We start from the raw sequence: 227,887 nt of genomic DNA on the forward strand, positions 1-227,887 counted from the left end.
TACCGTCAAGATCGGCCGTAATCAGGGCGTAAAGTATCCGAACGGTTTCGACTTGCCAGACGACGACGCTGTGCGCAACCTGCTCGCGCTCGCACATGATCTGGGCATCAACCTGCTGGACACCGCGCCGGCCTACGGCACCAGCGAGCAACGCCTTGGCCCCCTGCTCAAGGGCCAGCGGGACAACTGGATCATCTGCAGCAAGGTTGGCGAGGAGTTTGTCGAAGGCCAGTCGCATTTTGATTTCTCGGCCAAACATACCCGCCATTCGGTAGAACGGTCACTGCAGCGCCTGAGCACCGATCGACTGGACCTGGTACTGGTGCACTCCGACGGCAACGATCTTGAAGTGCTGGATCAGGAAGTCTACCCGACGCTGGCCCAGCTCAAGCAACAAGGCCTGATTCTCGCCTACGGGTTCTCCGGCAAGACGGTAGCCGGTGGTCTGCGTGCCCTGCAGCAGGGCGATTGCGCCATGGTGACCTACAACCTGCGCGAACAGGCAGAGCGCGAGGTGCTCGACTTCGCCCTGCAACACAACAAGGGCATTCTGATCAAAAAAGCGCTGGCCAGCGGGCACGTCTGCCTGAATGGCGAGGATCCGGTACGCAAGAGCCTGGAATTGGTTCTCGGGCACCCCGGCGTGACCAGCGCGATTATCGGCACCATAACCCCCAGCCACCTTGCGCAGAATGTCAGCGCGGCCCTGTCGGTACTATCCAGCATGGAGTAAGGCATGACTCAAATCGTTGCCCGGAAAAACCCCGTCGCATTCAAGACCCAGGCCATCGCGGTTACCGCCAGTGCAGAGGTATTACGCTACGAACCAACCGGCAGCCCTTTGAGTTTTGCCCAGATACAGGAGCGTCGCGTCCCGCTCCAGCTCAGCGACCCCAACCACTTCAATGTCGTTCTGGCCAACCTGGGGGTCTCGGTCGATCTGTATCTGCACTGGCAGCAGCGGGATTTCCGCCTGCTGGTACGTCAGGACCGGCCGGACCATGGCGACCAGGTTCTGAAACTGTTGTCCGGCTACGTTCCTTCCCACGAACTGCGCGTGCCACTGTTGACCGTCATGACCGAGATCGCCGAGGAATTGCTGATCGAGACCCGAAGCGGCTGGCTGCAGGGGCGCTATCAGGATACCTGGCTGCCGACGCCCTATGCAGAGAGCCTGCCATTGGACAGTGAACGCCATTTCACCCTTGGCGCACGTGCCGGAAATACCAGGCCGGTGCTCTGCCGTGAGCTGAACCTGCTTGAGCGCCCACGGGCATACGTCCACTTGCCGACCAGTTCGCTGCAACTGGTCTACCAGATGCAGCTTGCTCTGCCGGACGACATAGACGCCCCTTCGCTCTTGCATGCCGACGAATATCTTGATCCGGACAGCAGGGAACTGATCGCCCGGGTTGACCACCAGCAACCGGACCTGTTTCTGGCCGAGTACCGCAACGGCGAACCCACCGGCGAGCTATATCATCTGCAACGCGGCGAACTGGTCGCCCAGCCAACGGGGGGCCTGCTGCTTAGCGAGGCGTTTGCCGAACAACAGGGCTGGGTGGTCACCGCAGCCAACTGCGCACTGCAGCAGGGCCTTGGCCTGACTGACGGCACAGCGTAACCACTGATTTGGCGCAAGCGTGTCAACATCAGCGCTCGCGCTGACGCAGCCACTCCAGATCTTCGGGGCGGGTAATTTTCAGATTGTCGGCACGGCCTTCCACCAGCAGCGGTGCCTGACCGACCCACTCCATCGCCGAGGCCTCATCGGTAATCCGGGCGCCAGCGGCCAGCGCCTCGGCCAGCGCCTGCTGCAATGGCCCGAGACGAAACATCTGTGGCGTGTAAGCCTGCCAGAACAGGCTGCGATCGGGTGTTGATGACACCCGGCCATCCGGACCGATCTGCTTGAGAGTATCGCGCACCGGTACAGCCAGTAGTCCACCGACCGGATCATCGGCTAACGTGCTGAGCAGCTTGTGCAGGTCGCTATCGGCGAGATTGGGGCGAGCCGCGTCGTGCACCAGCACCCAGTCGTCATCGGTCGCGCCCAGCTCCCGCAACGCAATCAGGCCATTGAGTACCGAGTCGGCACGCTCGCGGCCGCCGACTGCACGGGTGATACGCGCATCCTGCGCGCAGGGCAGCGTCGGCCACCAGCCATCATCTGCAGAGAGGGACACCACCAACCCGCGCAGCCCCGGTTGATCCAGGAAGCAGGCCAGGGTGTGTTCGATCAGGGTGCGCTCACCCCAGAGAAGGTATTGCTTCGGACGGTCTGCCTGCATGCGCGCGCCGACACCGGCGGCGGGCAGAACGACCCAGAAATCGGGTGTAGCGACGCTCATTGGTCGCTCAGTTGGAACAGGGTCTCGCCCTGCTTGACCATGCCCAGCTCACGACGGGCACGCTCTTCGACGGTTTCCAGCCCCTGCTTGAGTTCAATGACCTCTGCCGTCAGCACACGATTACGCTCCAGCAGCTGCTCGTTCTCGCGCTGCTGCTCGGCAATCTGCTGCTTGAGCTGGGAAACGTGGGCAAGACTGCCCTCGCCGACCCAGAGTCGGTACTGCATCGCCGCCAGCAGCGACAGCGCAATGAGCCAGAGCCATTTCAAGCCGGATGCTCCTGTCAAGGAACGGCGGGTACGCTCACGCGTACCCGCCAGACCGATCAGCCGCGGAACTCGGCGCGACCCTTGTAGGGCGCCTTGTCACCCAGTTGCTCTTCGATACGCAGCAGCTGGTTGTACTTGGATACGCGGTCGGAACGGCACAGCGAACCGGTCTTGATCTGACCGGCAGCGGTACCCACAGCCAGATCGGCGATGGTGCTGTCTTCGGTCTCACCGGAGCGGTGCGAGATGACGGCGGTAAAGCCGGCAGCCTTGGCCATCTGGATCGCTTCCAGGGTCTCGGTCAGCGAACCGATCTGGTTGAACTTGATCAGGATGGAGTTGCCGATCTTCTCGTCGATACCGCGCTTGAGAATCTTGGTGTTGGTCACGAACAGGTCGTCACCAACCAGCTGCACCTTCTCGCCGATCTTGTCGGTCAGGACTTTCCAGCCAGCCCAGTCGGACTCGTCCATGCCGTCTTCGATGGAGATGATCGGGTAGCGCTGGGTCAGGCCAGCCAGGTAGTCGGCAAAACCGGCCGCATCGAACACCTTGCCTTCGCCGGCCAGGTCGTAATTGCCGTCCTTGTAGAACTCGCTGGAAGCGCAGTCCAGTGCCAGAGTGACGTCGTCACCCAGGGTGTAACCGGCGTTGGCAACGGCCTCGGCGATGGCTGCCAGCGCGTCTTCGTTGGACGCCAGGTTCGGCGCGAAGCCGCCTTCGTCACCGACTGCGGTGTTCAGACCACGGGCCTTCAGAACCGCTTTGAGGTGATGGAAAATCTCGGCACCCATGCGCAGCGCATCGGCGAAGTTCTTGGCGCCAACCGGCTGAACCATGAACTCCTGGATGTCGACGTTGTTGTCGGCGTGCTCACCGCCGTTGATGATGTTCATCATCGGTACCGGCATGGAGTAGACACCGGGGGTACCGTTCAGGTCGGCAATGTGCGCGTACAGCGGCACGCCCTTGGCCTGGGCAGCCGCCTTGGCTGCCGCCAGGGAAACGGCGAGGATCGCGTTGGCGCCCAGCTTGGCCTTGTTTTCGGTGCCGTCCAGTTCGATCATGGCGCGATCCAGGTCAGCCTGAGCGGTGGCATCACGACCAACCAGCAGCTCACGGATGGGGCCATTGATATTGGCGACGGCCTTGAGCACGCCCTTGCCGAGGTAACGGCTCTTGTCGCCATCACGCAGTTCCAGTGCTTCGCGCGAACCGGTAGAGGCGCCGGAGGGTGCACAGGCGCTGCCCATGATGCCGCCTTCCAGAATTACGTCCGCTTCAACGGTCGGGTTACCGCGCGAGTCCAGAACCTCACGGCCCTTGATATCAATGATTTTTGCCATCTTTACTTGCTAGCTCCGTATATCGGGTCAATCGGGTGAAAGCGGTAGCGGCTCAAGCCGTTTCCAGCACCGGGAAGCTCTTGACCAGATCGTCAAGGGCCTTCAACTGGGCAAGGAACGGCTCCAGCTTGTCCAGGCGCAGGGCGCAGGGGCCGTCGCACTTGGCGTTGTCAGGATCGGGGTGCGCTTCGAGGAACAGACCCGCCAGGCCCTGGCTCATGCCCGCCTTGGCCAGATCGGTGACCTGGGCCCGGCGACCGCCGGCCGAGTCACTGCGACCACCCGGCATCTGCAGGGCATGGGTCACGTCGAAGAACACCGGGTACTCGAACTGCTTCATGATGCCGAAGCCAAGCATGTCGACTACCAGATTGTTGTAACCGAAGGACGAACCGCGCTCGCACAGCACAAGGCGGTCATTGCCGGCTTCTTCACACTTGGTGAGGATGTGCTTCATTTCCTGCGGCGCGAGGAACTGGGCCTTCTTGATGTTGATCACGGCGTTGGTTTTGGCCATCGCCACAACCAGATCCGTCTGCCGGGAAAGGAAGGCCGGCAGCTGGATGATGTCGCACACTTCGGCAACCGGCGCAGCCTGATAGGGCTCGTGCACGTCAGTGATGACCGGCACGTTGAAGGTGCGCTTGATCTCTTCAAAGATCTTAAGACCCTCTTCCATGCCGGGGCCGCGGAACGAGTTGATCGACGAGCGGTTGGCCTTGTCGAAGCTGGCCTTGAACACGTAGGGAATCCCCAGCTTGCCGGTGACTTCAACGTAGTGTTCGCAGATCTGCATTGCCAGATCTCGCGACTCCAGTACGTTCATGCCACCAAACAGAACTAAGGGTTTGTCGTTGGCCATCTCGATGTCACCAACGCGCACGATTTTCTGTGCCATAAGCCAGCTTCTTCCTTAATCTCAGCCGTTCTTGTGCTGACGCAGCGCGGCGCCGATGAAACCACTGAACAGCGGGTGGCCGTAACGCGGCGTCGACGTAAATTCCGGGTGGAACTGGCAGGCCACGAACCACGGGTGATCCTTGACCTCGACTACCTCGACCAGCGCGCCGTCGCCGGAACGACCGGAAATACTCAGACCGCCAGCCTGCAGATCGGGCAACAGATTATTGTTGACCTCGTAGCGGTGACGGTGACGCTCGACGATCACGTCCTTGCCATAGCAGTCGTGCGCCTTGGAGCCCGGCTCCAGCGTGCATTCCTGCGCACCCAGACGCATGGTGCCGCCCAAGTCGGACGCCTCGGTACGCAGCTCGGTCTGACCGGTCGCATCCTGCCACTCGGTGATCAGACCCACAACCGGGTGACCGGAGGTCTTGTCGAACTCGGTGGAGTTGGCATCACTCCAGCCCAGCACATTGCGGGCGTACTCGATGACCGCGACCTGCATGCCCAGACAGATGCCCAGGTACGGAATCTTGTTCTCGCGGGCATAGCGCACGGCCGCGATCTTGCCCTCGACACCACGGGAGCCAAAGCCGCCCGGCACCAGAATGGCGTCGACCCCTTCCAGCAGACCGGTGCCTTGCTGTTCGATATTCTCGGAGTCGATATAGCGCACATTCACCTTGGTGCGTGCCTGAATGCCGGCGTGGCTGAGTGCCTCGATCAGCGACTTGTAGGCATCGAGCAGCTCCATGTACTTGCCGACCATGGCGATGGTGACTTCATGCTCGGGGTTGAGCTTGGCGTCTACCACGCGGTCCCACTCGGACAGGTCAGCCTGACCGCACTCCAGACCAAAGCGTTCGACGACGAAGTCATCCAGGCCCTGTGCGTGCAGTACAGACGGAATCTTGTAGATGGTGTCGACGTCTTCCAGACCGATCACCGCACGCTCTTCCACGTTGGTAAACAGCGCAATCTTGCGGCGCGAAGACAGATCGATCGGATGATCGGAGCGGCAGATCAGCACGTCGGGCTGCAGGCCGATGGAGCGCAGCTCCTTGACCGAATGCTGGGTCGGCTTGGTCTTGGTCTCGCCAGCGGTGGCGATGTAGGGCACCAGCGTCAGGTGCATCAGCATCGCGCGCTTGGCACCGACCTCCACCCGCAGCTGACGGATGGCTTCCAGGAACGGCTGGGACTCGATGTCGCCCACGGTACCGCCGATTTCAACCAGCGCCACGTCGGCATCGCCGGCACCCTTGATGATGCGGCTCTTGATCTCGTCGGTAATGTGCGGAATGACCTGAATGGTCGCGCCCAGATAGTCACCACGGCGCTCCTTGCGCAGCACGTCGGCATAGACACGGCCGGTAGTGAAGTTGTTGTTCTGAGTCATGGTAGCGTTGACGAAACGCTCGTAGTGCCCCAGATCAAGGTCGGTTTCCGCGCCATCATGGGTCACGAAGACTTCACCATGCTGGAAGGGACTCATGGTGCCCGGATCCACGTTGATATAGGGATCCAGCTTGAGCATGGTGACCTTCAGACCACGCGCCTCGAGGATAGCCGCGAGGGAAGCCGAGGCGATGCCCTTACCCAAAGAAGAAACAACACCACCCGTGACGAAGATGTAGCGCGTCATGAAAAACCCATAGATTGAACAGTTAAGCGGTTTGCACCGCGAGGAATTCGAAGGGAGTCAGAGGTGACCTGAAGGGTCAGCCAAAGTCTCGTCAAGATGGGAAGTCAGGATACCAGACGGGCCCCGCTTGCTCAATCCGAAACAGGCTTCCAACTGACCGTAAAACCACTCTGATTTCCGTCCACCAGAGCCTGCTCGGCGTTCCAGCGCCCCGCCACCGAAACCAGCTCGCCGCCTGAGTATAGCAACGGCACCGAAGGACGCAGCCAGGCAGGTACGCGGGCCTCCTGAAGCAGCTGTTTGACCGACCGGGTAGGCCTGCCCGGCAGCTTTATTCGCTCGCCCCCCTGCCGGTACGCAAGCTGCCACCCAGCCGCACCGGGAGCTCGTAAACCGCCGGACGACGGCGCGATAAAGAGGGTCCCGTTACCGGCCAACAGCGACTGACAGGCAAGTGGCTGACAAATCTGGGCACTCCCCTGCCGGGGCCAGCCGGCCTCCACCAGCCAGAGACGATCTGACGAACGGTATAGCCTGTGACTACCCAGCAGCAGTTGCGGTTGCGCGTCGCTGCAGGCTGCGAGTTGCTGCACCCACTGATCAAGATGCCGCTGATCCGGCATCAGCACGCCCTGCTGCCTCAACCAGAAACGCAGCAGATTGCGCTGCCTGGCGGGCGACAACACCAGTACCGGTGCAAGCAGCAGACTCGGCCAGTGACCAAGCCAGGCATCATCAAGCGGTAACACGGCAGACTGCAGATCAGATGCTGCCAGGTCATCCAGCAACCCGCAGGCCTCATCAGCATGTTCTGCCAGGCGGCGCAGACTCTGGTCTACCTGCGGCCAGCTGTCACGCAGCGCCGGCAACAACGCGTGCCGCAGCGCCGTACGGGCAAAACGCGCATCCCTGTTGGCAGGATCCTCAATCCAGTTCAAACCCTGTCGAACAGCGAAATCCGCAAGCTCGGCGCGCGACGCGTCCAGCAACGGTCGTGACAGCCAGCCACGCCCGAGCGGGCGACGAGCAGGCATCCCTGCCAGCCCTTGAATACCCGTGCCACGCAGCATGCGAAACAACATCGTTTCCAGCTGATCATCGGCATGATGCGCCAGCAGCAACTCGGCGCCCTCCGGCAGTGCCTCAGCAAAGGCTGCGTAGCGCGCGTCGCGGGCAGCCTGTTCGATACTGGGACTCTGCCCCACCCGCACCCGCACCACCGTCAGCGGCACACCCCGGGCGTCGCAGGCACGCTGACAATGCATCGCCCAGGCGTCAGCCTCGGGGTGCAGTCCGTGATGAATATGAATGGCGTAAAGTGGCGGAATATCAGAGGATTGGCGCGCCTGGACCAGCAGCTCAAGTAGAACCATGGAATCCAGACCACCGGACAACCCCAGCCACCAGGCCGGGGCGCCCAAACAGGAGCTGAGCTGCTCGCGCAGCCCCTGCGGTGTGAGCATTTACTGAATACCGAAGGACATCAGCCGCTGGTAGCGGGTTTCCAGCAGTTGCTCGGGAGTGCGTTCGTCAAGTTTGGCCAGTTGCGCAACCAGTTGCTCCTTGAGGCGCTCGGCAGTTTCCTGCGGTGAGCGCTGTGCGCCACCCAGCGGCTCGGGGATCAGGGTGTCGACCAGTCCCAGCTCTTTCAGACGCTCGGCGGTAATACCCATGGCCGCCGCTGCATCAGCCGCCTTTTCGGCGCTTTTCCAGAGAATGGAAGCACAGCCCTCGGGCGAGATCACCGAATAGGTCGAGTACTGCAGCATCATCAGATGATCGCAGACACCAATGGCCAGCGCACCGCCGGAGCCGCCTTCACCAATAACAGTGGCGATAATCGGCGTTTTCAGACGCGACATGACCTGCAGGTTCCAGGCAATGGCCTCACTCTGGCCGCGCTCTTCGGCATCAATACCCGGATACGCGCCGGGGGTGTCGATAAAGGTCAGGATCGGCATCTTGAAGCGCTCGGCCATTTCCATCAGGCGGCAGGCCTTGCGGTAGCCTTCCGGCTTGGGCATGCCGAAGTTGCGGCGCACCTTTTCCTTTACGTCACGGCCTTTCTGGTGACCGATGACCATCACCGGCCGGCCGTCCAGACGCGCAATGCCGCCAACGATGGCGGCATCATCGGCAAAATGGCGATCGCCGTGCAGCTCTTCAAAGTCGGTAAAAATGTGACGGATATAATCCAGCGTATAGGGCCGCTGCGGGTGGCGCGACATCTGGGCAACCTGCCAGCTGCTCAGGTTGCCGAAAATGCTCTCGGTCAGGGACTTGCTCTTCTCCTGCAGCCGAGTGATTTCTTCGGTGATGTTCAGCGCGTTGTCACTGCCGACCAGACGCAGCTCTTCGATCTTGGCCTGCAGGTCCGCAATTGGCTGTTCAAACTCCAAGTATTTCTGGCTGTTGCTCATAGGCATCCATCATCCGCTTGCGCCCGATCCGGGCATCCAAAAGTTTCGCAAATAACCTTACGGGATTGCCGGGCGCCCGTCGAGCATCCGGCTTTGCGCTATCTATAGTGCAGAGAGACGCTGTCTTTGCCCAACTGGTCACGCAGGCTTTGCAGCAGATCGTCTGCCGGCTCCACACGCCACTCGTCACCCAGGCGCAGCAGCGCTGCCGCATCGGCCCGCTGGTACTCGACCGTAACCGGGCAGCCGCCGCGATACTGCTGCAGCAGCCCTGCCATTCGGCTCAGCGCGGCGGCGTCGTGACGGGCGCCATCGAGGTTCACCCGTACACTGTCGAGCAGCCCGGTACGCGCCTCCTCCAGACTCATCACGCGCTTGGCACGCACCCGCATGCCGCCGGAGAAGTCATCGACCGCAACCTCCCCTTCGACCACCAGCATGGCGTCCTTCTGCAGCAAAGCCTGCGCCGCATTGTAGGCCTCGGAGAACAGTGACACCTCGATCCGCGCCGATCGGTCATCGAGGGTGACAAAGCCTACCTTGTCGCCGCGCTTGTTCTTCATCACCCGCATGTCGAATACCAGCCCAGCGATGGTCTGGCTCTCGCGCGAAGGCTTCAGATCCAGAATGCGCTGACGGGCAAAACGCCGAATCTCGCGTTCGTACTCGTCGATCGGGTGACCCGTCAGATACAGACCCAGGGTTTCCTTCTCGCCACGCAGGCGTTCCTTGAAGGTCCACTCGCGCACCTTGCGGTAGGGCTCGTACACGTCGCGTTCGGTAGATGGCCCTAGCAAATCACCAAACAGGTCGTCGTGGCCGCTATCGGCGCTGCGCGCGGTCTGTTCGGCCGAGGCAATCGCCTCTTCCATCGCGCTCATCAATGCTGCGCGGTTACGGTCGATCTGCTTCTGATAGGCCTGAACTTCCTCGGCGAAGAACGGCCCGAGGCGATCCAGCGCACCGCTGCGAATCAGCGCTTCCATCACCCGCTTGTTGATACGCTTGAGGTCCACCCGGGCGCAGAAGTCGAACAAGTCGTTAAACGGGCCGCCGGCCTTGCGGGTCTCAACGATGGTTTCGACCGGGCCTTCACCCACGCCCTTGATCGCGCCGAGGCCGTAAACCACATCACCGGCGTCATCGACGGTGAACTTGAATTCCGAAACATTGACATCCGGCGCCTTGATCCGCAGGCGCATGCTGCGGCATTCCTCAATCAGCGTCACCACCTTGTCGGTGTTGTGCATATCCGCCGAGAGAACCGCTGCCATGAAGGGTGCCGGGTAATGGGCCTTCAGCCAGGCAGTCTGGTAGGAAACCAGACCATAGGCGGCCGAATGCGACTTGTTGAAGCCGTAACCGGCGAACTTTTCTACCAGATCGAAAATGTTACCGGCCAGGTCCGCGTCAATGCCGTTATTGGCGCAGCCTTCGATAAAGCCGCCACGCTGCTTGGCCATCTCTTCGGGCTTTTTCTTACCCATCGCCCGGCGCAGCATGTCCGCGCCACCCAGGGTGTAGCCAGCCATCACCTGGGCGATCTGCATGACCTGTTCCTGATACAGGATGATGCCGTAGGTAGGCTTTAGTACCGGCTCAAGACCGGCGTACTGATAGTTGGGGTGCGGGTAGGAAATCTCTTCCCGTCCGTGCTTGCGGTTGATGAAGTCGTCCACCATGCCTGACTGCAACGGGCCCGGACGGAACAGGGCCACCAGTGCGATCATGTCTTCCAGACAGTCGGGCTTGAGCTTCTTGATCAGCTCCTTCATGCCGCGCGATTCAAGCTGGAAAACGGCGGTGGTTTCCGCTTTTTGCAGCATGCTGTAGGTCGGTGCGTCATCCAGCGGGATCAGGTCGATATTGACCAGTTCCTCGTCACTGGCGCCCTGCGCACGCTGCTGGCGGTGGATGGTTTCCATCGCCCACTTGATGATGGTCAGGGTCCGCAGACCGAGGAAGTCGAACTTCACCAGACCGGCGGCTTCCACGTCGTCCTTGTCGAACTGGGTAACCAGGCCGCCACCCGATTCGTCGCAATACAGTGGCGCGAAATCGGTCAGCTTGGTCGGCGCGATTACCACGCCCCCGGCGTGTTTTCCGACGTTACGGGTAATACCCTCCAGCTTGAGCGCCATGTCCCAGATTTCCTGGGCTTCCTCATCGTTGGCGAGGAAATCGCGCAGCATCTCTTCCTGCTCATAGGCCTTGGTCAGCGTCATGCCGACCTCGAAGGGAATCATCTTCGACAGCTTGTCGGCCAGGCCGTAAGACTTGCCCTGCACCCGCGCCACGTCGCGCACTACCGCCTTGGCCGCCATGGTACCGAAGGTGATGATCTGCGAGACCGCGTTTCGGCCGTAGGCGTCGGCTACATAGTCGATGACCCGATCGCGGCCTTCCATGCAGAAGTCGACGTCGAAGTCGGGCATGGAAATACGCTCCGGGTTGAGGAAGCGCTCAAACAGCAGATCGTAGGCCAGCGGATCAAGGTCGGTAATCAGCAGCGAATAGGCGACAAGCGACCCCGCCCCCGAGCCCCGGCCCGGGCCTACCGGCACGCCGTTGCCCTTGGCCCACTTGATAAAGTCCATCACGATCAGGAAGTAGCCGGGAAAGCCCATCTGATTGATGATGTCGAGTTCGAAGTTGAGACGGTCGATATAGACCTGGCGCTTGGCCTCGTAGTCCGGCGTATCAGGCGGCAGAATCACCTTCAGACGCTCTTCCAGGCCCTCGAAGGAGACCTTCTTGAAGTACTCCTCGATGGTAAGACCATCCGGAATGGGAAACTCCGGCAGAAAGTAGGTACCCAGCTGGACATCGATATTGCAGCGCTTGGCAATTTCGACACTGTTTTCCAGCGCCTCGGGGATATCGGCAAACAGCTCGGCCATTTCCTCCGAGGTTTTCAGGTACTGCTCCTCGCTGTACTGACGCACCCGGCGCGGATCGTCCAGCGCCCTGCCCTCACCAATGCAGACACGGGTCTCATGGGCCTCGAAGTCACCGCGCTTGAGAAAGCGTACATCGTTGGTCGCGACCACCGGACAGCCGCTGCGCGCCGCCAGCGCGACGGCGGCATGCACGTGTTCCTCATCATTGACGCGACTGGTGCGCTGCAGTTCGAGATAAAAGCGATCAGGGAAGACACCCATCCAATAGGCCAGCAGCTCATCCGCCCGTTCGGGGCTCGAAGACAGCAGCGCGATACCAATCTCCCCTTCCTTGGCCGCCGACAGGGCGATCACGCCCTCGCTGGCCTCGGCAATCCACTCCCGACGCACCGTAACAACGCCGTTGCGCTGACCCTCGGTATAGCCACGCGAGACCAGCTCGGTGAGATTGCGGTAGCCCTTGGGGTTCATCGCCAGCAGACTGATGCGGGTCAGCACGCTGTCGTCTTCGGCATCGGTCAGCCACAGATCAACGCCGGAAATCGGCTTGATGCCACCGCCCATCGCAGCCTTGTAGAACTTGACCAGGCTGCACATGTTGCTCTGGTCGGTAATCGCCACCGCCGGCATGCCCGCCTCGGTAACAGCCTTGATCAGGGGTTTGACCTTGACCAGTCCGTCGACCAGGGAGTACTCACTGTGGACACGCAGGTGAACAAAGGAAAATGACATGGAAATCCTGTTTCAGATGGCGAAGCGTCAGGCAGAGAATTGTAGCGACGGGGAACTGCTGCGGCCAGTCGCAGCATACAGAACGATGTGACCGCTGCAGCCGGTTACCGTTCCAGCGCCTTGCGCACCGGCGCAAAGGAACGACGATGAATGGGTGTCGCACCCAGCTCACGCAGTGCGGCGAGGTGCACCGGCGTTGGATAGCCTTTGTGACCGGCTATGCCATACCCGGGATATTGCCTGTCCAACTCCAGCATTTCGCGATCACGTGCGACCTTGGCCAGAATCGATGCTGCCGCAATTGCCGGCACCCGGCTATCGCCCTTGATCACCGGCTCGCTGCGCATCGGCAACGCCGGACAGCGATTGCCGTCCACCAGCACCAGATCGGGGCGAACCTGCAACCCCGCTACCGCGCGCTGCATCGCCAGCATGGTAGCGTGCAGAATATTCAGCCGATCGATTTCTTCCACCTCGGCCCGGGCAATGCACCAGGCGAGCGCGCGCTCCTGAATCAGCGGAAAGAGTGCCTCTCGCCGCGCCTCGGTCAATTTCTTGGAATCATTCAGCCCTTCGATCGGACGGGCCGGATCCAGGATAACGGCCGCGGTAACCACCGCACCACAGAGCGGACCGCGCCCTACCTCATCAACCCCGGCGATCAGCTCCTCGCCCGCCGGCAATGACCAGTCCATGCTGAGCTGACTCACAGGTGTCCACGCTCGGCCATCAGGTCGGCAACCGCGTCCGCCGCGCACTGATCGGCATCACGACGCAGCATCTGATGCAGCTGCATAAAGGTCTGTTCTGTTTCGGCTCGCTCTGCGGTCGGCAGCAGGCGGGCCAGCAGCGCCTCGCCCATTGCCTCGGGCGTCGCCGCATCCTGCAGGAACTCGGGGGCCACTTCGCGCCCGGCCAGCAAATTCGGCAGCGACACATGCCCCACCTTGACCAGCCGCTTGAGGATACGGAAGGTCAGCCCCGCCATACGATAGGCCACCACCATCGGGCGCTTGAACAGCATGGCTTCGAGCGTGGCGGTACCCGAGGCGATCAATACCGCATCACAGGCAGCCAATACCTCATGAGCCTGGCCGTCGAACAGGGTCAGCGGCAACTCAAGTCCGCTCTCGGCGAGAATGGCGTCCATCTGCTGATGGCGTTCAGGACTGGCGCAGGGCATGATGAACTGCAGATCCGGCTGACGCTCAAGGCACCAGGCGGCAGTATCCAGGAACAGGCGCCCCAGCTTGCGCAGCTCACCGTTGCGGCTACCCGGCAGCAGAGCGACAACACGTCCCGCTTCCGCCAGACCCAGCGACTGCCGCGCGGCGGCACGATCCGGCTCCAGCGGGACACGGTCGGCCAGGGTGTGGCCGACGCAGCGCACCGCCACACCGTGCCGGCGGTAGACGTCTTCCTCAAAGGGAAACAGGGTGAGCATCAGATCGGTCGACTGAGCGATACCCAGAACCCGCTTCTCACGCCACGCCCAGACCGACGGGCTGACGTAGTGCACCGTGGGAATGCCCGCGTCACGCAGACGCTGTTCAACCCCAAGGGTGAAGTCCGGCGCATCAATACCAATGAATACGTCCGGCCGCTCCTGCTTGAGGTAATCGACCAGCTCGCGACGGATTCTGAGCAGCTCGCGCAGACGCCCGAGCACCTCGACCAGCCCCATTACCGACAGACGCTCCATCGGCACCCGGGTCTGCATGCCCTCGGCGAGCATGCGAGGCCCTCCGATACCAATAAAACGTGCATTGGGGAAACGTTGCTTGAGCGCCGCGATCAGCCCTGCCCCCAGGGTATCGCCGGACGCCTCACCGGCAACCAGGGCAATACACAGGGGCTTGTTCGAACGCAACGGGGCGATACCTGCCATGTCAGCGGGTAATGCCGCGGGTCGACTCGTTGATGGAGGCACAGTACAGGGCAACTTCCGGGAACTGCTCGGCAGCCTCCGCCAGTTGCGCCATCGCCTCGCTGGTGGTCAGACCCTGACGGTAGACGACCTTGTAGGCACGGCGCAGCGCACTGATCAGCTCGGCGGAATAACCGCGACGACGCATGCCCTCGAAGTTCATGCCATGGGCACTGGCCGGGTTACCACCGACCATGACAAACGCCGGAATATCCTTGAACACCGCAGTATTGGCGGCGCTCATGGCAAAGGAGCCGATGTGGCAGAACTGGTGGACTGTGGTGTAGCCACCCAGAATCGCACCATCGCCCACATGTACATGACCGGCGATGGTCGCATTGTTGGCCATGATGATGTTGTCACCAACCACGCAGTCGTGGGCGACATGGACATACGCCATCAGCAGATTGTTGCTGCCAATACGGGTGATGCCCTGGTCCTGCACGGTTCCGCGATGCAGGGTGCAGCCTTCGCGGATGATGTTGTTGTCACCAATCACCAGCCGGGTAGGCTCACCCTTGTACTTCTTGTCCTGACACTCCTCGCCCACCGACGCGAACTGGAATATCCGGTTCCCGCGCCCGATGGTCGTCGGCCCCTTGATAACAACATGGGAGGCTACCTGCGTGCCGGCGCCAATCTCGACGTCGGCACCGATATAACTCCAGGGACCTACCTCGACGTCATCAGCCAGCCGTGCGGCCGGATCAACAATCGCCAGAGGGTGAATACGACTCATATCTTGCGTTCCGCACAAATGATTTCAGCTGAACAGGCTTCCTTGCCGTCAACGGTAGCACGGCAGGCAAACTTCCAGATACCACGCTTGTCACTCAGATAGCTGGCTTCCAGCTGAAGCTGATCGCCCGGCACAACCGGCTGGCGGAAGCGCAGCTTGTCGGAGCCGACAAAATAATACAGAGTGCCATCCGCCGGTTTTACGCCCATCATCTTGAAGCCGAGCAGGCCGGCGGCCTGAGCCATGGCCTCGATGATCAGCACACCGGGCATAATCGGGTGCTGGGGAAAATGACCATTGAAGAACGGCTCATTGACCGAGACGTTCTTGTAAGCACGAATGCGCTTGTTCTCAAGATCCAGCTCCTGAACCCGATCCACCAGCAGGAAGGGGTAACGGTGGGGCAGGTATTCTTTGATTTCGTTGATATCCATGTATCGCTGGCCTTGCTGAAAAGGATAAAAGCGCCCCGAACGGGGCGCCACTCAGGCGTTTGATGAGTCGGGGGACTGCCGAGTCACCTGCTCAAGCTGTTTCTCGAGCTGCTGAAGTCGCTTGGCCATACCATCAAGCTGACGGATACGCGCAGCGCTCTTCTTCCATTCGCCAGCCGGCTGCATCGCCGTACCTGAGGAATAGGCACCCGGCTCGGTGATGGAGCGGGTGACCATGGTCATGCCGCTGACGAACACATTGTCGCAGACCTCGATATGCCCGACCATGCCGACACCGCCAGCAATCATGCAGTGGCGACCGATTTTGGTGCTGCCGGAGATACCGACGCAGGCCGCCATTGCCGTGTGATCACCGACCTGCACGTTATGTGCGATCTGAATCTGGTTATCGAGCTTGACCCCGTTGCCGATCAGGGTGTCGGCCAAGGCGCCGCGGTCGATGGTGGTATTGGCACCGATTTCGACATCATCACCAATACGCACTCCGCCAATCTGGGCAATTTTCTGCCAGTGGCCAGCCTGATTGGCGAAGCCAAACCCCTCGGAGCCGATTACCGCACCCGACTGAATCACCACTCGCTCGCCAATATGAACGTCGTGGTAAAGGGTCACCCGGGGAGCGAGCCAGCCACCCGCACCGATAGTCGAACGCGCACCGACATAGCACTGCGGACTCAGGGTAACGCCGGCACCGATAACGGCCTCGGCCTCGACAACCACACCGGCGCCAATGCTGGCACTGGGATCAACCTGCGCGTTCGCTGCCACCACCGCAGTCGGGTGAATACCGGCAGCTGCTATGGGCTTGCGGTCAAAGCGGTGAGACAGGCGAGCGTAGGTCAGATAAGGGTCGGCCACCACCAGCGCATTGCCGGCAAACCCCTCGGCATCGCGCTCGGTCAGCAGGACCGCACTGGCACGGGTATCAGCCAGGTACTTGCGATACTGGGCGTTGGCCAGAAAAGCGAGTTGGCCGGGGCCGGCATCCTGCAGGGTCGCCAGGCCGAGGATTTCCGTTTGCGGGTCCCCAATAAGCTGCGCGCCGAGCTCTTCAGCCAGGCGCGCAAGGGACAAGGACAGGATTTCGGACATCAGCGGGTGCTATTCAGGCGCTCAATCACCTGACGGGTGATATCGAACTGCGGCTTCACTTCGATCACGCCACCGCGATCGAGTACCAGGTCGTAACCACCTGCGGACAGTACGCCTTCAACGGCAGCATCCAGGCGCGGACGCAGGGTTTCCAGCATCTGACGATCGGACTGGGCCTTGGCCTCATTCAGCTCACGCGACTGCAGCTGGAACTCACGTACCTTCTGACGCAGTTCAAGCTCCAGCTTTTCGAGCTCGGACTGCTCCATCTGACCGCCATCACGCTGCAGGCGCTCCTGCAAACGCTTGGCTTCAGCTTCCAGATTCTTTACGCGTTGCAGCTGCGCACCGAACTGCTTTTCGGCGTCAACCGAGTATTTCTTCGCTGCATCCGACTCCAGCAGCGCCATCTGATAATCCAGCACGGCAATCTTCATCTCGGCAGAGGCCTGGAAACTGGCCAGAGCCAGCAGGGACATCACCGCTACACGCGTAAACTTACCCACTCTAAAACTCCTGATTTCGATACCACGTTGTTATTGGTCTGACGTCAGAACGTCTGGCCGAGAGTGAACTGGAACACCTGGGCGTCGTCGGCCGAATCAGCATTCAGCGGCATGGCCAGACTGAAGCCCAAGGGGCCCAGTGCGGTCAGCCAGGACAGGCCGACACCGACACTGTAACGCAGCTCACCGAGGTCAACATCGCCACAACCGGGATTCTTGTCGCCCTCAACCGTCTTGGTCTGCGTGCACTGGGTATCGTATATGTTACCTACGTCGAAAAACAGGGCCGTGCGCAACGAACGCTGGTCTTTGACGAAGGGGGCCGGGAAGATAACTTCCGCACCGCCGGTGATCTTGATGTTACCGCCAAAGGGCAGCGAGTCCTGATCAGGGTCGTTGACATTCGGGGTACTCTTCGGACCCAGGGTGCTGTCCTCGAAGCCGCGCACAGAGCCGATACCGCCGGCGTAGTAATGCTCGTAGAACGGCATGCGGTCGGTACCGCCAAAGCCGCGACCAAAGCCCAGATCGGTGTGCAGACGCAGGGTCAGGTCTTCGGTCATCGGGAAGAAGCGCTGACCGCGATAATCCATGGTGTAGAACTGCAGATCACTGCCCGGCACGGTCACATGCCAGCTCAGGCTCTGCGAGTGGCCACGATCCGGGAATACGCCGCGATTGAGCGTGCTCTGCGACCAGGAGGCGTCGAAGAACAGGTTGGTAAAGCTGTCCCCTTCGGTATCCAGGAAATTCAGAATCTCCTGCACGGTATAGATACCGCTCTTGATGGTGTCCTGCTGGGCACTCATCCCGAAGGAGATGCGCGAGGTGTCACTGACCGGATAACCGAAGTTGAAGCCGCCACCGAAGGAGTCGACGGCGTAGCTGGTGACATCGACGTCCAGCTCATCGTAGTCGGTAGTCCGGTAGAATGCGTTGTAGCCCAGGCTCATGCCGTCAACGGTGAAGTACGGATCCAGAAAGCCGAAGGACAACGAGGTCTGATAATCGGAGCGGTTTGCCCCGACACTTACCCGGTTACCGGTACCGAAGAAGTTGTTCTGGCTGATCGAGCCACCGAGGATGATACCGGAGCTCTGGGAAAAACCGAGGCTGGCGGTTACCGAGCCGGACGGCTGCTCTTCGACGCTGTAATTGACGTCAATCAGATCGTCGGTGCCGGGTACCGGAACCGTCTCGACATTCACTTCCTTGAAGAAACCCAGGCGCTCAAGGCGGGTCTTGGACTGATCAATCAGATAGGTTGACGCCCAGCCACCCTCCATTTGCCGCATTTCGCGACGCAGCACCTGATCTTCGGTCTTGGTATTGCCACGGAAGTTGATGCGATTGACGTAGGCACGCTTGCCCGGGTCGACATAGAAGGTCACGGCAACCGTCTTGTCTTCTTCGTTGATCTCGGGAATACCGTTGACGCTGGCGAAGGTGTAACCCTCATTACCCAGTCGACGACTGATCAGGTCGGAGGTAGACGTCATCACCTGGCGGGAGAAAATCTGACCCGGTTCAATCAGCATCAGACGCTTGATCTCGTCCTCACCTACGACCAGATCACCGGACAGACGCACATCGCTGATGCTGTAGCGCTCGCCCTCGGTAATGTTGACGGTGATATAGACGTGTTTCTTGTCCGGGGTGATGGATACCTGGGTCGAAGCCACGTTCATGTTGATGTAGCCACGGTCCAGATAATAGGAGCGCAGCCGTTCCAGATCACCCGACAGCTTCTCGCGGGAATACTTGTCGTCACTGCTCAGGAACGAGAACCAGCCCGACGTCTTCAGCTCGAACAGATCAACGAGATCTTCGGTCTCGAAGACGGTGTTGCCGACAACGTTGATGTGCGAAATCGCCGCAACCGACCCCTCGTCGATGACAATCTTCAAGGCAACCCGGTTACGCGGTTCGGGAATGACCTGCGCCTCGATATCGGCAGAGTAGCGACCCTGGGATACGTACTGACGAAGCAGCTCGTTGCGCACCCCTTCCAGGGTTGCGCGCTGGAAAATCTCGCCTTCAGCCAGGCCGGCGGCGCTCAGGCCCTTGAGCAGGTCCTCGCTCTTGATCGCCTTGTTGCCTTCCAGCTCGATAGAAGAAATGGAGGGACGCTCGACCAGGTTGATCACCAGCACGTCGCCTTCGCGACCCAGCTGAATATCCTGAAAGAAGCCGGTACGGAACAGGGAGCGCGTAGCTTCGACCAGTTCCGGATCATCGACTTCGTCACCAATGTTCAGCGGCAAGGCGCTGAATACGCTGCCGGCGGAAACCCGCTGCAAACCATTGACGCGGATATCGGAGATCTGGAAGGCAGCGGCGTGAGCCCCCGGCGCCAATAGCATCGAAAAAAGCGCAGGCAATAGGTAACGTTTCATGAAATCCGTTTTGATCCAGCTGATTGAATTCTTATCTGCCATCAATGGCAGGTCGTGTTCAGGCAGTGCACTTGGTCAGCCGCCCAGGCGGCTAATATCGTTATAAATGGCAAACAGCATGACTCCGACGATCAGGCTCAAGCCGATCTGCAGTCCCCATGTCTGAATTCGCTCGGAGAGAGGCTTACCCCTGACCCACTCGGCCACGTAATACACCAGGTGACCACCATCCAGAACCGGTATCGGGAGAAGGTTCAAAACCCCCAGACTGATACTCAAGTACGCAATAAAACTGAGAAAACTTTCCAGCCCTGACTTGGCAGAGGCGCCCGCCACTTTAGCAATCGTAATCGGACCACTCAAGTTTTTTGCCGAGACCAGCCCTGTCAGCATCTTCCACAGTGAGTCCAGCGTCAGCGCTGTCATTTCCCAGGTTTTCTGCATCGCGACCGGCACAGCGACCAGAGGGTTGTAACTTATCTGGCGCTGCATGTGAGCCGGCATGTCGATCGGCTCGACGCCTGCACCAACGTATCCGACAACCACATCGTCACTTGCCTTGGGACGCGGCGTCAGCGCGATATCAACCAGGCTGCCGTTGCGCTCGACCTGTAATTGCAGGACCTGCTGCGCATTGGCCTGAATGGTCGGCACCACGTCGGTCAGCCAGTCGGATACCGGCTGACCGTCAATAGAAAGAATCAGATCGCCAGGCTGCAAACCGGCCTCGGCCGCGGCACCGTCAGGCGCAATCTGGCCGATACGCGGGGGAATTTGAGGCTGCCATCCGGTCAACCCGAGCGCCACCATTGGATCGGGCGCCTCTTCTCCCCTGAGCCAGTTATCGAGGGGTAGCTGGTAGCGCTGTTCACTGCCACCGGAAAAGGGTTTGGCAGTCACATCAATGCTGCCACTCTCACCAAGACGCCGGATCAGTTGCAGATTGATTTCGTGCCAGCTTCGTGTCGAGGTGCCATCAACGGCGGTAATTTCCAGCCCTTCGTGCATACCGGCCAATGCCGCAGGGGAACCGGCAGGGACGGGGCCAAGCACTGGCGCCACCGTGCTGAAACCGATCACCGCGACAATCCAGAAGGCGAGGATCGCGAGCAGGAAATTCGCCAGCGGACCTGCAGCCACAACCGCAATGCGCTGCTTTACCGTTTTGCGATTGAAGGCCTGATCCAGCTCGTGTTCGGCAACCGGCGCCTCGCGCTCGTCGAGCATCTTGACGTAGCCGCCCAGCGGAATGGCGGCGATGGCATATTCGGTTCCGCGCCGATCGTGCCAGCGCAGCAGCGCAGGGCCGAAACCGATCGAAAAGCGCAACACCTTGATGCCGCAGCGCCGGGCTACCCAGAAATGACCGTACTCGTGAATGGTGACCAGCAGCCCGAGAGCGACCACCGTAGCCAACAACGTAGACAGCAGCTCCATTCAGTACCTCACAGGGCGGACAAGCCACCCGATAACTTAGCTTCCGTTTGCCTCTACCCAGCTCGAGGCGTGCTCACGCGCGCTGCGATCTGCCTGCAGAATATGCTCCAGATCGCGCACCGCCTCACTGGGCAAACGGTTCAATGTGTCCTCGATGATAACAGGGATGTCCACAAAGCGAACGCGCCCTGCCAGAAAGGCTTCGACCGCCACCTCGTTGGCCGCATTCAGCACGGCGCAACTGGTGCCGCCGGCGAGAGCAGCTTCCCGGGCAAGACGCAGACAGGGAAATCGCACCGGGTCCGGGGCTTCAAAATCAAGTCGTGCGGTTGTCAGCAGATCCAGCGCACTGACACCGGAATCAATGCGCTCAGGCCACGCCAGGGCATGAGCAATGGGCGTTCGCATATCCGGGTTTCCCAGCTGAGCAAGCACGGACCCGTCGACATAATCGACCAGCGAATGCACTACGCTCTGAGGGTGCACAACCACCTCAACCTGATCCGGATGGGCCGCAAACAGCCAGCAGGCCTCAATCAACTCGAGCCCCTTGTTCATCATGCTGGCCGAGTCCACCGATATTTTCTGCCCCATCGACCAGTTCGGATGAGCACAGGCCTGCGCCGGCGTTACCTGAAGCAACTGTTCGTAGGTAAAGCTACGAAACGGCCCACCCGAAGCCGTCAACAGAATACGACGCACCCCTGCCCTGCCGAGCCCCGCCGAATAATGCTCGGGCATACACTGAAAAATCGCATTGTGCTCACTGTCGATCGGCAGCAAGCGCGCGCCGGAGGCCTTCACAGCCTCCATGAACAATGCGCCGGACATGACCAGCGCTTCCTTGTTCGCCAGCAACACCCGCTTGCCCGCCTGGACTGCGGCCAGGGTTGGTCGAAGGCCGGCCGCGCCAACAATGGCCGCCATCACCACATCCACTGCATCATCGGCAGCAACCCGCGCCAACGCGTCGGCACCATGGAGCACTTCGGTCTGCAGCCCTTCTGCCATCAGCTCAGCCTGCAGGACATCGGCCTGAACCTCGTCAGCGACGACCGCATACTGCGGGCGATGAGCACGACACTGCGCCGCCAGCACACTCATGCGGCTATAACCGGTCAGCGCAAACACCTGATAGCGCGACGGGTGACGGGCAATCACGTCCAGCGTGCTGACACCAATCGACCCGGTAGCACCCAGAACGGTAACCTGCTGCCGGCTCACGCCAAACGGCTCCCGAGCAGCAGCCAGACCCCAACGTACAGCGGAATCGCCGCAGTCAGACTATCGATGCGATCCAGCACGCCACCATGCCCCGGCAACAGATTACTGCTGTCCTTGAGGCCGGCCTCGCGCTTGAACAGGCTTTCAGTCAGGTCGCCGACTACCGATATCAGCACCACCAGCGCCGAACCGACAAGGCCCAGCACAATCGCCTGCAGCCCCCACCCCAGATAGAGCATGGCTGCCAGTGCCAGCGACAGACTCAGCAGCAGGCCGCCGAGCAGGCCTTCACGAGTCTTGCCGGGACTGACATTGGGCAGCAACTTGGTGCGGCCAAAGGCCTTGCCGGAAAAGTAGGCGCCGATATCAGCACCAAACACCAGTACCGCAAGCCCCAGAAGCATCCACAGCCCGTGCTCCTGGGCCCGCAGCCAGACCACTCCCGCCCAGGCCGGCAACAGGATCAGCAACCCGAACAGTTGGCGCAGAAAACTGCCGCGCCACAGGCCGGCGCCGTTGGGATAGCGCAGGATCATCAGCGTCGCCATGCCCCACCAAACCAGCGCTGGCGCGACGAAGTAGATGATGGCCGGAGCGTCGCGATACAGACCGACCATGAACAGGCCGAGGGTAGCCGCATAAACAATGCGACCGCTCTGACGGCTTTCACCGCACAGCCGCATCCACTCCCAGGCAGCCAGCATGACCACCGCACCAATAAACGCCGCAAACCATGCGCCCTGCAGGCCGACAAACCCGGACACTGCAATCAGCGCCAGAATGACGCCCGTTATTACCCGTTGCTTGAGCATCAGGACTCCGCTGCGATCTGATCGCTGGTTTTGCCAAATCGGCGTTGACGACCCGCAAAATCGCACATCGCCTCGCGCAGGGCGGCATGCTTGAAATCGGGCCAGTAAAGATCGGAAAAGTACAGCTCGGCGTAGGCCAGCTGCCATAGCAGGAAGTTGCTGATGCGCTTTTCACCGCCAGTGCGAATGCACAGGTCCGGCAACGGCAGGCCCGCAGTACTGAGACGCGCCTCAATCGCCTGCTCGTCAATCGATGCCGGCGTGCGCTCACCGCGCACTGCTTCTTCCGCCAGACTTCGTGCAGCCTGGGCCATGTCCCACTGGCCACCGTAATTGGCGGCAATGACCAGCGTCAGGCGACTGCAATGGGCAGTCTGCTGCTCGGCCTCCAGCATTGCCTGCTGAAGCTCGCGGGAAAACCGGCTGCGATCACCGATGATGCGCAGGCGCACACCATTCTCGCCCAGCTTGCGAACCTCGCGGCGCAGGGCACTGAGGAACAGCTCCATGAGCGCACCGACCTCGTCGGCCGGGCGCTGCCAGTTTTCGCTGGAGAAGGCAAACAGGGTCAGCACCTCGACCCCTTCCTCGACGCAGACCTCAATCATTGCCTTTACCGCATCAACACCTGCCTTGTGCCCGGCAACGCCGGGCATCAGGCGCTTGCGCGCCCAACGGTTGTTGCCATCCATGATGATGGCAATGTGGCGAGGCACGACGGCCAGGCTACCAGCCTGCTTTTTGTTGTTCATTTGAAAGCCGGTCACTGACAGCCTCAGATGGCCATCAGATCCTTTTCTTTCACTTCCAGCGCCTTGTCGATTTCGGCGATGAACTTGTCGGTCAGCTTCTGCACCTCATCAGCGGCGCGACGCTCCTCGTCTTCGCTGATTGCCTTCTCTTTCTGCAGATCCTTGAGCTGACTCAGCGCATCGCGGCGAATGTTGCGCACGGCAACGCGACCGCCTTCAGCCTCTGCACGGGCCTGTTTGGTGTAGCCCTTGCGGGTCTCCTCGGTCAGCGCCGGCATGGGTACACGAATGGTCGTGCCGGAGGTGGCCGGGTTGAGGCCCAGATCAGAGGTCATGATCGCCTTTTCGACCGCCTGAATCATGCCCTTGTCGAACACGCTCAGAGCCAGGGTCCGCGAATCCTCAACGATGACGTTGGCAACCTGACGCAGCGGCGTATCGGAGCCGTAATAGGAGACCATGATGCTATCCAGCAGAGCCGGGTGAGCGCGACCGGTACGAATCTTGGCGAACGCGTGTTCCAGCGCCTCAACGGATTTCTTCATGCGCTCCTGCGCGTCTTGCTTGATTTCGTTGATCATTACTCAACCCTCGATCAGTGTTCCTTCGGCGCTGCCAACAACCGCATTCAGCAACGCACCAGGTTTGTTCATGTTAAACACCCGCAGGGGCATATTGTGGTCACGGATCAGGCAGATTGCCGTCAGGTCCATGACTTCCAGCTTAAGATCCAGAACCTGGTCATAGCTGAGTGTTTCGAAGCGTTCGGCGTTCGGGTCCTTCATCGGGTCGGCGTTGTAGACACCGTCCACCTTGGTTGCCTTGAGCACCAGATCGGCGTCGACCTCGATACCGCGCAAACAGGCCGCCGTATCGGTGGTGAAGAAAGGGTTACCCGTGCCGGCGGAGAATATTACCACGTCACCACCAGCGAGGTAGCGCATTGCCTTGCGGCGGTCGTAATGCTCGGTCACGCCTTCCATGGTAATGGCCGACATCACCCGAGTCTGAATGTTGGACCGCTCCAGCGAGTCGCGCATGGCCAGCGCATTCATGACGGTCGCCAGCATACCCATATGGTCGCCAGTGACCCGATCCATGCCGGCTGCGCTCAACGCAGCACCGCGGAACAGGTTGCCACCGCCAATCACCAGACCGACCTGGACGCCAATACCAATCAACTGCCCGATCTCCAGCGCCATACGGTCCAGCACCTTGGGATCAATACCGAAATCCTCGGTTCCCATCAGCGCCTCGCCGCTGAGCTTGAGAAGAATGCGCTTGTATTTGGGTTGGCGGCTACTGGGTACCTGGGCCATGTCTTAGTCTCCTGGGCTGGAAGGGAGAAATACTCAACGAGTTCCACCCAGACCATCGGGGCGCGAACTTGTTCAGTATTTCTTGAAAAAGAGGCTTCACGCCTGCGCGGGAAGCCTCTCGGATCAACCTTGTCGCCCCCACCTATGGGCAGGGGCGGTGCACCGGTCAGCGTGCACTATAGCGTATTACTGCTTGGCAGCAGCCAGCTGAGCGGCAACTTCGGCAGCAAAATCGGTCTCGGCACGCTCGATGCCCTCACCCACTTCGAAACGCACGAAGGAAACCACTTCAGCACCGGCTTTCTTGGCCAGCTCACCGACCTTGACGTCCGGATCCTTGACGAAGGGCTGCTCGATCAGGCTGCCTTCGGAAACAAACTTGTTGATACGGCCCTTGACCATGTTCTCAACAATGTTTTCCGGCTTGCCGGCGATCTTGTCAGCGTTCAGAGCCAGGAAGATTTCCTTCTCTTTGGCGATCGCTTCTTCGGATACCTGGGAGGCATCCAGGAACTGCGGGTTGCTGGCAGCAACGTGCATGGCAATATCACGGGCCAGTTCTTCGTTACCGCCATTCAGGGTAACGACAACACCGATGCGGTGACCGTGCAGGTAAGCACCAACCACATCACCTTCAACGCGGGTCAGGCGACGGATGTTGACGTTCTCACCGGTCTTGGCAACCAGAGCTTCGCGGGCCGCTTCCTGATCAGCGATCAGCGGAGAAGCGTCGGTGTAACCAGCTTCAAACGCCTTGTCCAGGCTGGCAGCAACGAATGCCTTGAAGTCATCCTGCAGAGCCAGGAAGTCGGTCTGGGAGTTGACTTCGATGATGACTGCGGACTTGTTGTCGGCAGCAACCTTGACGGCGATGGAGCCTTCAGCGGCGATATTGCCTGCTTTTTTGGCTGCCTTGATGGCGCCGGAAGCGCGCATGTCGTCAATCGCCTTCTCGATATCACCTTCAGCGGCAACCAGAGCCTTTTTGCACTCCATCATGCCCTGACCGGTACGCTCGCGCAGTTCTTTGACCAGTGCTGCAGTAACTTCTGCCATGGATTCTTCCTCACATAACTGGATTAGTTCCTGCTTCCGATAATCAGCAGGAAGCAACGAATCATCTTGCGATAAACACATTGCAAAAAGGGGGCATCGCCCCCTTTTTGCTACGGCAACAATTCAGCCGTAAGCACCTCAGCCCTCAGAGGCTTCCGGAGCAGCTTCTTCGACGAACTCGTCAGCAGCGCCGGCGTTGCCCTTGCCACGCAATACTGCGTCAGCCATGGCAGCAGCGTACAGCTTGATGGCGCGGATTGCGTCGTCGTTACCCGGGATAACGAAGTCAACGCCATCCGGGCTGCTGTTGGTATCAACGATGCCGATAACCGGAATACCCAGCTTGTTGGCTTCGGTGATGGCAATGCGCTCGTGCTCGACGTCGATGACGAACAGGGCATCGGGCAGGCCGCCCATATCCTTGATACCACCCAGGCTGCGATCCAGTTTTTCCAGATCGCGCGAGCGCATCAGCGCTTCTTTCTTGGTCAGCTTGGCGAAGGTGCCGTCCTGAGACTGAGTCTCCAGGTCGCGCAGACGCTTGATGGACTGACGGATGGTCTTGTAGTTGGTCAGCATGCCGCCGAGCCAACGGTGATCAACATAGGGCTGACCAGCACGTGATGCTTCTTCAGCAATGATCTTGCTGGCAGCGCGCTTGGTGCCGACGAACAGAATCTTGTTCTTGCCGGCAGCCTGCTTTTCCACAAAGCTCAGGGCTTCATGGAACATCGGCATGGTCTTTTCCAGGTTGATGATGTGAATCTTGTTGCGAGCGCCGAAAATGTACTTGCCCATTTTCGGGTTCCAGTAACGGGTCTGGTGGCCGAAGTGCGCACCGGCCTTCAGCATGTCGCGCATAGAGACTTGGGTCATGATAACTCCAGTAAGTCGGGTTGGGCCTCCACGCATCCCAGCATCCAACCCCGAAGGGCACCCAGGATACCGTGTCGATACGTGTGCGGTTTTAAGGTAAATGCCGAGCGAGCTCGATGACTCTTTTCTCAGCGGGGCGCTTTATACCATATCGACCACACTGAATAAAGCATTGCCGTCATGCAGACGACGCACGGCCGGCTCAACAGGCGCGCGCAGGTCTGATAGAATCCCTTGCTTTTCCAACGTCGCCAGCCGGCGCCCAATCAAGAGAGTCCTGCCATGACCGTTACCATCAAAACCGCTGAAGACATTGCCGGCATGCGGGTTGCCGGCCGCCTCGCGGCAGAGGTTCTGGAAATGATCGGCGAGTACGTCAAACCGGGCGTCACCACCGACGAACTCAACACCATCTGCCACGACTACATCGTCAACGTCCAGAAGGCCATTCCAGCGCCGCTCAATTACGGCGGTGCTCCGGGCCGCATGCCCTTCCCCAAATCCATCTGCACCTCCATCAACCACGTCGTCTGCCATGGCATTCCGAATGACAAGCCACTGAAGAACGGCGATGCGCTGAATATCGACGTTACCGTCATCAAGGATGGGTACCACGGCGACACCAGCAAGATGTTCATGGTCGGCGAAGTGCCGGAGTGGGTCGAGCGCCTGAGCCGTGTTACCCAGGAATGCATGTATAAGGGTATCTCGGTAGTGCGCCCCGGCGCCCGTCTGGGTGACATCGGCGCGGTGATTCAGGAACACGCCCATGCCAACCGCTACAGCGTGGTGCGCGAGTACTGTGGCCATGGTATCGGCAAGGTATTCCACGAAGAGCCGCAGATTCTGCACTACGGCCGCGCCGGCACCGGCATGGAGCTGGTCGAAGGGATGACCTTTACCATTGAGCCGATGATCAACCAGGGCCGCCCGGAAACCCGCCTGCTGGGCGATAACTGGACCGCCATCACCAAGGACCGCAAGCTGTCGGCACAATGGGAGCACACCATTCTGGTAACGGCGGATGGTTACGAGGTGCTGACCCTGCGCAGCGAAGAGACCTTCAGCTGACCGGCGACTGATTCGCTGTCCGGCCAACCCGACCTGCCGAGGAACTGAGATGATGGATGACGCACTTTTCGATCCCGGCCAGTTTCAGGCCGAGCTGGCCCTCAAGAGCAGCCCGATAGCGGCCTTCAAGAAGGCCATTCGCCAGGCCGACGCGCTGATTGCCCAGCGCTTCGAGGAAGGGCGCGACATTCACCAGCTGATCCATGAGCGCGCCTGGTTCACCGACCAGATCCTGCAACAGGCGTGGGCCAGACTACCCTGCGCCAACGATCCCGGTATCGCGTTACTGGCAGTCGGCGGCTACGGCCGCGGGGAACTGCATCCGCACTCGGATATCGACCTTCTTATCCTGCTGCGTGGCGACGCAGAGCCCTTTCGCGAGTCGATCGAAGCCTTCCTGATGCTGCTCTGGGATATCGGTCTGGAAGTGGGCCAGAGCGTGCGCAGCATCGAAGAGTGTCAGCATGAAGCCCGCGCCGACATCACCGTCATTACCAACCTGATGGAGTCGCGCACCCTGGCGGGCGACGAGGCGCTGCGCCAGGACATGATGCAGGCGATCGACACCAGCCACATGTGGACCGACGCCGAGTTCTTCCGCGCCAAGCGCGCCGAGCAGCACGCCCGCCACGCCAAGTTCAATGACACCGAGTACAACCTCGAACCCAACGTCAAAAGCTCGCCGGGTGGTCTGCGCGACATCCAGACCATCGCCTGGGTCGCCCTGCGCCACTTCGGCACCAATGACCTGAGCGAGCTGGTCCAGCAAGGCTTTCTGAACGAACCCGAGTACCGCATCCTCGACTCCGGGCGCGCCTTCCTCTGGAAGGTGCGCTTTGCCCTGCATACCCTGTCGGGCCGCGCCGAAGACCGCCTGCTGTTCGACCACCAGCGCGCCCTGGCCAAGCTGCTCGGCTACGAAGGCACCGACAGCAAGCTGGCGGTCGAGCGTTTCATGCAGAAGTACTATCGGGTGGTGATGTCCCTGTCGGAGCTGAACGACCTGCTGATGCAGCACTTCGAGGAAATCTTGCTGCGTGATGCCGAAGCGGCCGACATTCGCCCACTCAACAGCCGCTTCCAGGTACGCAACCATTACATCGAGGTCACCAACCCGAATGTGTTCAAGCGTACCCCGTTCGCGATTCTGGAAATCTTCCTGCTGATGGCCCAGCACCCGGAAATCCGCGGGGTGCGCGCCGACACCATCCGCCTGCTGCGCGACCATCGCCACCTGATTGATGACGACTTCCGCAGCGACATCCGCAACACCAGCCTGTTTATCGAACTGTTCCGCTGCAAGGAAGGCATCCACCGCAACCTGCGCCGAATGAACCGCTATGGCATCCTCGGCCGCTACCTGCCGGAGTTCGGCAAGATCGTCGGCCAGATGCAGCACGACCTGTTTCACATATATACGGTCGATGCGCACACCCTGAATCTGATCAAGCACCTGCGCAAACTGAACCGCCCCGAATACCAGGACAAGTACCCCCTGGCCTGGCGTATCTTCTGCCGTCTGCCCAAGCCGGATCTGCTTTACATGGCGGGGCTTTATCACGATATCGCCAAGGGCCGCGGCGGTGACCATTCGGAACTCGGCGCAGTCGATGCCCAGCAGTTCTGCACCCGCCACCACCTGCCGGCCTGGGACACCCACCTGGTCAGCTGGCTGGTCGAGAACCACCTGCTGATGTCCACTACTGCCCAGCGCAAGGACATTTCCGACCCACTGGAGATCCACGACTTCGCTACCAAGGTCGGCAATCAGGTACGGCTCGACTACCTCTATGTGCTGACCATCGCCGACATCAACGCGACCAACCCGACACTGTGGAACTCCTGGCGCGCGTCCCTGCTGCGCCAGCTGTATACCGAGACCAAGCGCGCCCTGCGCCGCGGCTTGGACAATCCGCCGGATCGCGAAGAGCACATCCGCCAGACCCAGCAGGCCGCGCTCGATATCCTGGTACGCAACGGCATCGAGGAGGAGGATGCCGAAGACCTCTGGTCCGAGCTGGGCGACGACTATTTCCTGCGTCACACCGCCAGCGATGTGGCCTGGCACACCGAGGCGATCGTCCAGCACAACGACCGCCACGGCCCACTGGTACTGATCAAGGAAACCGCCCAACGCGAATTCGAGGGCGCGACCCAGATCTTCATCTATACCCCGGAACAGAACGACCTGTTTGCGGCGACAGTGTCAGCGATGGATCAGCTCAACCTGAGCATTCAGGATGCGCGCATCATCACTTCGACCAGCCAGTTCAGCCTGGACACCTACATCGTGCTTGACTCTGACGGCGGCTCCATCGGCGAGAACCCCGAACGCATCCGCCAGATCAAGCAGGGGCTGGTTGACGCCCTGTCCGACCCGGATGCCTACCCAAGCATCATTCAGCGCCGCGTGCCGCGTCAGCTCAAGCACTTTGCCTTTGCACCCGAGGTCACCATTTTCAACGACCCGAGCGGCCTGCATACCATTCTGGAATTGAGCGCACCGGACCGGCCCGGCCTGCTGGCGCGCATGGGCCGCATCTTCCTCGACTTCGACATCAGCGTGCAGAACGCCAAGATCGTTACCCTGGGCGAGCGCGTGGACGACGTATTCGTCATCACCGACGCCAACAACCAGGCGCTGTCCGACCCGCAACTGTGCGAACGTCTGCAGCAGACCATTATCGACACACTCAGCAGTACCCAGCCGACCGGCCAGGAGTACAGCAGCCCCATTGCCATCGGCCCCTGAGGACACCGCATGAATCACGACCTGCAGCGCCTGCAGCCCTACCCTTTTGAAAAGCTGCGCGCCCTGATCGCCGACGTCACCCCGAACCCGGCACTGCGCCCGATCTCGCTGTCAATCGGCGAGCCCAAGCACCCGTCTCCGCCCTTCGTGCTGCAGGCACTGGCCGACAACCTCAACCAGGCAGCGGTCTACCCGACGACCCAGGGTAAGCCCGAGCTGCGCCAGAGCATCGCCGAGTGGCTGACAAAACGCTTTGCACTGAAACACGGCAGCCTGGATGTCAACGGCAACGTCATCCCGGTCAACGGCACCCGTGAAGCGCTGTTCTCCTTTACCCAGGCACTGATCGCCCGCGATCCGCAGGGGCTGGTGGTCAGCCCCAACCCCTTCTATCAGATCTATGAAGGCGCGGCGTTTCTGGCTGGTGTGGAGCCGCACTACCTGGCCTGCGACGGCAGCAATGGCTTTATCCCGGATTTCGGCGCCGTCCCGGCCGACATCTGGCAGCGCTGTCAGCTGCTGTTTATCTGCACACCCGGCAACCCGACCGGTGCGGTGATTCCGCTGGACACCCTGCAGCAATTGATCAAGCTGGCCGACCAGTACGACTTCGTGATCGCCTCGGACGAGTGCTACAGCGAAATCTACGCCCCGGACGGCCCCGCGCCGGTCGGTCTGCTGCAGGCCTGCGCCGCCATGGGCCGTGACGACTACGCCCGCTGCGTGGTATTCCACAGCCTGTCCAAGCGCTCCAACCTGCCGGGCCTGCGCTCGGGCTTCGTCGCCGGCGACGCCAGCCTGCTCAAGCCGTACCTGACCTATCGCACCTACCACGGCTGCGCGATGCCGATTCACAGCCAGATCGCCAGCATCGCCGCGTGGCAGGATGAAGCGCACGTTGCCGACAACCGCGCCCAGTATCAGGCCAAGTTCGACGCTGTTCTTGCCATTCTCGCCGACGTGATGGAGGTCGAGCGCCCCGACGCCGGTTTCTACCTGTGGCCCAAGACACCCATCGACGACGAGACCTTCACTACCCGACTGCTGGCCGAGCAGAATGTTGCCGTGGTGCCCGGACGTTACCTGTCACGGGAAATTGATGGTTATAATCCCGGCGCCGGACGGGTCCGCATGGCGCTGGTCGCCCCGCTGGACGAGTGTATTGAAGCTGCCGAACGCATCCGCGACTTCATCAGGAGCCTGTAAGCCATGATTACCCTGTACGGCATAAAGGCCTGCGACACCATGAAAAAGGCCCGCACCTGGCTCGACGAGCACGGTGTCGACTACCAGTTTCACGATTACAAGACGCAAGGCATCGACGCCGAACGGCTGCATGCCTGGTGTGCCGAACACGGCTGGGAAGTCATCCTCAACCGCAAGGGCACTAGCTTCCGCAAGCTTGACGACGCGGACAAGGAAAGCATCGATACAGACAAGGCGGTTGCGCTGATGCAAGCCAACCCCTCAATGATAAAAAGACCGGTACTGGATATCGGCTCGCAGCGCCTGGTCGGCTTCAAGCCGGAGTGGTACGCCAGCGCGTTTGAATCCAATGCATAGCACTAGCATCAAAGGAACCGCCCCATGAGTGAATGTTTCAGTCTGGCCTTTGGCATCGGCACCCAGAACAGCGCAGGTGAGTGGCTGGAGGTGTTCTATCCGCAGCCCCTGCTCAACCCCGGCAACGCCCTGGTCGACGTGGTCAAGGCCGAGCTTGGTTATGCCGAAGGCAATCAGGCAATCGGTTTCGCCGCCAGCCAATGCGGCGCACTGAGCCAGGCACTGAATGCGGCCGGTTTCAGCGAGCAGGCCGCCCTGGTCGCGCAAATGGCCGACAGCAGCCGTCCGCTGGTCGCGACCGTACTGGCCAGCGATGAGGCTCCCAGCTCGACCCCGGAAGCCTACCTCAAGCTGCACCTGCTCTCGCATCGCCTGGTCAAGCCGCACGGCGTGGTGCTGGCCGGCATCTTCCCGCTGCTGCCGAACGTTGCCTGGACCACCCAGGGCGCGATCGACATCAGCGAACTGCCGCAGCGCCAGATGGCCGCGCGCATGAAGGGTGAGTCGCTGGTCGTGCATAGCATCGACAAGTTCCCGTCGATGACCGACTACGTGGTTCCGGCCGGCATCCGCATCGCCGACACCGCGCGCGTGCGCTTGGGCGCCTACGTGGGCGAAGGCACCACCGTGATGCACGAAGGCTTTATCAACTTCAACGCCGGTACCGCAGGCACCAGCATGGTTGAAGGCCGCATCTCCGCCGGCGTATTCGTTGGCAAGGGTTCCGACCTTGGCGGCGGCTGCTCCACCATGGGCACCCTGTCCGGTGGTGGCAACATCGTCATCTCCGTTGGCGAAGGCTGCCTGATCGGCGCCAACGCCGGTATCGGTATCCCGCTGGGCGACCGCTGCACCGTTGAAGCCGGTCTGTACATCACTGCCGGTATCAAGGTGGCACTGCTGGACGACGCGGACAATCTGGTCGAAATCGTCAAGGCGCGCGATCTGGCCAACCAGTCCGACCTGCTGTTCCGTCGTAACTCGCAGACGGGCGCCATCGAGTGCAAGACCAACAAGAGCGCGATCCAGCTGAACGATATGCTGCACGCCCACAACTAATCGCCTCCGGCGATCAGTTGTGGGAGCTGTAAGCGGCAAGCCATAAGCTTGAAGCAGCTCGGTGAGAGGCCCGTGCCGGTGACCGGTTCGGGCCTTTTTTATAGCTACAAGCCTCAAGCGGCAAGCGGCAAGCGACAAGCCAAAAGCGCTTTGTGGTTTCAGGCTTACCCCGCCGCGCTTGCAGGTTATAGCGCTGATAACTCCCGTCACTCGAACTGCTTGTAGCTTGCCGCTTGAGGCTTGCAGCTCGCTTGCTGCGCTAGCGGAGCAAGCGCCCAACAGCCTGCGCCGCTGCGACCATCCCAAAGGTGGCTGTGACCATGGTGACGGCGCCGAAGCCGCCGGAGCAGTCCAGGCGCACGCCCTCACCGACGAAGGATTTCTGGGTGCAGACGCTGCCGTCGGGTTTGGGGTAGCGCAATTGCTCTTTCGAGTAGACGCAGGGCACGCCGAAGCTGCGCTTGCTGTCGGCACGGGGGAAGTTGTGGTCCCGGCGCAGCAGTGAGCGGGCCTTGGCGGCCAGCGGGTCGTTGACGGTCTTGGACAAGTCCGCGACGGTAATCTGTGTCGGGTCGATCTGCCCGCCCGCACCGCCGGTGGTGATCACCGGAATCTTGCGGCGGCGGCACCAGGCAATCAGCGCCACCTTGGCGTTGACGCTGTCGATGCAGTCGACAACGCAATCGATGTCATCGGTTATCAGCTCGGCCAGATTGCTGGGCGTGACAAAATCCATCACCGGGCGCACGTCGCACTCCGGGCTGATCGCCCGAAGACGCTCAGCCATCACCTCAACCTTGGGCCTGCCCACCTGGCCGTCCAGCGCGTGCAGCTGGCGGTTGACGTTGCTGACGCAGACCTCGTCCAAGTCGATCAGGCTGATGCGGCCGATCCCGGTACGTGCCAGCGCCTCGGCGACCCAACTGCCGACCCCGCCAATTCCGACGACCACCACATGGCTGGCCGCCAGACGCGCAAGCGCCTGAGTACCATACAAACGGCCAATTCCAGCAAAACGGGGGTCTTCGGTAATCATGGGCATCCTCCTGCGGCGGCACAGTATACCAGCGCCATCCGCCGCTGCATTGGGCAGAAAACAACCAGCCTTGCGCAGGCACCGGCCCGTATAGGGTTGCCCCGGATATCCTGAACTTATCCACAGCATCATCCCCAGCTTCTGTGCACAACAGATGACAAGCCCCACATCGGCGTGGGAAGCTCCCCCTCCAGCTCAGGAGTCAACATGTCGCGCCGCTCATCCAAGCCAACAGCACTGCATCCACGCAACCGTTATCAGGGCCGTTACGACTTCCCCCTTCTGGCCCGCAAGTGCCCGCCACTAAAGGCTTTTATCCGCCAGGGCAAGGATGGACAGACAACCATCGACTTTGCTGATCCGGCCGCCCTGCGCTGCCTCAACGGTGCCCTGCTGACGCACTGGTACGACATCAGTGGCTGGCAGATTCCGGACGACGCCCTGTGCCCGCCCATCCCCGGCCGCGCCGATCTTATCCACCACCTGGCGGATTTGCTTGCCAGCAGCCACGATGGCGTTATCCCCAAGGGCGCGAGCCTGCGCGGGCTGGATGTGGGCACCGGTGCCAACCTGATTTATCCCCTGATCGGTAACGCCGAATATGGCTGGCAATTCGTCGGCAGCGACATTGATGCCGACGCCTTGCGCAACGGCGAGCAGATCCTCGCGGCCAATCCGACCCTGCAGTCCCGGATCGAGCTGCGCCGGCAGGCGGACCCCGCGTGCATTTTCACTGGCATCATCGGCGCCGACGAGCAGTTCGACTTCACCCTGTGCAACCCGCCGTTCTATGCCAGCGCCGACGATGCCCGGCAGGCTAACGAGCGCAAGTGGCAGGGCCTGGGCAAGCAACCCGGCGGACGTAATTTCGGCGGCCGCAACAACGAGCTGTACTGCAGCGACGGCGAGGCGGGCTTCCTGCACCGAATGGCCGAGCAGAGCAGGACCTGCGCGTCGCAGGTGTTCTGGTTCACGACGCTGGTCGCCAGCGCAGCCAGCCTGAAAGCACTGCCCGAGCAGTTGCGCGACCTCGGCGCCACCGACGTACGCATCATCGACATGGGTCAGGGCAGCAAGCGCAGTCGCCTGCTGGCCTGGACCTTCCTCGACAAGAAGCAGCGTCGGGCGTGGCGACGGGCACGCTGGCCCGACACGCGAATCTGAGCAACCCGGTACCGAGCGAGGTCACCGGCTGGAACCGAACGGCCTTACTTGGACAGGCAGCCCTGATCAGGCGGGAAGAGCGCCGCAGGACTCTGGTATCATGGCCCTTCCTCTGCCCAGACGAACCGGAACCATGACCGAGCTATCCCCTACCCTGCAGCTGGCCTGCGACCTTATCTCCCGCAACTCCACCACCCCCGAGGACGCTGGCTGTCAGCAACTGATGGGCGAACGACTGGCGGCGGTCGGTTTCGAGCTGGAGCCTATGCGCTTCGGCGAGGTCGACAACCTGTGGGCAAGACGCGGCAGCGAAGGTCCGGTGTTGTGTTTTGCCGGTCACACCGATGTGGTGCCAACCGGCCCGGTCGAGCAGTGGCAGACCAACCCCTTCATCCCGCAGATTCGCGACGGCATGCTGCACGGCCGCGGCGCAGCCGATATGAAGGGCAGCCTGGCGGCGATGGTGGTGGCGGTCGAACGCTTCGTCGCCGCCCATCCCGACCACAAGGGCTCGATCGCCTTTCTGATCACCAGTGACGAGGAGGGCCCCGCTACCGACGGCACAGTGAAGGTAGTCGAAACGCTGGTCGAGCGTGGCGAAAAGGTCGACTGGTGCATCGTTGGCGAGCCCTCCAGCACTGAGTTGGTAGGCGATATCGTCAAGAACGGCCGCCGCGGCTCGCTCAACGCCCGCTTGGTCATTCGCGGCAAGCAAGGCCATGTGGCCTATCCGCATCTGGCCCGCAACCCGATTCACCTGGCCGCGCCGGCACTGGCCGCGCTGGCCGCCGAGGTATGGGACGAAGGCAACGCGTTCTTCCCGCCGACCAGCTTCCAGATTTCCAATATTCACTCCGGTACCGGCGCGACCAACGTGGTGCCGGGCGAACTGGAAGCCCTGATCAACTTCCGCTTCTCCACCGAATCCACCGTCGAAGGGCTGCAACAGCGCGTCTGCGACCTGCTGGACGCCCACGGCCTGGAGTACGAGCTGCACTGGACCGTATCCGGCCTGCCCTTCCTGACCGAGCCCGGCGCCCTGCTTGACGGGGTCTCGGCGGCGATCAAGCAGGTCACCGGCCGCGCTACCCAGCCATCGACCTCCGGCGGCACCTCGGATGGCCGCTTTATCGCCACCATGGGCACCCAGGTGGTTGAACTCGGCCCGGTCAACGCGACCATTCATCAGGTCAACGAGTGCATCAAGGCCGATGACCTGAACCTGCTGACCGACATCTATCAGGTCACCCTGGAACGGTTGCTGACCTGATGCTGCAGCTGATCTGCCCCCACTGCCACGCGCCGCTGAGCAATCTCGAGCGCCAATGGCGCTGCCCGGCCGGCCACAGCTACGATCAGGCCCGTCAGGGCTACCTGAATCTGCTGCTGGTGCAATTCAAGAACAGCAAGCAGCCGGGTGATACCCCGCAGATGCTGGCCTGTCGTCAGGCGTTCCTGGACGCCGGCCACTACCAACCGGTCAGCGATGCAATCAACCAGCTGCTCGCCGAGGCCAGCCCGCAGACCCTGCTCGACATGGGCTGCGGTGAGGGCTACTACACCGAGCGCCTCGCCCGCGCCCTGCCAGGCACCGCCATCGGCGGCTTCGACATCAGCAAGGACGCCATCATCAAGGCCTGCCGACGCAGCCGCAGCATCCGCTGGATGGTCGCTTCCAGTGCCCGTCTGCCGGTCGCCGACCAGAGCCTGGACGCCGCCCTCAGCGTGTTCAGCCCCTGGTCTGCCGACGAATGCCTGCGCACCGTCAAGCCGGGCGGACGCGTTCTCATCGTTGGCCCGCACAGCGACCACCTGCTGGCCCTGCGCGAACGTCTGTATGATCAGATCCACCCGACACCGGCGCTGATCAAGGCCCTGCCGGACGGACTGCGCATCGCCTCGGAGCAGACCCTGCGCTATCCTCTTCAGCTGACAAGCGAAGATCTGGGTAATCTGATCGGCATGACGCCGCACGGCGTACGCAGCCGCCCCGAACGCCAGCAGACCATTGCCGAGCAAGGTATTGAGGGCCTCGAAGTGGCCATGCAGATGATCATGCTGGAACGTTGCTGATACCACGAACCCCGAAGGAGGAGCCGTGCGCCAACCTGATATCGAAATCTACCTGCGCGACGATCACGTCGCTGACCTGCTGGACTGGCTGCACAAGGTCATGGGACCGCTGACCCTGGATGAACCCAAGGGCCTCACCCAGCATGGTGCCCTGCACGCGGACCAGACCATTCCGCTGATGGTGGTACGCAAGGCTGCGGGAAAATGGGCGAGTATCTGGTTCGACAGCGACGTGACCCCGTGGGAAAGCGACCGCGACTGCGCACGGGCCGTTCACGCCGCACTTGGTCACGAAGTACGCTGTTCGGTGGGCGGCTGGGAGGAAGCGGACGGCGAAGCCGATGCCGACCGCTGGCTGAAGATCAACGCCGACGGCGAACACGAATTTCTCTGGGCGCAGTAAGTGAGCTATCTGCCGGAGATCGACCGCTTCCACATCATCATGGTGGCGTGCAGCTGCGTCATTGTGGCGCTAGCGGTCGTATTGCACTACGAGGTACTGTCACGGCTGCACCGCTTTCTCGACGATACCACCATGGGTGAGCGGCCCCGTATCCTGACCCTGATTTTCGTATTGCTGTTCACCCATATCGCCGAAATCTGGCTATTCGGGCTGAGCGCCTTTTTCCTGCTGCAGATGCCGGAACAAGGCGGCATCAACGGTCTGGATACCATCACCCTGTTCGATACCATCTACCTCTCCGCTACCACTTACTCCACGCTTGGCTACGGTGACCTGACGCCGACCGGACACATCCGCTTTCTCTACGGAACCGAGTCGCTGACCGGGCTGGTGCTGATTACCTGGTCCGCCTCACTGACCTTTATCGAGCTACAAAGACAATGGCAGGGGCGACGCCGGCATCCTTGAAACGGCACCATCGGCCCCCATCAATACGCTATTGTCGGAGGACTTCCCAATGCTGATCTGCTGCCCCCACTGCCAACGCAAGAACCGACTGGACGCCAGTCGCCTGACTGCTGCGCCCATTTGCGGTACCTGCAAGCAACCACTGTTCAACGGCCAGCCCACCGCCGTGGATGCCGCCGGGTTTGCCCGTCATGCCAGCGCGGACCTGCCACTGGTGGTGGATTTCTGGGCAGCCTGGTGCGGCCCCTGTCGTCAGTTCGCGCCGACCTTCAGCCAAAGCTGCAGCCAACACGAGCCCCGTGCGCGCTTTCTCAAGGTTGACACCGAAGCGGCACCCGACCTGGCCGCCCGTTTCGGTATCCGCAGCATTCCGACACTGCTGATCGTGCATCAGGGTAAGGAAGTCGCGCGGATAAACGGCGCACTGCCGGCGGGCGAATTTGATCGCTGGCTGCGCAGCCAGCTGCCTGCGCCAGCCTGAAAAAAGACACAAGAAGCCTTCGGCGCGGGCAAACCCGCGCTGCAGGTGCTGTGCTGCGCAGCTGCCACCGCAGCCGCGCCATCAGGACAAAAACCGGCTACAGCTTGGTGACGTCGTCCGCCTGCAGGCCCTTCTGGCCCTGCGAAACGCTGAACTCGACCTTCTGCCCCTCTACCAACGTGCGGTGACCGTCACCGCGAATGGCGCGGAAGTGCACAAACACGTCCGGACCGGACTCACGCTGAATAAAACCAAACCCCTTGGCATCGTTGAACCACTTGACGGTCCCCTGCTCCCGCTCTGCCATTACCGCAATCCTCGTCATACCTGATCAATTCCGTTATCCGCCTGCGGACAACGCGTGCGCGCCCACCGGGGGCATTCACCCGGTGGTCGTTTTTCGAGTCTAGTTCAGAGATTGGGAGCCGCAAGTAGCGCGGCAAGGCAGCAGCCGCCCAATCAGGCGGCTGCAAGGGGGAGGTCAGTTCTGTTCCGGTTGCCCGGCGGCATCGTCAGCTGTTTTCAGGTCTGCATGGCGCAGCACCATGCGATCATGCTGAGCCACACCCAACTGAAACGCCCAGCGTGCATCCGCGTTGACCGTCAGCGGATTTTCCTCACTCTGGTCGAGCTGGTCGATAGTCAGCCAGTAGGCCCCGCCGACCTCGTAGAGCGATGCATCCAGCGTGGCACCGGACCAGCTGCCGAGCTGCATGACCAACACCGGCTCACCCAGCTCAAGGGCAGTGCGCGGGGACACGTTCTGCGCCCGCAGATCGGCCAGCGCCAGCACCATCGAGTTCAGCTTGCGCTCCTGACCGGCACCCTCGCCGTCCGCCAGCTTGAAGTTGTAATCACCCTCGCTGGCCTTGTCGAGCCGCAGCTCCTCGCCATCGGCATAACGCCAGTGCGCGGTGGCGACCTGCTCCAGCGGAATCTGGCTGACCTGCAGATCGAGCCAGTCCTGCGGGTTGGCCGACATGCTCAGCGCCCGATTAACCAGCCAGACCTGATCCTCATTGGCGAAACGCACCAGTTGATCACTGCCAACCTTGTTGCCGAAGAGCAGGCCAAAACCGCCTTCAGCGGCCTTGACGCTGACCCCCAGGGCACTGTCGTTACCCTCGCCCTCGGTCAGACCAAGGCGCGCGTGGTAATCGGGGTTGGACGTTTTGGCCTCGATCACCCGCGCCTCGCGCAGCGCCAGCAGCAGCGCTGCCAGACGCTCGCGCTGGAGCGGGAACTGGTCACGATTGGCGACCGTCCAGGCCTCACCATCACGCTGCAGCACTACTTGCTGTCCGGCGCGTGCCAGCTCGATCTGTTCAACCGCCGCCAGCTGCGACAGTTTCGCCTCGTCCAGCAACGGCTGGCTCTGCAGATCGGTCACCCGATCACTATTGCGTACCTGCAGGGCGACCGCCACAAGCGCCGCCGCGATCAGGGCCAATGCGATAAGAATGATCTTGCGCATATCGTCTCCTCAGCGTTTGCGGCGGGCGCGACCCAGCAGCCACCAGAACAGCACACCCAGGGTCAGCAGGGCTGGCACAGCTGCGGTATTGAGCCACTTCAGCCGGCTACCCAGCTCGTCAATATCGGCATTGAGCTGATAGCGCACATCACGCAGTTGCTTGCGAATGGCCAGCTTCTCGTCGAGGAAGGCCTGGATCGCATCGCGCTGCTCGGTGGTCAGCTCGGTCAACTGGCCGGGATCCTGGCTCTGCTGCAACTGCGCGAGTTTCTGGTCGGTCTCGGCCAGCCGTTGCTGCAAGCGCTCCTCGCTGGCACGGAAGCGGCTTTCGGCCTTGCGCTGCAGCTCTTCAACCACGGTGAACGGACGGCTGAAGTCGCCACGCGAACGCACACTGATCAGCGCTTCCGACCCGGACAGGTTATCCAGTGCGTTGACCAGCAGACCGGCGTTCTCCGCCCATGGCTGGGCAATGCGCTGACCGAACAGATCACGCACCTGGGTCCACATGCGGTCGGTCAGCATATCGGTGTCGGCGATAACCACCACATTGATGTTATCTGCCTGCGTCAAGCCGGGTTCATACCCTTCAAGCCCCTGCGGGTAGGCCGATTTGGCCGGCCCGTGCAGACGTGCAGCCAGGGTATAGACGTTGTCGTCCGGCGTGAACGCCTTGAGCAGGTCCTCGGGGTCCTGCAGGTTGGCGAAGGCATCGCTCGGTAGCAACGCACTGTCTTTAGTGCTCTGCAACAGCGGAGTAAAGCGGGTCTCACTGCCCTCGACCGGCACCAGCGCGCCACCGGTCGCGTAGGTCAACAACTGCAGCGGGGCGGTAATGGTATCGTCGGCATCGATCTGCGCGGTTTCCACCTCAAGCCAGCCGATGTGACGGGCCGGGCGCTGACCAGGGCCACGACCAACCGCCATGCCCTGCTGGGCGTCGACCACAACCCTGGTCGGATCATAGGCCACACCCCAGGCCTGCAGCAGCGGCCCAAGATCAGATGCCTTGCCGTCCGCCATGCCCTGAATCATCGCCTCCATGCCCTGATCGGCCTCAGCGAAGGGATCCACATAAGCCAGCAGCTTGCCGCCACGCAGCACAAACTGGTCAATGGCGTACAGCGCCGATTCGGTCAGTGCCTTGGGATGGATCAGCAACAGCACGCCGATATCCTCGGGAATACTGTCGATATCCTCGGCCAGCGGCTTGACCTCGAACACCTGCCGCACCTGCTCAATCGACATCCAGGGAGCAGCGGGCTGCTGGGTGTAGGGGTTCATGCCGCCATCCACCGGCAGGCCGGAGATAAGACCGATTGCCGGCTTGTCGGGCTTGGCCAGGGTGCTGACCAGACGGCTGAGCTCATACTCGAGCATGCCTTCCTGCTCGAGTGCGAAGAACGGAATCACCTCACGCTGGGCCAACTCGTTGGTACCGGCCAGACCGAAGTACAGCGATTCACCGCTGTCGCTCAGCGGAATCGCCTGAAGGCCGAACTCGGCAGCGCGATCCTCGGCCTCGGAGAACGGCTCGGGGTCGATAATGTGCAGACGAATCTGGCCATTGGCGCGGCGCTCATACTCCTTGAGCATTTCCTCAACCCGACGCTGGTAGTTGCGCAGCACGGTCAGGTCCTTGCTCGCCGAGTCGGAGAAAAAGAAGTACAGATCAATCGGCGCATCCAGCTCGTCAAGAATCTGCTTGGTGCCATCGGACAGGGTGAACAGCTTCTGTTCGGTCAGATCCAGTCGCGCGCCGGGCAGCAGCACGTTGGTTGCCATATTGAATGCAAAGAAGGCCAGCAGCAGCACCAGCAGGCCGGCACCGGAATACATTAGACGTTTCATAGAGTCAGCTCCTCAGTCGGCCTTTTTCAGGTCGATGACAACCGCCGTCGCGAGCAGCCAGGCGCCCATCAGCGAGAAGAAATACAGCAAATCGCGCAAATCCAGCACCCCCTTGCTGATCGCTTCAAAGCGGGTCAGAAAGCTGAACGAGGCGAGCGTATCGAGCACCCACTGCGGTGCCCAGCCACTGAAGGCGTTCTGCACCATGGATACCCCGCTGACAACAAACAGGAAGCACACCACCACACTGAGAATAAAGGCGATGACCTGGTTCTTGGTCAGTGCCGACATGCAGGAGCCGATGGCCAGATAGCCGCCAGCCATCAGCCAGCTGCCGATATAGCCGGTCAGGATCGCGCCGTTATCCGGCGAGCCAAGGTAATTGACGGTCAACACCATCGGGAAGGTCAGCAACAGCGCGATACCGACGAACACCCAGGCGGCGAGAAACTTGCCCAGCACCATAGCGGCTCGGGACACCGGCAGGGTCATCAGCAATTCGATGGTCCCCGACTTGCGCTCCTCCGCCCACAGCCGCATGGCGACCGCCGGAATCAGGAACAGGTACAGGCCCGCATGGAAGTTGAAGAAGGCGATGAGATCAGCCTGACCCGCCTCATAGAAGCCACCGACGTCAAAGGTAAACAGCGACGCCATGACCAGAAAGATGACGATGAAGATATAGGCCAGCGGCGTGGCAAAGTAACTGCCCAGCTCGCGGCGGAAGATTACACCCAGATTGTTCATACCGACTCCCCCGAGGTCAGACTGCGGAACACGTCGTCCAGACGACCGCGCTCCACCGACAGCTCATTGACCTGCCACTGCTGCTCACGCGCCAGTTGACCGACCGCCGGGAAGATCACCTCACCCGGTTTGGCCAGTACGGTCAACGCAAGACCGTCTGCCGAGCGCTCAACCGCGACCACACCGGGCAGCGATTCGAGCGCAGCGCTGTCAGCGGGCGCAGCGAGCGACAGGGTCACCGCCTGGTGATAGCGCGAGCGCGCTTCCAGCTCGTCAGGCGTACCGTCAGCCAGCAGGCGGCCCTTGCCGATAATCACGGCACGCGAGCAGACTGCACTGACTTCTTCGAGGATATGGGTGGAAATCACAACAATCTTGTTGCTGCCTTCGGCCAGTTGCTGAATCAGCCGGCGAACCTGATGCTTCTGGTTTGGGTCCAGACCATCGGTGGGCTCGTCCAGAATCAGCACCTGCGGGTCGTGCAGAATGGCCTGGGCCAGACCGACCCGGCGCTTGAACCCTTTGGACAGCGTCTCGATCCGCTGGCCGAGCACGTCCTGCAGTTCGACCTGCTCAACGGCGCGCTGCACCTGACGCTGGCGCTCGGCACCAGTCAGGCCACGAACACTGGCGATAAATTCAAGGAAGCCCTTGACGCGCATGTCGCCGTAACACGGAGCACCTTCAGGCAGATAGCCCATCTTCTGCTGCGCCAGCAGCGTCTGGGTCTGAATATCGAAGCCGCAGACCGACGCCGAACCGCCATCAGGCGTCAGAAATCCGGTCAGCATCTTCATGGTGGTGGACTTGCCGGCCCCGTTGGGCCCGAGAAAACCGAGCACTTCACCCGGCTTGACGTCAAACGACAGATTGTCGACGGCGACGTGATCGCCGAAGCGTTTGGTCAGGCTGTTTATGCTTATCATGCCTTTTATTATTCCCCCAGAATGGTCTTTCGCGCGGTCTGCGGCTGGCTTCTGCGGCCAGCGATCGCCCCTGATACCCATGTCGGTTTACGACAATGCAACTGTGCAGTGGTTCACAATCGCGAGAGGCAAAATGCCCCGTCTCCGGCCGGATAAGGATGCGCACGAGGCAGTGACTATATGAATCCCCCCGGTGCATTTCAAGCAACCATTTGCCGGGCGGTGCCGCCGCCGCCATGACAGGCTGCGAGCGGCCGCCAAACCCGCTAAAATCCACCTCAAGCCGCCTTGCGAAATCCGGCTACCGCCCACGCTGCCACAGAGATGTCCATGTCCGCTTCCTATTCCTCATTGTTCGGTCGCCTGCGTTTCGGTCTGGCTCGCCGCCTGCTGTATCTGTGGGCACGCTCGCGCCGGATCGGCGAAGGCGATGACATCGGCATAGACCCGCAGCGACCGGTAATCTATGTTCTGCCCTACCGCTCTCTGAGTGACCTTATCGTCGCCGACCGCGAATGCGTGCGCGCCGGCCTGCCGCGTCCGGTGCGTGTCCCGCTGCCACCGCTCGACGAACGCGAATCCTACGTTTTCCTGAGTCACGAGCGCTCCTGGGTGGGCCGCCCGGACCCACGCGCGCAGTCGCCACGTCTGGGCAAGGTACTGGACTGCGCCCTGAGTGACAGCGCCGATGTTCAGTTGGTACCCGTGACCGTATTCTGGGGGCAGTCACCAGACAGTGAATCATCGCCGCTGAAGTTACTGTTCGCCTGGAACTGGGTGGGCGGCCGCCTGCGCAAGTTTCTCGCAATCCTGCTGCAGGGGCGCAAGGTGCGCGTACACTTCGGCCCGCAGGTGCCATTGCACACACTGCTTGAACCGGGAATGGACCGCCAGCGCGCGATACGCCGGGTCAACCGGGTGCTGCGCGTGCACTTCCGCCAGCAACGCGCCGCTGTGGTCGGCCCTGAGCTGGTTCACCGCCGCACTCTGCTCAAGGGACTGCTGCATGCCCCGCTGGTGCGCGAGGCGATCACCCGCGAGGCCAGCGAAAAGGGGATTGACGAGAGCAAGGCGCAGGCCATGGCCTCCCGCTATGCCAACGAGATCGCCTCGGACTTCACCTACACCATCATCCGCTTCCTTGAGGTAGTACTGAGCTGGTTCTGGAACAAGCTGTACGACGGCATTCGGGTCAATAACATCAAGCCGATCCAGGACATCGCCCGCGGCAATGAAATCATCTATGTGCCCTGCCACCGCAGCCACATCGACTACCTGCTGCTGTCCTACCTGCTGTTTCGCAACAGCATGACCCCGCCGCACATCGCCGCCGGCATCAACCTCAACATGCCGGTAATAGGAGGCATTCTGCGCCGCGGCGGCGCCTTTTTCATGCGTCGCAGCTTCAAGGGCAATCAACTCTATACCGCCGTGTTCAACGAGTATCTGCACGCGCTGTTCAGCCGCGGCTTCCCGGTGGAATACTTCATCGAAGGCGGCCGCTCGCGCACCGGGCGCATGCTCAGCCCCAAGACCGGCATGCTGGCGATCACCCTGCGCAGCTTCCTGCGTTCCTCGCGCCGCCCCATCGTCTTCGTACCGGTCTATATTGGCTACGAGCGGGTACTGGAGGGCCGCACCTACCTTGGCGAGCTGCGCGGCCAGGCAAAGAAAAAAGAATCGGTCTTCGATATCTTCCGCGTGCTGTCAGCCCTCAAGTTGCCGTTCGGCCAGGTGGCGGTGAACTTTGGTGAACCACTGGCGCTGGCCGACTTCCTCGACCGCGAGCAACCCGGCTGGCGCAACCAGTCGATGGGGCCGGACTACCGCCCGGCCTGGCTGAACGACACCACCAACACCCTGGCCCGCGAGCTGACCAGCGGCATCAGCGCGGCCGCCGACGTCAACCCGGTCAACATGGTCGCGCTGGTCATGCTGTCCACTGCGCGTCTGGCGCTGGACGAGACCTCGCTGGCCCGCTCGCTGGATCACTACAAGGCGCTGCTGCAGGCGGTGCCCTACAGTGGCGGCGTGACCCTGCCGAATATCTCGGGCCAGGAAATGATCGAGCACGTTGAGGCCATGCAGATGATTGATCGCCAGTCCGATGCCCTCGGCGAAATCATGCGGCTGGACGAACCACAGGCGGTCCTGATGACCTACTACCGCAACAACGTGCTGCATCTGGTCGCGTTGCCGGCGCTGATTGCCTGCCTGTTCCAGAACAACCCGCGCATGACCCGCGAGCAGATTGAGCGCCTGGTCATGGGTATCTATCCCTACCTGCAGAACGAGCTGTTTCTGCGCTGGAAGGAGGAGCACCTACCCGGGGTAATTCAGCAATGGATCGACAGCCTGATCGCGCAGCAACTGCTGCGCGAGGCCGATGGCCAGATCCAGCGCCCGGACCTGAGTTCACCCGAGTTTGTCATGCTCAGCCTGCTGTCGCGCAGCATCATCCAGATTCTGGAACGCTTTTATATGGTCGCGGCGCTGCTGCTGAACTTTCCCAATGGCAGTCAGACTGCAGAGCAGCTGGAGGCCCGCTGTACGGTGATGGCACAGCGGTTGTCGATCCTGCACGGGTTGAACGCACCGGAATTCTTCGACAAGACCCTGTTCCGCCAATTCATCCAGCGCCTGACCGCTGAACAGGTGCTCAGCGCCGACGCCGAGGGCCGACTGAGTTACGTAGCCGGACTCGAAGATATTGCCGAAAACACCGCCAAACGCGTCCTGAGCGCAGAGGTGCGACTGTCGATCCGACAGGTGGCACGCAGCGCCGAAGGCTCAGGCAAACCGGCAAGTGCGGCATGACGGTACGTTACTCGAGTTTTTTCTTGCCGTAGATATCGTAGCGACTGGACTGGCCGGCCATCTCGGCGCTGGGGCGCTGGCCGGCAATGGCCGGCGCCTTGCGCGGCCGCTTGACCACGACCCGGTGACTGGCCAGCTGCAGCGCCGCCGCCAACAGCTCGGGCGCGTCATCGTCATCGCCGGCGAGCGGGCGGAACAAGCGCATTTCCTTTTTTACCAGCGCAGACTTGTCCCGGTGCGGGAACATCGGGTCCAGATGAATGACCTGAGGCACCTCCAACTGCCAATCCCCCATCGCGGCAATCGCATCGCAGTGCACCAGGTGCATGCGCGTGGCGATTTCCGCAACCTCCCCCCCTGCCGCACGGGCCCGCTGCAAACCGTCCTCAAGCAACGCAGCGATCACCGGCTGACGCTCAAGCAGCGTGACCTCGCAGCCCAGCGAGGCAATCACGAAGCCGTCGCGCCCCAAGCCTGCGGTGGCATCAAGCACGGTGGGCCGAATATTGCCGCGAATACCCACCGCACGCGCCACCATTTGCCCGGCCCCGCCGCCAAACTGACGGCGGTGCGCCATCGCCCCGTTGACAAAGTCGACGCGCACCGCACCGGGTGCGCCATCTGCAGTGCTGCGCAATGCCAGCCCGTCATCATCGAACTCCAACAGCAACCCCGCTCCGTCCGGCAGATCCGCCAGCACCGGCAACTGCAGCCGCGCCGCCAGCGCCTGGGCAGCGACCTGAAAGCGGCTGTCCCGCCAGTTGACCGCCAGGGTTAGGGGCATGTCGTCAGTCATGAGGTTTCCTGTTGCTATCAGAACAAGCCGCCCTGCTGCGGCATATCGACGGCCTCCTGCTCACCGGGCCAGAGCGGCATCGGTGGGAGGGTCGGCAGCCGCTCGCAGAGTGCGGCGTGAAAGTCTCGGGCCAGCTGAGGAGCGAGCAGGTTATCCGGGGTGTGCATAAACAGCATCGGCTGACGCCCTTCCTGCAGCCACTGCACGCACTTGTCGAGCCAGGGCGCCAGTGCCTGCCAGTTGGCAGCCTGCTCCATGCCACCGATAAAGCGCACGCTGGGCCGCTCACTCAGCGCAATGGCGTGCACCGGCAGACGCGGCTTGCGCCGCTTGGCTTCCAGCGTCGACGGATCGGTCGCAGCACTGGCAAACAGGGCGCGGCTGTCAAAACTGATGCGCTCGATACTGCGCTGATGCAGCAAACGATTGAGCTGGCGCTCGGCGTCATCCTTGCGGAAAAAGCCCGGATGTCGCACTTCGACTGCATAGCGGTAGTCGCCCGGCAAGCTATCGAGAAAATCCGCCAGCGTACCCATATCTTCTGGCGCAAAGCGCTCCGGCAACTGCAGCCAGATCGGCCCGAGCCGCTGCTGCAGCGGTGCCAGCCGTTCAAGAAAGGCTTTCAACGCTGGGTGGGCAGGGTCCAGCCGACCAGCGTGACTGACCTCCCGCGGCAGTTTGGCGCAGAAATGAAAATCATCCACCAGCAGCTCGGCCCAGCGGGCAACCCGCGCCTCGCTCGGCAACGAGTAGAAGGTGGTATTGCCCTCGACCGCGCCAAACACCCGGCTGTACTGCGCCAAACGCTCATCGGCGTCGCTGCCGCGGGTGTAGAGGCTGCCCGACCAGGCAGGCTCGGCCCAGAGCGGGCAGCCAGTGATGAAACGCATGGGTAGTGCGGTCACGACATCAGGCGTAGGTGTCGATGCCGACGATAGTGTCAGCGGCGCTGTCGACCGGCATGTTGGCGGTGCTTTGATAGCTGGCGAGTGCCTGATTGGCGCGACCGTAGATCGGCTCATAAGACTCGCGCCGGGCAGGGATATACTCGGCGGCCGGGCTGGAGGTACGGACCACCTGGGCTGGCGGAAGACGCGTCGCGGTTACCCCGGCCTGCTCATTGCCGGGCACGGACGCAGCAGGGCTGCTGCCAGTGGTGTTGGCAACCGCGCGGCTGCTGCGGTCAGGCAGCGATGAGTAAGGGTTGAAACCGTCCAGGCGCACCAGATTAGCTCCAGAGATAATGCCGCCAGCTTACGCCTGGCCTTTTGGCGTGGCAACCTTGTCGCGCAGGTAGACCGGCTGGGCATCGGCCGCATCCAGCACCTCACCGGCCAGCCAGCGTGGCAAGGCCAGGGTAATCAGGTCGACGGCATCCGGCAGCATCTGCGGCCAACTGCGCTCGGCCGAGACCGCCAGCCGGTCGGCGTACTGCCAGCCAGTCCCGGCGCCGGCCACACTGGCTACCCCGTCAGGCAGGCTGACGGCTTCCGGAGGGCAGACCCGCTCGTCGTCCAGTGACTGCATGACGCCGTCCTGCAGGCCGTATAGCCCCCAGTAGACTTCGTCCATGCGCGCATCAATCGCCGCTGCAACGGTCTCGGCGCCATGTTCGCGCCACGCGCGCTGGGCCAGCGCAGCCAGGTTGGACACCGCAATCACCGGCTTGTCGGCGGCAAAGGCCAGACCCTGCACCATGCCAGTGGCGATACGCACACCGGTAAAGGCACCGGGTCCGCGGCCGAACACCAGCGCATCGACATCCGGCAAACGCAGCTCGCGCTCGCCGAGCAGCTCTTCAATCATCGGCAGCAGGCGCTGGGCGTGCTGACGCGGAATCACTTCGCTGCGCGCAGTGACGCGGCCGTCATGCAGCAGCGCGGCAGAACAGCATTCGGTGGCGGTATCCAGAGCAAGCAGTGTAGTCATGGTCGGATTCTGAATTCAGGGCCGGGCATTGTACAAAAATGCAAAGACCCGTGCGACCGAAGTCAGCACGGGTCTTGTGGTCAAGCGAGCAGGACTCAGTCCAGCGCGGTGATGACCTTGGCAGTGATCTGCTCGACGCTGCCGATGCCTTCCACCTTGGCGCACTTGGGCGTGCCCTTGGCAGCAGACAGCTTCTGGTAGAAGTCGACCAGCGGCTTGGTCTGGGTGTGGTACACCTCCAGACGCTTGCGTACGGTTTCTTCCTTGTCGTCGTCACGCTGGATCAGGTCTTCACCCGTCACATCATCCTTGCCGGCAACCTTCGGCGGGTTGTGGTCGACATGGTAAACCCGACCGGAACCCGGGTGCACGCGGCGGCCGGACAGACGGGCAACGATTTCTTCGTCAGCAACGGCAATTTCCAGTACGCGATCGATATCGATGCCAGCTTCAACCAGCGCTTCAGCCTGCGGGATGGTGCGCGGAAAACCGTCAAACAGGAAGCCCTTGGCGCAATCGTCCTGGGTGATACGCTCCTTGATCAGACCGATGATCAGGTCGTCGGAGACCAGGCCGCCATTGTCCATGACTTCTTTCACCTGCTTGCCAAGCTCGGTGCCGGCCTTGACCGCTGCGCGCAGCATGTCCCCGGTGGAGATCTGCGGGATGCCAAAACGCTCGCAGATGAACTGGGCCTGTGTGCCCTTGCCCGCCCCGGGGGCGCCCAACAGGATAACTCGCATGATGTACTCCTCGTCTAACTGAATCCGAGCTGTCAGCGGCCCTAAACCAGCGACCTGCCTGGCACCCGCGCGCGGCGCAGATGCGGAAAAATTCGCACTATCCAGGCGGTGCTGGATCGCAAAGGGGGATCAACATACACGCCCGCGCCGACATGCACAAGACGGACCATTGTCGCAGGCAAACAAGCCATTGAAATACTTGACGATCAGCGCAGCCCATCAAGGCTGCGCGTTCTGTCGTCAGCCGGTATTGCGCATGCCGGCGGCGATGCCGGCCATGGTCACCATCAGGGCACGTTCAAGATCCGCATCAATCTTGTCGCCCTGCGCGCGGGTACGCGCCATCAGTTCGGCCTGCAGCACATGCAGCGGATCGGTGTAGGGGTTGCGAATCGCAACCGACTCACCCAGCGCCGGGTTGTGGGCCAGCAGCACATCGCTGTCACGCAGTTGCAGCACTGCCGCAGTGGCCTGTTCCAGAGCGTCACGCAGACGCTTGCCCAGCGGCCAGAGGTCCTCGCTGGCCAGACGCCTCTCATAGAAGCGGGCAATATCGACATCGGCCTTGGACAGCACCATCTCCAGCATCTCGACCCGTGCCAGGAAGAACGGCCAGTGCGTCATCATCTCGCGCAACTGGTCCTGCCTGCCCGCATCCAGCATCTCACGCAGCGCCTGTCCTGCGCCCAGCCAGGCTGGCAGCATAAGCCGGGTCTGCGTCCAGGCGAATATCCAGGGAATCGCCCGCAGGGTTTCAATACCGCCCTGACTGCGCCGCTTGGCCGGCCGGCTGCCCAGCGGCAGACGCCCAAGCTCCTGCTCCGGCGTGGCCTGACGGAAGTACTCGACGAATTGTGGCTCGCCGCGCACTACACCGCGATAAACCTCGACCGAACGATCCGCCATCTGCTGCATCAGCTCACGCCAGGCCGGTTGCGGTGCTGGCGGCGGCAGCAGGCTGGCTTCCAGCACCGCACTGGCGTACAGCTGCATGCTTTGCACGGCAATGCCGGGCAGACCGAACTTGAAGCGGATCATCTCGCCCTGCTCGGTCACCCGGAACTGGCCCCTTACCGAGCCCGGTGGCTGCGACAGAATCGCCATGTGCGCAGGTGCCCCGCCCCGGCCAACCGTGCCGCCACGACCGTGGAACAGACGCAGGCGCACGCCGTGACGCTGACAAACCGCAACCAGTGCCTCCTGAGCGCGGTACTGCGCCCAGCCCGCCGCCAGAGTGCCGGCATCCTTGGCCGAATCGGAGTAACCAATCATGACTTCCTGCTCGTCGCCAACCAGCGCGCGATACTGATCCAGCGCCAGCAGCCGGTCGATGGCGGCGGCAGCGTGATCCAGATCATCGAGGGTTTCAAACAGCGGAGCGACTCGCATCGGCCAGGTGACACCGGTTTCCTTGAGCAGCAGCTTGACCGCCAGCACGTCGGAGGGATGCGAAGCCATGGAGATGACATAAGACCCGAGCAGCTCGCGCGGCTGCTGGGCAACCACCCGACAGGTCGCCAGCACTTCAGCCACCTCCGCAGACGGCTGCCAGGTCGGCGGCAGCAGCGGACGTCGGTTATGCAGTTCCTCGAGCAGGAAGCGGCAGCGCGCCTCCTCGTCCCAGTCGGCGTAGTTGCCCAGCTGCAGGTATTGGGTCAGCTCGCTGAATACCTCGGCATGCCGCGCTGCATCCTGACGAATGTCCAGTCGCACCAGCCCGAGGCCGAAGGCGTTGACCCGACGCAGGGTATCCAGCAGCGGGCCATTGGCGATGCGCTTGAGGCCGAACTGCATCAGCGACCGGTAGCACAGTTCCAGCGGGCCGCGCAGGTCATCCAGATCATGCAATACCTCATCCGGCATGGGCACATCGGCGCTCAGCGACTGCTCCGCCCAGCGTCGGCTGGCCTGCAGCCGGGTACGCAACTGCTTGAGCACCGCGCGATAAGGCTCGTCGACCGAGTTCGCCTGCGCCAGCAGTTCGTCACTGGCGGCATGCATTGACAACTGATTGGTCAGCTCTTCGATGTCGCGCAGGTACAGATCCGCCGCCATCCAGCGCCCCAGCAGCAGCACCTCGCGGGTTACCGGTGCGGTGACGTTGGGGTTGCCATCACGGTCTCCGCCCATCCAGGAGGCAATGCGCACCGGTGCGGCGCGCAGATCAAGATGCTCGCCTGTCGCCTTATGCACATCGGCGTCAAACTGACGAAGAAACTGCGGCAGTGCCTGCCACAGCGAATGCTCGATGACAGCAAAACCCCACTTGGCTTCATCAACCGGCGTCGGACGGGTACGGCGAATCTCATCGGTATGCCAGGCCTCGCTGATCAGGCGGGCCAGATCCTGACGCACCTCACCACGTTCGCTGGAAGTCAGATCGTCGTGATCACCGCGAGCAAGGGCGGCGGCGATGGCGTCGTATTTCTGAATCAGGGTGCGGCGGGTCACTTCGGTCGGGTGCGCAGTCAGCACCAGCTCAATGTCCAGATCATTGACCTGCTGCACGATGGCTTCGGCACTGAAGTTTTCCTGCTTGAGTCGGGCCAGCAGATCACTCACGCAACGCGACTCGAAGCCGAGCGGCTCATCAGCCCGGCGGCGGCGAATACGGTGATGCTGTTCGGCGATGTTGGCCAGGTTGAGGAACTGGTTGAAGGCACGACAGACCGGCAGCAACTGGCTATCCGGCAAGTCCTGCAGGGCGCTGAGCAACGCTTCATTGGCGGCCTGATCCGCCTTGCGCCCCTGTTTGGCACCCAGCCGGATGCGCTCGATGCGCTGCAGAAAGTCCTCCCCCAGGTGAGCCTGAATGGTCTGCCCGAGCAGGGCTCCCAGATTGTGGACGTCTTCGCGCAAGCGGGCATCGATATCGGTCATGGACTTACCTCCGAACAGTATGAGCGAACAGCATGCGATGCCCGCCCGTCCCTGACAAGGGGCCAATGGCACTGAAAGCCTGCGCGAATGGTCTATGCTGAGGGTGTCGCCACAAGCGACAGTCAGTCATCAAGGGGGAAAACATGAAGATCCGTGAACTCACCCAGACCTGGGAAAAAACCGCCAAGGGCCGGGTGACCCGCAACAGCTACAGCGTACATCTGCCACTCGAGGACGCGGCCCGCCTGGAAGCGCTGCACGAGATGTATCCGAAACGCCAGATCGAGGACCTGATCACCGACCTGCTCGGCGCCGCACTGGAGGAACTCGAAGCCAGCCTGCCCTACCAGGCCGGCAAGGAAGTCATCGCGGTCGACGAACTGGGCGACCCCCTGTACAAGGACGAGGGCCCGACACCGCGCTATCTGGAGCTGAGCCGCAAGCACCTGCAGGAGTTGCTCGAGCGCCAGCAGGAAACCCAGCATTAAGCGCGGCGACAAACACGGTCACGGCATGCCTTGACCCTATAAGCCTTGCTGCTTGGCGGCATCCCACAGTGCGTCGAGCTCGTCCAGCGAGCGCTCGGCCACCGTAGCTCCCTGCACACGCAGTTGATCCTCGATAAAGCGAAAGCGCCGCTCGAACTTGGCATTGCCCTGGCGCAGCGCGTTTTCCGCATCGACACCCAGGTGCCGGGCCAGATTGACCACGCAGAACAGCAGATCGCCCATTTCTTCGGCAACGGCCTGCTGATGGCCAGCCGCGAGCGCTTCACGCACTTCGTCGAGCTCTTCACTGATCTTGTCGATCACCGGGGCCACCTCGGGCCAGTCGAAGCCGGCCGACGCCGCGCGTTTCTGCAGCTTCTGGGCGCGACTCAGGGCCGGCAGCGCCGCCGGTACATCATCCAGCAGTGACAGCTGCTCAGGCCGGTCTGCTTTCTCGGCCCGCTCCTCGGCCTTGATCTGCTCCCAACGCTGCTTGATCTGCTCGGGCGCCAGGGTCAGGGTGCCGGGCGGGGTACGCAGATTGCCGTCGGGGAATACATGCGGGTGACGTCGCACCAGCTTGCGGGTAATGCCATCGACCACCTCGTTCCAGCTGAAACGCTCTTCCTCGCTGGCCAGCTGGGCGTAAAACACCACCTGAAACAGCAGATCACCCAGCTCGCCGCGCAGCTGATCGAAATCGCCCTGCTCGATGGCATCGGCGACTTCGTAGGCCTCTTCCAGCGTATGCGGCACGATGGTCGCGTAGCTCTGCTCCAGATCCCATGGGCAACCGTGCTGCGGATCACGCAGGCGCTGCATGAGGTACAGCAGATCGTCCAACTGGTAACTCATCCACGACCTTCCTGGCGGTTACGCCGCGCCTCAATCACGTTCGGCAGCTGGCTGATCCGCGTCAACAGGCGACTGAGCAGACTCAGACTCGGGATCTCGATGGTCAGCAGCATAGCGGCGTAGTTATCGTCCTTGTTGGTCCGCGTATTGACCTCCAGCACGTTGATCTTCTCATTGGCCAGCAGCAGCGACACGTCACGCAGCAGACCGGAGCGGTCGTAGGCCTTGATGTAGATCTCCACCGGGTAGGTTTGCACCGGCGCACCACCCCAGCTGACTTCGATCAGCCGCTCGGAGTCCCGATCCTGCAACTGCATGGCGTTGGCACAGTCGGCGCGGTGTACCGTGACGCCACGACCGAGGGTGATATAGCCGATGATCGGATCACCCGGCACCGGCTGGCAGCAGCCGGCCAGCTGGGTCATCAGGTTGCCGACGCCCTGGATGTAGACATCGCCGCGGCGGCCGACCGAAGAGCGGCTCGGTTTCTTCGGAATCAGCTCAAGCTGTTCGCTGTGTCGATCCGGCTCGACCAGTTGCTGGGCCACAGTCACCACATGGGCCAGCCGCATGTCGCCGGCTCCGACAGCGACGAACAAATCTTCCTGACTCTTCAGCCCGAGGCGGTCAATCAACTGCGCATAGTCTGCGCCGTTCAGGGCCATACGGGTCAGCTCGCGCTCGACCATCAGCTTGCCGGCCTGCACGTTCTGCTCGCGGGCCTGTTCCTTGAACCAGTGCTGCACCTTGGCCCGCGCGCGTGACGTGTTCAGGTAGCCGAGGTTGGGGTTCAGCCAGTCACGACTGGGCCCGCTCTGCTTGCCGGTAATGATCTCGACCTGCTCACCGGTCTGCAGCAGGTAGTTGAGCGGTACGATGCGGCCGTTGACCTTGGCGCCGCGACAGCTGTGACCGATCTCGGTGTGTACCCGATAGGCGAAATCCAGCGGGGTCGCGCCCTTGGGCATGTCCAGCACGTGGCCGTCGGGGGTGAACAGGTAAATACGATCCGGCTCGAAATCCACCCGCAGCTGTTCGGCCAACCCGCCGATATCGCCCATCTCCTCGTGCCATTCCAGCACCTGTCGCAACCAGGCGATCTTGTCCTCGTAGGCGTTGGAGCTGCTGTCCGGATCGGTCCCCTTGTAGCGCCAGTGGGCGCAAACACCGAGCTCGGCCTCTTCATGCATGGCCTGGGTACGGATCTGTACTTCCAGCACCTTGCCCTCGGGGCCGATCACCGCCGTATGCAGCGAGCGATAGCCGTTTTCCTTGGGGTTGGCAATGTAGTCGTCGAACTCGTTGGGAATGTGCCGCCAAAGGCTGTGAACTACCCCAAGAGCGGTGTAGCAATCACGCACCTGCGGCACCAGAATTCGCACTGCGCGCACGTCGTATACCTGACTGAAATCGATGCCCTTGCGCTGCATCTTCCGCCAGATCGAGTAGATATGCTTGGCCCGACCGGTAATGTCGGCATGAATCGACGCTTCTTCCAGTGCCTCGCGCAACTGCGCCATCACCGCGTCGATATATTCCTGTCGGTCGAGCCGACGCTCGTCCAGCAGCTTGGCAATCTGCTTGTACTGGGTCGGCTCCAGGTAGCGGAAGGACAGATCTTCCAGCTCCCACTTGATATGACCAATCCCGAGACGATGGGCCAGCGGTGCATAGATGTCGAATACCTCACGGGCAACCCGGTAGCGCTTCTCCTCCGGCGCGTCCTTGACTGCCCGGATGGCGCAGGTGCGCTCGGCCAGCTTGATCAGGGCGACGCGCACGTCATCGACCATGGTCACCAGCATCTTGCGCAGATTCTCTACCTGGGACTGGGTATTGAACATGGCGTTGTTGCCGGGATTCTGCGACACACTGATCGCCGCCATGCGCTGCACGCCATCGACCAGATGGGTGACGGTCGGACCAAACCGGTGCTCGACCTCGGTGAGATCGGTCTTGCGCTCGCGCACAGCGCGATAGACGACTGCGGCGACCAGCGAATCCTGGTCGAGTTTGAGGTCAGCCAGGATTTCGGCCATTTCAAGACCGGTGCGATAACTGCTGGCGCCGTCAGCCCAGATGTTTTCGGCCGCGATCGCCTGCTGCTCAAGATCACATGCCCATTCGCATGCCTCATGCAGCACCTGGGGGTCGCTGAGCTGGGTGCGCTCCCCGATCCTGCTGATCCAGGCGTCGATATTGACGCTGCCGTCCTGATTGATCGGGTGTGCTGCTCTGACCTGTACCATTTTCTTATCCTCGCCCGGAGGCGATCTACTGTCTCCGGAACAATGCCATGGCTTCGACATGGGCGGTTTGGGGGAACATATCCATGATGCCCGCCCTGACCAGGGTATAGCCCTTGCCTGCCAGAATTCCCGCGTCCCGCGCCAGCGTGGCCGGGTTGCAGGAAATGTAAAGTATGCGCGCGACGCCCATTGCTGCCAGATCGGCCACCAGCTGATCGGCGCCATCACGCGGGGGGTCCAGCAGCGCGGCCGTATATCTCTGGGGCGCAGCCGACATTTCAAGGGGCTTCGACAGGTCAGCCGGCAAAAAGTGCACCGCATCCAGGCGGTTTTTGCGCGCATTTTCCTGCGCGCGCGCCACCATCTCTTCACTGCCCTCGATACCCACCACCGAAGCGCCTGCCCGGGCCAGTGCCAGGGCGAAGTTACCGACACCGCAGAACAGGTCCAGCACCGCTTCGCCCGGCTCGATCGCCAGCCAGTCCAGCGCCTGATTGACCATGGCCTGATTGATCTGCGGATTGACCTGGGTGAAGTCACCCGGCGCAAAACCCAGCGTCAACTGCTGATCAGCCAGCTTGTAGGCCGGCTCGGCAGCCGAGCCCAGCGGCACCGCTGCAGCGTCATCGCCCTGCAGCCAGCAGCCCATGCCATGCTGCTCGGCAAAGGCCAGCAATTGTTGCTGATCTTCGGCCGGGAGCGGTTGCAGATGACGCAGCACCAGCGCCGGATGCTCAGCGCCGATCAGCTCGACATGCCCCAGCGTCTCGACAGAGCGCAGCCCGCGCAGCAGCGCTGGCAAGGCCTTGAGCGCCGCCTCCAGCTGCGGCACCAGAACGGGGCATTGCGTTACGTTGACCAGCTCATTGCTGGCGCGTTGACGAAAGCCCACATCCAGCTCGCGCCGCTGCCGATCCCAGCGCAGCGCGATACGGGTGCGCTGGCGATAGCCATAATCCGACCCGGACAATGCCGGCGCCCATTGCTGTGGCTCAACCTGGGCGAAATGCTGCAATTGCTGGGCCAGCGCCTGTTGCTTGATCTCCAGCTGCTGCTGGTGCGGCATGTGCTGCAAGCTGCAGCCACCACACAGTTCGATGTGCGGACAGCGCGGCAGCTGTCGATCAGGGCTGGCCTGCTGCAGGCTTTCCAGCCGCGCCTCAATCAGCTTGCTGCGCGCACGAATCACCCGGGCAGTGACCTGCTCACCGGGCAATCCGCCCTCGACAAAGGTGGTCCGTCCACGCCAGCGACCGATACCGCGCCCGTCGTGGGTCAGACGCTCCAGGGTCAGCTCGATACGCTGCCCGACCGCAGCCGGTGCATCGGCTGCAGCAGTCGTGCGCGACCGTCCGCGACCGCGCTTCACAGTGGACCGTCGTAGACGCCGGTGGACAGGTAGCGATCGCCGCGATCACAGATGATCGCCACGATGACGGCGTTCTCAACCTCGGCACTGATGCGCAGCGCTGCGGCCACCGACCCGCCGGATGACACGCCACAGAAGATGCCCTCTTCACGCGCCAGACGACGCATGGTCACCTCGGCCTCCTGCTGGCCCATATCGATCACACGATCGACCCGGGTGTCGTCAAAAATGGTCGGCAGATACTCCTTCGGCCAGCGACGGATACCGGGAATCGCCGCTCCCTCGACAGGCTGCAGGCCAACAATCTGAATCGACGGATTCTGTTCCTTGAGGTAACGGGAAGTCCCCATGATGGTACCGGTGGTGCCCATCGAGCTGATGAAATGCGTAACGGTACCGTTTGTGTCGCGCCAGATCTCGGGGCCAGTGCCGCGGTAATGCGCCTCGGGGTTGTCCTGGTTGCCAAACTGGTCAAGTACCTTGCCCTGCCCCTCGGCCTGCATGCGCAAGGCCAGATCGCGCGCGCCCTCCATGCCCTGAGCCTGGGTGACCTCAATCAGCTCGGCGCCGTAGGCCGTCATCGCTGCCTTGCGCTCGGCACTCATGTTATTCGGCATGATCAGCACCATGCGGTAGCCCTTGATCGCTGCTGCCATGGCCAGGGCGATGCCGGTATTGCCCGAGGTCGCCTCAATCAGGGTGTCGCCGGGCTGGATATCCCCGCGTGCCTCGGCCCGCTCGATCATCGACAGCGCCGGCCGATCCTTGACTGAACCGGCCGGGTTGTTACCTTCGAGTTTGACCAGGATGGTATTACTGGTATTGCCGGGCAGGCGTTGCAGGCGAACCAGCGGGGTGTTGCCGATGCAGTCGGCAATGGTTGGGTAACTCATGACTCTACCTCGGGGGCCGGTTGACCCGGATACCCGGGTCGTCGAAGCTGTGCTTTTTAACAAGTCGGCCTATGATACCGGCAACGGCGAAGTGGATATAGCTAATGAACGAGATCGGTATCAAGGCAAGGCTGCTGCTGATGACCCTGATCCCCGCGGGGATTCTGGCCACGGCTGTTGGCGCCTATTTCAGCTGGCAGCACCTTGGTGACCTGCAGCAGCAATTGCTCGAGCGCGGGCAGCTCACCGCCGAACACCTGCAAAGACCAGCCACCGAGGCCTTGCTGGCCGGACAGCCGGAGCGGCTGCGCAGCGCTCTGGCAAGCACTCTGAATTATCAGGATGTGCGCGCGGTAGCGCTGTATGACGCTGATCACCATCCACTCGAACACAGCGGCCCGCAGATGTTCATCGCCGATCAGCCAGTACCGGAAACCCCGCTGGCGGCGGGTACCGGCCTGCAGATCCGCAGCGGTGAGCGCAGTACCCGTTTCGTCCTGCCGCTGCAGGCCAGCCCCGAGCTGCTGTCAGACAGCACCCGCACCGATCTTGAGCCGGATGCGCTGATCGGCTGGCTGGAAGTCGAACTCAGCCACGGCAATACCCAGCTGCGTACTTACCAGACCCTGCTCAGCACCCTGGTACTGGTTCTGCTTGGCCTGCTGATCACCAGCCTGATGGTCAGCACCATGGGCCGTCGTATCCTCGAACCGATTGCCGACATCAACCAGGCCATCGCCCGAATCAGCAGGGGCCAGCTTGATGTGCGCCTGCCGAAGCAGGGTGCGCGCGAGCTGGACGATCTGGTCGAGGGCATCAATACCATGGCCCAGGCGCTGCAGAGCGCGCAGGGCGAGCTGCAACAGAACGTCGAGCAGGCCACCGAGGACCTGCGCCAGACGCTGGAGACCATCGAAGTTCAGAATATCGAGCTCGATATGGCGCGCAAGGCGGCGCAGGAAGCCAGCCGGATCAAGTCCGAATTTCTCGCCAACATGAGTCACGAGCTGCGCACACCGCTTAACGGGATTATCGGTTTCAGCAACCTGCTGCAGCGCACCGAGATGACAACGCGCCAGAGCGAATACCTGGACACCATCAGCAAGTCGGCCAGCAACCTGCTGGCGATCATCAACGAAATTCTGGACTTCTCCAAGATTGAAGCCGGCAAGCTGACCCTGGAGAGCATGCCATTCAACCTGCGTGATCAGATCGAAGAAGCGCTGACCATGCTCGCACCGGCCGCCCACCAGAAGCAGATCGAGCTGGTCAGCCTGATCTACAGTGACGTCCCGTTGGGCCTCAAAGGCGATGCACTGCGCCTGAAACAGATTCTGTCCAACCTGCTGAGTAACGCGATCAAGTTCACCCACGTCGGGTCGGTTTGCCTGCGGGTTATGCTGGAAGAGGAAAACGACAGCGAGGCGACCTTGCGCATCAGCGTCTCTGACACCGGCGTTGGCCTTTCCGAGGCGCAGCAGAAGTCGCTGTTCCGGGCCTTCAGTCAGGTCGACAACTCGCTGACCAGGCAGACCGGCGGCACCGGCCTGGGGCTGGTCATCACCAAGCGCCTAGTCGAAGAAATGCAGGGTGACATCGGCCTGAATAGCAGACCCGGGGAAGGCTCCGAGTTCTGGTTGACGATCACCCTGAACAAATCCAGCCAGGCCAGCGACGACCTTCCCGTGCGACCATTTTCCGGCATTGAGGTCGCTGTTTACGAACCCCTCGACCTGACCCGGCAAGCTCTGCTCCACTCACTCGAGGGGCTTGGCCTGCAGGCCCGCCTGTACGCCTCACTCAGCGAGCTTGATAGCGACCTGAACACAGCCAACGGTCAGACCATACAGCTCGCCCTGATCAGCAGCGGCAACAATGACTCCGAGTGGACCGAAAGCGTTCAGGCAGCCCAGCGCTGGGCCGCCGCCGGGCAGTGCCAGAGTATTCTGCTGGTAGACACGGTCGCGCAACCGGACTTGCTGGATCAACTGCCGCCGGCACACTGCGCGGTGCTCTCCCGTCCACTGTGCCTGCGCAAGCTGTATCGCACCCTTACCCGTCTGCTGTCACCCCGCGCGGGCGTGGCGGCGGAGTCGTCGACACCACTGCTGTCCGAGCGACGCAGCAATCCGGACAGCGTCAGCATTCTCTGCGTCGACGATAACCCGGCCAACCTCAAACTGGTCGAAACCTTTCTGCAGGAAATGGGCACCCGGGTGCGTACCGCCACCAGCGGAGAAAACGCCCTCGATATCCTCGATGAACAGCGCTTTGATCTGATTTTCATGGATGTCCAAATGCCCGGAATGGACGGACGCCAGACAACCGAGGAACTGCGTATTCGCGAAGAGATCAGCCAGCAGTCGGCCACGCCGGTCGTCGCACTGACCGCCCACGCGCTCGCAGATGAAAGACGCAAACTGCTCAAATGCGGCATGAATGACTACCTGAGCAAACCGATCAACCCCGAGCAATTGCGTGACAGTATCTTGAAATGGACCGGTCACGACCTGTCACCCGGCGCTGCACCGAAGCTGGAGGAGCAGCCGGAGCAACCTGCCGACAGCGAACCGCGCATACTGGATCACGACGAAGGGTTGCGGCTCGCGGCTGGCAAGGCAGATCTGGCGCAGGAGATGCTGGATATGCTGATGCAGAGCCTGCCCGGCGACCGCGAGCAAATAGAGCAAAGCTACCGGGCCGGCAACACCGACGCGCTGCTGGAGACGGTGCACCGTCTGCACGGAGCAACCCGCTACTGCGGCGTACCCGAGCTGCGAAGACGCTGTCTGCAAGCCGAAACACGGCTGAAGGAAAAGGCGCCCTGCGGCGAGGAAATAGAACGGCTGCTGGAAGCTGTAGACCGCCTGCAGGGCAGCCTGTCAGTCCTGTGACCAGAGGGCAAACGCCAGCGCCTGCTCCCGCTCGTCGCTGAGCGAAAGCAGCATGCGCCCGCCGCCGCCGTCCGCCACTCGCTGGGCTGCGGCCCCGCTCAGCACAACGACAGGGGCGCCCAGCGGATCACGGTCAATCTGCATGTGCTGCCAGGACAGCCCTCCGGCCAACCCGGTCCCGAGCGCTTTCATGATGGCTTCCTTGGCCGCGAAGCGCTTGGCCAGAAAGCGAGCCGGCTGACCGTGATCGGCAAAGCGAGCGAACTCGTCCGGCGTCAGGATACGCCGGGCAAAACGCTCGCCCTGGCGCCCCAGCGCCGCCTCAATCCGCGACACCAGCACCAGGTCGGTGCCGATACCCCGGATCATCGGCCAGACGCTTCCATGATCAGCTGGCGCATGTCACGCACCGCACCGGCCAGACCGGAAAACAGGGCGCGGGCAATAATCGCGTGGCCGATGTTCAGCTCATGGATTCCGGGAATCGCAGCGATTGCCTGAACGTTATGATAATGCAGACCGTGCCCGGCGTTGACCACCAGACCAAGCTTGCGGGCGTAGGTGACGGACTCGCGGATACGCTCCAGCGCCTGCTGCTGCTCGGCCCCCTCGGTATCGGCATAGTGGCCCGTGTGCAGCTCAATCACCGGCGCACCCAGCCGCTTGGCCGCCTCAATCTGGCGCCGGTCCGGGTCGATAAACAGCGACACTTCACTGCCAGCCGCGGCCAGCCGCTCGATGGCCGCCTGAACGCGCGCCTCGTTACCACAGACGTCCAGCCCACCCTCGGTAGTAAGTTCTTCACGACGCTCCGGGACCAGACAGACATGTGCCGGACGAATCTGCTCGGCAAAGGCGACCATCTCATCGGTAACCGCCATCTCGAAATTCATTCGCGTCTGCAGCACCTGTGCCAGCAGGTGAATATCACGCTCCTGGATATGACGACGATCTTCACGCAGATGCACGGTAATACCATCTGCCCCGGCCTGCTCGGCTTCAATGGCCGCCTGGACCGGATCCGGGTAACGGGTACCACGGGCCTGACGCAGGGTAGCGACGTGGTCGATGTTGACGCCCAACAGCACGCGATCAGACTGGCTCATGCAAGATTCTCCGTTGACTATGCCGGGCGGCGATCCGCCCTTGACTCAGCGCGGCTCGCCCGTGCGACCCGCGGCAAATAATTGGCGACTGACCAGCGGACGATCGCCTAGGTGAACAGCCAGCACCTGGCGCATCAGCCGCTTGGCAACCGGCAGCGCGTCGACGCTGGTCCAGTCCAGCGCGGCCATCGCCAGCAACCCTCGCCCGGACAGACCACTTGAGGAGGTATCGACCACCGGATACAAACCCAGATCCGGACTCCAGCGATACAGGGTATCAGGCAGCACCGGCTGCTGATCGGCGTCCTCGGTCAGACTGAAACCGTAACCCAGCAGTTCCAGCAGACGCCACTCGAATTCACGCAGAATCGGTTCAACCGAAGACGGCGACGACGCCAGCCGCTCCAGCGCCGACTGATAGCCGGCAAACAGCAGCGTCTGAGCGTCACCCGGTGACAGCAGACGAACCAGCAATTCATTGAGGTACATACCGCTGAACAGCGCCTGCCCTTGCAGTCGTGCATGAGCACCGGCCACTTCAGCCTGCTGCAGGGATTTCAGGTCACCGCGGCCGTGCCAGCTGACCAGCAGCGGCACGAAGGGTTGAGGGCGAACACCGCGACCGCTACCCCGCGCCCCGCGCCAGACAACCCGCTGCAGCCCGCCCTGCAGGCTGAGCAGGTCTACCAGTGCACTGGTGTCACGGTAGGGCCTGCTGTGCAGGACGTAGGCAGGCTGCAGGTGCTCGCGCATGCAGGTCAGTCGTCGAAGCGATAACCCAGCGAACCGAGGGCGCGCTCATCATCAGACCAGCCGCGACGCACCTTGACCCAGAGGTTGAGCATGATCTTGCTGCCAAACAGCTTCTGCATGTCGAGGCGCGCTTCCTGACCGATCTTCTTCAACCGCTCACCGCCGTCACCAATGATGATTTTCTTCTGCCCTTCACGCTCGACCAGAATCAGCGCGTGAATATGCAGAATGCGCCCTTCCTGCTTGAACTGTTCGATTTCAACCGCAACCTGATAGGGAATCTCGGCGCCCAGTTGACGCATGACCTTTTCACGTACCAGCTCGGCAGCCAGAAAACGCGAGCTCTTGTCGGTCAGTTGATCTTCCGGGTAGAAGTGCTCACTCTCCGGCAGCCGTTCGGCAATCAGCGACTCCAGACGGTCGATATTGCGCCCCTGCAATGCAGACACCGGGACAACTTCGGCGTTGGGCAACTGCTTGGTCAACCATTCCAGATGCGGCAACAGCTCGTTCTTGTCGTCCATCCGATCGAGCTTGTTGACCACGATCAGCACGGGACAGGTCAGATACTGCACCCGCTCCAGCACCATCTGGTCTTCATCGGTCCAGCGCAGCCGGTCAACCACAAACAGGACAACGTCAACATCACGCAGGGCCTGACTGGCGCTCTTGTTCATAAAGCGGTTGAGGGCTTTCTCGTTTTCCTTGTGCAAGCCGGGGGTATCGACATAAATCGCCTGCACCGCTCCCTCGGTCTTGATACCGAGCAGCGTATGACGGGTTGTCTGCGGCTTGCGCGAGGTGATGGCCAGCTTCTGGCCGAGAATATGGTTCAGCAGGGTCGACTTGCCGACATTCGGCCGGCCGACAATGGCTACGTAACCGCAGCGGGAAACAGCATCAGTCATCGGCTCGCTCCACACCCAGGGCGATCAACGCCTGCTGGGCTGCCTGTTGTTCTGCAAGGCGGCGGCTACTGCCAACGCCGTAGGTGCGTTCGGCCAGCAATGCGACCTGACAGTCCACCTTGAATGTTCTGCAGTGGGCTTCACCACTGCTCTCGATCACTTCGTAACGCGGCAGCTCGCTTTGACGCGATTGCAGGAACTCCTGCAGCCGTGTTTTCGGATCCTTGTTGTTGTCGACCAGCGTCAGGGTCGCAATATGCTCGCCCAGCCAGTGCAGAATCCGCTCGCGGACCGGTTCGAGCCCGGCATCCAGATAAATGGCACCGATGATCGCCTCGGTTGCATCCGCCAGGATCGATTCGCGGCGAAAGCCTCCGCTCTTCAGCTCGCCGGAACCCAGGCGCAGGTACTCGCCCAGCTCAAAGCCCTTGGCCAGCTCGGCCAGGGTTACACCCTTGACCAGGCGTGCACGCAGCCGCGAAAGCTGGCCTTCTCGGGCCTGGGGAAAATGTTGGAACAGCATCTCGGCGGCAACAAAATTGAGAATCGAATCACCCAGAAACTCCAGGCGTTCATTGTTGCGCCCACCGAGACTGCGGTGGGTCAAGGCCAGCACCAGCAGGTCCTGGTCCTTGAATTGGTAGCCTATCCTGCGCTCTAGTCGGTCTAGCTTGTTGCTCACTTTAGCGGTCTGATAATGAATGTTTCGTCGAAGTGGACCAGCAGATCCACTGTATTCAGCAACGGCGCTCGCACTTCGTACTTGAGCACCAGGGTGTAGGCGTTCTGGCCGCTCTGCGTCACCTTGATGGCTTCCTTCGCGTCGATGTCGCGAATGCCGTTGAGCTGCATGCCCTTGTCAATGTAGCTGTTCAAGTCACGCAGCGAGTTGATCTTGATGGTCGGATCTTCATTGACCGTGGTAATGATATTGCGCAGCGAGTAATGATCCATGTAGATCGGGGTCAGCTTCATGGCAATGATCATGCCGAAGACAATCAGCGCAATAACGGCCAGCCAGCCGAAGAAGGATGCCCCTTGCTGTGAGTGGCGCATGAGAACCTCGTAATCCGTCGTTGATGTTATATCCTGTTCGGCGCACTCAATGGATCAGAGCGACGCTCGAAAAACTGGGCAGATTGCTCAGTTTCGGTTCCGGCCAATGCATCCAGACCGCGAAGGCCTTACCCACAATATAGTTGTCGGGAACCATTCCCCACAACTCCCTGGGCATATCCGCAGACTGCCAGTAACGGCTGTCGTTGGAGTTGTCGCGGTTATCGCCCATCATGAAATAGTGCCCTTCGGGCACCACCCACTCGTTCGGTCTGGGCGTCTGCGACAGCTGCTTCTGGCGGATCTGATGACTCACCTCACCGAGCTGCTCATTGAAGATAGCCGCCTTTGCCACTGCCTGCAGCGGATGACCGTCCGGCACTTCGTCATCCGGCACGATCTCAACCAGTTCGTGTTCAATCTTCTGACCGTTGATATACAGCTGCTTTCCAGCATAGCGGATATGATCGCCAGGCAAGCCGACAACACGCTTGATGTAGTTGATGGCAGGGTCGTTGGGGTAACGGAATACCATGACATCACCACGCTGCGGCTCGCCAATCGGGATGACCTTGGTGTCGATCACCGGCAGGCGAATACCGTAGGCAAACTTGTTGACGAGGATAAAGTCGCCTACGTCCAATGTCGGCTTCATTGAGCCGGAGGGAATCTGGAACGGCTCAACCAGGAAGGAACGCAGGATCAGCACTACCGCCAGCACAGGAAAGAACGACTTGCCGTATTCGACCAGCAGCGGCTCCTTGTCCAGCCGAGCTATGGTCTGAGGGTCGGCAACATCGACCTGGGCTTCATAGGTGGCAATCGCGCGACGACGACGTGGCGCGAGCACGATACGATCAAGCAGGGCCAGAAACCCACTGACGGCAACCGCAATCACCAGCACCAGTGGAAAGTTGATATGCATCATCGTTCGCGCTTACCGTCTCTAGTTGTCGACTTTGAGTACCGCCAGGAACGCATCCTGCGGAATCTCCACACTACCCACCTGCTTCATGCGCTTCTTGCCGGCCTTCTGCTTTTCAAGCAGTTTTTTCTTCCGGCTGGCATCACCACCATAGCACTTGGCAAGTACGTTCTTGCGTAACGCCTTGACGGTTGAGCGGGCGACGATCTGGCCACCAATGGCAGCCTGAATCGCCACATCGAACATTTGTCGCGGAATCAGGTCTTTCATCTTCTCGACCAACTGGCGTCCCTTGAAGGCCGCGTTGTCACGGTGCACGATCAACGCCAGCGCGTCGACCTTCTCGCCATTGATCAGCACGTCAAGACGCACCAGCTTGGCCGGCTGGAAGCGGTCGAAGCTGTAGTCCAGAGAAGCATAGCCGCGGCTGACCGACTTCAGCCGGTCGAAGAAATCGAGTACCACCTCATTCATCGGCAGATCATAGACAACCTGAACCTGGGTACCGAGAAAGACCATGTCGTGCTGCACGCCACGCTTGTCGATACAGAGCGTGATCACGCTGCCGAGGTGATCCTGTGGCACCAGAATGTTGGCACGCACGATCGGCTCGCGCATTTCCTCGATCATCGAGGGGTCGGGCAGCAGCGACGGGTTATCAACGTAGATAACCTCACCGCCCTTCTTCTCCACCTCGAACACTACGGTCGGGGCGGTGGTAATCAGATCCAGATCGTACTCGCGCTCCAGGCGCTCCTGGATGATCTCCATGTGCAGCATGCCGAGGAAACCGATACGGAAGCCAAAACCCAGTGCCTCGGAGCTTTCCGGCTCGAACTGCAGCGCAGCATCGTTCAGCGTCAGCTTCTGCAGCGCCTCGCGAAAATCCTCGAAATCATCAGAACTGACCGGAAACAGGCCGGCATAAACCTGCGGCTTGACCTTCTGGAAGCCCGGCAGCGGATCGACATCCGGGGTATTGGACAGGGTCAGGGTATCGCCCACCGGCGCACCATGAATGTCCTTGATACCGGCGATAATGAAGCCTACTTCACCGGCCTTCAGGTCAACAGTTTCGGTATGCTTGGGGTTGAACACGCCGACGCTGTCGACCAGATGGGTCTTGCCGGTCGACTTGACCAGCACCTTGTCACCCTTCTTGATCCGGCCATGCTTGACGCGCACCAGCGACACCACGCCAAGGTAGTTGTCGAACCAGGAATCAATGATCAATGCCTGCAGCGGTGCTTCGATCTCGCCTTCAGGCGCAGGAATGGAGTGAATCAGCGCTTCGAGCACATCCTCGACACCGATGCCGCTCTTCGCCGAGCAGGCAACCGCATCTGTCGCGTCAATGCCGATTACGCTTTCAATCTCGGCCTTGACCCGCTCCGGCTCGGCCTGGGGCAGGTCGATCTTGTTCAACACCGGCATGACCTCAAGGCCCTGCTCGATAGCGGTGTAGCAGTTGGCTACCGACTGCGCCTCCACACCCTGCGCAGCGTCCACCACCAACAGCGCGCCCTCGCAGGCAGCGAGCGAGCGGCTGACTTCGTAGTGAAAGTCCACGTGACCTGGGGTATCAATAAAGTTCAGCTGGTAGGTCTTGCCGTCTTTGGCGGTGTAATACAGCGTGACGCTGTGTGCCTTGATGGTGATACCACGCTCGCGCTCCAGATCCATGGAGTCGAGTACCTGCGCTTCCATTTCACGCTCGCTCAGGCCACCGCAGATCTGGATAAAGCGGTCGGCCAGCGTCGACTTGCCGTGGTCGATGTGGGCAATGATGGAAAAATTACGAATCAGGCTAAGGTCACTCACAGCGCGGATCATCCAGACAGGGTTGCCAGACATGGCGAGACGGGGAGGCGACTCCCCAAAACAGCCCGCGAGTTTACCTGATTAGCAGCCATGTCGCCATCGCTGCAGCCCCCGGTCATCGCCATCTCAAGACCGCTGATGACCGGAAGCCTGTGGCGACGACTTACTCCGCCAGGCGGAAGGTGATGTAACTGGCGCGGCCCTGACGAATCACCCGCATGGAGATAGAGCGATTGTCCGGCAGATCACGGGCAATACGCGTGAAGGTTTCCACCGAATCCACCGAACGATTGTCCAGGTTGGTGATGATATCGCCGGGCCGCAGCCCGACCATCGCACCCGGCCCCCGGCTCACCTCACGGACCACAACACCGGAGTGAATATCCAGGTTCTTCTTCTGGTCATCAGTCAACTCGACGACCGTCACGCCAAGACGGTTGGACGCTGCGCTCGGCGCCTGTTCATTGGTGCCTGTTGCCGCAACCGCATCATCATCCGGCAGCGTGCCAATCTCCATGGTCAGCGTCTTGCGCTGCTTGTCACGCATCACCACCAGCGTTGCGTCGGTTCCGGGACGAACCCGGCCTACCGCATGGGGCAGGTCGGACGAGCGCACCACTTCGTGACCATTGAACTCGAGGATGACATCGCCGACTTTCAAACCGCCCTTGTCGGCAGGACCGCCCGGCATGATCTGGGCCACCAGGGCACCGGCCGGCTTGGGCAGATCGAACGACTCGGCCAGATCCTTGTTGACCTCCTGAATGACGACACCCAGCCAGCCACGCTGGACACTGCCGCTATCCTTGATCTGCTCGACCACGTCCATTGCCACGTCCATCGGGATGGCGAACGAAAGCCCCATGAAGCCACCGGAGCGAGTGAAGATCTGGGAGTTTATGCCCACCACTTCGCCGTCCAGGTTGAACAGCGGACCACCGGAGTTACCCGGATTGATCGCTACGTCAGTCTGAATAAAGGGAACATAATTCTCGTTCGGCAGGCTGCGCCCCTTGGCACTGACGATACCGGCGGTTACCGAGTAGTCGAAGCCGAACGGCGAACCAATCGCCAGCACCCACTCGCCCGGTTTGAGGTCCGCCGACTTGCCGATCTTGACTACCGGCAGGTCGTCACCGGCATCAATTTTCAGCAACGCGAGGTCAGAACGCGGATCAGCGCCGACCAGCTCCGCCTGCATTTCCCGACGATCAGACAGCCGGACGAAAATCTCGTCGGCATCGGCTACCACATGGTTATTGGTCAGCACATAGCCATCACGGGAAATAATGAAGCCCGAGCCGAGCGACTGGGGAGCCTCTCGCTCGCGTGGCGCCGGGGCCTGCGGGAAGCTGCGCTCAAAGAATTCACGAAACATCGGCGGCATGCCCTCCAGATCAGGCATACCCTGCATGCCTGCAACCGGTTGGCTGGATACCTTTTGACGGGTACTGATATTGACGATAGCCGGGGAGGCCTCCTCCACCAGCTCGGTAAAGTCCGGCAAATCCGCGGCAACTGCCAGTGATTGCCACCCCAGGACCAGCACGCTCGCAGTTGCGAGGACCCAACGTCGAACAGACAACATAAGCCTGAATTCTCCTCACCTGTACTCAAGGACCATCTTGCAAGACATCAGCCGTTCAGCCGTCCCTCCTGGACGAGGGGCATCGCCTGCCCGGCAGAACGCAACACCTGCGGCATCAGCTGCGGGTCACGCTGGGCTCGCTGGCCGTGCCAACAAACCACTGCAAAACCGGCGATCAGACCGGATACCGCAGCCAAGATCACCATCGGCTCCGCTGCCCCCAGCGCCTGCGCCAGCAAAGCGGCAGCAAACAATCCGAGCAGTGGAGTCAGATAAACCCAGAGCGCGCCGCGCACGACGGCGTCCTCGGGAATACCGATAAAGACTTCATCACCTATTTGCCAACTGCGATCGGTCAGGGCACGGATAAATCCGCGCCTGGCACCGCTGCCAACCCGTGCGAGCAATGCCTGGCCGCAACCGGCCTTGGCGGCGCAGTTGCCACAGGTGCTGCTGCGCACCGTTTCAACCCACACCGCCCCCTCTTCAACACTGAGGACTCGCCCGCGCTCTTCAATCACTGGGCCATCTCCGCAGTCGCAAAGGGAAAGGACGCGGCGATACGCTCGGCGGTTGCCGGGGGAATTTCACCGACGATGGTTGCCAGATACCCCACACCCTCGACCTGCAATCGACGACTGACAGCCACGGTCGGCCCCAGCTGAGCAAGCAAATCTTCCGCCAGGGCCCCATCACCCAAAGGCTCGACAAACAGGGTAAATCGAGCCAGGCCATCGCTGAAGGCCTGACTCATGACCTGCGGTTCATTGACCGCCAGTGTGCGAACTACCGGCTCGCCGGCAACAAAACCCGGCGGAATCCAGCCAGGCACCCAGCCGGAGGTATCCACACGCTTTTCAAGCGGGTGCTCGGCCAGCGTCAGACAACTCGCTCCCGGTTCGAGCTGCTCGTCCGTCAACTCGGCAAACTGCACATCGGTAAACTGGAAGCGCTCAAGCAGCACATTGCGCTCGTTAATGAGCAGGGACTTGAGCAGCATGCCGGTCTGGTCATCCAGATACAGCTCATAGGCATAACGAAACGCGTCACGGGGCTTCATGGCGATCACCGTAACCGGGCGATCCGCAACCCGGGTGGTGCCCAGCACCTCCAGTGCATACCAGCGTTGCAGCTGAGCCGGATTCAGCGTCGCAGGTGCCTCACCGCGCCAGCCCGACACTGCGGCGAAGGAGCTGGCGCATTGAATCTGTCCGTCACGTCGCACCCATTCCTGCGGCTCGCCGTCGGCGCGCAACATGCGCTCGGTGACGCCATCACCATCGGCGCGGTGCCAGATATGGTGGGTGCTGAAACTGCCGGAGCGCTCGTAGACAAACGACCCCGAATAACTTTGCTGTCCTGATGCGTCGACCATTCCCTGCAGCCACTGGCCGGCATCGCGTGCCTGAACCAGCGGCGAGATCAGCAGAGCGGCCAGGGTCAGGCCGCTCAGCGAGCATCGACAACCGACCACTAGCGACCTTCCATGCTGGCTGCACGGGCATAAGGAATGAGCTGCGGACTCGCCATCTGCGCACTGGATTCGGCATGCTCACGCAGATAGCGACCGATGCGCTGTTCGTGCCACGCAGACGGCGCTTGAGCAGGCGCAAGAGGCTCTGCACCGGCGTTTCCGGCCTGCGAGTACCCTGCCAGCACCGCACCGGAACGCGCTGCCGGGTTGGCCTGCAGCATCGACGGCGCGGTCATGGTGCCGGCCGTCATCTGAGCACCGCCGGGCGCATCGCCCTGGTTGACCATGCGCACACCGACCAGCACCGCCAGGGTCACCGAAGCGGCCACTGCAACACGGCCCAGGTTGCGCCAGATAGTGGAGACCGGTTTGACATCGGCTGGCGCCGGCGCCATCTGCAGCTCTGGCTCGTCGCGCAGCGCGGCAGCAATACCTGCAGACAGATCAACAGCCCCCTGCCAAGGCTCCTTGTGCATCACCGCACGTGCCACCTGATAGCGCGACCAGGTACTACGCAGTGCCGGGTCCTGCTCAGCGGCCTGGAGAACACGGCGCACTTCCAGCTCGTCAGCCTCGTTATCCATAAGCGCGGAAAGAGACTCCTGCAAGACTTCGCTTCTCATTGCTTTACCTCTGCTGTTGGCCCATCGGGCTCACTGCGTTGCACCCCACCCTGCTACCTAGGCTTCAAGCAGCGGTTTCAGGGCTTTGTCGATTGCCTCCCGCGCCCGGAAGATCCGGGATCGAACTGTGCCTACCGGACAGTCCATCACATTGGCAATGTCTTCATAGCTCAACCCTTCGAACTCGCGCAGGGTCAAAGCCGTTCTTAAATCATCAGGCAACTGTTGCAGCGTTCGGTTCACTACTTGCTCGATTTCGTCGCGCAACATGTCGCGCTCGGGCGAGTGAATATCCTTGAGAATGCTGTCGCCGTCGTAATACTCCGCCTCATCTGCGGCTATATCGCTGTCCGGCGGGCGGCGATTGCGTGCCACCAGATAATTCTTCGCCGTATTGATCGCGATGCGATACAGCCAGGTGTAGAAGGCACTGTCGCCGCGAAAATTCGGCAGCGCACGGTACGCCTTGATAAAGGCCTCCTGAGCCACATCCTGCGCTTCGTGACTGTCATGCACGAAACGGGTCACCAGCGCGAGAATCTTGTGCTGGTACTTGAGAACCAGCAGGTCGAAGGCACGCTTGTCGCCCTTCTGAACACGCTCAACCAGCTGTTGATCGCTCTGCCCCGTCATTGACTTGCCACTCTTCGGAGTCCGCGATCAGCGTTGTTATCGTAGACACAAGATGTAACCAAAAGTTCTCCCCTCACTCAGGTTCAGGACTAGGAGCACGGGCGATGTTAAAAAGTTCCCCCTTGAATGCAATAAGCCATCACTCATATCAACCGCAGTGATGCCCCAGGCACTCCCCCATGGGTGGCAGTATTGTGAGCGACTCGCCTTCTATATACTAGGCCACCTCGACGCAAGCATTGAGCGCAAAGAACGCAATGACTCAACAACGGCAATACGATGTACTGGTCATCGGCAGCGGCGCTGCCGGCCTGACTTTGGCACTGCACCTGGCAAGCGACCTGCGTGTCGCCGTGCTCAGCAAGGGGCAGCTGTCGGAAGGCTCCACGTTCTGGGCGCAAGGCGGCGTTGCTGCCGTGCTTGACGACACCGACACGGTCGATGCACATGTTCAGGATACCCTGATCGCCGGCGGCGGCTTGTGCCATGAAGATGCCGTGCGCCAGATCGTTGGCGACAGCCGCGATGCGATCGGCTGGCTGGTTGAACAGGGGGTCCCCTTCACCCGCGAACGACGCGAGGACGGCAGCGAAAGTGACGATTTTCACCTGACCCGCGAAGGCGGCCACAGCCACCGGCGCATCATTCACGCCGCCGACGCCACCGGCGCCGCGATTTTCAATACGCTGCTGCAGCGCGCCCAGCAGCACGACAACATCGAGCTGCTCGACAACCGCGTTGCAGTCGACCTGATCACCACCCACAAGCTCGGCCGCGACGGCAATCAATGCCTCGGCGCCTATATCCTGAACCGCTCGACGGGCCACGTCGAAACCGTTGCTGCACGCTTCACCGTGCTGGCTACCGGCGGCGCCAGCAAGGTGTATCTGTACACCAGCAACCCCGACAGCGCCTCGGGCGACGGCATTGCCATGGCCTGGCGGGCCGGCTGCCGGGTAGCCAATATGGAATTCAATCAATTCCACCCAACCTGCCTGTATCACCCCAAGGCCAAAAGCTTTCTGGTTACCGAAGCATTGCGAGGTGAAGGGGCGCTACTGCGTCTGCCCAACGGTGAGCGCTTCATGCCGCGCTTCGATAAGCGCGCCGAACTGGCACCGCGTGACATCGTGGCCCGGGCGATTGACCACGAGATGAAGCGTCTGGGGCTCGATTGCGTCTATCTGGATATCACCCACAAGCCGGCCGACTTCATCCGCAGCCACTTCCCGACCGTGCACGAGCGCTGCCTGGCCTTCGGTATCGACATCACCAGGGAACCGATTCCGGTGGTCCCCGCAGCGCACTACACCTGCGGCGGCGTGATGGTCGACAGCAGCGGCAGAACCGACATCGATCAGCTTTACGCCATCGGTGAAACCAGCTTTACCGGCCTGCACGGCGCCAACCGCATGGCCAGCAACTCGCTGCTCGAGTGCATCGTCTACGGCCGCGCCGCCAGTCGTGACATTCTGGAGCAGCTTGACCGCATCGCCATGCCGCAGAACCTGCCCAACTGGGACGAGAGCCAGGTGACCGACTCGGACGAGGACGTCATCATTTCGCACAACTGGGATGAGCTGCGGCGCTTTATGTGGGACTACGTAGGGATCGTACGGACATCCAAGCGCCTGCAGCGGGCCAAACACCGGGTCGACATGCTGCGCGCCGAAATTCACGAGTTCTACAGCAACTACCGGGTCAGCCGCGATCTGCTTGAGCTGCGCAACCTGGCCCTGGTGGCCGACCTGATCATCCGTTCGGCCATGCTGCGCCGTGAAAGCCGCGGCTTGCATTACACGCTGGACTTTCCGGCGCAGCTGGACGAAGCGCAGGATACTATTCTGCAGCCGCCCAGCGCTGGCGACTGAAACGCAGCCGCAGACGCAACCGCCGCAGGCTTTCCTCGGAGGCTGCGTCGGCCGGCAACACGACCGACACCGGGCACCAGCGCCCCTGCTCACGCAACCGAACGACCGTCAGCATGGCACTGACATAGGTATCGCCAAGCAGCCGGGCAGCGACCTCCGAGCCATCACGCCGCAGAATGTGCCAACCGTCGCTGTCAAAGCGCAGACCGGTTACCGAGTGCGGGTGACTCAGGCTGATCTGACGCGGCCAGACCCAGCTGCAGTAACAGGCGACCAGCAACAGACAAAGTAGACTCGGCCAAAGGGGCAGCGCGCTTTGCAACACACCGACACAGGCCAGCAAGCCCATCAACATCAGGGCCAGCGCCAGCCAGCGTGAAGGCTGGCGACGCAGCAAAAGGTATTCAGTCGGGCTGTACACGATCGAGAATCATCTCCACGATGCGCTGCAAATCCGGGTCCTCCGGCTTGCTGCGCTGCATGAACCAGCCGAACATATCCTGATCCTCACATTCCAGCAGCTTCTGATAACGCTGCTTATCGGCTGCCTCCAGCGTCGGATACGCTTCCTGCAGGAAGGGCACCAGCAATACATCCAGCTCCAGCATGCCGCGACGGCTATGCCAGAACAAGCGCTTCATTTCTATATCGGCCGACATCGGCAACTCCACAGTGAGGATTGATCTGCTCGGTAAAAACCGCATTATAACGTCAGGCAACGCCTGACAAGCACCTGCCATGGCCCCTATGATGTACCACCTGAACCATTGGAACAACGACAGGCATGACTCAACTACCCGACCTCGCCGCTCGTTTTACTGACGACCGGGCAGACTGCGCCACCTGCATCAGCATGCTGAGCCACGAAGGCATTATCGCCGTTGAAGGCGTCGATACCGACAAGTTTCTCCAGGGCCAGCTCACCTGCGACCTGAAATCCGTCACCGGCACCACTGCCACCCTGGGTGCTCGCTGTAACCCCAAGGGCAGAATGCAGTCGAGTTTTTACCTGTGGCGAACGGATCAGGGCGTCATGCTGGGCCTTGATCGCCAGTTGATCGCCGCACAGCTCGCCGATCTCGGCAAGTACGCCGTCTTCTACAAATGCGAACTGAGCGACCAGAGTGACAACCGGGTCGGCTTCGGTATCTGGGGCGAAGCCGCCGATGCGGCCCTGCAGAGCTGTGGCCTCGACATGCCAGCCAATGGCACGGTGGCGCACAAGGATGACCTGTTTGCCATCGGCCTGCCCGGCGGCGCCTGCGTCCTGTGGGTGCCGACCGAGCAAGCCGAGTATCTGCTGGACACCCTGTGCCAGCATGCCGATCCGGTCAGCCTGAACCAATGGCAGCTGCAGCGCATTCGCAGCGGGGTCGGCCAGGTCAGCGACGAAACCCGGGAGCACTTTATCCCGCAAATGCTCAACCTTCAGCAGCTCGGCGGTGTAAGTTTCCGCAAGGGCTGCTATACCGGTCAGGAAATCGTGGCGCGCATGCAGTACCTGGGCAAGCTGAAACGCCGCATGTACCGTCTGCTGATGGCCGGAGAAGCACCGCCCTCGCCCGGTACCGAGATCGTCGACCGCGAGAGCGGCAAGGCGGTTGGAGAGGTCGTCATGGCCGCCCGCAGCCATAAGGCCATTGAAATGCTGGCTGTTGTTCAGAAAGATGCGGCACAATTGACCACATTGAGTGCAGGCGATAGCGACGGACCACTGATCAGCCTTGCCGACCTGCCCTATGAACGCGAACTCACCAGCGCAGAAGCCGAATAACAGAGAAACAAGGGACACGAGATGACAGATCTTGCCCAGCGCGTCCAGGACGAGCTGATACAGGCCATCGAGAAAGACCAACTGGTGCTGCCCACACTGCCGGAAGTCGCCCTGCGAGTACGCGAGGCAGCTGAGGATCCGGATGTCAGCATTCCCCACCTGGTGAAGGAAATCAGCAACGACGCGGCCCTCAGCGCCCGACTGATCAAGGTCGTCAACAGCCCGCTGCTGCGCAGTCGTCAGGAAATCACTGATCTGGCCATGGCAGTCAACCGCATGGGCATTACCTACACCGCCAACCTGGCAACCGGTTTGGCGATGTCACAAATGTTCCAGGCGACCTCCGACGTCATTGATCGCAAGATGCGTGAGGTCTGGACCCGCAGTACCGAAGTGGCAGGCATCAGCCACGTTCTCTGCCGTCACTACACCAAACTCAAGCCCGACCAGGCCACGCTTGCCGGCCTGGTGCACCAGATTGGCGTGCTGCCGATTCTGTCGTATGCCGAGGAAAACTCGCAGTTGCTGCGCGACTCCATCAGTCTCAATCTGGTCATTGACCGCATCCATCCGGTTCTCGGGGATCGCATCCTGCAGGCCTGGGACTTTCCGGCACCACTGCGTCACGTGCCCTCGGAGCACCTGGACTTTCAGCGCAACTCGTCCAGCGTCGATTACGCCGACATTGTTCAGGTCGCCATGCTGCAGTCACTGGCAGGCACTCAGCACCCCTATGCACTGATGGACTGGAGCACGATCCCCTCCTTCGCCAAGCTGGGGCTGGATCCGGCAGGCGAGCAGGAAGACGAAGACCTGTCAGCCGAAATGGAAGCCGCCATGCAGCTGCTGGCCTGAGCCAGCAGCAGTGCGAGCCTCCGGTTACCGCCGCGTCCACTGCGGCGGTCGCTTCTCCAGAAAGGCATTTACGCCCTCTACCGTATCCTCCAGCTCGAACAGATCGACGAAGCGCTCGCGCTCACGCGCCAGCAGGGTATTGATCGGCTGATCTCTGCCCCCTTGAATCAGTTCCTTGCAGTAACGCACAGCCGCCGGACTCTGCCGTGCAACCTGCGCCGCCAGGTGCAACGCCACGCCCAGTGCCTGCCCCTGCTCAACACATTCCTCGACCAGACCGATGCGCTCGGCACGCACTCCATCGACCCGCTCGCCGCACAGGATCATGCGCTTGGCCCAGCCCTCTCCAACCAGCCAGGCGAGCGCCTGAGTGCCTCCCGCGCAGGGCAGCAAGCCGACGCCCGCCTCCGGCAGCGCCATCTGCGCCTGCCGCTCGGCGATGCGAATATCGCAGGCCAGAGCGCACTCCAGCCCACCCCCCATCGCGTAACCGTTGATGGCAGCAATGGTGACCCCGGAAAAGTCGCGCAGCGCCTCAAATGCCAGGCCGAACAACCGCGCCATCTCCCGGGCGCGGGCAGGATTGCCATCGGCAAACATCTTCAGGTCGGCGCCCGCCGAAAAGAAACGCTCGCCGCGCCCGGTCAGCACCAGCGCATAGATATCCGGGTCATTGTTCAGATGCCTGAGCAGGTCCGGCAGCCCGTGCAGGGTATCGGAATCCCAGGTATTGGCCGGCGGGTTGTCGATGGTGACCAGCGCCGTATGGCCGGCCTTTTGTACCACCAGCTTGTCGGTGCGCGGAACCAGCGCGGTATAGGGTTGCAGAGCATGTTCCATGACAATCTCCAGCAGTCGTCAGGCAAGTTACCGGAGAGGGTCTGGCAAGCTCCAGTCGATGGGTGCCAGTCCGTTACTGACAAGATAGTCGTTCGCTGCGGAAAAGTGGCCGTTGCCGATGAAGCCACGATGGGCGGACAGCGGCGAAGGGTGCACCGAGGTCAGCACACAGTGCCGGGTTCGATCAATCTGCTCACCCTTGCGCTGGGCATAGCTACCCCACAGCAGAAAGACACAGTGTTCGCAGCGCTCATTGACGAGTTCGATCACCCTCGAGGTGAAACGTTCCCAACCCCGCCTAGCGTGCGACCCGGCTTGGCCCTGCTCGACCGTCAGCACTGCATTGAGCAGCAATACGCCCTGCTCTGCCCATGACTGCAGGCAGCCGTGCTGCGGTATTGGCAGACCAAGATCGCGATTGATTTCCTTGAAGATATTGCGCAGCGACGGCGGCGTACGCACCCCCGGCGGCACCGAGAAGCTCAAGCCGTGCGCCTGCCCGGGGCCGTGATACGGGTCCTGCCCGATAATCACCACCCGTACCTTGTCCAGCGGCGTTGAATTGAGCGCATTGAAGATCAGCGCACCCGGCGGAAAGATCGCCTTGCCCGCCGCCTTTTCGGCCTGCAGAAAATCGCGCAGCTGCTGCATGTAGGGCTGCGCGAACTCGCCCTGAAGGGCATCAAGCCAGTCTGGCTTCAACTGCACTGCCCGTTCCGTCATGGGTTACTCCGCCAGCGGTACCGCCTGATTGACGCAGCGGACCACGCGATCACGGCTATCCCTGAGCACCCCGGAAAGGCCGTTCATATTGCTGGCGTGCAGCACCAGAATGCCGTCGACACATTCGGCCTCGTGCTTGGCCGGATTACGGCGCAGACTGCCCGCCTCCTCCGAACCGACCGTTACCACCCGATAGTCGGCAAGCTCCAGCCCTTCCTCCGGGTTGACGATATTCAGATAGCCGTACAAATGCAGCACGGCGACCGTGGCAATCACGGTGATAATGGCCGTGAGAATGATCGGCAGCTTGTTGATTTCCTGCGCTTGCGACATCGGTTGCTCCAATTACAGAATGTTGGCGTAGTCGGCTTCGACTCGATCCAGACTGAGGTTGTTCAAAAACCCCGAAAAGCACATCCAGGCGCTCAGGGCGTTGAGGTCGGCAAAGGGCGCCGGCAGGTAGCGCGGCGGCACAACCAGCCCCTCGTCCACCAGTTGCCCCAGGGTACGCATATCCTCCAGCGTGGTCTTGCCGCAGAACAACAGCGGAATCTGCTGCAGTTTGCCCTTGCGCACCGCCAGCTGGATATAGTTGTAGGTCAGGATAAATCCCTTCAGATAAACCAGATCCTTGGTGAACGGCAGACCGTTGCTGGCCGAGCCACGGAATACACGACTGGTATTGTTGTAGCTGTCGTCACGGGAATAGCCTTCGTCCCGATAGAACTGAAAGACATCAAGAAAATCACCACCGGTCTCGGCAATCTGAATCGCCCGGGTACGGTCGGTCAGCTTGCGCAGGCGTGCCGGATAGGAGTTGAACGTCAGGACCTCCATCAGAATGGCCAGCCCTTCCTGGGTCACCGTGGACGACGGCGGTCCCTTGGCCAGGAAGGTACAGATCGGCTGGTGCTGGCCGTTGAGACTGGTCGCCACATGCACCATCCCCTCGTGCACAGCCAGAATGTTCAGGTCACGCTGGTTGAACATCGCATCGCTGCGGATCTTGATGTAGTCGGCACCCGCGGCGGCATCAGCGACGATACCGTCGGACTCGAACACGCGCACCGCCTGGTCGTCCGGGAACGCCTCGTTCATGCGTGCCTGCAGAATCTGCACCGCGTCGGGCGCCGCGATGGTTTTCGGGTCGCGCGCCAGTTCGGTACGGGCAATGTTCTTCAGCGACTCGCTGAGCATGATGCCCAGGTCGGTCAAGGTCGGATCGCCGGCGTGAAAAGCGTCCGATGCCGCGCCATAGAGCTCCTGCGAGATCAGTCCAAAATCCTGGGTACCGCGTGCCTCCAGCATGCGGATGACCATGCGGTATTCCCGGCACATACGCCGCATGATCTGGCCAACCGGGTTGAAGCTGCCCAGCTGGCGAGTGATATCACGCTCGATATCCTGAAAAATCTGCCGCCGTTCAGCCGGATCAAAGCTCAGCGGACGCTGGGCGTAATAGTCCGCATTGACATCAGGCAGCGCCTTGCAGCGCTTCTTGAGGAAGGTGTCACGGATACTGTCGTCCCACTTGATGGCATCCAGCACCCGAATCGGCGCCTGCGCCTCGACAATCCGATCAGACAGACTGCGGATGACCAGCTGATACTGCTCACTCTGTTTCACGGGGGTGGCTCCCTTTGGTCGCAGCTTCAAGCCTTAAGCCGCAAGCTACAAGCTGTCCGTGCATTCACGCAATCTCGCGGACTACGCGGACAATCTGATGCTCATCATAGTCCTGGACAGCACGAACTACTTGCCGCTTGAAGCTTAAAGCTTGCAGCTGGCGGCGAAGCCGCCTAGGCCGTTTCTGGCCGCATGTGCGGGAACAGGATGACGTCGCGGATCGACGGCGAGTTGGTCAGCAGCATGACCAGGCGGTCGATACCGATCCCTTCACCGGCGGTCGGCGGCATGCCGTATTCCAGCGCGCGCACGAAGTCGGCGTCGTAGTGCATGGCCTCATCATCACCGGCGTCCTTTTCGGCCACCTGGGCGAGGAAGCGTTCGGCCTGGTCTTCGGCGTCGTTAAGCTCCGAGTAGGCGTTGGCGATCTCGCGGCCACCGATAAACAGCTCGAAACGATCGGTGACGTTCGGGTTGTCGTCATTGCGGCGCGCCAGCGGCGAGACTTCGAACGGGTATTCGGTGATGAAGTGCGGCTGCTCCAGCTTGTGCTCGACCAGCTCCTCGAAAATCATTACCTGCAGCTTGCCCAGCCCCTCGTGACCAAGCACCTTGGCGCCGGCCTTCTTGGCGATGGCGCGGGCTTTTTCGACGTCATTGAGATCGTCGGCGGTGATCTCCGGGTTGTACTTGAGAATGGAGTCATACACCGACAGACGCACGAAGGGCTCGCCGAAGTGGAAGACCTTGTCGCCGTAGGGCACGTCGGTGGTGCCGAGCACCGCCTGCGCCAGCTCGCGGAACAGCTCTTCGGTCAGGTCCATGTTGTCGCGGTAGTCTGCGTAGGCCTGATAGAACTCGAGCATGGTGAACTCGGGGTTATGACGGGTCGAGACACCTTCATTGCGGAAGTTGCGGTTGATCTCGAACACCTTCTCGAAGCCGCCAACTACCAGACGCTTGAGGTACAGTTCCGGCGCGATGCGCAGGAACATCGGCATGTCCAGGGCGTTGTGATGGGTCTCAAATGGCTTGGCCGCCGCGCCACCCGGAATGGTCTGCAGCATCGGAGTTTCGACTTCCAGGAAGCCGCGGTCGTTGAGGAACCGACGGATATGCGCGATCACCTGTGAACGCACGCGGAAGGTATGACGCGCTTCCTCGTTGACAATCAGGTCAACGTAGCGCTGACGGTAGCGCTGCTCGGTATCGGTCAGACCATGGTGCTTGTCCGGCAGCGGGCGCAGTGACTTGGTCAGCAGACGCACGTCCTTCATATGCACATAGAGATCGCCCTTGCCGGAGCGCGCCAGAGTGCCTTCAGCGGCGATGATGTCACCCAGATCCCAGGTCTTGATCGCTTCCAGGGTCTCGGCCGGCAGCCCCTTGCGGTCAACATAGACCTGCAGACGGCCGGAACTGTCCTGCAGCACCATAAAGGCGCCGCGGTTGAGCATGATGCGTCCGGCGATCTTGACCGGGATTGCCGCTGCTTCCAGCTCTTCCTTGCTCTTGCCCTCGTAGGCCTTCTGCAGGTCGGCGCACAGGCTGTCGCGGCGGAAGTCGTTGGGGAAGGCGATACCCTGTTCGCGAGCAGCGGCCAGTTTGGCCTTGCGCTGGGCGATCAGCTGATTCTCTTCCTCGTGATGGGCTTGCAGGTCTTGCGGCTGGTCGGTCATGTCAGTGAAATCCCGGAAAAATCAATTCGGTTAGCGGCCCGCAGCGCGGGCCTCGGCGGATTGCCGTGCGGCGCTCGGCTTACAGGCCCTGTTTCAGGCTGGCCTCGATAAACTCGTCGAGATCGCCGTCAAGTACCGCGTTGCAGTTGCTGTTCTCGATACCGGTGCGCAAATCCTTGATGCGCGACTGGTCGAGCACATAGGAGCGAATCTGGTGGCCCCAGCCGATGTCGGACTTGGTGTCTTCCAGCGCCTGCGCAGCCTCGGTACGTTTCATCATTTCCAGTTCGTACAACTTGGCCCGCAACATCTTCATTGCGTGGTCCTTGTTGGCGTGCTGCGAACGCTGATTCTGGCAGCTGACCACGGTGTTGGTCGGGATATGGGTAATCCGTACCGCCGAGTCGGTGGTGTTAACGTGCTGACCACCCGCCCCGGACGAGCGATAGGTATCCACCCGCAGATCCGCCGGGTTGATATCGATTTCGATATCGTCGTCGATCTCGGGTGCAGCAAAAACCGCAGAGAACGACGTATGACGACGGTTGCCGGAGTCGAACGGGCTCTTGCGCACCAGTCGATGCACGCCAATCTCGGTACGCAGCCAACCGAAAGCGTATTCACCGCGAACGTGAACGGTCGCACTCTTGATGCCGGCGACTTCGCCCTCGGACAGTTCAACGATTTCGGCATCGAAGCCATGCTGATCGGCCCAGCGCAGGTACATGCGCAGCAGAATATTGGCCCAGTCCTGCGCTTCGGTCCCACCGGAACCGGCCTGAATATCCAGGTAGCAGTTGTTGGCGTCCATCTCACCACTGAACATGCGGCGGAATTCGAGCTTCTCAAGCGACTCTTGCAGACGCTGCAACTCGCTCACCACATCATCCACCGCGCCCTGGTCGCCCTCTTCGGCGGCCATTTCCAGCAATTCGCCGGCATCCGCCAGGCCGCTGCTCATTTCATCCAGGGTTTCAACGATCTGCGCCAGTGCAGCGCGTTCACGCCCCAGGTTCTGGGCGCGCTCCGGGTCGTTCCAGACACCGGGATCTTCCAGCTCACGCTCTACTTCGGTCAGACGATCACGCTTGTGATCGTAGTCAAAGATACCCCCTGATGGTTTCAGAGCGGCTTCTCAGGTCTTTGATGGTGTTCAGAATCGGATTGATTTCCATGGTGACGAATCCCGGCAGGAAAAAGCCGCCATTGTAGCGGAATTCAGTCGCCGCGTGCAGCCGTCATGCCCGCTGAGCAAAGGCCCGCAGATAAACCAGCGTGCCCAGGCCCCAGAGCGCATTGAGGATGAATCCGATGGCGAAGCGCGGCGCAAACAGCTGCCAGTCCAGACCATAGCCCTTGAGTGGAAATACCAGCAACAGGGCAACCAGAGTCAGCACGATCCCGCCAAACAGGGCCGCCTTGAGCCAGACCAGCGACTTGCCCATGCGCGCCAGCGCCAGCACCAGAACAATCCCCCAGATACCACCCCAGAATGCCGAGGACACCACAGAGGGCACTGCCAGTGGCGCAACCGGCTCGAGGGAAAACGCAGGGAAAGGCACCACCCCGGCGGCATGCAGCAGCGCCAGTGCAGGCTGATGAAAGCTGAATACCGCAAGAAATCCGGCAATGAACGCAAGCACCCCGTGACGCATGAGACCCCCACTCGATACGCTGAACGTTACAGCACTATAGCAGCCTGATGATCAGCCGCATTGACGGCAGGCGGCTTGAGCGACAGCCGCTCCAGAACCGGATAGATATCCAGCGCCGACTGCGGCCGACTGAACCAGAAGCCCTGCACGAAGTTGCAGCCCTCGTTGTGCAGAAAATCCATCTGCTCCGGGGTCTCGATACCTTCGGCGATGACATCCATATCCAGCCCTCGCCCCAGGCCGATGATGGCGCGGCTGATCGCCTTGAGGCGCTCATCGTCAGGCGCCCGGGTAATAAAGCTCTTGTCGACCTTGATAATGTGCAACGGGTAGCGATGCAGATACCCGAGCGAAGAGAAGCCGGTACCAAAGTCATCCAGCGCAATGCGAATCCCCATGCTCTCCAGCTCCCGCAGTGCTGCCAGGGTATCGGGGACGTCGCGCATCAGCAGGCTCTCGGTGATTTCCAGCACCAGGCTGGACGGCGGCAACCCGGTTTCCCGCAGGATTTGCGCCACCCGATTGGGGAAGCCCTGTTCCTGCAACTGCCGGCTGGACAGGTTGACCGAGCAGCGCAGGGTGCTGAGCCCTTGTTGCTGCCACTGACGCACCTGGGCACAGGCCTGTTGCAGGACCCATTCACCCACCTCGACAATCTCGCCCGACTCTTCCAGAACCGGAATAAATTCGTCCGGAGACACCAGCCGCGCGCCCTGCCGCCAGCGCAGCAATGCTTCAACACCGACAGCATGGGCACGTCCGGCGGAAACCTGCACGATGGGCTGATAGAACAGCTCGAACTGACGCTGCGCCAGTGCCTCGCTGAGTGCGTTTTCAAGATTCAGGCGCTGATTCACCTCTTCCTGCAGCGCCTCGCTGTAGAGCGCCAGCTGCGACTTGCCGAACGCCTTGGCCCGATACAGGGCAAGATCCGCCTCGCGCAGCACATCCTGCTGGCCACCATGGCCCTTGAGAGGAGCCACGCCGATACTGACGCTGACCGACAAGCGCCGAGAGGCCGCGATGATCGGGTACTGCAATGCGTGCATGATGCGCTTCGCCACCACTTCCGCATCGCCGGCCACGGCCATGTCATCCAGCAACACCACAAATTCATCACCACCAAAGCGCGCCAGGTGATCGCCCGGGCGCAGGCAGCGCTCAATCCGCTTGGCGACCTGAATCAGCACCTGATCACCGACCTGGTGTCCAAGGCTGTCATTGATCAGCTTGAAGCGATCCAGGTCGATAAACAGCACCGCCGCATGACGTGCCCCCGGCTTGGCCTGACGCTGCAGCGCCTGGGTCAGCAGCTGGCTGACCTGCTGCCGGTTGGGCAACCCGGTCAACTCGTCATGCAACACCATGTGCGCCAGCTCCTGCTCGGTCTGCTTGCGCTGGCTGATATCGGTCAGCGACCCGGCCAGCAGGTGCTCGCCGTGCAGATCGGTGGCCGCTACGCCACGGATCATTACCCAGAGCAGGCGCCCCCAGCTGTCACGCATTTCGCACTCGACATGCAGATACGGCTGACGACCATCAAGGTGCGACTGTACCGCCGCAAGGAACCCGCCGCGCTGCAGCTCGGGAATCAAGGCCGCCCAGTCAACCAGGGTACGTGGAGCACGCCCCGCGTCGAGCCCGAGCATGGCCAGCCAGCGCTCCGATACATGCAGCCGATCGTCCTCGACATGCCACTCCCAGAGCCCGTCACTGGCGCCCTGAACAGCGCGGGCATAGCGATCCTCACTCGCCTGCAGCGCCATCTTGCCGGCACTGGAGTAGGTATCGACGGTCAGACTGAGATCAAAGAAGGCCACCTTCAGCAGACTGCCATAGAGCTGTTCGGCCAGCTTCGGTTCATCACGCCACTGACGGTTGATGGCCCGATGCATGAAATCAAGATAGAAGTGAAAGGCCGCCAGATACCACTTGAGATCCACGCCCAGGCGCTCATGGGTCAGCCCCACCAGCAGGCGCAGACGCACGTACTGCAGGTCATACGGGCCACGCAGCAGTTGCCGGAAGTAGGTTTGCTGCTGCCCCTTCAGCGCAGTCAGGCGGCCGGGATGGGAAAGCAACCTGGCCGGCTCGTCAAACTGTTCCAGATGCTGGAGCAGCGCCTCGATGCATTCCGCATGCAAATGATCGAGCGTCGGCAGGTGGGCGCCCAGGCAGTCGAACCCGGTGTCATTAATCAGCAGCAGGCGCAGCCGTTGCCTCACCTCATTGGGGTTCAGCCCAAGGTGACGCTGCATATTCAGCAATTGCTGCTTCAGGTCCGGCACGTCCTTGCCCCCAAGCGCGCCCGACTTATCCTCGGGCAAAAAGAATGGTGATGCATTTGTGATCTCTGTATCACTGCATGAAAACCAAAAGCGCCCGGCAGGTCAATCCCCTGAATACGTCAATCTAGCAGCCTGTTGAAATTCGCCTACGGTCTGTCTGACTTTGCAGTGTAAGGTTTACGATATCGGCTCCAATCTGCCGGGAACCCCGATTTCCATGCGTGGCGCCGATATCACTCAGGAATCCTTGTTCACTGTCGCCAAGCTCGATGACTTCGTGCCAGCGACTCACCCCCTGCGCGCCATCCGCAAGCTGGCAGACACCGCTCTGCAGCGGATGAGCGCCCTGTTTGACACCTTGTATGCCGACACCGGTCGCGCCTCGATCGCCCCCGAGAAGCTGATGCGGGCACAGTTGCTGCAGTTGTTCTACTCGCTGCGCAGCGAGCGGATGCTCATGGAGCAACTGGGCTACAACCTGCTGTTCCGCTGGTTCGTCGGCTTGGCCATCGATGATCCGGTGTGGGATCACTCGGTCTTCTCGAAGAACCGTGACCGTCTCAATGCCCAGGCCGTGGCCACCGAATTTCTGAGCGAGGTGGTGCGCCTGGCAGAGAAGCAGGGGCTGATCTCGGATGAGCACTTCTCAGTCGACGGCACATTGCTGCAAGCCTGGGCCTCTCAGAAGAGTTTCCGGCCCAAGGACGACTCTCCAGACGATCAAGGCCCCGGACCACGCAATGCCCCGCCGGACTTCAAGGGGCACAAGCGCAGCAACGACACCCACGCCTCGACCAGCGATCCGGATGCCCGGCTGTACCGAAAGAGCCACAACACCGGCGCGCAGCTGAGTTACATGGGGCATGTGCTGATGGAACACCGCAGTGGCCTGGTGCGCAGTGCTCATGTGACTCTGGCCGGTGGCCGTGGCGAACGCGAAGCCGCGCTGGCGATGCTGAGCAAGCTGGGTGGTCGCCGTCGCCGCACCTTGGCTGCGGACAAGGCCTACGATACGGCAGACTTCGTGGCCGCCTGTCGGGCACTCGGCGTGACACCGCATGTGGCACAGAACACCAGTGGCCGGCGTAGCGCCATCGACGGCCGTACCACGCGCCATGCTGGCTATGGACTGAGCCTGAAGATTCGCGCCTGGATCGAAACCCACTTCGGCTGGCTCAAGGCGGCGGCAGGCCTGCGCCAGGTGAAGCAACGCGGACTTGAGCGTGTCGACGCGCTGTTCCAGCTGGCCATGGCGGCAAGCAACCTGGTGCGCCTGCCGAAGCTGCTGGCTACAGGCTCAATGGCATGAGCGCGTTGACGGGGAAGGTGCGCCTGGAGCACGCCAAATCGGGCTATTTCCATCGATTGGCGCCCTAAACGGGAAGTAAACGAGCGCGACCGCTGCTGCCAGAAGCAGTGGACGTAATCATCGCGGCGAATTTCAACAGGCTGCTAGACGTCGCTGACCGGTTCGAGATGACGAACCATCAGCTGCAGGCTCTGACGCCCGCGAAATTCGTTGATATCCAGCGTGTAGGCCAGCAGCACCCGACTGACGGATGCATTGGGCCAGCACTGCGGGTCAATGTTGAAGGCAATCGCATCAAGAGGCTGCGCAGTGCCCGGCACACGCAATACCAGCTTGAGGTGCCGTTCGCCGACCAGCCGTTGCTGCAGCACCTGAAACTCGCCATGAAACAGCGGCTCGGGGAAATGCTGCCCCCAGGGCCCGGCTTCGCGCAGGGAGGCGGCGATATCCATCGACAGATCACTGGCCTGCAGCTCGCCATCGGAGAGCAGCCGCCCGGTCAGATCCTCAGCCTGCAGCTGACGTCGCACTTCAGCATCAAAGGCCGCGGCAAAGGCCGGAAAATCCGCCTCACGCAGTGACAATCCGGCCGCCATGGCGTGACCACCAAACTTGCTGATCAGCTCGGGGTGACGCGCCGCGACCGCGTCCAGTGCATCACGGATATGCAGCCCGTTAACCGAACGCGCCGAGCCCTTGACCATGCCATCTCCTGCATCGGCAAAGGCGATTACCGGGCGATGAAAGCGGTCTTTCAGGCGCGAGGCCAGAATGCCGATCACCCCCTGATGCCATTCCGGGTCGTACAGACACAGCCCGAACGGCAGCGCAGTTTCGTCCAGCTGCATGCTTTCCAGGGTCTTCAGCGCCTGCTGCTGCATGTCGCGCTCGATTGCCTTGCGGTCACGGTTGAGTGCGTCCAGTTCACGAGCCATATCCAGCGCCAGCGACTCGCTGTCAGTCAGCAGGCATTCGATACCCAGACTCATGTCGTCCAGCCGACCGGCCGCGTTCAGACGCGGGCCAACAATAAAGCCGAGATCGGTCGATACCAGCCGCTCGCGCGGGCGCCCGGCCACCTCCAGCAGCGCGCGAATCCCCGGGCGGCAGCGCCCGGCACGAATGCGCGCCAGCCCCTGATGCACCAGAATGCGGTTATTGGCATCCAGCGGCACCACATCCGCCACCGTACCAAGCGCCACCAGATCCAGCAGTTCGGCCAGGTTCGGCTCCGCTCGCCCGGTTTCGGCAAACCAGCCACTGTCACGCAGCGCCGCCCGCAGCGCCAGCATGACGTAAAAAATCACCCCGACGCCGGCCATCGCCTTACTGACAAAGCCACAACCGGGCTGGCTCGGATTGACGATGGCATCGGCTGCCGGCAGCTGTTCGCCGGGCAAGTGATGATCCGTCACCACGACCTGCAACCCGGCCGCCTTGGCGGCAGCAACGCCGTCGATGCTGGAGATGCCGTTGTCGACTGTAACCAGAACCTGCGGCGAGCGGGTCAGCGCTACTTCAACAATTTCCGGCGTCAGACCATAGCCGTACTCGAAGCGGTTGGGCACCAGATAGTCGACCTGCGCCGCACCCAGCATGCGCAACGCCAGCACGGCAACGCTGCTGGCCGTGGCGCCGTCGGCGTCGAAGTCACCCACAATCAGGATCGACTGGCGCGAACGCAGCGCCTGCTCCAGCACCGCGACCGCCCGATCAATACCGAGCAGGCCGTTAAACGGCAACAGAGCCTGCAACCTCCGGTCCAGCTCTGCCTCGTTCAGCACGCCGCGGGCGGCATACAGGCGTGTAAGCAGCGGCGGCAGACTGCCCAGAGCGGGCAGCGCAGGCGGCAAGGGGCGAGTTTCTATCTGCATCGGCTCAACGCTCGCCCTGCAACCATTCGATCGGCAGCTCGTGCTGCAGATCGCCATCGCTGACGTACAGTACGCCATCGCTGATCATCACACCCCAGTCGATGCTGCGCGGCAAATCGGTAGACAGCGCCTGCAGAGGCTCCTCGGGCAGGGCCGCCACATTCAGGTTGGCCAGCGACGCGACAGCAGACAGCTGCTTGCTGATCCATACCCGAGTATTGCCATACACCAGCACCGATACCTTCTCGGCACGGCGCGAACACCAAGTCATGCGATCGGCATCGGGTTGACCAACCTCAATCCAGTGTTCGACCCGGTCATCCAGGGTTTTCAGCCACAGTGCCGGTTCATCAACATCCGACAGCCCGCGACCGAACGTCAGACGCTCGTGGTACCAGAGGGCGTAGGCCAACAGGCGAACCGCCAGCCGCTCTTCGGTCTCCGACGGGTGACGGGCAACGGTCATGCGCACGTTCTCGTACACACCCAGGTCGGTGTCGGTGATATTCAGCTGAACCTTGTAAGGGGTTGCCTGCAGGGCCATCGCAAATGTGTCCATCAGAAAAACGGGCACGCAGTGTAGCGTATTCACCCCGCCAATGCCGTGTGCAGCACAATATGGCAAAACGCCATAAAAACTGGCCAGCGATGCTGCCGAGGGTATACTTGATGCACCCCTAAGCCACGACAGCCGATGATGCTCCTACTCCTTGTCACGCTTGCGATCATTGTCCTGCTGACCGGTGCGGCGCTCTGGCGCGAGCACCGGCGCGCAAGGACCTTTCGCCGGTTGCTGGACCTGTCCCCCAACGGTCTGCTGATCCTGGACCGCCGCCAGCGGGTACGCTGGCACAATCCTGCCGCCGCACGCCTGCTCGACCCCGCTGAGAAAACCGACCCGACCGGCCAACCGATAACCCGCTGGCTACCGATGCTGGATACGCTGCCGGCGCCGATGCAGCGCATGGAGACACTGCTGCGCAGAGGCGACCAGCAAACTCAGCAGGACTTGACCCGGCTGCCCGATATCGGTCGCCAGCGGATACTGCTGCTGCACCCGACGGCAGAGCAGCAAGCCGGCAGCGAGGCCATGGAGCGCTTCAAGCGCAGCCAGTACTTCGCCCGCATCGGCACCTGGGATTGGGATATCGGTACCGATCGACTGTACTGGTCGGAAGCCATCTACGGCATGTTTGGCTATCAACCGGGCGAAGTGACGCCTTCCTACAGCCTGTTCTGCGACAGCGTGCACCCGGAGGACCGCGAGCGGGTCAAGGCCGGCGAACAGCGCTGTATCGACACCGGCGAAAACCACGACGAGGAGTACCGGGTCATCTGGCCGGATGGCAGCGTGCACTGGGTTCGGGAAACCGGCAACGTGGTCAAGAACGAACACGGGCAGCCGGTCAAGATGATGGGTGTCGTACGCGATATCACCGAAGAAAAGCGCTCGGTTCGGGAACTGGAACAGCGCGCCCACCAGGACCCGCTGACCGGCCTGCCCAACCGGCTGATGCTGGAGCAGCGACTGTTTGAAGCCCTGACCAGGGCCAGAGCCCGGCAAACGCGTCTGGCTCTGGTGTTTATCGACCTGAACCAGTTCAAGGCAATCAACGACCAGCTCGGCCACGCCAGTGGCGACGAGGTGTTACTGGCGGTTGCCCAGCGTCTGCGCAGCGCAGTGCGCAGCTCTGACATGGTCGCCAGACTGGGCGGGGACGAGTTTGTCGTCCTGCTCGAGGGGCTATCGCGCAGCAGCCGGGTAACTGACGAGGCCCACCAGATCAGCGAGAAACTGTTTGCCAGTCTCGCGCCGGTGATCACCCTGCAGGGCCGCGACTACCGTATTGGTGCCAGTCTGGGCGTTGCCCTGTTCCCCGATCATGCCGCCACCCTGGACAAGCTGATCCATGCCGCCGACCTGGCCATGTACAGCGCCAAGCGCAGCGGCAACAACCAGTACCGGCTGGGCGAGGATCTCAATACCCACGCCCACACCCTGACGCCCTGATACCAGATTCAGCGCCGAAGACGGCCAGCCAGCGTAATCACTCCCACCAGCAGGGCACCGGCGGCCACCCCGAAACCGGCATTGAGCAGGGTTGGCAGCAGACCATCCAGCACGGTGCCGATATAGGGCAGGTCCGCCGCCCGCTCGGCGCTGTCCTCGATCCAGTGATGCACTACCGACAGGCCGTGCGTCAGGATACCCCCGCCGACCATAAACATCGCAGCCGTCCCCACGACCGATAACGTTTTCATCAGCCAGGGTGCCATATCGAGGACGCCCTGCCCGAGTCGCTGCAGCAACGGACTGTCCTTGCGGGTCAGCGCCAGCCCGCCGTCATCCAGTTTGACAATACCGGCAACCAGCCCGTAGACGCCGATGGTCATCACCACGGCAATTCCCGCCAGCACAACCAACTGTTTGACGAAATCGGCGTCGGCTACCGTACCCAACGTGATGGCGATAATCTCGGCGGAGAGGATAAAGTCGGTGCGCACCGCGCCAGCAATCTTGGCTTTTTCCCGTTCAACCAGATCCACCTGCTCGTCCTGCAGCGTCTGCCGGTGCTCGGCCTCGGTGTCATGCAGAAACCGGTGTGCCAGCTTTTCTGCGCCCTCGTAACAGAGAAATGCCCCGCCCAGCATCAACAGCGGCGTGATAGCCCAGGGGGCAATGGCGCTGATCAGCAGCGCCGCCGGCACCAGAATCAGCTTATTGCGAAACGAGCCCCTGGCTACGGCCCACACCACCGGCAACTCCCGTTCGGCCCGCACACCGGCAACCTGCTGAGCGTTAAGCGCCAGATCGTCACCCAGCACGCCCGCCGTCTTCTTGGCGGCAACCTTGGTCATGACCGAGACGTCGTCCAGTACTGTTGCAATATCATCCAGTAACACAAGCAGACTGCTAGCCAATTCATCCTCCTGATCAATTTGATGCACAGCCCCGAGCACAGGCCTGAGGCGCGTAAAAAAAACGGCCTGACGCCGGAGTATTGGTTCAAGTCCGACGCATGTCGGCCGATTCAGTTATACCCTGCAAGCACGCTCATCTATCCGCGCCACCAAGAGGTTGTCATGTTCGGAGCACGTCTCAAAGCAGAGCTTCAACGAAGTCAGCAACTGCTCGCAACCCAGTCGCACATCCTCAATGCAATCCGCAAGAACATCGCCTGGATCGAATTCACCCCAGAGGGCGAGATTCTCGATGCCAACACTGCGTTCCTGAACGTTGTCGGCTATCAGCTTGAGGAAGTGCGTGGCCGCAGGCACAGCCTGTTCTGCGCACCGGAACTGGTCAACAGTAACGAATACCGCCGCTTCTGGCAGCGTCTGGCCAGCGGCGAGAGTTTCAGTGACCGTTTTGATCGCATAGCCAAAGACGGCAAACAGGTTTGGCTGGAGGCGAGCTACATCCCGGTCATTGGCGCTAACGGGCGGGTATCGAAGGTAGTGAAACTGGCCTTTGATATCACCCGGGAAGTACAGGCCGAACAGCAACACCAGAGTCTGCTGAATGCCATCAATCGGTCAATGGCGGTGATTGAATTCACCCGGGACGGCGAGATCGTCACCGCCAATGACAACTTCCTGCGCACCATGGGGTACCGCCTGGACGAGATCAAGGGCAAGCACCACCGGATGTTCTGCAGCCCCGAAGTCGCCAGCAGCAGACAGTACGAGCAGGCCTGGCAGCGCCTGAACCGGGGTGAGTTTCTCTCGGACATCTTCCAGCGCATAACCCGCAGCGGCCAGATCATCTGGTTGCGCGCCACCTACAACCCGCTCTACGACGCCAGCGGCAGGCTCTATGGCTTCGTCAAGTTCGCCAGTGACATCACCGCCCAGATCGAACGCCGCGATGCCGAATCCGCCGCGGCCAAACTCGCCTTCGAGATCGCCGCTGAAACCGATGGCAGTGCGCGCGACGGCGCGGCAACCGTGCAGGAAGCGATCGATGTAGTGCGCTCTATCGCTGGCGATCTGGACAATGTGTCCGAACAAATCAATGCGCTGAACAGTCAGTCCGAGCGCATCAACAGCATCGTTCAGGTCATTCGCGGCATCGCTGACCAGACCAACCTGCTGGCCCTCAACGCCGCCATCGAGGCCGCCCGCGCCGGCGAGCAGGGGCGCGGTTTCGCCGTGGTCGCCGACGAAGTGCGCAACCTCGCCGCGCGCACCGCCCAGGCCACCCTGGAGATCAACGAGGTGGTGCAGCAGAACATGGAGCTGGCCCATCGCGCGGTCGACGGCATGGCCGGCAGCCGCAGCAAGTCGGAACAGGGCGTGGTGCTGGCCAACCGGGCCGGCGAGGTGATGCTGGAGATCCGCGACGAGGCGCAGCGGGTGGTCGATGCCATCGGCCAGTTTGCAGAGGCGATCAAGCACTGAGCAGCGTTCCGCGGCCGCCGCCTTTGCCCTACACTGGCGGCCCAGCCACCGCATCCGGAGCCCGTATGAACGCCGCCAAACCCCTCGCCGGCCTCAAGGTCATCGAACTCGGCACCCTGATCGCCGGCCCTTTCGCCGCTCGCATCTGCGCCGAGTTCGGCGCCGAGGTCATCAAGGTCGAGTCACCCAATGGCGGCGATCCATTGCGCAAGTGGCGCAAGCTCTACGAGGGCACCTCACTGTGGTGGTTTGTGCAGGCCCGCAACAAGCAATCGCTGACCCTCAACCTGAAAGATCCCGACGCCATCGATGTGCTCAAACAGCTGCTCGGCGATGCCGACATCCTGATCGAGAACTTTCGCCCAGGCACGCTGGAAAAGCTCGGGCTGGGCTGGGATACCCTGCATGCACTCAACCCGGGGCTGGTGATGGTGCGGCTGTCCGGCTTTGGTCAGACCGGCCCGCAAAAGGACCAGCCCGGATTTGGCGCCGTTGGCGAATCCATGGGCGGGCTGCGCTATATCACCGGTTTCGAGGACCGTCCGCCGGTGCGTACCGGCATTTCCATCGGTGACTCCATCGCCGCGCTCTGGGGCGTGATTGGCGCGCTGATGGCGTTGCGGCACCGGGAGGTCAATCAAGGCAAGGGCCAGATTGTCGACGTCGCGCTCTACGAAGCCGTCTTCGCGATGATGGAAAGCATGGTGCCCGAATTCGATGTAATGGGCTTCGTGCGCGAGCGCACCGGCAACATCATGCCCGGCATCACCCCCTCCTCCATCCACACCTGCAGCGACGGCAAGGCAGTACAGATCGGCGCCAACGGCGATGCCATCTTCCAGCGTTTCATGCGCGCCATTGGCCGTGATGATCTGGCCGCCGACCCGACCCTGGCCGACAATGCCGGCCGTGACGCCAGACGCGACGAGCTGTACACGCTGATTGACCGCTGGGCCGCCAGCCTGCCACAGGAGCAGGTATTGCAGGTGCTGGAACAGGCCGAAGTCCCCGCCAGCAAGATCTATTCAGCCGCCGACATGTTCACCGACCCGCAGTACCTGGCCCGCGAAATGTTCCTCAACGCCACCCTGCCCGACGGCAAACCGTTCAAGATGCCTGGCATCGTGCCCAAACTGTCCGAAACACCCGGCAGCGCCGAATGGACCGGGCCGGCGCTGGGTGAGCATACCGATGCCATCCTTGGCACGCTCGGATACAGCGAACAGCAAATTGCCGAGCTGCGTGCGCGCGGCGCGATTTAGCGGGGCGTAATGAGCGGCGCGACGCACTTGCTGTACCGTCTGAGTGACCGGACGCAGAGCGTCCGGGTCGGCGCTACCACGCGAAGCGTGGGAGCGATCAACAACGGCGGAGTGTGCACAGAATCCAGTCCCGTTTACGCGGGCGAGTAGCGCAGGGCTGACGGGAAAAAGAGCGGCAGCATGTCTGAGGAGCAACGCGACGAGTTCTGCCGCTCCCCGCCAGGCCGAGCAACGCAGCGAACCCGAAGGGCCGCGTAGTCGGGTGCCCGGGGGGATCGCCAAGGGGGGCCGGGCAAGCGGCCCCCCTTGGCTCGCCGTGAAGGCGAAAGGCTGACTCAATATCAGCGCATTAAGCGATCAAGAGACGCCAAAAGGGTCAGCGCGCAAGCGCTGGGGAACTGCCAACCATAAAGGCCCCATCTCTAATCAAAATCCTGCTTCTCCATCCACGGAATAATCCGCTCGAATGCCTGCTCGATCCGCTCCAGCGAGGTGGAATAGCTCAGCCGCAAGGCATTGCTGCAGCTGTTTCCGAAGGTCTCGCCGGGAATGGTGCAGACCCCGGTTTCCTTCAGCAACCGCAACGCCACGTTGGTGCCGTTGACCCCTTCCGGCAGCGACGGAAACAGATAAAACGCGCCCTCGGGCTTGTAGCCGGTCAGGTGCGGCGTCTGTTCCACCAGCTCGACCAGCCGGTCGCGACGGCGGGTGTACTCGCTGAGCATCTGCTCGATGAAGGCACCGCCGCTGCGCAGCGCAGCCACCCCGGCCCACTGGAACGGGGTATTGGCGACCGTGGTGGTGAACATGTGATAGCGCCGCAACTTCTTGATTGCCGCCTGGCTGCCGATCAGCCAGCCGATGCGCATACCGGCCATGCTGTAGGTCTTGGAAAAACTGCTGACTACCATCACGTGATCCAGATCGCTGCAGCACGACAGCACCGACGGGTATTCTCGCCCGTCATAGATCAGGTGGTCGTACACCTCATCGCTGATGACATGGATACCACGGTAGGCCGCCTCTTCCAGAATCGCCTCCAGCGTCTCGCGCGGATACAGCGTGCCGGTCGGGTTACTCGGCGAGTTGAGAATGATCGCGTAGGTATGCGGCTCAATGGCATCGATCACCTCCTGCGGATCAAGCTGGTGATGATTCTCGGCACGCGTTGATATCTCGGTCACCTCGCCGCCGTTCATGCGAATCAGCGGTGCATAGAGCATGAACGCCGGATCCGGCACGATAAAGTGACGGCCTGGGGCTGCAACCGCTGTCAGCGCCAGATAGAGCGCCTCGGTCGCGCCGGTGGTGACCATGATGTTGTCCGGCGTCAACGGCCGCTGGTAGCGCTCGCTGTAGTACTCCGCCAGCGATTCCAGCAGCTCCGGCAGGCCGGCGTCCATGGTGTAGCCGGTCTGCCCGGCGCGCAGCGCCTCGACCGACGCTTCAACCACCACATCCGGCGCCGGCAGATCCGGCTGACCGATGGACAGATGGATCACATCCTCCATGTTGGCGGCCAGATTGACCATCTTGCGAATCCCCGGAATGGGAATGGTCAGCAGCGCCGGATTCCAGATCGGGTCTTCGGATTCATACAGATCAATATCGGAGTTTCCCAGCGGCATGGCATTACTCCTTGACGGTGGTAAAGAGCGCCGGACGGCGGTCGGTCAACGGAGCGGCCTGCTGATACGCATACCCCGCGCGAAGCACCAGAGCATCATTGAAGCGCGCGCCCACCAGTTGCAGGCCAATCGGCAGCCCCTGGCTGTCAAAGCCGCAGGGCACAGAGATGGCCGGCTGGCCGGTCATGTTGAACGGATAGGTAAAGGGGGTCCAGGTCGGCCAGCGGGTGCTTGGCCAGTCCTCCGGCACCTCGCGCCCGGTCTTGAAGGCGGTCAGTGGCAGGGTCGGGGTGAGCAACAGGTCGTACTTCTGATGGAAGGTCGCCATGCGCTCGCGCAGCGCCATCGACTCGTTCACCGCCCCCATGTAGTCCAGCATGCTCAGGCGCGCGGCCTTTTCCGATACCTTGACCAGTTCCGGATCCATCACCGCCCGTTTCTTCGGCCCCAGGTCGCGAATGGCATTGGCCGCTCCGCCGTAAAACAGATGACCAAAGGCAGCCAGCGGATCACTGAAACCGGGGTCAACCCGCACTACCTCGGCCCCCAGCTCGGCCAGCACGCGGGCCGCCTCGGCCACGGCTGCTTCCACCTCGGGATCAACATCCACATAGCCCAGGTTGGGGCTGTAGGCGATCTTCAGACCCTTTACCCCGCTGCGCAACTCAGCCAGATAGTCGATATTGCGGCGCGGCACAGCGTGGGTATCGCGGTAATCGGGCTCGGCCAGCACATTCATCATCAGCGCACAGTCTTCAACCGTCCAGGTCATCGGCCCGGCATGGGCCAGGGTGCCAAAAGGGCTGGAGGGCCAGTGCGGTACTTCACCAAAGGAGGGTTTGAGACCGACAATGCCGCAGAAGGAGGCAGGAATCCGAATCGAGCCGCCGGCGTCGGTCCCCAGCGCCAACGGCGCCATGCCCAGGGCAACCGCCACCCCGCTGCCGCCGCTGGAGCCGCCGGCGGTTTTGTCCGGATTCCAGGGGTTGTTGGTGACCCCGTCAACCGGGTTGTCGGTCACCCCTTTCCAGCCGAGCTCCGGCGTTGTGGTCTTGCCGATCGGCACATAGTTGTGGCGCGCCAGCGCCGCGGTACAGGCGCCAGTCTTGCCGAGAGTGCTTTGCGGGTCGACCGTGTGCGAGCCTTTCAGGGTCGGCCACATCGGCGTCAGGAAAACATCCTTGACCGCCACCGGTACGCCGTCCAGCAGCCCGCTGGGGCACCCATCGACATAGCGCTGCTCCGCTGCACGTGCCAGTGCCACACTGGTCTCCCGGTCTACCAGACAGAAGCCGTTGGTTTGCCCATCAACACGCTCAATCTGATCAAGCAGACAATTGGCCACCTCGACCGGTGACAGCTGTCGATCAACAAAATGCGCACGCAGCTGGGTTGCCGTCATTGCCAGAATGTCGTTGGACATATTCGCCTCCTCAGTGCCAGAGAGCCCGGACTTCGCCTTATTGCCGGGCGCTATTTCCCCCTGTTCACGATATTGAGCAGGGGCTCATCGGCCAGCCAGCGCTGCAGGTTGGCCATGAACTGCTCGCCCAGCGCACGGCGCCAGCCGATAAAGTCGCCCGCCATGTGCGCAGACAGCATCACATTGGGCAGATCCCACAACGGATGGCCTTCCGGCAGCGGCTCGGGGTCCACGACATCCAGCACGGCGCCCCCCAACTGGCCGGCTTGCAGGGCCGCGACCAGATCGTCGGTCACCACGATGGCACCGCGGCCGACGTTGACCAGCAGCGCATTGGAGCGCATGCGCGCCAACCGGTCGCGGTTGATCAAGCCTCGCGTGGCGTCGGTCAGCGGTGCGGTAATCACCACAATGTCAGCCTCGGGCAACGCGCCATCCAGTTGTTCACTGGCCAGTACGCGGCTGAAGTGTTCGGCGCTGCGGGCGGTCCGTGCGATGCCGATCACCTCGATATCCAGCGCCGACAGCAGCCGCGCCACCTCGCTGCCGATGGACCCGGCGCCGATCACCAGCGCCCGCTGCCGGGCCACCAGCGCGGTCTCGCGATGCTGCCAGCGCTGCTGGCGTTGCAGCGCCAGATTGCCGAGGCTGTCCTTGGCGTGCATCAGCACCGCACCCAGCACGTACTCGGCAATGCCCAGATCAAACACACCGCGCGCGTTGGTCAGCAGCACATCGCTGTCCCGCAGCGCCGGGAACATCAACGCATCAACGCCGGCACTGGTGGCGTGGACCCAGCGAATGCGGTGCTCGTCCGGCCAGCAGCGCTCAAGCAGGTCGGTGCGAAAATCCGTCACCACCAGCACATCGGTCTGCGGCAAATGCCTGCGCAGATCAGACTCGCTGCTGACCGTGCGCAGCTCTACCGTGGTCGGCAGATCATCCAGCCCCGGCAGCGGCGCTTCGCCGGGCGCAACCAGCACCAGCACGCGGGTCATGCCGCCACCTGCTCTGCTGCCCGGGTGAAGCGGGCTACCGCCTCATCTACTTCGGCACTGCTGACCGTCAGCGGCGGCAGCCAGCGAACGATCTGCCCCTCGGTGCCGCAGCGCAGCAGCAACAGCCCCTGCGCTTCCGCCGCGCTGGTCAGCCGAGCGGCCAGATCACCGCGCGGGGTGCGGAAGTCATCGGCGATTTCCATCCCCAGCATCAGCCCCTTGCCGCGCAGGGTGTCGATCATCGGGAAGCGTTCTTTCAGCCCGTGCAGGCGCTCATTCAGCAGCTCGCCCTGGCGGGCGGCGTTCTCGACCAGCTGCTCACTGTCGATCACCTCCAGCGTCGCCAGCGCCGCCGCACAGGCCACCGCGTTGGCGCCATAGGTGCCGCCCTGTGAACCGGCCAGGCCCTTGCTCATCAGGGCTTCGGAAGCGGCAATGGCCGACAGCGGGAAGCCGCTGGCCAGACCCTTGGCGGTGATCACGATATCCGGGGTGACGTCAAAGTGACTGTGGCTCCAGAACCGTCCGGTGCGCCCATAGCCGGCCTGAATCTCGTCGCAGATCAGCAAAATGCCGTGCTGCCGGCAGCGTTCGGCCAGCCCCTGCATGAACGCCTTGTTGGCCGGGTAGTAACCAAATTCGCCCTGCACCGGCTCGATCAGCATGGCGGCGGTGTCGCTGGGCGCAGTGCGGGTTTTCAGAATGTGGTCCAGCTCGCGCAGGGCAAACGCGGTAGCCTCTTCCTCGGTCCAGCCATAGCGATAGGCATGCGGGAAGGGCGACACCTCGACCCCGGCCATCATCGGATGAAAACCGGTACGCACCTTGGTGCCAGAAGTGGTCAGCGAGGCGGCGGCCATGGTGCGACCGTGAAAGCCGCCGTCAAACACGATGATATTGGCCCGTCCGGTGGCCTGCCGCGCCAGGCGCAGGGCCGCCTCGACCGACTCGGAGCCGGAGTTGCTGAACGCCACCGAGTCGATGCCCTCAGGCATGCGCTCGGCCAGCGCATCGGTCAGTTCCAGCATCGGCCGATGCGCCACCGTGGTGTACTGGGCGTGAATCACGCGGCCGACCTGCGCCTGCGCCGCCGCCACCACGGTCGGATGACAATGGCCGGTGCTGGTCACACCAATGCCGGAGGTAAAGTCCAGATAGCGGCGGCCGTCGGTATCAACCAGCCAGCTGCCTTCGCCGTGATCGACACAGACCTGGCTGGCCTGCTTGAGTAGCGGTGACAAATGGTGCATAGCCATCTCTCCTGTCCTTTCGGCGGGCCGGAGCCAGTATCTGATCGGCCAGCGACACGCAGAGCGTGTCCTGACACGCGAGCGGGATCAGTGCAGCGCGGCAATCACGCCAGCAGTCACATCCCGACAGGTCCGCTGTTGGCCTGCAGTGGTCGCCAGATCCTTGGCAACCGCCAGACGCAGCCGTTCAGCAGCCTGTGCGCAGCCCACCCAATCCAGCATCAGTGCTGTGGTGAGCAGCATGGCAGCAGGGTTTGCGAGCCCCTGGCCGACGATATCCGGCGCGCTGCCATGTGTGGGTTCGAACAGCGCGGGCATCGCCCGGCTGTCCGGATTGATATTGCACGACGGCGCCAGCCCCAGTCCGCCCGAAAGCACGGCGGCCAGATCCGTCAGAATGTCTCCATGCAAGTTGCTCGCCACGACCACGTCGAAGGTCCACGGGCACTGCACGAACTTCATGCAGGCGGCGTCGACCAGTTCGTGATGAACGCCTATCTCGGGGAACTCGGCGGCAACCTCGGCAAACACCTCGGTGTACAGATCGCCCCAAAACGGCTGGGCGTTGCGCTTGGTGATCAGGCACACCTGCGCCGCCGCCCGTCCCCTATTCGCGCAATGGAAGTCGCGACTGCCCTGCCCCCGTGCAGCCAACCGCTCACGGGCACGGGCAAAGGCATGGCGAATCAGCCGCTCTGTGGCCCGGCGGGTAAACACTTCCAGTTGCGTCGCCACCTCATCGGCGCTGCCGCGGTGCAGCCTGCCGCCCTGATTGACGTACTCGCCTTCACTGTTCTCGCGAATCACCAGCATGTCCACCTCGGCCGCGCGGGGATCAGCCAGATACTGCGGTGCGCCAGGCAACAAGCGCGCCGGCCGCTCGCAGGCCCACAGGTCCAGCCCCTTGCGAAACTGCAGCAGCGGTGCCAGCGAGACGCTGTCGGGCAGGCAGTAGCGTTCGGCATCAGTCAGCGGCCCCGGATCGCCCAATGCGCCCATCAGCAGCGCGTCATAGGCTTGCACCCGGGTCAGGGCATCGGCGGGCATCATCTCGCCGTGCTGGCGGTGCCAATCGGTCGACGGCCAGTCCAGCCAGTCCCAGGTCAGACCGAGCGGGGTCTGGCGATCAAGCGCGGCAAGCACCTCGGCCGCGGCCGCCATTACCTCCGGGCCGATACCATCGCCGGGCATCAGGGCGATGCGCCTTGGCTCGGTCATCTGTCAGGCCCCGCCCATGCACAGGTATTTGATCTCGGTGTACTCATCCAGCCCGTGCCGCGAGCCCTCACGGCCCAGCCCGCTGGCCTTGACGCCACCAAAGGGTGCCGCCGCGTTGGACACCGCGCCTTCGTTGATGCCGATAATGCCGGCCTCCAGCGCATCGGCAACACGCCAGACGCGGTGGATGTTGGTGCTGTAGAAATAGGCAGCCAGCCCGTAGGGCGTATCGTTGGCCAGTGCGATGGCCTGCTCCTCGGTGTCGAAACGCATCACCGCGGCCAGCGGGCCGAAGGTTTCATCGGCGCAGACCTGCATGTCCGGGGTCACACCGGTCACCAGCACGGGCTCAACGTAGTTGCCTTTGGCCTCGCCGGGTGAGGCGCCGGCAACATGCTCAGCACCTTTGGCCAATGCATCGTCAAAGTGTTCCTGTACCTTTTTCACCGCGGCCCGATTGATCAGCGCGGACTGGGTCACGCCTTCTTCAAATCCGTCACCCAGCTTGAGCTTGCCCATCGCCTCGGCGAGTTTCTCGACAAACTGGTCATGAATGCCGCTCTGGACCAGAAAACGGTTGGCGCAGACGCAGGTCTGCCCGGTGTTGCGGAACTTGCAGACCATTGCCCCCTCGACCGCACGATCCAGATCGGCATCGTCAAACACGATAAAGGGCGCATTGCCGCCCAACTCCAGCGACACTTTCTGCACGTGCTCGGCGCACTGCGCCATCAGCTGACTACCGACACTGGTCGAGCCGGTAAAACTCAGCTTGCGCACCGTCTCGCTGCCGGTCAGCACCTCACTGATCATCGACGCCTTGCCGGTCACTACGTTAAACACACCCGCCGGAATGCCCGCTTCCTCCGCCAACACACCGAGCGCCAACGCGGTGAACGGCGTGGCACTGGCCGGTTTGACGATCATCGGGCAGCCCGCTGCCAGCGCGGCACCGGCCTTACGGGTAATCATTGCCGCCGGGAAGTTCCAGGGCGTGATGGCTGCAGTCACCCCAATCGGCTGACGGGTCACCACAATATGCTGCCCGGGCTTGGCACCGGGAATGGTCTCGCCGTAAACACGGCGTGCTTCCTCGGCAAACCAGCGAATGAAGGACGCCGCGTAGTCCACCTCACCACGGGATTCCACCAGCGGCTTGCCCTGCTCCAGCGTCATCAGGCTGGCAATGTCCTCGCGGTGCCTGAGCATCAGGTCGTACCAGCGCATCAACAGGTCAGCACGTTCCAGCGCGGTGGTCTTTCGCCACTCGGCAAAGGCCTGGTCGGCCTGGGCGATACACTCGGTGAGCTGCGCCTCGCTCAGGCTGGGCACGCTGCCGATGATCTCGCCGCTGGCGGGATTATCCACCTCGATCGTCGCACCATCACTGGCAGCAACCCATTGGCCGCCCACCAGACATTGCTGGCGAAACAGGCGGGATTCGGTGAGACGGGACAGAGCAGACATGTGGCCTCCTGTAGGGATTCCGCAAAATATGAAGCCAAGCGCAGAGACGCTTGGCTGACTGAGTAAAACCGATACGCAGCAGGCTGCGCAGAAGCACCGGCAAAGCCATATCGAAGACTTCCCGGCAGGAACGTGTTTCCTCACAGGGTAGGTAGGATCGAGGCGAGAAGCAAACTTCCGGCAGTTGAGGAACCGTGACTACGCCGGGCAGTCTAGAGTGAGTTGCAGGGTGTCTTTTCCGCGCTCTGCCTGACCCCCAACCCGAGGAGGCAACACATGCAACGGATACTCCCCACGCTAGCCGGCTTGCTGCTCGCCAGTGCCGCCACTGTGACCATGGCCGAGACCGCCGCGCCGGAGGATGCCAGCGTCTACTTCATATCACCAACTGACGGCGCCACCGTCAGCTCACCGGTCACAGTGCAGTTCGGGCTCAGTGGCATGGGCGTTGCCCCTGCTGGCGTCGAGCGCGCCGCAACCGGCCACCACCATCTGCTGATCGATACCGATCAACTGCCTCCGGCCGGTCAGCCGATTCCAGCCGACGATCATCATCGTCACTTCGGCGGCGGCCAAACCCAGACCAGCCTCGAGCTGCCCCCGGGCAAGCACACCCTGCAACTGGTGGTCGGTGACCACAATCACGTCCCCCTGTCACCCTCGGTCGCCTCCGAGCGCATCACCATCACCGTCGAGTAACCGTCCCACCCACCCGCCCTGACTGCCAACTCGGCGAGGGCGGGCACAGCAGCGGAACTGCAGCGCCCGTTCGCGGACCCACCTTTCAGATACCCATTGCAAGGCATTCGCTCCTTGCTTCGAGGGACGACTCTGGGCTAAGCCGCCAGAATAACGCCACGATGGCGTCCAGGCGGCTTCCCACAGCTGATCGGAGAAATACCCCGATTCAGGTACTTGCCATAAAAGCAGATGGCGATATGCTTCTAATCAGCCAGCCATGCACTGGCGACCCGTTCGGACAAGCTGCCCCGATCTACCACTGTTGCGGTAGGCCGAGTCGCCGCGAGGCCGTTGCCGTATCTTTTTTCGGTTTGACCGACCAGCTTTTGCGTCTGCCACAAAGGCGCATTCAGGGAGAGAGAAATGATCAAGAAAGCCTTGGCACTGTTTGCCGTTCTGTTTTTGTTCAGTGGTCACGCGGCCGCTGGCTTTGACGGCTACGTAGAGGTAACCAACAACACCGGCTATGACATCTACTACCTGTATGTCAGCCATGCCAAGTCCGACTCATGGGAAGAGGATGTGCTGGATGACGACATTCTGCCCAATGGGCATACCGTGCGCGTCAATCTGCGTAACGCCAAATCATCGATCTTTGACATCCGTGCCAAGGATGAAGACGGCGACACCTATACCATCTGGGATCTGGACGTCGCCCGTCACGACGTCGTATTCACTCTGGATGATATGGACTGATGTCAGCGCGGGGCGGTCCCCGACCGCCCTGTCTCCAGGTCAACAACCTCAGCTGCTGGGAGAGGCCCAGTGTCTCCCCTGGATGTAGACACCCGATAACCTCACTGCCCTGGACACCCCCATGATCAGAACACTCTGCCGCATGCTTGTGCTCGTGCTGCTCCTAAGCGGTAAAGCGGCCGCCGCAGACGCCCCCATCAAAATCACCAACAACACGGGATATCAGATCCAGTTCGTCTACGTTCTTTACCGAGGCGATTCCTGCCCCTCAGACGACATTCTGGGCAACGACGTACTCCCGGACGGCGCCAGTATCCTGTTGCAAAGCCCGACAGGAAATAGACAGCTGGAGGAGCTGACCGCACAGGACGAAGACGGGGACCGATATTCGATCCGGCCACCCATGGACATGGACGGCGAGATTGTCATTACCCTGGACAACTTGCAGTAGGACATCATATCCGCTCGACCAGGCTTGCCTACTGCCGCCGTAGCACTGCCCCCTGATACACCAGCGCCAGTACCACAGCCATCCCCGCCGGCACCAACAGCGCCCTGAACTGCCACTGGTCAAAGCCCAGCGCGCCGATCGTACCGCCCAGAATAAAACCGCCAATCAACAGCAGAAACAGGGTTGCCTTGCGCCGGTCCATAGGCACCCCGCGCAGACGCGCACCCAGCATGACGCCCAGATCAGTGAAGATGCCTGAAACGTGGGTGGTGCGAATGATGGCTCCACTGTAGGTAGTAACCATCGCGTTCTGCAGCCCACAGGCGGCCGACGCCAGATAGTGCCCGGCCAGACTGTTGCCCTGCAGAGCGAACATCGCCAGCACCAGCAACAGCGCTTCCACCAGCAACGCAACGCCATAGCGACGGCCATGCTCCAGCGCACTGCTGCCGATAAACAACCCGCTGAACGCCGCCCCCAACACAAAACTGAGCAGCACCAGCAACAGATGCAGCACTTCGGCAGACTGCAGGTGCGTCAGACCAACCCCGAGCAGCGTCGAGGTGCCGGTCAGGTGCGACACCGCCTGATGGCTGAAACCCAGCAGACCGACCGCGTTGACCACGCCGGCCATCAACGCAAGGGTAAAGGCACCCGCCTCAATCCAGGATGGCAATCTGGAAATCACGCTCCCCCCTCCTCCGGCAAAAAGCCCATCATACGCCCGATAGGCCCCGTTGGCCCGGCAGCGCTTCAGTTCGTCAACAGAGGACACCGCAAGCGTGGATATCCGTCGCCAACTGCGAGTAGAATCGCTGTTTTTCGAAATTTCGACAGGACACTCGCACATGGGTCGCGCTTATCAGAACCGCAAGGAATCCATGGCCAAAACGGCCGACGCCAAAACCAAGCTGTACAGCAAGTACGCACGGGAGATCTACGTTACCGCCAAGTCCGGCGGCGTCGACCCCGATGGCAACCTGGCGCTGCGCGGCCTGATTGATCGCGCCAAGAAGGACCAGGTCCCCGGCCACGTTATCGACAAGGCCATCGACAAGGCCAAGGGCGGCGGTGGCGAGGACTTCGCAAAGGCCCGCTATGAAGGCTTCGGCCCCGGTAACTGCATGGTGATCGTCGATTGCCTGACCGACAACCCGAACCGCACCTTCGCCGACGTGCGCAACTGCTTCACCAAGACCAAGAGCAAGATCGGCACCGAAGGCAGCGTCAGCCACATGTTCGATCACTGCGCGATCCTGGCCTTCAGGGGTGGCGACGAGGAAGCCACGCTGGAAGCCCTGATGATGGCCGACGTCGACGTCACCGACATCGAAAACGAAGACGGCGTAATCACCGTATTCGCCCCGCATACCGAATACTTCAAGGCCAAACAGGCGTTGATCGATACCTTCGGTGAGCTCGATTTCGAGGCCGACCTGATCCAGTTCGTGCCGCAGACCACCACCGAAATCAGCGGCGACGATGTTGCCATGTTCGAGAAGTTCACCGACATGCTTAACGATCTCGACGACGTGCAGAACATCTACCACAACGCCGAGTTCTGATCCCGCAGCGGGCGCCTGCGGGCGCCCGTCAGTTGCCCACGTTACGCAGCAAGACTGCAGCTGCAAACGCAGCCAGCACCACCAGCGTCACCACCCCGCTCACCAGTGACGACGCCCGCTTGCCTGCGCCCTTGCGCTGATCGGCAAACGCCTGTTCAACCTGCTCCAGGCTCAGCTGCTGCGCACCTTCCACAACCAGCACCTCACGAGCGCTGGCGCCCAACGCCAGTTCACGCAACACCCGCAACTCGACCTCGGTCAGGCCGCCTTCCAGGCAGTCGCGCTGCTGCATCACCAGACGCGGCGCGGCTGGAAACAACCGGTTGCCTGCGGCCTTGCGCAGTAACCACTGCAGGTACTTTTCAGCCAGTGCGAAGTCGCCAATCAGCACCCGAGGATGGTCGGTGACGCTGACCCGACGCATGCCCTCTTCGAGCGCCATGCTCAGCGCCTCGTGGCCCGCCGCGACAAACACCACCTTGCCAGCCTGATCACCCAGCACCACCAGAGGCGGCTCACTGATCACCTCGCCTGAGTGCAGATCACGCAGTTCGAAGCGGTCACGCCACAATTGCAGCAGATACAATCGATCCCCCAACAGTCGACGCAGGCTCATGCACGAACCTCCCGCGGATGCCCCGGATAAAACTTGAGCGCATCGGGTCGGCGCAAGCGCTGAAACGCCGCCACCTCCCAAGGCCGAATCGCCATGATCATGCTGACGCCAAAGCGCTGCTCCAGCGGCAGCACCAGGTCTTCCTGGTGGCTATGCCGAAACGCCTGGGCCAGACGCTGCAGCTTCTGGTGCATCTGCTCGGTGGATTGCGGCGACAGCATCCCGCTGAGGAACAGGCGCAGCTCGCCCGGGCGGTTGAAGTGACACTGGAAGAAATCACTCTGCACCTGCTGCTCGAAGAAGCGCTGGATCGGCCCGCCCTGCTGCCAGCGAAAATCATGACTGATCAGCGGCTTGATACGGTTGCCCGGCAGCAGCTCGATCAGCCCCATCCGATCCAGCCGCGCCAGGCGGCCCACCGCTTCCACCTCACTGAGCTGATAGGTATGGAGCATCTGCGCCAGACTCCAGCGATTCAGCGCGCAGATCGCCACCAGCAGCAGGCGGTCATCGCCCACCAGTTCCTGCTCCTGCTCGGCAGTCAGCGCATCGATGCGCTGGGCCTGATCCAGCCGGCGGACCAGATCGGTGATCTCCAGCCCCAGCAGCGCACAGATCTGATCCAGCCGCTGCAGCGAAAACTGCCGCTCGGAGAACAGCCGCTTGACGCTCGCCTCCGACAACTCAAGCGCCTCGGCAACCTGCTGATAGGTGATTCCACGCTCTTTCAGCGCGCCTTTCAAGGCCGCGACAATCGCTGCGGTCTGCGCCATATGACAATACCTTTACCAGTCTGGCCGAGCCCGGCCACCAAGAAGTATCGCCATGTAATACCTTAAGCGCCCCTCTGCGCAACCTTTTCGGTAACGCTGGCGCCGCCAATCAGGCCCGTGCACAGTCCGCTCCAGACGCAGCCACAACCCCCTGCGCACCCCACGTTCTGGAGGCAACACCATGGATACCGAGATCAACAGTAACTCCTCAGGCTGGATTTTCTTCGTCAAGGCGTCATTCGCGATTGCCCTGCTGGCAACCGGCGCGGGCGTGGTATTCGCGCCCACCGATCTGCTGGTCAAGGGCTACATGTCGGTCTGTGCGCTGTTTCTGGTCAGCACCACCATCACCCTGTCGAAAACCATGCGGGATGAACACGAAGGCAAGCGCATTCACAACCGCCTGTCCGAAGCCCGCGCCCAGCAACTGCTGAAAGAATATACGGAGTAACCGTCATGACACTCTGGAGAAAAGTAGGCACCCTGTTCCGCGCCAGCGCCCATGAACCGCTTGAACAGCTGGTCGACGCCAACGCCCTGCGCATCATGGAGCAGGAATTGCGCGACACCGAGCACGCCATGCTGCTGGCCAAGCGCGAGCTGGCCGGGCTGATGGCGACCATCAAGCAACTGCAGCGCAGCAACGAGCAGCTCAGCACCGACCTGGCCCAGCGCGAAGAACAGGCGCGGCAGGCACTGGCGCGAGATGAAGCCGGGCTGGCCTACGAGCTGGCCGAGTGGATCGCCGCGCAGGAGAACCAGTTGCAGCAACAGCGCCAGCAGGCCGAGCAGCTGCAGCGGCAGGAAACCAGTCTGCGCGAACAACTGCGCCGCGCGGCGCAGATGCACCAGCAGTATCGCCGCGAACTGCAGCTGGCACGGGCGAACCGCAGCGCCGAGCGCCTGCTGGGCAATCTCGGTCAGCAGACCCGTGGCCTGCAGGCCCACATGGGCGATCTGGCCAGTTCTCTGGAGCGCATTCGTCAACGTCAGGACAACGCCAGCGATGTCGGCGCCGCCCTCCAGCAATTGCAGGACGAGGACGACGGCAGTGCACTCGACCAGCGCCTGCAACGCGCCGGTATTGCCACCGGCAAGACCGACGCCAACAGCGTACTCGCCAGACTGCGGGGCAACACCAGCGCTAGCGAATAGGCAGCGCTATCAGGAAGGGCGACACCGGTCGCCCTTCCATAACTTTTTTATTCCTTAACTAACAATAAAGAATATTTAATCTATTCTTCAGCGGATGCCACAGTGGGTTCTCACCCCATCGGAGCCATCCCATGAAGCGCTTTGCCCCTCTTTTAGCCCCCATTCTGCTCGCTTGCAGCAGCCTGCTGTTTGCCGCCCCGGCTGTCGAACACCTGCGCCTTTCGGTGATACCCACCGCCGTGTCCAGCGGCGCCGCCGAGGCGATGGTGGTCAGTGGCGGACGCTGGACCACCGAGCGCCATCTGGTGCATGCCGCGGTGCTGATCGAACACCCCAAAGGCCGCTTTCTGTTCGACACCGGGCTGGGCCGTCAGACCGCCGAGGCCTTTGCCCGCAACAACTGGATCAACCGCACGCTGCTGGCCTACGAGCAGCTGAACCCGGCTCGCGACCAGCTGGAAGCGGCAGGCTACAGCGCTGACGATATCGACTTCATTCTGCCCAGCCACCTGCACTGGGATCACCTCGGCGGGTTGCCGGACTTCCCCGGCATTCCAGTAAAAGTGCTGCCCGGCGCACTGGAAGAAGCCCGCGACCACGGCGAGCCGCCAGCCTTTTTGGCCGAGCAGTTGGAGGGCCAACGCGAGTGGCAACAGATCGAACTGGACAACACGCCCTATCAGGGCTTTGAACGCAGCCTCGACCTGTTTGGCGACGGTCAGCTGATTCTGGTCGATCTGAGCGGCCATACCGCTGGCCAGGCCGGGCTGTTCGTCAATCTGCCCTCCGGCAAGCGCCTGTTTCTGATCGGCGATACCAGCTGGACCGAACGAGGCGTTGAACGGAACAAGCCACGGCCGGTATTCGTGCAATGGCTATCCCACGTCGACAGCGACCGCGAGCGCAATAGCCAGCAGCTCAAACACGTGCATGAGCTGCATCTACGCGATCCGGAGCTGCTGATCATTCCCGCCCACGACGAGTTCGTCGCGGCCGGGCTGGCCCGCTTTCCAGCCTTCGAGGAATAACGATGGATCTGCGCAGCCTGCGCTACTTCTGCGCCGCTGCCGAAGCCGGCAGCCTGACCGCGGCGGCCGAGCGCTGCCATGTCGCCCAGCCTTCCATCTCCAACGCCGTAGCCCAGCTGGAACAGGAGTTTGCCCTGCGGCTGTTCAGCCGCAGCAAGAGAGGCGTGACGCTCACGCCCGAGGGTGAGGCCTTCTATCAGGAGGCCGCGCGCCTGCTTGGCAGCGCCGGCGAAATGGAGCAACGCTTCAAGCGCGTCGAGCGCCCCACCCTGTCGGTCGGTATCAACGCCAGCCTGGCCAGTCGCGACAGCGGCTACCTGCTGCAGCTGACCGCCGGCAGGCTCACGGACTATCGCCTGCAGGTACGCAGCCAGCCTGCTCAAAGTGCAGACCTCTGGCTGCTGAGTGAACGGCAGGTGCCAGCCGGCTACCACTTTATTGCGCTGCTGGAACAGGAGTACCGGCTGCTGCTGCCCCGCGGCTGGTCCCTCAATCAGCCTCTTGAGCTGGAACAGGCTACCCAATATCCATGGATCGACCGGCTCGACTGCGAACTGCGCAGCGCCTTCCTGGAGCGCCTGCCCGAGTTGGCCGACCATGCCAGCCTGCAGGTGGATACCGAAGACCTGGCCCTGAGCCTGGTGCAGCACCGCCAGGGGGCAACCGTTATGGCGGTCAGCGACGACATCGACCTGCTGAGCCCGGCCATCGACAGCCACTCTCTGCGCGGACTGGTACCCGAGACGCTGCGTCATCGCCAGTTGGGGCTGGCCTGCCGGGCTGAACTGGCAGACAGCATCATTGCCGCTTTCGGCTAGCACCCTCTTTTCGCCCCTGCGCCGCTGGCCTACACTCGACTGATGGCTCTGACACCCGATGCTGACCCGCTCTATCAAGCCGCCCGCAACCGCGTGCGTGCCGCCCTGCTGCCAATCGTCAACGGAGCTGCACCGGATGCCGACGCAGTTCACCAGTTACGCGTCTGCTGCAAGCGCTTGAGGGCGCTGCTGCAGCTGTACCGCCCGTATGCAGGGCACCAACGGTTGCGCCAGTTGGACCAGCAGCTCAGACAGATCGCCAAAACGCTGGCCGGCAGCCGCGATCTGCACGTACAGCAGCAACTGATCAAACAACTTGCCAGCACGCTGGACACACCGCTGAGCCCCGCACTCAACAGCCGGCTGCTGCAGGCATCACATGCCCGTGCGCCGAGCAGCACCGACAGCGAGCATCTGATCGCTGCCTTCGCCGCCGTTCTGGCCGACTGGCCCCATTCGGCCACTGGCGCAGCCGACCATTGGCAGATTGGCCTGCAGCGCACCATCAAACGCGCGCGCAAACTTGCTCGCAGCGCCTGCAACAGTGATCAGGATGCGCTTTATCACCGCTGTCGCAAATGGATCAAATACGCGCTGTATCAGCGCGAACAACTGCACGATGCGCGCCTGCCGGCCGATCGCCAGATGACACTGCTGACGCGCCTGGGTGAGCGACTGGGCGAGCTGCAGGATCTTTGCAACCTGGAAGCACAGCTCCAGCGCTCCCCCGCCTCGACAGACAGAGATGCGCTGGCCGCTCGACTGGAACAGCGCAAGCATCACTGCAAACGCCGTATTATCCGGCTGTTTATACGGACATTCGGTCGCGGCGGGTTCCGCTGCTGATCCGGTAAGCTGTTATTCAAGGAGACCCTGATGGATTGGCGAGGCAGACGGCGAAGCAGCAATATCGAAGACCGCAGAGGCGATAGCATCTCCAGCGCCGGTGCCGGCGGTGCGCTGCTGCTGCGCTTGATTCCCATGCTGATCGGCACCCGCGGCGGCCGCTGGATTCTCGCCATTGGCGCAGTCGCCATCATCGGCGGCAAGATGCTCGGTATCGACCTGCTGCCCCTGCTGCTCGGTGGCGGCCAGCCGGTGACGCAACAGGGCCAGCAACCGCTCTCCCCCGCCGAGCAGGAGCTGACCGAATTCGTCAGCGTGGTGCTGGCCGACACCGAGACCACGTGGCATCAGGTTTTCCAGCGCATCGGCCGGCAGTATCAGGAGCCCAAGCTGGTGCTGTTTTCCAACCGCGTGCAGTCCGCCTGCGGCAGCGCCAGTTCGGCTGTTGGCCCGTTTTACTGCCCGGGCGATCAGCAGGTCTATCTGGATCTGGCGTTCTTCAACGACATGAAACAGCAGCTCGGCGCCCCCGGCGACTTCGCTCAGGCCTACGTCATCGCCCATGAAGTGGGCCACCACGTGCAAACCCTGCTGGGCATCAGCCAGAAGGTGCGTCAGGCAGGCGCCGGCCGCAGCCAGGCCGAGGTAAATGCGCTGTCAGTCCGTCAGGAGCTGCAGGCCGATTGCTTTGCCGGCCTCTGGGGCCACGCCGCCAACCGCGAACGCCAGCTGCTGGACCCGGATGATCTGGATGAAGCCCTGACCGCCGCCAGTGCCATCGGCGATGACCGCCTGCAGCGCCAGGCGGGTCAGGATGTGGTGCCGGACAGCTTCACCCATGGCACCTCGGCGCAGCGGGTGAAATGGTTCAAGCGCGGCTTCGACAGCGGCGACATCACCGCCTGCGACACCTTCGCCGGGCCGATCTGAGCCCGGTTGCGACTGCACCGAGTCGCGCATGGCCGCCCGGCCAGCCAGCCAGCACTCTGCAATCCGACCGGCACAGACGATAACCCTGCGCCTGGCTTCCAATCGATCGGAGTCACACAAAGACACAAGACCCGCCGCCATTCCGGATGTACAATCGCCACCCCGCAGGAGAGAGGGCTCAGCCCCGCCGAAGGCGCAAACTCCCATAAACGCTCAGGCACAGGCACTGTGGACACGATTAACGCCGTCTGGAGAGAGGCTGCATGGCAGCCCACCGAAGGGGCAAGCAGGGTATGACCCTGTAAACTCTCAGGTATCAAGGACAGGGGGAGAGGCTACGCAAACGCAGGAGAACTGTGTGCTGACCTCTGTCTATATCATCGCCATCACCGCCGAAGCCATGTCCGGAGCCCTTGCCGCGGGCAGACGCAACATGGACTTTTTCGGTGTCGCCGTTATCGCCTTTTTAACCGCCCTGGGTGGTGGTACCGTCCGGGACATTCTGCTCGGCAACTTCCCGATCACCTGGACCCAGCATCCCCTTTACATCTACATCACCATCACCGGTGGCCTGGCAACCATAGTGCTGGCGCGCTTCATGCGTCACCTCCACCAGCTTTTTCTGGTGCTCGACGCCATCGGCCTTGTCGCCTTCACCGTCATTGGCTGCAATGTCGCGCTGAGACTGGGCTACGACACAGTAGTGGTGGTTATGGCCGGCATCATCACCGGTATCTTCGGCGGTATTATCCGCGACATCATGTGCAATAGAATGCCCCAGGTGTTGCGTCATGAACTCTACGCCAGCGTCTCGCTGGTCGTCGCTCTGCTCTATCTCGCCCTGCGACATCAGGGTGTCAACGAAAGCGTCAACCTGCTGGCTGCCTTCAGCGTGGGCCTGTTGCTGAGAATGTCAGCGATTCGCTGGAAACTGTCGCTGCCGGTGTTCAGCTACGCCAAATCCCAGTGGGACTGATGAGCGAAATCGCCAGCAAGGGCCTCACTGGCTGCGATGCCTGTCGGGCCGACCTGATCGTCGTCAGGGCCGTGCTGGTCGCGAACCGAACCAGCGCGACCAGCGGGCGTTAACCCAGAGCGACAGCCCGATCACCGCGGAGCCCGCTGCAAGTCGCAGCAGGTCAGCATCGTGATTCCAGATCAGAAGATTGACCAGCAGCCCCGCCGGCACCAGCGCATTGTTCATGATGCCCAGGGTGCCGGCGTCCACCTGAGCTGCACCCCGGTTCCAGAACAGAAAGCCAATTCCGGAAGCGACCAGCCCCAGCCAGACCAGCACCGACCACTGCAGCGCGGTGTGCGGCAGGCGCTCCGGGTTGCCGAGCAGCAGCCAGGCCGGCAGCATGACCATCAGCGCGCCAATAAAGAACAGGCCAAATCCGCGCCACTGCTGGGTTGAGGTCAGCTCATAACGACGCACCAGATGAGCATAGCCTACCTGCCCGGCGGCGAAGGTAAAGTTGGCCAGCTGCAGAATCAGAAAGCCGCGGATAAAGCTGTCGCTGAGCCCGTCGTAGCGCATGATTCCGGCACCAAGCACCGCAATCGCGGCGGCGACCAGAGGCCCCAGACTGAAACGCCGGTTCAGCAGATCATCAATCAGCGCCACGTGCAGTGGCGTAAAAATGGTGAACAGCAGCACCTCGGGCACAGAGATGTACTCGAAGGACTGGTACAGGCAAATATAGGTGACACCGAACTGCAACGCACCAACCACCAGCAGCCCCGGCACCACCGGGCGCGGCAACAATCGAATACGCAGCAGCGGGAGAAACAGCAGCCCGGCCAGCATGGCCCGCGTCAGCACGGCAAAATAGCTGTCGACCTGCCCGGCCAGATACTCGCCGATGAGGCTGAAGGAAACCGCCCATAACAGGGTTACCGCAACAAGATAAGGCATCACCGCTCCACACAGGCCAGATGGGCGGGGAGTATAGCGGTTTCAGGTCAACGGCTGCTGCCTCACGCGCCTGCTCAGCACCCCATGCAGCATCACCGGCAACAGGGTCAGGGTAACCAGGGTGGCACCGAGTATGCCCGCCATGACAATCACACCGACACCACGATAGAGCTCGGTACCGGCGCCAGGCAGAAATACCAGCGGCGCAATCCCGCAGAGGGTGGTCAAGGTTGAAATGGCAATTGGTCGCAGGCGCGCCTCAACCGCCTCACGAACGGCCTCGACCGGCGTCATGCCCTGATGATCAAGATTATCGATGGCGCGATCCACAATCAGGATCGGATTGTTCACGACCGTACCCATCAGAATCAGAAAGCCCAGCATGGTGATCATGTCCAGCGGCTGACTGAAGCCACCCAGCCCCGCTGCTGCCAATGCGGAACCGGCCAGATTCAGCAGCGCCAGCCCGGCCAGCCCGCCAGCCATGCCCAGCGGAATGCTGACCATGATCAATAACGGGTAACCCCAATGGCGGAAGATCGCCACCAGCAGCAGAAAGACAATCACCAACGCCGCCAGGTAGTTGCTGCCCAGCGACTCGCGGGTGGCATCCAGCTGGTCGGCGGCACCCGAGATCGACAGGCTAACCCCCAACGGTACCTGCCCTTGGGCTCGCAGATACTCGACCAGCTCGGTACGCACCTGCTCGACTCCCGCCTCCAGAGGGACAGAACGCGGCGGGATGATATTCAGCGTCAGGGTGCGACGGCCGTCTACCCGGCGCACCACGCTGGTGTCGACCTCCTCTTCGATACGCGCAAGCGAGGACAGAGGCAGCACCTGGCCGCTCGGTGTGTATAAGGTAAGACCGCGCAGGGTCTGCAGGTCGGGCTGCAGAGCCATCGCGTTGTAGAAGTAGATGTCGACCTTGTCGTCGTCCTGAAAGTAATCGCCGACATAACTGCCATTGGTCAGGGCCGACACCGCAAACCCCATTTGCTCGGCGTCCAGTCCCAGCTCGGCGGCGCGCTCCCAGTCCGGATAAATCTGCAGCAGAGGCTGCGCCAGGCTGAGGTTGGAGGGCTGGGTCTGAACCGACGGATCCTCGAAGATTTCACCAGCCCGGTCGTAGGCCAGACGAGCCACTTCGTAGAGACTGGCGAGATCCGGACCGGAAATATCCAGGTTGATGCTGCGCGTACCACCGTTATTGCTGCTGATAATCGAGCCCCGGGTAGCGAACGCGCGCATACCCGGGTACGTACGAAAATGCTCGACCAGTGCACGCATCAGCGCATCAATGTCTGCCGGGTCCGCAGGCACACCAATCATCCACAACCCTTCAGTCGAAACGTTCACCATCAGCATGGCGATTGGGGGCACCGGACTATCAGCGTCCTCAGCCGCGGCGGCCTGGGTAAAGGGCAGAAAGTGCGCCTGAACCTGATCCGCAATCTGTTGCATGCTGGCCAGGTTATAGCCGGGCGGCGCGTTCATCATGGCGAAGGTCTTGGCCTCCTCGCCTTCAGGCAGATACTCGGCTGGCGGCGTCAGCGTCAGCACAATCAGCAGGCTGCCCCCCATAACTACCGCGGCGCAAAGCAAGCGGCGCCGGGCGCTGGCCAGCAGCCAGCCCACCAGATCAGCACAGCGGCGGGCCAGCCGGCCCTGTTCGCTGGCGGGCTCCAACTCGCCGCCGCGCAGCCTCGCACAGGCTGCAGGCACGGCAGTTATTGCAACCAGCATGGAAACCAGAATCGCCGAGGTAATGGCAATGGCAATGTCCGAATACAGCTGCCCTGCCTCTTCACGGATAAACATCACCGGCAGAAACACCATGACCGTCGTCAGTGTCGAGGCCAGAATCGCGGGCCAGACCCTGCTTACCCCGGCTACCGCAGCACGCAGCCGATCCAGACCGCGCCGGCGCTCCAGTTCAATGCTCTCCAGCACCACAATACTGTTGTCCAGCGTCATGCCAATGGCGAAGGCGACTCCGGCCAGGGAAATCACGTTGATCGTACGCCCGGTCAGCATCAGGCCAAGAAAGGCGGCAATGGTGCAGATCGGAATCCCCATGACGCCAATCAGCGTTACCCGCCAGGAACGCAGAAACAGATACATGATCACCGACGCCAGCAAAGCGCCAAGGATCAGGTTTTTCCAGACATTGACCACCGAGTCACGGACATAGACCACGTCATCGGAATTCAGCCTGATCTGCATACCCTGCGGGTTAAGCAACTCCTGATTGACCAGCGCCATCTCGGCGAGCATGGCCTGCTTGATGGCAATCACATTGGAGCCGCTTTCTCGCCTGACAGCCAGACTGACAACGGGGGCGCCATTGACGTAGCTGCGCTGAACAATACGCGCGTGATCAAGCGTGACATCGGCCAGATCCTGCAGACGAATCAGGCTGTCTCCCCGTCGCTCAACCACCAGTTGGCGAATATCGTCCAGGCTCTCGAAACGGCCGACGGTACGCAGCAAAAACCGTCGCTTGCCGCTATCAATCTCGCCACCGGAAACATCCCGGTTTCGCGACCGCAGCGCGTCACGCACCGCGGCAGGCGTCAGACCGTGCAACGCCAGCCGTTCGGGGTACAGGCGAACCTGTACCTGACGGGCCGCACCACCACGCACATCCACCTGGGCGACACCGTTGACCGCCGATAGTCTCGGACGAACGTTGTCTTCGATGTAATCGCGCACCATATCCATATCCAGGTTACGCGGATTACCCTCCAGCGGTGATACCGCCAGGTACATGAAAGCATTGGCAGAGAAGGACGTCGCGTTGACCGACGGCTGATCCACATTCTCGGGGTAACCCGACACCTGCGTGAGGGCATTGTTGACGCGTATCAGCGTCTCGTTCAGATCAACGCCAAAGGGAAAGTCCAGTTCGATCTCGGCCCAGCCGGTCCCGGCAACCGACGTTATTCGCTCGAGATTGGGCAGGTTACGCAAAAACTCTTCCTGCTCGACCAGAATTTCCTTCTCGATATCCTGCGGCGTCGCACCGGGCCACCGGGTTTCAACAGTCACCGTGCGGGTTTCCAGGTCCGGAATCATCTGCACGGGAATCCGCAGCGCCGCCATGGTACCCAGCACGCAGAGAATCAGCAGCGCGACGGTCACCAGAATGCCGTGGCGAGTAATGGCCTGAAACATGTCAGTCGGCCTCGTGGTTGAGCAGGTTGAGCAACTGCCCTTCGCGCAGGCTCTCGTTACCTTCAACGACTACCAGCTCTCCGGCCTCCAGGCCCTCTCGCACCTCGACCACCCCGTCAAATGCCAGTCCGGGCCGGACCTGCTGCTCCCGGGCCCGCCACTGGCCTGCTTCGTTGACGGCCCGCCAAACAGCCACGCGGCCGTCAACCTGCCTAAGCAGCGCATCGCGGGAGACTACGACGCCCTGTTGCTGCTGATCCAGCAACAGCTCGCCCTGCACCGACATCCCGGGAATCAGGCCAGCAATATCGTCGGGCAGCGCAATACGCAGCAAAAAGGTGCGCGCCTGCTGACTGCTTAACGGGATGCGCGCGGTTACCGGCAACACAAAATCTTCTCCGGGGTGACCCTCGAACTGCAACTCGACCCGACTGCCTGGCTCGGCACGGGCATAGAAGCGCTGCGGCACCTGAAGGTCGGCGCGAAGCTGCTGCAGGGTGATCAACTCCAGCACCCCGGTCCCGGGCTCGACCCACTCGCCCAGCTCAGTCAGGCGTCGACTGATCACGCCACTGAAGGGAGCCTCCAGCCGGTGCCGGCGCGCCAGCGCCTCTCGCCGTTGCAGGCCGGCACGCGCCCCCGCCAACGCCGCATCGGCCTGCGCAACGGCGGCTTCCAGGCCGCGCACCTCGCTGGCGGCAATACTGCGGCGCTCTGCCAGCGTACTGGCCTCGCTGAGCCGCCGCTGCGCGTCATCAAGCGTGCTGCCCAGACGCGCAACCTCGGCCCGGTCGCGATCCAGATCACGCTGTACAAGCTCGTCATCCAGCGTCATCAACAGCGCGCCCTTCTCAATCCGCTGGCCCTCCTCCACCGGCAGCCCGGAAACCCGTCCCTCCACTTCCGCAGACAACGTAGCGACCCGCGCCGTGGAGACACTGCCGCTGACCGGCACCACCTCCACCAGCGGCTGCAGCGTAGTGGTCGCAACCCGCACCGGCACAGCGGTCTCGGCACGCGCCAGAGGCATCAGCAGCAGCAGGCAAACAGCAAGGACAGAGCGCAGCACAGGAGGAGCCTCCGACAACTTCAAAGTGAATCAGCATGCCAGAAATGAAAAAACACACCTACAACAAAGCAGGTGAGGATGTTTCACGATATGGCGGAGGACAAACCGGCCAAAAATAACATTGCACACAATCTACATTGTGTTAGCATGCAAAACTTAATTGCGTGCAATCTATATTTTCATTACCGGAGACTCCTTATGTCCATTGAACAGGTTATCTATCGCGCTTCTGCAGAAGCTACCGGTGGCCGTGACGGTCGTGCCATTTCCTCCGACGGTGTACTGGATATCGAATTGACTACGCCAAGGGAAACGCTGCACAAATCAGCCCTCTGCCTGATTACGCAGCCCTGAGTATAATCACCAGACACTGCCACTACCTCAGCCAAGCCACCCGATGAAGCAGATCACCTTCGCCCAAGCCGAGCATCAGAACAAGAAAAAGGTTACCCGCCGGGAACGCTTCCTGGCTGAGATGAATGTACTGGTGCCCTGGCAGCGCCTGCTGGATGCCCTGTCGCCCTCATATTACCCAGACGCTGCCGGCAAGCGTGGCCGTCCACCGACTCCGCTAGACCGGATGCTGCGAATCTACTTCCTGCAGCAGTGGTACGGCCTGGCTGATGAAGCCCTTGAGGATGCGATTTACGACAGTCAGGCGATGCGTGATTTCGTTGGTATCGATCTCTCCATCGAAAGCGTACCGGATGCCACAACACTGCTGCGTTTCCGCCACCTGCTGGAAAGACATTCGCTGACGCAGCGGATCTTCGAAGAGATCAACGCCAGTCTGGCAGAACGTGGTTTGTTCATGCGCGAAGGGACCATTGTCGATGCCACCATCATTGCCGCTGCACCTTCTACCAAGAACAAGGCCAAGCAGCGTGATCCGGCGATGAAGCAGACACGCAAAGGCAACCAGTGGTATTTCGGCATGAAAGCCCATATCGGTGTCGATGCAGCCACCGGTCTGACGCACAGCCTGGTGGCGACCTCGGCCAACCAGGCGGACATCACGGTAGCCGAGCAGCTATTGCGTGACGACAAGGAACCGATCTATGCCGATGCCGGTTACACGGGTCTGGGCAAGCGCCTTTGTGGGGATGATGACACGCTCCCTCCGCTGCGGATTGCTGCACGGCGCAGCACCATCAAGAAAATGGAAGATGGCCCGGAGAAGCAGATATTGCAACGCATTGAGCACTGCAAGGCGAGCATCCGCGCCAAGGTGGAACACCCGTTCCATGTGATCAAGAATCTGTTTGGTCACCGCAAGGTGCGCTACCGGGGCATGGAGAAGAATCAGGCCCAGCTGTTCAGTCTGTTTGCACTGGCCAATCTGGTGTTGGCCAAGCGGTGTTATGCGGTGACAGACGGGGTTATTGCGTCTTGAACTCCGGTAGTCGGGTGGAAATAGGCCAAAATGGCCAGAGTTGAAGGCGATTTGCGGAGCAATGTCGCCAAGAACAGGTTCGCTGCATCAAAAATTCAGTTGATCGACACCGGTAATGCGCAAATCTGAATTGATCAGCGATTCCCAAGGGAGTTGGGCGGCGCAGGTGGTCAGGGCACCAACCCGGAGCAGCTGTTTGCTGCAGGCTATTCGGCCTGTTTCATTGGTGCGATGAAGTTTGTCGCAGGCCGCGACAAGCTGCCCATGCCGGCTGATGCGTCGGTTGAGGGGGTGGTCGGTATCGGTCAGATTCCGCAGGGCTTCGGCATTGAAGTCGAACTGCGCGTCAGCCTGCCGGGCATGCCCGCAGAGCAAGCCGAGCAGCTGATCGAGCGCGCCCATCAGGTCTGCCCCTACTCCAACGCCACCCGCGGCAATATTGATGTGATCCTGATCCGGGTCGAGTAACGCACAAACAACAACGGCGCCCAGGGGCGCCGTTGTTGTGTCAGCAGCTCAGCTTAGAGCGGCTTGCCGCGATTGCCGTGCGCGGCAACAAAGGCCTGCACGTCAGCCAGACTGTTCGGCAACACGGTGCAACGCTCTTCGCGCTCGAACAGATCGCTCAGATGCGCCGGCAGGTGCAATGCTTCGCCAACGCCAGCCTGACGGACCGCATCCGGGAACTTGACCGGGTGCGCGGTGCCCAGGGTAATCATCGGCGTCGACAGCGAGCGACGACATTCGCGGGCTGCACGCACGCCGATGGCGGTGTGCGGGTCCAGCACTTCGCCGCACTGCGCGAATACCTCGGCGATGGTTGCACAGGTGCCTTCGTCGTCAACCGCCAGAGAATCAAACAGCTTGCGCGCCTCGGTCCAGCGATCATCTTCAACAGACAGTTTGCCACTGACCTTGAAGTCATCCATCAGCTTGGCTACCAGCGCACCGTTACGACCGTGCAGATCGAACAGCAGGCGCTCGAAGTTGGACGACACCATGATGTCCATCGACGGCGACAGCGACGGGTGCAGGGTGTCCTTGTCGTAGTGATTGCCGCTCATGAAGCGGTGCAGGATGTCGTTGCGATTGGTAGCAACGATCAACTGGCTGATCGGCAGGCCCATATTGCGCGCCAGGTAACCGGCGAAGATGTCGCCGAAGTTGCCGGTCGGCACCGAGAACGCCATCGAGCGCGCCGGACCACCCAGCTGCAGGGCAGCGTGAAAGTAGTAGACGATCTGCGCCATGATGCGCGCCCAGTTGATCGAGTTAACCGCGACCAGACGGGTGCCCTTGAGGAAACCCTGGTCGGCGAAACTGGCCTTGACCATCTCCTGACAGTCGTCGAAGTTGCCTTCGATGGCGATGTTGTGGATGTTGTCGCCAAGGATGCTGGTCATCTGGCGACGCTGCACCTCTGACACCCGGTTGTGCGGGTGCATGATGAAGATGTCGACGTTCTCGCAGGCTTTGCATCCCTCAATAGCCGCCGAACCGGTATCACCAGAGGTGGCGCCCATGATCACCACGCGCTCGCCACGCTTGACCAGGAAATAGTCGAGCAGACGGCCCAGCAGCTGCAGGGCAAAGTCCTTGAACGCCAGGGTCGGGCCGTGGAACAGCTCCATCACCCACTCGTTGCTGTCCAGCTGACGCAGCGGGGCAACTGCCTTGTGCTCAAAGACGCCGTAGGTGTCCTGCAGAATCTGTTTGAAATCGGCGTCCGGAATGCTGCCAGTGACGAACGGGCGCATCACGTTGAACGCCAGCTCGTGGTACGGCAGACCGGCCCAGGATGCGATCTGCTCCTGGGTGAAACGCGGCAGGTTCTCGGGCACATACAGACCGCCGTCAGAGGCCAGACCGGCCAGCAGCACGTCTTCGAAATTCAGGGCCGGAGCCTGGCCACGGGTACTGATATAACGCATATCGGCAAACCTTCGGTTTGAGCTGCAAGCCGCAAGCAACAAGCCGCAAGCACCACCTGGGTTGCTTGCCGCTTGCCGCTTGACGCTTGCCGCTGGATTAGTCCAGTTGTTCCACGCGGATCCGCATCAGCGGGCCGGCGATATCCTCGAGCGACTCCAGCGCGGCAATCGCATCGTTCATGTTCTGCTCGCGTACGCGGTGAGTCAGCAGAATCATCGGCACCAGGCCGTCCTGCTCTTCCACGTCCTTCTGCATGATCGATTCGATGTTGATGCCACGCTCGGACAGGATGGTCGCGACCTTGGCCAGCACGCCCGGGCGGTCCTGCGCGTGCAAGCGCAGGTAGTAGGCGGTTTCGACCTCGTCAACCGGCAGGACCGGCAGATCCGACAGCGCATCAGCCTGGAACGCCAGGTGCGGCACGCGGTTGGTCGGGTCGGTGGTCAGGGTGCGGACCACGTCGATGATGTCGGCAACAACGGCGGAAGCAGTCGGCTCGGCGCCGGCGCCGGCGCCGTAGTACAGCGTCGAACCAACAGCATCACCGTGAACCATGACAGCGTTCATCACGCCATTGACGTTGGCGATCAGGCGATCAGCCGGGATCAGGGTCGGGTGCACGCGCAACTCGACGCCGTTTTCAGTGCGGCGCGCCACGCCCAGATGCTTGATACGGTAGCCTAGCGCTTCGGCGTAATTTACGTCGGCAGTGGTCAGTTTGGTGATCCCTTCGGTGTAGGCCTTGTCGAACTGCAGCGGGATACCAAAGGCAATGGAGGCCAGAATGGTCAGCTTGTGCGCGGCATCAATACCCTCGACGTCGAAGGTCGGATCAGCCTCGGCATAACCCAGCGCCTGCGCTTCAGCCAGAACGTCCTCGAAGGTACGCCCCTTGTCGCGCATTTCAGTCAGGATGAAGTTGCCAGTGCCGTTGATGATACCGGCAACCCAGTCAATACGGTTGGCGGCCAGACCTTCACGCAGCGCCTTGATAATCGGAATACCGCCGGCAACCGAGGCCTCGAACGCAACCATCACGCCCTTGGCGCTGGCAGCAGCGAAGATCTCGTTGCCGTGCACGGCAATCAGCGCCTTGTTGGCAGTCACCACGTGTTTGCCGTTCTCGATCGCCTTGAGTACCACATCCTTGGCCAGGGTGTAGCCGCCGATCAGTTCGACGATGATGTCGATCTCGGGATTGTTGACCAGCTCGAAAACGTCGTCGGTCACCGGGGTCATGCCCAGGTTGCAGGCCGGGTTGGGGTGCCGGGTTGCAATCTGGGCGACCTCAATGCCGCGCCCAGCACGCCGGGCAATTTCCGTCGCGTTGCGCTGCAGAACATTGAAGGTGCCACCGCCGACGGTGCCCAATCCACAAATACCTACTTTGACCGGTTTCAAACTTTGGTCCCTACCTGGTTGTTAGTCGATTACATGAAAACGCGCCGACGATCTGCCCGTCGGCACGGCTGTTACTGATTCTCCAGCGCGATAGCGGCCAGCTGCGCCGCCGGCTGATACCCCGGGATCAACACCCCGTTGGCCATGAAAATGGCCGGTGTACCCTGCACACCCACCTGCTGACCCAGCTCGAACTGGCGCTCAACAGGATTCTCACAGCTGGCTGGCGCGACCTCGTCACCCTGCTTGGCAGCCGTCAGCGCCGCCTTGCGGTCGTCGGCACACCACACCGACTGCATGACACTGGCAGCACGGGACTGCATTCCGCCACGCGGGAAGGCAGCATAGCGCACCTCGATACCCAGATCATTGAGCTGCTGCACCTCGTTGTGCAGCTTGCGGCAGTAACCGCAATCCACATCGGTAAATACCGTGATATGGGTCCTGGGCTGCTCGGGCGCAAACACGATCAGTTCCTGCTGCGGCAGCCCGTTGATGACCGCGCCGATGTTACGCGCTTCGGCGATGGAGGTAAGGTTACGTGGCTTGCCGTCGTTGACCTCGATCAGCGAGCCCTGGACAAAGTACTTGCCGTCCGCCGAGGCGTACAGCACTCGACCGCTTTCCAGCTCAACACTGTACAGACCGGCCACGGGAGACTCGCTCACCGCCTTGACCGGCACATTGAAATTCATTGTCTTCAGAGCGTCCCGAATAGCCTGATCCGGATTCGCCATGACCTGTGTCGCCGCCAGGGCCAGTATGGCGGCCAGGCCGATTTTCAGTCGCATAGTCCACTCCTTTTGAAGACCGCAAAGCTTACCACGAATAAAGGAAGCGCTGACCAATTCCACGCGCCCTGCGGGATGTTCGGCGCAACCCGGATGCAGTCACCCTCGGGGATGATGCTGGGCATGCAGATCATGCAGGCGCTGCCGGGCAATATGGGTATAGATCTGGGTTGTCGACAGATCACTGTGCCCCAGCAGCATCTGCACTACCCGCAAGTCCGCCCCGTGATTGAGCAGATGGGTAGCAAAGGCGTGGCGCAGGGTGTGCGGAGACAGCTCGCTGCGAATGCCGGCCGCAAGGGCATGCAGCTTGACCCTGTGCCAGAATGTCTGACGCGTCATCATCTGCCCCAGCCTGCTGGGAAACAGTACATCACTCGGCTTGCCTGCCAATAGTGCCGCACGTGCCGTATCAAGATATTGCTCCAGCCAGCGCATCGCCTCTTCCCCCAAAGGGACCAGACGTTCCTTGCTGCCCTTGCCAGTCACCCGCACCACACCCTGACGCAGGTTCAACTGATCGAGCCGCAAGCCGACCAGCTCACTGACCCGCAATCCGGTGGCATACAGCACTTCCAGCATGCAACGGTCCCGCAACCCCAGAGTGTCTTCGCTGTCCGGTGCGGACAGCAGGCGCTCAACGTCGGCCTCACTGAGCGACTTGGGCAGCGGCCTGCCGATCTTCGGCATGGCAACATCCCGGGTCGGGTCGTCGGCGATCAACTGCTGACGCAGCAAGTAGCGGTAGAAACTTCGCACACAAGACAGCAGCCGGGCACTGGAACGCGCCTGATAGCCGGCGCCAAGCCGCCAGCCCAAGTGCGCCATCAGATCGGCGCGCGACAGCTGCAGCAGCCGGCTGCGACGCTGCCCCAGCCAACCGGCCAGCGTACGCAGATCGGTGCGATAGGCGCTGCAGGTATGCTTCGACAACCCCTTTTCCAGCCAAAGGCTGTCAAGGAACTGATCGATCAGTTGCTGATCCGCGTCACTGACCGGCATCGGCGCAACATCAGGCATGGATTTGACTCGAGTGGACGGGCGATTCGTCGATTAAAAACACTCAGGCACAAAAAAGCAGCCCTCAGGCTGCTTTTTTGTTGGTCAGTTGTCCGATCAGGACAGCTTTTCCTTGATGCGAGCTGCCTTGCCAGACAGAGCACGCAGGTAGTACAGCTTGGCCTTGCGAACGTCACCGCGACGCTTGACAGAGATGCTGTCGATCAGCGGAGAGTAGGTCTGGAACGTACGCTCAACGCCAACACCGCTGGAGATCTTGCGAACGGTGAAAGCCGAGTTCAGACCACGGTTACGCTTGCCGATAACCACGCCTTCGAAGGCCTGCAGACGGGAGCGATCGCCTTCCTTAACCTTGACCTGGACGATTACGGTATCACCCGGTGCGAACGCGGGGATTTCCTTGGACATCTGTTCAGCTTCAAGCTGGGCAATAATATTGGACATCTTGCTTCTCCTGCACAGGCCGTCGGACCTGTATCAATGGTTATCGGTTGCCTGCTCGCGGATATATTCCGCCAGCAGCTGTTGCTGTTCTTTGCTCAACTCCAGCTCTTCGAGCAACTCTGGCCGACGTTGCCAGGTTCGACCCAAAGACTGTTTGAGGCGCCAGCGCCGGATCAGTTCATGGTTACCGCTGAGCAGCACCTCCGGAACGCGCTGCCCATCAAACTCTTCCGGCCGGGTGTAATGTGGGCAATCGAGCCATCCCGCCGAAAAGGAATCTTCTACCGCGGAATCCGCATGCCCCAATACACCGGGAATCAAGCGGGTCACCGCGTCCAGGAGCACCATGGCTCCCAGTTCGCCACCGGACAACACGTAGTCGCCAATGGAGATTTCCTCATCTACGCAGCGATCAATGATGCGCTCGTCGATGCCCTCGTAGCGCCCGCATAACAGCACAAGGCTGTCGAGCTGCGCCAGCTGTTCGACGCGTTTCTGCGTCAGAGGCTGCCCCTGCGGAGACAGGTAAATCACCCGCGGGGTGGAGGGAGCCTGCCGGCGGATGGCGTCAATCGCCTCCAACAGCGGCTCAACCTTCATCAACATGCCGGGACCACCGCCGAAAGGGCGATCATCCACCGTGCGATGACGGTCATGTGCGTGTTCACGCGGGTTACTGAAAGCGACTTCCAACTGGCCCCGCTTGACCGCCCTGCCGGTAACACCGGACTCGGTCAGCGCCGTGAACATCTCGGGAAACAGGGTAACTACACCGGCCCACACCGGTCAGAACTCCGCATCCCAGTCAACCTGCATGACTTGCGTCTCCAGATCGACCTTGATTACAAACTGGCCCGGCAGATAAGGCAACAGACGTTCACGCTGATCAACACTGCCTGCGCAGGGCTTGACCACCATGACATCGTTGGAGCCGGTCTCAAGCAGGTGATCCACCTTGCCGAGCAGCTGCCCTTCCTGGTTTACAACCTGAAGGCCTTCCAGCTGATGCCAGTAAAAATCGCCATCTTCAAGCTCGGGCAATGCGTCGGACGCAATGCTGATCTCGAAATCGACCAGTTCCTCGGCCTTGTTGCGGTCGTCGATCCCCTTGAGGTTGACTACCAGCACGCGTCCCTGGACGCGACCACCGAGAACGGACACCGTGCGCTGCTCGGAACCCCTGTTAAGGGACCACTCGGCATAATCGAGCACGTTGTCCAGCGGGTCGGTATGGGAATAGACCTTTACCGCCCCACGCACCCCATGAACCGAAACGATCTTGCCGAGTACAACCCGATGGGCCCCGGCCGGCTCAGGAGTATTGGCCATATCAGGCAGCAGCCTGACCAGCTTCCTTCAGCAGAGCTGCAACGCGATCAGACGGCTGCGCACCCTGGCTCAGCCAGTATTGAACGCGCTCATCGTTCACGGACAGACGCACTTCACCGCCGGTGGCTACCGGGTTGAAGAAGCCTACCCGCTCAACAAAACGGCCATCGCGAGCATTGCGGCTGTTGGTGACGGTCAGATGATAGAAGGGGCGCTTCTTGGAGCCACCACGAGCAAGACGAATGGTTACCATGTCGACATTGTTTCCTGTGTTTGAGTATCGCTGCTTAATCGTTTGCGGGCGTGCAGCTGAAAACGCATACACCTATAGCCCGAAAGGTCGCGTATTCTACGGAATATCCCGACCAATGAAAACTCTTTTTTCCGCAGCCACCGGCACCGCCGGTCAGCTGCCTGCCCCAACGCCGGAAAACGGCGATCAGGGCAGCCCTCAGAACCGTGGCATCCCGCCACCCGGGGGAAGCATGCCACCGCCACCACCCATGCCACCCATACCGCGCATCAGCTTGGCCATACCGCCCTTGCCGGTGACCTTCTTCATCATCTTCTGCATCTGCTTGTGTTGCTTGAGCAGGCGCCCGATGTCCTGAATCTGGGTACCCGAGCCCGCCGCGATACGACGCTTGCGCGAGCCGCTGATGAGGTCCGGATTACGGCGCTCGGCCGGCGTCATCGAATTGATGATCGCCTCCATGCGCTTGAACTGCTTGGCCGCCTCGGTCTGCGCCGTTTCCATCTGCGCAGCACTGATCTTGCCGCCCATCATCGGCAGCTTTTCCATCATCGAGCCGAGCCCGCCCATGGCGTTCATCTGCTGCAGCTGATCACGGAAGTCCTCAAGATCAAAGCCCTTGCCCTTCTTCAGCTTCTTGGCCAGTTTCTCGGCCTTGTCCTTGTCGATCTTCTGCTCGGCCTGCTCGATCAGGCTGAGCACGTCACCCATACCGAGGATGCGCGAGGCGACCCGGTCGGGGTGGAAGACTTCCAGGGCGTCGATCTTCTCGCCCATACCGAGGAACTTGATCGGCTTGCCGGTGATATGACGCACCGACAGCGCCGCACCGCCACGGGCATCACCGTCGACCTTGGTCAGGATGACACCGGTCAGCGGCAGCGCCTCGTTGAAGGCCTGAGCGGTGTTGGCCGCATCCTGACCGGTCATGGCGTCGACCACAAACAGGGTTTCCGCCGGCTTGGCTGCCGCGTGAACCTGCTTGATCTCGGCCATCATCTCGTCGTCGACGTGCAGACGGCCAGCGGTATCGACGATCAGCACGTCCATGAAGCGGTTCTTCGCCTCACGCATCGCCGCCTCGACGATGGCGACCGGCTGCTGATCAGCGGAGGACGGGAAGAACTCGACCTGTACGTCGGCTGCCAGCGTTTCCAGCTGTTTGATCGCCGCCGGACGGTAGACGTCGGCGCTGACCACCATGACCTTCTTCTTCTCGCGTTCACGCAGCGTCTTGGCCAGCTTGGCCACACTGGTGGTCTTACCCGCGCCCTGCAGACCGGCCATCAGGATCACCGCTGGCGGGCTGACCGCCAGGTTCAGCCCTTCGGACTGCCCCATGACCGCTTCCAGCTCGGACTTGACGATCTTGACGAAGACCTGCCCCGGCGACAGGCTGCGCGACACTTCGGTGCCGACCGCGCGCTCACGCACCTGGTCAACGAAGGTCTTGACTACCGGCAGCGCGACATCAGCCTCCAGCAGCGCCATGCGCACTTCGCGCAGGGTGTCCTTGATGTTGTCTTCAGTCAGCTTGGCCTGACCTGTCACACCGCGCAGACTGTGCGACAGGCGCTCGGTAAGATTCTCGAACATGTGCTTTCTCCCAGGGCGGGCCCGTTTTCAGCCCGGCCGCCATTTCAGCGGCGCAGTATACCCCGCACACCCGGCACAGGATAGGGAAGCACCGGCAGACGCTTTCACCCGGACGCGGCTTATGCCACACTGCGGCTTTGTTGATAATCGCTCGCAAGGACGTATGACAGCCCTCGCCCCCAGTCTGCTGGCCGCCGGTTTCTATATCAGCGGCATCCTGTATCAGATGCACTGCCTCGGCAAACGTCTGGCCGTCAACGCCAGCCTGTTGCGCGCCATCGGGCTGGTTGCCCTGCTGGCCCACGCCGTCAGTCTGTATATTCAGCTCACCACACCGCAGGGCTTTGCCCTGGGCCTGTTCAATATCGGCTCGCTGATTTCCTGGCTGGTAGTTGCGGTCACGCTGGTGTCGAGTTTCCGCGCGCCAGTCACCAGTCTGCTGCTGGGGCTTTATCCGCTGGCACTGATCACCGCCCTGCTGGCGGGCTTCTTCCCCGAACAGGGCACGACACTGGCAACCGACCAGGACGGCTTGCTGGTGCATATTCTGCTGTCGGTGCTGGCCTACGGCATTTTTACCATTGCCGCCTTCCAGGCCACCCTGCTGGCTGTTCAGGACTATCAGCTCAAGCACAAGCACCCTACCCGTTTCATTCGCACCTTCCCGCCGCTGCAGACCATGGAGCAGCTGCTGTTCCAGTTTCTGCTGTGCGGTGAAGTGCTGCTGACGCTGGCGCTGATCTCAGGTTTTGTCTTCCTGGAGAATATGTTCGCCCAGCATGTGGCCCACAAGACTCTGCTGTCCTGCCTGGCCTGGGTGGTGTTCGGCATTCTGCTGTGGGGCCGGCACTTCCGCGGCTGGCGCGGCAGCAATGCGATCCGCTGGACACTGGCGGGCTTCCTGCTGCTGATGCTGGCCTATTTCGGCAGCAAGCTGGTACGCGAACTGCTGCTGGCCGCCTGATCCATACTACGACCTGCCTGAGGCTAGCCCTTGAACGAATCCCATACTGGCCTGCTGCTGATTCTGCTGGTGGTGCTGATCGTGCTGTCAGCGTTCTTCTCCAGCTCCGAAACCAGCATGATGAGCCTCAACCGCTACCGGCTGAAGCACCTGAGCAAGGAAGGCCACCGGGCGGCGCGCCGCGCCTCCCGTCTGCTGGAGCGCCCCGACCGACTGCTCGGCACCATTCTGGTCGGTAACAATATCGTCAACATCCTCGCCGCCTCCATCGCCACCGTGATCGCGGTGGACGTCTGGGGCGAAGCCGGTATCGCGATTGCCACCATGATCCTGACCGTGGTCGTGCTGATCTTCGGCGAGATCACACCCAAGACCCTGGCAGCCCTGCGCCCGGAGCTGATTGCCTTCCCGGCCAGCGTGATCCTGTCCGGCCTGCAGCGCCTGCTCTATCCGGTGGTGTGGGTGTGCAGCGCCATCAGCAACCTGCTTTTGCGCATGCTCGGGGTCAACCCGCACAGCAAGGATGGCGATCAGCTGACCACCGAGGAGCTGCGCACGGTGGTGCGTGAAGCCGGGCTCGGCATTACCCGCAGCCGCCAGAACATGCTGCTGGGCATCCTTGATCTGGAGAAGATGACGGTCAACGACATCATGATCCCGCGCAACGAGGCTGTCGGTATTGATCTGGACAGCGACATGGCCGCGATCAATCACCAGCTGCGCAGCTGTCACTACACCCGGCTGCCGGTCTACCAGGGCGACATCAACAACGTCACCGGCATCGTCCACATGCGCTCGATCGCGCGCCTGCTGAGCCGCGGCGAACTGACCAAGGAAGCCCTGATCGGCGCCTGCAAGGAGCCCTACTTCATCCCGGAAAGCACACCGCTGCACACCCAGCTGTTCAACTTTCAGAAACAGAAGCGCCGGATTGCCATCGTCGTCGACGAGTACGGCGACGTCATCGGCCTGGTGACGCTGGAAGACATCCTGGAAGAAATTGTCGGCGACTTCACCACCGAGATGCTCAGCCTGAGCCAGGACATCCATCCGCAGGCCGATGGTACCTATGTGATCGATGGCAGCGCGTCGATTCGCGACATCAACCGTCACCTGCACTGGAAGCTGCCTGCCGACGGCCCCAAGACCCTCAACGGCGTGATCACCGAGCAGCTGGAAACCATTCCGGAAACCTCGGTCTGCCTCACCACCGGCCACTACCGGATGGAGATTCTGCAGACCAAGGACAACATGGTGAAAAGCGTTCGGATATGGGATCGGGCCTTGAACCAGGTCGACCCGCGCCCCTCAGACGAAGCGGATCAGACCACCGACGGCGCCAGCTGACGGACGATACCCGCCGCCCACTGCCGATACCCGGCCGCCGATGGGTGATAGCCGTCGCGGGCCAGATAAACCGGCTCGAATGGCAGATCCAGTGACAGGTAGTGGGCGCCCGAGTCCCGGGCGACAGCCTGAAGATCGGCGTCCATCAGCCCGGCGCGCAACCCGAACCAGCCGCGCAGCGGTTGCGGCAATGCCCGGAAATGCCCCAGCGGCGGCACGCCGGTCAGCATCACCCGCCCCGAACAGACTTGCAGCTGCTCGATCAGGCCCCGCAGATTACGCCGCCAGCGCGGCCGTGGAGTGAGGTGGGTGGTATCGTTGACGCCCAGCACGATCAGCGCCAGGTCCCACTGCTGCCCGGTAACCGCAGGCAGCAGGTCTTGCAGACAGTCTCCGGCCATCGCGCCGTTGCGACCGGCCGCCTGCCACTGCACCGGGCGCCCAAGCTGTTCAGCCAACTGACTGGCCAACTGCCCGACAAGGGCCTGCTGCTGACACTCGACCCCGACGCCGGCAACGGTGGACTCGCCAACCAGCAACAACCGCAGCGGCCTTTCCCGAGCACCATCCGGCGCCGCTACCAGCCCCTGCCAGGGCTGCTGCGCGTCCGGCAGGCGCAGCGCCGTGCGCTTGACCCACATTGCCTGAGGCAGCAACAGCGGCAAGGCCGGTGCCGCCAGATACCACCACCGGCTCAGAGCGTGACCTCAACCGCCGATGCCGCGCGCACCGCCTTGGCAACAGCCGCCTCAATGGACTCATCACGCGCCAGCGCGACCCCCATACGACGCTGCCCATCAACCTCGGGCTTGCCGAACAGCCGCAGCTGGGTGTCCGGTTCCTTGAGTGCCGCGCCCAGATTGCCGAAGCTGACATTGGCCGACTGGCCCTGCACCAGCACTACCGCCGATGCCGATGGACCGACTTGACGGATTACCGGAACCGGCAGCCCGAGAATGGCGCGCGCATGCAATGCAAACTCGGACAGGTCCTGCGAAATCAGGGTTACCAGCCCGGTGTCGTGCGGGCGCGGAGAGACTTCGCTGAACCAAACCTGATCGCCCTTGACGAACAGCTCGACCCCAAACACACCACGGCCACCAAGCGCCTCGGTGATGGTTGAGGCAACCCGCTTGGCCTCAGCCAGCGCTCCTTCGCTCATCACCTGCGGCTGCCAGGACTCGCGGTAGTCGCCGGCCTCCTGACGGTGGCCGATAGGCTCGCAGAAGGAGGTGCCGTCAATGTGCCGCACGGTCAGCAAGGTAATTTCATAATCAAAGTCGACAAACCCCTCGACGATCACCCGGCCTTGACCGGCACGACCGCCGGACTGGGCATACTCCCAGGCCTTGTCGATATCGGCCTGCTCGCGCACCAGACTCTGCCCCTTGCCCGATGAACTCATCACCGGCTTCACTACGCAGGGCATGCCAATGGCAGCGACCGCGGCACGGTATTCATCCAGCGTGTCCGCGAACCGGTAGGCAGAGGTCGGCAGGCCCAGCGTTTCCGCAGCCAGACGGCGGATGCCCTCGCGATCCATGGTCAGGCGCGCTGCCTCGGCGGTCGGCACGACGTTGTAGCCTTCCGCTTCCAGCTCGACCAGCGTCGCGGTCGCAATAGCTTCAATTTCCGGCACGATGTAGTCGGGCTGCTCGGCTTCGATAACCTCGCGCAGCGCCTGACCGTCCAGCATGCTGATCACATGGCTGCGGTGCGCGACCTGCATCGCCGGGGCGTGCTCATAGCGGTCTACCGCGATAACCTCACAGCCCAGCCGCTGCAGCTCGATGGCCACTTCCTTGCCCAGTTCGCCCGAGCCCAGCAGCAATACCCGCGTCGCGCTTTCTGCGTAGGGGGTCCCAATTACCGTCATGCCTGTCTACCTTGGATAGTTGATTGAGTCGCCGTGCCGATCCACAGCCCCTGCCCGCGCGCACGCTCCTCGCAGCGCGCCAGCACCTCAAGACGCTGCTCGTCGGTCATCCGGCCCCAGCGGGCTATTTCCATGCCGGTGCGCTGACACCCGGTGCAGATGTCGTTATCGTCCAGCGCACAAATGCTGACACAAGGCGAGCGAACGGGGGCAGAGCGGGTCATCAGTCTTCCTGTATCTTGAGTTCGTCACGGAAGCGTTTGGCGTTCTGCACGTAATGGGCGGCGCTCAGTTCCAGCATCTTCTTCTGCTGATCGCTCAGCGTCTTGACCACCTTGCCGGGGGAGCCCATGACCAGTGAACCGTCCGGGATCTCCTTGCCTTCAGGAATCAGGCTGTTGGCGCCGATGATGCAGTGTTTACCGATCTTCGCGCCATTGAGCACCACCGCGTTGATGCCGATCAGGCTGTAATCACCGACCGTGCACCCGTGCAGCATCGCATTATGGCCGACTGTGATGCCTTTGCCGAGGGTCAGCGGCACGCCACTGTCGGCATGCATTACAGCGCCGTCCTGCACATTGCTGTGTTCGCCGACGGTGATCTGCTCGACATCACCGCGAATCACCGCACCAAACCAGACGTTGGCGCCAGCCTCCAGCTTGACCTTACCGATGACCGCTGCGGTGTCGGCAATCCAGGCGTCAGCCGCCATTTCTACCCGATCCCTGCCCAGGCTGTACTTCATGCTTCGTGCTCCTAATTCTTGTTGTGCCCGTCGTAGGGCGTATGCAAGGTGATACCCGCGTCAAAGCCGGTATTCATCAATTCAACCAGCATCAGCGCCGTCAGCCCCCAGATCTTGAAGCCGTTGAAACGGTAGCTGGGGACGTACCAGCTACGCCCTTCATAGTCGATACGGTGGGTCATTTCGCGCGGATCAGACATAAAGAACTCGACCGGCACGCGAAACACCTCTTCAATCTCACTGGCGTTGGGAATGATCTCGAACTGGTCGGGCACAACCCCGACATAGGGCGTGACCTTGATTCCAAAACGCGAGACCAGCGAGTCCATGGGGCCGACCACATCCACCAGCTCCGGCAGCAGGCCGATTTCCTCATGCGCCTCGCGCAAAGCGGTATAGCAAAGGTCCACATCGCCCGGGTCACGCCGTCCGCCGGGGAAGGCAACTTCGCCTGAATGGGTCGACAGGCGCTGCGAACGCAGGGTCAGAATAATTTCCGGCTGCGGTTGCGAGGTGATTGCAATCAGCACACCAGCCTCGGGCAGTCCGGGCGCTGTTATCTGTCGAGGGGTGTGCTGCATCACCCGCATGCGCATTTCGTCTAGCATGCATACATCCTCGTTTATTTCGTCAATGATGGCATGATCACCAGGGCAGAACCAGCCGCACCATGGCGTGAATACCGCACGATAGGCCACCGTGCACCGAGCTGATTTGTACCCCTGAGCTCTTGCCCGCAGGCCGCACGATCAGCAAGATAGAGCCCAATTACCCAGCAGCCAGCCGGAAGCCAGTCATGAAGTTCTGTAGCGAGTGCGGTCAAGGCGTCACCGCACGCGTCCCCGACGGGGACACCCGTTCACGGTTCGTCTGCGACCATTGCCAGACCATCCATTACCAGAACCCGCGCATCGTCGCCGGCTGTCTCGCGGTGCACGGTCAGCAGGTACTGCTCTGTCGCCGGGCCATCGAGCCGCGTCGCGGTTTCTGGACCCTGCCGGCCGGCTTCATGGAAAACGGCGAAACCACCGAAGAGGCAGCCCTGCGCGAAACCTGGGAAGAGGCCCGCGCCAGACTTCAGCAACAAGAGCTGTATATGCTGTTCAACCTGCCGCATATCAATCAGGTCTACATGTTCTTCCGCGGCGAGCTGGCCGATCTGGAGTTCAGCGCCGGCGAAGAAAGCCTGGAAGTGCGCCTGTTCCACGAGCACGAGATTCCCTGGGACGAACTGGCCTTTCCGACCGTGGGCAAGACCCTCAAGCAGTACTTCCTTGACCGCCAGGAGCAGTCCTTTCCGGTACGCATCCGCGACATCCTCTACCGCCCGGGACAGCACCGCCGATGAAACTGAGCACCCTGTTCCTCGGCTGCATTCTGCTGGCTGCCTCCTGCGCCTGGGCCGGCCAGCCTCCAATCGACCGGATACTGATCAGGAAGGCCGAGCGCAGCCTGCAGATCATCAGCGACGGCCGCGTGCTGCATGAATACCGCATCTCCCTTGGCCGCCAGCCGGTGGGCCCCAAGCGCCAGCAGGGCGACCAGCGCACGCCGGAGGGCATCTATACGATCGACTGGCGCCACGAGAGCCCGCAATACAATCTCAGCCTGCATCTGGACTACCCCAACCTCAAGGACCGCATGGCAGCCTTTGAGGCCGGTATAGACGACCCCGGCAGCATGATCATGATTCATGGCACGCCAATCGACGAGCAATACCCGGAGTGGTTCTTCAAGGGCCTGGACTGGACCAACGGCTGCATCGCCCTCGGCAACGCTGAAATGCGCGAACTATGGGAGCTGGTGCCCGACGGTACGCTGGTAGAGATCGTGCCCTGAACAGCAACTAGCGCCGCTGCATCAGATGGGCCTCCAGACGCCAGACGTCAAACGCCGGCTCCTCGTAGGGGTGAGCCTGGCGCAGCGCCTCGATGACCGCCTCGATACAATCACCGGCGCACAGGGTTTCCACGCGGTACTCTGATACCTGCTCAACGACGCCGGTCTGGCCGAGATAGGGCTCACTTCCCGACAGCGGCCTGAACTGGCCCTGCCCAAGCACCTGCCAGCTGCAGCTGTCATAATTGCCAAGCCGGCCGGCACCCGCGGCAAAGACTGCCTGCTTGACCTGCTCGACATGGCTGGCAGGCACAAAGAAACATAACTTGTACATGCTATTGTCCTCTAGCACCCGGCCATCAAATAGTGGCACATTAGAATCACAAAAAAGTCCGCCAACAAGGATCACGACGCCATGACAATCGACAGCAACCGCTTGCTGCTTGAGCTGGAAAAGCAGCGCCGCGAAGTCAACCGCAATATCATCAACCCGGCTATTCCGCAGCTCAGTCTGGATGCGCTGACCCCCATGCTCAACATGGTCGCCCAGGCCCGCAAGGACTATCTGTGCGGCCTGCTTGATATCGCAGGCAAAGCCGGCGGATGCGCGCCTTCCGATGAGCAGGTTGAGAGGCTGCGCAAACTCCGGCTGACCTACGAAGAGCTGGTCAGCGCCGCCAGCGCACTGGAAACGGCCATCCAGCGCGACTATCTGGACGTCATTCCGAGCCGGCGCTGAGCGATGCCAGCGCCAGCAGGCACACCTGTTCCTGCTCGGCGACCAGCTCCGCCAGCCGCTCACCCGGCAACTGCGTCAACAGGGCATAGCGCCGAGCGCCCCAGACCATCAGATGCAGCGCCTCAAGGCGTGACACCGAAGGCTTGACCGGCAGGTCCGGGCAGGCCTCCAGCACCCGCTGCCAGATATTCATCAACTCGGCATAGGCACGCTGCTGGTGCTTCTGCTCGGCAATCACCGGCTCCAGCTCCAGCATCTGCGGATGAAACCAGGCCGCCTCACCAGCCACGCCGCCAAGCAATCGCACCAGCCGACCGACACGCTCCTGCCACACCAGCCCGACGGGCTCGATGGCCTGCTGTTCAATTGCCTGCAACAGGCGCTCGATGCAGTGGCGCACATACCCCGAGTGCAGCGCCTGCTTGCTGGGAAAGTAATCGTACAGGGTGCCCACCGCGACCCCGGCCTCCAGCGCCACCGCGCGGGTCGTTACGCGCTCCCAGCCATCGCGCTGCCAAATCCGAACATAGGTATCGAAAATCGCCTGCACCGTCATCTTGGCGCGCCCCTGGGTCGGGCGCTTGAGCGGCTTGTTGCGAGACTGAGCGGGGCTGTTCTTGCTGGTCATGGAATCCGAACCCGGTAAACACGCTGACAGGCTACAGTCATCCTACTGTCGAATCACCCCTTTTCAGGAGCGCCCATGACTGTGATCAGCCAACTGCAAAATAACAAGAAGGACCTCAATCAGGTTCGCGTCGTCACCCAGCCGATGCCGGAGCTGAAGCCGGGCGAAGCACTGCTGCGCATCAGCCGCCTGGCGCTGACCACCAACAACATTACCTACGCCGCCTTCGGCGAAACCCCGCACCTGCGCTACTGGGACTTTTTCCCCACCGGTGCGGCCGAGTGGTTCCACATGCCGGCCTGGGGCTTTGCCGAGATCGTCGAGAGTACAGTTGAGGGTCTGGCGGTGGGTGAACGCTTCTACGGCTACTGGCCGATTGCGTCGCACGTGGTCATGAATCCGGTACGTGTTTCCGAACGCGGCTTTTACGACGGCATCGCGCATCGCCTGGAGCTGACGTCGGCCTATAACCAGTACCAGCGCATCAGCACCGATGCCGCCTACCGCGCCGCTGATGAGAACTATCAGATGCTGCTGCGCCCGCTGTTTATCACCTCGTTCATGCTGGCCGACTTCCTGGAAGACAACAACTTCTTCGGCGCCCGCCAGATCATCGTCTCCAGCGCCTCCAGCAAGACCGCCTACGGCACCGCCTTCTGCCTGGAGCAGAACGACAGCGTGGCGCTGATTGGCCTGACCTCTGGCGGCAACACCGACTTCGTCGCCCAGCTCGGCTGCTACCAGCAGGCTGTCGCCTACGAAGACGTTGAACAACTCGATGCCAGCATCCCCACGCTGTATGTCGACTTCTCAGGCAACGTGGCGCTGCGCAACCGCATTCACGAGCACTTCAAGGACAGCCTGGTCTACGACTGCTACGCAGGATCAGCACAGAACCACGAACACCTCAGCGCCGCCGAAACGCCTGTGCACGGCCCCGCACCGCAGCCGTACTTTGCGCCCTACCAGATCAAGAAGCGTAACGCCGACTGGGGCGCGGCAGAAGTGACCCGCCGCTTCAACGCCGCCCAGCTGGCGTTTATCGAGCGAGTACAGAACCCGTCTGCACCGTGGCTGAACGTCATCGAGCACGCCGGTCTGGAGCAGGCAAAGACACTGGTAGAGGATCTGGTCGGCGGGCGTATCGATCCCAAGGATGGCCACGCAGTCGTCCTCGACTAAGCCAGCGACCCGGCCAGGGCGTCGTGCACCTGCCGCCCCCATTGCGGACGCGACCTGTCGCGTCCCTGCACATGCCCCACCCACGCCCGCTGCAGGGCTAGGGCATCCCGAGGCCGGACGGCCTAGCGTGGAGGCAGGCTCAGCACGACCACTTTCACCAGCAACAGCCCGCTCGACACCTGGCCGATGCGGGTAAACGCCGACTTCGACAGGTCAATCACCCGGCCACGAACGAAGGGGCCTCGGTCATTGATGCGCACCACAACCGATCGGCCGTTATCCAGATTGGTCACCTGCACCCGGGTGCCGAAGGGTAAGGTGCGATGGGCTGCGGTCAGCGCATCGTGACGATAGCGCTCGCCATTGGCGGTCTTGCGCTGCTCGAACTTGTCCGCGTAATAAGACGCCTGCCCGGTCTCGGCCGCGCCTCCGAGCTTGCCGCCGCCCAGATGACTGCAACCGGCCAGCGCCAGCATAATCAGACCCAGAAACAGAACACGTCCGTTCAATACGACACACCTTTTGCAATACGAAGCCAGTACCTCCGGGGCGAAGGCGGTGGTCGGATAGACCGCGCTATCAGCGTCGGGTTCACGGCAAGAGCGTGCGCCCGATAACCGGCACTGGCGTGCGCACAGCATCACACCCCGTCAGGGCGTTGCGGCAGGCTCATTCAACCCGGCATCCGTCCTGACCCGCAGAAAGCGGGCAAAACGCGGCAGACCGCCAGAGGTCAGGCCATTAAAGCGATAGGTCACCAGCGTACCAATGGCCGGTGGAGACTGGCGCTGCGCATCACTCAGGCCACTACCCAGCCGAAATCGCCGCCCGGCCCCATCTGCGACCAGCAGAGCGCCCACCTGCCCCCGGTATTTGCCGAGGCCAGCGGTATAACCGACAACCCGTGCCTCGGCATCCTCGAACGGCTTGTATTTGAGCAACAGCGGATGACGCCCGGCGCGGTAGCGCGCGCTGGCGTGGTGGAGCATCAACCCCTCGCCGCCACCGGCCACCGTACGCTCAAGCAGCGCATCCAGGTCGTCGGCGCTTCCCAGCCGCTGCTGCGCCACCGGCTGCAGTGAAGCGAGCTGCAAACCGGCCAGCTCGCGCATCGCCAGCACCCGGGCGCTGAAGTCACCGCCGTGCTCGGGCAGGTCAAACACCATAAAGCGCACCCCTTGCCAGTCAGCGACGCTCGCCTGCTGGCGGCGAGCCAGTGCGCTGACCTCATCAAACCGCCCACGTCCGAGCCACAACTCACCATCCATCGGCAGTACCGGCCAACCGAGGGTGAACTCCGCCGGCGCATTGATGCGGTAACCGCCACGACTCAGCAACTGCTGACCGTCCCAGCGCGCGCGAACGCCGTCGAGCTTCTCGCTGACCCAGTAGTCCGCAACCGTCCCTTCACCACGATAAACCTCGGCCAGCATCAAACCGCTGTCGGCGCTCGCCGGCAGGTGCAGCAAGGCACAAAAGAGCAACGCTCGGCGTATCCATATGCGCACAGAAACCTCCCTGTTCGGGCCAAGGCCAGCAGCGCGCCAGCGCCGAGATCGATCAAAGCGCCCCAGCCTAATGGCATCGATGCAGCGGGCAAGGACTCTAAGAATAGTGTGGGAACCGGCTCACACCTGCACGCGCAGTCGGGACTGTCACTGCGCTATACTGCGCCGAACGAACGGGATTGGATTTTTTATGAAAGTGTGTGGTGTTGACCTCAACAGTAACGATGCCAATGTCTGCCTGCTGGCACTCGATGACGAGCTGTTCCAGCTGCCTGATTTCCGCGCGCGCCGGGTCAGCCTGACCGACAGCAACAGCACCGGCGCGCTGCGCCATTTCCAGCAGACCTTTGCCAAGCTGATGCACGACTACAAGGTCGACAAGGTCGTTATCCGCCAGCGGCCGATGAAGGGCAAGTTTGCCGGCGGTGCCGTGGGCTTCAAACTGGAAGCCGCGATCGAGCTGATTGCCGATCTGGACGTGGTGATCATGTCACCGACCGATATCAAGGAGTCGATCAAGCGCAACCCCATTCCGGTCCTGTTCTCTGAAACCGGGCTGAAGGCCTATCAGGAACCCGCCTTCAACACCGCATTCGCCTATCTGATGAAAGACAAGTTCGCCAACTGACAGCACCGCGGCCGGCAGCCCGACCGGAGTCCGTCCGGATCAAGCCATTCGGGCTGCCTGCCAACCCCGCCTCGCCCCCAGCCCGACCTGCCCCCATTGCCAGCCACAGCCAGGCATGGCCTAATGCCAGCTAGCGATAAAAACCATAAAAAATTTGTGGTATTGCAGCCAGCAACAAGCGCGTACCTCACCGGCCACCCGGTAGCCGGCACTGCCGATAACTCAACTAGTATTGAGCTTGTCAACGGACTGAACGCTAGCTGGCTCCCTGACTGGATTATCAGAACTATTATGTCGTAATCGAGTTAAACCGCGCTCAACAAAGAGAAGCTGAATGGGATTCAGACCGCTGTCTATCAGGCGCAACATCTGGCTGCTCTACAAGCTGCTGTGTGCTACTGCGGTCATTGCGCTGGCCGGCCTCACGTATGCCCACTGGCAGTATCTGACTGCGCAGACCGAGGCCTCCCAACGCAGCCTGGTCAAGCAGTGGTTCGGCAGCTTTTCATCGCTGCTGGAGCAGCAGGAAACCATCATCACCCTGATTGGTCAGGACATCCTCCTGCGCCAGCGCGAAGGCAACCCGGATATTCGATCCGAGCTGGACCGGCTGATGAACATCAATCCGGAATTCTTTGCCGGCTTTGCCCTGTTTTCCACCGCAGGCGAGGTGCTGGACACAACCTCCAATCTGGTCAGGCCCGACCCGCCAAACCTGCTGCAACAGCCCGAATCGAAAGACTCCTTCGTATACGCCATCGAAAGCGACAAAATGGTCCTCGGGCGAACCTACAACGCTCCCAGACTGGTAATCCCGGCCAGAAAGGCCATTCGCGATACTGACGGGCAGTTGCTGGGCATCATGACCGGCGCACTGAAAATCCAGGCGGACAGCGGTCATTTCGCCCATGCGGCCGTCCTCGGTCCACATAACCGCATCACCATTCTTCGCACCCGAGATCGCTATATCCAGTACGCGACTAACGGGGAGCTGATCGCTGACTTCTTCGTCCAGCCCCTGCCGGAAACGCAGTATCGGCAGCTCATGCAGGCCCTTCAACAGGGCCAGCGCGAACCTGAGCATCCCTCAGAGCGCCAGGCCACCATCACCTTCAGATGGGATACCAATTCGGACAGAGAGCACGTCCGTGGCGTCGCACTCTACAACTCCCGGTACGAATTCTGGCTGCTGTCTGAAGTTGAAGAAGGCTATCTGATCAATCAATTCCTCAAGACTGCAACGCTTTATATTGCGTTGGCCGCGGCGTTTCTGATCAGCATGTTCTACCTGTTTCGCTTTATCGACCGGGAGCAGCAACACCGCCGCCAGCAGCTGCAATATCAGGCCGATCACGACACCCTGACCGGCCTGCCCAATCGCAACTTTCTGCTGGAGGCCTTTGACCAGTGGCAGACAGGAAAACAGAACTTCTCACTGCTGTTCATCGACCTCGACCACTTCAAGGGCATCAACGACCATTTCGGCCACAGCATTGGTGATCAGATCCTGGTAGAGCTGGCACGCCGCTTCGAGCAGGCCCTGCGTGAAGACACCCTGCTGGTGCGGCACGGCGGTGACGAGTTTGTGCTGTTGATTGCCACCCATGCCGACAGTACCGCCGCCGAGGAGCGGGTTGGCCGGCAAATTAACGCCATTTGCGCCAATATTGCCTTCTCCAATATGACCTTCTCCCCCGGCTGCAGTATCGGTGTGGCGCGCTACCCGGAGCATGGCACCACCCTCGACGAGCTGCTGCGCGCGGCGGATGTGGCCATGTATGAGGCCAAGAAGGAGCGCAACACCCTGCGCTTCTTCCGTACCGATCTGGAAGAGCAATACCTGTACCGAGTCAGGATCGAACAACATCTGCGTGGCGCCGAAACCCGCGGCGAGATCTTCCTGGTCTATCAGCCTCAGGTTGACCAGCATGGCCGCATGTATGGAGTGGAAGCACTGATACGCTGGCAAAGCCCGGTTCTGGGCAGTGTGCCGCCGGACGCCTTCATCCCGATTGCCGAGCACTCTGGGCTGATCACCACCCTTGGTTACCACATCATTGACCGGGCGCTGGCCGACATCGCAGGGCTGCAACAGCAAACCGGCCAGACCTTCAGCCTGTCGATCAACGTCTCCGCCCGGCAGTTGATGGAAAACGGCTTTATCGATCAGCTGCTGGAACGAATCGACAGCAGCCTGCTGGGCTTTGAGCAGATATGTATCGAAGTCACGGAAAATCTGCTGATTGAAGACATCGAGCAGATCCACCATATCCTGACCCGCGCCAAGGACGCCGGCGTGCGGATGTCACTCGATGACTTTGGTACCGGCTATTCCTCGCTGAGCACCCTACGCTCGCTGCCGTTTCACGAGGTCAAGATCGACAAAAGCTTTGTCGATCACGTCACCGACGACAAGACCGCCCTGGCCATGGTGCAGAACATCATCGCCATCGGCCAGAACTACGGCATGACCGTGCTGGCAGAAGGCGTTGAAACCGAGGAGCAGTTGCAGTGCCTGATCACCTGCGGCTGCGACCATTTCCAGGGCTACCTGTTCGCCAGACCACTCACTCTGGACGACCTGCGCGCCTGCATCGCAAGGGAAAGCCTGTCGCCAACGCAGTGAGCCGGCGCTAGTCGGCGAAGGCTCACAGATCAACCGACCAGCCACTGATAAATCAGCCGCCCCGGCGCCAATGCACCCAGCCCGGCTCCGATAACGCCGATAAGGGCACCGACCGCAAAGGCGCGATGCCGCCTGATATGGCCGGCTCGGGCCGAATACACCGACACCGCCACACACACCAGCACCCAGACCGACAGCAGATGGATAGGGCTGTAGCCATGGAACACATCCATAAAGCCGGTCAGCCAGAACGAAGACACGGCCACAATCACCATCGCCGTCATCCACGACCAGCCCACAACCCTATGCAACCGCGTCCCCTTGCGGGTCAGCAACTGAAAGCCCCCGGCCAGCAACGCCCAGAGTGCAGCAACAAGATGAAGCGTAACGGCCATGGTGCACCCGCGCGCTAAGGTGGATAAATTCACCAGCCGGTGGGGCGGGTGTCAGATAAGTAGGTGATATGTATAAATTTTGAACGACAAATTGTCTGTATAACGCCAGCCGTAACCGGCGCATTTGTAATGAGCGCAGCGAACGAAAAATGCGTCCGCGTTCACGGCCTTGTTAGCGCTTCTTAGCTGATGCGAGGGCTTTCTTAACCTGATTAAGCAGCCGCGACACATTTCCAATTCGGTTGTCTTCATCAGCCTCTTCACTTAACCAATCCCTTGCTTTTTCCAAATAAGAAACAGCGACTTTATCTCGATACTTCTGCCAGTATCGCAACGAATGGTCAGCAAAAGACATGGCATGGAAGGCCTTTCTTACATCCGCTGAATGACATTGCTCTAATGCCTCCATACTTTCGTCCAGGGCTTTACGAACGTCCGGCGAATCTTTTCGTTCAATATTAGCTTTAAACTTAATGATCGCGTATGAGTTCTTTATTGACCAGTTTCGACTTCCACCTTTGGAAATAGCTTCATCTATGACTTCAAACGCTTGCTGGTGGTCTTTTCTTCGGCTCAAATACAACGCTTTTTGTTGCAAATTAAATGGTGAGTTATGTTTTCGATAAATCACATCGTATATTGCCGCGCCATCTTCTACCTTTGGAAATGCCCTCTCGAATATTCGCGCGTCATATGCCCGCCGCTTAAAGGAATCGAAATTCGGGACGCAAAATCGAGGAACATTGTTGTGGAAACTAATCAGCATTGTCGCCAAGTCTTCTGTTGGCGCTATTGTAGAAATATGATCCGCCAGCAAGTTTGAGCGTATCGAAAAGTAATCTTGATCCTCTTCAGCAAACTCGCCAACATATTCCGACAAGCTGCTACTAAGAATAGCTATCAAATCGTATAACTCCCTGTAGTCGTTATACGATTTACCAAAATAGCTATAAATTACATCCATTGAGGTTATGCTTCTGCATGTATGCAGGTAGCACGCCAATAGGAAGAGCTGAACAAGCTGCTCGTCTTTTTCTCGAAGGCCATCTATGACATTGTGGAAACGCTCCTTAATTGATGGCGTTCTGCAGTTTCTTTCAATGAGCTCGAACAAAGAGTCGCCATCTCTAAACTTGTAGCGCTTTCTCGACTTTATATCTACAGGAATATTGTTAATCACTGCTTGGGCATCTTTTTCATCCAACGCAGTAATGTCGATTATCTCAATGTCTTTCCTCAGAAAATTAGCACTTGAAGCAGATAGATATGCATAATCTCTTTCGGCAATGATTAGCTGGGCGGCGGCAAAAACTGAGTGCAACACCTGACCTTTCCGGTACGGTGCAGCCCTATGTCTTATTCCGAACTCAGCGTTGAAGAGCGTGCCACCATTCAAGTTAGTCATGCCCAAGGCCTCAGCTTGCGCAGGATTGCCTGCTTGATCAACCGATCCCCTTCGACGGTCAGCCGAGAGATGCGCCGCAATCGAGATGCAGCTGGCAGCTACTCGGCCCGCGTGGCTCAGCAGCGGATGAAGGTCCGCCGCCAGGCTTGTCGACCCATGCGAAAGCTGCTGCCAGGTAGTGAGCGCTTTGAACTGGTGATCCATATGCTGCGCCAGCGTTTGTCTCCCGAGCAGATTGCCGGCAAGCTGCGCAGTATGAACATACCCAGTCTTAGAGATGCCTACGTCTGTCGCGAGACGATCTACAACGCGATTTATGCCCTGCCCGTCGGTGAGCTGCGCAAGGAGTTGATCCTTCGTTTGCGCCAAGGCAAGACGACACGTAGACCACGCCTTGGCGGTGTGGATCGGCGCGGGCAGATTCCAGAGATGGTCAGCATTCACTTGCGCCCGCCGGAAGTTGAAGACCGACTGATGCCGGGGCATTGGGAAGGCGACCTTATTAAGGGTAAGGCTAACGCCTCGTCTGTAGGTACGCTGGTGGAGCGCACTAGTGGCTACCTGATGCTGGTGAAGATGAACGACGCGACGGCGACCTCGGCAATGGAGGGCTTCAGCGCCGCCCTCAATAACATGCCGCTGGCGATGCGCAAGAGCATGACCTACGACCAGGGCAGGGAAATGGCACAGCACGCCGAGATCACCCAGAGAACCGGTGTGGCGATCTACTTCTGTGACCCGCACAGCCCTTGGCAGCGCGGCAGCAACGAAAACATTAATGGCCTGATCCGCCAGTACCTGCCCAAGGGCACTGACTTGTCGGTACATAGCCAAGAAGAACTGGATGCCATTGCGTTTCAACTGAACATGCGTCCACGTAAGCGCTTCGATTTCAAATGTCCTATCGAAGTCATGAGCGAAGTGATGCAGAAAGCCTTGGCTATGCAATATGATGCTCCTGCGTCAATTCAATAACCGTGTTGCACTCAGCTCCTGCAACCGCCCTGAATATTTTTATTTTTGGAAAGATGATTTAATGCTTCAATTGATGTCTGTAAATTATCGACGAACAACAAGGCTGGAATGCCAGATAGCTTCGTTGCGATCGTTTGTGCTTTTGCAGTCGAAATTTCCGAAAGCAAAATCTTAATGCCATTGAAACTGTGGAACGCGGCAAATTGCATTAGCAATGTAGTCTTGCCAGTTGCCGGCCCTCCAGTTATTAAAACATTTTTACCACTATTGACTTGCTCTTCGACGCTGCTATAAAAGCGAAGCTTTGCGACACGCGGAGAATAGATATCACTCCAAGTGGGAGCAGCTCCAAGGTAAAAATCTTGTATTGCTCTGTGTTTGATGTCGGAGTGACTTGGAATTGCGTATTCAGGAAAAGGATTTACATGAGCTTCCTTGTCAGCCGGAGATACTGCCTCGAACTTCTTGAGATATTCTAAAAATTGCTCGGTGTCGGAGCTTATGATTTTTAGATCTAATGATTTGTAATACTGTATTTCATCGTCGGATGTGTATTCCGGATGGACAATTATCCATGAGTTCTTCTTGTTATTGTCATCTATAGCGTCGGAAAACACTTGGAGAGTTCCTGCGTCTCTTAACGCATACCCCCAGAATAGGGTTGGATGCCTATTCATAAGGGATTTAAAATAATTCCATCGGGCAGGGTCATTAGAAAACGCGCTAGCAATATCTAAGTCGCCAAATATTAGTGGCGACTCATCATCAGAAATACTGCCATGAAGATATATATAATCTATCGCAGATTTATCCTTGATGCTTACCCCATTTAACCTTGTGTTGTTTAAGTACTTATTCGGATTGCCACGAAATACAGATTCCAAGAGATTGTCCACGTTAGTGGTAAATATAAATCTTGGATTTATGAATTCCAAGTATCTGTATTTGCCACTAAAGTCACCTACATCAAACCTTGCCTTTATGTATCTATCCAGATCATCCTTTCTTGAGCGCGATAAGAATGTACACAACTGTGGCAGTTGCAACGTTTTTGGAGCTGTAGGGAATTCTTCCAATAGCTCATTACGTAAGTCATCCCCGATAGGCAGGGGGCGTCCTTGTTTATCTTTAGCGAGCAGCGAAAAACCCGCACCTGTAAAAATATTAATACCTTCGCGCAGACAGCGTTCGAATGTGCTTTTGCTCTCGATTTTCATTCTTGCCTCTATTGTGTCTTTTTTTGCGCTAACAGTTGAGTGGACCGACGGCTTTATGACTGCATATTCGTGACTTCTTCATAACAACGTCTCGCCCAGGTTATCAAACAACTAAAAATTCTCTTTAAAACAATTGGTTAGATTGTTGTCGCCGCATACCATCTGTATTCGCTTGACTTCCTCTTTTTGCGCAACCAATAATACTGTACAAACATACAGCATTGATGCGATATGGACACCACACCAGTCAAGCCACGCCTGCACGAGCAGTTTCGTAACGTCATCAGGGTGAATCACTACAGCATTCGCACCGAGAAGACCTACTGGTACTGGATACGCTACTTCCTGCGTTATCACCAGATGCGTCACCCTCTGGAAATGGGGCCTGCCGAGGTCAGCGCTTTTTTGACCTGGCTGGCTGTCAGCCGGCATGTGACTGCCGCTACGCAGAATCAGGCACTTAATGCTCTGGTGTTTCTTTACGGGAAGGTGCTTGATCGGCCACTGGGTGATATCGGTGACACAGTGCGGGCGAAGCGCCCTGCACGTATCCCGACAGTGCTGACGCACGGTGAAGCAACCCAGATCATCGCCCTGCTGCAGGAGCCTCACAAGCTGATCGCGTCGCTGATGTACGGTTCGGGGCTGCGTGTTGTTGAAGCCTGTCGGCTGCGTATCAAAGACATCGACTTCGACCGCCAGATCATCACGGTGCGCAGCGGCAAAGGGGACAAGGACCGCACGACGCTGCTGCCGACGTCGCTGATCGAGCCGCTGCGTGAACGCAGAGCGCGCATCCAGCGTGCCTGGCGCAAGCAGGATGCGTTTTACCAGTGCGATGCCAGCCTGCCCTGCGCGCTGCGGCGTAAATACCCTAACGCGGCGCGGTCGCTTGAGTGGCAGTGGCTGTTCCCCTCGCAGGGGTTGTGTGCTGACGATGAGGGCAACATCGTGCGGCACCATCTGCATGTCAGTGCGGTGCAGACCCTGTTGGGGCATGCTGATGTGCGTACTACGCAGATTTATACCCATGTCCTTGGTAATGCCTTTGCCGGGGTGCAAAGTCCGCTCGGGTAGGCCTTTGGCTTAGCCGGGCAATCCGTTTCCTGCTTCAAGACTATTGCAGGGCGTAATGGGCTGTCTATCCCCCGAAACGCTGCGCGGCTGTTAGACGCCGCTCGGGCGCAGCATGCTGCGCCCCTACGGTAGGGCGCAGGTGTATCTGGCCGCATTCACAGCGGCAAAACAACTCTGTTTAAACGAACAACCCCGGCGCGGGGCCGGGGTTGTTGCGGGGTTGCTGATAGCGCAGCGGGCGTTTAGCCGACCCACACGCGGGCGTTGCGGAACATGCGCATCCAGCCGCCGTCTTCGCTCCAGTCATCCGGATGCCAGGAGTTCTGCACCGCGCGGAACACGCGCTCGGGGTGCGGCATCATGATGGTGACGCGACCGTCGCGGGTGGTCAGGCCGGTGATGCCGCGCGGCGAGCCGTTCGGGTTGGCCGGGTAGCGCTCGGTCATGCGGCCACGGTTGTCGACGTAGCGCAGGGCAACCGCGTTGGCGGCTTCACAGGCGTCAACGGCGGCGCTGCTGGCGAACTCGGCGTGACCTTCACCGTGGGCGATGGCAATCGGCAGGCGGCTGCCAACCATGCCACTGAGGAAGATCGACGGCGAGGGCTGGACTTCAACCATGGCAACCCGCGCCTCGAACTGCTCGGAGCGGTTGCGCACAAAGCGCGGCCAGTGGTCGCTGCCCGGGATCAGCTCACGCAGGTTGGAGAGCATCTGGCAGCCGTTGCACACGCCAAGGGCGAAGGTGTCCGGGCGGGCAAAGAACGCGGTAAAGGCTTCACGGGCGATGCTGTTGAACAGGATCGACTTGGCCCAGCCCTCACCGGCGCCGAGGACGTCGCCGTAGGAGAAGCCGCCGCAGGCGACCAGACCGCGGAAGTCGGTCAGGTCAACGCGGCCGCTGAGGATGTCGCTCATGTGCACGTCGACCGCGCTGAAACCGGCGCGATTGAAGGCTGCCGCCATCTCGACCTGACCATTGACACCCTGCTCGCGCAGAATGGCGACACGCGGGCGCACCCCATTGCTGATGAGCGGTGCGGCAACGTCGTCGTTGATGTCGAAGCTGAGCAGCGCGTGCAGACCCGGGTTGGCGTCGTCGGCGATGTTCTCGAATTCCTGATCGGCGCACTCGGCGTTGTCACGCAGGCGCTGAATCTGCCAGCTGGTTTCGCTCCAGGCCTGTTGCCAGACCGCACGGGTGTTCTCCAGCACCGGCTTGCCATTGAACTCGAAGCGAATGCTCTGCTCGCTGCTCGGCTGGCCGATCACCGCGCTGCAGTCACCCAGACCGGCGGCAGACAGCTGCGCCAGCACTTCTTCGGTGTCGTCCTGGGATACCTGAATGACCGCGCCCAGTTCTTCGTTGAACAGCACCTCGGCCAGTGTGCTGGCGTCTTGCGCCAGTACGTCGAGGTTGATGTTCAGGCCACAGCGGGCGGCAAAGGCCATCTCGGTCAGAGTGGTGAACAGGCCACCGTCGGAGCGGTCGTGGTAGGCAAGCAGCAGCTCGTCCTGGTTCAGGCCCTGGATCACGGCAAAGAAGGCCTTGAGGTCTTCGGCATCGTCCAGATCCGGCACCTGCTGGCCGATCTTGTTGTAGACCTGCGCCAGCGCCGAGCCGCCCAGACGGTTCTGGCCACGGCCCAGATCAATCAGGATCAGATCGGTCGCACCGTGATCCAGACGCAGTTGCGGGGTCAGGGTGGCGCGCACGTCCTGTACCGGGGCAAAACCGGTAACGATCAGCGACAGCGGCGAGGTAACCGACTTCTCCTGACCAGCCTCATCCCAGCGGGTCTTCATGGACATGGAGTCCTTGCCGACCGGAATGGTGATGCCCAGCTCGGGGCACAGCTCCATGCCGACTGCCTTGACGGTGTCGTACAGGCGCGCGTCTTCACCCGGGTGACCGGCAGCGGACATCCAGTTGGCCGACAGTTTGATGTCGGACAGCTTGGCGATACGCGCGGCAGCCAGGTTGGTCACGGTCTCGGCAACCGCCATGCGGCCGGAGGCCGGGGCGTTGAGCAGCGCCAGCGGCGTGCGCTCACCCATGGCCATGGCTTCACCGGTGTTGACGTCGAAGCTGGTAGAGGTGACGGCACAGTCAGCAACCGGCACCTGCCACGGGCCGACCATCTGGTCGCGGGTGACCATGCCGGTGATGCTGCGGTCACCAATGGTGATCAGGAACTGCTTGCTGGCTACCGCCGGCAGGCGCAGTACGCGCTCGGCGGCATCGCTCAGGTTCAGCTCGTTGGCGCTGAAGTCGTCGCCCTGCTCCGCCTCACGCTTGACGCTGCGGTGCATGCGCGGCGGCTTGCCGAGCAGAACCGATAGCGGCATATCGACCGGCTGGTTGTCGAAGTGGCTGTCGTTGAGCAGCAGCAGTTGCTCTTCAGTTGCTTCACCGACCACGGCGAAGGGGCAACGCTCGCGCTGGCAGATGGCTTCGAAACGCTCGAAATCGGCGTTCGGCACGGCCATTACGTAGCGTTCCTGGGATTCGTTGGACCAGATTTCCAGCGGGCTCATGCCCGGCTCGTCGTTCGGTACGTTGCGCAGCTCGAAACGGCCGCCGCGGCCACCGTCATTGACCAGCTCCGGGAAGGCGTTGGATAGACCGCCCGCGCCCACGTCGTGGATAAAGGCGATCGGGTTCTTGTCGCCCAGTTGCCAGCAGCGGTCGATAACCTCCTGACAGCGGCGTTCCATTTCCGGGTTCTCACGCTGCACCGAGGCAAAGTCGAGGTCCTCGGCGCTTGCACCGGTAGCCATGGAAGACGCCGCGCCGCCGCCCAGACCGATCAGCATCGCCGGGCCACCCAGTACGATCAGCTTGGCGCCAACCGGGATGTCGGACTTCTCGACGTGGGTTGCACGGATGTTGCCCATGCCGCCGGCGATCATGATCGGCTTGTGGTAGCCACGGGTTTCCGGGCCACGGGGCGAGTCGATGGTGGTCTCGAAGGTACGGAAGTAACCGTTCAGGTTCGGACGACCGAATTCGTTGTTGAACGCAGCGCCGCCGAGCGGGCCTTCGATCATGATCTGCAGCGGCGTCACGATGCGCGACGGCTTGCCGTTGTCTTCTTCCCACGGCTGAACAAAGCCCGGGATACGCAGGTTGGACACGGTAAAGCCGGTCAGGCCGGCCTTCGGCTTGCCGCCGATACCGGTTGCGCCTTCGTCACGAATTTCGCCACCGGAACCGGTAGACGCGCCGGGGAACGGGGCAATCGCGGTCGGGTGGTTGTGGGTTTCCACCTTCATCAGGATGTGCACCGGCTCTTCGTGGGCGCGGTACTCGTTGCTGCCCGGCACCGGGAAGAAACGGCCGGCGGTGAAACCTTCGATCACCGCGGCGTTATCTTTATACGCCGACAGCACGCCTTCGCTGTGCATCTGATAGGTGTTCTTGATCATGCCGAACAGGCTCTTGTCCTGCGCCTGACCGTCGATATCCCAGCTGGCATTGAAGATCTTGTGACGGCAGTGCTCGGAGTTGGCCTGGGCGAACATCATCAGCTCGACGTCGCTCGGGTTGCGACCAAGGCCGGTGAAGCTCTCGACCAGATAGTCGATCTCGTCTTCGGCCAGTGCCAGACCCAGGCTGCTGTTGGCTTCAACCAGGGCGGCACGGCCACCGGCCAGAATGTCGACACGCTGGAACGGCTTGGGCTCGGTGTGGGCAAACAGCGGCGCAGCGGCCTGAAGATCGTCCAGCGCCAGCTCGGTCATGCGGTCGTGCAGCTCGGCTTTCAGCGTCGCGCGGTCATCGGCAGACAGCTGGCCACTGACGTAATAGGCGATACCGCGCTCCAGACGCAGCACCTGATTCAGACCGCAGTTGCGGGCGATATCGGTCGCCTTGCTGGACCAGGGAGAGATGGTGCCGAAACGCGGCACTACCAGCACCAGCTCGCCGGCCGGCTCTTCGACCGGCACGGACGGACCGTAGCGCAGCAGACGATCAAGCACCTGCGCGGATTGCTCGTCCAGCTCGCTGCTCAGCTCGGCGAAATGCATGAACTCGGCGTAAACCCCGGTCACTCCGGCAAGGCGGCCTTGCAGCCTGGCGAGCAACTTGGTACGACGAAAATCGGAAAGGGCTGGGGCTCCACGCAGGATATGCATGTCGGTAACGGCCTCGGGATGCGAACAGTGGGAAAAAAGAGGCGCATAGGATACCCCAAGCGGGCCGGTTGGGCCATGCCGTGCGCAGCAGGCCGACCAGCCGTGCCGATTGCACTGGCGACTATTGCCGCACCGCGCTTTTGCCTATACTGGCGCCATGCATCGACCAGCCTTTCACCCTCCCCGTTTCAAGGCTCTGGCCACCGCGCTCTGCGCTGTTCTGCTGGCCGCCTGTGAGCAAAGCAGTCAACTGGAGCAGATTCAGGAGGCCGGTTCACTGCGGGTGATCACCCGCAATACGCCTACCACCTACTACCAGGATCGTAACGGTGATACCGGTCTTGAGTATGAGCTGGCCAAGCGCTTTGCCGACAGCCTGGGCGTGTCACTGGACATGCAGACCGCCGACACCGTGGACAGCCTTTACCACCAGCTTGCTGATGCCGACGGCCCGCAGCTGGCTGCAGCCGGGCTGACGGTCAACCCGGCGCGCAGCGAACAGGTCCGGTTTGCCACGCCGTATCTCGACGTCATTCCGCAGGTCGTCTACCGCCGCGGCAGTCGCAAACCGCGCAGCATTGAAGATCTGTACTACAAGCGTCTGATGGTACTCAAGGGCAGCACCCTGGCTGACCAGTTACGGGAGCTGCAGGCCAGCCACCCGGAGCTGACCTTCGAAGAATCCGACAACGTGGAAGTCGTCGACCTGCTGCGCATGGTCAACGACGGCGAGATCGACAGCGCGGTGGTCTACTCCAACGAACTGGTGGTCAATCAGGCGTTCTATCCGGCGGTCAGCGTGGCCTTTGACCTCGGTGATGGCCAGCCGATGGCCTGGGCGCTGCGCGAATATACCGATACCACGCTGCTGGATGCGGTTAATGGCTTCTTCGCCGCGATCAAGGACGACGGCACGCTGGACCAGTTGATCGAGCGTTTCTACGGCCATTCCGACGTACTCGATTACGTCGGTGCCCGCGCCTTCGCCACCCACATGCAGACCCGCCTGCCGCGCTACGAGACCTATCTGCGCCAGGCCGGCGATCAGAACGGTCTGGACTGGCGCCTGCTGGCCGCGATGAGCTACCAGGAGTCGCTGTGGGATCCGGACGCCCGCTCGGCAACCGGCGTACGCGGCCTGATGATGCTGACCCTGCCGACCGCCAAGTTTGTCGGCGTCACCAACCGGGTTGATCCGCAGCAAAGCATCAACGGCGGCGCCCGCTACCTGATCTGGGTACGCGACCAGATTCCCGCGGACATTCCGGAGCCGGACCGCACCTGGTTCGCGCTGGCCGCCTATAACGTCGGCCTTGGCCACCTCGATGACGCACGCAAACTCACCGCCGAGGGTGGCCGCGACCCGAACCGCTGGATTGATGTGAAGGATTTTCTGCCACTGCTGCAAAAGAAGCAGTGGTACAGCAAGACCCGCTACGGCTACGCCCGCGGCTCTGAACCGGTGCACTACGTGCAGAACATCCGTCGCTACTACGACATCCTGCAATGGGTCACCCAACCCCAATCCGAATCCCGCCAGCAACCCGCCGAGCAATACCACGCACCGGGGATTCTCGAGCAGTTGCCGGATGGGGTGTAGCGCAGCGCTACACAGCTGCAAGCTATAAGCGGCAAGCCTCAAGCTAAAAGCAAAACCACCTAAGCCGCGAAGTGGGTGGTCATAGCCTGGTGCCGTCTTGATGCCACCCTGGCGGAGACGCCTCCGCCCGACAACACCGAGACACATCGCCGGCCCGTAGGGCGGACTAAGCGCAGCGTGTCCGCCGCGTTCCCGCAAGTGCCGAGGCTCAACGTATTTTGCCGGCTTGATGCCACCCTCGCGGACACGCCTTTGGCTTTGTCCGCCCTACAGGGAGGTTGCCGACGAACGGGATGAAACACCTCGCGCACACCGCCACGCCGCAAAGAACCATAAAAAACCCGCGCGATTCAACACCGCACGGGTTTTGCTTGCAGCTTGCAGCTTATGGCTTGTGACTACGCCTTCCGCCGCTCCCTGAAAAACGCCGACAACAGCGCCCCGCACTCCTCGGCCAACACCCCGCCCTCCACTTGCATGCGGTGGTTCATCCACGGTTGATCCAGCACCTGACTGCGGCTGGCGACGGCGCCGGCACGCGGTTCGCTGGCGCCGTAGACCAGACGTGCGATGCGACTGTGAATCAACAGGCCGGAGCACATGGTGCAGGGTTCGAGGGTGACGTACAGGGTGGTGCCGGGCAGGCGGTAGTTCTGCAGGGCCGTTGCGGCCTGGCGAATGGCAACCATCTCGGCGTGGGCGCTGGGGTCGAGGCTGGTGATCGGCTGGTTGAAGCCTCGGCCGATCACCTTGCCATCCTGAACCAGAACGGCGCCGACCGGGACTTCGCCCCGCTCGGCAGCCAGCCGGGCTTCGGCAAGCGCCAGCCGCATAAAGTCGATATCCGCTGGCGTCATGGCGAGCCCCTTTCAACAACCGATCAGATCAGCTTGCGCTCGCGCAGCAGGCCAACCACCTGCTCAACACAGCCTTCCAGATCCAGCTCGGCGGTGTTGAGCACCAGATCGGCATCGGTCGGCGCTTCATACGGGAAGGACACACCGGGAATGGTGCCTTCGACGTTGGCCGCATAGATACCGGACGGGTCACGTTGCTGGCAGACCTCCAGCGGGGTGTTCAGGTGAACCAGCAGGCAGCGATCGCCGAGGATATGACGCGCGGTGGCGCGGCTTTCCTCGGTCGGCGCAACGAAGGCACCGATGGCAATCAGGCCCGCTTCATTCATCTGACGCGCGATACGTGCACCCTTGTGCAGGTTCTCGGCACGGCCGGCAGCGTCCATCGCCAGCCCCTTGCTCAGGTCTTGACGCAGGACCTTGCCATCCAGCACGTAGCAGGCACGGCCAGCGTCAAACAGCTTGCGTTCCAGCGCGTAGGCGATGGAGCTCTTGCCTGCACCGGACAGACCGGTGAACAGCACGGTAACCGGCTCCTGACCAAAGCGTTCAGCGCGCTCGGTCGCCGTTACGTGGGCCAGTCGGCCGTGGTGACCGCCACTGGTGTTCTGACCGTCCTGCGCCTTGGCGACGATCATGCCCGCGCCTACTGTGCCGTTGGTCATGCGGTCGATGACGATGAATGCACCGGAGGTGTGGTTGGTCTGGTAGTCGTCATAGGCAATCGGACGTTCCAGCGCAACCTGTACCCGACCAATCTCGTTCAGCGCCAGCTGGGCAGCGGGCTGCTGCTCCATGGTGTTCACGTCGATACGATGCTGAATGCGGGTAAAGGACGCCGGACTGTAGCTGGTAGCGCGCTTGATGTCGTACTTGCGGCCCGGCTGCATCGGCTGCTCGGCCATCCACACCAGCGTCGCTTCAAACTGATCACCGATCAGCGGACGGTTGTCTGCGTGGCACAGCATGTCACCGCGGGAGATGTCGATCTCGTCTTCCAGCGTCAGGGTGACTGCCTGACCTGGCCCGGCTTCTTCCAGCTCACCGTCAAAGGTGACGATGGATTTGACGCGGCTGCCCTTGCCGGACGGCAAAACGGTCAGCTCATCGCCCTTGCGCACCACACCCGAGGCGATGGTACCGGCAAAGCCGCGGAAGTTTAGGTTCGGGCGAGTTACCAGCTGAACCGGGAAGCGCAGGTCGGTGGTGTTACGGTCGCTGGCGATCTCGACGGTCTCGAGAATTTCCATCAGCGACGGGCCGGTGTACCACGGGCTGCGCTCGCTGCGATTGACCACGTTGTCGCCCTTGAGCGCCGACATCGGCACAAACTGCACCTTGTCACCGTCGAGCAGCTCCAGGCCGCTGGCGAACTGCAGGTAGTCTTCGCGAATCTTGTCAAAGACGGTCTGATCGAAGTCCATCAGGTCCATCTTGTTAACCGCAACCACGATGTGCTTGATGCCCAGCAGGGATGCGATAAAACTGTGGCGCTTGGTCTGGGTCTGCACACCATAACGGGCGTCGATCAGAATGATCGCCAGATCACAGGTGGAGGCACCGGTCGCCATGTTGCGGGTGTACTGCTCATGGCCGGGGGTGTCGGCGATGATGAACTTGCGCTTGGCGGTGGAGAAGTAGCGGTAGGCAACGTCGATGGTGATGCCCTGCTCACGCTCGGCCTGCAGACCATCAACCAGCAGCGCCAGATCCACTTCCTCACCGGTGGTACCAGACTTCTTGGAGTCACGGGTGATGGCTTCCATGTGATCTTCATAGATCATCTTGGAGTCGTGCAGCAGACGCCCAATCAGCGTGCTCTTGCCGTCATCGACGTTACCGCAGGTCAGAAAGCGCAGCAGTTCCTTGCGTTCGTGCTGGCTCAGGTAGGCCAGGATGTCCTGGCTGATCAGATCGGATTGATGCGACATCTATCAAAGCTCCAAGCTGCAAGCTGCAAGCGACAAGCGGCCCCTGCAGCTATTCGGTAATTCGGTTAATCAAGCCTGTCAGCATGCGTGACAGCTCGCGGGTCTCACTGATCCAGTGTGTGGCCAGTGTCAATTCCAGAAACTCTATCTCCTGCCCCACCATCAACTGGGTTCGCACCTCAGCGCATGAGCCCTTGGCGACGCTGAGAAAATGCCGCTTCTCGGCGTTGCCTCCACGTTCCATCCCCTCGGCAATATTACTGGGAATAGACAGCGCGGCCCGTGTCAGCTGGTTCCGAAACCCGTAATCGGGGCAGTTTGCCAGCGCTCTGTACATGGCAACAGACAACGCCTTTCCACGCTGCCACACTTCAAGCCGTTCGAAATCCATCAGCAACCTCCATGTTGCCTGCTCAAGCAGCCCTCCAACGCGACTCAGCTCAGCTTGTCGCTTGCTGCTTGAAGCTTGCGACTTTAGAAATAGCCCTGCCGCTTCTTCTCTTCCATCGAGCCGGCGGAGTCATGGTCGATGACGCGGCCCTGGCGCTCGGAGGTTTTGGTCAGCAGCATTTCCTGGATGATTTCCGGCAGCGTGGCGGCGCTGGATTCGACGGCGCCGGTCAGCGGGTAGCAGCCCAGGGTACGGAAGCGGACCATTTTCATTTCCGGGGTCTTGCCATCCAGCGGCATGCGGTCGTCGTCGACCATGATCAGCGAGCCGTTGTATTCAACGACCGGACGCTCGGCGGCGAAGTACAGCGGCACAATCGGAATGCTTTCCAGATAGATGTATTGCCAGATGTCCAGCTCGGTCCAGTTGGACAGCGGGAACACGCGAATGCTTTCGCCCTTGTGCACCTTGCCGTTGTAGATGTTCCACAGCTCGGGGCGCTGGTTCTTCGGGTCCCAGCGGTGGTGCTTGTCACGGAAGGAGTACACGCGCTCCTTGGCACGGGACTTCTCTTCGTCACGGCGCGCGCCACCAAAGGCCGCGTCGAAGCCGTACTTGTCCAGCGCCTGCTTCAGACCCTGGGTTTTCATCACGTCGGTGTGCACTGCACTGCCGTGGGTGAAGGGGTTAACGCCTTGGGCAACACCTTCCGGGTTCATGTGCACCAGCAGGTCGAGGTCCATTTCCTTGACCATCTTTTCGCGGAACTCGTACATCGCCTGGAATTTCCAGCCGGTATCCACGTGCAAAACCGGGAACGGCAGACGGCCAGGATAGAACGCCTTGCGCGCCAGATGCAGCATCACGGCGGAGTCTTTACCGATCGAATAGAGCATGACCGGGTTCTGGAACTCGGCAGCCACTTCACGAATGATGTGGATGCTTTCCGCTTCCAGTTGCTTCAGATGGGTCAGTTTTTCCAGCATGGTGTACTCACGTTGAATGGCTAGCGGCCGCACGGCCCGATTCGACTGGCAGGCATTGTAGCAAAGGGAGTTTCTTATAATAAGCAGCCGATCAAGAACCTTCGGCTATATGGATATGAAAAAAGCGGCTGGAAGCGGCAAGCGGCAAGCGGCAAGCGGCAAGCGTAATCAGGGTGAGTGCCGCGACTGGGTCGTCCGGCGCTTCCTGAAGTTCTTTTCACCCTCGCCCCTCGACAACCGAAACCCAGCGCTACGCGACCGTGAGGGTTTTGCTTGAAGCTTGCGGCTTGAAGCTTGTAGCTCAGCGCTACGCGCTTCGCGCTGCCTACACCGGATTATCAATATCGATAAACCGATGCTCCAGCCCGAACGTCGCGGCCAGGTGTTCGCCCAACGCCTTTGCGCCGTAACGCTCGGTCGCGTGATGGCCGGCGGCGTAGAAGTGGATGCCGTTTTCGCGGGCGGCGTGTACGGTTGGTTCGGAGACTTCGCCGGTGATAAAGGCATCGACGCCGAGGGCGATGGCCTTGTCGATATAGCCCTGCGCTGCGCCGGTGCACCAGGCAATGCGCTTGACCGGCCGATCATGGCCGGCCACAAACAGCGGCTCACGCTGCAGCCGGGCGGCCAGCAACGCGGCCAGCTCCTCGCCCGCGCACGGCGCGGCCAGCTCGCCGGTCAGCCCAACCGATCGGGGGTTGTTCGGCTCCAGACCGCCACTGATCTGCCAGCCCATCAGCCGCGCCAGCTGTACGTTATTGCCCAGCTCGGCGTGCACATCCAGCGGCAGATGGTAAGCCACCAGATTGATGTCGCTCTGCAGCAACGCCTTGAGCCTGCGCTGTTTGACACCGACAACGGCGGCTGACTCGCCACGCCAGAAATAGCCGTGATGCACCAGCAGCAGATCCGCCTGGGCCTCTACCGCGGCGTCAACCAGCGCCTGACTGGCAGTCACGCCGCTGACGATACGACGAATCTCGGTACGCCCCTCAACCTGCAGCCCGTTGGGGCAGTAATCCTGAAAGCTGCCGCTATCAAGCAGCTCGTTGCAGTAGCGAATCAGCGCGTCGCGATCAACCATGGAGCCTCCGGTGGCGTCAGCGGGAAAAGGCCACATTGTCCGGCGTCCGCCGAACGGTTACAAGGATGTCACCAATGCCCTGCAGAATCCGGTGCGAGCCCGTATAATGCCGCTCACACCGGTCGGCAACGGCCTGCACAGATGACGGGTAGGGGTTTGATGAACGCACTGTTACGCTCGATGGGGTGGCCGGTTGTCTGCGGTATCCTGCTGGCCCTGCTGATCATTCAGCAATTCCCGCAATGGATCGGCCTGCCCGCCCACGACATCGTCCTGCGTGAGGTTTCAGCGCAGCGCTCAAACATGGGGCTGGTGTCCTACAGCCGCGGCGTGGAGCGCGCCTCTCCTGCCGTCGCCAATATCTATACCAGCAAGGCAGTCGAGCCCGGTGCCGACGGCTCACTGCGCGACTATGCCGACAGCCTGCCCGCGCCGGCCCGCCGCCAGTCCAGTCTGGGCTCGGCGGTGATCCTCAACCCGGATGGCTACCTGCTGACCAACAATCACGTGATCGCCGGCGCCGACGAAATTCTGGTTGCACTCAAGGACGGTCGCGAAGCACTTGCCACCCTGATCGGCACCGATCCTGAGACCGATCTGGCGGTACTCAAGATCGACCTGCCAAACCTGCCCTCCATCACCATCGACTCCCGTGACGAGCAGCGTATCGGTGATGTGGTCATGGCCATCGGCAACCCCTTCGGCCTCGGCCAGACGGTCACCATGGGCATCATCAGTGCCACCGGCCGCAACCAGCTGGGCCTCAACACCTATGAAGACTTTATCCAGACCGATGCAGCCATCAACCAGGGCAATTCCGGTGGCGCACTGGTCGACGCCGAAGGCAACCTGATCGGTATCAATACAGCGATCTTCTCCCAATCGGGCGCAGCGCAGGGTATCGGTTTTGCCATTCCGGTGAGGCTGGCGGTTGAAGTGATGCAGGCGATCATCCAGCACGGTCATGTGATCCGCGGCTGGCTGGGGGTAGAAGTACAGCCGCTGACACCGGAGCTGGCCGAGTCGTTCGGACTGGAGGTCAGTCAGGGCATCGTGGTGGCCAGCCTGTACCGCAATGGCCCCGCGTGGAATGCCGGCTTGCTGCCGGGCGACGTGATTCTGAAGATCGATGGCGAGCCGGCAACCAGCGGCCGTCAGGCGATGAACCAGGTGGCCCGCGCCAAACCCGGCGACAGCATTCGACTCGACGTGCTGCGCAACGGCGAACCCGCGAGCTTCACGGCGGAAGTCGGGGTTCGCCCGTCGTTCAGGCCCTAAAGCAGGGTATCCAGCGCCGCCAGCAGTGCGGCGTTCTGCGCTTCAGTTCCAATCGTGATACGCAGGAACTGATCAATACGCGGCAGCTTGAAGTGACGCACGATCACCTTCTGCTCACGCAGCCCCTGGGCCAGCTCGGCAGCATCGCGGCTGCCGTGGCGGGCGAACACGAAGTTGGCCTGTGACGGCAGCACCTCGAACCCACGCTCGGTCAGCGCTGCACTCAGCGCATCGCGGCTGCGCATCACCGCCTTGCGGGTCTGATCAAACCAGGCCTGATCCTTGAATGCCGCAACCGCTCCGACAATCGCCAGACGATCCAGCGGGTAGGAGTTGAAACTGTTCTTGATCCGTTCCAGCGCCTCGATCAGATCAGCATGCCCCACGGCCAGCCCGACCCGCAGCCCGGCCAGAGAGCGCGACTTGGAAAGCGTCTGAGTTACCAGCAGGTTCGGATAGCGATCCACCAGGCTGATTGCGGTAGCGCCGCCGAAATCGACGTAGGCCTCATCCACCACCACGACCGAATCCGGGTTGGCGGCCAGAATGACCTCAATCTCAGCCAGCGGCAGACCGACCCCGGTAGGCGCATTGGGGTTGGGAAAAATGATGCCGCCATTGGCCTGACGGTAATCGGCCGGATCAATGGTGAAGTCCTCGCGCAGCGGTTGCGGCGCAGACTCGATCCCGTACAGGCCACAATAGACCGGATAGAAACTGTAGGTAATGTCCGGGAACAGCACCGGCTTGCCGTGCTGAAACAGGCCATGAAATACATGCGCCAGCACCTCATCCGAACCATTGCCGACAAACACCTGAGACGGCTGCACGCCATAGTAGCGGGCAATCTCGTCTTTCAGGGCATCAGCATTCGGCGCCGGATACAGACGCAGACTGTCATTCAGCTCAGCCTGAATGGCATCCACCACCAGTGGCGACGGGCCATAGGGGTTTTCATTGGTATTGAGCTTGACCAGGTTTTCGACCTTGGGCTGCTCACCCGGCACATACGGCACCAGGTCCTTGACGAAGGGGCTCCAGAAACGACTCACGGGCAATCCTCGATTGAGCTACAAGCGGCAAGCCGCAAGCTTCAAGCCAACCCCGGCGAGCCGAGCCTGCACAGCTCGGCTTGTCGCTTGCAGCTTGAAGCTTGCCGCTAGTTCTTAATGCGGTATTCCGCGCTGCGCGCGTGCGCTGTCAGGCTTTCGCCACGGGCCAGTACGGATGCAGTCTTACCCAGCTCGGATGCACCTTCAGGCGAGCAGAAGATGATCGACGAGCGCTTCTGGAAGTCGTAGACGCCCAGCGGTGAGGAGAACCGCGCGGTGCCGGAGGTCGGCAGCACGTGGTTGGGGCCGGCGCAGTAATCGCCCAGCGCCTCGGGGGTGAAGCGTCCCATGAAGATGGCACCGGCGTGACGGATCTGCGGCAGCAGCGCTTCCGGGTCTGCGACCGACAACTCAAGGTGCTCCGGGGCGATGCGATTGGCCAGCACGCAGGCCTGCTCCAGGTCATCGACCTTGATCAGTGCGCCACGGTTTTCCAGCGAAACACGCACGATGGCATCACGCTCCAGCTCGCCCAGCAGCCGATTCAGGCTGGCCTCAACGGCATCCAGGAAGTCAGCATCCGGCGACAGCAGAATCGACTGGGCATCCTCGTCGTGCTCGGCCTGCGAGAACAGATCCATGGCGATCCAGTCCGGATCGGTCTGGCCGTCGCAGACCACCAGAATCTCCGAGGGGCCGGCGATCATGTCGATACCGACCTGACCGAACACCGCACGCTTGGCGGTGGCGACATAGATATTGCCGGGGCCGACGATCTTGTCGACCTGGGGAACAGTCTCGGTGCCGTAGGCCAGCGCCGCGACAGCCTGCGCACCACCAATGGTGAACACGTGGTCGACACCGGCCAGACAGGCCGCCGCCAGCACCAGCTCGTTAATCTCGCCGCGCGGCGTGGGCACTACCATGACGACTTCCGGCACACCGGCAACCTTGGCCGGAATGGCATTCATCAGGACCGAGGACGGATAGGACGCCTTGCCACCGGGGACGTAAAGCCCTACCCGATCCAGCGGAGTGATCTTTTGGCCAAGCACGGTGCCATCAGCTTCGGTGTAGCGCCAGGAGTCCTGGCGCTGGTGCTCGTGGTAACTGCGCACACGCTCGGCGGCCACTTCCAGCGCGCTGCGCTGCGCCGGAGTAATGCGTTCAAGCGCCAGCTCCAGGCGGGCGCGATCAAGGGTCAGATCGGCCATATTGCCGGCCGAGAGGCCGTCAAAGCGTTCGGTGTACTCGACCAGCGCCGCATCACCGCTGGAGCGCACCGCTGCGATAATTTCCTCAACCCGGTCATTAACCGCCTTGTCGGAGACGCCTTCCCAGGCCAGCAGGGTATCCAGATGCTGGGCAAAATCGCTCTGGTTGGCGTTCAGACGGGCGATTTTCAGCGGCGTACTCATGGCGATACCTTTGGCGATTCAGGGAATGGTTACTCGAAAACGGATCAGGCGTTGCGGCGCTCTACCGCCTCGGCCAGTTGATCAATCAACATCTTGATGCGGGCATGCTTCATCTTCATCGAAGCCTTGTTGACGATCAAGCGCGAACTGATGGTGGCAATCAACTCCTGGGCCTCAAGACCGTTGGCCTTGAGCGTGTTGCCGGTGTCGACCACGTCGATGATCTTGTCCGCCAGCCCCACAAGCGGCGCCAGCTCCATAGAGCCATACAATTTGATCACATCAACCTGACGGCCCTGCTCGGCATAGTAACGGCGCGCGACATTGACAAACTTGGTAGCGACCTTGAGCCGACCGGTCGGCTCCGGCACGCCGACCGGGCCTGCGGTCATCAGCTTGCAGCGGGCGATTTTCAGATCGAGCGGCTCATACAGGCCCTGACTGCCGTACTCCATCAACACGTCCTTGCCCGCCACGCCGACATCGGCAGCACCGTGCTCAACGTAGGTCGGTACGTCGGTCGCGCGCACGATCAGCAGGCGCACGTTCGGATCGGTGGTCGGGAAGATCAGCTTGCGGCTTTTTTCCAGATCCTCGGTCAGTTCGATGCCCGCCGCTTTCAGCAGCGGCAGGGTGTCGTCGAGAATACGTCCCTTGGACAGGGCAATGGTCAGACTCTGGCTCATGAAAACTCTCTGTTAGGCCGGGACCCGGCGAATGATACCGCCCAGGGCCTGCAGCTTTTCTTCAATACATTCGTAACCACGATCAATGTGGTAGATACGGTCGACCAGGGTATCGCCGTCGGCAACCAGACCGGCAATAACCAGACTGGCCGATGCACGCAAGTCGGTCGCCATCACCGGCGCAGCCTTCAGACGCTCGACCCCGGTGACGATCGCGGTATTACCCTCAACCAGAATGCGCGCACCCATGCGATTCATTTCCTGAACGTGCATGAAGCGGTTCTCGAAAATCGTCTCGATGACGGTACCGGTGCCTTCGGCAACCGCATTCATGGCGACAAACTGCGCCTGCATGTCGGTCGGGAATGCCGGATAGGGCGCTGTCCGCAGATTGACTGCGCGCGGACGGTTACCCTTCATGTCCAGCTCGATCCAGTTCTTGCCGGTATCGATGTGGGCCCCCGCCTCTTCCAGCTTGAGCAGCACCGACTCGAGGATCGAAGCGTCGGTGTCTTTGAGCTTGACCCGGCCGCGGGTCGCAGCAGCGGCAACCAGGAAGGTACCGGTTTCAATGCGGTCAGGCATCACCGAATAACGCGCGCCGTGCAGACGCTCGACACCGTGGACGGTGATGGTGTCGGTGCCATGACCGGTGATCTGCGCACCCATGGCGATCAGACATTCGGCCAGATCGACCACTTCAGGCTCACGCGCGGCATTTTCGATAACGGTCTTGCCCTTGGCCAGGGTAGCCGCCATCAGAATGTTTTCGGTCCCGGTCACGGTCACGGTATCGAACAGGAAGTGCGCGCCACGCAGACCGCCCTCGGGGGCTGTAGCCTTGATATAACCATCTTCAACGATGATCGTCGCACCCATCGCTTCCAGCCCGCGAATGTGCAGGTCAACCGGACGCGAACCAATGGCGCAGCCACCCGGCAGCGCCACTTCAGCACGCCCGAAGTGCGCAACCATAGGGCCGAGCACCAGGATCGATGCACGCATGGTCTTGACCAGCTCGTAGGGTGCGACCAACGAGGTGATGCGAGTCGGATCGACTTCGACACCCAGGCGCTCATCGATAACCGGCAGCACACCCATACGACCGAACAGTTCGATCATGGTGGTGATGTCATGCAAGTGCGGCAGGTTGGAAATAACGACAGGTTCATCCGCCAGCAGCGTGGCAGCGAGGATCGGCAGGGCCGAGTTCTTGGCCCCGGAAATCCGGATTTCCCCATCCAGGCGATTGCCGCCGGTGATGATCAGTTTGTCCATACGTGGTACGTACTCCAGACCTCAGGCGCGCGACGCCCAGGCCTCCTGGGTGTAAAACTTCATGGTAACGGCGTGGATACGGCCGTCAGCGATATAGTCGTTGAGCAGCGCATAAATCTGCTGCTGACGCTTGACCGGTGACAATGCCGCGAGGGTGTCGCTGATCACGTTGAGCTGAAAGTTGCAGCCCTCGCCTTCAACCTCGACCCGGGCATCTTCCAGACGTGATTCGATCAACGCCTTTACTTCATCTGATTGCATTGCAAATTACTCCTTGCGGCGCCCTGCTGGAGCAGAACGCCTGAAAGCTAATTGTCTCGGGCTCGCTCAACATCGCTCAGCCAGGCATCCAGCCCGCATACCCGGGCGATACTCTGCAGCCCGTCCGGAACCGAGCGTAACCGCAACTCGCGCCCCTGCTGCCGGCAATGTTCTGCCGCGCGCAAAATCAAAGACAGGCCAACACTGTTGGCCTGCGTCACCCCGGACATATCCAGCACCAGCGGCCCCTGCCCCCCGGCTGCAGCCTGCTGCAGCCCGTCGCGCACAGATCCGGCAGAGTCAAAATCGATTACGCCAGCCAGGCGCACAACGCCCTCGGCATCGACCTGCAAGCTGCCATTGCTCACTGCTGCACCTCTTGGGAGGCCACTTCACGTGACTTGGCGACAACACTGCCCCAGTTGTCGATAACCGCATCCAGGTTGTTGTTGTGGGTCTTCATGGCCTGCGCAAACTGATCACGGAACAGCAGGCCGATGTTGATACCCTCGACGATGACGTTACGCACCTTCCACTGGCCATTGATGTCGGACATGGTGTAGGTGGCGGTATAGACCTGGCCATCATTGGCCTTGACCTGCATGTCGACACTGGCGCGGTCAGGGCGTGGCTCGCGGTTGTTGGCCGGCAGCACGGTGATCTCACCGCTCTGGAAGTCCAGCAGCGCATTGCCGTAGAACTGCACCATGCTGCGCTTGAATGTCTCGATAAAGCGCTGCATCTGGGCGTCGCTGGCACCGCGGCTGTAGCGCACGGTCATGACGCTGCGCGCAATGCCGTCAAAATCGACAACCGGCTCCAGCACGTCATTCAGACCAACGGTGAACGCTTCCACGTCGTTGCGATAGGTCTCACGGTTGGCGTCAAGCACCTCCATGACCTTGCGCGAGGTATCCTCGACAACCTGTTGTGGGGTCGCGGAAGCCAAGGCAAGCGCCGGCAACAGCAGCGTGAGGGCAACAAAGGCATTGATGATCGGGCGCATGTACATTCTCCTGTGGGGCTGACTGCAGTCAGTCTTCCTTGCTTACTGTATTGAGCAGGAACCGGCCGATCAGTTCCTCCAGCACCAGTGCAGACTGGGTGTCATAGATTTCGCTGCCGTCAACCAACAGGTCTTCCTCGCCACCCACCGAAATACCAACGTATTTCTCGCCCAGCAGGCCGGCAGTCAGAATCGATGCGGTGCTGTCGGCAGGCAGGGTATCAACGTCACTGTCGATGGCCATATCCACCCGCGCACTGTAACGATTCTTGTCGAATTCAATGGCAGTGACCTGACCAATGGTCACACCGGACATGGTTACCTTGGCGCGCGACGTAAGCCCCGCCACGTTGTCGAAATAGGCATGCACACTGTAGGTGCTGCCCGTGCTGCCCGGAGTCAGCCCGGCCACACGCAGCGCCAGCACGGTCAGCGCCAGCACGCCGGCCAGAATAAATACGCCGACAGTCAATTCCAGGTTACGGATACGCATTTGATGATTCCTTGGCTAATCAAAACATCAGGGCAGTGAGGATGAAGTCCAGCCCCAGCACGGCCAGCGACGCATACACTACGGTGCGCGTGGTTGCACGGCTGATGCCTTCGGATGTGGGCTCGCAGTCATATCCCTGGAAGACCGCGATCCAGGTGACGACGAAGGCAAACACCACGGCCTTGATCAGGCCGTTAAGTACATCGTCGACGAACTGCACCGAATTCTGCATGTTCGTCCAGTAGGAGCCGGAATAGACTCCCAGCCAGTCAACGGCCACCATGGCGCCGCCCCATATGCCGACCACGCAGAACACCATCGCCAGCAGCGGCATGGAGATAAAGCCCGCCCACAGACGCGGAGCAATGACGTACTTGAGCGGATCAACGCCGATCATTTCCATGCTCGACAACTGCTCGGTGGCTTTCATCAGACCGATCTCGGCGGTCAGAGCAGAACCTGCCCGCCCGGCAAACAGCAGCGCGGTTACCACCGGCCCCAGCTCGCGCAACAGCGTCAGGGCCACCATCTGGCCGACCGCCTGTTCGGAGCCGTAGCCGACCAGAATGTTGTAGCCCTGCAGCGCCAGTACCATGCCAATGAACAGGCCGGACACGACAATAATGGCGAGCGACAGCACACCAACCGAATGCAGCTGTTTGACCAGCAGCGCCCAGCCGTTGCCAAAGCTCGCCCGCCCGAACATCACATTGACGAGAAACAGCCCGGAGCGACCCAGGGCAGTAATGGTGTCCAGCCCTGCTCTGCCGAGCAGAACCAACCTGTCGACTGCACTCACGCGTCTTTCTCCGCTTGTATCAGATCCTGCAGATAATCCCTGGCCGGGAAGTGGAACGGCACCGGGCCATCAGGCTCTCCCTGCATGAATTGGCGAATACGGGGGTTGTCGGAGTTCATCAATTCATCCGGCGTACCCTGCCCGAGCACCTGGCCGTCACCTACCACATACAGGTAGTCGGCAATACTGGCGGTCTCGGCCAAATCGTGCGAGACCACAATACTGGACAGCCCGAGCGCGTCGTTGAGCAGACGAATCAGACGCACCAGTACACCCATGGAAATCGGGTCCTGGCCCACGAAAGGCTCGTCATACATCATCAGTTGCGGATCGAGGGCGATCGCACGCGCCAGCGCAACCCGGCGTTTCATGCCGCCGGACAACTCATCCGGCATCAGGTCGCGGGCACCACGCAAGCCAACCGCCTGCAACTTGAGCAGAACAATGTCACGAATCATGTCTTCCGGCAGTTCGGTATGCACCCGCAGCGGAAAGGCGACATTTTCGAACACGCTCAAGTCGGTAAACAGCGCACCGCTCTGGAACAGCATGCCCATGTCCTGACGCGCGGCAAACAACTGCTCGCGCCCCAGCTCGGGAATATTGCGGCCATTCACCCAGATCGACCCGCTTTCGGGTCGCAACTGGGCGCCGATCAGGCGCAGCAGCGTGGTTTTGCCGCACCCGGACGGACCCATGATGCCGGTGACCTTGCCGCGGGGAATACGGATATCCACACCATCAAAGATGACTCGCTGGCCGCGCCGGAAGGTCACGCCCTGAAGGTCTACGATGTAATCTGACACGTCGGTCATAGTGCTGTTCGGGCCTTTGCGGATCATGCCCAGACCTCGGGCAAACGAAGCCGCCTAATATACCAGTTCCCCGACGGCAGCCCAAGCCGGGAATGGGCAGCCTCCCCAGAACGGGTTAACGCCGAGACGAAGCTGGTCAAGGCGGGTGAGTTAGCTCCGACAAACCGCTATACTTGTGCGTTCAGCGATTACCGACGAATAGCACATGGCCGATTTTGACTATATTGCATCCGCCTCGCGCACCATCAGCATGGAACGCGACGCGGTAGATTCTCTGCTGCAGCGTCTGGCAGAACCCTTCACCATCGCCTGCGATACCCTGCTGCAATGCCGCGGCCGAGTGGTTGTCACCGGCATGGGCAAGTCCGGACATGTCGGCCGCAAGCTCGCTGCCACCCTTGCCAGCACCGGCACACCCGCCTTTTTTGTCCATCCGGGTGAGGCCAGCCATGGCGACATGGGCATGATCACCGCCGAGGATGTGGTTATCGCCCTGTCCAACTCAGGCAACACCGCCGAAGTGGTGACCCTGCTGCCGCTGATCAAGCGCCTGGGCGCACCCTTGATCAGCATGACCGGCAACCCCCAGTCGACGCTGGCACTGGCCGCGGTCGCCAACCTGGATACCGGCGTCGAACAGGAAGCCTGCCCGCTGAACCTGGCGCCAACCTCCAGCACCACCACCGCGCTGGTAATGGGTGACGCCCTGGCCATCGCGCTGCTCGAAGCCCGGGGCTTCAGTGCCGAAGACTTCGCCTTCTCACACCCCGGTGGCAGTCTGGGCCGCCGCCTGCTGTTGCTGGTTGACGACATCATGCACGCGGGTGGGAGCATGCCCCTGGTCAAGCCCAACGCGCCGCTGCGTGACGCGTTGCTGGAAATGACCCGCAAGGGCCTCGGCCTGACCGGCGTCATAGATGCCGATGGCAAGCTGGCCGGCATCTTCACCGATGGCGACCTGCGCCGCAGTCTGGATCACAACATCGATTTTCAGCGTGCCAGCATCAGCGACGTAATGACCCGTCACTGCAAGACTGCGCGCAGTGGTATGCTCGCGGCCGAAGCCCTGAAAATCATGGAAGACGCCCGCATCAATGGTCTGTTCGTGGTAAACACTGAAGGCCGGCCGGTGGGCGCCCTCAACATGCATGATCTGCTCCGTGCGGGCGTGGTCTGAGTTTGAATATGGAAAAGCTGATCGAACGCGCAAAAGCCATTCGCCTCGCCATCTTCGACGTTGATGGCGTCCTGACCGACGGCCGCCTGTATTTCATGCCCGACGGCACCGAGTTCAAGTCCTTCAATACGCTGGATGGCCACGGTATCAAGATGCTCATCGCCTCGGGCGTCGAAGTCGCCATCATCAGCGGCCGAAAATCGCCACTGGTCGAGCGCCGCGCCGCCAACCTGGGCATCAAGCACCTTATTCAGGGCCGCGAGGACAAACTGACCGCCCTGGCCGAACTGCGTGAGATCGTCCCGGTCGAAATGCACGAGATTGCCTTCCTTGGCGACGACCTGCCGGACCTGCCGGTCATCCGCCGCGCCGGCCTGGGGATGGCGGTCGCCACTGCCGACACCTTTGTGCGCGAACACGCCCATGGCGTTACCCGCGCCGCCGGTGGCGCGGGTGCAGCCCGCGAGTTCTGCGAACTGATCATGCGCGCCCAGGGTACCCTGGACCAGGCACAGGCAGCCTACCTGTGAACCTGACGCTACCACGCTATCTGGTCGTCGGCCTGCTGATCATTGCCGGGGCAGCGCTGGCGATGGCTGTCGGTTACTGGAACATCAATCCGTCCAGCTTCAACACCGGCAAGCCGCAGACTCAGACCGACCGTCCCGACTTCTATATCGACAACGCGCGCATCCTGATGCTCAATGAACAGGGCAAGGTTGCATACCGGCTGACGACCTCCCATGCCGTTCATCAGGTAGACGACGGCAGTACTCACCTGGAAGACCCTGAGCTGCTGTTCTACCGGGGAGAGGATCCGACGCCGTGGCTGCTGAAGTCGCGTCAGGGTGTCGTTACCCAGCGCGGTGACCGCGTTGACCTGACGACCGATGTCCTGCTGAAACAGAACACCGATGACGCGCGTCAGCTGACCACGTCAGCCCTGACCCTGTTTCCCGCCCGTGACTACGCGGAAACCGATCAACCGGTTAGAATCGAAGCCGCTCGCAGTGTGACCACTGCCGAGGGCATGCAACTATTTCTCAACGACGGTAGCCTGAAGCTGCTGTCCACCGTACGAGGCCAATATGAGGTGCGTTAAATCCCTCCTTGCCCTGACGCTGGCCGTGTGTCCAGTGAGCCACGTTCTGGCACTGCCCAGCGACAGCAGCCAGCCGATTCGCATTCAGGCCAACAGCGCGACGCTGGACGACAAGCGCAATACCGCCGTATACACCGGCGATGTGGTCATTACCCAGGGCACCCTGCGCCTCACCGGTGCCCGCGTTACCCTGACCACCAATGCCAATGGTGAGCTCAATACCATGATCACCCAGGGCGGACCGGCCACCTATCAGCAAACGCCGGAAGCCAACAAACCGCCGGTGAAGGCGCGCGCCGAGACCATCGAGTACCACGCCGACCGCGAGACCATCGTGCTGATCAGGAATGCGTTTCTTGAACAGTCCGGCAATACCTTCCAGGGTGAGCATGTCAGCTACGACATTCAGCGTCAGGTCGTCGATGCCGGCAACAGCAGCAGCGGCGCCAACGGCGGCGGGGGCTCAGGGCGTATCGAAATCGTGATTCAGCCGCGCAGCCGCAATACCGAAGCGCCAAGCGAAGAGCCGGCAACGCCATGACCACATTACAGGCGCGCCATCTGGCCAAGGCCTACAAATCGCGCAAGGTCGTCCGTGATGTGTCCGTATCCATCGATAGCGGCCAGGTCGTCGGCCTGCTCGGCCCGAACGGCGCAGGCAAAACTACCTGTTTCTACATGATCGTTGGCCTGGTCAAGGCGGATGAAGGCCAGGTCACCGTCAACGGCAAGGACGTGACCCGCCTGCCGATGCACGGCCGGGCCCGCGAAGGCATCGGCTACCTGCCGCAGGAAGCCTCGATCTTTCGCAAGCTGACCGTCGCCGAAAATATCATGGCGATTCTGGAAACCCGCAAGGACCTGAACCGTCAGGCGCGCGAGGGGAAACTCGAATCGCTGCTGCGTGAATTCCATATCCACCACCTCAGCGACAGTCTTGGCATGAGCCTGTCCGGTGGTGAGCGCCGGCGCGCCGAGATTGCGCGCGCACTGGCAACCGACCCCAGCTTCATTCTGCTGGACGAGCCCTTTGCCGGGGTAGACCCGATTTCGGTCAACGACATCAAGCAGATCATCCAGCACCTCAAGGACAAGGGCATCGGCGTACTGATCACCGACCACAACGTTCGCGAGACGCTGGACATTTGCGACAAGGCCTATATCGTCAACGACGGCCACATCATCGCTGACGGCGACGCCGAGACCGTGCTGGCGGACCAGACAGTGAAAGATGTGTACCTGGGCCACGCCTTCCGGCTATAAAAGCACCCGCAACTCAGGCATGCTAGCGGGGAACGAGTCCGGACTTCGCCCGGCACATGGTTTGATCAAGCGCACAAGGTATTTCGCGACACAATGAAACCCTCGCTCGTCCTCAAGATGGGGCAGCAGCTGACGATGACACCGCAGCTGCAGCAAGCCATCAGACTGCTTCAGCTATCCAGCCTTGACCTCCAGCAGGAGGTGCAGGAGGCACTGGAAGCCAACCCGATGCTGGAAATGGCAGACGACGGCGATGACGACTACGGCAGCAGCGCCCAGGAAAGCGGCGACGATGACGCCCCCGCGGTAACCCTGCCCGAGCCGGTCTCCCTCGACTCCATCGAGCAGCACGGACAAAACGACCAGGAAGGCAACTGGAATGAACAGATTCCCAGTGAACTGCCGGTCGATACCCAATGGGAAGACGTCTACCAGACCTCTGCCAGTTCGCTGCCCAGCCAGGATGACGAGGACTGGGATTACACCTCGCGTACCGGCACCGGCGAGACCCTGCAGAGTCATCTGGAATGGCAGCTGAACCTGCTGCCGATGTCGGAAACCGATTATCAGATCGCCACAGCGCTGATCGACGGCATCAATGCCGACGGCTACCTTGAAGAGTCGCTGGATGACATTCTGGCCTCCCTGCCCGCAGAGCTCGAAGTCGAACTCGATGAAGTCGAAATGGTGCTGCATCGCATCCAGCAATTCGAGCCGGTAGGCGTTGGCGCGCGGGATCTGCGCGAATGCCTGCTGCTGCAGATTCGTCAGCTGCCCGAGAACACCCCGATGCTGGAACAGGCGACCCGCGTCGTGCGCGATCACCTGGAACTGCTCGGCAGCCGCGATTTCAGCCAGTTGATGCGCCGCAGCAAGCTCAAGGAAGACCAGCTGCGTGACGTGGTTGCGCTGATTCAGACGCTCAACCCCCGCCCGGGCTCGGAAATCGCCTCGGGCGAGCCGGAGTATGTGATACCGGATGTGATTGTGCGCCGCGACGCCAATCGCTGGCTGGTTGAACTGAACCAGGAAGCGGTACCCAAGGTTCGCGTCAACGGCCACTATGCCTCGATGGTGCGACGGGCCGACTCCAGTGACGACAACACCTACCTGCGCAACAACCTGCAGGAGGCGCGCTGGTTCATCAAGAGCCTGCAGAGTCGCAACGAGACCCTGATGAAGGTCGCCACCCAGATCGTCGAACACCAGCGTGGCTTTCTTGAGCACGGCGAAGAGGCGATGAAGCCACTGGTGCTGCATGACATCGCCGAAGCCGTCGGCATGCACGAGTCGACTATTTCGCGGGTTACGACCCAGAAATACATGCACACGCCGCGCGGCATCTTCGAGCTGAAGTACTTTTTCTCCAGCCACGTCGGCACCAGCGAAGGCGGGGAATTTTCCTCCACCGCTATCCGCGCGCTGATCAAAAAGCTGGTCGCAGCAGAAAACCCAAAGAAACCATTGAGCGACAGCAAGATCGCTGGTTTACTTGAAGAACAGGGCATTGAAGTAGCCCGACGGACCATCGCGAAATACCGCGAGTCGCTCAACATCGCGCCTTCGAGCGAACGCAAGAGACTGGTCTAGTACCTGCGAAAACAGGCTCGAATGAGCCGTTCAACGCAGCAGATCCAGTTCAGGGATCACGCAAGTGGCAATACCGGGTGACAGGTCGTCACCCAGCAACAACAAGCCAATCAGGAGATGCCGTATGCAACTGAACATTAGCGGTCACCAACTCGATATCACCGACGCACTGCGCGACTACGTCACCGAAAAAATGTCCCGCCTGGAGCGGCATTTCGACAAGATCACCAACGTCCAGGTCACCCTGGAAGTAGAGAAACTCCGGCAGAAGGCTGAAGCCACCCTGCACATTGCCGGTGGTGAAGTGGTTGCCCTGGCAGAACACTCCGATATGTACGCCGCCATTGACCTGCTGACCGACAAGCTGGATCGCCAATTGATCAAGCACAAGGAAAAGCACATCGACCGTCAGCAAGGCGCGAACGACCGATAACCGGACCTTCACTGCATCACCATGCAAATAGACCACATCCTGACCCCTGAACGTACCTTCGCCGGCGTTCAGGGCGGATCCAAAAAACGTGTGCTGGAGCTGATCGGTAAGCTGGTCGCCCAGCACACCAACCTGGATCCTGACGCCATCTACGAAAACCTGATCGCTCGTGAACGCCTGGGGTCAACCGGTTTTGGTAATGGCATTGCCATCCCTCACTGTCGTCTGGAAGACTGCCACCAGGCCATAGGCGCCCTGTTGCAGCTGGACGGCAAAATCGATTTCGACGCTCTCGATGGCCAACCTGTCGACCTGATCTTCGTGCTGCTGGTCCCGCAGGAAGCCACCGAGCAACACCTGCAGATTCTCAAAATGCTGGCTGGCAAGCTCGACAACGCCGAGCTGCGTGATGCACTGCGCGCAGCACCGGACGCGGATGCGCTTTATCGCGTCATGGTTGGCGACGGCGACGGAGGCTGACATGCGTTTGATTGTCGTCAGCGGCCGTTCCGGTTCGGGTAAAAGCACCGCGCTGCATCTGCTTGAAGACAACGGCTTCTACTGCATCGACAATCTCCCCGCAGGCCTGCTGCCCGAACTGGCCCGCCAGGCAAGACAGAATGATTTCAGCCTGCCGGAAGTCGCCATCAGCATCGACGCCCGCAACCTGCCCAACGACCTGGCACGCTTCCCCGAGCTGCTGCAGGACGTACGCAATGCAGGAGTCCAGTGTGACGTGCTGTTCCTGGCCTCGCGTAACGACGTACTGATCAAGCGCTTTTCGGAAACCCGCCGCAAACACCCGCTGACCGACGGCAACCTGTCACTTGGCGAGGCCCTGGACCGTGAAGCACTGCTGCTGCAACCGATCATCGACCTGGCCACGCTCAAGGTCGACACCAGCCACCTGAATCTCTACCAGTTGCGCGACCACCTGAAACAGCGACTGCTCGGCACCAAGGGCAGCCAGCCCTCGGTCCTGATCCAGTCATTCGGGTTCAAACGCGGCCTGCCGGTGGATGCCGACCTGGTATTCGACGTGCGTTGCCTGCCCAACCCTTACTGGCTGCCCGACCTGCGCGCCTTTTCCGGCCGTGATGCCCCGGTCAGTGATTACCTGGGCAAACAGCCGGAAGTGGAAGATATGTACCAGGACATCTGTCACTACCTGCAGAAATGGCTGCCCCGCTACGCCGCCAGCGAACGCAGTTACATGACCATCGCCATCGGCTGTACCGGCGGCCATCACCGCTCGGTCTACATTGCCGAGCGACTGGTGCGCGAACTGAGCGCCGACACACCCAACCTGCTGATACGCCACCGCGACCTGCCCTGATGCCAAGCTCCCGTGTTCTGATCATCAACAAACTCGGTCTGCACGCCCGTGCCGCCGCCAAGTTTGTGGGCATTGCCAACCAGTACGGCTGCAAGGTCACCATAGGCCATGACGAAACCGACCAGGTTGACGGCAAGAGCATCATGCAGGTCATGATGCTGGCCGCCGGCAAGGGCACAGAGGTTTGCGTCAGCTGCGAAGGCGAGCAGGCAGAAGAAGCCCTGCAGGCATTGCTGGAGCTGGTCAACGACTATTTTGGGGAAGGGGAGTAAGCCCAGCTGCAAGCTGCAAGCTGCAAGCTGCAAGCTGCAAGCTGCAAGCTGCAAGCTGCAAGCTGCAAGCTGCAAGCTGCAAGCTGCAAGCTGCAAGCTGCAAGCTGCAAGCTGCAACAGGGTGAATGCGGCGTCAGGGTAGTCAAGTGTTTTCTGCAAGCTTTCCGACCGTTCGACGCTTCAATCTAAACCCACGCAAGTCAAAACCGCGCGGGTTTCACTTGCAGCTTGAAGCTTACGGCTTGCAGCTGACGGTAGGGAGCGCTACGCGCCCCCTACCGTCATCCCATCCACCAGCCAGCTGCCGGTCAGGTAGTTACCACGACGTTCAACATCGCTGCCGACGCAACGCAGGTTGGCATACATATCCTTCAGATTGCCGGCGATGGTGATCTCGCTGACCGGGTACTGAATTTCACCATTTTCGACCCAGAAGCCGCCGGCACCGCGGGAATAGTCGCCGGTGACACCATTCACGCCCTGCCCCATCAGTTCGGTCACCAGCAGGCCGGTGCCCATTTCCTTGAGCAGTGCATCGAGATCGCCCGCGTTACTGGTGACCTGCAGGTTGTGCACACCGCCCGCGTTGGCGGTACTGGGCAACCCGAGCTTGCGGCCAGAGTAGGTGCTGAGCAACCAGCTGACCAGTTGGCCGTCCTCGATGAAGGCCTGTTCACGCGTTTGCAGACCATCGCCATCAAACGCCGCACTACCCATGCCCTGCTTGAGGTAGGGGGTTTCGCGCATGGTCATCCAGGCAGGGAAAATCGGTTGTCCCAACGCATCGAGCAAAAATGTGGATTGACGATAGACAGCTCCGCCGGAAATGGCACCGAACAAATGGCCAACCAGGCCCACCGCCTGATCGGCAGCAAACAGCACCGGCACCTTGGCGGTCTTGACCGTGCGGGGGTTGATGCGCGCCAGCGTACGCTCACCGGCTTTGCGCCCTACCGCCTGCTCGCTTGGCAATCGCCCCGGTACGCGATCGACGGCGTACCAGTAATCACGCTGCATGCCCTGTTCGGAAGAGACGATCATGACCGCCGCGCTGCTGTGGCGGCTACTCAGGGCGCTGCCAATGAAGCCATGGCTGTTGCCATACACCCGGCAGCCTTGCTGACTGCTGATCTGCGCACTGTCGGTTGTCAGCCGCGAATCAACCGCAAGGGCCGAGCGCTCCAGCTCCAGAGCCCGATCAATCGCCTGCTCGGCAGACAGCTCCCACGGGTGAAACAGATCGAGATCCGGCAATTGGGTAGCCATCAACTCGGCATCGGCCAAACCGGAACAGGGATCCTCGGATGCATGACGCGCAATCGCCAGTGCTGTCTCAACCGCCCGCCGGATGGCGTCGTCGGACGTATCGGAGGTACTGACCGAGCCCTTGCGCTGACCTGCGTACAGGGTAATGCCGAAGCCCTGGTCACGATTGAATTCGACCGTTTCGACTTCACCGCTGCGCACGCTCACCGACAGCCCGGTACTCTGGCTGACCGCGACCTCGCTTGCGGTTGCTCCCTGACGTCGCGCCTCGTCGACAATAAAGGCCACCCGCTGCTCCAGCGTCTGCTGCAGGCTTGCGGGATTCTCGGCTACGCTGATGGTATTCGCGCTCATGTCACCTCCGGTTCGAGCAGCCATTGTAGCGAGGTTGCGCAACCGGAAACCACCACGGATTGGCCGCAGCCGGCGGGAAACGGGTATCATTGCCCCCCGGCAAAAGCTGACGCGACCATCTCCAGACAGGATCACCATGACCGAGTTTCACGACGACGAATCCCTCGAGCCCGTTGATGAGGGCAAGAGCAAGACCCAGATCAAACGGGAGATGGACGCCCTGCAGGAAATGGGCAAGCGCCTGCTGGCACTTAAACCCGACCAGTTGGCCAAGCTGGAGCTGACCGACAAGTTGCGCCTGGCGCTCGCCGAGGCCAGTCGGCACACCGCACGCGGCGCGCTGAAACGCCATATGAGCTATGTTGGCAAGCTGATGCGCGATCAGGATATTGAGCAAATTCAGACCTATCTGGATCTGTTTGACAGCAGCAGCGCAGCCCACAACCAGCACTTCCACCAGATCGAACGCTGGCGCGACCGGCTGTTGACCGGCCGTTCGGACGAGCTGGAGCTGTTTATGCTGGCCTACCCCGCCGCAGATCGTCAGCACCTGCGCCAACTGGCTCGCCAGGCGGCCAAGGAAGCCGAGCAGAACAAGCCGCCGGCGGCGGCGCGCAAGCTGTTCAAGGCTATCCGTGTGCTGGCCGACGACGCCAAGGGGCTCTGATAAAGGCGCGGCACTGGATCACAGCCCGGGGCCTGACTGGCCGGTCATTTTGGCGCTGAGCGCAACCCACTGCTAGGTTTTAACTTTAACCTGCAGAGGATGACGCCACGTGAGCCTTGCTCTTGACCTGCCCAGACTCGAGTCCACCCTGCGCCTTCCGATTCAGGATGAGCGCCAACAACTTCTGCAGGGACTGCTGCAGCCAACCGCACGCATCGACTCAAAGTACTTCTACGATGAACGCGGCTGCGAGCTGTTCACCGACATCTGCCGCCTCGATGAGTATTACCCCACGCGCACCGAGGCGCTGATTTTCTCGGAAAACCGTGAGACGATCGCCGGCCACCTGCCAGACGACCCGCAATGGGTCGATCTCGGCTGCGGTGACTGCAGCAAGACGCAGCAATGGCTGAACGCCGTCGACCCGGCGCGCGTGGTCGGTGTCGACATCGCAGGAGAGTTTCTGCACAGCTCGATAGCCGACGTTGCCCGGCAGCACCCTCAGCTCGAATGCGTTGGCGTGGTCAGCGACTTCACCCAGCACCTCGAATTGCACGATTTGCTGGCTGAGCGCCCGGACAATCCTCCCGTGTTTTTCTACCCCGGCTCATCCATCGGCAATTTCGAACCCCGCGCCGCCATGCGTTTTCTCAGCCGCATACGCGCCCATTGCACCAGCCATGGACGCCTGCTGATTGGCGCCGACCTGCTCAAGCCCCGCGCCGTTCTGGAAGCGGCTTACGATGATGCCAGCGGCATTACAGCGGCGTTCAACCTGAATATCCTGAATGTCGTCAACCGGGAACTGGATGCCGACTTTCAGCCTGAACTGTTTGAACACCACGCCTGCTTTGACGACCAGCATCGCCGCATCGAAATGCGACTGGTCGCCCGGGAGCCGCACAGCGTGCGTCTTGCACTCCATACCCGCCGCAACTTTGAAGCCGGCGAGCACATAGTGACGGAGTATTCCCACAAATACAGTGTGGATGAGTTTCGCGCCCTGCTCGCTGCCAGCGGCCTGCATTGCAGCCATTACTGGACCGACCCCAAAGGCTGGTTCGGCGTGTTCCTGGCGGAGCCGGCATGAACCGGCCAGCGAGCCTGACGGCAGTCAGCGAATTGGCGCTCGATTACGCCCGGATCCGGGCGCATTCTCTGGAGCTGATCCAGGGGCTGAGTCCTGAAGACTGTCAGCTGCAGTCCATGACCGATGCAAGCCCGCTGAAATGGCATCTGGCCCATACCACCTGGTTCTTTGAAACCTTCATTCTCGCCGCCTTGCCCGAACCGCCCCCGGTCATTGATCAGGCCTACAAGGTACTGTTCAACTCCTACTACGTGGGCATTGGCGAGCGTCATCTGCGCGCCGAACGCGGCCTGTTGTCGCGGCCGACTCTGGAAGAGGTGCTCCATTACCGCCAGCAGATTGATGAGCAGATGCAGCATCTGCTGAGCAGCCCCAGCCAGCGTACCAAACTTGCCGCACTGGTAACCCTGGGCCTGCAACACGAACAGCAGCATCAGGAGCTGATGCTCACTGATCTGAAACACCATTTTTCCTGCAACCCGCTTATGCCTGCCTGGCGGACAAACGCGCCCGAGCAGTGCTCCGCTATCGCCACTGAGCCTTACCCCTATCGGGAGTTCACCGGCGGCCTGTGCGAGATCGGCGCGTCCGACGCCAGCTTCAGCTATGACAACGAAGGCCCGTACCACCGCGTCTGGCTGGAACCCTTCCTGCTGGGCGAGCGTAATGTCAGCAACGCCGATTACATGGCCTTTATCGCAGACAGCGGGTACCAGCGTCCGGAGCTATGGCTGTCCGATGGCTGGGACTGGGTCAACCAGCGACAGGCACGGGCCCCCTTGTACTGGCTGCAGACAGCGGACGAGCCGTGGCAAGCCTTCACCCTGGCCGGCCGGCAAGCGCTCAACCTTGAGGCGCCGGTCTGCCATATCAACCTGTATGAAGCCGATGCCTACGCACGCTGGGCGGGCGCACGGCTGCCGACAGAGGCTGAATGGGAGCACGCGGCGCATACCGCACCAGATCTTGCGGGCTTGTTTGGCCAGGTCTGGCAATGGACCAACAGTGCCTACCTGCCCTACCCCGGTTACCAGCCGGCGGCAGGTGCCGTTGGTGAGTACAACGGCAAATTCATGATCAACCAGATGGTCCTGCGCGGCAGTTCCTGTGCCACCCCGGCGGGCCACAGCAGACCCTCCTACCGCAACTTCTTCCCGCCCGCGGCGCAGTGGCAATTCAGCGGACTGCGCCTGGCGCGCAATCCCTGATCATCGGACATTAAAAAAGGCCGCCCCGTTACCGGGGCGGCCTTGATACTGGCAACAACGTCAGGCTAGATCAGTAGCCCAGTGCGAAGTTGTCGGCATCCATTTCCATCAGGTTATCCGCACCGGACAGGATCGCCTCAACGTGAGTGCGAACGCGCGGCAGGATGCGCTGATAGTAGAAACGGGCGGTCTGCAGCTTGGCCTTGTAGAAGCCCTCTTCTGCGGTACCGGCGGCCAGTTTCTCGGCAGCAACACGTGCCATGTCGGCCCAGAAGTAGGCCAGGCAGGCGTAGCCGCTGTACATCAGATAGTCCACGGACGCGGCACCGACCATTTCGCGGTCTTTCATCGCGGCCATGCCGATCTTCATGGTCAGCTCGCCCCACTCCTTGTTCAGCGCAGCCAGCGGCGCGACAAACTCGGCGATGGCTTCGTTGCCCTCGTTGTTCTGGCAGAACTTGTGGACGATCTTGGTGAAGCCTTTCAGCGCCTCGCCCTGGGTCATCAGAACCTTGCGACCCAGCAGGTCGAGGGCCTGAATACCGGTGGTACCTTCGTACAGCATGGAGATACGGGCGTCGCGCACGTTCTGCTCCATGCCCCACTCGGCGATAAAGCCGTGGCCACCGTAGATCTGCACACCGTGGTTGGCCGCTTCAAAACCGACCTCGGTCATGAACGCCTTGGCAATCGGCGTCAGGAACGCCAGCATGGCATCGGCCTGCTTCTTCTGCTCGGCATCCTGGCTGTTCTTCAGGATATCGACCTGCTTGGCAGTGAAGTAAACCATCGCGCGGTTACCTTCGGTAAACGCCTTCATGGTCAGCAGCATGCGACGCACGTCCGGGTGAACGATAATCGGATCAGCCGGCTTTTCCGGTGCCTTGTTGCCGGTCAGCGAACGCATCTGCAGACGCTCACGGGCGTACTGGATGCCGCCCTGGAAGGCGATTTCGCTGTGTGCCAGACCCTGCAGTGCAGTACCCAGACGCGCGGTGTTCATAAAGGTGAACATGGCGTTGAGGCCCTTATTCGGCTCGCCGATCAGGTAACCGGTAGCACCGTCGAAGTTCATCACGCAGGTAGCGTTGCCGTGGATGCCCATCTTGTGCTCAAGCGAGCCACAGCTGACGGTGTTGCGCTCACCCTTCTCGCCATCGGCGTTCACCAGGAACTTCGGCACGATGAACAGGGAGATACCCTTGGTGCCGGCCGGTGCGTCAGGCAGGCGGGCCAGCACGATGTGGATGATGTTCTCCGACATGTCATGCTCGCCGGAAGAGATAAAGATCTTGGTGCCAGACACCTTGTAGGTGCCGTCAGCCTGCGGCTCGGCCTTGGTACGCAGCATACCCAGGTCGGTACCGCAATGCGGCTCGGTCAGGCACATGGTGCCGGTCCACTCGCCGGAAACCAGCTTGGGCAGATAGGTGTGCTTCTGCTCGTCGGTACCGTGAGTTTCCAGGGTGTTCATGCAGCCGTGCGACAGGCCGGGGTACATGCCCCAGGACCAGTTGGCCTGGCCAACCATTTCGCTGATGGTCAAACCCAGCGACTCGGGCAGACCCTGACCGCCATGCTCAGCGCTGTGCGCCAGACTCGGCCAGCCACCCTCAACGTACTGCTGGTAGGCTTCCTTGAAGCCAGTGGGCGTGGTCACACCCTCGGGGCTCCAGGTACAGCCTTCGATGTCACCAACACGGTTCAGCGGCGCAATAACCTGCTCACAGAATTTGGCGCCCTCTTCCAGAATGGCGTTGACCATATCCGGCGTAGCATCTTCGCAGCCGGGCAGGCTCTGATAGTGCTCTTCATAACCCAGGAGTTCATCGCGGACGAAACGAATGTCACGCAGGGGAGCCTTGTAATCGGGCATGGTACTGGACCTCAAGTATTGATCAGTATGCACGGGCAGCCGAGGCTGCAGTTTTGAGCTGCCTGGCAGCTCGAATTCAAACAGACGTTTGAAACATACGTTTACGCCAAACCAATGTCAACCCCCGCATGAATGCACCGGTATCAGTCTGCGTGAGTATGAACAGAAAAAGGGTGGCCTGACTGACAGGGCCGAATCAGGCGAGGGCGCGCAGACCTGCATTGGCCGGATCGGCAGCAACACCCCGATAGACAGACAGCCCCGCGCCTGCGCGGTCGTCTTCCACCGTTGAGTCACCGCTGGCCTGCGTACTCGCCGAGTCGGCCGACTCCGCTGCTCCGGCACTGCTACCGGCCACCGGATCGGATGCTGCTATCTCGGCACGAGCCTGCGCTATCAGCTGTGCAGCCTGGGCCGCCACGGCACGATCCTGAGATGAAGGCTCGGCCGGCGCCAGCGCGGCTCTGCGCACCTGTTCCATCTTGTCGATGGTGGCCTGCGGGTCGCCCGGTACCGGAGCGGTATCAATGGACACCTCCCCACCGACCGCATACAGGCGGCCGTCCGGGCCCCGTTCATAGCTCAGCGACATGGAGCCGGCGTACTGACCGCCAACCGCCATGTGCGCCTGCTCATGGGCGCGCACCTCGCGATCACGGGCGGCCAGCTCTCTGATTTCGTTCTGTTCGGCTTGCAGCAACTGCGCTTCGGCCTTGGCGAGCTGGGACCGCTTGCTGCGCTCGGCCTCGGCCAGTTCGGTATCGCCGGATGCGTCAGGGGAAGCGGTGCCCACTGCCGCCTCGCTGGTTGGCTCTACCGGCGCAAAACGGGTGTTGGGGTCGTCAGCAGGGACCTTGTCGCTGACCGCGATGGAACGTGCGGTCAGCGTGGTGAACGCGGAGGGAATATAGGTGCTTTGACTGCTGCCGACAGGGGTCATGGGGGCGCACCACGCTGTTGAGCCTGGTCAGGCTCAGGCAGTGACATCCAGCAAGGTGCCGAGCACTTCGTCGGCGGTGTCGATCACAGACGCCCCGACCTCAGCCTGCTGGCGGCCCTGCTGCAGTTCCACCAGACTGTCGACGAGATTGACCGGACGCGCGGTTTCTACCGGCGTAGATGCCGCGGCCTGGCCCGTAGCCGGCTGCGCGGGCTGCGCAGTCGCAGCCACCGGATCAACCGGAAGGGCCGCACGGGCAATATCGGACGCCGCACCGCTGATGCGGTTCTGGCCCTGACGCACACTGGTCAGGCCAGCGGAAATCAAGTCAAGGGTAGCCATGGCATGGTCTCTGGGTAAATTGACACCTACATTCAAGCATAGACGCCCCCCCGCGCCCAGCACCGCTGGTCGTATCAGACCAGCGGAGACACATCCAGATACACAGACACGGCGGTCGCGTCGGCCGAATCCAGGCGCGGCACGACGCCCAGGCATGGTGCCTTGATCAACTGCTTGAGCGTCGCCAGGTTTTCCTCGGGACGGCTCATCTGCGGATCAACATGGTTGGCAACCCAGCCAGCCAGCTCCAGCCCATCTGCAGCAATGGCACGACAGCTCAGCAGCGCATGGTTGATGCAGCCCAGGCGCATACCTACCACCAGCACCACCGGCAGTTTGTGCGCAATGGCGACATCCGACAGCAGTTCGCTCTCATTGAGAGGAACACACCAGCCGCCGGCCCCTTCCACCAGGGTCAGCGCGGCACCTCGCTCGAATACCGCGTCACAAGCCTGTGCCAACCCTTTCGCGGTCAGTGTCACCTGCTCCTCCTGCGCGGCAATATGCGGTGCGATAGCCGCTTCCAACGTCACAGGATTGATCAATTCGTAGGCCAGCGGCGGGTTGCACTGGGCCTGCAGCGCGAGCGCGTCTTCGTTACGCAGCCCGTCAGGCGTGCGCTCGCAGCCTGCAGCCACCGGCTTGACTCCGGCGGTGGTCAGGCCTCGCTGACGCGCTGCACACAGCAGACCGGCGGCGACCGTGGTCTTGCCAATTTCAGTATCAGTACCGGTAACGAAGTAACGTTTGCTCATGGGGGTTCCCTCAGGCCTGCTGGCCTTTATGCAGAATGATCTGGGCGACCTGATAGGTCGCGGGCAAACCCGCCGGCTGGCGGAAGGTTTCATAGGCGGCGGTCAGTGCCCGCAATCTGGCTCTGCCGGTCAGACCTCCGGGACGGCCGGCATTCAGATTGTGGGCGCCGAGCGCCTTGAGTTCATGGGTAAGCCCGCTGAGCTGCGGGTAGTGCAGGACATGGGTTTCGACCTCGCAGCGCCAACTGGCAAAGCCCGCATCAGCCAGTGTCTGCTGCAACTGCGCCAGCGGCATGAAGCGATTGACGTGCACGTAGCCATCGACTGCTTGCCAGGCGTCGCGCAGCTCCTGCAGCGTGCCTTCAACTAACGTGTTGAAAGCGATAAGACCACCCGGCTCCAGCACCCGCAGGGCCTCCTTCAGCGCCTGCGAGAGATCCGGGCACCATTGCAACGCCAGGCTGGAAAACAGCAACTGCCGGGAGTCTGCACGTAACGGCAACGCCTCCGCATCGGCAACGATCCAGCTCGAGGATACCGGCCCCTGGGCGCGGGCATAGCGGAGCATGCCCTCGGCGATGTCCAGCCCCAGCACCGGCTGCCCGAAGCGGGCGCTCAGTGCACGGGTAAAGTATCCGGTTCCGCAGCCCAGATCGGCCAGACGCTCGACCTCCAGGCTCTCGGGCAAGCGCGCCAGCAGATTGCTGCCGACGCTGCGCTGCAGCTCGGCGACCTGATCGTAGGTTGTCGCCGCCCGGCTGAACGAGGCGGCAACGGCCTGCTTGTCGATCACCTCGGTGGTCATTGCGCTTCCAGCCACTCGGCGATTTCACCCGCCAGCCAGAGTGGCGCTTCCAGCGGCAGGGCATGACTGCCCTGCGGCAGCATCCTCACCCGGGCATTGCCATTGAGCGCCAGCAGGTCCGATTCCACGGCCGCAGGCACCAGCGCGTCGTTACCACCGAGGCAGTGCAGTACCGGTTGCGCACAACGCTGCAGAGGAATGCGGTTATCGATCACGCCGAGCAGCGCCAGCTGGTTGAGACGTTGCAGCGGATCGGCATCGCTCCACTGCAACTGCTTACTCAGTTCCCGGGCGTTCTCACCACCTTGCGTTACCAACAGGGAAAAGCGCTTGAGAATACGCTCGGGTTGCTCGCGGGCATCAGCCAGGAAAGCCTTGAAGGTATCGACCGGCATCGCATGAGGCCAGCCGTCGCGCGCCGAAAAGCAGGCATTGCTGGCGATGGTGATGACGCCACAGAAGCGCTCCGGGAAGCGGCGCTGCAGCTGCACTGCCAGCATGCCGCCCAGCGACCAGCCGGCCAGCCAGCCAGCAGGCAAGGCCTCGGCCAGCGCCGTCAGGTCCGGCTCGAGGGTCGACATCTGCAGCCGCGGCGGCAACTCCGCCAGCTGCACAGCCAGGTCGGGCAGCCGCTCGTGCAACGCCTGCTGCAACGGCAGCAGGTTGCTGGCGGCCAGCGCCCAGCCGGGCAGTAAGGTAAGGTTATTCATCGTTGAGTTCCTTGTGCGCCTGCCCGAGCGCATCGAGCAAGCGGTCAACCTGTTGTTCGGTATGCGCGGCGCTGAGGGTAACACGCAGTCTGGCGGTACCCTGCGGTACGGTCGGCGGGCGAATGGCAGTCACAAGCAGGCCGCGCGCGCGCAGTGCAGCCGACAGCGCCAGCGCCCGCTCGCTGGTGCCCACCACTATCGGCTGAATCGGCGTCGGGCTATCCATCAGCTCAAGCCCGAGCGAGGTGACTCCAGCCCGAAAACGGCTGATAAGCGCCGCCAGTTGGTCACGGCGCCAGTGCTCTTCGCGCACCAGTTGCAGGCTGGTCAATGTGGCATGGGCAACGGCGGGTGGCTGGCTGGTGGTATAGATGTAGGGACGGGCAAACTGGATCAGGGTTTCGACCAGTTCTTCGCTGCCGGCAACAAAGGCGCCGGCAGTGCCAAACGCCTTGCCGAGGGTGCCGACCAGCACCGGAACCTGGTCGATCGACAAGCCGAAATGTTCAACAATGCCGCCACCCTGAGCGCCGAGACAGCCAAAGCCGTGAGCATCATCCACCATCATCCAGGCATCGACGTCCGCTGCGGCAGCACACAGCGCGGGCAAGTCGGCCAGGTCACCGTCCATGCTGAACACGCCATCGGTCACCACCAGCGTATTGCCCTGAGCCTTGCTCAACCGGCCACGCAGGCTGTCTGCATCGTTATGCAGATAACGCGAGAAACGCGCACCACTAAGCAGCCCGGCATCCAGCAAAGAGGCGTGATTGAGCCGATCTTCCAGCACCGTATCGCCCTGCCCCACCAGCGCCGTAACCGTACCCATATTGGCCATATAGCCGCTGGACAACAGCAAGGCCCGTGGCCGGCCGGTAAACTCGGCCAACGCCTCTTCCAGCGCATGATGGGCGCCCGAGTGACCGGTCACCAGGTGCGACGCACCACCACCTGTGCCCCACTGCCGCACACCCTCGACGAACGCCTCGTTGATGCGCGGATCATTGGCAAGACCGAGGTAGTCATTGCTGCAGAAACTGAGCAACCGCTCACCGTCGACCTGCACCTCCACGCCCTGCGGCGTCTGCAGCAGCGGGCGTTGACGGTACAGATGCGCAGCGCGGCGCTCGGTGAGGCGTGCAGAAAGATCGAAAGACATAAAAAAGCTCCAAGCGGCAAGCAGCAAGCTTCAAGCCACATCAGCGCTCGCTTGAGGCTTGCAGCTTATGGCTTGAGGCTGCCGTCGTCAGACGGCCGAATAAAACAGCTTGCTGTCCCGCTGTTCGATCAGCGCCTGCTCAATCGCCGCCTGATGCACCTCGTCCGCGTGCTCCTGGCGCTCTTCCGGCTTGATGCCGAGGCGGGCGAACAGCTGCATGTCCTTATCCGCCTGCGGGTTGCCGGTGGTCAGGAGCTTCTCTCCATAAAAGATGGAATTGGCGCCGGCGAAGAAGGCCAGCGACTGCATCTGCTCGTTCATCTGCTCGCGGCCGGCAGACAAGCGCACGTGAGATTTGGGCATCATGATGCGGGCAACGGCCAGCATGCGGATGAAGTCGAAGGGGTCAACATCCTTCTCGTCCGCCAGCGGGGTACCCTGCACCTTGACCAGCATATTGATCGGCACGCTCTCCGGGTGCTCCGGCAGGTTGGCCAGCTGAATCAGCAGACCGGCGCGATCCTGAAGCGACTCGCCCATGCCGAGAATCCCGCCAGAGCAGATTTTCATACCCGCGTCACGCACATGCGACAGGGTTTCCAGCCGATCGGCGTAGGTCCGGGTGGTGATGATGTTGCCGTAGAACTCGGGCGAGGTGTCGAGGTTGTGGTTGTAGTAATCCAGCCCGGCTTCGGCCAACGCCTGGGTTTGCTCCTTGCTCAGCTTGCCCAGGGTCATGCAGGTTTCCATGCCCAGCGCCTTGACGCCCTCGACCATCTTCAGCACATAGGGCATGTCCTTGGCAGACGGATGTTTCCAGGCCGCGCCCATGCAGAAGCGGGTGGAGCCAATGGCCTTGGCATCGGCCGCCGCCTTGAGCACCTTCTCGACCTCCATGAGCTTTTCCTTGTCCAGACCGGTGTTGTAATGACCGGACTGCGGACAGTACTTGCAGTCTTCCGGGCACGCACCGGTCTTGATCGACAGCAGCGTGGAGACCTGCACCCGGTTCGGGTCGAAGTGCATGCGATGCACCGTCTGTGCTTGAAACAGCAGATCATTGAACGGCTGATTGAATAGCTCCAGCACTTCTGCCAGAGTCCAGTCGTGGCGGGTCACGGATGCAGTCATGGGGTCTTGTCCCTTCGAATTGGCAGGGGAACCGGGCGGGTTCCAAGTCTGCCGAGCATCATAACGACGGCACGGAGGCTGTCAACCTTTGAAAAAACAACAGGTTTACATCTGGATAAAAAACAATCTATTCGCACAATGCATACTCTGCCTTGGCAGCAACCCGCATCCGGACACGCAACTGTGCGGAGGCTGCGAGGCTGACTTGCCCTGGCAACAGGCCTGCTGCCAACGCTGTGCCCTGCCCTTGCCGCACCCGGCGCAGCAATGCGGGCGCTGCCTGAATGCACCCCCGCCATTCAGTCACGCGCTGGCACCGCTGATCTACCGCTTCCCGGTTGACAGCCTGATTCCCGCGTTCAAGTACCATGGCCAGACCAGCATTGGCCGCCTGCTCGGGCAGCTACTTGCCGAAGCGGCGGCGGATTGGCTGCAGCAAGACATTGCCCCCTGCCCCGACCTGCTGCTGCCAGTGCCCATGCACCGCAAGCGGCAGGCTCAGCGTGGCTACAATCAGGCCTGCGAGCTGGCGCGCGATATTGCCAGACGCACCCAACTCCGTTGTCGACCCGAACTGCTGGAACGCACCCGCTCAACCCTGCCGCAGCAGGGCCTGGATGCCAAAGCACGACGCCAGAACCTGCGCGGTGCGTTCAGCTGCCCAAGGCCTGAACACCTGCAGGGAAAGCACCTGGCGCTGATCGATGACGTCATGACCACCGGCGTGACGCTGAGTGAGGCCAGCCAAACCCTGCTCAAGGCCGGCGCCGCATCGGTTCAGGTCTGGTGCGTCGCCCGTACCCCCTGAAACCCGTCTGTAACGAGCGATTCCACGGTCAACACCTGTTACCCTGTGCGGTCACAATCACGTGTTTGCTCCGAGTCGACCACCATGTCCAGCCATCCCTTTTCTACCCTCACCCCTGACACCGTGCTGGACGCGGTCGAATCGCTTGGCTATCTCTCTGATGCGCGCATCCTGACCCTGAACAGTTACGAAAACAGGGTATTTCAGGTCGGCATAGAAGGCGCCGCACCGCTGATCGCCAAGTTCTATCGACCGGACCGCTGGAGCGATGAGGCGATTCTCGAGGAGCATACCTTCAGCCTTGAACTGGCTGAACGCGAGATCCCGGTGATTGCCCCGGAGCAGATCGACGGCCGCACGCTGTTCGAGCATGCAGGGTTTCGCTTCAGCCTGTTCCGCCGGTTTGGTGGCCACGCCCCCGAGTTCGACGATCCCGACCATCTGCTGATGCTCGGTCGCCTGATCGGCCGCCTGCATGCGGTCGGTTCGATGCGCCCCTTCGAGCACCGGCCGACCCTCGACTGGCAAAGCTTCGGCGGGGACAGTCTGGATTACCTGCGCAGCGCCAATGTGGTGCCTGCAAGCCTGCAACCCGCCTACTTCTCGGTCGCCGAAGACCTGCTGCAGGTGGTAAAACAACAACTCCAGGCGCATCCGGCCAAGCAGATTCGCCTGCATGGCGATCTGCACGTCGGCAACCTGCTGTGGCGCGACGACAGCCTGTATATGGTCGATCTGGATGACTGCCGCATGGGTCCGGCGATGCAGGATCTGTGGATGGTGCTGTCGGGTGAGCGCGATCAGCGTCAGGCGCAACTATCCGAGCTGATTGAAGGCTACAACGAATTCCACGATTTCAATCCGTCCGAACTGGCCCTGATTGAGCCACTGCGCAGCCTGCGGCTGGTGCACTACAGTGCCTGGCTGGCACGCCGCTGGGAAGACCCGGCCTTTCCCAGGCACTTCCCCTGGTTCGCCCAGGAACGTTACTGGGCCGACCAGATCCTGACCCTGCGCGAGCAGCGCGCCGCGTTGGACGAGCCTGCGCTTCGTCTGTTCTGATTTGCGGATATAAAAGCCATCAATGGCCATTCCCTGGCCGGAAGTGACTCAATACACTGCCCCGCGATTCCTATAGAGGTGAGAACCATGTCCGAACTGCTGATTGACCAACGCAACCTGGCGTTTGAACTCTATGAAGTGCTGGACGCCGAAGCGCTGACCAAGCGCCCGCGCTTTGCCGATCACAACCGCGAGACCTTCGACGCGGCCATCGGTACTGCCCGCACCATCGCGGAAAAGCTGTTCGCACCACACAACCGCAAGAGCGACGAGAACGAGCCCAAGTACGTCAACGGTGCGGCCGAGCTGATCCCGGAAGTCAAACCGGCGGTCGACGCCTTCCTCGAGGCGGGCTTTCTGAACGCCACCCGCACCTTTGAACAGGGCGGCATGCAGATGCCGAACCTGCTGTCGCAGGCCTGCTTTGCCCATTTCCAGTCGGCCAACGCAGGGACCTCGTCCTACGCGATGCTGACCATGGGCGCGGCCAACCTGATCGAGAGCTTCGGCACCGAGGAACAGAAACAGCGCTACCTGCAGCCAATGATCGAAGGCCGCTTCTTCGGCACCATGGCGCTGACCGAGCCACACGCCGGCTCCTCGCTGTCCGACATCCGCACCAAGGCCGAGCCGGCCGCTGACGGCAGCTATCGACTCAAGGGCAACAAGATTTTTATTTCCGGTGGCGATCACCCGCTGTCCGAGAACATCGTCCACATGGTTCTGGCCAAGCTGCCCGACGCACCGCCCGGCGTAAAAGGCATCTCGCTGTTCATCGTACCCAAGTTCCTGGTCAACGAAGACGGCACCCTCGGCGAGCGCAACGACGTAACCCTGGCTGGCCTGTTCCACAAGATGGGCTGGCGCGGCACGACCTCAACCGCACTGAACTTCGGTGACAAGGATAATTGCGTCGGCTATCTGGTCGGCAAGCCGCATCACGGCCTGTCCTACATGTTCCAGATGATGAACGAGGCGCGCATCGGCGTTGGCATGGGCGCGGTGATGCTCGGCTACGCTGGCTACCTGTACTCGCTCAACTATGCTCGCGAGCGCCCGCAGGGCCGCCTGCCCGACGGCAAGAACCCGAATGCACCGCAGGTCTCGATCATCGAGCACGCCGACGTCAAGCGCATGCTGCTGGCCCAGAAAGCCTATGTTGAAGGTGCCTTTGACCTGGGTCTGTACGCTGCCCGCGTATTCGACGATACCGAAACCCTGGAAACCGAGGAGCAGCGCAAGAACGCGCTGGAACTGCTGGACCTGCTGACGCCGATCGTCAAGGCCTGGCCCTCCGACTACTGCCTCAAGGCCAACGAACTGGCGATCCAGATTCTTGGTGGTCACGGCTATACCCGCGAGTACCCGGTCGAGCAGTACTATCGCGATAACCGCCTGAACCCGATCCACGAGGGCACCAACGGTATCCAGTCGCTCGACCTGCTGGCTCGCAAGGTGACCATGAACGGCGGCGCCGCGCTCAAGCAGCTGTCCGGCCTGATTCAGAGCTGCTGCAAGCGCGCTGCCGAATACAGCGAACTGAACGAGCTGCGCGAGCCGCTGGAAAAACTGCACGCCCACATCGGCAGCGTCACCATGGCACTGCTCGGTGACATGGGTCAGGGCAAGGTCAACGAGGCGCTGGCCAACTCGGCACTGTACCTCAAGGCGTTCGGTCACATGGTGATCGGCTGGCGCTGGCTGGAGCAAGCAGTCAAGGCTCAACAGGGACTGGCTGCCGGTAACGCGGCAGATACCGCGTTCTATCAGGGCAAGCTGCAGGCCGCCCGCTACTTCCTGCGCTGGGAAGTGCCGTCCTGCCACCACGACCTGAACGTGTTGGAAAACCGCGACCTGACCTGCTACGACATGCAGGACGCCTGGTTCTGATCGACCTGTGACCTCCCTGCCGCTTGCGGCATCCCAGCAGGCCACCTTCGGGTGGCCTGCTGCGTTTTAACCCTTTGGGGAACCCGCAACTACCCAGGTGGTCAGCTTCCCAATCGGCAGCAGGAGGGCTAACCTTGCGCACAGACTCATTCAGGAACAACACCATGCCGCTACGCGCGATAGTGCTGCTGGGCTGCCTGCTGCTCAGCCCGCTGGGATGGGCTCAGGACACTCAGCTGACCGCCGATCTGGATCAACGGATTGAAAGCCTCACGGCGGAGATCGAAAGCACCAGCAACAGTAATCTGCCGGAAGCAGAAAAGCGTGAGCTGACAGATCTGCAGCAGAGCACCCAGGGGTTTCTGAGGCAGACGCGCCAGACCCTGGCGGAACAAAAGGCCCTGCAGGAGCAGATCGCCGACGCCCCGCGCCAGACCCAGAGTGTCCGTGCCGAGCACAATCGTCTGGCCAGGAACGACGACAGCCTGCAACGTGCGGTACTGGAGCGTCAGGCGCTGGATCAGTTGGAAACCCTGCTCAGCGACAAGGTCAATCAGATGTTCACCTGGCAGAACGAGCTGACCGGCGTCAATGGCCAGCTGATTGCCGCCCAGACCCGGCCGGAACGTACCCAGGCCAGCGTGTCCGACAACCAGCGCCGCAGCCAGCAACTGAATGAACAGCTGCGCACCCAGCAACGTCTGGCACCGACCACGCTCACGCGCGCGCGCATCGCCTTGTTGCAGGCAGAACTGGAGTACCTGAATGCAGACAGTGAGCTGCTGCGTCAGCGACTGGCTGGCAACAACGTGCTGCAGGATCTGGCCACCCAGCAAAAAAACCTGCTGACCCTGCAGATACGCGAAATTGAAGACGACATCTCGCTGCTGCAGACCGTCATCAATGACAAGCGCCAGTCGGTGTCGGAAAAGGCCGTCAGCGATGCCACCCTGCCGGAGGAGGCCAGCCAGAACGAGGTGCTGCAGGGCCAGAGCAGCATCAACCGGCAGTTGAGCGAGGAGTTGCTGAACGCAACCAGGCAGCTCGGTGTACTGACCCGCCAGAACATTGAAACCAAGCAGCAGACCGAGCACCTGAGTCAGATCGATAAGGCCCTGGAGCAACAGATCGAAGTGCTTGAGGGCAGCCTGCTGCTGTCGCGCATTCTGCACAAGCAGAAGAACGAGCTGCCCCGGGTAGAAATTGATACCGATCTGCCGGATCAGATCGCCGACCTGCGTCTGCGCCAGTTCGAGCTCAACCAGCAGGCACAAAGCCTCGCCAGCCCGGACACCTACCTCAACGACCTGCTGCTCAAGATCCCAGCTCGTCAACGCGACACACTGCGCCCGGAGCTGGAAAAGATGGTCAACGCCCGGGTCACGCTGGTCGAGCAGCTAAACGGCAATATCAACAGCCTGATCAATCTGGCTATCACCCTGCAGATCAACCAGCGGCAGCTGCAGCAGCTCAGCAGCGATCTCAAGCGCACCATCGACGACCAGCTGTTCTGGGTGGCCAGCAGCCGCCCCATTGAACGCAGTTGGCTGACCAGCCTGCCAGGCGAAGTAGCCCACCAGATCGACAGCATGAATCTGCCCCGCCAGTGGGAAAACCTGCTGGACGCTGCCAAACGCCATCTGCTCTGGTGCCTGGGTACCCTGCTTTTACTGGCCCTGTACATCTGGCGCAAGCCACGACTGCGCAGCAGCCTCGACACCCTGCATGACGAGGTCGGGCATTTCCGCCGCGACAGCCAGTGGCATACGCCCCGTGCGCTGCTGCTGACAGCACTGCTGGTCAGTCCGATGCCAGCGCTGCTGGCCGGCGCAGGTCTGCTGCTGCGTCTGGACAGCGAGCAAAGTGCGCCGGTGCTGGGCACCGGCATGCTCAAGCTGGCGCTGGCCTGGTTTGTCCTGCACATGCTGTACCGGGTGTTCGACCCCCACGGCATTGCCACCCGTCATTTCCACTGGGACGACGATCTGGTTCATCGTCTGCGCAAACTGGTGCGCAACGTCGCCTGGATTCTGGTACCGCTGGTGCTGATGCTTGGCCTGCATGGGTCCATGCCCGACTACACCGGCACCGATCCGATCGGGCGCACCGGCATGCTGATCGGCATGATCGCGCTGTCATTGCTGCTCGGCCGCTTCATGCTCCGCAGCCAGCCCCTCTACAGCTCCCGGGTGGTCCATTTTGTCGCCGCCAGCCTGCTGATCCTCGCACCGCTGGCGCTGGCAGGCATGACCGCCATGGGTTACCACTACACGGCGGTCAAGCTGGCCGAGCGTTTCATCGACAGCCTGTATCTGATCGTGCTCTGGATGCTGGTCGAGGGTACCGTGGTGCGCAACCTTAACGTTGCCGGGCGCAGACTGGCCTATCAGCGCGCCATCAGCAAACGGCAGGCGGCCCAGGCACGCGAAGGGCAAAGCGACACCGAGACCGCGGTCGACATCCCGGAAATGAATCTGCAGCAGATCAATCAGCAGTCGTTACGACTGGCCAAACTGACCCTGTTGCTGACGTTTGCCCTCGCGCTGTACTTCACCTGGGCTGACCTGATCAGCGCCACCTCGTATCTGGAGTCCGTGACCCTGTGGCACTACGAGGGCACCGGCCTGAATGCCGGCGAAGCGGTGCCGATCAGCGTTGGCGATATCCTCGGCGCACTGGTCACCATCATTCTGACCATTACCCTGGCGCGCAACCTGCCCGGCCTGCTGGAAATCCTTGTGCTCTCGCGACTGGAGCTGCGCCAGGGCAGCAGTTATGCCATTACCACCCTGCTCAGCTACATCATCGTCGGTTTCGGTCTGGTGTCCTCGTTATCAACGCTCGGAGTCAGCTGGGACAAGCTGCAATGGCTGGTTGCCGCCCTCGGTGTGGGTCTGGGCTTTGGTCTGCAGGAAATCTTCGCCAACTTCATCTCCGGCCTGATCATCCTGTTCGAGCGTCCGGTGCGCATTGGTGACGTGGTCACCATCGGCCCGCTGTCAGGCACCATCAACCGAATCCGCATTCGCGCAACCACCATTACCGATTTCGACCGCAAGGAAATCATTGTCCCAAACAAGAACTTCGTCACCGAGCAGATTATCAACTGGTCGCTGCAGGACACTATTACCCGGGTGATCATCAAGGTCGGTGTGGCCTACGGTTCAGACGTCCAACTGGTACGCGAGCTGCTGATGCAGATCGCCCAGTCCAACAGCCGCGTGTTGAAGGATCCCGAACCGCTGGTGCTGTTCCTCAACTTTGGCGAAAGCACGCTGGACCACGAACTGCGAGTGCATGTGAAGGAGCTGGCCGATCGCAATATGGCGATTGACGAGATCAACCGCGAAATCGACCGTCGTTTCAAGGAGCACGGTATCGAAATCGCCTTCCGCCAGCTCGACGTCAATCTGCGCAGCAGCGCGGGCCTTGAGAAGCTGGTGCACAGCTATCGTATCGAAGGCGATTCGGCCTCCGGTTCCAGGCCGTCGCCAGCAGCCGGCACCAGCAGAGACCCGATCACACCGGCCGATCAGAGCGGGACAGGCAATACCCCCGACGCACCGACAGACCGCTGATCACGGCCCCCGCAGCCGCTTGCCGAGGTGCAGCGGCTGCGGGCAGAATAGCGCCTCGTTTTCATCCCCTGAGTGCGCCGCCATGCCCAAAGCTGCCGAACTGAAAAAAGGCCATATCGTCCAGATCAACAACCAGCCGTACATCGTCAGCCAGATCGAGGTAAAAAGCCCGTCTTCGCGCAGCGGCACGACGCTCTACAAGGTGCGCTTCAACCACGTCCAGACCAAGCAGAAGCTCGATCAGAGTTTTACCGGCGACGACGTCCTGACCTTTATCGACTTCCAGAAGCGCCCGGTTCAGTTCCTCTACCTGGACGCGGACGGCTACACCTTCATGGATAACGAAGACTTCGCCCAGTTCACCCTGACCGCCGACCAGCTGGAAGATCAGCTGCCTTACCTGCATGACGGCATCGAAGGCCTGTATGGCCTGCTGGTTGAGGGCAACCTGGTGGGTATCGAGCTGCCCGCGGTAGTGGAGATGGCCATCGAGGAAACGCCGCCGGCCATCAAGGGCTCATCAGCCAGCGCACGCACCAAGACCGCGCGCTTTGCCACCGGTCTGGAAATCCAGATCCCCGAGTATCTGGAAACCGGCGAAGTGCTGCGTATCAACACCGAATCCGGCAAGTTCATGTCCCGCGCCTGAGCAGCCTGCCCGCCTGCAGCCTGCCAGCCGGTGGGCTGCACTCACACTTGGTATTGGCTCTGCAGCACAGTATAAAGGGCGTCCGAATTTCCATTCCTGCAAGGAGCCCGCATGTCACCGCACATCATCGAACCCGCCACGCCTGCCACCCGCAGCGTCATCTGGCTGCACGGTCTGGGCGCAGACTGCTACGATTTCGTGCCGGTAGTCGAGGCCCTGCAACTGCCCGCCGATAATGCCATCCGCTTCATTTTTCCACAGGCACCTACCCGGCCGGTCACCATCAACGGCGGGTTCCCGATGCCCTGCTGGTACGACATCCTCGGCATGTCGCCAGCCCGGGCAATCAACCAGAGTCATCTGGATGAAGCCGTTGCCCTGGTACGTCAGCTGATCGACGAACAATGCGCACAGGGCATTGCGCTGGAAAACATCATTCTCGCCGGGTTCTCCCAGGGCGGCGCGGTTGTGCTCTGCACCGCTGTCAGCAGCGAGCTGCCGCTTGGCGGTGTGATGGCGCTGTCCACCTACGGGCCGGGACTGGACCTGCTGCTCGAGCAACACCCGGCCCGCCAACCGCTGGAGCTGTTCTGCGCACACGGCCGTTTTGATGACGTGCTGCCATTGGCGATGGGCCGCGAAGCCCATGATCTGATGCAGGCCGCCGGCCACCACACCCGCTGGTACGAATACCCGATGGCGCACGAGGTCTGCATGGACGAAATCGCCGACATCCGTCGCTGGCTGACAGAACGCTTCGGGCTTTGAGCCGGTCAGGGGCCATGCAGGCCACCGCACCTGTTCAAAAAACAACCGCAAGGCTTCGCGAACGCGCGGCCTTGCTTTACACTGCCTGACGTTCAATTTCCACGCAGTCGAGAAAAACCTTTGCTCAAAGCACTGAAAAAGCTGATTAGCAAGCCAGAAGAGCCGGCGCCGAAAGCGGCCGACACCACACCCCGTCAGGCAGCAGAGCCCACTCCCGCGCCCCTGCAGAACGATAGCGCAAACCGCGAACGCAAGCCGCGCAACCGTGATCGCAAGCGCCTGGCCAAACCACCTGCGACCCCGGTCAAGCCCTGGAGCATCAATGACTTTCAGGTTCCACCGGCCGAAGGCAAAACCCGCTTCCACGACTTCCCGCTGCCCGACAGCCTGATGCGCGGCATTCAGGATCAAGGCTTCAGCTACTGCACGCCGATTCAGGCTGCCGTGCTGGGCAGTACCCTGCGCGGCCATGACGCCATCGGCCGTGCGCAAACCGGTACCGGCAAGACCGCCGCCTTCCTGGTCTCCACCATTACCCAGTTGCTGGAAACGCCGCCGCCGGACGAGCGTTACATGGGCGAGCCACGGGCGCTGATCATCGCGCCGACCCGCGAGCTGGTGATGCAGATTGCCAGCGACGCCGAAGGGCTGACCAAGCACTGCCCGCTGAACGTCATGACCTTCGTTGGCGGCATGGACATCGACAAGCAACTCAAGCAACTGGAACAGCGCTACTGCGATATTCTGGTCGCCACTCCAGGTCGTCTGCTCGACTTCTGCAACCGCGGCGAAGTGCATCTGGACCTGCTTGAGGTACTGATCCTTGACGAAGCCGACCGCATGCTCGACATGGGCTTTATCCCGCAGGTACGCCAAATCATCCGCCAAACCCCGCGCAAAGGCGACCGCCAGACGCTGCTGTTCTCCGCGACCTTCAGCGATGACGTGATGAACCTTGCCCGCCAGTGGACGCACGAACCGGCCGTCGTCGAGATCGAGCCCGAGCGCCCTGCCTCAGAGAACGTGACCCAGAAGGTCTACGCCGTCAGCGGCCGCGACAAGTACAAAGTGCTCTACAACCTGATCACCCAGCTCGAGCTGGACCGGGTCATGGTCTTTGCCAACCGCAAGGACGAAGTACGACGGGTACAAGAGCGCCTGATGCGCGACGGCATCAACGCTGCTCAGCTATCAGGTGATGTACCGCAGCAAAAGCGCGTACGCACACTGGAGAACTTCAAGAGTGGCAAGCTGCAGGTGCTGGTCGCGACCGACGTTGCAGGCCGCGGCATCCACATTGATGGCATCAGTCACGTGGTGAACTACACCCTGCCGGAAGACCCGGAAGACTACGTCCACCGTATCGGCCGTACCGGCCGCGCTGGCGCCAAGGGCACTTCCATCAGTCTGGCAGGTGAAGACGACGCCTTCCAGGTGCCGCCGATCGAAGAGCTGCTGGGTAACAAGCTGGAGTGTGTGCCGCCGGAAGAGCACCTGCTCAAGCCAGTGCCCAAGCGCGAGCAGAGCGCTGAAGAAAAAGCCGCTACTGACGCCAATGAAGCCGAGCAGGCTGAAGCCGCTGCGGCAGCCCGCCGTCGCTCGGCTGGCAGCAACAGCCGCCGCGGTGGCGGTCGTCCACAGGGTCGCCACTGACCCAGCCGTAGGGACGCAGCATGCCGTGTCCGCGTGCCCCCTTTGCGGACGCGACATGTCGCGTCCCTAGGCATAGCATCGGCACTACCCGCAGCCATAAAACCTGACCATTCAGGCAAAAAAAACGGCCACTTTTCAGTGGCCGGGCCAATGACTATATCCCGCCTTTTTGCCCTCTGCCCAGCCCCGTTGATCAATTTTCGAGTTTTTTTGCCTTAAGCATTTTCCGCGCTTGTGAAGGTCATTCTGTTTACGCTATACCTCGATCAACCGGTCCACGCCGTCGTGGTGATCCCTTGATACCCGAGTGCTGTGCGAGCCGGCCCAGTGGACTGCCAGGCGCAGCCAATGCTGCCTGATACAGTCGCGTCACCGGCACTGCGAGGTACAGCATATGGAAGCGTGCGGACCGACCGAGCACACCTTCTACGTTCTTGATACCAACGTACTCATTCACGATCCCAACGCACTGCTCAACTTCGAAGAACACCACGTCATCATCCCGATGACCGTTCTGGAAGAACTCGACAAACTCAAATCCGGCAAATCCAGCACCGCAGCAGACTGTCGCCAGGCCATCAGGCTGATCGACAAAACCCTAGGAGACGCACCACCCGATCAGGTAGAACAGGGCGTCGCCATCGAGCGTGGCAAACTCGGCCCTAACGGCACCCTTGCCATCCTCATGGACAAGGCCCCGATTCCCGCCCACTGCCTGCCCAACGACCTTAACGACAACAAGATCATCAACCAGCTCTGTCAGCTGCAAAGTCAGCATCCCGATGACCGCATCGTGCTGGTGTCCAAGGACATCAACATGCGTCTGAAGGCGCGCGCCTGCGGCATTGACGCGGAGGACTACCACACCGACCAGTTGCTCGATGACATCGCCCTTCTGGCCCGCGGTTACCATGAAATCGAAGGCTCGTTCTGGGAGCGGGTGGCCAAGGTTGAAACCAGGCAGCTGACCGGGCAGACCGTGCATCAGGTTCAGCTCACCGACAACCTGCCGGCGCTGCACATCAACGACTTCATCATCGACGATCAGGGCTTTATCGGCTGGGTCAAGGGCATCGACGGCAGCAACCTGACCATCCGCGACCTGCACCAGGAACCCATGCTGCATCAGGAGTGCTGGGGGCTGCGCCCGCGGGACATCTTCCAGGCGCTGGCCATGTACGCCCTGATGGACCCGGACATTCACCTGGTCAACCTGACCGGTGCCGCCGGCTCCGGAAAAACCATTCTCGCGCTGGCCGCCGCCATCGAGCAGACCATGGTCACCAAGACCTACCGCCGCATCATCGCCACCCGCAGCACCCAGGGTCTGGACGAAGATATCGGTTTTCTGCCCGGCACCGAAAAAGAGAAGATGGAACCCTGGCTCGGCGCCATCACCGACAACCTTGAAGCCCTGCACATGGATGACGAGAGCACCCACGGCAGCGTGGAATACATCCTCGACCGCGTGCCACTGCAGTTCAAATCCCTGAACTACATCCGCGGCCGCAGTTTCCAGCAAAGCTTCATCCTGATCGACGAAAGCCAGAACCTGACTCCGCACCAGATCAAGACCATCATCACCCGCGCTGGCAACGGCTCAAAGGTGATCTGCCTTGGCAACCTGGCGCAGATCGATACCCCTTACCTCAACGCCACCAGCTCAGGCCTCACCTATCTGACCGAATGCTTCAAAGACTTCCCCCACGGCGTGCACATCCATCTGCAGGGCGTACCGCGCTCGGCACTGGCCGAGTACGCAGAAACGCACCTCTGACCGGCCTTTGGCCGGTAGCTGCAAGCCACAAGCGTCAAGCTGCAAGAAAACCCGCGCGATGGCACATCGCGCGGGTTTTCCATAAACAGAGCGACCTCAAAACACCCGATGGTTCATCCCCGTTTCGCTTTTGGCTTGCGGCTTTTGGCTTTTGGCTTGCGGCTTGCGGCTTGCGGCTTGCGGCTTGCGGCTTGCGGCTTGCGGCTTGCGGCTTGCGGCTTGCGGCTTGCGGCTTGCGGCTTGCGGCTTGCGGCTTGCGGCTTGCGGCTTGCGGCTTGCGGCTTGCGGCTATTGGGCTTCGCCGCAAAGCGGCGAAGCCCAATAGCCGCTCTCTATCCAACCCATTACCCATCGCGGCGCAGGTTTGCGGCATAATCCACGGCTAAAGCTGACAGGAGCACGCCCATGCTGATGGTGATTTCCCCCGCCAAGACCCTTGATTACGACACGCCCCCGGTGATCGAACAGAGCACCCAGCCGCGCTTTGTCGAGCACAGCGTCGAGCTGATCGACGTGCTGCGTGAAAAGTCGCCGCAGGATATCGCCAAGCTGATGTCCCTGTCGGACAAGCTGGCCAGCCTCAACGTTGCCCGCTACGGCAGCTGGGAGCGCGAGAGCACGCCAAACAACGCCAAGCAGGCGTTGCTGGCGTTCAAGGGCGATGTCTACACAGGACTCAACGCGGAAGATTTCTCGGCCGACGATTTTGCCTTCGCCCAGCAGCACCTGCGTATGCTGTCCGGCCTCTATGGCCTGTTGCGCCCGCTCGACCTGATGCAGCCCTACCGCCTGGAAATGGGCACCAAGCTGGCCAACGCGCGAGGCAAGGATCTGTACGCCTTCTGGGGCGAGCGCATCAGCCAGTGGCTGAACGAGGATCTGGCCGCGCAGGGCGATCAGGTACTGCTCAACCTGGCCTCGCAGGAGTACTTCGGCGCGGTCAAACCCAAAGCCCTGAACGCGCGCATCATCGATACGGTGTTCAAGGACCAGAAAAACGGTCAGTACAAGATCATCAGCTTCTACGCCAAGAAGGCCCGCGGCCTGATGGCCCGCTATGTCATCAAGGAACGGCTGCAGGATCCTGAAGGCCTGAAGGATTTCAATCTGGACGGCTACCGTTTCGACCCTGCTTCCAGCAGCGAAAACCAGCTGGTGTTCCTGCGCGACGAGCAGGCCTGAATACAACGACCCCGGCTCAGGCCGGGGTCGTTGCCTGGGCAGTCACATCCACACGCTGATCGCGAAACGCCAGATAGTGCTGCAAAACCTGCTCCGGCGCCTCGACCTGCGGGTAGTGGCCGATGTGCGGCAGCAACACGGTGTCCGGGTTCGGAATCAGCTGCCGATAGCGTTCCACCATGTGCGCGCCCGATACCGGATCAACCGCACCGTCAATCACCCGCAATGGCACCCCGGTCCGCTGCATGGCAGCAAGCCAGCGGTCGCGATTGCCCCGCCGCTCGGCGATATAGCGAATCAGCAGATGCATGACGCGAGGGCCGCGATTGAACTCGATCATGCGCCAGAAGGCATCCAGCTCCCGGTCATCCGGCTGGGTTTGCGGCCCAAACACCTTGCCGAAGGTGCGTGCCATCCGCTCCCGGCTGTAGAGACGCCCGATCAAGGAACCGATCGGACTCATCAACAGCTGCTGCAACAACACAGGGTGATGGGTCTCGGGAAATAACCCACCGTTGAGAAAACACAGCGAACGTAAAAAACCCGCCCCCTGCTCGTGCCGCGCCAGCAACTCCTGGCCGACACTGTCACCATAATCGTGCGCCAGCACGTGGTACTCGGCGATGTCGAGCGACCCCATCAGCGCCTGCTGCAGGTCGGCCTGGTCCAGCAAACTGTAGGGGTAATGTTGCGGCTTGTCGGAAAAGGCAAAGCCGATCATGTCCAGCGCGATCACCCGATAGCGTTCGGCAAGCGCCTGCCAGAGGTAATGCCAGTCCCAGGAGCCGGAGGGGAATCCATGGATCAGCAGGAGCGGCTCACCCGCCCCTGCTTCCCACCAGCGAATCTGGTGCCCGCGATAACGGAACACCTTCCCCTGAGCGACCCAGTCGTCCAGGGCAATGCCGGTGACAGACACGGCTCAGGCATCGTAGCCCGGGTTGACACGGTCCAGCTTGCGCAGCAGCGCCGGCCATGCGATGCCCGCACCCGCGCCGTTGGTCACTTTCTTCATGGAGGCCACGGCACCGTCCAGAATCGACTGTGGAATCGGAATCAGCTCGGCATTCTGCGCCTGGGCGCGCACCTGGATTTCACAGCAGCGCTGCAGGGTATACATGGTCAGGAAGGCATCGGCGACCGACTTGCCGCAGGTCAGCAGACCATGATTGCGCAGCACCAGATTGTTGGCGCGACCCAGGTGAGCCTGCAGGCGCGGCTTTTCTTCATCGTTCAGGGCCACCCCTTCGTAGTCGTGGTAGGCCAGGCTGCTCAGCACAAAGATCGACTGCTGGGAGATCGGCAGAATACCGTCCTTCTGGGCGGATACGGCAATACCGGCAGCGGTATGCGTATGCATCACGCAGTTGGCATCGTGACGGACCTCGTGAATGGCGCTGTGGATGGTAAAGCCGGCCGGGTTGACGTTGTAGGGCGACTCTTCGATCTTGTTGCCCTGCAGGTCGATCTTGACCAGATTCGACGCGGTAACCTCTTCAAACATCAGGCCGTAGGGGTTGATCAAGAAATGCTCAGTGCCCGGAATCTTGGCAGAGATATGGGTGAAGACCAGATCATCCCAGCCGAACATGGCAATCAGGCGATACGCCGCGGCCAACTCGACACGGACCTGCCACTCTTCGGCGCTGACCTTGTTCTTCAGGCTGATATCGGACAGAGCATGCACTGCATTCATGGGGAGTAATCCTCTATTGTTGGAATAATGTAATCGGGCCCGTACAGGCGGCTGACGCTACAGGACATCCCCAGCGCTCGTGCGGCATACTGTGGGACGTTCAGTATCAGTGGAGTCTAGACGGTGACGGCAAAGCGGACTGTCAAACACATTACAGTGTCCGAGATGGGCAACAACCCGCAGCTGGCCAAGCTGTTGCAGCAGAATCGCTGGTTTGGAGAATTGCCCCAGGACGTTCTGGACGAGCTGTTGGCGCTGGCACGCATACGCACCCTGCAGGATGGCGAGTTTGTCTACGCCAAGGACGACCAGCCCGATGGGCTTTACGGCGTGATCAGCGGCAGCACCCGAATCAGCAATATCGGTCAGGACGGCCGTGAGGCAATTCTGGCCATTCTCAGCCCCGGCAGCTGGTTCGGAGAAATCTCGCTGTTCGATGGCCTGCCGCGCTCACATGATACCGTCGCCATCGGCCCGACCGAGCTGCTGATGATTCCCCGCCCGGCTTTTCATCAAATGCTGGAGCGGCGGCCGGCACTGTATCCGATGTTCATGCGCATTCTCTGCCGGCGCATCCGCATTTCCTTTGCCATGCTTGAGGATAGCGCCCTGCTGCCCCTGTCCTCACGGCTGGCCAAGCGCCTGCTGATGCACGCGCACAACTATGGACAGACTGACGACGAAGGGCGGCGCCCCTGTGTGCAGCTGTCACAGGAGTCGCTCGGCCAGATGCTCAACAGCTCACGCCAGAGCATCAATAAGCTGCTCAAGCGACTGGAAAGCCTTGGCTGGCTGAAGATTCAGTACGGTCAGATCATTCTGCTGGACGAGGACGCACTGACGCAGCTGGCCAGCGGCGCTCCGCTGCCCAGTGAGGACTGACGCTCAGCCACGCAACAACGCGGCAAACCCCTGCAGCCAGGGCTCGGCGTCGGTTTCCGGGGTCACGGTTTCGCTGGCATCCAGCTGCAACATCGCCAGCGCCTCGCTGGCCTGCAGCTCCAGCAGCAGCTCGCGGAACTGCTCACCTGCCATACAGAAGGTATCGCCGTAGGCCGAATCACCGAGCGCGATCACGCCGAACGGCTTGCCGGTCAGCAACGGGAAGCGGTCACGCATTTCATGAAACAGCGGCACCAGGGCGTCAGGCAGTTCACCCATTCCCGTGGTTGAGGTGCATACCAGCAGGGCGTCCGGGGCCAGCGCCAGCAGGGCGTCCAATGTCAGCGGCTGCAGGCGAGTGACTTGCACACCGGCATTGCCCAGCAGAGTCTGCGCCTCGTCCGCTACCAGATTCGCGGTCCCGAATACCGAACCGCTAATGATCACCAGATGCATGAATCCCAATCCCCCAACCATTATTTCGATGCCGCATTATGCCCGAAACAGGCAACCAGCGTCGTGGCAGCCTTATGCTGCCGCTGGACAGCCCCGGACCTTGCTATAGAATGGGCCAACACGCAACCCGGACGGATACCGCATGATCAACGCGAAGCTACTGCAGCTCGTCGTCAACGCCTCCAACGACGGCATCGTCGTTGCCGAGAAGGAAGGAGACGACAACATCCTTATCTACGTGAATCCGGCCTTTGAGGCGCTCACCGGCTACAGTGCCGACGAGATCCTCTACCAGGACTGCCGGTTTCTGCAGGGTGATGATCGCGATCAGGAGGCTCTGCAGCAGATGCGCGACGCCATCAGCGCGGGGCGTCCGTGCCGGGTGACATTGCGCAACTACCGTAAGGACGGAAGCCTGTTCTGGAATGAACTGTCCGTGACCCCCGTGCTCAATGACGCCGATCAGTTGACCTACTTCATCGGCATCCAGAAGGACGTGACGGCAAGGGTAGAAGCGGAGCGCCGGGTCAAGGAGCTGGAACAGGAACTTGACGCCCTGCGCGCGGCAACCTGAGCCGGTCAGCTGTCAAAGTGTCCCGACAGCAGCAGCTGCAGACGGCTACCCAACTCCCGATCCATCCCTCCCAGACTGTGCATACCGGCTGCGGCGAACGCCTCGGCCTGCAGCGCGCAACACCCACCCGCCAGCGCCATCTCGCACTCCAGATGCTGATTCAGCAATAACAGCTGACGCTGCAGCAGTGCAGAGTCCAGTGGGGCCTCGCTGAACAGCACCAGGAGCCTGCAACCCGCACGCTCTGTTGCCTGCAACAGACTGGCGGTGTCCGGCAGCGTCGGGAGAAAGCCCACGTTTACCTGTGCCTCGACAAGCAGAGCGGCCATCGCCAGGGCCTCCATTTCGACCTCGGCACCCTGCAGGTTGACCAGCAGCACCAGCGACCGCCCCGGCTCCCGATAGGCGCACCTCTGCAACAGCCGCCCACGCAACAACCCGTCAAGCAGCACTGCCTCGGCACTGCCCCGGCGCTGTCGCTGCTGCAGCGGCAACAGCACACCGTTGAGCGCTGACGCCATCGGCATGGCGGCCAGCAGCTGCTCATAGCGGCGTTCGAGCAGGGTCAGATCGAAAGCCTGCAGCGTCTCCTCAAGGCGTTCCTGCCACTGCTCCAGCGCTGTCGATACCGACGGCGTCACCTCCGGGCCTGGCGCATCCGCTTCCCCGCGGTCAATGATCGAGCCGACCTTGCTGACCGCAACGCCCTTGGCTATCCAATTGGTGATAGCGCGGACACGCTCAATGTCTCTTTGCGAGTAAAGCCGATGGCCGCTGTCGGTACGGTGCGGCACCAGGAGCCCGTAGCGGCGCTCCCAGGCTCGCAGCGTGATAGGATTGACACCCGTCAGCCGCGCAACTTCACGGATCGGGTAGAGGGTTTCGAGGGCCATTGGCTGTTCGCCGTCAGCTGCTTCATTCATCGCGTCATGTCCATGGGAGATCGCCATCGCGATCCGAGGGTCTGGTAGGACAACTTGTACCAGTATTGTACACGAACAGCCACCAGGTACCGAATTGTTACATCAAGTTGTACGACCAACGCACAAGAGCGTGCTAAGATCCCCTCCTCGAATCGAACCAGATGCGCCTTACTCACTGCGCACCGAGGATCCTAACCCATGCAGAGCCGTTTGCCGAACACACCGCAGGCGCCCGATACCATCCTGATCACCGGTGGCGCCCGGCGAATTGGTCTGCATTGTGCCGAACGCTTTGTCGCCGACGGCTACCGGGTCATCATTACCTGTCGCCAGCCGCGCTCGGCTTTGCCCGAAGCCCTTGAGGTGATGCTGGCAGACTTTTCGACGGCCGACGGCATACAGCGCTTCATCGACGAGCTGCAGGATCGCGCCCCGCGACTGCGCGCCATCATCCACAACGCGTCGTTGTGGATGGACGACAGCGAGGGTGCCAGCGCCCTGCAGCAGATGTTCATGGTGCACATGCAGGCGCCCTACCTGATCAACCAGCAATGCCGCAATCTGTTTGTACCCGGCGCAGCCGCCGACATCATCCATCTTGGTGATGATGTTACCCGCAAGGGCAGCGCACGCCATATCGGGTATTGCGCCACCAAGACCGGCCTGGAGGGGCTGACCCGCTCCTTTGCCGCCAGCCTGGCCCCTGCAGTCAAGGTCAACGCCATTACCCCGGCGCTGATCATGTTCAACCCCGAGGACGATGCCGACTACCGCGCGCGCGCGCTGAACAAATCGGCATTGGGCATCGAGCCCGGACCGGATGTCGTCTACCAGTCCATCCGCTTTCTGATGGATAACCCCTATATCACCGGAAGCTGCCTGCCACTGAACGGCGGCCGGCATCTCAAGTAAGCCGAAGAGACCACGACATGAGCCTGGAAAAACTGACGAAAAACTACCTCGACGTCCTCACCAACCTGGGAGAGCAGCCGGAGCGTGATGGCCTCAAGGGCACACCGGAGCGCGCCGCCAAGGCCATGCAGTTTCTCTGCCACGGCTATAACCAGTCGCTGGACGAGATCGTCAACGGCGCACTGTTCGACTCCGACAACGACGAGATGGTGATCGTCAAGGACATCGAGCTGTACTCGCTGTGCGAGCACCATATGCTGCCGTTCATCGGCAAGGCCCATGTTGCCTACATCCCGACCGGCAAGGTAATCGGTCTGTCCAAGGTCGCGCGCATCGTCGACATGTTCGCCCGTCGTCTGCAGATTCAGGAAAACCTGACTCGCCAGATCGCCGAGGCTGTTCAACAGGTCACCAATGCCAAGGGCGTTGCGGTGGTGATCGAGGCCAAGCACATGTGCATGATGATGCGCGGCGTCGAGAAGCAGAACTCGTCGATGCACAGCTCGGTGATGCTGGGCGCCTTCCGGGAGTCGGTCAATACCCGCCAGGAATTTCTGCAACTGATCAGCCGGAGCAACTGACCATGAGCCAGCTCGCGCCGGGCATGGCCCGTATCCGCATCAAGGATCTGCGCCTGCGCACCTATATCGGCATCAAGGAAGAGGAAATCCTCAATCAGCAGGATATCCTCATCAACGCCACCATCCTCTATCCGGCCGCCAATGCGGTCAGCGTCAATCAGATCGAGCAGGCGCTGAATTATCGCACCATCACCAAGGCGATGATTCGGCATGTCGAAGACAATCGCTTTGCGCTGCTTGAACGCCTGACCCAGGAACTGCTCGACATCGTCATGCAGCACGAGCAGGTGCGTTACGCCGAGGTTGAAGTAGACAAGCCACATGCGCTGCGTTTTGCCGAGTCGGTTTCCATCACCCTCAGCGCCGCGCGCGACTGAGGCTGATTGACAATACCCGGCTGGCAATTATCCTTGCGCTCAGAGTCGGCGTGCCATTAAGGCGCGCCATCTTCCGCCATCGCTGCATGAAGGAACCCCGACCATGACCAAGCAGGAGCGTCTCGAACTGGAAGCCGCTGCCTTCCGCAACCTCGTCAGCCATCTGCGCAACCGCAAGGACGTGCAGAATATCGACCTGATGACCCTCGCCGGTTTCTGCCGCAACTGCCTGTCCAAATGGTACAAGGCGGCCGCCGACGACATGGATATCGAACTTAGCATGGATGAGGCGCGCGAAGCCGTCTATGGCATGCCCTATGCCGAGTGGAAGGCCAAGTATCAGACCGAAGCCTCCCCGGAACAGAAAGCCGCCTTTGACAAGGCGCAGAAACAGGACAAAGCATGACCCCCGAGCAGTTTATCGCCCGCCTGGGCACGCCTGAACACCAGTTCGCCGAGACTCTGGCCTTTATCGATGCCCACTACGAGCATCAACCGACCGCGTTCGATAACGGCCCGGTGCACAACAGCGCAGAGCAGAATCAGGGCTCCTGCAAAGTGCTGGCAATGGCGCTTGACCGTGGGTTGAGTGATGAGCAGGCACTGCATTGCTTTGCCGAGCATTACCGTTCGGTACTGCAGACACCGGACGGCAGTGATCACGCCAACATCCGCGCCCTGCAGCGAGGCGGCCTCGCCGCCGTGCGCTTCGACGGTACGCCACTGACCCGCCGGCAGAGCTGAGCTATGGCCGCCAAACAGCTGCAGCCGGTCGGCGACTTCCCGCCGACCGGCATTTTCCGCCGACTGTTCGCCGCAGGCTACGACCTGTTGCTGCTGCTGGCAGCCTTGATGGTCGCCACACTGGTCTATCTCAGTGCCCACATCTGGATCAGCGGCGAAGCAGCCGCCCACGCCGAAGCCGAACAGGGCGCCTACGTCGGCGATCCTGTTCTTACCTTGATCGTGATTGTCATCACCATCGGCTTTTACAGCTGGTTCTGGACCAAGAAGGGCCAGTCGCTCGGCATGCAGGCCTGGCGTATTCGCCTGCAGCAGCCCGACGGCAGGTCCATCACCGGGCGTCAGGCCCTGATTCGTCTCGCCGTAGCCCAGCTGTCATGGCTCTGCGGCGGGCTCGGATTTCTCTGGCAATTGTGGGACGGCGAGTCGCGCAGCTGGCATGACATCGCCTCAGGAACCCGACTGGTTACCCTGCCCAAGGGCACCTTCAAGGACTGATTCGTCAGTCCTTGCAGCAGCTACACCAAGCCGATCCCGCCGCTAACTCAGCCGCGCGCTGGTTGGCGCGGTAACCCGGCAGCTCGGCAAGCCGGTATCAACCGGCCCGCCGCAGCAGGTAACTCCCGAGCACCACCAGCAGGCCAATCGGCAGCAACACGGCGATCAACGGCGAAAAACCAAACACCAGACTGGACGGCCCCAACAGGTCCTGACCAATCTGAAAGACGAAGCCGACCAGCACCCCGGTGAACAGACGCTGCCCCATGGTCACCGATCGCAGCGGACCGAATACGAAGGACACCGCCACAAACACCAGTGCTGCCGTCGCCAGCGGCTGGAACAGTTTTTTCCAGAACGCCAGCCAGTACGGCTGATTGTCCAGCCCCTGGTCTGCCAGATACTTCTGATATTGCCAGATCCCGGTCAACGGCAACGCATCCGCATCCAGCACCACAACGCGCAGCAATTCGGGGGACAGATGGATATTCCAGCGCTCCTCAAGATTGGCGGTCACCGTGCTTTCACCGGACTCGGCAAAACGGGTGGCACGCACATCCTCCATCAGCCAGTCATGTTCCTGCACGGTTGCACGACTGGCGAAACTGGCTTCGAGCAGATGACGCTGATCATCAAAGCGGTAACGGGTCACGCCATACAGCACCCCGTTGGGTTGCACCGCGTTGATATGCAGAAAATCGTTGCCCTCGCGGTGCCAGAGTCCCTTGGACCGCAGCGCCTCGTTACTGCCGACGGCGATTGCCTTGCGGCTGGCTGCCATGTTTTCGCTGTAGGGCGCCACGTACTCGCCGACCAGCACACCCAGCAGCATCAGCACCAGCAAGGGCTTCATCACCGCAAGGGTAATACGGGCGATAGAGACCCCGGCCGCCCGCATGATAGTCAACTCGGAGTTGCTCGCCAGCGTCCCCAGCCCGACCAGACAGCCAACCAGCGCTGCCAGCGGCAGCAGATCGTGCAGTCTGCGTGGCAACGACAGCAGCGTGAAGTTCAGCGCCTGCGCTGCCCCGTAGCCGCCCTTGAGCTCGTCCAGCTCGTTAATATAGGCAAACAGCAGATCCAGCCCGAGAATCACGGCCAGTACTACCAGAATGCTGAGCAGTACAGCACTGCCAATATGCCGATCAAGCCGCCGCATGCGCACCTCCCTGGGCACGATTGGGCGCCGTTAACGTACGCCAGTTGAACCCAAGCCCTATCAGCAGGAACAACCCATGTACCCACCACAGGCCAAGCGCCGGTGGCAACTTGCCGGACTCGATCCAGCCGCGGGCACTGATCAGCAGTGCCAGATAGGCCATATACAGCAGAATTGCCGGCAGCAGCTTGAGGAACCGTCCCTGCCGCGGATTGACCCGCGCCAACGGTACAGCAAAGAAGGCGACGATCGGCACCAGCAACGGAATAGCGATGCGCCACTGCAGCTCGGCACGCTCATCCAGCCCGTCCTCGCTAAGTAGCTGGGCAGTACTCATCGCTTCACGATCACTGATCTCGGTCTGCACTTCCGGCTTGGGCAGCAACACACCGTAGGTGTCATAGGAAATACTGCGGAAATTGGCCGCACCGGGCTGACCTTCGTAACGGAAACCGTTTTTCAGCACCAGATAGCGACTGCCATCCGGATTAAGCTCCTGGGTACCGGACTCGGCCACCAGCACCCCCAGCACCGCGTCTTCGCCCTGGCCGCGGCGCTCGGTAATGAAAACGTCCTGCAATTCGGTACGGTCATCCGACAAGCCGCCGGCGTAGGTTACCCGCTGGCCGCTGCCCAGCGCCTGAAACCGGCCGGCAGAGAGCGTGTCGAATTCGGTCAGGGCATCCTGCTGATTGAGCAGTTGCTGGGTCTTGAGCACACCCGCCGGTGCACCCCAAAAACTCAGCAACGCGACCAGCAGCGCAACCAGCAGCGCCGGCCCCTGGGTATAGGCCAGCAGTTTGCGGTCACTCATTCCGGTGGCCGACAGCACGGTCATCTCGCTGTCGAGGTACAAACGCCCGTAGGCCAGCAGAATGCCGAGAAACAGCCCCAGCGGCAGGATCAGCACCAGAAAGCCCGGCATCCGGTAGGCCATGATGGAAAACAGCACCGCCGCGTCAAGCTGACCGGCAGCCGCCTGCGCCAGGTACTTGATGAAGCGCCCGCTGACAATGATCAGCAGCAGCACGCCGCTGACCGCCGTCAGGGTCAGCAGCACCTCGCGACTCAGATAACGAAAAACAATCACGGATAAGGTCCTTGGCTCCGGGGTCTTTAAGGGGCTGCACGAATAGGCCAGAATGCAGGACTGACATGTCTGCCAGCAGCAGCCCGACAGACACCCACGGGAATTTGCCCGTATTATCAGCCAATCATCTCGATTTGTCTTGGGGAGCACCATGGAGTTCAACGTAAAGCACGGCGCACTGGAAACCATCAAATGCGGCTGTCTGGTTGTCGCGGTCAACGAAGGCAAGACGCTAAGTGGGCCGGCGGCGGATCTGGACAAGGCCTGCGGCGGGCAATTGAGCACCGCGCTGAAAAACGGCGACCTCAGTGGCAAGAGCGGCAGCAGCCTGATGCTGTTCGCCCTCCCCGGCATCGCTGCCCAGCGTGTGCTGCTGCTCGGCAGCGGCAAGGATGAGGCGCTGAGCGACCGCGCCTGGCGCAAGCTGGTGCAGCAGGCTCTGACGGCAGTCAAGGCAGGTCCGGCGAGCGACGCCGTGTTTGCGCTCAACACCAGCGGCGTGAAGAACCGCACCGCCGCCGAGCAAACCCGCCTGCTGGTCGAGGCCTGCTACGACAACCTGTACGGCTTTGACCAGTTCAAGAGCAAGAAGGCCGACAAACCGAAGCTGAAAAAGCTCAGCCTGTGGACCGCCGACAAGGCCGACGCTGACGCACTCAAACAGGCAATTGCCGAAGGCGCCGCCATCAGCGAAGGCATGGCCCTGACCCGCGACCTGGGCAATCTGCCGGGCAACGTCTGCACTCCCACTTACCTGGCCAACCAGGCCAAGGCGCTCGCCAAGGACCACAAGACACTCGAAGTCGAAGTGCTCGACGAGAAAGCCATGAAGGCCCTCGGCATGGGCGCCCTGCTGGCGGTCAGCGCCGGCAGCGCCGAGCCGGCCAAGCTGATCCGCATCAGCTACAACGGCGGCAAGGCCAAGGACAAGCCGCATGTTCTGGTCGGCAAGGGCATCACCTTCGACACCGGCGGCATCAGCATCAAGCCGGCTGCCACCATGGACGAAATGAAATACGACATGTGCGGCGCCGCAACCGTACTCGGCGTGGTCAAGGCAGTCGCCAGCCTGCAGCTGCCAATCAATCTGGTTGGTTTGATTGCCTCGGCCGAGAACATGCCGAGCGGCACCGCGACCCGCCCAGGCGACATCGTCACCAGCATGTCCGGCCAGACCATTGAAATTCTCAACACCGATGCCGAAGGCCGCCTGGTGCTGTGCGACGCACTGACCTACGCCGAACGCTTCAAGCCAGCCAGCGTGATCGATATCGCCACCCTGACCGGTGCCTGCATTGTCGCCCTGGGCAGCAACGCCTCCGGCCTGATGGGCAACAACGACGAGCTGATCGCGCAGTTGCTGGATGCCGGCACCCGCGCCGGTGACCGCGCCTGGCAACTGCCGCTGTTCGAGGAATATCAGGAGCAGCTCGACAGCCCGTTTGCCGACATGGCCAACATCGGCGGCCCCAAGGCCGGCACCATCACCGCTGGCTGCTTCCTGTCGCGTTACACCAAGGCCTACCCGTGGGCGCACCTGGATATCGCCGGCACCGCCTGGATCAGCGGCGGCAAAGACAAGGGCGCCACCGGCCGACCGGTTCCGCTGCTGATGCAATACCTGCTTTCTCAGGCTGGCGCCTGATACAGCAGCCACAAGCTGCAAGCGACAAGCCTCAAACCGAGCCGGTGTTGCGGTTTTAGCTTGCAGCTTGCGGCTTGAAGCTTGAAGCTACCCCCATGACCCGCATCGATTTCTATCTGCTTTCCAGCGACCAGCCGGACACCCGGCTGGCGTACGCCTGCCGCCTGGCCCACAAGGCCTGGCACAAGGGCCACAAGGTATACCTGCACTGTCCGGACGAAGCGACCACGCGCACGGTCGACGACTTGCTGTGGTCGTTCCGACGCGACGCTTTTGTGCCCCATGTCGTACTCGGCGAAGGTCCGGAAGAGCCGGTCGCCTGTGGCTGGGCAGACCAGCCAGGCAGCTATAACGACCTGCTGATCAACCTCTCGGACCAACCGCCACCCTTCTTCAGCCGTTTCCAGCGGCTGGCAGAAATTGTCATCGAGCACGACCCGGTGCGCCTGCCCGCGCGCGACCGCTTCCGTTTGTACCGTGAACGGGGCTATCCTCTGAATTCCCACCCCATTCGGACAGCAGGATGAACCATGAAGCAGCGCGATCCCTCGGAGCCGTCACGGCTGCTGGAAGATCTGGAATCGATCCGCACGCTGCTGGATGAACATCCCGAGGCAGCAGCGGACGCCGCAGCGGTCGATGGCCAGATGGATATTCCGTTGCTGCGGGATGTCATCCTCAATCCAAACGAGCCACCACTGAGTGCTGTCGACCCTGCAGAACCGCCGATACCCGAGGCGCCGATCAGCAAGTCGCATAATCCGTTTCTGCCCTACGCCTCCCTGGCACGACTGGCTGAAGAGCGCATGCAGCTGGACCAGTTGCTGACCCAGCAGACCCACAGCCAGCCGTTGCCCGCCACCAGCAGTGCCCGCGAGATGCGCCTGGAGGCGAGATTGCAGTCAGAGGCCCAGCTGCTGTTGCAAGGGGTGATCGACGACCTGATTCCAACCATAGAAGCAGAGCTGCGCAAGCGCATGCAGAGCCGGCTGCAGCAGATTGTTCGCGAGCAGCTCAAGTAGCCCGCCAGCGTTATTGCAAAGGGCGAGCACCAAAACCGCCGGCAATACAATTATTCCGTCCAGTCTCGCCCGACGGGCTGGGCCTTGATCGCCTCCGCCCGCTATAATGACGGCTTTTCCTGCGCGCTCGACGCCTGCCGCGTCACCAGCGCTCGCCACTCCTGAACAGCCGGATAGCCACGACACCCATGGACAAGACTTACCAGCCCCACGCCATCGAAACTTCCTGGTACCAGACCTGGGAGCAGAACAACTATTTCGCTCCCCAGGGCTCGGGCGAGTCCTACACCATTGCCCTGCCGCCGCCGAACGTGACTGGTAGCCTGCACATGGGTCACGGCTTCAACAATGCGATCATGGACGCGCTGATCCGCTTCCGCCGTATGCAGGGCCGCAACACCCTGTGGCAACCGGGCACCGACCATGCCGGTATCGCCACCCAGATGGTGGTTGAGCGCCAGCTCGCTGCACAGGGCGTCAGCCGCCACGACTTGGGCCGCGAGAAATTCCTCGAAAAGGTCTGGGAATGGAAGGAAGAGTCTGGCGGCAACATCACTCGCCAGATTCGTCGCCTTGGCAGTTCGGTAGACTGGAGCCGCGAACGCTTCACCATGGACGATGGCCTGTCCGAGGCGGTCAAGGAAGCCTTCGTGCGCCTGCATGAGGACGGCCTGATCTACCGCGGCAAGCGCCTGGTCAATTGGGACCCGAAACTGCACACCGCGATTTCCGATCTGGAAGTGGAAAACCACGACGAGCAGGGCTCGCTGTGGAACCTGCGCTACCCGCTGGCTGATGGCGCCACTACCGCCGACGGCAAGACCTATCTGATCGTCGCCACCACTCGCCCGGAAACCATGCTGGGTGACAGCGCAGTTGCGGTTAACCCGGAAGACGAACGCTATCAGGCGCTGATCGGCAAGTTTGTCGAGCTGCCACTGGTGGGTCGCCGCATCCCGATCATCGCCGACGACTACTGCGACCCGGAATTCGGTACCGGCTGCGTGAAGATAACCCCGGCCCACGACTTCAACGACTACGAAGTCGGCAAGCGCCACAGCCTGCCGCTGATCAATGTGCTGGACAAGGACGCCGCCGTCCTGGCCCGCGCCCAGGTGTTCAACATCGACGGCAGCGTCAACAGTGACATCGACGCTACCCTGCCGGAAGCCTACGCCGGTCTGGATCGCTTCGAGGCGCGCAAGAAGATCGTCGAAAACTTCGACGCCCTCGGCCTGCTGGAAAAGATCGAACCCCATGCGCTCAAGGTGCCCAAGGGCGACCGCTCGGGCGTGGTCATCGAGCCGTGGCTGACCGACCAGTGGTACGTCTCCACCAAGCCGCTGGCCGAGCCGGCGATTGCTGCGGTTGAGGACGGCCGTATCCAGTTCGTGCCCAAGCAGTACGAAAACATGTACTTCAGCTGGATGCGCGACATTCAGGACTGGTGTATCTCCCGTCAGCTGTGGTGGGGCCACCGCATCCCGGCCTGGTACGACGAAGCCGGTAACGTCTACGTTGGCCGCGATGAAGAAGAAGCCTATCGCAAGGCGCTGGAAAGCAACGACCGTGAAGCGGAAGCAGAGCTGCCAACCCTGGACGAACTCAAAAATGCTGCCATCGCCTGCGGCCTGGGCGTGCTGCGTCAGGATGAAGACGTGCTCGACACCTGGTTCAGCTCGGGCCTGTGGACCTTCTCCACCCTTGGCTGGCCGGAACAGACCGAAGCGCTGAAAACCTTCCACCCGACCGACGTGCTGGTCACCGGCTTCGACATCATCTTCTTCTGGGTCGCCCGCATGATCATGCTGACCATGCACCTGATGAAGCATGACGACGGCACGGCGCAGATCCCGTTCAAGACCGTCTACGTGCACGGTCTGGTGCGCGACGGTCAGGGCCAGAAGATGTCCAAGTCCAAGGGCAACGTACTCGACCCGCTGGACATCATCGACGGCATCGACCTCGAATCGCTGGTCAAGAAACGCACCAGCGGTATGATGCAGCCGAAGCTGGCGGCCAAGATCGAGAAGCAAACCCGCGCCGAATTCCCCGATGGTATCGCCGCCTACGGCACCGACGCGCTGCGCTTCACCAACTGCTCGCTGGCCTCCACCGGCCGCGACATCAAGTTCGACATGGGCCGCGTCGAAGGCTACCGCAACTTCTGCAACAAGATCTGGAACGCCGCCCGTTACGTGATGATGCAGTGCGAAGACAAGGACACCGGCGTCAACGGTGAACCCGTTGAGCTGACCCTGGCCGACCGCTGGATCATCTCCCAGCTGCAACGCACCGAAGCCGAAGTGACCCGCCAGCTGGATCAGTTCCGCTTCGACCTGGCCTCCAACGCGCTCTACGAGTTCATCTGGAACCAGTACTGCGACTGGTATCTGGAGCTGTCCAAGCCGGTCCTGTGGGACGAAAACGCCCCGGCCGAGCGCCAGCGTGGCACCCGTCGCACTCTGGTCCGGGTACTGGAAACGGCCCTGCGTCTGGCCCACCCGTTCATGCCCTTCATCACCGAAGAAATCTGGCAACGCATCGCGCCGATGGCTGGCAAGAGCGGCCCAACCATCATGCTGCAGCCCTGGCCGGAAGCGGACAACAGCCGCATCGACGCCGGTGCCGAAGGCGATGCCGAGTGGCTGAAGTCGCTGATTCTGGGAGTGCGCAACATCCGCGGCGAGATGAACGTGGCCCCCGGCAAGGAGCTGGAAGTCATGCTGCGCAAGGCCAGCGACGAAGACATTCGCCGCCTGACGGAAAACGAAACCTTCCTGAAGAAACTGGCCAAGCTGTCCAGCGTGCAGGTGCTGGCCGAAAACGAAGAGGCGCCGCTGGCTGCCACCGCACTGGTCGGCGAACTGGAAGTGCTGGTGCCGATGGCCGGTCTGATTGACAAGACCGCCGAGCTGGCGCGTCTGGACAAGGAAATCGGCCGTCTCGACGGCGAGGTCAAACGGATTGGCGGCAAGCTGTCCAACGCTGGCTTCGTCGACAAGGCGCCCGCTGCGGTGATCGACAAGGAGCGCGCCAAGCTGGCCGACGCCGAGCAGGCACTGGCTCAGCTGAGCGAACAGCGCGCCCGTATCGCCAGCCTGTAACCCCACCTGACCCTGCCGCTCACCGGGCGGCAGGGTCACCCTGAGTGATTGCGGATCGTCCCATGCCCATCGACAACAGCATCGTTCACCAGATTCACAAGAAGCCCGACGGCCAACCGGCCAGCCTGACCCTGCGTGACGCCGAGCTGGCCAGCTCCGAAGCACTGGAGCAACTGCTGGCCGGCCTGATCGAGGCCTACAACAGCAAGCCCAACAAGGCCTGGGGCTACTTCCACGAAGAAAGTGGCGCCTACCCGTTCAGCGGCTGGCTGCAGCAACTGGTGGATCAGGAGCAGGACTTCGTACGCTTTTCCAGTCAGGCGACCGAGCACCTCAAGACCCTGATGGAAGGCTCCAACCTGGCGCTCGGCGGGCACGTGCTGTTCATCCGCTATCGTCAGGGCATGACCGCGTTTCTGGTCATCGCTCTGCTGCACCACACCGAAGGCGTGACCGTAACCGACGAGCTGGATGTGGCCGCTGCCCGCCATCTGGATCTCTCCAGCCTGAACATGGCGGCGCGCATCAACCTGACCGAGTGGAAGCAGAACGCCAGCGCGAAAAACTATATCTCGTTTATTCGCGGGCGCAGCGGCAAGCGGGTGTCGGACTACTTCCGCGACTTCATCGGCTGCGTGGAAGGCTCCAACCCGGAGGAAGACACCAACACCCTGCTGCAGGCCTTCAGCGACTACGTCGGCGAAGCCTCCCTTGAGCCCGAGCTGGTCAAGGACAAGGCCAAGGCGATGAGCAGCTACGTCAACAGCCAGAGCCGTGCCGGTGAGCAGGTCGCACTGGAAGAACTGTCGGGCGTGATCGACGAAGAGCATCCCCGCGCCTTCTACGACTACATCCGCAACAAGGACTACGGCCTGAATCCGGAGATGCCCGCCGACAAGCGCGCAATCAACAATTTCATGCGCTATTACGGCAAGGCCGATGGCCTGTCGATCAGCTTTGAGTCACATCTGCTTGGCGAGCGGGTGGAATACGACGAAAGCGAAGACGCCCTGGTTATCCGCCACCCGCCCAAGGGGCTGGTACAGCAACTGCGCAACAAGCGGCGCTAAAACCTTAGCGATTGCAAGGATGCAAAATTCGAGACATTATTTCGCCATCAACCACGCAAAGGAATGCTAATGAAAGCACTCGCTCGCACTATTTTTACCGTATCCATAGTAATGACTCTTACAGCTTGTAGCACCGTTCAAGGCGTTGTTCGGGACAAGCCCACAGGTAGCCCGATATCGTCAGCCACGGTCACCGTTGGACGAGCAAGCACCACCACTAACGCATTCGGCTCCTATTCACTGCAAGGTTCCTGGCTACCCCAAGATACGATGATCATCAATGCGCCGGGCTATCACCTCCAAACACTCACAGTTGGCGCGCCCAATGCAATACATGACATTGACCTGATCCCCAAATAACAAGCCTAACGCTGCATCCGCGGGAGCCACATCAACGACTTCGTGCAACGGACTTCTGCCAATTGCCTGCTGGCGGAGTGTGCACTCGGGGTTGCCCCGTTTACGCGGGCGAGTAGCACAGGGCGGGCGGGAAGAAGGACGGCAGCCTGTTTGAGGCGCGTAGCGACGAGTTCTGCCGGCCCCCGCCAGCCCGAGCAACGCAGCGAACCCGCAGGGCCGCGTAGTCGGGTGCCCGGGGGGATCGCCAAGGGGGGCCGGGCAAGCGGCCCCTCTTGGCTCGCCGTGAAGGCGAAAGGCTAACCTCGCAATAGCTAACAATTCAGGGAATGGGATGCCATCTTGCAAGTCCAGCGGTGCCCCCCTAAGCTCAAGGCCACTGGAACTCGCCATGGCGCCGCCGGCTACCTGCTTCAGGGCTTGATCCGATACCCGGTGCGGAAGATCCACCAGACCGCAGTGGTGCACAGGGTCAGAAACACCAGCGTCATTCCCACACTTACGCCAATGTGCACATCGGCGGCGCCGTAGAAGCTCCAGCGGAACCCGCTGATCAGATAGACCACCGGGTTAAACAGCGTCACCGTCTGCCAGAAGGGCGGCAGCATGGTGATCGAGTAAAAGCTGCCGCCCAGAAACGCCAACGGCGTGACGATCATCAACGGGATAATCTGCAGTTTTTCGAAACCATCCGCCCAGACACCGATGATGAACCCGAACAGGCTGAAGGTCACCGCCGTCAGGATCAGAAAGCCGAGCATCCAGACCGGGTGCTGGATTTCGTAATCGACAAACAACCGAGCCGTAAGCAGCACGAGCAAGCCGAGCAGTACCGACTTGGTAGCAGCCGCGCCGACATAACCGACGACTATTTCAACCGGCGATACCGGCGCCGACAGCACTTCGTAGATGGTGCCGGTAAAACGCGGCATGTAGATGCCAAACGAGGCGTTGGAGATACTCTCGTTCAGCAGCATGAGCATGATCAGGCCCGGAATGATGAAGGCACCGTAGCTGACCCCGTCCACCTCGGTCATGCGGGTGCCGATTGCAGCACCGAACACGATGAAATACAGCGAGGTCGAGATTACCGGCGAGGCGATACTCTGCAGCCGGGTGCGCATCATGCGCGCCATTTCCGACAAATAGATCGCCTTTACTCCGTAAAGATTCATGCGGCGCTCCCCGTTGCCTGTTCGTCTGTCTGCGCCCGGCTGTGCACCAACCCGACGAAAATGTCCTCCAGCGAGCTCTGACTGGAGTGCAGGTCACGTACCTCGATGCCGAGCTGATCGATGCGCTTGAGCAGTTCCGCGATGCCACTCTGCTCCGCCTTGGCATCAAACGTATACACCAGTGCATGCCCCTGCTCTGCCAGCACCAAAGGGTAGCCGGCGAGCGCCTCGGGCACCGCCTCCAGCGGCTGCTGCAACTGCAAGGTAAGCTGGCGGGTGCCCAACTGCTGCATCAGGGTGTTCTTGTCTTCGGTAAGAATCAGCTCCCCCTGGCGAATCACACCAATGCGGTCGGCCATTTCCTCGGCCTCTTCGATGTAGTGAGTCGTGAGGATGATAGTGACGCCGCGCTGCTGCAGCCGTCGCACCATGTTCCACATGTCACGGCGCAACTCGACGTCAACGCCCGCAGTGGGTTCATCAAGGAACAGTACCTCGGGCTCGTGCGCCAGCGCCTTGGCAATCAGCACCCGGCGCTTCATGCCACCGGACAGCGCCATGATTCGCTCATGGCGCTTGTCCCACAACGAAAGCTCGCGCAGGATCTGCTCCAGCAGCGCGTCGTTGCGCGGCTTGCCGAACAGGCCACGACTCAGGCGCACCGTAGCCCAGACGCTGTCGAACATGTTGTTGGTCAGCTCCTGCGGCACCAGGCCGATCCGACTGCGCGCCTTGCGGTACTCGCGCACGTTGTCGTAGCCGTCGACCAGCACCCGGCCGCTGCTGGCGTTGACCAACCCGCAGATGATGCTGATCATGGTGGTCTTACCGGCGCCATTGGGGCCCAGCAGGGCGAAGATCTCGCCACGTCGAATGCTCAGGCTGACGCCCTTGAGCGCCCGGAACCCGGTCTCGTAGGTTTTGGTCAGGTTGTCTACAACGATGATGCTGTCCACACTCCCCCCAACAATCATGACTCGAATGGATCGCTGTGCAGCCTTCGCAGCCCAGCCAGCGGTCAGTCAGCATACGCCCATCCGGCGGTCCACGCAGCCGCCCGCCGTTGACCTGCCGCCGATCCTGAACTAAACCTTTTTCACAGAGATGGTAATCCGTCGCCCCATCATCAAAAGAATAATAAATGGGAGGCACAGGCCATGCTGAACCTGTTGCTGGCTGTTTTGCTGTTACCGGTAGTTGCGATCAACGTGATCGGCCCCTGGCTGGTTCTGCGCACCCAGCGGATTCCGGCCAGAGTACGCTTCAACAACACCGATCACGCGCACTTCCTCGCTGATCGCGGGGAGGTCTTCCGGCGGCTTGATGAGCAGCTCCAGGCACTGGAGTTCGCCCATGTTGGCTCCTCGGTTTTGCCTTCCAGCCACACCACAAGCCACTTTTCGCTGTACGTTCATCCACGCGATCAGGCCGCCGCAATGCTGGTAACCATGACCACTGGCAAGCGCCGGGTGACCTACGCCGAGTTTACCCAGCTGTATGCAGACGGCAGCCTGCTGGATGTCCACAACGCCCCCAGCCTCTCCTCCTATCCCTCCATGCCCTGCCGCATCGGCGTGCGCATGACCGGCGTGAACAACCTGAAGCGCCTGTTCAGCACCCTGCAACACCTGCGCGCATGCCTGCCGAATTCGGCAGCGGCCATCGCCTACCCGAAAGATCAGGGCTTTGCTCCAATCGAACGATTCCTGGCGCGCGAGTCCGACGAACTGGTCGCTCAGGGGTACTGCACTCCAGACATAGACAGCCAGGGAAGACGCGGACTGACGTTGAAAGGCGCACTGCTGCTGACCTGGAAAAACGCTTGGCCCGGCAGGCTGGTTTTCAACCTGCTTGAGCAACGTCACACCCGGCTCTTGCTGACGGGCTCAGCCCCGTAACCGGCGGCGGGGGAAGCCCGCCGCCGGCAGAGCTCAGGCCGCGCGAATGCGGAAACCGAAGCGTGGAAAGTGAACGTGTACCAGCCCCGCGCGTTCGTCCTCGCGGGCAATGATGATCTCTTCCGCCCCCTCGAACAGCAGGGTACCTGCCACTTCGTCGGTGCCGTAATCAACTGCACTGACGGTCACCGCCTGACCAGTCTCAAAGCCACCCGGGCTGGCAATGGCATCAGCTGGCAGCGCAGCGGGCGCGCTGTCGCGGGCAATGGCAATGGCCTGTTCGCCACTCATCTGGGTATGGGAGCCGTGACCGAAGTCAGCAACCCGTTGCATCCAGGCACGCACCGCCGGATACGGGTCCAGCGCTGCGGCCACCGCACGGTTGCTGGCGACAAACCAGAGCGCATGGTAGTGGGCAAAATCAGCCACGCTGGGGTGCTCACCCAGCAGGAAGTCGCCATCGCGCTCCAACTGCAACTCCAGACGCGACAGCAGAGCCGGCCACTGGCTCAGTGCCACATCGGTCTCGAGGCGGCTGGCGCTGCCCCCGCTAAACAGCTTCTGACGGTCGGCAACAAAGCCCTTGACCACCTGCTCGGGCATACCGGCGAATCGCTCGGCCAGCCCCTGTGGCTGGAAGTTGATGGCAACCGCATGCTGAAACAATACCTGATCAGCCAATTGGGCGAGGCCGGCAGCGGCCGCTTCCTGGCCCTCGGGAAACAGCGCAGGAGCGGCCTTTTCCTGCTCAAGTCGACGTGCGATCAACGCCGTATCACAGTAAATGTCGGCGCCGATCTGCAGCACCGGAGTGCGTCGATAGCCACCGGTCAATGCGGTCAGATCAGGCTTTGGCATGACTGGCGGAATCATGACCGAATGCCACGACAGGCCTTTGAAACCGAGCATCAGACGCGCCTTTTCGGCAAAGGGAGATTGCGGGTAATGGTGCAGAATCAGATCAGTCATGACAGCTCTCCGGCAAATTGAGCAGCCACTTTAGACCGTTGAAAGCAGCGCTGACTAGTCTCTCGGCGCGCCTGATGAGATCTCATCCAGCTGACTGATGAGCTGCTCCTTGGCCTTGCGTGTCAGCGCCTTTATTGCGATTTCCTGCCGCAGGGCGTCGCCCTGATCGACGCACTCACGTCGCCACACCAGCGCTGCCGCCGGGCTGCGATTGAAAAACCGCGCGCCCTTGCCGCGCTGGTGCTGCTCAAAACGGCGCTGCGGATCAACACTGATGCCGGTATACAGATGACCGTTCTCGGCGCGCACCATATACACCCACCAGGTGCGCGTCGGCGCGGTACACTGTTCAATATCAGCAGACATGTGCAGACAGACTCATCAGCAAGGAAACAGGATGTTCATTCAGATTTTCTCTACCGGTGGCACCATCGACAAGGTCTACTTCGACGCCCTGAGCGACTTTCAGATCGGCGACCCTATGGCGGAGGATATTCTGCAGCAGGCACGGGTGGGTTTCGAGTACGCAATTGAATCCCTCACCCGCAAGGACAGCCTTGAGCTGACCGACGCCGATCGAGACCTGATTCACGCCAAGGTCGCCGCCTGCCCCTACGAGCACATCCTCATCACCCACGGCACCGACACCATGACCGTAACCGGAGCGGCGCTGGCCGATATCGACAGCAAGGTCATCGTCCTGACCGGCGCAATGCAGCCGGCCCGTTTTCGCGATACCGACGCCAGCTTCAACCTCGGCCTCGCCATCGGCGCCCTAAACTGCCTGCCCCACGGCGTCTACGTCGCCATGAGCGGCAAGGTGTTCCCGGTCGATCAGGTGCGCAAGAACCGGCTGGCCGGGCGGTTTGAGGGGCACTGATAGCTGCAAGCTGCAAGCTGCAAGCTGCAAGCTGCAAGCTGCAAGCTGCAAGCTGCAAGCTGCAAGCTGCAAGCTGCAAGCTGCAAGCTGCAAGCGTAATCAGGGTGATGCAGACGACTGGGCCATCAAGTATTTCTATACGCTATCTGCTTCGGTGCGGCGCCCCAAGTAAAAGCCGCGCCATTCCGTACCACGCGGGTTTTACTTGCAGCTTGAGGCTTGCAGCTTGAAGCTTTTGCTGTGGCTGCGGACCTGGCGTCAGCCGGTCCCGCCCACCGTAATCTGATCAATCTTAAGCGTTGGCTGGCCGACGCCGACCGGGACCGACTGTCCATCCTTGCCGCACACACCGACGCCGGTATCGAGCTTGAGGTCGTGGCCGACCATCGACACCCGGCTCATCGCCTCCGGACCATTGCCAATCAGCGTTGCACCCTTCACCGGCGCGGTGATCTTGCCGTCCTCGATCAAATAGGCCTCGCTGGTGGAGAACACAAACTTGCCGCTGGTGATATCCACCTGACCACCGCCCAGGTTGGCGCAGTAGATACCCTTCTTGACCGACGCAATGATTTCTTCCGGATCACTCTCGCCTGCCAGCATATAGGTGTTGGTCATGCGCGGCATGGGCAAATGTGCGTAGGATTCGCGGCGACCGTTGCCCGTCGCGGCCACGCCCATCAGACGGGCATTGAGCTTGTCCTGCATGTAGCCCTTGAGCACCCCGTTCTCGATCAGCGTGGTGCAGTTGGTCGGAACTCCTTCGTCATCCACGGTCAGAGAGCCGCGACGACCGGGCAGGGTGCCGTCATCAACGATGGTGCAGAGACTTGACGCAACTTTTTCGCCAACACGACCGCTGTAGGCTGAGCTGCCCTTGCGGTTGAAATCGCCTTCAAGACCGTGGCCGACCGCCTCGTGCAACAGCACACCGGACCAGCCGGGCCCCATTACCACCGGCATGCTGCCAGCAGGGGCCGCGATCGCTTCAAGATTGATCGAGGCCTGGCGGACCGCCTCGCGGGCGTACCCCAGAGCGCGTTCCTCGGCTTCGAAATAGAGGTAATCGGTACGCCCGCCGCCACCGCTGCTGCCGCGCTCGCGACGACCGTTCTGCTCCATAATCACGCTGACATTCATGCGCACCAGCGGTCGGACATCACCTGACCAGGTACCGTCACTGGCAGCAACAAGAACGGTGTCATGCACACCGCTGAGACTGACGCTGACCTGGGTAATGCGTGGATCCAGGCTACGGGTAAAGGCATCGATTCGCTGCAGAAACCCGACCTTGTCAGCTTGAGGTATCACGTCCAGCGGATTGACTGACGGATACAGCGGCGTGCAGTCCGGGCGCTGCCAGGCCTGCACACTGCCGGTCTGTCCGGCCCGCGCGATTGAACGCGCAGCACCGGCAGCCTGAGTCAAAGCCGGCAGGCGGATATCGTTGCTGTAGGCAAAGCCGGTCTTCTCACCGGAAAGGGCGCGCACGCCGACGCCCTGATCAACATGGAAGCTGCCGTCCTTGACGATGCCATCTTCCAGCACCCAGGACTCGCTCAGCTGATGCTGAAAATACAGATCAGCGGCATCCACACCCGGGGCCTGCAACAGGGTGCCGAGGACGCCAGCGACGGCATCGGCAGTCAGGTCGGCAGGCTGCAGCAGCGCCTGCTCGGCACGGGAAATAAGGTCACTCATGTTCGGACTCCTTGGCCACGGGCAGCGGCTGGGCTGCAAGGGCAAAACGACGGTGGCTGAGGATAGGCATGCGCGCACGCACTGATGCAAGCTGCGTTTGATCCAGTGCGCCGACAACGAAACCTTCACCGCCTGGCAGGCTGGCTTGCACCACGCCCCAGGGATCAATCAGACAGCTGTGACCGAAGGTCTGACGGCCACTGGGGTGCTCTCCGGTCTGGTTGGCGGCCAGCACCCAACACTGGGTCTCGACCGCCCTGGCACGCAGCAGCACTTCCCAATGGGCAGCACCCGTTACCGCGGTAAACGCAGCCGGCACCACGATCAGTTCGGCACCATCGGCACGCAAAGCCTGATAGAGCTCGGGAAAGCGCACATCGTAGCAGATACTCAGGCCAACCCGCCCGACCGGACTATCGACGCAGAGCACCTGATCACCGAAGCCATAGTCATTCGATTCGCGGTAACTGCCATGACTGTCTGCGACATCCACATCAAACAGGTGCAACTTGTCGTAGCGGGCCACCTCGCGCCCCTGCTCATCGACCACCAGCTGACAGGCCAGCGGCTTGCCGCCGGCACAGCCCGGCAACGGCAGGCTGCCGCCTATTACCCAGAGTCCGTGCGCTCTGGCCTGCGCCGCAAGAAACCGGCGGATCGGTCGTTCACTGCCCCATTCAGCATCGGCAATGGCTTGCAGCGAACGATTACCGAAGGCGGCGAAGCACTCGGGCAACAGCACCAGCTCGGCGCCCTGCTCGGCTGCCTGAGCAATCAGTTCGCCGGCGCGCTGCAGGTTGTCAGCTACCACCGGACCACTGGTCATCTGAATGGCCGCTACTCTGGACATCAGTCCTCCTCCAGTGCTGCCTTGTTGTCAAAGGCACGATCAAACTCGACGGTCGGTTGCTGCCAGTCGCCACTGATCTTGTACTTGACCGAGGCAAAACGGGCGACCTTGTCACCGAGAATCTTGTCCGCCAGAAATAGCACACCGCCAATCTGCGGAGCGCCGGCGATCAGGGCAGCCAACGGCAGGTTGTTGGTCACCGGCAGGGTCACCAGCATGCCCATATCAACCTCGTTGGTGCGCAGATTCAGACTGCCGTCACTCTGAATCTTGACGCCGGGCCCCTCGAACACAACCGGCTGCTCGCTGTGCAGCACACCGTTGTCGACATACAGCCCCCCATCCAGAGTGTCATAGGCCGTTCCCTTGCTGAACAGGTCGGAGAAGTCGAGCCGCAGGCGCCGGGTCAGGGCGTTGAAGTTGAGCAGACCGAATACCCGCAATGCCTCTGCGCTGGTCTCACCGCTCTGGAGCATGCCATCACGGGCTTCGATACCCAGAGTACCCGAGGCCCGGCGCAGCTTGAATGCAGCAGGGGAGCCTGGCCAATTCAACGCGGCGTTGGTCACAAAGCGCTCGCTGGTAATGGTCGGCGCGTATCCCCAGGCCTGCAGTACCTGGCCGATATCTGCAGCCTCCAGGCTACCTTCGAAAACACTGTGCGCCGGCTGCTCGCGCCAATCCATATTGCCCGTGAGTCGCAGCCCGCGCAAATTAAGCTCCAGCTCCGGCAAGGTGGCGCCGGTCGCATCGGGACGCAGCCGGAAGCGCGCCAGACCAATCGGCTTACCGCCCCAGGACAGCTGGTCAATTCGCACATCCAGCGGCGGCAGAGTCGAGGGTCGGAAGTCGGCCAGCGGATCGGGCTGTTCTTCCTGCACCGCCTGGTCGCTCGGCAGCACAACCGGCAGTTGACTGATATCCTCATCGACGGCGTTGAGACGCAGCCGCTGCAGGGCAATGTCGATCGGCTGGGTCGAGTCGTCAGGCACCAGAATACGACCCTCGACATCGGCCTGGTCGACCGTCACCCGCCAGTGCGCAGCCTCACGGGCGATGATCGCATGAGTATCTTCAAGGGTCAGACCAAAGCCGGTGAAGGTATCAGTGCGTACCTCCAGCTGACGTACCAGCTTAGCCAATGCGCCACCGGCTGCGGCTGTACCGCCTCCCCTGTCCCGGCTGCCAGCCAGACGCCCGGCCCACTCGCGCCAGCTATCCCAGTCCAGTGCAGGCAGCTGCGCCTGAATGCTCAACGCCCGCCCGGTTGGCGGCTGGGGCGACCCGCTGGCGTAACGCAGGTCACCGGACAGCTCGCCCCGGCGGTAACGTAACAGCCCCTTGAGGCTGTCGCCCATCGCCAGTTGCCACTGCTGCTCGCCACCGGCAAGCGTCATCTGCAGCCTGAGTGTTCGCGCCGGGGCAGCCCGCTTGGCAAAGGGCGCCGGCACCGTCAACTCAACGCCCTTGAGGTCGCTGGTGATCGTCAGGTCCTGCTGCCCGCTGCGGATATCCATGACGGCCTGCCAGTCCACCCGGCCCTTGGCAACACCCGATGGGATGGTTGGCAGCAGGCTCCATTGACGCAGAGTCTCAACCTGATGGCGCCCGCTAAGCTCAAGACGCTGGCCACGCGGCCCCAAAGGCGACATGCTGCCGCTGACAGCGCCCCCCAGAAAGCGGCCACTCAAATTGTCGGCGCGAATGCCCTGCTCACGGGAAAAATGCAGCTGCCCACTGGCATCCTCGATGGGCGCCTGCAGCACCGGAATATCCAGCCGACTGGCCTGCACATCCGCGCTAAGCTCAATCGCCAGCCCCGGCGCAGAGGGCTCGCTGCGCTGCAGCGGGATGGCCAGATTCAGCTCACCACCTATCTCGCCGTCAGCACGCCAGCCGGCCAGCGGATTACCGGTCAGCTCCGCCAGCGGACCGTCCTGCATCAATTTCAGCCCATCGCTCAACGGCCCTCTGAAGCCCGCGTCAACCGTCAGCACAGGCGGACCGCTGCGATGCAGCAGCTGCGCCTGGGCTCGGGCATCGGTCGAAATCGAATCCAGCAACCGGGCGTGGCGGCTGCGTACGCTGAGCAGCCCGTCGTACAGCAGCATGTCGCCATCCAGTTCGGTCAACGCCGGCCAG

Annotated in this window: 221 protein-coding genes, 2 pseudogenes and 1 riboswitch (2 of these 224 cut by a window edge); of the genes and pseudogenes, 87 read left to right on the forward strand and 136 right to left on the reverse strand. The window is 61.4% G+C overall.

The annotated features are described in order from the left end of the window. Window positions 1-733 carry the 3' portion of an aldo/keto reductase gene (locus ACZ5WQ_RS09540; RefSeq protein WP_285676446.1) on the forward strand. The gene continues 71 nt to the left of window position 1, outside the view, so the window shows 733 of its 804 coding nt (coding positions 72-804); its start codon lies off the left edge, out of view; it ends in the stop codon at window positions 731-733. A 3-nt stretch (window positions 734-736) separates the two neighbouring features. Beyond that, a complete protein-coding gene (locus ACZ5WQ_RS09545) occupies window positions 737-1,624 on the forward strand; it encodes a metal ABC transporter ATPase (protein WP_269686876.1) in 888 nt (295 codons plus the stop codon). Window positions 1,625-1,652: 28 nt separating this feature from the next. Here the strand turns inward: ACZ5WQ_RS09545 and ispD are convergent, their stop codons facing one another. The 23 genes from ispD to rpsB form a co-directional block, all read right to left on the reverse strand. Beyond that, window positions 1,653-2,351 (reverse strand): 2-C-methyl-D-erythritol 4-phosphate cytidylyltransferase, encoded by a 699-nt coding sequence (gene ispD, locus ACZ5WQ_RS09550; protein WP_269686875.1) that lies wholly within the window; start codon window positions 2,349-2,351, stop codon window positions 1,653-1,655. Continuing rightward, a complete protein-coding gene (locus tag ACZ5WQ_RS09555) occupies window positions 2,348-2,578 on the reverse strand; it encodes a septum formation initiator family protein (protein WP_088273905.1) in 231 nt (76 codons plus the stop codon). Before ACZ5WQ_RS09555 ends, ispD begins: the two co-directional genes overlap by 4 nt. Before the next feature lie 98 nt (window positions 2,579-2,676). After that, complete coding sequence (gene eno / locus ACZ5WQ_RS09560; protein ID WP_269686874.1) at window positions 2,677-3,966, reverse strand: phosphopyruvate hydratase; 1,290 nt, start codon at window positions 3,964-3,966, stop codon at window positions 2,677-2,679. A gap of 52 nt (window positions 3,967-4,018) precedes the next feature. Beyond that, entirely contained in the window at window positions 4,019-4,864 is an 846-nt protein-coding gene (kdsA, locus tag ACZ5WQ_RS09565; protein WP_464382238.1) for a 3-deoxy-8-phosphooctulonate synthase, read from the reverse strand. Between the two features lie 21 nt (window positions 4,865-4,885). Next, on the reverse strand, window positions 4,886-6,514 hold the full coding sequence (locus tag ACZ5WQ_RS09570) for a CTP synthase (RefSeq protein ID WP_285676449.1): 1,629 nt from the start codon (window positions 6,512-6,514) through the stop codon (window positions 4,886-4,888). A 131-nt stretch (window positions 6,515-6,645) separates the two neighbouring features. Further along, on the reverse strand, window positions 6,646-7,977 hold the full coding sequence (gene tilS / locus ACZ5WQ_RS09575; protein WP_464382239.1) for a tRNA lysidine(34) synthetase TilS: 1,332 nt from the start codon (window positions 7,975-7,977) through the stop codon (window positions 6,646-6,648). Then, complete coding sequence (gene accA / locus ACZ5WQ_RS09580; protein WP_464383642.1) at window positions 7,978-8,934, reverse strand: acetyl-CoA carboxylase carboxyl transferase subunit alpha; 957 nt, start codon at window positions 8,932-8,934, stop codon at window positions 7,978-7,980. 98 nt (window positions 8,935-9,032) lie between these two features. Beyond that, the gene (gene dnaE / locus ACZ5WQ_RS09585) at window positions 9,033-12,566 is read right to left on the reverse strand and encodes a DNA polymerase III subunit alpha (RefSeq protein WP_335600341.1); all 3,534 of its coding nucleotides are present in this window, start codon (window positions 12,564-12,566) and stop codon (window positions 9,033-9,035) included. 104 nt (window positions 12,567-12,670) lie between these two features. Next, entirely contained in the window at window positions 12,671-13,261 is a 591-nt protein-coding gene (rnhB, locus tag ACZ5WQ_RS09590; RefSeq protein ID WP_228245356.1) for a ribonuclease HII, read from the reverse strand. An 11-nt stretch (window positions 13,262-13,272) separates the two neighbouring features. Beyond that, the gene (lpxB, locus tag ACZ5WQ_RS09595) at window positions 13,273-14,454 is read right to left on the reverse strand and encodes a lipid-A-disaccharide synthase (protein ID WP_464382240.1); all 1,182 of its coding nucleotides are present in this window, start codon (window positions 14,452-14,454) and stop codon (window positions 13,273-13,275) included. A gap of 1 nt (window position 14,455) precedes the next feature. After that, entirely contained in the window at window positions 14,456-15,232 is a 777-nt protein-coding gene (gene lpxA, locus ACZ5WQ_RS09600) for an acyl-ACP--UDP-N-acetylglucosamine O-acyltransferase (protein WP_088273403.1), read from the reverse strand. Continuing rightward, the gene (gene fabZ / locus ACZ5WQ_RS09605; RefSeq protein ID WP_088273402.1) at window positions 15,229-15,666 is read right to left on the reverse strand and encodes a 3-hydroxyacyl-ACP dehydratase FabZ; all 438 of its coding nucleotides are present in this window, start codon (window positions 15,664-15,666) and stop codon (window positions 15,229-15,231) included. The genes lpxA and fabZ overlap by 4 nt, the downstream gene beginning before the upstream one ends. Before the next feature lie 51 nt (window positions 15,667-15,717). Then, window positions 15,718-16,779: a UDP-3-O-(3-hydroxymyristoyl)glucosamine N-acyltransferase gene (lpxD, locus tag ACZ5WQ_RS09610; protein WP_269686868.1), complete on the reverse strand. Its 1,062-nt coding sequence runs from the start codon at window positions 16,777-16,779 to the stop codon at window positions 15,718-15,720. Further along, window positions 16,779-17,285, reverse strand: a complete 507-nt coding sequence (locus tag ACZ5WQ_RS09615) for an OmpH/Skp family outer membrane protein (RefSeq protein WP_088273400.1) — start codon at window positions 17,283-17,285, stop codon at window positions 16,779-16,781. The genes lpxD and ACZ5WQ_RS09615 overlap by 1 nt, the downstream gene beginning before the upstream one ends. A gap of 44 nt (window positions 17,286-17,329) precedes the next feature. Further along, window positions 17,330-19,681 carry an outer membrane protein assembly factor BamA gene (bamA, locus tag ACZ5WQ_RS09620; protein ID WP_269686867.1) on the reverse strand — a complete coding sequence of 784 codons (2,352 nt, stop codon included), beginning with the start codon at window positions 19,679-19,681 and terminating at the stop codon, window positions 17,330-17,332. A gap of 75 nt (window positions 19,682-19,756) precedes the next feature. Further along, window positions 19,757-21,118, reverse strand: a complete 1,362-nt coding sequence (gene rseP / locus ACZ5WQ_RS09625; protein ID WP_228245153.1) for a sigma E protease regulator RseP — start codon at window positions 21,116-21,118, stop codon at window positions 19,757-19,759. Window positions 21,119-21,154: 36 nt separating this feature from the next. Further along, a complete protein-coding gene (gene ispC, locus ACZ5WQ_RS09630) occupies window positions 21,155-22,342 on the reverse strand; it encodes a 1-deoxy-D-xylulose-5-phosphate reductoisomerase (protein ID WP_269686865.1) in 1,188 nt (395 codons plus the stop codon). Beyond that, the gene (locus ACZ5WQ_RS09635; protein WP_088273397.1) at window positions 22,339-23,154 is read right to left on the reverse strand and encodes a phosphatidate cytidylyltransferase; all 816 of its coding nucleotides are present in this window, start codon (window positions 23,152-23,154) and stop codon (window positions 22,339-22,341) included. The genes ispC and ACZ5WQ_RS09635 overlap by 4 nt, the downstream gene beginning before the upstream one ends. Beyond that, complete coding sequence (gene uppS / locus ACZ5WQ_RS09640) at window positions 23,154-23,906, reverse strand: polyprenyl diphosphate synthase (RefSeq protein WP_088273903.1); 753 nt, start codon at window positions 23,904-23,906, stop codon at window positions 23,154-23,156. The genes ACZ5WQ_RS09635 and uppS overlap by 1 nt, the downstream gene beginning before the upstream one ends. Window positions 23,907-23,929: 23 nt before the next feature. Continuing rightward, window positions 23,930-24,487: a ribosome recycling factor gene (gene frr, locus ACZ5WQ_RS09645; RefSeq protein WP_088273396.1), complete on the reverse strand. Its 558-nt coding sequence runs from the start codon at window positions 24,485-24,487 to the stop codon at window positions 23,930-23,932. A 3-nt stretch (window positions 24,488-24,490) separates the two neighbouring features. Further along, window positions 24,491-25,225: a UMP kinase gene (gene pyrH, locus ACZ5WQ_RS09650; RefSeq protein ID WP_088273395.1), complete on the reverse strand. Its 735-nt coding sequence runs from the start codon at window positions 25,223-25,225 to the stop codon at window positions 24,491-24,493. Between the two features lie 186 nt (window positions 25,226-25,411). Beyond that, window positions 25,412-26,281, reverse strand: coding sequence for a translation elongation factor Ts (tsf, locus tag ACZ5WQ_RS09655; protein ID WP_464382241.1), 870 nt, complete (start codon window positions 26,279-26,281; stop codon window positions 25,412-25,414). 138 nt (window positions 26,282-26,419) lie between these two features. Next, window positions 26,420-27,157 carry a 30S ribosomal protein S2 gene (rpsB, locus tag ACZ5WQ_RS09660; RefSeq protein ID WP_228245150.1) on the reverse strand — a complete coding sequence of 246 codons (738 nt, stop codon included), beginning with the start codon at window positions 27,155-27,157 and terminating at the stop codon, window positions 26,420-26,422. Window positions 27,158-27,439: 282 nt separating this feature from the next. Between rpsB and map the strand changes: the two genes are divergently transcribed. Genes map through dapD form a run of 5 tightly spaced genes read left to right on the forward strand, consistent with a single transcriptional unit; the run spans window position 27,440 to window position 33,602 of the window. Further along, window positions 27,440-28,228 (forward strand): type I methionyl aminopeptidase, encoded by a 789-nt coding sequence (map, locus tag ACZ5WQ_RS09665; RefSeq protein ID WP_269686864.1) that lies wholly within the window; start codon window positions 27,440-27,442, stop codon window positions 28,226-28,228. Between the two features lie 52 nt (window positions 28,229-28,280). Next, on the forward strand, window positions 28,281-30,980 hold the full coding sequence (locus ACZ5WQ_RS09670; RefSeq protein WP_228245148.1) for a [protein-PII] uridylyltransferase: 2,700 nt from the start codon (window positions 28,281-28,283) through the stop codon (window positions 30,978-30,980). A 9-nt stretch (window positions 30,981-30,989) separates the two neighbouring features. Next, the gene (gene dapC, locus ACZ5WQ_RS09675) at window positions 30,990-32,186 is read left to right on the forward strand and encodes a succinyldiaminopimelate transaminase (protein WP_464382242.1); all 1,197 of its coding nucleotides are present in this window, start codon (window positions 30,990-30,992) and stop codon (window positions 32,184-32,186) included. Window positions 32,187-32,189: 3 nt separating this feature from the next. Further along, window positions 32,190-32,543, forward strand: a complete 354-nt coding sequence (locus ACZ5WQ_RS09680; RefSeq protein WP_464382243.1) for an ArsC family reductase — start codon at window positions 32,190-32,192, stop codon at window positions 32,541-32,543. A gap of 24 nt (window positions 32,544-32,567) precedes the next feature. Continuing rightward, on the forward strand, window positions 32,568-33,602 hold the full coding sequence (dapD, locus tag ACZ5WQ_RS09685; RefSeq protein WP_088273388.1) for a 2,3,4,5-tetrahydropyridine-2,6-dicarboxylate N-succinyltransferase: 1,035 nt from the start codon (window positions 32,568-32,570) through the stop codon (window positions 33,600-33,602). Between the two features lie 259 nt (window positions 33,603-33,861). On the opposite strand, the gene tcdA is transcribed toward dapD, so the two are convergent. Next, a complete protein-coding gene (gene tcdA / locus ACZ5WQ_RS09690) occupies window positions 33,862-34,644 on the reverse strand; it encodes a tRNA cyclic N6-threonylcarbamoyladenosine(37) synthase TcdA (protein WP_464382244.1) in 783 nt (260 codons plus the stop codon). Between the two features lie 201 nt (window positions 34,645-34,845). Between tcdA and rlmF the strand changes: the two genes are divergently transcribed. The 6 genes from rlmF (at window position 34,846) to trxC (ending at window position 39,227) form a co-directional block, all read left to right on the forward strand. Beyond that, a complete protein-coding gene (gene rlmF / locus ACZ5WQ_RS09695) occupies window positions 34,846-35,802 on the forward strand; it encodes a 23S rRNA (adenine(1618)-N(6))-methyltransferase RlmF (protein ID WP_464382245.1) in 957 nt (318 codons plus the stop codon). Between the two features lie 100 nt (window positions 35,803-35,902). Next, window positions 35,903-37,072 carry a succinyl-diaminopimelate desuccinylase gene (dapE, locus tag ACZ5WQ_RS09700; protein ID WP_464382246.1) on the forward strand — a complete coding sequence of 390 codons (1,170 nt, stop codon included), beginning with the start codon at window positions 35,903-35,905 and terminating at the stop codon, window positions 37,070-37,072. After that, window positions 37,072-37,875, forward strand: coding sequence for a putative RNA methyltransferase (locus ACZ5WQ_RS09705; protein WP_464382247.1), 804 nt, complete (start codon window positions 37,072-37,074; stop codon window positions 37,873-37,875). Before dapE ends, ACZ5WQ_RS09705 begins: the two co-directional genes overlap by 1 nt. Window positions 37,876-37,900: 25 nt before the next feature. Further along, window positions 37,901-38,278 carry a hypothetical protein gene (locus ACZ5WQ_RS09710; protein WP_088273381.1) on the forward strand — a complete coding sequence of 126 codons (378 nt, stop codon included), beginning with the start codon at window positions 37,901-37,903 and terminating at the stop codon, window positions 38,276-38,278. Continuing rightward, entirely contained in the window at window positions 38,279-38,746 is a 468-nt protein-coding gene (locus ACZ5WQ_RS09715) for an ion channel (protein WP_088273380.1), read from the forward strand. 49 nt (window positions 38,747-38,795) lie between these two features. Next, window positions 38,796-39,227: a thioredoxin TrxC gene (gene trxC, locus ACZ5WQ_RS09720; RefSeq protein WP_464382248.1), complete on the forward strand. Its 432-nt coding sequence runs from the start codon at window positions 38,796-38,798 to the stop codon at window positions 39,225-39,227. Between the two features lie 97 nt (window positions 39,228-39,324). Here trxC and ACZ5WQ_RS09725 read toward each other — a convergent pair whose 3' ends face one another. The 5 genes from ACZ5WQ_RS09725 to ACZ5WQ_RS09745 all read right to left on the reverse strand — a co-directional run bounded on the left by ACZ5WQ_RS09725 (window position 39,325) and on the right by ACZ5WQ_RS09745 (window position 44,225). Next, window positions 39,325-39,534, reverse strand: a complete 210-nt coding sequence (locus tag ACZ5WQ_RS09725; protein WP_088273378.1) for a cold-shock protein — start codon at window positions 39,532-39,534, stop codon at window positions 39,325-39,327. A 174-nt stretch (window positions 39,535-39,708) separates the two neighbouring features. Then, entirely contained in the window at window positions 39,709-40,701 is a 993-nt protein-coding gene (locus tag ACZ5WQ_RS09730; RefSeq protein ID WP_228245136.1) for a DUF4340 domain-containing protein, read from the reverse strand. A gap of 9 nt (window positions 40,702-40,710) precedes the next feature. Beyond that, the gene (locus ACZ5WQ_RS09735; protein ID WP_228245135.1) at window positions 40,711-42,552 is read right to left on the reverse strand and encodes a GldG family protein; all 1,842 of its coding nucleotides are present in this window, start codon (window positions 42,550-42,552) and stop codon (window positions 40,711-40,713) included. A gap of 12 nt (window positions 42,553-42,564) precedes the next feature. Further along, window positions 42,565-43,299: an ABC transporter permease gene (locus ACZ5WQ_RS09740; RefSeq protein ID WP_088273375.1), complete on the reverse strand. Its 735-nt coding sequence runs from the start codon at window positions 43,297-43,299 to the stop codon at window positions 42,565-42,567. Next, a complete protein-coding gene (locus ACZ5WQ_RS09745) occupies window positions 43,296-44,225 on the reverse strand; it encodes an ABC transporter ATP-binding protein (protein WP_335600346.1) in 930 nt (309 codons plus the stop codon). The genes ACZ5WQ_RS09740 and ACZ5WQ_RS09745 overlap by 4 nt, the downstream gene beginning before the upstream one ends. A gap of 330 nt (window positions 44,226-44,555) precedes the next feature. On the opposite strand from ACZ5WQ_RS09745, the gene plsB reads away from it, so the two are divergent. Further along, a complete protein-coding gene (plsB, locus tag ACZ5WQ_RS09750; protein ID WP_464382249.1) occupies window positions 44,556-47,042 on the forward strand; it encodes a glycerol-3-phosphate 1-O-acyltransferase PlsB in 2,487 nt (828 codons plus the stop codon). A 7-nt stretch (window positions 47,043-47,049) separates the two neighbouring features. On the opposite strand, the gene ACZ5WQ_RS09755 is transcribed toward plsB, so the two are convergent. The 6 genes from ACZ5WQ_RS09755 to ppc all read right to left on the reverse strand — a co-directional run bounded on the left by ACZ5WQ_RS09755 (window position 47,050) and on the right by ppc (window position 53,390). Further along, a complete protein-coding gene (locus ACZ5WQ_RS09755; RefSeq protein ID WP_464382250.1) occupies window positions 47,050-47,838 on the reverse strand; it encodes a class I SAM-dependent methyltransferase in 789 nt (262 codons plus the stop codon). A 17-nt stretch (window positions 47,839-47,855) separates the two neighbouring features. Beyond that, window positions 47,856-48,728, reverse strand: coding sequence for a DUF72 domain-containing protein (locus ACZ5WQ_RS09760; RefSeq protein WP_464382251.1), 873 nt, complete (start codon window positions 48,726-48,728; stop codon window positions 47,856-47,858). Between the two features lie 19 nt (window positions 48,729-48,747). Beyond that, window positions 48,748-49,062, reverse strand: a complete 315-nt coding sequence (locus tag ACZ5WQ_RS09765) for a hypothetical protein (RefSeq protein WP_285677611.1) — start codon at window positions 49,060-49,062, stop codon at window positions 48,748-48,750. A 30-nt stretch (window positions 49,063-49,092) separates the two neighbouring features. Then, window positions 49,093-49,767, reverse strand: a complete 675-nt coding sequence (gene tsaB, locus ACZ5WQ_RS09770) for a tRNA (adenosine(37)-N6)-threonylcarbamoyltransferase complex dimerization subunit type 1 TsaB (protein ID WP_269686851.1) — start codon at window positions 49,765-49,767, stop codon at window positions 49,093-49,095. Window positions 49,768-49,862: 95 nt separating this feature from the next. Further along, on the reverse strand, window positions 49,863-50,510 hold the full coding sequence (gene adk / locus ACZ5WQ_RS09775) for an adenylate kinase (RefSeq protein ID WP_088273368.1): 648 nt from the start codon (window positions 50,508-50,510) through the stop codon (window positions 49,863-49,865). A 240-nt stretch (window positions 50,511-50,750) separates the two neighbouring features. Further along, the gene (gene ppc, locus ACZ5WQ_RS09780) at window positions 50,751-53,390 is read right to left on the reverse strand and encodes a phosphoenolpyruvate carboxylase (RefSeq protein ID WP_228245128.1); all 2,640 of its coding nucleotides are present in this window, start codon (window positions 53,388-53,390) and stop codon (window positions 50,751-50,753) included. Window positions 53,391-53,533: 143 nt separating this feature from the next. On the opposite strand from ppc, the gene ACZ5WQ_RS09785 reads away from it, so the two are divergent. Further along, window positions 53,534-53,878 (forward strand): pilin assembly protein, encoded by a 345-nt coding sequence (locus tag ACZ5WQ_RS09785; RefSeq protein WP_285677609.1) that lies wholly within the window; start codon window positions 53,534-53,536, stop codon window positions 53,876-53,878. A gap of 36 nt (window positions 53,879-53,914) precedes the next feature. On the opposite strand, the gene mazG is transcribed toward ACZ5WQ_RS09785, so the two are convergent. From mazG to cysM, 4 genes are read right to left on the reverse strand one after another with little or no spacing between them, the layout of a single operon-like run. Beyond that, entirely contained in the window at window positions 53,915-54,733 is an 819-nt protein-coding gene (gene mazG, locus ACZ5WQ_RS09790; protein WP_464382252.1) for a nucleoside triphosphate pyrophosphohydrolase, read from the reverse strand. After that, window positions 54,730-56,982: a GTP diphosphokinase gene (gene relA / locus ACZ5WQ_RS09795; RefSeq protein WP_088273363.1), complete on the reverse strand. Its 2,253-nt coding sequence runs from the start codon at window positions 56,980-56,982 to the stop codon at window positions 54,730-54,732. Before relA ends, mazG begins: the two co-directional genes overlap by 4 nt. 25 nt (window positions 56,983-57,007) lie before the next feature. After that, complete coding sequence (gene rlmD / locus ACZ5WQ_RS09800) at window positions 57,008-58,351, reverse strand: 23S rRNA (uracil(1939)-C(5))-methyltransferase RlmD (protein ID WP_228245125.1); 1,344 nt, start codon at window positions 58,349-58,351, stop codon at window positions 57,008-57,010. Beyond that, complete coding sequence (gene cysM, locus ACZ5WQ_RS09805) at window positions 58,348-59,244, reverse strand: cysteine synthase CysM (RefSeq protein ID WP_088273360.1); 897 nt, start codon at window positions 59,242-59,244, stop codon at window positions 58,348-58,350. The genes rlmD and cysM overlap by 4 nt, the downstream gene beginning before the upstream one ends. Window positions 59,245-59,348: 104 nt before the next feature. Here cysM and ACZ5WQ_RS09810 point away from each other — a divergent pair, with 104 nt between their 5' ends. Continuing rightward, complete coding sequence (locus ACZ5WQ_RS09810) at window positions 59,349-62,138, forward strand: response regulator (protein WP_269686846.1); 2,790 nt, start codon at window positions 59,349-59,351, stop codon at window positions 62,136-62,138. On the opposite strand, the gene acpS is transcribed toward ACZ5WQ_RS09810, so the two are convergent. From acpS to rpoE, 13 genes are all read right to left on the reverse strand, one after another. After that, window positions 62,127-62,507 carry a holo-ACP synthase gene (gene acpS / locus ACZ5WQ_RS09815; protein ID WP_088273357.1) on the reverse strand — a complete coding sequence of 127 codons (381 nt, stop codon included), beginning with the start codon at window positions 62,505-62,507 and terminating at the stop codon, window positions 62,127-62,129. The genes ACZ5WQ_RS09810 and acpS overlap by 12 nt on opposite strands. After that, window positions 62,504-63,244 (reverse strand): pyridoxine 5'-phosphate synthase, encoded by a 741-nt coding sequence (gene pdxJ, locus ACZ5WQ_RS09820; RefSeq protein ID WP_228245123.1) that lies wholly within the window; start codon window positions 63,242-63,244, stop codon window positions 62,504-62,506. Before pdxJ ends, acpS begins: the two co-directional genes overlap by 4 nt. Window positions 63,245-63,289: 45 nt before the next feature. Next, the gene (recO, locus tag ACZ5WQ_RS09825) at window positions 63,290-63,997 is read right to left on the reverse strand and encodes a DNA repair protein RecO (RefSeq protein WP_285677604.1); all 708 of its coding nucleotides are present in this window, start codon (window positions 63,995-63,997) and stop codon (window positions 63,290-63,292) included. A 5-nt stretch (window positions 63,998-64,002) separates the two neighbouring features. Then, window positions 64,003-64,905, reverse strand: a complete 903-nt coding sequence (gene era / locus ACZ5WQ_RS09830; protein WP_088273352.1) for a GTPase Era — start codon at window positions 64,903-64,905, stop codon at window positions 64,003-64,005. Next, complete coding sequence (rnc, locus tag ACZ5WQ_RS09835) at window positions 64,898-65,587, reverse strand: ribonuclease III (RefSeq protein WP_088273350.1); 690 nt, start codon at window positions 65,585-65,587, stop codon at window positions 64,898-64,900. Before rnc ends, era begins: the two co-directional genes overlap by 8 nt. After that, complete coding sequence (locus tag ACZ5WQ_RS09840; protein WP_088273348.1) at window positions 65,584-65,961, reverse strand: DUF4845 domain-containing protein; 378 nt, start codon at window positions 65,959-65,961, stop codon at window positions 65,584-65,586. Before ACZ5WQ_RS09840 ends, rnc begins: the two co-directional genes overlap by 4 nt. Before the next feature lie 46 nt (window positions 65,962-66,007). Beyond that, window positions 66,008-66,886: a signal peptidase I gene (lepB, locus tag ACZ5WQ_RS09845; RefSeq protein ID WP_088273900.1), complete on the reverse strand. Its 879-nt coding sequence runs from the start codon at window positions 66,884-66,886 to the stop codon at window positions 66,008-66,010. Between the two features lie 21 nt (window positions 66,887-66,907). Next, window positions 66,908-68,707 (reverse strand): translation elongation factor 4, encoded by a 1,800-nt coding sequence (gene lepA, locus ACZ5WQ_RS09850; RefSeq protein ID WP_088273899.1) that lies wholly within the window; start codon window positions 68,705-68,707, stop codon window positions 66,908-66,910. A 163-nt stretch (window positions 68,708-68,870) separates the two neighbouring features. After that, the gene (locus ACZ5WQ_RS09855; RefSeq protein WP_228245119.1) at window positions 68,871-70,295 is read right to left on the reverse strand and encodes a DegQ family serine endoprotease; all 1,425 of its coding nucleotides are present in this window, start codon (window positions 70,293-70,295) and stop codon (window positions 68,871-68,873) included. A 47-nt stretch (window positions 70,296-70,342) separates the two neighbouring features. After that, complete coding sequence (locus ACZ5WQ_RS09860; protein WP_464382253.1) at window positions 70,343-70,816, reverse strand: SoxR reducing system RseC family protein; 474 nt, start codon at window positions 70,814-70,816, stop codon at window positions 70,343-70,345. Continuing rightward, window positions 70,813-71,769, reverse strand: a complete 957-nt coding sequence (locus ACZ5WQ_RS09865; RefSeq protein WP_088273344.1) for a MucB/RseB C-terminal domain-containing protein — start codon at window positions 71,767-71,769, stop codon at window positions 70,813-70,815. The genes ACZ5WQ_RS09860 and ACZ5WQ_RS09865 overlap by 4 nt, the downstream gene beginning before the upstream one ends. After that, window positions 71,769-72,392, reverse strand: a complete 624-nt coding sequence (locus ACZ5WQ_RS09870) for a sigma-E factor negative regulatory protein (protein WP_088273343.1) — start codon at window positions 72,390-72,392, stop codon at window positions 71,769-71,771. The genes ACZ5WQ_RS09865 and ACZ5WQ_RS09870 overlap by 1 nt, the downstream gene beginning before the upstream one ends. Window positions 72,393-72,449: 57 nt before the next feature. After that, on the reverse strand, window positions 72,450-73,025 hold the full coding sequence (gene rpoE / locus ACZ5WQ_RS09875; protein ID WP_088273341.1) for an RNA polymerase sigma factor RpoE: 576 nt from the start codon (window positions 73,023-73,025) through the stop codon (window positions 72,450-72,452). Between the two features lie 257 nt (window positions 73,026-73,282). Between rpoE and nadB the strand changes: the two genes are divergently transcribed. Beyond that, a complete protein-coding gene (gene nadB / locus ACZ5WQ_RS09880; protein WP_228245116.1) occupies window positions 73,283-74,896 on the forward strand; it encodes an L-aspartate oxidase in 1,614 nt (537 codons plus the stop codon). Here nadB and ACZ5WQ_RS09885 read toward each other — a convergent pair. Both ACZ5WQ_RS09885 and ACZ5WQ_RS09890 read right to left on the reverse strand, forming a co-directional pair. Next, complete coding sequence (locus ACZ5WQ_RS09885; RefSeq protein ID WP_228245115.1) at window positions 74,865-75,317, reverse strand: hypothetical protein; 453 nt, start codon at window positions 75,315-75,317, stop codon at window positions 74,865-74,867. The two genes, nadB and ACZ5WQ_RS09885, sit on opposite strands and share 32 nt — an antisense overlap. Continuing rightward, entirely contained in the window at window positions 75,301-75,555 is a 255-nt protein-coding gene (locus tag ACZ5WQ_RS09890) for an FAD assembly factor SdhE (RefSeq protein WP_088273335.1), read from the reverse strand. Before ACZ5WQ_RS09890 ends, ACZ5WQ_RS09885 begins: the two co-directional genes overlap by 17 nt. A 194-nt stretch (window positions 75,556-75,749) precedes the next feature. On the opposite strand from ACZ5WQ_RS09890, the gene ygfZ reads away from it, so the two are divergent. Together ygfZ and ACZ5WQ_RS09900 are read left to right on the forward strand one after the other, a co-directional pair. After that, complete coding sequence (gene ygfZ / locus ACZ5WQ_RS09895; RefSeq protein WP_228245353.1) at window positions 75,750-76,670, forward strand: CAF17-like 4Fe-4S cluster assembly/insertion protein YgfZ; 921 nt, start codon at window positions 75,750-75,752, stop codon at window positions 76,668-76,670. 21 nt (window positions 76,671-76,691) lie between these two features. Continuing rightward, window positions 76,692-77,525, forward strand: coding sequence for an HDOD domain-containing protein (locus ACZ5WQ_RS09900; protein WP_228245114.1), 834 nt, complete (start codon window positions 76,692-76,694; stop codon window positions 77,523-77,525). A 24-nt stretch (window positions 77,526-77,549) separates the two neighbouring features. Here the strand turns inward: ACZ5WQ_RS09900 and ACZ5WQ_RS09905 are convergent, their stop codons facing one another. The 8 genes from ACZ5WQ_RS09905 to ACZ5WQ_RS09940 all read right to left on the reverse strand — a co-directional run bounded on the left by ACZ5WQ_RS09905 (window position 77,550) and on the right by ACZ5WQ_RS09940 (window position 86,336). Further along, window positions 77,550-78,365 (reverse strand): enoyl-CoA hydratase, encoded by an 816-nt coding sequence (locus tag ACZ5WQ_RS09905; protein ID WP_228245113.1) that lies wholly within the window; start codon window positions 78,363-78,365, stop codon window positions 77,550-77,552. 27 nt (window positions 78,366-78,392) lie between these two features. After that, window positions 78,393-79,088, reverse strand: a complete 696-nt coding sequence (gene ung, locus ACZ5WQ_RS09910; RefSeq protein ID WP_464382254.1) for a uracil-DNA glycosylase — start codon at window positions 79,086-79,088, stop codon at window positions 78,393-78,395. Window positions 79,089-79,091: 3 nt separating this feature from the next. Then, the gene (locus ACZ5WQ_RS09915) at window positions 79,092-79,421 is read right to left on the reverse strand and encodes a hypothetical protein (RefSeq protein WP_228245111.1); all 330 of its coding nucleotides are present in this window, start codon (window positions 79,419-79,421) and stop codon (window positions 79,092-79,094) included. 12 nt (window positions 79,422-79,433) lie between these two features. Beyond that, a complete protein-coding gene (locus ACZ5WQ_RS09920; RefSeq protein ID WP_228245110.1) occupies window positions 79,434-80,714 on the reverse strand; it encodes a flavohemoglobin expression-modulating QEGLA motif protein in 1,281 nt (426 codons plus the stop codon). A 173-nt stretch (window positions 80,715-80,887) separates the two neighbouring features. Next, on the reverse strand, window positions 80,888-82,393 hold the full coding sequence (gene lysS / locus ACZ5WQ_RS09925; RefSeq protein WP_228245109.1) for a lysine--tRNA ligase: 1,506 nt from the start codon (window positions 82,391-82,393) through the stop codon (window positions 80,888-80,890). Between the two features lie 79 nt (window positions 82,394-82,472). Then, window positions 82,473-83,568 (reverse strand): peptide chain release factor 2 gene (gene prfB, locus ACZ5WQ_RS09930; protein ID WP_228245108.1). Its coding sequence is split into 2 segments (ribosomal slippage): window positions 82,473-83,495 and window positions 83,497-83,568, totalling 1,095 coding nucleotides; the frame shifts between segments, so codons are not numbered across the junction. Window positions 83,569-83,631: 63 nt separating this feature from the next. Then, window positions 83,632-84,048, reverse strand: coding sequence for a hypothetical protein (locus ACZ5WQ_RS09935; RefSeq protein ID WP_228245107.1), 417 nt, complete (start codon window positions 84,046-84,048; stop codon window positions 83,632-83,634). A gap of 26 nt (window positions 84,049-84,074) precedes the next feature. Further along, window positions 84,075-86,336 carry a putative bifunctional diguanylate cyclase/phosphodiesterase gene (locus tag ACZ5WQ_RS09940; RefSeq protein ID WP_228245106.1) on the reverse strand — a complete coding sequence of 754 codons (2,262 nt, stop codon included), beginning with the start codon at window positions 86,334-86,336 and terminating at the stop codon, window positions 84,075-84,077. A 217-nt stretch (window positions 86,337-86,553) separates the two neighbouring features. Here ACZ5WQ_RS09940 and ACZ5WQ_RS09945 point away from each other — a divergent pair, with 217 nt between their 5' ends. Next, window positions 86,554-87,645: an IS5 family transposase gene (locus ACZ5WQ_RS09945; protein WP_464383627.1), complete on the forward strand. Its 1,092-nt coding sequence runs from the start codon at window positions 86,554-86,556 to the stop codon at window positions 87,643-87,645. A gap of 143 nt (window positions 87,646-87,788) precedes the next feature. Here ACZ5WQ_RS09945 and recJ read toward each other — a convergent pair whose 3' ends face one another. Together recJ and ACZ5WQ_RS09955 are read right to left on the reverse strand one after the other, a co-directional pair. Beyond that, entirely contained in the window at window positions 87,789-89,519 is a 1,731-nt protein-coding gene (gene recJ / locus ACZ5WQ_RS09950) for a single-stranded-DNA-specific exonuclease RecJ (protein WP_228245105.1), read from the reverse strand. Between the two features lie 4 nt (window positions 89,520-89,523). Beyond that, window positions 89,524-90,063 (reverse strand): YaeQ family protein, encoded by a 540-nt coding sequence (locus tag ACZ5WQ_RS09955; protein ID WP_228245350.1) that lies wholly within the window; start codon window positions 90,061-90,063, stop codon window positions 89,524-89,526. Window positions 90,064-90,213: 150 nt separating this feature from the next. Here ACZ5WQ_RS09955 and ACZ5WQ_RS09960 point away from each other — a divergent pair, with 150 nt between their 5' ends. After that, window positions 90,214-91,530, forward strand: coding sequence for a diguanylate cyclase domain-containing protein (locus ACZ5WQ_RS09960; protein WP_228245104.1), 1,317 nt, complete (start codon window positions 90,214-90,216; stop codon window positions 91,528-91,530). Between the two features lie 8 nt (window positions 91,531-91,538). Here the strand turns inward: ACZ5WQ_RS09960 and ACZ5WQ_RS09965 are convergent, their stop codons facing one another. Further along, a complete protein-coding gene (locus ACZ5WQ_RS09965) occupies window positions 91,539-92,441 on the reverse strand; it encodes a DUF808 domain-containing protein (RefSeq protein ID WP_228245103.1) in 903 nt (300 codons plus the stop codon). Between the two features lie 162 nt (window positions 92,442-92,603). On the opposite strand from ACZ5WQ_RS09965, the gene ACZ5WQ_RS09970 reads away from it, so the two are divergent. Both ACZ5WQ_RS09970 and ACZ5WQ_RS09975 read left to right on the forward strand, forming a co-directional pair. Further along, window positions 92,604-93,920: a methyl-accepting chemotaxis protein gene (locus ACZ5WQ_RS09970; protein ID WP_323133548.1), complete on the forward strand. Its 1,317-nt coding sequence runs from the start codon at window positions 92,604-92,606 to the stop codon at window positions 93,918-93,920. 65 nt (window positions 93,921-93,985) lie between these two features. Further along, the gene (locus tag ACZ5WQ_RS09975) at window positions 93,986-95,182 is read left to right on the forward strand and encodes a CaiB/BaiF CoA transferase family protein (protein WP_464382255.1); all 1,197 of its coding nucleotides are present in this window, start codon (window positions 93,986-93,988) and stop codon (window positions 95,180-95,182) included. Between the two features lie 422 nt (window positions 95,183-95,604). Here ACZ5WQ_RS09975 and ACZ5WQ_RS09980 read toward each other — a convergent pair whose 3' ends face one another. From ACZ5WQ_RS09980 to ACZ5WQ_RS10005, 6 genes are all read right to left on the reverse strand, one after another. Further along, complete coding sequence (locus tag ACZ5WQ_RS09980) at window positions 95,605-96,810, reverse strand: pyridoxal phosphate-dependent aminotransferase (protein WP_228245101.1); 1,206 nt, start codon at window positions 96,808-96,810, stop codon at window positions 95,605-95,607. Window positions 96,811-96,814: 4 nt separating this feature from the next. Then, window positions 96,815-98,233, reverse strand: a complete 1,419-nt coding sequence (locus ACZ5WQ_RS09985; protein ID WP_228245100.1) for an amidase — start codon at window positions 98,231-98,233, stop codon at window positions 96,815-96,817. Between the two features lie 50 nt (window positions 98,234-98,283). Then, a complete protein-coding gene (locus ACZ5WQ_RS09990) occupies window positions 98,284-99,231 on the reverse strand; it encodes a D-2-hydroxyacid dehydrogenase (RefSeq protein WP_228245099.1) in 948 nt (315 codons plus the stop codon). Then, complete coding sequence (locus ACZ5WQ_RS09995) at window positions 99,228-100,481, reverse strand: aspartate aminotransferase family protein (protein ID WP_228245098.1); 1,254 nt, start codon at window positions 100,479-100,481, stop codon at window positions 99,228-99,230. Before ACZ5WQ_RS09995 ends, ACZ5WQ_RS09990 begins: the two co-directional genes overlap by 4 nt. A gap of 87 nt (window positions 100,482-100,568) precedes the next feature. Further along, window positions 100,569-101,699 carry an isocitrate/isopropylmalate dehydrogenase family protein gene (locus ACZ5WQ_RS10000; RefSeq protein ID WP_228245097.1) on the reverse strand — a complete coding sequence of 377 codons (1,131 nt, stop codon included), beginning with the start codon at window positions 101,697-101,699 and terminating at the stop codon, window positions 100,569-100,571. 3 nt (window positions 101,700-101,702) lie between these two features. Beyond that, a complete protein-coding gene (locus ACZ5WQ_RS10005) occupies window positions 101,703-103,166 on the reverse strand; it encodes an NAD-dependent succinate-semialdehyde dehydrogenase (RefSeq protein WP_228245096.1) in 1,464 nt (487 codons plus the stop codon). Window positions 103,167-103,442: 276 nt separating this feature from the next. On the opposite strand from ACZ5WQ_RS10005, the gene ACZ5WQ_RS10010 reads away from it, so the two are divergent. The 3 genes from ACZ5WQ_RS10010 to ACZ5WQ_RS10020 all read left to right on the forward strand — a co-directional run bounded on the left by ACZ5WQ_RS10010 (window position 103,443) and on the right by ACZ5WQ_RS10020 (window position 105,054). Beyond that, window positions 103,443-103,865, forward strand: coding sequence for a DUF4399 domain-containing protein (locus tag ACZ5WQ_RS10010; protein ID WP_228245095.1), 423 nt, complete (start codon window positions 103,443-103,445; stop codon window positions 103,863-103,865). Window positions 103,866-104,270: 405 nt separating this feature from the next. Further along, the gene (locus ACZ5WQ_RS10015; RefSeq protein ID WP_088273305.1) at window positions 104,271-104,603 is read left to right on the forward strand and encodes a hypothetical protein; all 333 of its coding nucleotides are present in this window, start codon (window positions 104,271-104,273) and stop codon (window positions 104,601-104,603) included. Between the two features lie 121 nt (window positions 104,604-104,724). After that, window positions 104,725-105,054 carry a hypothetical protein gene (locus ACZ5WQ_RS10020; RefSeq protein WP_228245094.1) on the forward strand — a complete coding sequence of 110 codons (330 nt, stop codon included), beginning with the start codon at window positions 104,725-104,727 and terminating at the stop codon, window positions 105,052-105,054. Window positions 105,055-105,082: 28 nt separating this feature from the next. Here the strand turns inward: ACZ5WQ_RS10020 and ACZ5WQ_RS10025 are convergent, their stop codons facing one another. Then, window positions 105,083-105,742, reverse strand: a complete 660-nt coding sequence (locus ACZ5WQ_RS10025) for a YoaK family protein (protein WP_285677586.1) — start codon at window positions 105,740-105,742, stop codon at window positions 105,083-105,085. Between the two features lie 160 nt (window positions 105,743-105,902). On the opposite strand from ACZ5WQ_RS10025, the gene ACZ5WQ_RS10030 reads away from it, so the two are divergent. Continuing rightward, window positions 105,903-106,619, forward strand: a complete 717-nt coding sequence (locus ACZ5WQ_RS10030; RefSeq protein ID WP_228245092.1) for a YebC/PmpR family DNA-binding transcriptional regulator — start codon at window positions 105,903-105,905, stop codon at window positions 106,617-106,619. Window positions 106,620-106,647: 28 nt separating this feature from the next. On the opposite strand, the gene ACZ5WQ_RS10035 is transcribed toward ACZ5WQ_RS10030, so the two are convergent. After that, complete coding sequence (locus ACZ5WQ_RS10035; RefSeq protein WP_228245091.1) at window positions 106,648-107,235, reverse strand: acetate and sugar kinases/Hsc70/actin family protein; 588 nt, start codon at window positions 107,233-107,235, stop codon at window positions 106,648-106,650. Further along, window positions 107,232-108,008, reverse strand: coding sequence for a helix-turn-helix domain-containing protein (locus ACZ5WQ_RS10040; protein ID WP_228245090.1), 777 nt, complete (start codon window positions 108,006-108,008; stop codon window positions 107,232-107,234). Before ACZ5WQ_RS10040 ends, ACZ5WQ_RS10035 begins: the two co-directional genes overlap by 4 nt. Window positions 108,009-108,189: 181 nt before the next feature. Between ACZ5WQ_RS10040 and ACZ5WQ_RS10045 the strand changes: the two genes are divergently transcribed. The 7 genes from ACZ5WQ_RS10045 to ACZ5WQ_RS10075 all read left to right on the forward strand — a co-directional run bounded on the left by ACZ5WQ_RS10045 (window position 108,190) and on the right by ACZ5WQ_RS10075 (window position 113,761). Next, window positions 108,190-108,459 carry a YiaA/YiaB family inner membrane protein gene (locus ACZ5WQ_RS10045; protein ID WP_088273300.1) on the forward strand — a complete coding sequence of 90 codons (270 nt, stop codon included), beginning with the start codon at window positions 108,190-108,192 and terminating at the stop codon, window positions 108,457-108,459. Window positions 108,460-108,464: 5 nt separating this feature from the next. Then, the gene (locus tag ACZ5WQ_RS10050; RefSeq protein WP_464382256.1) at window positions 108,465-109,163 is read left to right on the forward strand and encodes a PspA/IM30 family protein; all 699 of its coding nucleotides are present in this window, start codon (window positions 108,465-108,467) and stop codon (window positions 109,161-109,163) included. A 131-nt stretch (window positions 109,164-109,294) separates the two neighbouring features. Further along, window positions 109,295-110,191 (forward strand): MBL fold metallo-hydrolase, encoded by an 897-nt coding sequence (locus ACZ5WQ_RS10055; protein ID WP_464382257.1) that lies wholly within the window; start codon window positions 109,295-109,297, stop codon window positions 110,189-110,191. A 2-nt stretch (window positions 110,192-110,193) separates the two neighbouring features. After that, window positions 110,194-111,009, forward strand: coding sequence for a LysR family transcriptional regulator (locus tag ACZ5WQ_RS10060; RefSeq protein WP_464382258.1), 816 nt, complete (start codon window positions 110,194-110,196; stop codon window positions 111,007-111,009). A 42-nt stretch (window positions 111,010-111,051) separates the two neighbouring features. Further along, window positions 111,052-111,855: a CHAD domain-containing protein gene (locus tag ACZ5WQ_RS10065; RefSeq protein WP_088273296.1), complete on the forward strand. Its 804-nt coding sequence runs from the start codon at window positions 111,052-111,054 to the stop codon at window positions 111,853-111,855. Between the two features lie 30 nt (window positions 111,856-111,885). Further along, window positions 111,886-112,785: a KPN_02809 family neutral zinc metallopeptidase gene (gene ypfJ / locus ACZ5WQ_RS10070; protein ID WP_269686816.1), complete on the forward strand. Its 900-nt coding sequence runs from the start codon at window positions 111,886-111,888 to the stop codon at window positions 112,783-112,785. 238 nt (window positions 112,786-113,023) lie between these two features. Beyond that, a riboswitch (glycine riboswitch) is annotated at window positions 113,024-113,121 on the forward strand. Between the two features lie 22 nt (window positions 113,122-113,143). Further along, the gene (locus ACZ5WQ_RS10075; RefSeq protein WP_096003102.1) at window positions 113,144-113,761 is read left to right on the forward strand and encodes a trimeric intracellular cation channel family protein; all 618 of its coding nucleotides are present in this window, start codon (window positions 113,144-113,146) and stop codon (window positions 113,759-113,761) included. 63 nt (window positions 113,762-113,824) lie between these two features. Here ACZ5WQ_RS10075 and ACZ5WQ_RS10080 read toward each other — a convergent pair whose 3' ends face one another. The 3 genes from ACZ5WQ_RS10080 to ACZ5WQ_RS10090 are packed head-to-tail and all read right to left on the reverse strand — an operon-like array spanning window position 113,825 to window position 118,949. Then, the gene (locus tag ACZ5WQ_RS10080) at window positions 113,825-114,703 is read right to left on the reverse strand and encodes a carboxylate/amino acid/amine transporter (RefSeq protein ID WP_464382259.1); all 879 of its coding nucleotides are present in this window, start codon (window positions 114,701-114,703) and stop codon (window positions 113,825-113,827) included. Window positions 114,704-114,745: 42 nt separating this feature from the next. After that, window positions 114,746-117,880, reverse strand: coding sequence for an efflux RND transporter permease subunit (locus tag ACZ5WQ_RS10085; RefSeq protein WP_285677578.1), 3,135 nt, complete (start codon window positions 117,878-117,880; stop codon window positions 114,746-114,748). 1 nt (window position 117,881) lies between these two features. Beyond that, window positions 117,882-118,949: an efflux RND transporter periplasmic adaptor subunit gene (locus tag ACZ5WQ_RS10090; RefSeq protein ID WP_285677577.1), complete on the reverse strand. Its 1,068-nt coding sequence runs from the start codon at window positions 118,947-118,949 to the stop codon at window positions 117,882-117,884. Between the two features lie 198 nt (window positions 118,950-119,147). Between ACZ5WQ_RS10090 and ACZ5WQ_RS10095 the strand changes: the two are divergent. From ACZ5WQ_RS10095 to ACZ5WQ_RS10105, 3 genes and pseudogenes are all read left to right on the forward strand, one after another. Then, window positions 119,148-119,261, forward strand: a pseudogene (locus tag ACZ5WQ_RS10095) (organic hydroperoxide resistance protein); the annotation flags it as partial. 85 nt (window positions 119,262-119,346) lie between these two features. Continuing rightward, window positions 119,347-120,342, forward strand: coding sequence for an IS5 family transposase (locus ACZ5WQ_RS10100; protein ID WP_173603223.1), 996 nt, complete (start codon window positions 119,347-119,349; stop codon window positions 120,340-120,342). 144 nt (window positions 120,343-120,486) lie between these two features. After that, a pseudogene (locus ACZ5WQ_RS10105) lies at window positions 120,487-120,810 on the forward strand (organic hydroperoxide resistance protein); the annotation flags it as partial. A 53-nt stretch (window positions 120,811-120,863) separates the two neighbouring features. Here the strand turns inward: ACZ5WQ_RS10105 and thrC are convergent. From thrC to ffh, 9 genes are all read right to left on the reverse strand, one after another. After that, on the reverse strand, window positions 120,864-122,273 hold the full coding sequence (thrC, locus tag ACZ5WQ_RS10110) for a threonine synthase (protein ID WP_228245081.1): 1,410 nt from the start codon (window positions 122,271-122,273) through the stop codon (window positions 120,864-120,866). Between the two features lie 97 nt (window positions 122,274-122,370). After that, a complete protein-coding gene (locus ACZ5WQ_RS10115) occupies window positions 122,371-123,675 on the reverse strand; it encodes a homoserine dehydrogenase (RefSeq protein ID WP_228245080.1) in 1,305 nt (434 codons plus the stop codon). 71 nt (window positions 123,676-123,746) lie between these two features. Beyond that, window positions 123,747-124,466 carry a bifunctional protein-disulfide isomerase/oxidoreductase DsbC gene (dsbC, locus tag ACZ5WQ_RS10120; RefSeq protein ID WP_464382260.1) on the reverse strand — a complete coding sequence of 240 codons (720 nt, stop codon included), beginning with the start codon at window positions 124,464-124,466 and terminating at the stop codon, window positions 123,747-123,749. Window positions 124,467-124,565: 99 nt separating this feature from the next. Next, the gene (gene xerD / locus ACZ5WQ_RS10125) at window positions 124,566-125,486 is read right to left on the reverse strand and encodes a site-specific tyrosine recombinase XerD (RefSeq protein ID WP_434006940.1); all 921 of its coding nucleotides are present in this window, start codon (window positions 125,484-125,486) and stop codon (window positions 124,566-124,568) included. A 96-nt stretch (window positions 125,487-125,582) separates the two neighbouring features. Continuing rightward, the gene (gene rplS, locus ACZ5WQ_RS10130) at window positions 125,583-125,930 is read right to left on the reverse strand and encodes a 50S ribosomal protein L19 (protein WP_088273285.1); all 348 of its coding nucleotides are present in this window, start codon (window positions 125,928-125,930) and stop codon (window positions 125,583-125,585) included. A gap of 33 nt (window positions 125,931-125,963) precedes the next feature. Continuing rightward, window positions 125,964-126,680, reverse strand: coding sequence for a tRNA (guanosine(37)-N1)-methyltransferase TrmD (gene trmD / locus ACZ5WQ_RS10135; protein ID WP_464383643.1), 717 nt, complete (start codon window positions 126,678-126,680; stop codon window positions 125,964-125,966). A gap of 36 nt (window positions 126,681-126,716) precedes the next feature. Then, complete coding sequence (gene rimM, locus ACZ5WQ_RS10140) at window positions 126,717-127,259, reverse strand: ribosome maturation factor RimM (protein ID WP_228245077.1); 543 nt, start codon at window positions 127,257-127,259, stop codon at window positions 126,717-126,719. A gap of 1 nt (window position 127,260) precedes the next feature. Continuing rightward, window positions 127,261-127,512: a 30S ribosomal protein S16 gene (gene rpsP / locus ACZ5WQ_RS10145; protein WP_088273282.1), complete on the reverse strand. Its 252-nt coding sequence runs from the start codon at window positions 127,510-127,512 to the stop codon at window positions 127,261-127,263. 198 nt (window positions 127,513-127,710) lie between these two features. After that, complete coding sequence (gene ffh / locus ACZ5WQ_RS10150) at window positions 127,711-129,108, reverse strand: signal recognition particle protein (RefSeq protein WP_285677572.1); 1,398 nt, start codon at window positions 129,106-129,108, stop codon at window positions 127,711-127,713. Window positions 129,109-129,271: 163 nt separating this feature from the next. Between ffh and ACZ5WQ_RS10155 the strand changes: the two genes are divergently transcribed. Together ACZ5WQ_RS10155 and ACZ5WQ_RS10160 are read left to right on the forward strand one after the other, a co-directional pair. After that, window positions 129,272-130,072: a cytochrome C assembly family protein gene (locus tag ACZ5WQ_RS10155; protein WP_373314997.1), complete on the forward strand. Its 801-nt coding sequence runs from the start codon at window positions 129,272-129,274 to the stop codon at window positions 130,070-130,072. A 30-nt stretch (window positions 130,073-130,102) separates the two neighbouring features. Continuing rightward, window positions 130,103-131,419 (forward strand): HlyC/CorC family transporter, encoded by a 1,317-nt coding sequence (locus ACZ5WQ_RS10160; protein WP_228245076.1) that lies wholly within the window; start codon window positions 130,103-130,105, stop codon window positions 131,417-131,419. Here ACZ5WQ_RS10160 and ACZ5WQ_RS10165 read toward each other — a convergent pair. From ACZ5WQ_RS10165 to ACZ5WQ_RS10185, 5 genes are read right to left on the reverse strand one after another with little or no spacing between them, the layout of a single operon-like run. Next, the gene (locus tag ACZ5WQ_RS10165; protein WP_464382261.1) at window positions 131,395-132,084 is read right to left on the reverse strand and encodes an SGNH/GDSL hydrolase family protein; all 690 of its coding nucleotides are present in this window, start codon (window positions 132,082-132,084) and stop codon (window positions 131,395-131,397) included. The genes ACZ5WQ_RS10160 and ACZ5WQ_RS10165 overlap by 25 nt on opposite strands. Before the next feature lie 29 nt (window positions 132,085-132,113). Continuing rightward, window positions 132,114-133,295 (reverse strand): formate-dependent phosphoribosylglycinamide formyltransferase, encoded by a 1,182-nt coding sequence (purT, locus tag ACZ5WQ_RS10170; protein WP_464382262.1) that lies wholly within the window; start codon window positions 133,293-133,295, stop codon window positions 132,114-132,116. Then, window positions 133,292-133,519: a DUF1289 domain-containing protein gene (locus ACZ5WQ_RS10175; RefSeq protein WP_228245074.1), complete on the reverse strand. Its 228-nt coding sequence runs from the start codon at window positions 133,517-133,519 to the stop codon at window positions 133,292-133,294. The genes purT and ACZ5WQ_RS10175 overlap by 4 nt, the downstream gene beginning before the upstream one ends. Then, on the reverse strand, window positions 133,519-134,043 hold the full coding sequence (locus ACZ5WQ_RS10180) for a gamma carbonic anhydrase family protein (protein ID WP_228245073.1): 525 nt from the start codon (window positions 134,041-134,043) through the stop codon (window positions 133,519-133,521). The genes ACZ5WQ_RS10175 and ACZ5WQ_RS10180 overlap by 1 nt, the downstream gene beginning before the upstream one ends. Window positions 134,044-134,054: 11 nt before the next feature. Then, entirely contained in the window at window positions 134,055-134,651 is a 597-nt protein-coding gene (locus ACZ5WQ_RS10185) for an NUDIX hydrolase (protein WP_228245072.1), read from the reverse strand. 188 nt (window positions 134,652-134,839) lie between these two features. Here ACZ5WQ_RS10185 and ACZ5WQ_RS10190 point away from each other — a divergent pair, with 188 nt between their 5' ends. Next, complete coding sequence (locus tag ACZ5WQ_RS10190) at window positions 134,840-135,391, forward strand: NUDIX hydrolase (protein ID WP_285677569.1); 552 nt, start codon at window positions 134,840-134,842, stop codon at window positions 135,389-135,391. Then, a complete protein-coding gene (locus ACZ5WQ_RS10195; protein ID WP_464382263.1) occupies window positions 135,388-135,882 on the forward strand; it encodes a L,D-transpeptidase family protein in 495 nt (164 codons plus the stop codon). The genes ACZ5WQ_RS10190 and ACZ5WQ_RS10195 overlap by 4 nt, the downstream gene beginning before the upstream one ends. Before the next feature lie 7 nt (window positions 135,883-135,889). Here the strand turns inward: ACZ5WQ_RS10195 and ACZ5WQ_RS10200 are convergent, their stop codons facing one another. Then, on the reverse strand, window positions 135,890-136,216 hold the full coding sequence (locus tag ACZ5WQ_RS10200; protein ID WP_338213980.1) for a YqfO family protein: 327 nt from the start codon (window positions 136,214-136,216) through the stop codon (window positions 135,890-135,892). 81 nt (window positions 136,217-136,297) lie between these two features. Here ACZ5WQ_RS10200 and ACZ5WQ_RS10205 point away from each other — a divergent pair, with 81 nt between their 5' ends. Then, window positions 136,298-136,621, forward strand: coding sequence for a hypothetical protein (locus tag ACZ5WQ_RS10205; RefSeq protein ID WP_464382264.1), 324 nt, complete (start codon window positions 136,298-136,300; stop codon window positions 136,619-136,621). Here the strand turns inward: ACZ5WQ_RS10205 and ACZ5WQ_RS10210 are convergent. Next, window positions 136,602-137,249 carry a TetR/AcrR family transcriptional regulator gene (locus ACZ5WQ_RS10210; protein WP_269686807.1) on the reverse strand — a complete coding sequence of 216 codons (648 nt, stop codon included), beginning with the start codon at window positions 137,247-137,249 and terminating at the stop codon, window positions 136,602-136,604. The two genes, ACZ5WQ_RS10205 and ACZ5WQ_RS10210, sit on opposite strands and share 20 nt — an antisense overlap. Window positions 137,250-137,324: 75 nt before the next feature. Here ACZ5WQ_RS10210 and ACZ5WQ_RS10215 point away from each other — a divergent pair, with 75 nt between their 5' ends. Further along, a complete protein-coding gene (locus ACZ5WQ_RS10215; RefSeq protein ID WP_464382265.1) occupies window positions 137,325-138,431 on the forward strand; it encodes a DUF2855 family protein in 1,107 nt (368 codons plus the stop codon). A gap of 122 nt (window positions 138,432-138,553) precedes the next feature. Here the strand turns inward: ACZ5WQ_RS10215 and ACZ5WQ_RS10220 are convergent, their stop codons facing one another. Both ACZ5WQ_RS10220 and ACZ5WQ_RS10225 read right to left on the reverse strand, forming a co-directional pair. Further along, window positions 138,554-138,907, reverse strand: coding sequence for a septal ring lytic transglycosylase RlpA family protein (locus ACZ5WQ_RS10220; RefSeq protein ID WP_464383644.1), 354 nt, complete (start codon window positions 138,905-138,907; stop codon window positions 138,554-138,556). A gap of 174 nt (window positions 138,908-139,081) precedes the next feature. Then, the gene (locus ACZ5WQ_RS10225) at window positions 139,082-139,939 is read right to left on the reverse strand and encodes a DNA ligase (protein ID WP_464382266.1); all 858 of its coding nucleotides are present in this window, start codon (window positions 139,937-139,939) and stop codon (window positions 139,082-139,084) included. 190 nt (window positions 139,940-140,129) lie between these two features. Between ACZ5WQ_RS10225 and ACZ5WQ_RS10230 the strand changes: the two genes are divergently transcribed. Both ACZ5WQ_RS10230 and ACZ5WQ_RS10235 read left to right on the forward strand, forming a co-directional pair. Then, complete coding sequence (locus tag ACZ5WQ_RS10230) at window positions 140,130-140,567, forward strand: DUF3010 family protein (RefSeq protein ID WP_088273265.1); 438 nt, start codon at window positions 140,130-140,132, stop codon at window positions 140,565-140,567. 334 nt (window positions 140,568-140,901) lie between these two features. Further along, entirely contained in the window at window positions 140,902-143,193 is a 2,292-nt protein-coding gene (locus ACZ5WQ_RS10235; RefSeq protein ID WP_464382267.1) for a bifunctional diguanylate cyclase/phosphodiesterase, read from the forward strand. A gap of 29 nt (window positions 143,194-143,222) precedes the next feature. On the opposite strand, the gene ACZ5WQ_RS10240 is transcribed toward ACZ5WQ_RS10235, so the two are convergent. Continuing rightward, window positions 143,223-143,588: a DUF2306 domain-containing protein gene (locus tag ACZ5WQ_RS10240; RefSeq protein ID WP_464382268.1), complete on the reverse strand. Its 366-nt coding sequence runs from the start codon at window positions 143,586-143,588 to the stop codon at window positions 143,223-143,225. A 172-nt stretch (window positions 143,589-143,760) separates the two neighbouring features. Continuing rightward, window positions 143,761-144,912 carry a hypothetical protein gene (locus tag ACZ5WQ_RS10245; RefSeq protein WP_464382269.1) on the reverse strand — a complete coding sequence of 384 codons (1,152 nt, stop codon included), beginning with the start codon at window positions 144,910-144,912 and terminating at the stop codon, window positions 143,761-143,763. 27 nt (window positions 144,913-144,939) lie between these two features. On the opposite strand from ACZ5WQ_RS10245, the gene ACZ5WQ_RS10250 reads away from it, so the two are divergent. After that, complete coding sequence (locus ACZ5WQ_RS10250; protein ID WP_464382270.1) at window positions 144,940-145,968, forward strand: IS30-like element ISPsp4 family transposase; 1,029 nt, start codon at window positions 144,940-144,942, stop codon at window positions 145,966-145,968. 11 nt (window positions 145,969-145,979) lie between these two features. On the opposite strand, the gene ACZ5WQ_RS10255 is transcribed toward ACZ5WQ_RS10250, so the two are convergent. Next, window positions 145,980-147,185 carry an SIR2 family protein gene (locus ACZ5WQ_RS10255; protein ID WP_464382271.1) on the reverse strand — a complete coding sequence of 402 codons (1,206 nt, stop codon included), beginning with the start codon at window positions 147,183-147,185 and terminating at the stop codon, window positions 145,980-145,982. Between the two features lie 231 nt (window positions 147,186-147,416). Here ACZ5WQ_RS10255 and ACZ5WQ_RS10260 point away from each other — a divergent pair, with 231 nt between their 5' ends. Next, on the forward strand, window positions 147,417-148,262 hold the full coding sequence (locus tag ACZ5WQ_RS10260; RefSeq protein ID WP_464382272.1) for an integron integrase: 846 nt from the start codon (window positions 147,417-147,419) through the stop codon (window positions 148,260-148,262). A gap of 242 nt (window positions 148,263-148,504) precedes the next feature. Here ACZ5WQ_RS10260 and purL read toward each other — a convergent pair whose 3' ends face one another. Next, the gene (gene purL / locus ACZ5WQ_RS10265; RefSeq protein ID WP_464382273.1) at window positions 148,505-152,401 is read right to left on the reverse strand and encodes a phosphoribosylformylglycinamidine synthase; all 3,897 of its coding nucleotides are present in this window, start codon (window positions 152,399-152,401) and stop codon (window positions 148,505-148,507) included. A 157-nt stretch (window positions 152,402-152,558) separates the two neighbouring features. Here purL and mltF point away from each other — a divergent pair, with 157 nt between their 5' ends. After that, the gene (mltF, locus tag ACZ5WQ_RS10270) at window positions 152,559-154,001 is read left to right on the forward strand and encodes a membrane-bound lytic murein transglycosylase MltF (protein ID WP_464382274.1); all 1,443 of its coding nucleotides are present in this window, start codon (window positions 152,559-152,561) and stop codon (window positions 153,999-154,001) included. 398 nt (window positions 154,002-154,399) lie between these two features. On the opposite strand, the gene tadA is transcribed toward mltF, so the two are convergent. The 5 genes from tadA to ACZ5WQ_RS10295 all read right to left on the reverse strand — a co-directional run bounded on the left by tadA (window position 154,400) and on the right by ACZ5WQ_RS10295 (window position 159,250). Further along, window positions 154,400-154,858, reverse strand: coding sequence for a tRNA adenosine(34) deaminase TadA (gene tadA, locus ACZ5WQ_RS10275; protein WP_464382275.1), 459 nt, complete (start codon window positions 154,856-154,858; stop codon window positions 154,400-154,402). Between the two features lie 23 nt (window positions 154,859-154,881). Continuing rightward, a complete protein-coding gene (gene cysN, locus ACZ5WQ_RS10280) occupies window positions 154,882-156,789 on the reverse strand; it encodes a sulfate adenylyltransferase subunit CysN (RefSeq protein ID WP_464382276.1) in 1,908 nt (635 codons plus the stop codon). A 49-nt stretch (window positions 156,790-156,838) separates the two neighbouring features. Further along, the gene (locus ACZ5WQ_RS10285; protein WP_464382277.1) at window positions 156,839-157,180 is read right to left on the reverse strand and encodes a four helix bundle protein; all 342 of its coding nucleotides are present in this window, start codon (window positions 157,178-157,180) and stop codon (window positions 156,839-156,841) included. 83 nt (window positions 157,181-157,263) lie between these two features. Further along, the gene (gene cysD / locus ACZ5WQ_RS10290; RefSeq protein WP_088273256.1) at window positions 157,264-158,166 is read right to left on the reverse strand and encodes a sulfate adenylyltransferase subunit CysD; all 903 of its coding nucleotides are present in this window, start codon (window positions 158,164-158,166) and stop codon (window positions 157,264-157,266) included. 325 nt (window positions 158,167-158,491) lie between these two features. Then, complete coding sequence (locus ACZ5WQ_RS10295; RefSeq protein ID WP_464382278.1) at window positions 158,492-159,250, reverse strand: Nif3-like dinuclear metal center hexameric protein; 759 nt, start codon at window positions 159,248-159,250, stop codon at window positions 158,492-158,494. A 159-nt stretch (window positions 159,251-159,409) separates the two neighbouring features. Between ACZ5WQ_RS10295 and ACZ5WQ_RS10300 the strand changes: the two genes are divergently transcribed. Further along, on the forward strand, window positions 159,410-160,528 hold the full coding sequence (locus tag ACZ5WQ_RS10300; RefSeq protein ID WP_228247566.1) for a S1C family serine protease: 1,119 nt from the start codon (window positions 159,410-159,412) through the stop codon (window positions 160,526-160,528). On the opposite strand, the gene hisC is transcribed toward ACZ5WQ_RS10300, so the two are convergent. The 10 genes from hisC to ACZ5WQ_RS10350 all read right to left on the reverse strand — a co-directional run bounded on the left by hisC (window position 160,525) and on the right by ACZ5WQ_RS10350 (window position 168,336). Continuing rightward, on the reverse strand, window positions 160,525-161,580 hold the full coding sequence (hisC, locus tag ACZ5WQ_RS10305; RefSeq protein ID WP_285677558.1) for a histidinol-phosphate transaminase: 1,056 nt from the start codon (window positions 161,578-161,580) through the stop codon (window positions 160,525-160,527). The genes ACZ5WQ_RS10300 and hisC overlap by 4 nt on opposite strands. 107 nt (window positions 161,581-161,687) lie before the next feature. Continuing rightward, window positions 161,688-162,998 (reverse strand): histidinol dehydrogenase, encoded by a 1,311-nt coding sequence (hisD, locus tag ACZ5WQ_RS10310; protein ID WP_228247568.1) that lies wholly within the window; start codon window positions 162,996-162,998, stop codon window positions 161,688-161,690. A gap of 44 nt (window positions 162,999-163,042) precedes the next feature. Beyond that, window positions 163,043-163,684 (reverse strand): ATP phosphoribosyltransferase, encoded by a 642-nt coding sequence (hisG, locus tag ACZ5WQ_RS10315; protein ID WP_088273251.1) that lies wholly within the window; start codon window positions 163,682-163,684, stop codon window positions 163,043-163,045. Between the two features lie 12 nt (window positions 163,685-163,696). Next, on the reverse strand, window positions 163,697-164,962 hold the full coding sequence (gene murA / locus ACZ5WQ_RS10320) for a UDP-N-acetylglucosamine 1-carboxyvinyltransferase (protein WP_228247569.1): 1,266 nt from the start codon (window positions 164,960-164,962) through the stop codon (window positions 163,697-163,699). Between the two features lie 21 nt (window positions 164,963-164,983). Beyond that, entirely contained in the window at window positions 164,984-165,223 is a 240-nt protein-coding gene (locus ACZ5WQ_RS10325) for a BolA family protein (RefSeq protein ID WP_228247570.1), read from the reverse strand. A gap of 47 nt (window positions 165,224-165,270) precedes the next feature. Next, window positions 165,271-165,591, reverse strand: coding sequence for an STAS domain-containing protein (locus ACZ5WQ_RS10330; RefSeq protein ID WP_464382279.1), 321 nt, complete (start codon window positions 165,589-165,591; stop codon window positions 165,271-165,273). After that, on the reverse strand, window positions 165,588-166,229 hold the full coding sequence (locus tag ACZ5WQ_RS10335) for an MlaC/ttg2D family ABC transporter substrate-binding protein (protein WP_228247572.1): 642 nt from the start codon (window positions 166,227-166,229) through the stop codon (window positions 165,588-165,590). The genes ACZ5WQ_RS10330 and ACZ5WQ_RS10335 overlap by 4 nt, the downstream gene beginning before the upstream one ends. Before the next feature lie 28 nt (window positions 166,230-166,257). Next, window positions 166,258-166,722 (reverse strand): outer membrane lipid asymmetry maintenance protein MlaD, encoded by a 465-nt coding sequence (gene mlaD / locus ACZ5WQ_RS10340; RefSeq protein ID WP_088273246.1) that lies wholly within the window; start codon window positions 166,720-166,722, stop codon window positions 166,258-166,260. A gap of 19 nt (window positions 166,723-166,741) precedes the next feature. Continuing rightward, the gene (gene mlaE, locus ACZ5WQ_RS10345; protein ID WP_088273245.1) at window positions 166,742-167,521 is read right to left on the reverse strand and encodes a lipid asymmetry maintenance ABC transporter permease subunit MlaE; all 780 of its coding nucleotides are present in this window, start codon (window positions 167,519-167,521) and stop codon (window positions 166,742-166,744) included. Further along, window positions 167,518-168,336, reverse strand: a complete 819-nt coding sequence (locus ACZ5WQ_RS10350; RefSeq protein WP_088273893.1) for an ATP-binding cassette domain-containing protein — start codon at window positions 168,334-168,336, stop codon at window positions 167,518-167,520. Before ACZ5WQ_RS10350 ends, mlaE begins: the two co-directional genes overlap by 4 nt. A 205-nt stretch (window positions 168,337-168,541) precedes the next feature. Here ACZ5WQ_RS10350 and ACZ5WQ_RS10355 point away from each other — a divergent pair, with 205 nt between their 5' ends. From ACZ5WQ_RS10355 to ACZ5WQ_RS10400, 10 genes are all read left to right on the forward strand, one after another. Continuing rightward, the gene (locus tag ACZ5WQ_RS10355; protein ID WP_464382280.1) at window positions 168,542-169,513 is read left to right on the forward strand and encodes a KpsF/GutQ family sugar-phosphate isomerase; all 972 of its coding nucleotides are present in this window, start codon (window positions 168,542-168,544) and stop codon (window positions 169,511-169,513) included. A gap of 8 nt (window positions 169,514-169,521) precedes the next feature. Then, window positions 169,522-170,043, forward strand: a complete 522-nt coding sequence (locus ACZ5WQ_RS10360; RefSeq protein ID WP_228247574.1) for a KdsC family phosphatase — start codon at window positions 169,522-169,524, stop codon at window positions 170,041-170,043. Next, window positions 170,040-170,615, forward strand: a complete 576-nt coding sequence (lptC, locus tag ACZ5WQ_RS10365; RefSeq protein WP_088273242.1) for an LPS export ABC transporter periplasmic protein LptC — start codon at window positions 170,040-170,042, stop codon at window positions 170,613-170,615. Before ACZ5WQ_RS10360 ends, lptC begins: the two co-directional genes overlap by 4 nt. Before the next feature lie 34 nt (window positions 170,616-170,649). After that, complete coding sequence (gene lptA, locus ACZ5WQ_RS10370) at window positions 170,650-171,156, forward strand: lipopolysaccharide transport periplasmic protein LptA (protein WP_228247575.1); 507 nt, start codon at window positions 170,650-170,652, stop codon at window positions 171,154-171,156. After that, window positions 171,153-171,878, forward strand: coding sequence for an LPS export ABC transporter ATP-binding protein (lptB, locus tag ACZ5WQ_RS10375; RefSeq protein WP_464382281.1), 726 nt, complete (start codon window positions 171,153-171,155; stop codon window positions 171,876-171,878). The genes lptA and lptB overlap by 4 nt, the downstream gene beginning before the upstream one ends. A 93-nt stretch (window positions 171,879-171,971) precedes the next feature. Further along, a complete protein-coding gene (locus ACZ5WQ_RS10380) occupies window positions 171,972-173,468 on the forward strand; it encodes an RNA polymerase factor sigma-54 (RefSeq protein WP_228247576.1) in 1,497 nt (498 codons plus the stop codon). Window positions 173,469-173,592: 124 nt separating this feature from the next. Continuing rightward, entirely contained in the window at window positions 173,593-173,901 is a 309-nt protein-coding gene (hpf, locus tag ACZ5WQ_RS10385; RefSeq protein WP_088273238.1) for a ribosome hibernation-promoting factor, HPF/YfiA family, read from the forward strand. 21 nt (window positions 173,902-173,922) lie between these two features. Beyond that, entirely contained in the window at window positions 173,923-174,381 is a 459-nt protein-coding gene (gene ptsN, locus ACZ5WQ_RS10390) for a PTS IIA-like nitrogen regulatory protein PtsN (protein WP_088273237.1), read from the forward strand. Window position 174,382: 1 nt separating this feature from the next. After that, window positions 174,383-175,237, forward strand: a complete 855-nt coding sequence (gene rapZ, locus ACZ5WQ_RS10395; RefSeq protein WP_088273236.1) for an RNase adapter RapZ — start codon at window positions 174,383-174,385, stop codon at window positions 175,235-175,237. After that, window positions 175,237-175,509 carry an HPr family phosphocarrier protein gene (locus ACZ5WQ_RS10400; protein ID WP_269688646.1) on the forward strand — a complete coding sequence of 91 codons (273 nt, stop codon included), beginning with the start codon at window positions 175,237-175,239 and terminating at the stop codon, window positions 175,507-175,509. Before rapZ ends, ACZ5WQ_RS10400 begins: the two co-directional genes overlap by 1 nt. A 264-nt stretch (window positions 175,510-175,773) precedes the next feature. On the opposite strand, the gene pmbA is transcribed toward ACZ5WQ_RS10400, so the two are convergent. Beyond that, window positions 175,774-177,129, reverse strand: a complete 1,356-nt coding sequence (gene pmbA, locus ACZ5WQ_RS10405) for a metalloprotease PmbA (protein ID WP_228246691.1) — start codon at window positions 177,127-177,129, stop codon at window positions 175,774-175,776. Window positions 177,130-177,265: 136 nt separating this feature from the next. Between pmbA and yjgA the strand changes: the two genes are divergently transcribed. The 3 genes from yjgA (at window position 177,266) to egtB (ending at window position 180,094) form a co-directional block, all read left to right on the forward strand. Next, window positions 177,266-177,796 carry a ribosome biogenesis factor YjgA gene (gene yjgA / locus ACZ5WQ_RS10410; RefSeq protein ID WP_464382282.1) on the forward strand — a complete coding sequence of 177 codons (531 nt, stop codon included), beginning with the start codon at window positions 177,266-177,268 and terminating at the stop codon, window positions 177,794-177,796. A 109-nt stretch (window positions 177,797-177,905) separates the two neighbouring features. After that, window positions 177,906-178,886 carry an L-histidine N(alpha)-methyltransferase gene (gene egtD / locus ACZ5WQ_RS10415; RefSeq protein WP_464382283.1) on the forward strand — a complete coding sequence of 327 codons (981 nt, stop codon included), beginning with the start codon at window positions 177,906-177,908 and terminating at the stop codon, window positions 178,884-178,886. Beyond that, window positions 178,883-180,094, forward strand: a complete 1,212-nt coding sequence (gene egtB, locus ACZ5WQ_RS10420; protein WP_464382284.1) for an ergothioneine biosynthesis protein EgtB — start codon at window positions 178,883-178,885, stop codon at window positions 180,092-180,094. The genes egtD and egtB overlap by 4 nt, the downstream gene beginning before the upstream one ends. Window positions 180,095-180,164: 70 nt before the next feature. Here the strand turns inward: egtB and ACZ5WQ_RS10425 are convergent, their stop codons facing one another. The 8 genes from ACZ5WQ_RS10425 to bioB all read right to left on the reverse strand — a co-directional run bounded on the left by ACZ5WQ_RS10425 (window position 180,165) and on the right by bioB (window position 187,812). Then, window positions 180,165-181,970, reverse strand: coding sequence for a phenylacyl-CoA dehydrogenase (locus ACZ5WQ_RS10425; protein WP_228246687.1), 1,806 nt, complete (start codon window positions 181,968-181,970; stop codon window positions 180,165-180,167). Window positions 181,971-182,166: 196 nt separating this feature from the next. Beyond that, entirely contained in the window at window positions 182,167-182,910 is a 744-nt protein-coding gene (locus tag ACZ5WQ_RS10430; protein ID WP_228246686.1) for a putative metalloprotease CJM1_0395 family protein, read from the reverse strand. A 33-nt stretch (window positions 182,911-182,943) separates the two neighbouring features. Next, the gene (locus tag ACZ5WQ_RS10435; protein ID WP_228246685.1) at window positions 182,944-183,252 is read right to left on the reverse strand and encodes a pyrroloquinoline quinone biosynthesis protein PqqE; all 309 of its coding nucleotides are present in this window, start codon (window positions 183,250-183,252) and stop codon (window positions 182,944-182,946) included. A 74-nt stretch (window positions 183,253-183,326) separates the two neighbouring features. Beyond that, a complete protein-coding gene (gene bioD / locus ACZ5WQ_RS10440; protein ID WP_228246684.1) occupies window positions 183,327-184,007 on the reverse strand; it encodes a dethiobiotin synthase in 681 nt (226 codons plus the stop codon). Between the two features lie 10 nt (window positions 184,008-184,017). After that, window positions 184,018-184,812, reverse strand: coding sequence for a malonyl-ACP O-methyltransferase BioC (gene bioC / locus ACZ5WQ_RS10445; protein ID WP_228246683.1), 795 nt, complete (start codon window positions 184,810-184,812; stop codon window positions 184,018-184,020). Further along, window positions 184,809-185,522, reverse strand: coding sequence for an alpha/beta fold hydrolase (locus tag ACZ5WQ_RS10450; protein ID WP_464382285.1), 714 nt, complete (start codon window positions 185,520-185,522; stop codon window positions 184,809-184,811). Before ACZ5WQ_RS10450 ends, bioC begins: the two co-directional genes overlap by 4 nt. Then, window positions 185,515-186,681 carry an 8-amino-7-oxononanoate synthase gene (gene bioF / locus ACZ5WQ_RS10455; protein WP_228246681.1) on the reverse strand — a complete coding sequence of 389 codons (1,167 nt, stop codon included), beginning with the start codon at window positions 186,679-186,681 and terminating at the stop codon, window positions 185,515-185,517. The genes ACZ5WQ_RS10450 and bioF overlap by 8 nt, the downstream gene beginning before the upstream one ends. Window positions 186,682-186,768: 87 nt before the next feature. After that, window positions 186,769-187,812 carry a biotin synthase BioB gene (bioB, locus tag ACZ5WQ_RS10460; RefSeq protein ID WP_228246680.1) on the reverse strand — a complete coding sequence of 348 codons (1,044 nt, stop codon included), beginning with the start codon at window positions 187,810-187,812 and terminating at the stop codon, window positions 186,769-186,771. Window positions 187,813-188,017: 205 nt separating this feature from the next. Here bioB and ACZ5WQ_RS10465 point away from each other — a divergent pair, with 205 nt between their 5' ends. The 9 genes from ACZ5WQ_RS10465 (at window position 188,018) to yaaA (ending at window position 201,179) form a co-directional block, all read left to right on the forward strand. Further along, entirely contained in the window at window positions 188,018-188,620 is a 603-nt protein-coding gene (locus ACZ5WQ_RS10465) for a ComF family protein (RefSeq protein WP_228246679.1), read from the forward strand. An 84-nt stretch (window positions 188,621-188,704) separates the two neighbouring features. Beyond that, window positions 188,705-189,682: a serine/threonine protein kinase gene (locus ACZ5WQ_RS10470; RefSeq protein WP_464382286.1), complete on the forward strand. Its 978-nt coding sequence runs from the start codon at window positions 188,705-188,707 to the stop codon at window positions 189,680-189,682. A gap of 87 nt (window positions 189,683-189,769) precedes the next feature. Beyond that, complete coding sequence (locus ACZ5WQ_RS10475) at window positions 189,770-191,572, forward strand: acyl-CoA dehydrogenase (RefSeq protein ID WP_228246677.1); 1,803 nt, start codon at window positions 189,770-189,772, stop codon at window positions 191,570-191,572. A gap of 164 nt (window positions 191,573-191,736) precedes the next feature. Next, on the forward strand, window positions 191,737-195,150 hold the full coding sequence (gene mscK / locus ACZ5WQ_RS10480; RefSeq protein ID WP_464382287.1) for a mechanosensitive channel MscK: 3,414 nt from the start codon (window positions 191,737-191,739) through the stop codon (window positions 195,148-195,150). Between the two features lie 82 nt (window positions 195,151-195,232). Further along, a complete protein-coding gene (gene efpL, locus ACZ5WQ_RS10485; RefSeq protein WP_088273218.1) occupies window positions 195,233-195,799 on the forward strand; it encodes an elongation factor P-like protein EfpL in 567 nt (188 codons plus the stop codon). Window positions 195,800-195,910: 111 nt separating this feature from the next. Further along, on the forward strand, window positions 195,911-196,567 hold the full coding sequence (locus ACZ5WQ_RS10490; protein ID WP_338214208.1) for an alpha/beta hydrolase: 657 nt from the start codon (window positions 195,911-195,913) through the stop codon (window positions 196,565-196,567). A 120-nt stretch (window positions 196,568-196,687) separates the two neighbouring features. Beyond that, window positions 196,688-198,220, forward strand: a complete 1,533-nt coding sequence (rhlB, locus tag ACZ5WQ_RS10495; RefSeq protein ID WP_464382288.1) for an ATP-dependent RNA helicase RhlB — start codon at window positions 196,688-196,690, stop codon at window positions 198,218-198,220. A 394-nt stretch (window positions 198,221-198,614) separates the two neighbouring features. After that, a complete protein-coding gene (locus tag ACZ5WQ_RS10500; protein WP_088273215.1) occupies window positions 198,615-199,997 on the forward strand; it encodes a PhoH family protein in 1,383 nt (460 codons plus the stop codon). Window positions 199,998-200,402: 405 nt separating this feature from the next. Beyond that, window positions 200,403-201,179: a peroxide stress protein YaaA gene (gene yaaA, locus ACZ5WQ_RS10505; protein ID WP_228246673.1), complete on the forward strand. Its 777-nt coding sequence runs from the start codon at window positions 200,403-200,405 to the stop codon at window positions 201,177-201,179. A 16-nt stretch (window positions 201,180-201,195) separates the two neighbouring features. Here the strand turns inward: yaaA and ACZ5WQ_RS10510 are convergent, their stop codons facing one another. Together ACZ5WQ_RS10510 and ACZ5WQ_RS10515 are read right to left on the reverse strand one after the other, a co-directional pair. Next, window positions 201,196-202,098, reverse strand: a complete 903-nt coding sequence (locus tag ACZ5WQ_RS10510; protein WP_464382289.1) for an alpha/beta fold hydrolase — start codon at window positions 202,096-202,098, stop codon at window positions 201,196-201,198. Between the two features lie 3 nt (window positions 202,099-202,101). Beyond that, a complete protein-coding gene (locus ACZ5WQ_RS10515) occupies window positions 202,102-202,875 on the reverse strand; it encodes a class II aldolase/adducin family protein (RefSeq protein WP_228246671.1) in 774 nt (257 codons plus the stop codon). 123 nt (window positions 202,876-202,998) lie between these two features. On the opposite strand from ACZ5WQ_RS10515, the gene ACZ5WQ_RS10520 reads away from it, so the two are divergent. After that, window positions 202,999-203,757 (forward strand): Crp/Fnr family transcriptional regulator, encoded by a 759-nt coding sequence (locus ACZ5WQ_RS10520; RefSeq protein WP_464382290.1) that lies wholly within the window; start codon window positions 202,999-203,001, stop codon window positions 203,755-203,757. Window positions 203,758-203,760: 3 nt separating this feature from the next. Here the strand turns inward: ACZ5WQ_RS10520 and ACZ5WQ_RS10525 are convergent, their stop codons facing one another. Continuing rightward, the gene (locus ACZ5WQ_RS10525) at window positions 203,761-204,213 is read right to left on the reverse strand and encodes a flavodoxin domain-containing protein (protein WP_464382291.1); all 453 of its coding nucleotides are present in this window, start codon (window positions 204,211-204,213) and stop codon (window positions 203,761-203,763) included. A 142-nt stretch (window positions 204,214-204,355) separates the two neighbouring features. Between ACZ5WQ_RS10525 and ACZ5WQ_RS10530 the strand changes: the two genes are divergently transcribed. Further along, window positions 204,356-204,787: a PAS domain-containing protein gene (locus ACZ5WQ_RS10530; RefSeq protein ID WP_228246669.1), complete on the forward strand. Its 432-nt coding sequence runs from the start codon at window positions 204,356-204,358 to the stop codon at window positions 204,785-204,787. Window positions 204,788-204,792: 5 nt separating this feature from the next. On the opposite strand, the gene ACZ5WQ_RS10535 is transcribed toward ACZ5WQ_RS10530, so the two are convergent. After that, the gene (locus ACZ5WQ_RS10535) at window positions 204,793-205,710 is read right to left on the reverse strand and encodes a MerR family transcriptional regulator (protein ID WP_464382292.1); all 918 of its coding nucleotides are present in this window, start codon (window positions 205,708-205,710) and stop codon (window positions 204,793-204,795) included. A gap of 198 nt (window positions 205,711-205,908) precedes the next feature. Here ACZ5WQ_RS10535 and folM point away from each other — a divergent pair, with 198 nt between their 5' ends. The 6 genes from folM to ACZ5WQ_RS10565 all read left to right on the forward strand — a co-directional run bounded on the left by folM (window position 205,909) and on the right by ACZ5WQ_RS10565 (window position 208,822). Further along, entirely contained in the window at window positions 205,909-206,622 is a 714-nt protein-coding gene (gene folM / locus ACZ5WQ_RS10540; RefSeq protein WP_228246667.1) for a dihydromonapterin reductase, read from the forward strand. Window positions 206,623-206,639: 17 nt separating this feature from the next. Next, a complete protein-coding gene (gene folE / locus ACZ5WQ_RS10545) occupies window positions 206,640-207,203 on the forward strand; it encodes a GTP cyclohydrolase I FolE (RefSeq protein WP_088273206.1) in 564 nt (187 codons plus the stop codon). A gap of 2 nt (window positions 207,204-207,205) precedes the next feature. Further along, window positions 207,206-207,580 carry a dihydroneopterin triphosphate 2'-epimerase gene (gene folX / locus ACZ5WQ_RS10550; RefSeq protein ID WP_088273205.1) on the forward strand — a complete coding sequence of 125 codons (375 nt, stop codon included), beginning with the start codon at window positions 207,206-207,208 and terminating at the stop codon, window positions 207,578-207,580. 103 nt (window positions 207,581-207,683) lie between these two features. Continuing rightward, window positions 207,684-207,986 (forward strand): DUF1244 domain-containing protein, encoded by a 303-nt coding sequence (locus ACZ5WQ_RS10555; RefSeq protein WP_104739040.1) that lies wholly within the window; start codon window positions 207,684-207,686, stop codon window positions 207,984-207,986. Beyond that, a complete protein-coding gene (locus ACZ5WQ_RS10560) occupies window positions 207,983-208,324 on the forward strand; it encodes a HopJ type III effector protein (protein WP_228246666.1) in 342 nt (113 codons plus the stop codon). The genes ACZ5WQ_RS10555 and ACZ5WQ_RS10560 overlap by 4 nt, the downstream gene beginning before the upstream one ends. A 3-nt stretch (window positions 208,325-208,327) precedes the next feature. Beyond that, window positions 208,328-208,822 (forward strand): RDD family protein, encoded by a 495-nt coding sequence (locus ACZ5WQ_RS10565; protein WP_464382293.1) that lies wholly within the window; start codon window positions 208,328-208,330, stop codon window positions 208,820-208,822. A 97-nt stretch (window positions 208,823-208,919) separates the two neighbouring features. On the opposite strand, the gene lptG is transcribed toward ACZ5WQ_RS10565, so the two are convergent. Together lptG and lptF are read right to left on the reverse strand one after the other, a co-directional pair. Further along, on the reverse strand, window positions 208,920-209,981 hold the full coding sequence (gene lptG, locus ACZ5WQ_RS10570) for an LPS export ABC transporter permease LptG (protein ID WP_269688626.1): 1,062 nt from the start codon (window positions 209,979-209,981) through the stop codon (window positions 208,920-208,922). Further along, window positions 209,968-211,071: an LPS export ABC transporter permease LptF gene (gene lptF / locus ACZ5WQ_RS10575; RefSeq protein ID WP_228246663.1), complete on the reverse strand. Its 1,104-nt coding sequence runs from the start codon at window positions 211,069-211,071 to the stop codon at window positions 209,968-209,970. The genes lptG and lptF overlap by 14 nt, the downstream gene beginning before the upstream one ends. Before the next feature lie 151 nt (window positions 211,072-211,222). Here lptF and ACZ5WQ_RS10580 point away from each other — a divergent pair, with 151 nt between their 5' ends. The 6 genes from ACZ5WQ_RS10580 (at window position 211,223) to ACZ5WQ_RS10605 (ending at window position 218,275) form a co-directional block, all read left to right on the forward strand. Next, window positions 211,223-212,716 carry a leucyl aminopeptidase gene (locus tag ACZ5WQ_RS10580; protein ID WP_228246662.1) on the forward strand — a complete coding sequence of 498 codons (1,494 nt, stop codon included), beginning with the start codon at window positions 211,223-211,225 and terminating at the stop codon, window positions 212,714-212,716. Window positions 212,717-212,811: 95 nt separating this feature from the next. After that, window positions 212,812-213,243, forward strand: coding sequence for a DNA polymerase III subunit chi (locus ACZ5WQ_RS10585; RefSeq protein WP_088273198.1), 432 nt, complete (start codon window positions 212,812-212,814; stop codon window positions 213,241-213,243). A gap of 3 nt (window positions 213,244-213,246) precedes the next feature. Beyond that, window positions 213,247-213,738 carry a hypothetical protein gene (locus tag ACZ5WQ_RS10590; protein WP_464382294.1) on the forward strand — a complete coding sequence of 164 codons (492 nt, stop codon included), beginning with the start codon at window positions 213,247-213,249 and terminating at the stop codon, window positions 213,736-213,738. A 188-nt stretch (window positions 213,739-213,926) separates the two neighbouring features. Then, on the forward strand, window positions 213,927-216,845 hold the full coding sequence (locus tag ACZ5WQ_RS10595) for a valine--tRNA ligase (protein ID WP_464382295.1): 2,919 nt from the start codon (window positions 213,927-213,929) through the stop codon (window positions 216,843-216,845). Window positions 216,846-216,907: 62 nt separating this feature from the next. After that, window positions 216,908-217,915 (forward strand): nucleoid-associated protein YejK, encoded by a 1,008-nt coding sequence (gene yejK, locus ACZ5WQ_RS10600; protein ID WP_088273195.1) that lies wholly within the window; start codon window positions 216,908-216,910, stop codon window positions 217,913-217,915. Window positions 217,916-218,026: 111 nt separating this feature from the next. Beyond that, window positions 218,027-218,275 (forward strand): carboxypeptidase regulatory-like domain-containing protein, encoded by a 249-nt coding sequence (locus tag ACZ5WQ_RS10605; protein ID WP_373315113.1) that lies wholly within the window; start codon window positions 218,027-218,029, stop codon window positions 218,273-218,275. 410 nt (window positions 218,276-218,685) lie between these two features. Here ACZ5WQ_RS10605 and ACZ5WQ_RS10610 read toward each other — a convergent pair whose 3' ends face one another. Together ACZ5WQ_RS10610 and ACZ5WQ_RS10615 are read right to left on the reverse strand one after the other, a co-directional pair. After that, the gene (locus tag ACZ5WQ_RS10610) at window positions 218,686-219,447 is read right to left on the reverse strand and encodes an ABC transporter permease (RefSeq protein WP_088273194.1); all 762 of its coding nucleotides are present in this window, start codon (window positions 219,445-219,447) and stop codon (window positions 218,686-218,688) included. After that, on the reverse strand, window positions 219,444-220,403 hold the full coding sequence (locus tag ACZ5WQ_RS10615; protein WP_228246659.1) for an ABC transporter ATP-binding protein: 960 nt from the start codon (window positions 220,401-220,403) through the stop codon (window positions 219,444-219,446). Before ACZ5WQ_RS10615 ends, ACZ5WQ_RS10610 begins: the two co-directional genes overlap by 4 nt. A gap of 201 nt (window positions 220,404-220,604) precedes the next feature. Between ACZ5WQ_RS10615 and ACZ5WQ_RS10620 the strand changes: the two genes are divergently transcribed. Further along, entirely contained in the window at window positions 220,605-221,345 is a 741-nt protein-coding gene (locus ACZ5WQ_RS10620) for a hypothetical protein (RefSeq protein ID WP_464382296.1), read from the forward strand. A gap of 33 nt (window positions 221,346-221,378) precedes the next feature. Here ACZ5WQ_RS10620 and ACZ5WQ_RS10625 read toward each other — a convergent pair whose 3' ends face one another. Together ACZ5WQ_RS10625 and ACZ5WQ_RS10630 are read right to left on the reverse strand one after the other, a co-directional pair. Beyond that, on the reverse strand, window positions 221,379-222,314 hold the full coding sequence (locus tag ACZ5WQ_RS10625; RefSeq protein WP_228246657.1) for a glutathione S-transferase family protein: 936 nt from the start codon (window positions 222,312-222,314) through the stop codon (window positions 221,379-221,381). Window positions 222,315-222,368: 54 nt separating this feature from the next. Beyond that, the gene (locus ACZ5WQ_RS10630) at window positions 222,369-222,680 is read right to left on the reverse strand and encodes a GIY-YIG nuclease family protein (protein ID WP_285677655.1); all 312 of its coding nucleotides are present in this window, start codon (window positions 222,678-222,680) and stop codon (window positions 222,369-222,371) included. 31 nt (window positions 222,681-222,711) lie between these two features. Between ACZ5WQ_RS10630 and ACZ5WQ_RS10635 the strand changes: the two genes are divergently transcribed. Continuing rightward, window positions 222,712-223,194, forward strand: coding sequence for an asparaginase domain-containing protein (locus ACZ5WQ_RS10635; protein WP_228246655.1), 483 nt, complete (start codon window positions 222,712-222,714; stop codon window positions 223,192-223,194). 258 nt (window positions 223,195-223,452) lie between these two features. Here ACZ5WQ_RS10635 and tldD read toward each other — a convergent pair whose 3' ends face one another. The 3 genes in view from tldD to ACZ5WQ_RS10650 are tightly spaced (each overlapping or abutting the next) and all read right to left on the reverse strand, a layout consistent with a single transcriptional unit that may run on beyond the window. Next, window positions 223,453-224,895, reverse strand: a complete 1,443-nt coding sequence (gene tldD / locus ACZ5WQ_RS10640; protein WP_228246654.1) for a metalloprotease TldD — start codon at window positions 224,893-224,895, stop codon at window positions 223,453-223,455. Then, on the reverse strand, window positions 224,888-225,745 hold the full coding sequence (locus ACZ5WQ_RS10645; RefSeq protein ID WP_464382297.1) for a carbon-nitrogen hydrolase family protein: 858 nt from the start codon (window positions 225,743-225,745) through the stop codon (window positions 224,888-224,890). Before ACZ5WQ_RS10645 ends, tldD begins: the two co-directional genes overlap by 8 nt. Next, window positions 225,745-227,887, reverse strand: the 3' portion of a protein-coding gene (locus ACZ5WQ_RS10650; RefSeq protein WP_464382298.1) for a YhdP family protein. It continues 1,751 nt past the right edge of the window; only the last 2,143 of its 3,894 coding nucleotides appear in the window; its start codon lies beyond the right edge, outside the window; it ends in the stop codon at window positions 225,745-225,747. The genes ACZ5WQ_RS10645 and ACZ5WQ_RS10650 overlap by 1 nt, the downstream gene beginning before the upstream one ends.

The organism is Halopseudomonas sp. T1L2 (assembly GCF_055397385.1).

Coding starts and splice junctions, on each gene's coding strand:
- ygfZ (WP_228245353.1), top strand. CDS start 75,750: ATGCTGAGCCACGAAGGCATTATCGCCGTTGAAGGCGTCGATACCGAC.
- ACZ5WQ_RS10605 (WP_373315113.1), top strand. CDS start 218,027: ATGACTCTTACAGCTTGTAGCACCGTTCAAGGCGTTGTTCGGGACAAG.
- fabZ (WP_088273402.1), bottom strand. CDS start 15,666: ATGGATATCAACGAAATCAAAGAATACCTGCCCCACCGTTACCCCTTC.
- ACZ5WQ_RS10050 (WP_464382256.1), top strand. CDS start 108,465: ATGACACTCTGGAGAAAAGTAGGCACCCTGTTCCGCGCCAGCGCCCAT.
- ACZ5WQ_RS10240 (WP_464382268.1), bottom strand. CDS start 143,588: ATGGCCGTTACGCTTCATCTTGTTGCTGCACTCTGGGCGTTGCTGGCC.
- ACZ5WQ_RS09680 (WP_464382243.1), top strand. CDS start 32,190: ATGATTACCCTGTACGGCATAAAGGCCTGCGACACCATGAAAAAGGCC.
- ACZ5WQ_RS10085 (WP_285677578.1), bottom strand. CDS start 117,880: ATGTTTCAGGCCATTACTCGCCACGGCATTCTGGTGACCGTCGCGCTG.
- tldD (WP_228246654.1), bottom strand. CDS start 224,895: ATGAGTGACCTTATTTCCCGTGCCGAGCAGGCGCTGCTGCAGCCTGCC.
- cysN (WP_464382276.1), bottom strand. CDS start 156,789: ATGTCGCATCAATCCGATCTGATCAGCCAGGACATCCTGGCCTACCTG.
- tcdA (WP_464382244.1), bottom strand. CDS start 34,644: ATGCCCATGATTACCGAAGACCCCCGTTTTGCTGGAATTGGCCGTTTG.
- ACZ5WQ_RS09570 (WP_285676449.1), bottom strand. CDS start 6,514: ATGACGCGCTACATCTTCGTCACGGGTGGTGTTGTTTCTTCTTTGGGT.
- ACZ5WQ_RS10005 (WP_228245096.1), bottom strand. CDS start 103,166: ATGTCTGCTCTGTCCCGTCTCACCGAATCCCGCCTGTTTCGCCAGCAA.
- ptsN (WP_088273237.1), top strand. CDS start 173,923: ATGCAAATAGACCACATCCTGACCCCTGAACGTACCTTCGCCGGCGTT.
- ACZ5WQ_RS09900 (WP_228245114.1), top strand. CDS start 76,692: ATGACAGATCTTGCCCAGCGCGTCCAGGACGAGCTGATACAGGCCATC.
- ung (WP_464382254.1), bottom strand. CDS start 79,088: ATGACGGAACGGGCAGTGCAGTTGAAGCCAGACTGGCTTGATGCCCTT.
- ACZ5WQ_RS10060 (WP_464382258.1), top strand. CDS start 110,194: ATGGATCTGCGCAGCCTGCGCTACTTCTGCGCCGCTGCCGAAGCCGGC.
- bioF (WP_228246681.1), bottom strand. CDS start 186,681: ATGTCTTTCGATCTTTCTGCACGCCTCACCGAGCGCCGCGCTGCGCAT.
- accA (WP_464383642.1), bottom strand. CDS start 8,934: ATGAGCAACAGCCAGAAATACTTGGAGTTTGAACAGCCAATTGCGGAC.
- rlmF (WP_464382245.1), top strand. CDS start 34,846: ATGTCGCGCCGCTCATCCAAGCCAACAGCACTGCATCCACGCAACCGT.
- ACZ5WQ_RS09555 (WP_088273905.1), bottom strand. CDS start 2,578: ATGCAGTACCGACTCTGGGTCGGCGAGGGCAGTCTTGCCCACGTTTCC.
- ACZ5WQ_RS10260 (WP_464382272.1), top strand. CDS start 147,417: ATGGACACCACACCAGTCAAGCCACGCCTGCACGAGCAGTTTCGTAAC.
- ACZ5WQ_RS10210 (WP_269686807.1), bottom strand. CDS start 137,249: ATGACCAGCAAGAACAGCCCCGCTCAGTCTCGCAACAAGCCGCTCAAG.
- ACZ5WQ_RS09760 (WP_464382251.1), bottom strand. CDS start 48,728: ATGCGTTTCATCACTGGCTGCCCGCTCTGGGCCGAGCCTGCCTGGTCG.
- xerD (WP_434006940.1), bottom strand. CDS start 125,486: ATGCCTGATGTTGCGCCGATGCCGGTCAGTGACGCGGATCAGCAACTG.
- ACZ5WQ_RS10590 (WP_464382294.1), top strand. CDS start 213,247: ATGAAGCAGCGCGATCCCTCGGAGCCGTCACGGCTGCTGGAAGATCTG.
- ACZ5WQ_RS09995 (WP_228245098.1), bottom strand. CDS start 100,481: ATGCACCATTTGTCACCGCTACTCAAGCAGGCCAGCCAGGTCTGTGTC.
- ACZ5WQ_RS09785 (WP_285677609.1), top strand. CDS start 53,534: ATGAAGATCCGTGAACTCACCCAGACCTGGGAAAAAACCGCCAAGGGC.
- ACZ5WQ_RS10450 (WP_464382285.1), bottom strand. CDS start 185,522: ATGAATAACCTTACCTTACTGCCCGGCTGGGCGCTGGCCGCCAGCAAC.
- kdsA (WP_464382238.1), bottom strand. CDS start 4,864: ATGGCACAGAAAATCGTGCGCGTTGGTGACATCGAGATGGCCAACGAC.
- yaaA (WP_228246673.1), top strand. CDS start 200,403: ATGCTGATGGTGATTTCCCCCGCCAAGACCCTTGATTACGACACGCCC.
- relA (WP_088273363.1), bottom strand. CDS start 56,982: ATGGTACAGGTCAGAGCAGCACACCCGATCAATCAGGACGGCAGCGTC.
- ypfJ (WP_269686816.1), top strand. CDS start 111,886: ATGGATTGGCGAGGCAGACGGCGAAGCAGCAATATCGAAGACCGCAGA.
- purT (WP_464382262.1), bottom strand. CDS start 133,295: ATGACGGTAATTGGGACCCCCTACGCAGAAAGCGCGACGCGGGTATTG.
- ACZ5WQ_RS10595 (WP_464382295.1), top strand. CDS start 213,927: ATGGACAAGACTTACCAGCCCCACGCCATCGAAACTTCCTGGTACCAG.
- ACZ5WQ_RS10580 (WP_228246662.1), top strand. CDS start 211,223: ATGGAGTTCAACGTAAAGCACGGCGCACTGGAAACCATCAAATGCGGC.
- ACZ5WQ_RS10215 (WP_464382265.1), top strand. CDS start 137,325: ATGACTGTGATCAGCCAACTGCAAAATAACAAGAAGGACCTCAATCAG.
- ACZ5WQ_RS09945 (WP_464383627.1), top strand. CDS start 86,554: ATGCGTGGCGCCGATATCACTCAGGAATCCTTGTTCACTGTCGCCAAG.
- ACZ5WQ_RS10500 (WP_088273215.1), top strand. CDS start 198,615: ATGGAAGCGTGCGGACCGACCGAGCACACCTTCTACGTTCTTGATACC.
- mlaD (WP_088273246.1), bottom strand. CDS start 166,722: ATGCGTATCCGTAACCTGGAATTGACTGTCGGCGTATTTATTCTGGCC.
- lptB (WP_464382281.1), top strand. CDS start 171,153: ATGACCACATTACAGGCGCGCCATCTGGCCAAGGCCTACAAATCGCGC.
- ACZ5WQ_RS10065 (WP_088273296.1), top strand. CDS start 111,052: ATGGCTCTGACACCCGATGCTGACCCGCTCTATCAAGCCGCCCGCAAC.
- trmD (WP_464383643.1), bottom strand. CDS start 126,680: ATGTTCACGGCGCTGACCGAGTCCGGTGTTACCGGCAGGGCGGTCAAG.
- ACZ5WQ_RS10180 (WP_228245073.1), bottom strand. CDS start 134,043: ATGAAGTACAGCCTGGGCAGGGATCGGGTAGAAATGGCGGCTGACGCC.
- ffh (WP_285677572.1), bottom strand. CDS start 129,108: ATGTTCGAGAATCTTACCGAGCGCCTGTCGCACAGTCTGCGCGGTGTG.
- pdxJ (WP_228245123.1), bottom strand. CDS start 63,244: ATGAGCCAGTCTGATCGCGTGCTGTTGGGCGTCAACATCGACCACGTC.
- nadB (WP_228245116.1), top strand. CDS start 73,283: ATGACTCAACAACGGCAATACGATGTACTGGTCATCGGCAGCGGCGCT.
- ACZ5WQ_RS10380 (WP_228247576.1), top strand. CDS start 171,972: ATGAAACCCTCGCTCGTCCTCAAGATGGGGCAGCAGCTGACGATGACA.
- hisG (WP_088273251.1), bottom strand. CDS start 163,684: ATGAGCCAGAGTCTGACCATTGCCCTGTCCAAGGGACGTATTCTCGAC.
- bamA (WP_269686867.1), bottom strand. CDS start 19,681: ATGAAACGTTACCTATTGCCTGCGCTTTTTTCGATGCTATTGGCGCCG.
- ACZ5WQ_RS10635 (WP_228246655.1), top strand. CDS start 222,712: ATGTTCATTCAGATTTTCTCTACCGGTGGCACCATCGACAAGGTCTAC.
- ACZ5WQ_RS09985 (WP_228245100.1), bottom strand. CDS start 98,233: ATGTCCAACGACATTCTGGCAATGACGGCAACCCAGCTGCGTGCGCAT.
- ACZ5WQ_RS10435 (WP_228246685.1), bottom strand. CDS start 183,252: ATGGCTACCCTTGACTTGATTTCCGCTGGCCTGACCAGTGTGCGTCAG.
- bioC (WP_228246683.1), bottom strand. CDS start 184,812: ATGACCACCGAGGTGATCGACAAGCAGGCCGTTGCCGCCTCGTTCAGC.
- rpsB (WP_228245150.1), bottom strand. CDS start 27,157: ATGACCCAAGTCTCTATGCGCGACATGCTGAAGGCCGGTGCGCACTTC.
- ACZ5WQ_RS10530 (WP_228246669.1), top strand. CDS start 204,356: ATGATCAACGCGAAGCTACTGCAGCTCGTCGTCAACGCCTCCAACGAC.
- ACZ5WQ_RS10355 (WP_464382280.1), top strand. CDS start 168,542: ATGGCCGATTTTGACTATATTGCATCCGCCTCGCGCACCATCAGCATG.
- folM (WP_228246667.1), top strand. CDS start 205,909: ATGCAGAGCCGTTTGCCGAACACACCGCAGGCGCCCGATACCATCCTG.
- rpoE (WP_088273341.1), bottom strand. CDS start 73,025: ATGACGGGGCAGAGCGATCAACAGCTGGTTGAGCGTGTTCAGAAGGGC.
- ACZ5WQ_RS10645 (WP_464382297.1), bottom strand. CDS start 225,745: ATGTCCAGAGTAGCGGCCATTCAGATGACCAGTGGTCCGGTGGTAGCT.
- ACZ5WQ_RS10155 (WP_373314997.1), top strand. CDS start 129,272: ATGACAGCCCTCGCCCCCAGTCTGCTGGCCGCCGGTTTCTATATCAGC.
- lptG (WP_269688626.1), bottom strand. CDS start 209,981: ATGCGGCGGCTTGATCGGCATATTGGCAGTGCTGTACTGCTCAGCATT.
- ispD (WP_269686875.1), bottom strand. CDS start 2,351: ATGAGCGTCGCTACACCCGATTTCTGGGTCGTTCTGCCCGCCGCCGGT.
- ACZ5WQ_RS10235 (WP_464382267.1), top strand. CDS start 140,902: ATGGGATTCAGACCGCTGTCTATCAGGCGCAACATCTGGCTGCTCTAC.
- lpxB (WP_464382240.1), bottom strand. CDS start 14,454: ATGGCAGGTATCGCCCCGTTGCGTTCGAACAAGCCCCTGTGTATTGCC.
- ACZ5WQ_RS09975 (WP_464382255.1), top strand. CDS start 93,986: ATGAACGCCGCCAAACCCCTCGCCGGCCTCAAGGTCATCGAACTCGGC.
- ACZ5WQ_RS09705 (WP_464382247.1), top strand. CDS start 37,072: ATGCTGCAGCTGATCTGCCCCCACTGCCACGCGCCGCTGAGCAATCTC.
- ACZ5WQ_RS09960 (WP_228245104.1), top strand. CDS start 90,214: ATGATGCTCCTACTCCTTGTCACGCTTGCGATCATTGTCCTGCTGACC.
- dapE (WP_464382246.1), top strand. CDS start 35,903: ATGGCCCTTCCTCTGCCCAGACGAACCGGAACCATGACCGAGCTATCC.
- ACZ5WQ_RS10425 (WP_228246687.1), bottom strand. CDS start 181,970: ATGCCCGATTACAAGGCTCCCCTGCGTGACATTCGTTTCGTCCGCGAT.
- purL (WP_464382273.1), bottom strand. CDS start 152,401: ATGCATATCCTGCGTGGAGCCCCAGCCCTTTCCGATTTTCGTCGTACC.
- ACZ5WQ_RS10255 (WP_464382271.1), bottom strand. CDS start 147,185: ATGAAAATCGAGAGCAAAAGCACATTCGAACGCTGTCTGCGCGAAGGT.
- recO (WP_285677604.1), bottom strand. CDS start 63,997: ATGCGCGAGCACCTGCAGCCTGCCTACGTCCTGCACAGCAGGCCCTAC.
- ACZ5WQ_RS10200 (WP_338213980.1), bottom strand. CDS start 136,216: ATGTACAAGTTATGTTTCTTTGTGCCTGCCAGCCATGTCGAGCAGGTC.
- ACZ5WQ_RS10040 (WP_228245090.1), bottom strand. CDS start 108,008: ATGGCGCAGACCGCAGCGATTGTCGCGGCCTTGAAAGGCGCGCTGAAA.
- map (WP_269686864.1), top strand. CDS start 27,440: ATGACCGTTACCATCAAAACCGCTGAAGACATTGCCGGCATGCGGGTT.
- egtB (WP_464382284.1), top strand. CDS start 178,883: ATGAACCGGCCAGCGAGCCTGACGGCAGTCAGCGAATTGGCGCTCGAT.
- ACZ5WQ_RS10525 (WP_464382291.1), bottom strand. CDS start 204,213: ATGCATCTGGTGATCATTAGCGGTTCGGTATTCGGGACCGCGAATCTG.
- lysS (WP_228245109.1), bottom strand. CDS start 82,393: ATGACCGACCAGCCGCAAGACCTGCAAGCCCATCACGAGGAAGAGAAT.
- cysM (WP_088273360.1), bottom strand. CDS start 59,244: ATGAGTTACCCAACCATTGCCGACTGCATCGGCAACACCCCGCTGGTT.
- ACZ5WQ_RS10430 (WP_228246686.1), bottom strand. CDS start 182,910: ATGACCCCTGTCGGCAGCAGTCAAAGCACCTATATTCCCTCCGCGTTC.
- ACZ5WQ_RS09755 (WP_464382250.1), bottom strand. CDS start 47,838: ATGACTGACGACATGCCCCTAACCCTGGCGGTCAACTGGCGGGACAGC.
- ACZ5WQ_RS09855 (WP_228245119.1), bottom strand. CDS start 70,295: ATGTTGTCTGTTCGACGTTGGGTCCTCGCAACTGCGAGCGTGCTGGTC.
- ACZ5WQ_RS10625 (WP_228246657.1), bottom strand. CDS start 222,314: ATGACTGATCTGATTCTGCACCATTACCCGCAATCTCCCTTTGCCGAA.
- ACZ5WQ_RS10620 (WP_464382296.1), top strand. CDS start 220,605: ATGCTGAACCTGTTGCTGGCTGTTTTGCTGTTACCGGTAGTTGCGATC.
- ACZ5WQ_RS10185 (WP_228245072.1), bottom strand. CDS start 134,651: ATGCTAGACGAAATGCGCATGCGGGTGATGCAGCACACCCCTCGACAG.
- eno (WP_269686874.1), bottom strand. CDS start 3,966: ATGGCAAAAATCATTGATATCAAGGGCCGTGAGGTTCTGGACTCGCGC.
- recJ (WP_228245105.1), bottom strand. CDS start 89,519: ATGCAGATAGAAACTCGCCCCTTGCCGCCTGCGCTGCCCGCTCTGGGC.
- ACZ5WQ_RS10010 (WP_228245095.1), top strand. CDS start 103,443: ATGCAACGGATACTCCCCACGCTAGCCGGCTTGCTGCTCGCCAGTGCC.
- rapZ (WP_088273236.1), top strand. CDS start 174,383: ATGCGTTTGATTGTCGTCAGCGGCCGTTCCGGTTCGGGTAAAAGCACC.
- ACZ5WQ_RS10335 (WP_228247572.1), bottom strand. CDS start 166,229: ATGCGCCCGATCATCAATGCCTTTGTTGCCCTCACGCTGCTGTTGCCG.
- ACZ5WQ_RS10250 (WP_464382270.1), top strand. CDS start 144,940: ATGTCTTATTCCGAACTCAGCGTTGAAGAGCGTGCCACCATTCAAGTT.
- ACZ5WQ_RS10100 (WP_173603223.1), top strand. CDS start 119,347: ATGAAGCAGATCACCTTCGCCCAAGCCGAGCATCAGAACAAGAAAAAG.
- mscK (WP_464382287.1), top strand. CDS start 191,737: ATGCCGCTACGCGCGATAGTGCTGCTGGGCTGCCTGCTGCTCAGCCCG.
- ACZ5WQ_RS10020 (WP_228245094.1), top strand. CDS start 104,725: ATGATCAGAACACTCTGCCGCATGCTTGTGCTCGTGCTGCTCCTAAGC.
- tilS (WP_464382239.1), bottom strand. CDS start 7,977: ATGCTCACACCGCAGGGGCTGCGCGAGCAGCTCAGCTCCTGTTTGGGC.
- ACZ5WQ_RS09735 (WP_228245135.1), bottom strand. CDS start 42,552: ATGAAACGTCTAATGTATTCCGGTGCCGGCCTGCTGGTGCTGCTGCTG.
- pyrH (WP_088273395.1), bottom strand. CDS start 25,225: ATGGCCCAGGTACCCAGTAGCCGCCAACCCAAATACAAGCGCATTCTT.
- ACZ5WQ_RS10035 (WP_228245091.1), bottom strand. CDS start 107,235: ATGAGCCTGCGTCGACTGTTGGGGGATCGATTGTATCTGCTGCAATTG.
- hpf (WP_088273238.1), top strand. CDS start 173,593: ATGCAACTGAACATTAGCGGTCACCAACTCGATATCACCGACGCACTG.
- era (WP_088273352.1), bottom strand. CDS start 64,905: ATGACTGATGCTGTTTCCCGCTGCGGTTACGTAGCCATTGTCGGCCGG.
- cysD (WP_088273256.1), bottom strand. CDS start 158,166: ATGCTGGAAAAACTGACCCATCTGAAGCAACTGGAAGCGGAAAGCATC.
- ACZ5WQ_RS10475 (WP_228246677.1), top strand. CDS start 189,770: ATGTCCGAACTGCTGATTGACCAACGCAACCTGGCGTTTGAACTCTAT.
- lepB (WP_088273900.1), bottom strand. CDS start 66,886: ATGCATATCAACTTTCCACTGGTGCTGGTGATTGCGGTTGCCGTCAGT.
- ACZ5WQ_RS10565 (WP_464382293.1), top strand. CDS start 208,328: ATGGCCGCCAAACAGCTGCAGCCGGTCGGCGACTTCCCGCCGACCGGC.
- ACZ5WQ_RS09935 (WP_228245107.1), bottom strand. CDS start 84,048: ATGCGTCACGGGGTGCTTGCGTTCATTGCCGGATTTCTTGCGGTATTC.
- ACZ5WQ_RS09980 (WP_228245101.1), bottom strand. CDS start 96,810: ATGCCGCTGGGAAACTCCGATATTGATCTGTATGAATCCGAAGACCCG.
- yejK (WP_088273195.1), top strand. CDS start 216,908: ATGCCCATCGACAACAGCATCGTTCACCAGATTCACAAGAAGCCCGAC.
- ACZ5WQ_RS09905 (WP_228245113.1), bottom strand. CDS start 78,365: ATGGAACATGCTCTGCAACCCTATACCGCGCTGGTTCCGCGCACCGAC.
- lpxA (WP_088273403.1), bottom strand. CDS start 15,232: ATGAGTCGTATTCACCCTCTGGCGATTGTTGATCCGGCCGCACGGCTG.
- ACZ5WQ_RS10515 (WP_228246671.1), bottom strand. CDS start 202,875: ATGAATGCAGTGCATGCTCTGTCCGATATCAGCCTGAAGAACAAGGTC.
- acpS (WP_088273357.1), bottom strand. CDS start 62,507: ATGATCCGGGGTATCGGCACCGACCTGGTGCTGGTGTCGCGGATTGAG.
- ACZ5WQ_RS10610 (WP_088273194.1), bottom strand. CDS start 219,447: ATGAATCTTTACGGAGTAAAGGCGATCTATTTGTCGGAAATGGCGCGC.
- thrC (WP_228245081.1), bottom strand. CDS start 122,273: ATGCGTTATATCAGTACCCGTGGCCAGGCTCCGGCCCTGAATTTCGAA.
- ACZ5WQ_RS10585 (WP_088273198.1), top strand. CDS start 212,812: ATGACCCGCATCGATTTCTATCTGCTTTCCAGCGACCAGCCGGACACC.
- yjgA (WP_464382282.1), top strand. CDS start 177,266: ATGACCGAGTTTCACGACGACGAATCCCTCGAGCCCGTTGATGAGGGC.
- ACZ5WQ_RS10195 (WP_464382263.1), top strand. CDS start 135,388: ATGAAACTGAGCACCCTGTTCCTCGGCTGCATTCTGCTGGCTGCCTCC.
- tsaB (WP_269686851.1), bottom strand. CDS start 49,767: ATGACTACACTGCTTGCTCTGGATACCGCCACCGAATGCTGTTCTGCC.
- ACZ5WQ_RS09670 (WP_228245148.1), top strand. CDS start 28,281: ATGGATGACGCACTTTTCGATCCCGGCCAGTTTCAGGCCGAGCTGGCC.
- dnaE (WP_335600341.1), bottom strand. CDS start 12,566: ATGTCATTTTCCTTTGTTCACCTGCGTGTCCACAGTGAGTACTCCCTG.
- ACZ5WQ_RS09990 (WP_228245099.1), bottom strand. CDS start 99,231: ATGACCCGCGTGCTGGTGCTGGTTGCGCCCGGCGAAGCGCCGCTGCCG.
- ACZ5WQ_RS09745 (WP_335600346.1), bottom strand. CDS start 44,225: ATGATAAGCATAAACAGCCTGACCAAACGCTTCGGCGATCACGTCGCC.
- ACZ5WQ_RS10055 (WP_464382257.1), top strand. CDS start 109,295: ATGAAGCGCTTTGCCCCTCTTTTAGCCCCCATTCTGCTCGCTTGCAGC.
- frr (WP_088273396.1), bottom strand. CDS start 24,487: ATGATCAACGAAATCAAGCAAGACGCGCAGGAGCGCATGAAGAAATCC.
- ACZ5WQ_RS10470 (WP_464382286.1), top strand. CDS start 188,705: ATGTCCAGCCATCCCTTTTCTACCCTCACCCCTGACACCGTGCTGGAC.
- ACZ5WQ_RS10560 (WP_228246666.1), top strand. CDS start 207,983: ATGACCCCCGAGCAGTTTATCGCCCGCCTGGGCACGCCTGAACACCAG.
- ACZ5WQ_RS10300 (WP_228247566.1), top strand. CDS start 159,410: ATGAACGCACTGTTACGCTCGATGGGGTGGCCGGTTGTCTGCGGTATC.
- ACZ5WQ_RS10285 (WP_464382277.1), bottom strand. CDS start 157,180: ATGGATTTCGAACGGCTTGAAGTGTGGCAGCGTGGAAAGGCGTTGTCT.
- ACZ5WQ_RS10400 (WP_269688646.1), top strand. CDS start 175,237: ATGCCAAGCTCCCGTGTTCTGATCATCAACAAACTCGGTCTGCACGCC.
- ACZ5WQ_RS09810 (WP_269686846.1), top strand. CDS start 59,349: ATGAACGAGATCGGTATCAAGGCAAGGCTGCTGCTGATGACCCTGATC.
- ppc (WP_228245128.1), bottom strand. CDS start 53,390: ATGACCGATATCGATGCCCGCTTGCGCGAAGACGTCCACAATCTGGGA.
- ACZ5WQ_RS10205 (WP_464382264.1), top strand. CDS start 136,298: ATGACAATCGACAGCAACCGCTTGCTGCTTGAGCTGGAAAAGCAGCGC.
- ACZ5WQ_RS10045 (WP_088273300.1), top strand. CDS start 108,190: ATGGATACCGAGATCAACAGTAACTCCTCAGGCTGGATTTTCTTCGTC.
- ACZ5WQ_RS10220 (WP_464383644.1), bottom strand. CDS start 138,907: ATGCTGGCGCTGGCCGGTTGCAGTCATCTGGGCGGCGGCAAGCTCGGA.
- ACZ5WQ_RS09730 (WP_228245136.1), bottom strand. CDS start 40,701: ATGCGCAAGATCATTCTTATCGCATTGGCCCTGATCGCGGCGGCGCTT.
- ACZ5WQ_RS10360 (WP_228247574.1), top strand. CDS start 169,522: ATGGAAAAGCTGATCGAACGCGCAAAAGCCATTCGCCTCGCCATCTTC.
- bioB (WP_228246680.1), bottom strand. CDS start 187,812: ATGACTGCATCCGTGACCCGCCACGACTGGACTCTGGCAGAAGTGCTG.
- ACZ5WQ_RS09955 (WP_228245350.1), bottom strand. CDS start 90,063: ATGGCCCTGCAGGCAACCCCTTACAAGGTTCAGCTGAATATCACCGAC.
- plsB (WP_464382249.1), top strand. CDS start 44,556: ATGTCCGCTTCCTATTCCTCATTGTTCGGTCGCCTGCGTTTCGGTCTG.
- trxC (WP_464382248.1), top strand. CDS start 38,796: ATGCTGATCTGCTGCCCCCACTGCCAACGCAAGAACCGACTGGACGCC.
- ACZ5WQ_RS10230 (WP_088273265.1), top strand. CDS start 140,130: ATGAAAGTGTGTGGTGTTGACCTCAACAGTAACGATGCCAATGTCTGC.
- lpxD (WP_269686868.1), bottom strand. CDS start 16,779: ATGTCCGAAATCCTGTCCTTGTCCCTTGCGCGCCTGGCTGAAGAGCTC.
- ACZ5WQ_RS10555 (WP_104739040.1), top strand. CDS start 207,684: ATGACCAAGCAGGAGCGTCTCGAACTGGAAGCCGCTGCCTTCCGCAAC.
- ACZ5WQ_RS10030 (WP_228245092.1), top strand. CDS start 105,903: ATGGGTCGCGCTTATCAGAACCGCAAGGAATCCATGGCCAAAACGGCC.
- ACZ5WQ_RS10350 (WP_088273893.1), bottom strand. CDS start 168,336: ATGACCGACGTGTCAGATTACATCGTAGACCTTCAGGGCGTGACCTTC.
- ACZ5WQ_RS09635 (WP_088273397.1), bottom strand. CDS start 23,154: ATGCTCAAGCAACGGGTAATAACGGGCGTCATTCTGGCGCTGATTGCA.
- bioD (WP_228246684.1), bottom strand. CDS start 184,007: ATGAGCAAACGTTACTTCGTTACCGGTACTGATACTGAAATTGGCAAG.
- ACZ5WQ_RS10080 (WP_464382259.1), bottom strand. CDS start 114,703: ATGCCTTATCTTGTTGCGGTAACCCTGTTATGGGCGGTTTCCTTCAGC.
- rnhB (WP_228245356.1), bottom strand. CDS start 13,261: ATGGACTGGTCATTGCCGGCGGGCGAGGAGCTGATCGCCGGGGTTGAT.
- ACZ5WQ_RS09915 (WP_228245111.1), bottom strand. CDS start 79,421: ATGTCGCAAGCGCAGGAAATCAACAAGCTGCCGATCATTCTCACGGCC.
- ACZ5WQ_RS09725 (WP_088273378.1), bottom strand. CDS start 39,534: ATGGCAGAGCGGGAGCAGGGGACCGTCAAGTGGTTCAACGATGCCAAG.
- mltF (WP_464382274.1), top strand. CDS start 152,559: ATGCATCGACCAGCCTTTCACCCTCCCCGTTTCAAGGCTCTGGCCACC.
- tsf (WP_464382241.1), bottom strand. CDS start 26,281: ATGGCAGAAGTTACTGCAGCACTGGTCAAAGAACTGCGCGAGCGTACC.
- hisD (WP_228247568.1), bottom strand. CDS start 162,998: ATGAGTACGCCGCTGAAAATCGCCCGTCTGAACGCCAACCAGAGCGAT.
- dapD (WP_088273388.1), top strand. CDS start 32,568: ATGAGTGAATGTTTCAGTCTGGCCTTTGGCATCGGCACCCAGAACAGC.
- pmbA (WP_228246691.1), bottom strand. CDS start 177,129: ATGAGCGCGAATACCATCAGCGTAGCCGAGAATCCCGCAAGCCTGCAG.
- rplS (WP_088273285.1), bottom strand. CDS start 125,930: ATGTCCAATATTATTGCCCAGCTTGAAGCTGAACAGATGTCCAAGGAA.
- ACZ5WQ_RS10325 (WP_228247570.1), bottom strand. CDS start 165,223: ATGCAATCAGATGAAGTAAAGGCGTTGATCGAATCACGTCTGGAAGAT.
- ACZ5WQ_RS10190 (WP_285677569.1), top strand. CDS start 134,840: ATGAAGTTCTGTAGCGAGTGCGGTCAAGGCGTCACCGCACGCGTCCCC.
- rimM (WP_228245077.1), bottom strand. CDS start 127,259: ATGGCCAATACTCCTGAGCCGGCCGGGGCCCATCGGGTTGTACTCGGC.
- ACZ5WQ_RS09840 (WP_088273348.1), bottom strand. CDS start 65,961: ATGCGCCACTCACAGCAAGGGGCATCCTTCTTCGGCTGGCTGGCCGTT.
- ACZ5WQ_RS09890 (WP_088273335.1), bottom strand. CDS start 75,555: ATGTCGGCCGATATAGAAATGAAGCGCTTGTTCTGGCATAGCCGTCGC.
- ACZ5WQ_RS10015 (WP_088273305.1), top strand. CDS start 104,271: ATGATCAAGAAAGCCTTGGCACTGTTTGCCGTTCTGTTTTTGTTCAGT.
- ACZ5WQ_RS09545 (WP_269686876.1), top strand. CDS start 737: ATGACTCAAATCGTTGCCCGGAAAAACCCCGTCGCATTCAAGACCCAG.
- ACZ5WQ_RS10630 (WP_285677655.1), bottom strand. CDS start 222,680: ATGTCTGCTGATATTGAACAGTGTACCGCGCCGACGCGCACCTGGTGG.
- tadA (WP_464382275.1), bottom strand. CDS start 154,858: ATGACGCCAGCGGATATCGACTTTATGCGGCTGGCGCTTGCCGAAGCC.
- mazG (WP_464382252.1), bottom strand. CDS start 54,733: ATGAGTTACCAGTTGGACGATCTGCTGTACCTCATGCAGCGCCTGCGT.
- ACZ5WQ_RS09870 (WP_088273343.1), bottom strand. CDS start 72,392: ATGAGAAGCGAAGTCTTGCAGGAGTCTCTTTCCGCGCTTATGGATAAC.
- rseP (WP_228245153.1), bottom strand. CDS start 21,118: ATGGAGCTGCTGTCTACGTTGTTGGCTACGGTGGTCGCTCTCGGGCTG.
- dsbC (WP_464382260.1), bottom strand. CDS start 124,466: ATGCGACTGAAAATCGGCCTGGCCGCCATACTGGCCCTGGCGGCGACA.
- folX (WP_088273205.1), top strand. CDS start 207,206: ATGAGCCAGCTCGCGCCGGGCATGGCCCGTATCCGCATCAAGGATCTG.
- rpsP (WP_088273282.1), bottom strand. CDS start 127,512: ATGGTAACCATTCGTCTTGCTCGTGGTGGCTCCAAGAAGCGCCCCTTC.
- uppS (WP_088273903.1), bottom strand. CDS start 23,906: ATGAACAACAAAAAGCAGGCTGGTAGCCTGGCCGTCGTGCCTCGCCAC.
- folE (WP_088273206.1), top strand. CDS start 206,640: ATGAGCCTGGAAAAACTGACGAAAAACTACCTCGACGTCCTCACCAAC.
- efpL (WP_088273218.1), top strand. CDS start 195,233: ATGCCCAAAGCTGCCGAACTGAAAAAAGGCCATATCGTCCAGATCAAC.
- ACZ5WQ_RS10490 (WP_338214208.1), top strand. CDS start 195,911: ATGTCACCGCACATCATCGAACCCGCCACGCCTGCCACCCGCAGCGTC.
- ACZ5WQ_RS10295 (WP_464382278.1), bottom strand. CDS start 159,250: ATGGTTGATCGCGACGCGCTGATTCGCTACTGCAACGAGCTGCTTGAT.
- dapC (WP_464382242.1), top strand. CDS start 30,990: ATGAATCACGACCTGCAGCGCCTGCAGCCCTACCCTTTTGAAAAGCTG.
- ACZ5WQ_RS09740 (WP_088273375.1), bottom strand. CDS start 43,299: ATGAACAATCTGGGTGTAATCTTCCGCCGCGAGCTGGGCAGTTACTTT.
- murA (WP_228247569.1), bottom strand. CDS start 164,962: ATGGACAAACTGATCATCACCGGCGGCAATCGCCTGGATGGGGAAATC.
- ACZ5WQ_RS09970 (WP_323133548.1), top strand. CDS start 92,604: ATGTTCGGAGCACGTCTCAAAGCAGAGCTTCAACGAAGTCAGCAACTG.
- adk (WP_088273368.1), bottom strand. CDS start 50,510: ATGCGAGTTATCCTGTTGGGCGCCCCCGGGGCGGGCAAGGGCACACAG.
- ACZ5WQ_RS10535 (WP_464382292.1), bottom strand. CDS start 205,710: ATGAATGAAGCAGCTGACGGCGAACAGCCAATGGCCCTCGAAACCCTC.
- ACZ5WQ_RS10175 (WP_228245074.1), bottom strand. CDS start 133,519: ATGACCCGCTCTGCCCCCGTTCGCTCGCCTTGTGTCAGCATTTGTGCG.
- ACZ5WQ_RS10000 (WP_228245097.1), bottom strand. CDS start 101,699: ATGACCGAGCCAAGGCGCATCGCCCTGATGCCCGGCGATGGTATCGGC.